General features: G+C 63.9%; 211 protein-coding genes, 3 tRNA genes and 2 pseudogenes. 129 read left to right on the top strand and 87 right to left on the bottom strand.

Features of this window, described 5'->3' with window-relative positions; genetic code table 11:
* Positions 1–194 precede the first annotated feature (194 nt).
* On the bottom strand, positions 195–437 hold the full coding sequence (locus JL811_RS08680) for a helix-turn-helix domain-containing protein (protein ID WP_202688162.1): 243 nt from the start codon (positions 435–437) through the stop codon (positions 195–197).
* A 142-nt stretch (positions 438–579) separates the two neighbouring features.
* Between JL811_RS08680 and JL811_RS08675 the strand changes: the two genes are divergently transcribed.
* The gene (locus JL811_RS08675; protein ID WP_202688159.1) at positions 580–1,128 is read left to right on the top strand and encodes a hypothetical protein; all 549 of its coding nucleotides are present in this window, start codon (positions 580–582) and stop codon (positions 1,126–1,128) included.
* Positions 1,121–1,471, top strand: a complete 351-nt coding sequence (locus JL811_RS08670) for a hypothetical protein (protein WP_202688157.1) — start codon at positions 1,121–1,123, stop codon at positions 1,469–1,471. The genes JL811_RS08675 and JL811_RS08670 overlap by 8 nt, the downstream gene beginning before the upstream one ends.
* Positions 1,472–1,544: 73 nt before the next feature.
* Here JL811_RS08670 and JL811_RS08665 read toward each other — a convergent pair whose 3' ends face one another.
* From JL811_RS08665 to JL811_RS08650, 4 genes are all read right to left on the bottom strand, one after another.
* Positions 1,545–1,934 (bottom strand): phage tail protein, encoded by a 390-nt coding sequence (locus JL811_RS08665; protein ID WP_202688155.1) that lies wholly within the window; start codon positions 1,932–1,934, stop codon positions 1,545–1,547.
* Positions 1,935–1,996: 62 nt separating this feature from the next.
* On the bottom strand, positions 1,997–3,871 hold the full coding sequence (locus tag JL811_RS08660; protein ID WP_202688153.1) for a phage major capsid protein: 1,875 nt from the start codon (positions 3,869–3,871) through the stop codon (positions 1,997–1,999).
* Positions 3,852–4,259 carry a hypothetical protein gene (locus JL811_RS08655; protein ID WP_202688151.1) on the bottom strand — a complete coding sequence of 136 codons (408 nt, stop codon included), beginning with the start codon at positions 4,257–4,259 and terminating at the stop codon, positions 3,852–3,854. Before JL811_RS08655 ends, JL811_RS08660 begins: the two co-directional genes overlap by 20 nt.
* 323 nt (positions 4,260–4,582) lie before the next feature.
* Positions 4,583–5,185 carry a hypothetical protein gene (locus JL811_RS08650; RefSeq protein ID WP_202688150.1) on the bottom strand — a complete coding sequence of 201 codons (603 nt, stop codon included), beginning with the start codon at positions 5,183–5,185 and terminating at the stop codon, positions 4,583–4,585.
* Positions 5,186–6,000: 815 nt separating this feature from the next.
* Between JL811_RS08650 and JL811_RS08645 the strand changes: the two genes are divergently transcribed.
* Positions 6,001–7,014, top strand: a complete 1,014-nt coding sequence (locus JL811_RS08645; RefSeq protein WP_202688148.1) for a hypothetical protein — start codon at positions 6,001–6,003, stop codon at positions 7,012–7,014.
* Positions 7,015–7,030: 16 nt separating this feature from the next.
* Positions 7,031–7,180: transfer RNA gene (locus JL811_RS08640), tRNA-Cys, on the top strand.
* A gap of 179 nt (positions 7,181–7,359) precedes the next feature.
* On the opposite strand, the gene JL811_RS08635 is transcribed toward JL811_RS08640, so the two are convergent.
* Together JL811_RS08635 and JL811_RS08630 are read right to left on the bottom strand one after the other, a co-directional pair.
* Positions 7,360–7,821 (bottom strand): heme-degrading domain-containing protein, encoded by a 462-nt coding sequence (locus JL811_RS08635; RefSeq protein WP_202688147.1) that lies wholly within the window; start codon positions 7,819–7,821, stop codon positions 7,360–7,362.
* Between the two features lie 57 nt (positions 7,822–7,878).
* Positions 7,879–8,538 (bottom strand): TetR family transcriptional regulator C-terminal domain-containing protein, encoded by a 660-nt coding sequence (locus JL811_RS08630; protein ID WP_202688146.1) that lies wholly within the window; start codon positions 8,536–8,538, stop codon positions 7,879–7,881.
* A 177-nt stretch (positions 8,539–8,715) separates the two neighbouring features.
* Here JL811_RS08630 and JL811_RS08625 point away from each other — a divergent pair, with 177 nt between their 5' ends.
* The 12 genes from JL811_RS08625 (at position 8,716) to JL811_RS08570 (ending at position 21,242) form a co-directional block, all read left to right on the top strand.
* Positions 8,716–9,966: a Zn-dependent hydrolase gene (locus JL811_RS08625; RefSeq protein WP_202688145.1), complete on the top strand. Its 1,251-nt coding sequence runs from the start codon at positions 8,716–8,718 to the stop codon at positions 9,964–9,966.
* A gap of 138 nt (positions 9,967–10,104) precedes the next feature.
* Positions 10,105–10,392: a GIY-YIG nuclease family protein gene (locus tag JL811_RS08620; protein WP_202688143.1), complete on the top strand. Its 288-nt coding sequence runs from the start codon at positions 10,105–10,107 to the stop codon at positions 10,390–10,392.
* Positions 10,393–10,507: 115 nt separating this feature from the next.
* Positions 10,508–11,959 carry a dihydropyrimidinase gene (hydA, locus tag JL811_RS08615; protein WP_202688141.1) on the top strand — a complete coding sequence of 484 codons (1,452 nt, stop codon included), beginning with the start codon at positions 10,508–10,510 and terminating at the stop codon, positions 11,957–11,959.
* Positions 11,959–12,384, top strand: coding sequence for a VOC family protein (locus JL811_RS08610; RefSeq protein ID WP_202688139.1), 426 nt, complete (start codon positions 11,959–11,961; stop codon positions 12,382–12,384). The genes hydA and JL811_RS08610 overlap by 1 nt, the downstream gene beginning before the upstream one ends.
* Positions 12,381–13,172: an ABC transporter ATP-binding protein gene (locus JL811_RS08605; protein WP_202688137.1), complete on the top strand. Its 792-nt coding sequence runs from the start codon at positions 12,381–12,383 to the stop codon at positions 13,170–13,172. The genes JL811_RS08610 and JL811_RS08605 overlap by 4 nt, the downstream gene beginning before the upstream one ends.
* A 102-nt stretch (positions 13,173–13,274) precedes the next feature.
* Positions 13,275–14,168 (top strand): ABC transporter permease, encoded by an 894-nt coding sequence (locus JL811_RS08600; RefSeq protein WP_202688135.1) that lies wholly within the window; start codon positions 13,275–13,277, stop codon positions 14,166–14,168.
* A 239-nt stretch (positions 14,169–14,407) separates the two neighbouring features.
* Entirely contained in the window at positions 14,408–15,268 is an 861-nt protein-coding gene (locus tag JL811_RS08595) for an ABC transporter permease (RefSeq protein ID WP_202688507.1), read from the top strand.
* Positions 15,269–15,296: 28 nt separating this feature from the next.
* The gene (locus tag JL811_RS08590) at positions 15,297–16,277 is read left to right on the top strand and encodes an ABC transporter substrate-binding protein (protein WP_202688134.1); all 981 of its coding nucleotides are present in this window, start codon (positions 15,297–15,299) and stop codon (positions 16,275–16,277) included.
* A gap of 187 nt (positions 16,278–16,464) precedes the next feature.
* Positions 16,465–17,754, top strand: coding sequence for an XRE family transcriptional regulator (locus JL811_RS08585; protein WP_202688133.1), 1,290 nt, complete (start codon positions 16,465–16,467; stop codon positions 17,752–17,754).
* A 175-nt stretch (positions 17,755–17,929) separates the two neighbouring features.
* Positions 17,930–18,298 (top strand): response regulator transcription factor, encoded by a 369-nt coding sequence (locus JL811_RS08580; RefSeq protein WP_202688131.1) that lies wholly within the window; start codon positions 17,930–17,932, stop codon positions 18,296–18,298.
* Positions 18,295–18,558, top strand: a complete 264-nt coding sequence (locus JL811_RS08575; protein ID WP_202688129.1) for a hypothetical protein — start codon at positions 18,295–18,297, stop codon at positions 18,556–18,558. The genes JL811_RS08580 and JL811_RS08575 overlap by 4 nt, the downstream gene beginning before the upstream one ends.
* Positions 18,558–21,242, top strand: coding sequence for an ATP-binding protein (locus JL811_RS08570; protein ID WP_202688127.1), 2,685 nt, complete (start codon positions 18,558–18,560; stop codon positions 21,240–21,242). The genes JL811_RS08575 and JL811_RS08570 overlap by 1 nt, the downstream gene beginning before the upstream one ends.
* 21 nt (positions 21,243–21,263) lie before the next feature.
* On the opposite strand, the gene JL811_RS08565 is transcribed toward JL811_RS08570, so the two are convergent.
* Positions 21,264–21,716, bottom strand: a complete 453-nt coding sequence (locus tag JL811_RS08565; RefSeq protein ID WP_202688125.1) for a hypothetical protein — start codon at positions 21,714–21,716, stop codon at positions 21,264–21,266.
* A gap of 163 nt (positions 21,717–21,879) precedes the next feature.
* Here JL811_RS08565 and JL811_RS08560 point away from each other — a divergent pair, with 163 nt between their 5' ends.
* Positions 21,880–22,302, top strand: a complete 423-nt coding sequence (locus JL811_RS08560; protein WP_202688123.1) for a SufE family protein — start codon at positions 21,880–21,882, stop codon at positions 22,300–22,302.
* Between the two features lie 45 nt (positions 22,303–22,347).
* Here JL811_RS08560 and JL811_RS08555 read toward each other — a convergent pair whose 3' ends face one another.
* The 6 genes from JL811_RS08555 to cobS all read right to left on the bottom strand — a co-directional run bounded on the left by JL811_RS08555 (position 22,348) and on the right by cobS (position 28,434).
* Complete coding sequence (locus JL811_RS08555) at positions 22,348–22,689, bottom strand: DUF427 domain-containing protein (protein WP_202688121.1); 342 nt, start codon at positions 22,687–22,689, stop codon at positions 22,348–22,350.
* Between the two features lie 70 nt (positions 22,690–22,759).
* Complete coding sequence (locus tag JL811_RS08550; RefSeq protein WP_202688119.1) at positions 22,760–24,565, bottom strand: M24 family metallopeptidase; 1,806 nt, start codon at positions 24,563–24,565, stop codon at positions 22,760–22,762.
* 96 nt (positions 24,566–24,661) lie between these two features.
* The gene (gene cobT, locus JL811_RS08545) at positions 24,662–26,536 is read right to left on the bottom strand and encodes a cobaltochelatase subunit CobT (protein WP_202688117.1); all 1,875 of its coding nucleotides are present in this window, start codon (positions 26,534–26,536) and stop codon (positions 24,662–24,664) included.
* Positions 26,537–26,590: 54 nt separating this feature from the next.
* Positions 26,591–26,995, bottom strand: a complete 405-nt coding sequence (locus JL811_RS08540; protein WP_202688114.1) for a hypothetical protein — start codon at positions 26,993–26,995, stop codon at positions 26,591–26,593.
* Between the two features lie 81 nt (positions 26,996–27,076).
* Positions 27,077–27,463: a hypothetical protein gene (locus JL811_RS08535; RefSeq protein ID WP_202688112.1), complete on the bottom strand. Its 387-nt coding sequence runs from the start codon at positions 27,461–27,463 to the stop codon at positions 27,077–27,079.
* The gene (gene cobS, locus JL811_RS08530; RefSeq protein ID WP_202688109.1) at positions 27,460–28,434 is read right to left on the bottom strand and encodes a cobaltochelatase subunit CobS; all 975 of its coding nucleotides are present in this window, start codon (positions 28,432–28,434) and stop codon (positions 27,460–27,462) included. Before cobS ends, JL811_RS08535 begins: the two co-directional genes overlap by 4 nt.
* A gap of 169 nt (positions 28,435–28,603) precedes the next feature.
* Between cobS and tgt the strand changes: the two genes are divergently transcribed.
* From tgt to JL811_RS08500, 6 genes are all read left to right on the top strand, one after another.
* Positions 28,604–29,734 carry a tRNA guanosine(34) transglycosylase Tgt gene (gene tgt, locus JL811_RS08525; RefSeq protein ID WP_202688107.1) on the top strand — a complete coding sequence of 377 codons (1,131 nt, stop codon included), beginning with the start codon at positions 28,604–28,606 and terminating at the stop codon, positions 29,732–29,734.
* A gap of 83 nt (positions 29,735–29,817) precedes the next feature.
* Positions 29,818–30,459, top strand: a complete 642-nt coding sequence (gene ccmA / locus JL811_RS08520; protein ID WP_202688105.1) for a heme ABC exporter ATP-binding protein CcmA — start codon at positions 29,818–29,820, stop codon at positions 30,457–30,459.
* Entirely contained in the window at positions 30,456–31,112 is a 657-nt protein-coding gene (gene ccmB / locus JL811_RS08515; RefSeq protein ID WP_202688103.1) for a heme exporter protein CcmB, read from the top strand. The genes ccmA and ccmB overlap by 4 nt, the downstream gene beginning before the upstream one ends.
* A 52-nt stretch (positions 31,113–31,164) precedes the next feature.
* The gene (locus JL811_RS08510; protein ID WP_202688101.1) at positions 31,165–31,896 is read left to right on the top strand and encodes a heme ABC transporter permease; all 732 of its coding nucleotides are present in this window, start codon (positions 31,165–31,167) and stop codon (positions 31,894–31,896) included.
* The gene (ccmD, locus tag JL811_RS08505) at positions 31,893–32,081 is read left to right on the top strand and encodes a heme exporter protein CcmD (RefSeq protein ID WP_202688099.1); all 189 of its coding nucleotides are present in this window, start codon (positions 31,893–31,895) and stop codon (positions 32,079–32,081) included. The genes JL811_RS08510 and ccmD overlap by 4 nt, the downstream gene beginning before the upstream one ends.
* Before the next feature lie 13 nt (positions 32,082–32,094).
* Positions 32,095–32,604 (top strand): DsbE family thiol:disulfide interchange protein, encoded by a 510-nt coding sequence (locus JL811_RS08500; protein ID WP_202688506.1) that lies wholly within the window; start codon positions 32,095–32,097, stop codon positions 32,602–32,604.
* Between the two features lie 26 nt (positions 32,605–32,630).
* On the opposite strand, the gene JL811_RS08495 is transcribed toward JL811_RS08500, so the two are convergent.
* Complete coding sequence (locus JL811_RS08495; RefSeq protein WP_202688097.1) at positions 32,631–32,804, bottom strand: hypothetical protein; 174 nt, start codon at positions 32,802–32,804, stop codon at positions 32,631–32,633.
* Between the two features lie 291 nt (positions 32,805–33,095).
* Between JL811_RS08495 and JL811_RS08490 the strand changes: the two genes are divergently transcribed.
* Positions 33,096–33,683 carry a hypothetical protein gene (locus JL811_RS08490; protein WP_202688095.1) on the top strand — a complete coding sequence of 196 codons (588 nt, stop codon included), beginning with the start codon at positions 33,096–33,098 and terminating at the stop codon, positions 33,681–33,683.
* 174 nt (positions 33,684–33,857) lie between these two features.
* Here JL811_RS08490 and JL811_RS08485 read toward each other — a convergent pair whose 3' ends face one another.
* The 3 genes from JL811_RS08485 to JL811_RS08475 all read right to left on the bottom strand — a co-directional run bounded on the left by JL811_RS08485 (position 33,858) and on the right by JL811_RS08475 (position 38,141).
* Positions 33,858–36,017: a malate synthase G gene (locus JL811_RS08485; RefSeq protein WP_202688093.1), complete on the bottom strand. Its 2,160-nt coding sequence runs from the start codon at positions 36,015–36,017 to the stop codon at positions 33,858–33,860.
* Between the two features lie 150 nt (positions 36,018–36,167).
* Positions 36,168–37,709 carry an FAD-binding domain-containing protein gene (locus JL811_RS08480; RefSeq protein ID WP_202688091.1) on the bottom strand — a complete coding sequence of 514 codons (1,542 nt, stop codon included), beginning with the start codon at positions 37,707–37,709 and terminating at the stop codon, positions 36,168–36,170.
* 150 nt (positions 37,710–37,859) lie between these two features.
* On the bottom strand, positions 37,860–38,141 hold the full coding sequence (locus JL811_RS08475; protein ID WP_202688088.1) for a hypothetical protein: 282 nt from the start codon (positions 38,139–38,141) through the stop codon (positions 37,860–37,862).
* A gap of 196 nt (positions 38,142–38,337) precedes the next feature.
* Between JL811_RS08475 and pepN the strand changes: the two genes are divergently transcribed.
* Positions 38,338–40,899, top strand: a complete 2,562-nt coding sequence (pepN, locus tag JL811_RS08470) for an aminopeptidase N (RefSeq protein ID WP_202688086.1) — start codon at positions 38,338–38,340, stop codon at positions 40,897–40,899.
* Entirely contained in the window at positions 40,892–41,638 is a 747-nt protein-coding gene (locus JL811_RS08465) for an SDR family oxidoreductase (protein ID WP_202688084.1), read from the top strand. The genes pepN and JL811_RS08465 overlap by 8 nt, the downstream gene beginning before the upstream one ends.
* A 699-nt stretch (positions 41,639–42,337) precedes the next feature.
* Here JL811_RS08465 and JL811_RS08460 read toward each other — a convergent pair.
* The 7 genes from JL811_RS08460 to JL811_RS08430 form a co-directional block, all read right to left on the bottom strand.
* A complete protein-coding gene (locus tag JL811_RS08460; RefSeq protein WP_202688082.1) occupies positions 42,338–43,366 on the bottom strand; it encodes a rolling circle replication-associated protein in 1,029 nt (342 codons plus the stop codon).
* A gap of 204 nt (positions 43,367–43,570) precedes the next feature.
* Positions 43,571–44,263 carry a M15 family metallopeptidase gene (locus tag JL811_RS08455; RefSeq protein ID WP_202688080.1) on the bottom strand — a complete coding sequence of 231 codons (693 nt, stop codon included), beginning with the start codon at positions 44,261–44,263 and terminating at the stop codon, positions 43,571–43,573.
* Positions 44,260–44,742, bottom strand: coding sequence for a hypothetical protein (locus tag JL811_RS08450; protein WP_202688078.1), 483 nt, complete (start codon positions 44,740–44,742; stop codon positions 44,260–44,262). The genes JL811_RS08455 and JL811_RS08450 overlap by 4 nt, the downstream gene beginning before the upstream one ends.
* An 86-nt stretch (positions 44,743–44,828) precedes the next feature.
* Positions 44,829–46,511 (bottom strand): hypothetical protein, encoded by a 1,683-nt coding sequence (locus JL811_RS08445; RefSeq protein WP_202688076.1) that lies wholly within the window; start codon positions 46,509–46,511, stop codon positions 44,829–44,831.
* 11 nt (positions 46,512–46,522) lie between these two features.
* Positions 46,523–47,455 carry a hypothetical protein gene (locus tag JL811_RS08440; RefSeq protein WP_202688074.1) on the bottom strand — a complete coding sequence of 311 codons (933 nt, stop codon included), beginning with the start codon at positions 47,453–47,455 and terminating at the stop codon, positions 46,523–46,525.
* Complete coding sequence (locus JL811_RS08435; protein ID WP_202688072.1) at positions 47,445–47,714, bottom strand: hypothetical protein; 270 nt, start codon at positions 47,712–47,714, stop codon at positions 47,445–47,447. The genes JL811_RS08440 and JL811_RS08435 overlap by 11 nt, the downstream gene beginning before the upstream one ends.
* Positions 47,714–47,866 (bottom strand): hypothetical protein, encoded by a 153-nt coding sequence (locus JL811_RS08430; RefSeq protein WP_202688071.1) that lies wholly within the window; start codon positions 47,864–47,866, stop codon positions 47,714–47,716. Before JL811_RS08430 ends, JL811_RS08435 begins: the two co-directional genes overlap by 1 nt.
* A gap of 241 nt (positions 47,867–48,107) precedes the next feature.
* Here JL811_RS08430 and JL811_RS08425 point away from each other — a divergent pair, with 241 nt between their 5' ends.
* Both JL811_RS08425 and JL811_RS08420 read left to right on the top strand, forming a co-directional pair.
* Entirely contained in the window at positions 48,108–49,871 is a 1,764-nt protein-coding gene (locus JL811_RS08425; RefSeq protein WP_202688070.1) for a SulP family inorganic anion transporter, read from the top strand.
* Between the two features lie 122 nt (positions 49,872–49,993).
* A complete protein-coding gene (locus tag JL811_RS08420; protein WP_202688068.1) occupies positions 49,994–50,863 on the top strand; it encodes a helix-turn-helix transcriptional regulator in 870 nt (289 codons plus the stop codon).
* A gap of 348 nt (positions 50,864–51,211) precedes the next feature.
* Here the strand turns inward: JL811_RS08420 and tsf are convergent, their stop codons facing one another.
* Both tsf and rpsB read right to left on the bottom strand, forming a co-directional pair.
* The gene (tsf, locus tag JL811_RS08415; RefSeq protein ID WP_202688067.1) at positions 51,212–52,108 is read right to left on the bottom strand and encodes a translation elongation factor Ts; all 897 of its coding nucleotides are present in this window, start codon (positions 52,106–52,108) and stop codon (positions 51,212–51,214) included.
* 77 nt (positions 52,109–52,185) lie between these two features.
* On the bottom strand, positions 52,186–52,965 hold the full coding sequence (gene rpsB, locus JL811_RS08410; protein ID WP_202688066.1) for a 30S ribosomal protein S2: 780 nt from the start codon (positions 52,963–52,965) through the stop codon (positions 52,186–52,188).
* Positions 52,966–53,251: 286 nt separating this feature from the next.
* On the opposite strand from rpsB, the gene JL811_RS08405 reads away from it, so the two are divergent.
* The 3 genes from JL811_RS08405 to JL811_RS08395 all read left to right on the top strand — a co-directional run bounded on the left by JL811_RS08405 (position 53,252) and on the right by JL811_RS08395 (position 55,958).
* Positions 53,252–54,145, top strand: a complete 894-nt coding sequence (locus JL811_RS08405; RefSeq protein WP_202688065.1) for a PfkB family carbohydrate kinase — start codon at positions 53,252–53,254, stop codon at positions 54,143–54,145.
* Between the two features lie 44 nt (positions 54,146–54,189).
* The gene (locus JL811_RS08400) at positions 54,190–55,113 is read left to right on the top strand and encodes a pseudouridine-5'-phosphate glycosidase (RefSeq protein WP_202688064.1); all 924 of its coding nucleotides are present in this window, start codon (positions 54,190–54,192) and stop codon (positions 55,111–55,113) included.
* A gap of 125 nt (positions 55,114–55,238) precedes the next feature.
* A complete protein-coding gene (locus JL811_RS08395; protein WP_202688063.1) occupies positions 55,239–55,958 on the top strand; it encodes a DUF502 domain-containing protein in 720 nt (239 codons plus the stop codon).
* Between the two features lie 28 nt (positions 55,959–55,986).
* Here the strand turns inward: JL811_RS08395 and JL811_RS08390 are convergent, their stop codons facing one another.
* Together JL811_RS08390 and JL811_RS08385 are read right to left on the bottom strand one after the other, a co-directional pair.
* Positions 55,987–57,033 (bottom strand): patatin-like phospholipase family protein, encoded by a 1,047-nt coding sequence (locus JL811_RS08390; protein WP_202688062.1) that lies wholly within the window; start codon positions 57,031–57,033, stop codon positions 55,987–55,989.
* Positions 57,034–57,115: 82 nt separating this feature from the next.
* Complete coding sequence (locus JL811_RS08385) at positions 57,116–57,901, bottom strand: 3-hydroxybutyrate dehydrogenase (protein WP_202688061.1); 786 nt, start codon at positions 57,899–57,901, stop codon at positions 57,116–57,118.
* A gap of 313 nt (positions 57,902–58,214) precedes the next feature.
* On the opposite strand from JL811_RS08385, the gene JL811_RS08380 reads away from it, so the two are divergent.
* The 8 genes from JL811_RS08380 (at position 58,215) to JL811_RS08345 (ending at position 66,341) form a co-directional block, all read left to right on the top strand.
* Positions 58,215–60,041, top strand: a complete 1,827-nt coding sequence (locus JL811_RS08380; protein WP_202688060.1) for an extracellular solute-binding protein — start codon at positions 58,215–58,217, stop codon at positions 60,039–60,041.
* Positions 60,042–60,095: 54 nt separating this feature from the next.
* Positions 60,096–60,218 carry an entericidin gene (locus JL811_RS08375; RefSeq protein WP_202688059.1) on the top strand — a complete coding sequence of 41 codons (123 nt, stop codon included), beginning with the start codon at positions 60,096–60,098 and terminating at the stop codon, positions 60,216–60,218.
* 263 nt (positions 60,219–60,481) lie between these two features.
* On the top strand, positions 60,482–61,429 hold the full coding sequence (locus tag JL811_RS08370; protein ID WP_202688058.1) for a sulfurtransferase: 948 nt from the start codon (positions 60,482–60,484) through the stop codon (positions 61,427–61,429).
* Positions 61,430–61,544: 115 nt separating this feature from the next.
* Positions 61,545–62,672: a YeeE/YedE family protein gene (locus JL811_RS08365; protein WP_202688057.1), complete on the top strand. Its 1,128-nt coding sequence runs from the start codon at positions 61,545–61,547 to the stop codon at positions 62,670–62,672.
* The gene (locus JL811_RS08360) at positions 62,669–62,836 is read left to right on the top strand and encodes a hypothetical protein (RefSeq protein WP_202688056.1); all 168 of its coding nucleotides are present in this window, start codon (positions 62,669–62,671) and stop codon (positions 62,834–62,836) included. Before JL811_RS08365 ends, JL811_RS08360 begins: the two co-directional genes overlap by 4 nt.
* Before the next feature lie 47 nt (positions 62,837–62,883).
* Positions 62,884–64,419, top strand: coding sequence for a class I adenylate-forming enzyme family protein (locus JL811_RS08355; protein ID WP_202688055.1), 1,536 nt, complete (start codon positions 62,884–62,886; stop codon positions 64,417–64,419).
* A gap of 66 nt (positions 64,420–64,485) precedes the next feature.
* Complete coding sequence (locus JL811_RS08350) at positions 64,486–65,142, top strand: DsbA family oxidoreductase (protein ID WP_202688054.1); 657 nt, start codon at positions 64,486–64,488, stop codon at positions 65,140–65,142.
* Positions 65,139–66,341, top strand: a complete 1,203-nt coding sequence (locus tag JL811_RS08345) for a multidrug effflux MFS transporter (RefSeq protein ID WP_202688053.1) — start codon at positions 65,139–65,141, stop codon at positions 66,339–66,341. Before JL811_RS08350 ends, JL811_RS08345 begins: the two co-directional genes overlap by 4 nt.
* Before the next feature lie 45 nt (positions 66,342–66,386).
* Here the strand turns inward: JL811_RS08345 and mfd are convergent, their stop codons facing one another.
* The gene (gene mfd / locus JL811_RS08340) at positions 66,387–69,848 is read right to left on the bottom strand and encodes a transcription-repair coupling factor (protein WP_202688052.1); all 3,462 of its coding nucleotides are present in this window, start codon (positions 69,846–69,848) and stop codon (positions 66,387–66,389) included.
* Positions 69,849–69,925: 77 nt separating this feature from the next.
* Complete coding sequence (locus JL811_RS08335) at positions 69,926–70,447, bottom strand: component of SufBCD complex (protein WP_202688051.1); 522 nt, start codon at positions 70,445–70,447, stop codon at positions 69,926–69,928.
* A gap of 205 nt (positions 70,448–70,652) precedes the next feature.
* Here JL811_RS08335 and hemB point away from each other — a divergent pair, with 205 nt between their 5' ends.
* A complete protein-coding gene (gene hemB / locus JL811_RS08330) occupies positions 70,653–71,672 on the top strand; it encodes a porphobilinogen synthase (protein ID WP_202688050.1) in 1,020 nt (339 codons plus the stop codon).
* A 184-nt stretch (positions 71,673–71,856) separates the two neighbouring features.
* On the top strand, positions 71,857–72,411 hold the full coding sequence (locus tag JL811_RS08325; RefSeq protein ID WP_202688049.1) for a lipid-binding SYLF domain-containing protein: 555 nt from the start codon (positions 71,857–71,859) through the stop codon (positions 72,409–72,411).
* A gap of 69 nt (positions 72,412–72,480) precedes the next feature.
* Here JL811_RS08325 and JL811_RS08320 read toward each other — a convergent pair whose 3' ends face one another.
* Positions 72,481–73,344, bottom strand: a complete 864-nt coding sequence (locus tag JL811_RS08320) for an NAD(P)-dependent oxidoreductase (protein ID WP_202688048.1) — start codon at positions 73,342–73,344, stop codon at positions 72,481–72,483.
* Between the two features lie 80 nt (positions 73,345–73,424).
* Here JL811_RS08320 and JL811_RS08315 point away from each other — a divergent pair, with 80 nt between their 5' ends.
* Both JL811_RS08315 and JL811_RS08310 read left to right on the top strand, forming a co-directional pair.
* Positions 73,425–75,902 (top strand): penicillin acylase family protein, encoded by a 2,478-nt coding sequence (locus JL811_RS08315; protein ID WP_202688047.1) that lies wholly within the window; start codon positions 73,425–73,427, stop codon positions 75,900–75,902.
* Between the two features lie 76 nt (positions 75,903–75,978).
* A complete protein-coding gene (locus JL811_RS08310) occupies positions 75,979–77,427 on the top strand; it encodes a peptidoglycan-binding domain-containing protein (RefSeq protein ID WP_202688046.1) in 1,449 nt (482 codons plus the stop codon).
* Positions 77,428–77,619: 192 nt separating this feature from the next.
* Here JL811_RS08310 and hflX read toward each other — a convergent pair whose 3' ends face one another.
* The 10 genes and pseudogenes from hflX to dusB all read right to left on the bottom strand — a co-directional run bounded on the left by hflX (position 77,620) and on the right by dusB (position 90,416).
* Complete coding sequence (gene hflX / locus JL811_RS08305) at positions 77,620–78,885, bottom strand: GTPase HflX (protein WP_237684903.1); 1,266 nt, start codon at positions 78,883–78,885, stop codon at positions 77,620–77,622.
* Between the two features lie 74 nt (positions 78,886–78,959).
* Positions 78,960–79,193, bottom strand: coding sequence for an RNA chaperone Hfq (hfq, locus tag JL811_RS08300; RefSeq protein WP_202688045.1), 234 nt, complete (start codon positions 79,191–79,193; stop codon positions 78,960–78,962).
* A 161-nt stretch (positions 79,194–79,354) separates the two neighbouring features.
* Positions 79,355–80,890 carry a potassium transporter TrkG gene (locus tag JL811_RS08295; RefSeq protein ID WP_202688044.1) on the bottom strand — a complete coding sequence of 512 codons (1,536 nt, stop codon included), beginning with the start codon at positions 80,888–80,890 and terminating at the stop codon, positions 79,355–79,357.
* Positions 80,891–80,896: 6 nt separating this feature from the next.
* Entirely contained in the window at positions 80,897–82,273 is a 1,377-nt protein-coding gene (gene trkA / locus JL811_RS08290; protein WP_202688043.1) for a Trk system potassium transporter TrkA, read from the bottom strand.
* A 125-nt stretch (positions 82,274–82,398) separates the two neighbouring features.
* Positions 82,399–83,814 (bottom strand): nitrogen assimilation response regulator NtrX, encoded by a 1,416-nt coding sequence (gene ntrX / locus JL811_RS08285; RefSeq protein WP_202688042.1) that lies wholly within the window; start codon positions 83,812–83,814, stop codon positions 82,399–82,401.
* Positions 83,811–84,470 (bottom strand): annotated as a pseudogene (locus JL811_RS08280) (sensor histidine kinase); the annotation flags it as partial. The pseudogene JL811_RS08280 and the gene ntrX, both read right to left, overlap by 4 nt.
* Before the next feature lie 71 nt (positions 84,471–84,541).
* Positions 84,542–86,803 (bottom strand): sensor histidine kinase NtrY-like, encoded by a 2,262-nt coding sequence (locus JL811_RS08275; RefSeq protein WP_202688040.1) that lies wholly within the window; start codon positions 86,801–86,803, stop codon positions 84,542–84,544.
* A 114-nt stretch (positions 86,804–86,917) separates the two neighbouring features.
* On the bottom strand, positions 86,918–88,288 hold the full coding sequence (locus JL811_RS08270; RefSeq protein WP_202688039.1) for a response regulator: 1,371 nt from the start codon (positions 88,286–88,288) through the stop codon (positions 86,918–86,920).
* 14 nt (positions 88,289–88,302) lie between these two features.
* On the bottom strand, positions 88,303–89,406 hold the full coding sequence (locus JL811_RS08265; RefSeq protein WP_202688038.1) for a two-component system sensor histidine kinase NtrB: 1,104 nt from the start codon (positions 89,404–89,406) through the stop codon (positions 88,303–88,305).
* Entirely contained in the window at positions 89,403–90,416 is a 1,014-nt protein-coding gene (gene dusB, locus JL811_RS08260; protein WP_237684885.1) for a tRNA dihydrouridine synthase DusB, read from the bottom strand. The genes JL811_RS08265 and dusB overlap by 4 nt, the downstream gene beginning before the upstream one ends.
* A gap of 188 nt (positions 90,417–90,604) precedes the next feature.
* Between dusB and JL811_RS08255 the strand changes: the two genes are divergently transcribed.
* Genes JL811_RS08255 through JL811_RS08245 form a run of 3 tightly spaced genes read left to right on the top strand, consistent with a single transcriptional unit; the run spans position 90,605 to position 92,699 of the window.
* Positions 90,605–91,741 carry a bifunctional 2-C-methyl-D-erythritol 4-phosphate cytidylyltransferase/2-C-methyl-D-erythritol 2,4-cyclodiphosphate synthase gene (locus tag JL811_RS08255; RefSeq protein ID WP_202688037.1) on the top strand — a complete coding sequence of 379 codons (1,137 nt, stop codon included), beginning with the start codon at positions 90,605–90,607 and terminating at the stop codon, positions 91,739–91,741.
* Positions 91,738–92,232, top strand: coding sequence for a phosphatidylglycerophosphatase A family protein (locus JL811_RS08250; protein ID WP_202688036.1), 495 nt, complete (start codon positions 91,738–91,740; stop codon positions 92,230–92,232). Before JL811_RS08255 ends, JL811_RS08250 begins: the two co-directional genes overlap by 4 nt.
* Positions 92,229–92,699 (top strand): CinA family protein, encoded by a 471-nt coding sequence (locus JL811_RS08245; RefSeq protein ID WP_202688035.1) that lies wholly within the window; start codon positions 92,229–92,231, stop codon positions 92,697–92,699. The genes JL811_RS08250 and JL811_RS08245 overlap by 4 nt, the downstream gene beginning before the upstream one ends.
* A 15-nt stretch (positions 92,700–92,714) precedes the next feature.
* Here JL811_RS08245 and JL811_RS08240 read toward each other — a convergent pair whose 3' ends face one another.
* On the bottom strand, positions 92,715–93,173 hold the full coding sequence (locus JL811_RS08240; RefSeq protein WP_202688034.1) for a type II toxin-antitoxin system RatA family toxin: 459 nt from the start codon (positions 93,171–93,173) through the stop codon (positions 92,715–92,717).
* Between the two features lie 128 nt (positions 93,174–93,301).
* Here JL811_RS08240 and hpt point away from each other — a divergent pair, with 128 nt between their 5' ends.
* From hpt to JL811_RS08220, 4 genes are all read left to right on the top strand, one after another.
* Entirely contained in the window at positions 93,302–93,844 is a 543-nt protein-coding gene (hpt, locus tag JL811_RS08235; RefSeq protein ID WP_202688033.1) for a hypoxanthine phosphoribosyltransferase, read from the top strand.
* Positions 93,844–94,386 (top strand): mismatch-specific DNA-glycosylase, encoded by a 543-nt coding sequence (locus tag JL811_RS08230; protein ID WP_202688032.1) that lies wholly within the window; start codon positions 93,844–93,846, stop codon positions 94,384–94,386. The genes hpt and JL811_RS08230 overlap by 1 nt, the downstream gene beginning before the upstream one ends.
* Positions 94,383–94,571: a hypothetical protein gene (locus JL811_RS08225; protein ID WP_202688031.1), complete on the top strand. Its 189-nt coding sequence runs from the start codon at positions 94,383–94,385 to the stop codon at positions 94,569–94,571. Before JL811_RS08230 ends, JL811_RS08225 begins: the two co-directional genes overlap by 4 nt.
* Positions 94,572–94,693: 122 nt before the next feature.
* Entirely contained in the window at positions 94,694–95,581 is an 888-nt protein-coding gene (locus JL811_RS08220) for a cytochrome c (protein ID WP_202688030.1), read from the top strand.
* A gap of 86 nt (positions 95,582–95,667) precedes the next feature.
* Here JL811_RS08220 and lipA read toward each other — a convergent pair whose 3' ends face one another.
* Complete coding sequence (gene lipA / locus JL811_RS08215; protein WP_202688503.1) at positions 95,668–96,603, bottom strand: lipoyl synthase; 936 nt, start codon at positions 96,601–96,603, stop codon at positions 95,668–95,670.
* Positions 96,604–96,742: 139 nt separating this feature from the next.
* Between lipA and JL811_RS08210 the strand changes: the two genes are divergently transcribed.
* Positions 96,743–97,432, top strand: coding sequence for an MIP family channel protein (locus JL811_RS08210; protein WP_202688502.1), 690 nt, complete (start codon positions 96,743–96,745; stop codon positions 97,430–97,432).
* A gap of 123 nt (positions 97,433–97,555) precedes the next feature.
* Here the strand turns inward: JL811_RS08210 and JL811_RS08205 are convergent, their stop codons facing one another.
* Positions 97,556–98,719 carry a DUF6456 domain-containing protein gene (locus JL811_RS08205; RefSeq protein ID WP_202688029.1) on the bottom strand — a complete coding sequence of 388 codons (1,164 nt, stop codon included), beginning with the start codon at positions 98,717–98,719 and terminating at the stop codon, positions 97,556–97,558.
* Between the two features lie 199 nt (positions 98,720–98,918).
* On the opposite strand from JL811_RS08205, the gene JL811_RS08200 reads away from it, so the two are divergent.
* Positions 98,919–99,209 (top strand): DUF6477 family protein, encoded by a 291-nt coding sequence (locus JL811_RS08200; protein WP_202688028.1) that lies wholly within the window; start codon positions 98,919–98,921, stop codon positions 99,207–99,209.
* 92 nt (positions 99,210–99,301) lie between these two features.
* Here JL811_RS08200 and JL811_RS08195 read toward each other — a convergent pair whose 3' ends face one another.
* Positions 99,302–100,843, bottom strand: a complete 1,542-nt coding sequence (locus tag JL811_RS08195; RefSeq protein WP_202688027.1) for a trimethylamine methyltransferase family protein — start codon at positions 100,841–100,843, stop codon at positions 99,302–99,304.
* Positions 100,844–101,057: 214 nt separating this feature from the next.
* Between JL811_RS08195 and guaA the strand changes: the two genes are divergently transcribed.
* Together guaA and JL811_RS08185 are read left to right on the top strand one after the other, a co-directional pair.
* Positions 101,058–102,614 (top strand): glutamine-hydrolyzing GMP synthase, encoded by a 1,557-nt coding sequence (guaA, locus tag JL811_RS08190; RefSeq protein WP_202688500.1) that lies wholly within the window; start codon positions 101,058–101,060, stop codon positions 102,612–102,614.
* Positions 102,605–102,886 (top strand): putative quinol monooxygenase, encoded by a 282-nt coding sequence (locus JL811_RS08185; protein ID WP_337924733.1) that lies wholly within the window; start codon positions 102,605–102,607, stop codon positions 102,884–102,886. The genes guaA and JL811_RS08185 overlap by 10 nt, the downstream gene beginning before the upstream one ends.
* A 60-nt stretch (positions 102,887–102,946) precedes the next feature.
* Here JL811_RS08185 and JL811_RS08180 read toward each other — a convergent pair whose 3' ends face one another.
* On the bottom strand, positions 102,947–104,497 hold the full coding sequence (locus JL811_RS08180; RefSeq protein ID WP_202688499.1) for a helicase HerA-like domain-containing protein: 1,551 nt from the start codon (positions 104,495–104,497) through the stop codon (positions 102,947–102,949).
* Between the two features lie 553 nt (positions 104,498–105,050).
* Between JL811_RS08180 and JL811_RS08175 the strand changes: the two genes are divergently transcribed.
* Positions 105,051–105,698: an invasion associated locus B family protein gene (locus tag JL811_RS08175; protein WP_202688026.1), complete on the top strand. Its 648-nt coding sequence runs from the start codon at positions 105,051–105,053 to the stop codon at positions 105,696–105,698.
* Positions 105,699–105,802: 104 nt separating this feature from the next.
* On the opposite strand, the gene JL811_RS08170 is transcribed toward JL811_RS08175, so the two are convergent.
* From JL811_RS08170 to JL811_RS08155, 4 genes are read right to left on the bottom strand one after another with little or no spacing between them, the layout of a single operon-like run.
* Entirely contained in the window at positions 105,803–107,011 is a 1,209-nt protein-coding gene (locus JL811_RS08170) for a beta-ketoacyl-[acyl-carrier-protein] synthase family protein (protein WP_202688025.1), read from the bottom strand.
* A 2-nt stretch (positions 107,012–107,013) separates the two neighbouring features.
* Positions 107,014–107,280 carry an acyl carrier protein gene (locus JL811_RS08165; protein ID WP_202688024.1) on the bottom strand — a complete coding sequence of 89 codons (267 nt, stop codon included), beginning with the start codon at positions 107,278–107,280 and terminating at the stop codon, positions 107,014–107,016.
* Between the two features lie 24 nt (positions 107,281–107,304).
* Positions 107,305–108,402, bottom strand: coding sequence for a UDP-3-O-(3-hydroxymyristoyl)glucosamine N-acyltransferase (gene lpxD, locus JL811_RS08160; protein WP_202688023.1), 1,098 nt, complete (start codon positions 108,400–108,402; stop codon positions 107,305–107,307).
* 49 nt (positions 108,403–108,451) lie between these two features.
* Positions 108,452–110,059 (bottom strand): L,D-transpeptidase family protein, encoded by a 1,608-nt coding sequence (locus JL811_RS08155; protein WP_202688022.1) that lies wholly within the window; start codon positions 110,057–110,059, stop codon positions 108,452–108,454.
* Positions 110,060–110,426: 367 nt separating this feature from the next.
* Between JL811_RS08155 and mepK the strand changes: the two genes are divergently transcribed.
* On the top strand, positions 110,427–110,996 hold the full coding sequence (gene mepK / locus JL811_RS08150) for a peptidoglycan L,D-endopeptidase MepK (protein WP_202688021.1): 570 nt from the start codon (positions 110,427–110,429) through the stop codon (positions 110,994–110,996).
* Positions 110,997–111,141: 145 nt separating this feature from the next.
* Here the strand turns inward: mepK and JL811_RS08145 are convergent, their stop codons facing one another.
* Both JL811_RS08145 and JL811_RS08140 read right to left on the bottom strand, forming a co-directional pair.
* A complete protein-coding gene (locus JL811_RS08145) occupies positions 111,142–111,867 on the bottom strand; it encodes an RlmE family RNA methyltransferase (protein WP_202688020.1) in 726 nt (241 codons plus the stop codon).
* Entirely contained in the window at positions 111,864–113,003 is a 1,140-nt protein-coding gene (locus JL811_RS08140) for a Ppx/GppA phosphatase family protein (protein WP_202688019.1), read from the bottom strand. Before JL811_RS08140 ends, JL811_RS08145 begins: the two co-directional genes overlap by 4 nt.
* A 262-nt stretch (positions 113,004–113,265) precedes the next feature.
* Between JL811_RS08140 and JL811_RS08135 the strand changes: the two genes are divergently transcribed.
* The 14 genes from JL811_RS08135 (at position 113,266) to JL811_RS08070 (ending at position 127,747) form a co-directional block, all read left to right on the top strand.
* Positions 113,266–113,562 (top strand): virulence factor, encoded by a 297-nt coding sequence (locus tag JL811_RS08135; RefSeq protein ID WP_202688018.1) that lies wholly within the window; start codon positions 113,266–113,268, stop codon positions 113,560–113,562.
* Between the two features lie 32 nt (positions 113,563–113,594).
* Positions 113,595–114,536 carry a methylenetetrahydrofolate reductase gene (locus JL811_RS08130; RefSeq protein WP_202688017.1) on the top strand — a complete coding sequence of 314 codons (942 nt, stop codon included), beginning with the start codon at positions 113,595–113,597 and terminating at the stop codon, positions 114,534–114,536.
* Between the two features lie 15 nt (positions 114,537–114,551).
* Positions 114,552–115,535, top strand: coding sequence for a methyltetrahydrofolate cobalamin methyltransferase (locus tag JL811_RS08125; RefSeq protein ID WP_202688016.1), 984 nt, complete (start codon positions 114,552–114,554; stop codon positions 115,533–115,535).
* Between the two features lie 87 nt (positions 115,536–115,622).
* The gene (locus tag JL811_RS08120) at positions 115,623–116,534 is read left to right on the top strand and encodes a DMT family transporter (protein ID WP_202688015.1); all 912 of its coding nucleotides are present in this window, start codon (positions 115,623–115,625) and stop codon (positions 116,532–116,534) included.
* An 86-nt stretch (positions 116,535–116,620) separates the two neighbouring features.
* On the top strand, positions 116,621–117,742 hold the full coding sequence (locus tag JL811_RS08115) for an OmpP1/FadL family transporter (RefSeq protein WP_202688014.1): 1,122 nt from the start codon (positions 116,621–116,623) through the stop codon (positions 117,740–117,742).
* Between the two features lie 100 nt (positions 117,743–117,842).
* Positions 117,843–118,715, top strand: coding sequence for an ATPase (locus tag JL811_RS08110; protein WP_202688498.1), 873 nt, complete (start codon positions 117,843–117,845; stop codon positions 118,713–118,715).
* A 34-nt stretch (positions 118,716–118,749) separates the two neighbouring features.
* Positions 118,750–119,673: a homoserine O-acetyltransferase MetA gene (gene metA / locus JL811_RS08105; RefSeq protein WP_202688013.1), complete on the top strand. Its 924-nt coding sequence runs from the start codon at positions 118,750–118,752 to the stop codon at positions 119,671–119,673.
* A complete protein-coding gene (locus tag JL811_RS08100; RefSeq protein WP_202688012.1) occupies positions 119,648–120,601 on the top strand; it encodes an alpha/beta fold hydrolase in 954 nt (317 codons plus the stop codon). Before metA ends, JL811_RS08100 begins: the two co-directional genes overlap by 26 nt.
* A 57-nt stretch (positions 120,602–120,658) precedes the next feature.
* Positions 120,659–121,531, top strand: coding sequence for a polyphosphate kinase 2 (gene ppk2 / locus JL811_RS08095; protein ID WP_202688011.1), 873 nt, complete (start codon positions 120,659–120,661; stop codon positions 121,529–121,531).
* Positions 121,524–122,141: a TetR/AcrR family transcriptional regulator gene (locus tag JL811_RS08090; RefSeq protein WP_202688010.1), complete on the top strand. Its 618-nt coding sequence runs from the start codon at positions 121,524–121,526 to the stop codon at positions 122,139–122,141. The genes ppk2 and JL811_RS08090 overlap by 8 nt, the downstream gene beginning before the upstream one ends.
* A gap of 980 nt (positions 122,142–123,121) precedes the next feature.
* Positions 123,122–124,234, top strand: a complete 1,113-nt coding sequence (locus tag JL811_RS08085; protein ID WP_237684884.1) for a Hint domain-containing protein — start codon at positions 123,122–123,124, stop codon at positions 124,232–124,234.
* A 323-nt stretch (positions 124,235–124,557) separates the two neighbouring features.
* Positions 124,558–125,244 carry an alpha/beta fold hydrolase gene (locus JL811_RS08080; RefSeq protein WP_202688009.1) on the top strand — a complete coding sequence of 229 codons (687 nt, stop codon included), beginning with the start codon at positions 124,558–124,560 and terminating at the stop codon, positions 125,242–125,244.
* On the top strand, positions 125,241–126,500 hold the full coding sequence (locus JL811_RS08075; RefSeq protein WP_202688008.1) for a TCR/Tet family MFS transporter: 1,260 nt from the start codon (positions 125,241–125,243) through the stop codon (positions 126,498–126,500). Before JL811_RS08080 ends, JL811_RS08075 begins: the two co-directional genes overlap by 4 nt.
* Before the next feature lie 11 nt (positions 126,501–126,511).
* Positions 126,512–127,747 (top strand): mandelate racemase/muconate lactonizing enzyme family protein, encoded by a 1,236-nt coding sequence (locus JL811_RS08070; RefSeq protein WP_202688007.1) that lies wholly within the window; start codon positions 126,512–126,514, stop codon positions 127,745–127,747.
* Positions 127,748–127,806: 59 nt separating this feature from the next.
* Here JL811_RS08070 and JL811_RS08065 read toward each other — a convergent pair whose 3' ends face one another.
* Both JL811_RS08065 and JL811_RS08060 read right to left on the bottom strand, forming a co-directional pair.
* Complete coding sequence (locus JL811_RS08065) at positions 127,807–129,102, bottom strand: homoserine dehydrogenase (protein WP_202688006.1); 1,296 nt, start codon at positions 129,100–129,102, stop codon at positions 127,807–127,809.
* 103 nt (positions 129,103–129,205) lie between these two features.
* Positions 129,206–129,463: a hypothetical protein gene (locus JL811_RS08060; RefSeq protein WP_202688005.1), complete on the bottom strand. Its 258-nt coding sequence runs from the start codon at positions 129,461–129,463 to the stop codon at positions 129,206–129,208.
* A gap of 177 nt (positions 129,464–129,640) precedes the next feature.
* Here JL811_RS08060 and JL811_RS08055 point away from each other — a divergent pair, with 177 nt between their 5' ends.
* Positions 129,641–130,228 (top strand): TetR/AcrR family transcriptional regulator, encoded by a 588-nt coding sequence (locus JL811_RS08055; protein WP_202688004.1) that lies wholly within the window; start codon positions 129,641–129,643, stop codon positions 130,226–130,228.
* 72 nt (positions 130,229–130,300) lie between these two features.
* The gene (murD, locus tag JL811_RS08050) at positions 130,301–131,710 is read left to right on the top strand and encodes a UDP-N-acetylmuramoyl-L-alanine--D-glutamate ligase (protein ID WP_202688003.1); all 1,410 of its coding nucleotides are present in this window, start codon (positions 130,301–130,303) and stop codon (positions 131,708–131,710) included.
* Between the two features lie 42 nt (positions 131,711–131,752).
* Here murD and JL811_RS08045 read toward each other — a convergent pair whose 3' ends face one another.
* A complete protein-coding gene (locus JL811_RS08045) occupies positions 131,753–132,481 on the bottom strand; it encodes a hypothetical protein (RefSeq protein ID WP_202688002.1) in 729 nt (242 codons plus the stop codon).
* Positions 132,482–132,763: 282 nt separating this feature from the next.
* Here JL811_RS08045 and JL811_RS08040 point away from each other — a divergent pair, with 282 nt between their 5' ends.
* The 3 genes from JL811_RS08040 to JL811_RS08030 are packed head-to-tail and all read left to right on the top strand — an operon-like array spanning position 132,764 to position 135,688.
* On the top strand, positions 132,764–133,270 hold the full coding sequence (locus tag JL811_RS08040) for a TRAP transporter small permease subunit (protein ID WP_202688001.1): 507 nt from the start codon (positions 132,764–132,766) through the stop codon (positions 133,268–133,270).
* A complete protein-coding gene (locus tag JL811_RS08035; protein WP_202688000.1) occupies positions 133,270–134,592 on the top strand; it encodes a TRAP transporter large permease in 1,323 nt (440 codons plus the stop codon). The genes JL811_RS08040 and JL811_RS08035 overlap by 1 nt, the downstream gene beginning before the upstream one ends.
* Before the next feature lie 58 nt (positions 134,593–134,650).
* Positions 134,651–135,688, top strand: coding sequence for a TRAP transporter substrate-binding protein (locus JL811_RS08030; RefSeq protein WP_202687999.1), 1,038 nt, complete (start codon positions 134,651–134,653; stop codon positions 135,686–135,688).
* A gap of 39 nt (positions 135,689–135,727) precedes the next feature.
* Here JL811_RS08030 and JL811_RS08025 read toward each other — a convergent pair whose 3' ends face one another.
* Positions 135,728–136,444 (bottom strand): GntR family transcriptional regulator, encoded by a 717-nt coding sequence (locus tag JL811_RS08025; RefSeq protein ID WP_202687998.1) that lies wholly within the window; start codon positions 136,442–136,444, stop codon positions 135,728–135,730.
* Between the two features lie 107 nt (positions 136,445–136,551).
* On the opposite strand from JL811_RS08025, the gene uxaC reads away from it, so the two are divergent.
* The 11 genes from uxaC (at position 136,552) to JL811_RS07970 (ending at position 149,828) form a co-directional block, all read left to right on the top strand.
* The gene (uxaC, locus tag JL811_RS08020; protein WP_202687997.1) at positions 136,552–137,958 is read left to right on the top strand and encodes a glucuronate isomerase; all 1,407 of its coding nucleotides are present in this window, start codon (positions 136,552–136,554) and stop codon (positions 137,956–137,958) included.
* Positions 137,959–137,983: 25 nt separating this feature from the next.
* Positions 137,984–138,964, top strand: a complete 981-nt coding sequence (locus JL811_RS08015) for a TRAP transporter substrate-binding protein (RefSeq protein WP_202687996.1) — start codon at positions 137,984–137,986, stop codon at positions 138,962–138,964.
* A 63-nt stretch (positions 138,965–139,027) separates the two neighbouring features.
* Positions 139,028–139,549, top strand: a complete 522-nt coding sequence (locus tag JL811_RS08010; protein ID WP_202687995.1) for a TRAP transporter small permease — start codon at positions 139,028–139,030, stop codon at positions 139,547–139,549.
* 3 nt (positions 139,550–139,552) lie between these two features.
* Positions 139,553–140,833 carry a TRAP transporter large permease gene (locus JL811_RS08005; protein ID WP_202687994.1) on the top strand — a complete coding sequence of 427 codons (1,281 nt, stop codon included), beginning with the start codon at positions 139,553–139,555 and terminating at the stop codon, positions 140,831–140,833.
* A gap of 7 nt (positions 140,834–140,840) precedes the next feature.
* The gene (locus JL811_RS08000; RefSeq protein WP_202687993.1) at positions 140,841–141,146 is read left to right on the top strand and encodes a cupin domain-containing protein; all 306 of its coding nucleotides are present in this window, start codon (positions 140,841–140,843) and stop codon (positions 141,144–141,146) included.
* 11 nt (positions 141,147–141,157) lie between these two features.
* A complete protein-coding gene (kduI, locus tag JL811_RS07995) occupies positions 141,158–141,982 on the top strand; it encodes a 5-dehydro-4-deoxy-D-glucuronate isomerase (protein ID WP_202687992.1) in 825 nt (274 codons plus the stop codon).
* Complete coding sequence (kduD, locus tag JL811_RS07990; RefSeq protein WP_202687991.1) at positions 141,979–142,698, top strand: 2-dehydro-3-deoxy-D-gluconate 5-dehydrogenase KduD; 720 nt, start codon at positions 141,979–141,981, stop codon at positions 142,696–142,698. The genes kduI and kduD overlap by 4 nt, the downstream gene beginning before the upstream one ends.
* Positions 142,676–144,070 carry a mannitol dehydrogenase family protein gene (locus tag JL811_RS07985; RefSeq protein ID WP_237684901.1) on the top strand — a complete coding sequence of 465 codons (1,395 nt, stop codon included), beginning with the start codon at positions 142,676–142,678 and terminating at the stop codon, positions 144,068–144,070. Before kduD ends, JL811_RS07985 begins: the two co-directional genes overlap by 23 nt.
* The gene (gene uxuA / locus JL811_RS07980) at positions 144,067–145,278 is read left to right on the top strand and encodes a mannonate dehydratase (RefSeq protein WP_202687990.1); all 1,212 of its coding nucleotides are present in this window, start codon (positions 144,067–144,069) and stop codon (positions 145,276–145,278) included. Before JL811_RS07985 ends, uxuA begins: the two co-directional genes overlap by 4 nt.
* 222 nt (positions 145,279–145,500) lie before the next feature.
* Positions 145,501–146,700 (top strand): efflux RND transporter periplasmic adaptor subunit, encoded by a 1,200-nt coding sequence (locus JL811_RS07975; RefSeq protein WP_202687989.1) that lies wholly within the window; start codon positions 145,501–145,503, stop codon positions 146,698–146,700.
* Positions 146,701–146,714: 14 nt separating this feature from the next.
* Positions 146,715–149,828, top strand: coding sequence for an efflux RND transporter permease subunit (locus JL811_RS07970; protein ID WP_202687988.1), 3,114 nt, complete (start codon positions 146,715–146,717; stop codon positions 149,826–149,828).
* A gap of 99 nt (positions 149,829–149,927) precedes the next feature.
* Here the strand turns inward: JL811_RS07970 and JL811_RS07965 are convergent, their stop codons facing one another.
* Together JL811_RS07965 and JL811_RS07960 are read right to left on the bottom strand one after the other, a co-directional pair.
* The gene (locus JL811_RS07965) at positions 149,928–150,422 is read right to left on the bottom strand and encodes a hypothetical protein (RefSeq protein ID WP_202687987.1); all 495 of its coding nucleotides are present in this window, start codon (positions 150,420–150,422) and stop codon (positions 149,928–149,930) included.
* 89 nt (positions 150,423–150,511) lie between these two features.
* Positions 150,512–151,462, bottom strand: coding sequence for a hypothetical protein (locus JL811_RS07960; protein WP_202687986.1), 951 nt, complete (start codon positions 151,460–151,462; stop codon positions 150,512–150,514).
* A gap of 257 nt (positions 151,463–151,719) precedes the next feature.
* Between JL811_RS07960 and moaA the strand changes: the two genes are divergently transcribed.
* From moaA to JL811_RS07945, 3 genes are all read left to right on the top strand, one after another.
* Complete coding sequence (moaA, locus tag JL811_RS07955) at positions 151,720–152,724, top strand: GTP 3',8-cyclase MoaA (protein WP_202687985.1); 1,005 nt, start codon at positions 151,720–151,722, stop codon at positions 152,722–152,724.
* A gap of 159 nt (positions 152,725–152,883) precedes the next feature.
* Positions 152,884–153,396: an invasion associated locus B family protein gene (locus JL811_RS07950; RefSeq protein ID WP_202687984.1), complete on the top strand. Its 513-nt coding sequence runs from the start codon at positions 152,884–152,886 to the stop codon at positions 153,394–153,396.
* A 16-nt stretch (positions 153,397–153,412) separates the two neighbouring features.
* On the top strand, positions 153,413–154,159 hold the full coding sequence (locus tag JL811_RS07945; protein ID WP_202687983.1) for a SapC family protein: 747 nt from the start codon (positions 153,413–153,415) through the stop codon (positions 154,157–154,159).
* Between the two features lie 55 nt (positions 154,160–154,214).
* Here the strand turns inward: JL811_RS07945 and JL811_RS07940 are convergent, their stop codons facing one another.
* The 3 genes from JL811_RS07940 to glmU all read right to left on the bottom strand — a co-directional run bounded on the left by JL811_RS07940 (position 154,215) and on the right by glmU (position 158,146).
* Positions 154,215–154,892: a DNA alkylation repair protein gene (locus tag JL811_RS07940; protein ID WP_202687982.1), complete on the bottom strand. Its 678-nt coding sequence runs from the start codon at positions 154,890–154,892 to the stop codon at positions 154,215–154,217.
* Positions 154,889–156,703 (bottom strand): glutamine--fructose-6-phosphate transaminase (isomerizing), encoded by a 1,815-nt coding sequence (gene glmS / locus JL811_RS07935; protein ID WP_202687981.1) that lies wholly within the window; start codon positions 156,701–156,703, stop codon positions 154,889–154,891. Before glmS ends, JL811_RS07940 begins: the two co-directional genes overlap by 4 nt.
* 99 nt (positions 156,704–156,802) lie before the next feature.
* Positions 156,803–158,146 carry a bifunctional UDP-N-acetylglucosamine diphosphorylase/glucosamine-1-phosphate N-acetyltransferase GlmU gene (glmU, locus tag JL811_RS07930; protein ID WP_202687980.1) on the bottom strand — a complete coding sequence of 448 codons (1,344 nt, stop codon included), beginning with the start codon at positions 158,144–158,146 and terminating at the stop codon, positions 156,803–156,805.
* A 116-nt stretch (positions 158,147–158,262) separates the two neighbouring features.
* Between glmU and JL811_RS07925 the strand changes: the two genes are divergently transcribed.
* Positions 158,263–158,928 carry an HAD-IA family hydrolase gene (locus JL811_RS07925; protein WP_202687979.1) on the top strand — a complete coding sequence of 222 codons (666 nt, stop codon included), beginning with the start codon at positions 158,263–158,265 and terminating at the stop codon, positions 158,926–158,928.
* Between the two features lie 18 nt (positions 158,929–158,946).
* Here the strand turns inward: JL811_RS07925 and JL811_RS07920 are convergent, their stop codons facing one another.
* From JL811_RS07920 to argE, 3 genes are all read right to left on the bottom strand, one after another.
* Positions 158,947–160,113, bottom strand: coding sequence for a M20 aminoacylase family protein (locus JL811_RS07920; RefSeq protein ID WP_202687978.1), 1,167 nt, complete (start codon positions 160,111–160,113; stop codon positions 158,947–158,949).
* Positions 160,114–160,175: 62 nt separating this feature from the next.
* Positions 160,176–161,528: an NAD(P)/FAD-dependent oxidoreductase gene (locus JL811_RS07915; RefSeq protein WP_202687977.1), complete on the bottom strand. Its 1,353-nt coding sequence runs from the start codon at positions 161,526–161,528 to the stop codon at positions 160,176–160,178.
* The gene (gene argE / locus JL811_RS07910) at positions 161,525–162,721 is read right to left on the bottom strand and encodes an acetylornithine deacetylase (RefSeq protein WP_237684883.1); all 1,197 of its coding nucleotides are present in this window, start codon (positions 162,719–162,721) and stop codon (positions 161,525–161,527) included. Before argE ends, JL811_RS07915 begins: the two co-directional genes overlap by 4 nt.
* Positions 162,722–162,928: 207 nt before the next feature.
* Here argE and JL811_RS07905 point away from each other — a divergent pair, with 207 nt between their 5' ends.
* The 5 genes from JL811_RS07905 (at position 162,929) to JL811_RS07885 (ending at position 168,727) form a co-directional block, all read left to right on the top strand.
* Entirely contained in the window at positions 162,929–163,945 is a 1,017-nt protein-coding gene (locus JL811_RS07905; RefSeq protein WP_202687976.1) for an ABC transporter ATP-binding protein, read from the top strand.
* On the top strand, positions 163,938–165,026 hold the full coding sequence (locus tag JL811_RS07900; RefSeq protein ID WP_202687975.1) for an ABC transporter ATP-binding protein: 1,089 nt from the start codon (positions 163,938–163,940) through the stop codon (positions 165,024–165,026). Before JL811_RS07905 ends, JL811_RS07900 begins: the two co-directional genes overlap by 8 nt.
* A complete protein-coding gene (locus tag JL811_RS07895; protein ID WP_202687974.1) occupies positions 165,023–166,723 on the top strand; it encodes a peptide ABC transporter substrate-binding protein in 1,701 nt (566 codons plus the stop codon). Before JL811_RS07900 ends, JL811_RS07895 begins: the two co-directional genes overlap by 4 nt.
* Positions 166,724–166,812: 89 nt before the next feature.
* A complete protein-coding gene (locus JL811_RS07890; RefSeq protein ID WP_202687973.1) occupies positions 166,813–167,820 on the top strand; it encodes an ABC transporter permease in 1,008 nt (335 codons plus the stop codon).
* Positions 167,813–168,727, top strand: a complete 915-nt coding sequence (locus JL811_RS07885; RefSeq protein WP_202687972.1) for an ABC transporter permease — start codon at positions 167,813–167,815, stop codon at positions 168,725–168,727. Before JL811_RS07890 ends, JL811_RS07885 begins: the two co-directional genes overlap by 8 nt.
* Positions 168,728–168,888: 161 nt before the next feature.
* On the opposite strand, the gene JL811_RS07880 is transcribed toward JL811_RS07885, so the two are convergent.
* Complete coding sequence (locus tag JL811_RS07880; protein ID WP_202687971.1) at positions 168,889–170,172, bottom strand: DUF3422 family protein; 1,284 nt, start codon at positions 170,170–170,172, stop codon at positions 168,889–168,891.
* A 335-nt stretch (positions 170,173–170,507) separates the two neighbouring features.
* Here JL811_RS07880 and JL811_RS20150 point away from each other — a divergent pair, with 335 nt between their 5' ends.
* Positions 170,508–172,115 (top strand): pentapeptide repeat-containing protein, encoded by a 1,608-nt coding sequence (locus JL811_RS20150; protein WP_202687970.1) that lies wholly within the window; start codon positions 170,508–170,510, stop codon positions 172,113–172,115.
* Between the two features lie 53 nt (positions 172,116–172,168).
* On the opposite strand, the gene JL811_RS07870 is transcribed toward JL811_RS20150, so the two are convergent.
* Positions 172,169–173,602: an NAD(P)(+) transhydrogenase (Re/Si-specific) subunit beta gene (locus JL811_RS07870; RefSeq protein WP_202687969.1), complete on the bottom strand. Its 1,434-nt coding sequence runs from the start codon at positions 173,600–173,602 to the stop codon at positions 172,169–172,171.
* Between the two features lie 13 nt (positions 173,603–173,615).
* Positions 173,616–175,187 (bottom strand): Re/Si-specific NAD(P)(+) transhydrogenase subunit alpha, encoded by a 1,572-nt coding sequence (locus JL811_RS07865; protein WP_202687968.1) that lies wholly within the window; start codon positions 175,185–175,187, stop codon positions 173,616–173,618.
* 239 nt (positions 175,188–175,426) lie between these two features.
* Between JL811_RS07865 and kynU the strand changes: the two genes are divergently transcribed.
* Together kynU and JL811_RS07855 are read left to right on the top strand one after the other, a co-directional pair.
* Positions 175,427–176,623, top strand: a complete 1,197-nt coding sequence (gene kynU, locus JL811_RS07860; protein WP_202687967.1) for a kynureninase — start codon at positions 175,427–175,429, stop codon at positions 176,621–176,623.
* Positions 176,624–176,768: 145 nt separating this feature from the next.
* Positions 176,769–177,860: a L,D-transpeptidase gene (locus JL811_RS07855; RefSeq protein ID WP_237684882.1), complete on the top strand. Its 1,092-nt coding sequence runs from the start codon at positions 176,769–176,771 to the stop codon at positions 177,858–177,860.
* Positions 177,861–177,881: 21 nt separating this feature from the next.
* Here the strand turns inward: JL811_RS07855 and JL811_RS07850 are convergent, their stop codons facing one another.
* Complete coding sequence (locus JL811_RS07850) at positions 177,882–178,565, bottom strand: D-lyxose/D-mannose family sugar isomerase (RefSeq protein ID WP_202687966.1); 684 nt, start codon at positions 178,563–178,565, stop codon at positions 177,882–177,884.
* 63 nt (positions 178,566–178,628) lie between these two features.
* Positions 178,629–179,423 carry a gamma-glutamyl-gamma-aminobutyrate hydrolase family protein gene (locus JL811_RS07845; protein ID WP_237684881.1) on the bottom strand — a complete coding sequence of 265 codons (795 nt, stop codon included), beginning with the start codon at positions 179,421–179,423 and terminating at the stop codon, positions 178,629–178,631.
* A 273-nt stretch (positions 179,424–179,696) separates the two neighbouring features.
* Between JL811_RS07845 and JL811_RS07840 the strand changes: the two genes are divergently transcribed.
* The gene (locus tag JL811_RS07840; protein ID WP_202687965.1) at positions 179,697–181,481 is read left to right on the top strand and encodes a hypothetical protein; all 1,785 of its coding nucleotides are present in this window, start codon (positions 179,697–179,699) and stop codon (positions 181,479–181,481) included.
* A gap of 52 nt (positions 181,482–181,533) precedes the next feature.
* Here the strand turns inward: JL811_RS07840 and JL811_RS07835 are convergent, their stop codons facing one another.
* Together JL811_RS07835 and JL811_RS07830 are read right to left on the bottom strand one after the other, a co-directional pair.
* Complete coding sequence (locus tag JL811_RS07835; RefSeq protein ID WP_202687964.1) at positions 181,534–183,201, bottom strand: CHAT domain-containing protein; 1,668 nt, start codon at positions 183,199–183,201, stop codon at positions 181,534–181,536.
* Positions 183,202–183,255: 54 nt separating this feature from the next.
* Positions 183,256–184,947, bottom strand: a complete 1,692-nt coding sequence (locus tag JL811_RS07830; RefSeq protein WP_202687963.1) for an ABC transporter permease — start codon at positions 184,945–184,947, stop codon at positions 183,256–183,258.
* A gap of 140 nt (positions 184,948–185,087) precedes the next feature.
* Here JL811_RS07830 and JL811_RS07825 point away from each other — a divergent pair, with 140 nt between their 5' ends.
* On the top strand, positions 185,088–185,960 hold the full coding sequence (locus tag JL811_RS07825) for a hypothetical protein (protein WP_202687962.1): 873 nt from the start codon (positions 185,088–185,090) through the stop codon (positions 185,958–185,960).
* Positions 185,961–186,027: 67 nt separating this feature from the next.
* On the opposite strand, the gene JL811_RS07820 is transcribed toward JL811_RS07825, so the two are convergent.
* Entirely contained in the window at positions 186,028–186,282 is a 255-nt protein-coding gene (locus tag JL811_RS07820) for a DUF2312 domain-containing protein (RefSeq protein WP_202687961.1), read from the bottom strand.
* A gap of 226 nt (positions 186,283–186,508) precedes the next feature.
* On the opposite strand from JL811_RS07820, the gene JL811_RS07815 reads away from it, so the two are divergent.
* Positions 186,509–186,724 (top strand): hypothetical protein, encoded by a 216-nt coding sequence (locus JL811_RS07815; protein ID WP_202687960.1) that lies wholly within the window; start codon positions 186,509–186,511, stop codon positions 186,722–186,724.
* Between the two features lie 16 nt (positions 186,725–186,740).
* Here the strand turns inward: JL811_RS07815 and JL811_RS07810 are convergent, their stop codons facing one another.
* The gene (locus JL811_RS07810; protein WP_202687959.1) at positions 186,741–188,693 is read right to left on the bottom strand and encodes an enoyl-CoA hydratase/isomerase family protein; all 1,953 of its coding nucleotides are present in this window, start codon (positions 188,691–188,693) and stop codon (positions 186,741–186,743) included.
* 189 nt (positions 188,694–188,882) lie between these two features.
* On the opposite strand from JL811_RS07810, the gene JL811_RS07805 reads away from it, so the two are divergent.
* From JL811_RS07805 to JL811_RS07790, 4 genes are all read left to right on the top strand, one after another.
* Positions 188,883–189,746, top strand: a complete 864-nt coding sequence (locus JL811_RS07805) for an MBL fold metallo-hydrolase (protein ID WP_202687958.1) — start codon at positions 188,883–188,885, stop codon at positions 189,744–189,746.
* A gap of 75 nt (positions 189,747–189,821) precedes the next feature.
* A complete protein-coding gene (locus JL811_RS07800; RefSeq protein ID WP_202688492.1) occupies positions 189,822–190,247 on the top strand; it encodes a YeeE/YedE thiosulfate transporter family protein in 426 nt (141 codons plus the stop codon).
* On the top strand, positions 190,247–190,687 hold the full coding sequence (locus JL811_RS07795; protein ID WP_202688491.1) for a YeeE/YedE family protein: 441 nt from the start codon (positions 190,247–190,249) through the stop codon (positions 190,685–190,687). The genes JL811_RS07800 and JL811_RS07795 overlap by 1 nt, the downstream gene beginning before the upstream one ends.
* A 9-nt stretch (positions 190,688–190,696) precedes the next feature.
* On the top strand, positions 190,697–191,125 hold the full coding sequence (locus tag JL811_RS07790; protein ID WP_202687957.1) for a protein tyrosine phosphatase family protein: 429 nt from the start codon (positions 190,697–190,699) through the stop codon (positions 191,123–191,125).
* A gap of 97 nt (positions 191,126–191,222) precedes the next feature.
* On the opposite strand, the gene JL811_RS07785 is transcribed toward JL811_RS07790, so the two are convergent.
* Together JL811_RS07785 and gatB are read right to left on the bottom strand one after the other, a co-directional pair.
* Positions 191,223–191,732: a DUF4177 domain-containing protein gene (locus JL811_RS07785; RefSeq protein WP_202687956.1), complete on the bottom strand. Its 510-nt coding sequence runs from the start codon at positions 191,730–191,732 to the stop codon at positions 191,223–191,225.
* A gap of 86 nt (positions 191,733–191,818) precedes the next feature.
* Complete coding sequence (gene gatB, locus JL811_RS07780) at positions 191,819–193,330, bottom strand: Asp-tRNA(Asn)/Glu-tRNA(Gln) amidotransferase subunit GatB (protein WP_202688490.1); 1,512 nt, start codon at positions 193,328–193,330, stop codon at positions 191,819–191,821.
* Positions 193,331–193,707: 377 nt separating this feature from the next.
* Here gatB and JL811_RS07775 point away from each other — a divergent pair.
* Positions 193,708–193,797 (top strand) — tRNA-Ser (locus JL811_RS07775).
* A 153-nt stretch (positions 193,798–193,950) separates the two neighbouring features.
* Positions 193,951–194,622 carry a hypothetical protein gene (locus JL811_RS07770; protein WP_202687955.1) on the top strand — a complete coding sequence of 224 codons (672 nt, stop codon included), beginning with the start codon at positions 193,951–193,953 and terminating at the stop codon, positions 194,620–194,622.
* A 167-nt stretch (positions 194,623–194,789) separates the two neighbouring features.
* On the opposite strand, the gene JL811_RS07765 is transcribed toward JL811_RS07770, so the two are convergent.
* The 5 genes and pseudogenes from JL811_RS07765 to JL811_RS07745 all read right to left on the bottom strand — a co-directional run bounded on the left by JL811_RS07765 (position 194,790) and on the right by JL811_RS07745 (position 199,727).
* Positions 194,790–195,866, bottom strand: coding sequence for an ABC transporter ATP-binding protein (locus JL811_RS07765; RefSeq protein WP_202688489.1), 1,077 nt, complete (start codon positions 195,864–195,866; stop codon positions 194,790–194,792).
* Between the two features lie 14 nt (positions 195,867–195,880).
* Complete coding sequence (locus tag JL811_RS07760) at positions 195,881–196,687, bottom strand: ABC transporter permease (protein WP_202687954.1); 807 nt, start codon at positions 196,685–196,687, stop codon at positions 195,881–195,883.
* A 194-nt stretch (positions 196,688–196,881) separates the two neighbouring features.
* Positions 196,882–197,754: pseudogene (locus JL811_RS07755) on the bottom strand (ABC transporter permease); the annotation flags it as partial.
* 192 nt (positions 197,755–197,946) lie between these two features.
* Positions 197,947–198,201, bottom strand: coding sequence for a hypothetical protein (locus tag JL811_RS07750; protein ID WP_202687953.1), 255 nt, complete (start codon positions 198,199–198,201; stop codon positions 197,947–197,949).
* A 122-nt stretch (positions 198,202–198,323) separates the two neighbouring features.
* Entirely contained in the window at positions 198,324–199,727 is a 1,404-nt protein-coding gene (locus JL811_RS07745; RefSeq protein WP_202687952.1) for an aminotransferase class I/II-fold pyridoxal phosphate-dependent enzyme, read from the bottom strand.
* Positions 199,728–199,813: 86 nt separating this feature from the next.
* On the opposite strand from JL811_RS07745, the gene JL811_RS07740 reads away from it, so the two are divergent.
* A complete protein-coding gene (locus JL811_RS07740; RefSeq protein WP_202687951.1) occupies positions 199,814–200,029 on the top strand; it encodes a DUF1127 domain-containing protein in 216 nt (71 codons plus the stop codon).
* A 241-nt stretch (positions 200,030–200,270) separates the two neighbouring features.
* Here the strand turns inward: JL811_RS07740 and rpsI are convergent, their stop codons facing one another.
* The 3 genes from rpsI to JL811_RS07725 form a co-directional block, all read right to left on the bottom strand.
* A complete protein-coding gene (gene rpsI, locus JL811_RS07735) occupies positions 200,271–200,765 on the bottom strand; it encodes a 30S ribosomal protein S9 (protein ID WP_202688488.1) in 495 nt (164 codons plus the stop codon).
* A 2-nt stretch (positions 200,766–200,767) separates the two neighbouring features.
* The gene (gene rplM, locus JL811_RS07730) at positions 200,768–201,232 is read right to left on the bottom strand and encodes a 50S ribosomal protein L13 (protein WP_202687950.1); all 465 of its coding nucleotides are present in this window, start codon (positions 201,230–201,232) and stop codon (positions 200,768–200,770) included.
* Between the two features lie 148 nt (positions 201,233–201,380).
* Entirely contained in the window at positions 201,381–202,187 is an 807-nt protein-coding gene (locus tag JL811_RS07725; protein ID WP_202687949.1) for an SseB family protein, read from the bottom strand.
* Between the two features lie 218 nt (positions 202,188–202,405).
* On the opposite strand from JL811_RS07725, the gene JL811_RS07720 reads away from it, so the two are divergent.
* The 13 genes from JL811_RS07720 to ureG all read left to right on the top strand — a co-directional run bounded on the left by JL811_RS07720 (position 202,406) and on the right by ureG (position 212,937).
* Positions 202,406–203,653 (top strand): Na+/H+ antiporter NhaA, encoded by a 1,248-nt coding sequence (locus JL811_RS07720; RefSeq protein WP_202687948.1) that lies wholly within the window; start codon positions 202,406–202,408, stop codon positions 203,651–203,653.
* Positions 203,654–203,871: 218 nt separating this feature from the next.
* The gene (locus tag JL811_RS07715) at positions 203,872–204,525 is read left to right on the top strand and encodes an ABC transporter ATP-binding protein (protein WP_202687947.1); all 654 of its coding nucleotides are present in this window, start codon (positions 203,872–203,874) and stop codon (positions 204,523–204,525) included.
* The gene (locus JL811_RS07710; protein ID WP_202687946.1) at positions 204,509–206,170 is read left to right on the top strand and encodes a KpsE/RkpR family capsule polysaccharide export protein; all 1,662 of its coding nucleotides are present in this window, start codon (positions 204,509–204,511) and stop codon (positions 206,168–206,170) included. The genes JL811_RS07715 and JL811_RS07710 overlap by 17 nt, the downstream gene beginning before the upstream one ends.
* A gap of 161 nt (positions 206,171–206,331) precedes the next feature.
* Positions 206,332–207,174 carry an urease accessory protein UreD gene (locus JL811_RS07705; protein ID WP_202687945.1) on the top strand — a complete coding sequence of 281 codons (843 nt, stop codon included), beginning with the start codon at positions 206,332–206,334 and terminating at the stop codon, positions 207,172–207,174.
* Between the two features lie 3 nt (positions 207,175–207,177).
* Positions 207,178–207,480: an urease subunit gamma gene (locus tag JL811_RS07700; RefSeq protein ID WP_202687944.1), complete on the top strand. Its 303-nt coding sequence runs from the start codon at positions 207,178–207,180 to the stop codon at positions 207,478–207,480.
* Between the two features lie 9 nt (positions 207,481–207,489).
* Positions 207,490–208,044 carry a HupE/UreJ family protein gene (locus tag JL811_RS07695; protein ID WP_202687943.1) on the top strand — a complete coding sequence of 185 codons (555 nt, stop codon included), beginning with the start codon at positions 207,490–207,492 and terminating at the stop codon, positions 208,042–208,044.
* A gap of 12 nt (positions 208,045–208,056) precedes the next feature.
* On the top strand, positions 208,057–208,362 hold the full coding sequence (locus JL811_RS07690) for an urease subunit beta (RefSeq protein WP_202687942.1): 306 nt from the start codon (positions 208,057–208,059) through the stop codon (positions 208,360–208,362).
* Positions 208,363–208,392: 30 nt separating this feature from the next.
* On the top strand, positions 208,393–208,707 hold the full coding sequence (locus JL811_RS07685; protein ID WP_202687941.1) for an antifreeze protein: 315 nt from the start codon (positions 208,393–208,395) through the stop codon (positions 208,705–208,707).
* A gap of 22 nt (positions 208,708–208,729) precedes the next feature.
* Positions 208,730–210,439 carry an urease subunit alpha gene (gene ureC, locus JL811_RS07680; protein WP_202687940.1) on the top strand — a complete coding sequence of 570 codons (1,710 nt, stop codon included), beginning with the start codon at positions 208,730–208,732 and terminating at the stop codon, positions 210,437–210,439.
* Positions 210,440–210,640: 201 nt separating this feature from the next.
* Positions 210,641–210,868: a DUF1127 domain-containing protein gene (locus JL811_RS07675; RefSeq protein WP_202687939.1), complete on the top strand. Its 228-nt coding sequence runs from the start codon at positions 210,641–210,643 to the stop codon at positions 210,866–210,868.
* 181 nt (positions 210,869–211,049) lie between these two features.
* A complete protein-coding gene (locus tag JL811_RS07670; RefSeq protein ID WP_202687938.1) occupies positions 211,050–211,646 on the top strand; it encodes an urease accessory protein UreE in 597 nt (198 codons plus the stop codon).
* A complete protein-coding gene (locus JL811_RS07665; RefSeq protein WP_202687937.1) occupies positions 211,643–212,311 on the top strand; it encodes an urease accessory protein UreF in 669 nt (222 codons plus the stop codon). The genes JL811_RS07670 and JL811_RS07665 overlap by 4 nt, the downstream gene beginning before the upstream one ends.
* Positions 212,308–212,937 carry an urease accessory protein UreG gene (gene ureG, locus JL811_RS07660; protein ID WP_202687936.1) on the top strand — a complete coding sequence of 210 codons (630 nt, stop codon included), beginning with the start codon at positions 212,308–212,310 and terminating at the stop codon, positions 212,935–212,937. Before JL811_RS07665 ends, ureG begins: the two co-directional genes overlap by 4 nt.
* Positions 212,938–213,115: 178 nt before the next feature.
* Here the strand turns inward: ureG and JL811_RS07655 are convergent, their stop codons facing one another.
* Positions 213,116–213,565 carry a DNA polymerase III subunit chi gene (locus tag JL811_RS07655; RefSeq protein ID WP_202687935.1) on the bottom strand — a complete coding sequence of 150 codons (450 nt, stop codon included), beginning with the start codon at positions 213,563–213,565 and terminating at the stop codon, positions 213,116–213,118.
* Between the two features lie 4 nt (positions 213,566–213,569).
* Complete coding sequence (locus tag JL811_RS07650; protein ID WP_202687934.1) at positions 213,570–215,045, bottom strand: leucyl aminopeptidase; 1,476 nt, start codon at positions 215,043–215,045, stop codon at positions 213,570–213,572.
* A gap of 242 nt (positions 215,046–215,287) precedes the next feature.
* Between JL811_RS07650 and lptF the strand changes: the two genes are divergently transcribed.
* The 6 genes from lptF to rsmA all read left to right on the top strand — a co-directional run bounded on the left by lptF (position 215,288) and on the right by rsmA (position 222,885).
* Complete coding sequence (gene lptF, locus JL811_RS07645; RefSeq protein WP_202687933.1) at positions 215,288–216,433, top strand: LPS export ABC transporter permease LptF; 1,146 nt, start codon at positions 215,288–215,290, stop codon at positions 216,431–216,433.
* Positions 216,430–217,524 (top strand): LPS export ABC transporter permease LptG, encoded by a 1,095-nt coding sequence (gene lptG / locus JL811_RS07640; protein WP_202687932.1) that lies wholly within the window; start codon positions 216,430–216,432, stop codon positions 217,522–217,524. Before lptF ends, lptG begins: the two co-directional genes overlap by 4 nt.
* Positions 217,524–219,668: an LPS-assembly protein LptD gene (locus JL811_RS07635; protein ID WP_202687931.1), complete on the top strand. Its 2,145-nt coding sequence runs from the start codon at positions 217,524–217,526 to the stop codon at positions 219,666–219,668. The genes lptG and JL811_RS07635 overlap by 1 nt, the downstream gene beginning before the upstream one ends.
* 88 nt (positions 219,669–219,756) lie before the next feature.
* The gene (locus tag JL811_RS07630; protein ID WP_202687930.1) at positions 219,757–220,959 is read left to right on the top strand and encodes a peptidylprolyl isomerase; all 1,203 of its coding nucleotides are present in this window, start codon (positions 219,757–219,759) and stop codon (positions 220,957–220,959) included.
* A 3-nt stretch (positions 220,960–220,962) separates the two neighbouring features.
* Positions 220,963–221,949, top strand: a complete 987-nt coding sequence (gene pdxA / locus JL811_RS07625; protein ID WP_202687929.1) for a 4-hydroxythreonine-4-phosphate dehydrogenase PdxA — start codon at positions 220,963–220,965, stop codon at positions 221,947–221,949.
* Positions 221,950–222,039: 90 nt separating this feature from the next.
* Complete coding sequence (rsmA, locus tag JL811_RS07620; protein WP_202687928.1) at positions 222,040–222,885, top strand: 16S rRNA (adenine(1518)-N(6)/adenine(1519)-N(6))-dimethyltransferase RsmA; 846 nt, start codon at positions 222,040–222,042, stop codon at positions 222,883–222,885.
* Positions 222,886–222,918: 33 nt separating this feature from the next.
* On the opposite strand, the gene JL811_RS07615 is transcribed toward rsmA, so the two are convergent.
* On the bottom strand, positions 222,919–223,170 hold the full coding sequence (locus JL811_RS07615; protein WP_202687927.1) for a DUF1737 domain-containing protein: 252 nt from the start codon (positions 223,168–223,170) through the stop codon (positions 222,919–222,921).
* Between the two features lie 433 nt (positions 223,171–223,603).
* On the opposite strand from JL811_RS07615, the gene JL811_RS07610 reads away from it, so the two are divergent.
* Both JL811_RS07610 and JL811_RS07605 read left to right on the top strand, forming a co-directional pair.
* Positions 223,604–223,678 (top strand) — tRNA-Asn (locus JL811_RS07610).
* Between the two features lie 122 nt (positions 223,679–223,800).
* Positions 223,801–225,699: a DUF6538 domain-containing protein gene (locus JL811_RS07605; protein ID WP_202687926.1), complete on the top strand. Its 1,899-nt coding sequence runs from the start codon at positions 223,801–223,803 to the stop codon at positions 225,697–225,699.
* Positions 225,700–226,100: the final 401 nt, after the last annotated feature.

Here is a 226,100-nt window from a genome sequence, read left to right as displayed (position 1 = left end):
GCCTCGGGTAGTGCAGCATCGTGCAAAAGAAATGTCGATTGCCGTTGTGCCGCCTTCCGCATGTCACTTACCTGCCTGCAAACGTCTTGATGTGCCTAAAATGCAAGGCAAGGCGGCAAGGTGCGGTTAAGGAAATCGGGTCAGATTTGCAGCGCGCGGCGGGTTTTCGTTAGGGTAGTGTTAGGGAAAGCCTGCTAAGCGCCCGCGCCACCGGGCTTGGCCAAGCGCACCCCGGCACCCCCACCATTCTCGGGGATAAACACCACCCCAGCGGCTTCCAGCGCCGCGCGGATCGCGGCAACCGCTTGATCTGAAACAGTTCGCCGCTCTTTCTCGAAGTCAATTACCGTTGACTGCCCCAGCCCGGCGGCCTTCGCCAGCCCGGTTTGTGTCATCGAAAGAAGGCCGCGCGCGGCTCGGGATTGTGCTGGGGTCATAATCAACGTTTTTCATTGACGGCAAGAGGCCGCGAGTCTATCAACGAAAAACATTGATAGCCCAAATCGGGAACCACAACAACACCGAAAGCCCCTGCTTTTCGGCCCCGGCAAAGCTATGCGCAACGCAGAAAGGTGACACATGGAAATGCTTCAGTTTGACCGCAGCGCCTACTCGGCCATGCAGGCCCGCCTTGCCCGTTCGGACGGCAGGCAGATCAGCTTGAACGAATACACGGCCGCCGGGCTATTCGCCCTGTCAGTGGACTTCTCGGACGCGATGGACAGCCTTTGCGCCCGCGAACGTATCGAAGACTTGCAACAGCTTTCCGCGTGGATAGACCTTGCCTCGGCCGGGGAAGAATACAACCTTACCCCGGCGGGCATCTGGGCTGGGCTTCAGGAATGCGCGGCGCGGGGAATGCTGACAGTCGCGGTCAATATCGAAGACCCGGAACAGGTCTTCGTCCAACTTGCCGCCGATCCATCCACCACCCGCAACGGCGGGGCCATGTCGCGCCTGCGCACGGCCGTTACCCTGTTGCGCCTCGGCCGGGCCGAGGTGATGCCCGCGCAGGCCGCCCGGACCCACCGCGAGCGCATCTGGCGCTTGACGGCATGGGGCGGCGTAATCCCCGGCCATGGGGCCGAGGCAGAGAAGCGCGAAGAGGCGGGGCGGCTTGATGCGTGAGCGGCGGGGCTTTCGCAACCGGAACCTTCTGGACTTCCTGTGCGCGGTGGCGGCCGTGCAGGACGCCCCGGAGGTGCCCTTGGCCCATGCGGCCGGGCTTGACCAATTCGGCCTCGACATGGCCGTGGGCATGGCGCTGCGGCAGGGCTTCATTCACCCGTTGGCACCGGGGCGCTATATCGTGACCCGGCAGGGCATCGGCTGGGCCACCGGCCAGCTTGCCCAAGCCCGCGCCATGCTGGCCTTGGAAAGCCGCGCCCTGCGGCCGGAACGGCCGAGGCTAGAAATGACAAAGCGGCCGCATGGCGGCCGCCCTGAAGTGCTTATCCCCGCGCCCATGTGAAGGCAGCCGCGCCCCCCTTTCGCCCCGTCCTGCCCCGATCCACGAAAGGGGCAGAGAGGCCGGGGGGCGGCCGTCACAGGGCGGTGGCCGAGGCCAGCGCGCCCTTGCCGGTGAAGTTGAAGGTGACGGATACCCATCCGTCCTTGGCCCCCGACAGGGGCACCCCAGACACCACCGCGTTTCCGCTGAAGTAGCGCGCCCCGGTCGCATCCCCGCCGGGATAGAGGTTCAGCGCCACCACGTCGCCCACATCGAGGCCGCTTTGCGTTGTGTCCGCCGGGTCATAGTAGCATTCCAGCGACCCCGACCAGCCCTTGACGCCAACCCCGGCGTCCTTCCACTCTTCGCCCATGCTGTAGGCTTCGGCCACATCGGCCGTCACGTCCAGATTCCAGCTTTGGACGTGGGCAAAATCGGCCGTGCCGATCTTCACCACCCCGTCCTTCCCGTGAATGATTGCCATATCTGGCCCTTTCCGATTTTGAGGAAAGCCCGCCCCGAGGGGGGCGGGCCGGTGCCGCAGGATCAGCCTGCGACGGTCACGGCATCGGTGATGGCTGCGAAGGACTGCGGGTGCCGCACGGCAATGTCCCATTCCGAATGGGCGATGATCCGCACGTTGCCCTTGGCGGCTTCGGTCGCGTCATCGACCACAATGTCGATGCCGCCCCATTGGCCGATCAGCAGGTCAGACCAGTTGCCGAAGATCAGGGTGGACAGGTCGGTGCCGGTGCCCTTGGTTCCGGTGGCAGGCACAAGGTTGCTGAAGGCCGCCTTGTAACCCGCGATGGTCCAGTCGGTGCCGTTGCGCTGAAGGATCATCTGTTGCGCGCCGTCCGCCGTCTGGGTGGAAAGCAGGGTGCCCTTCACGAAATGGTTGGTCAGCCAGCCATAGGACGTGCCCGCCACATTCTCGGCTTCCACCTCGGCCATGAGGCGGGTCAGGAACGGGAAGTGCGGGACCCCGCCGTTTGCACCGACTGCCACCGATCCGATGCCCACGGTATTCAGGATGCCGCGCGGCACGGTGGCGCTACCCGCGCCCGAGATTGCCGCCCGGTCCAGTTCGATACCGATGGACCGGCGCAGGTCATTGCGCAACAGCACGTCCAGCCCCGGCAGGGACTGCTTCAGTTGCCGCCGCGAAAGCTGACTGCGGGCCGACAGTTGCTTCAGGGTCAGCGGAACGCTGTCGAAGACGGGCGAGGATTCGGACGCGGCGGCGTCTTCCCCGATCCATTCGGCGGCCGTGCCAGACACCATGCGCGGGATTGCCACGTTTTCCACCAGACCCGGCAGAACCGTGGCCCCGAGGCCCATCACGGCCACCTCCGGGCGCAGTGCGTCGATGAAGGCCGAGGCCATGTGATCGGTGCCGATCAGCGCCGGGGCAGTGGCCGTGGTGATGACGGCGCGACCCAGAACGGCCGGGGGCACATAGAAGCCCGAGGCAGACTTGCCCACGGCACGGGTGGTTTCCTGCGCCACTTCACGCTCGAAGCCCGCGTCCGACCAGTTGCCCGACAGTTCGGCCGCAATGGCGCGGGTCAGGCTGTATTCCCGTTCGCCACCCCGACGGATCGCCGGGGCAAACATGCGCTGGCGCGTGGCGGTGGCCGTGTCGGACCCGATGAAGTCAAGGGCTTGGCGCTGGAAATCGGCCAGCGTGGTGCCGTCTTCGATGGCGGCGGCCAGCATGTCGCCGGGCATATTCATCTGGCGGGCGGTGGCTTCGATTTCGCGGACGCGGTGGCGTTCGGCGCGGGTGGCTTCCATCGCGGCCGTGGCCGAGGCGACAGGGGCCGGATTGACCGGCGCGGCGGGGTTCGGGGTGGTCATAGAAGATCCTTTCAGAGCGGGGGTAAACGAACGGCCGATGCCCACGGAAGGGTCGGCAGGGGTGGCGACAAGAGAGACTTCCAGCAATTCCCAGCCGGTCACGCGGACCACCGGGACGCCTTCCAGATCGCCCACCACCTCAAAGGCATGGGCGGCGTATCCGACAGACACGCTTTGCACCTCGGCCGCGCGAACGCGGGCCAGCATGGCCTCGCCCTCGGGTGTGGCGGCGAAGGTGACAATGGCTTTCCCCCGCGCCCCTTCGATCCATGCGCGGGCAACGGTGCCCACCTTGGAATCAAGGTCGCGGCGGTGGTCCTTCAGAAGCGGAACAGCGCCCGCCGCAATGCGCGACAGGTCCACCTCTTGGGGCCGGTGGCCGAGGACTTCCCAGCCGGGGCCAAAGCTGTAGTCGCGCAGAACCGGCGCTTCCGAGGAAAACGACAGCGCCACGGTGCGGTCGTCGCCCCCTTCGGCCTGCACCTCGGCCAGCACGGCCGCGCCGATGCGGGTTGCCGCATCCCCGGCACCCGCGCCCATGTCAGTGAAGCGCGCGGTCATACTGCCCTCCTTGTTTCACGGTGGCGCAGCCCTCGGCCTTGGCCTTGGCGGCCAGCACGGCGACCCGATAGGGATTCACCCCGATCAGACCCGCACCCGAGGCTTCGGCCTCGGCGGTGAAGGTGGCGAGGCGGGCGTCGTCATCGGACACAATGCCCACCGGGGCCTTCCGGTCCAGCCGGTAAAGGACAAGGGCGCGCGGCCCACGGGTCAGAGCGGCGTCGATCCGGTCGGCCGCATCGCGCAGCACGGCCAGCGCAAGCTCGCGCTTCAGGCCGAGGCCATGCAATTCGCGGATCAGCACGGCCAGACAGGCCGCCACCACGTCCGCCCAATCCACCGCCACAAATCCGGGCGGGGTCTTGTGGTTCACATCATGCCGCAGCATCCGATTTTCCCTTTCATAACAACAACCCCAACCCAAAAGCCCACCCTGCAAAATCTTCAGACTGCCCAAAGTAACGTGGCCGCGAATTACCCCACGTTGCTTATGGGGGAAGGACCCAAACGGGCCTGACAGGTGCGAGTCCAGGGCGATTTGTGCCGGGTCCAAAGATGCGAACGGGAAGGCGGGTCGCTCTTCCACCAAAGAACGGTCCTGCCCCGCCTTCCCTGCCCGCAAGGTGCCAGCGCGGGTTTCCCCAACCGCGCCGACTGATCCGGGCGGGAAGCCTTCCAAACCCGCCCGAAAGGAATTGAACGCGGCCAGCATCACGCGGCCGCCTGCGCCGCCGGGCGCATGAAGGTGGCCGGGTCTTCGCCCAGCCAAATGGCTATCGAACGGCAGAGGTGTGAGAGGTTAAGCACCACCAGCGGCTCGCCGTCTTCCTCATGCCCGGCCAGTCGCGCGGCCTCTGCCATGGAGCCATGGTAACGATCACCGACAAAGGCAAAGGCCGTGCGGCCCTCGGCGTCTTCCGTGATCGGGCTGGGGGAGTTGATAATCAGGATGGTTTCGCCCTCTGGATAGAGGGGAGACCAGCGCACCGGATGGCCCTCGGGCGCATCGGTGCCGAAGGCGAACCGGAAGCCCAACCGGAACGCCTCTTCAGCCTTGACCCCGTAGCGGATCAGCCGGAAGCCGATGGACAGCACCACCACCGCCTCGTCCGTCAGAAAGCGGCGCAGCCACCGCTGATTTTCGCAGACCGGCGCGCGGTTGGGGCCGATGTGATCCTCAAGGCTTTCGCCCGCCTCGCCAAAGATCGCGGACAGGATGGCCCCCGGCCCATAGATGTAATTGTTGAGCGTGGTCCGCCCCGTGCCGATGATGTGCAGCGCATGGGCAATCGGGTGGCGCTTTTCGGTCTGCATCGCTTCGGCGTCCTATCCTCTGGCGACTGGTTCAAGTCGCGGCACAGTTAGGACAACAGGTGCAACTTAACGGACTGCAACAGCACCGCGCGGTTAGGGTCACGCCACGCAACACACAGCTTTTCACCCGCCCCGGCCTGTGGTGAAGCCCCTCGGGGCAAGCATTGCCCCAGCACAGGGCAACGGCAGGGCAGCATTCAAACTGGCCTTTTCCCTTTCACTTCATGGCCTTGCGGCAGATCGGGGCAGTTGGGGCAGCAAAGCCCTATAGTCGGACCTATAAAACCCCCTGTTTCCCAGAGTTTTTTAGGTTCGGCGTATAGTTTACCTGCCCTATCTGCCCCAAAGAATAACTAAGATCATAAGAAAAAAGAGAAAAACGGCCTTTGATCGGAAAAATTCCTGCCCCAAGCCTGCCCCAAACCCCGCCCCCTCGGGGCAGCACCTGCCCCAAGCTGCCCCGCAAGCCCCCGCTTCCCCCTCGCATCCTCTTCGCCCGGCGAATGCCGGGCGGCATTATTCCCCCTCCCCCGGTCCAAGATCGGGGCAGATCGGTTTATGTGTGGGAACAGGGGGCGCGGGGCAGAGAGGGGCGCGGGCGGCGCGGCAAGCGCCCGAAACGACGCGGCCCGCCTGACCTGAGCAAAGGTCGAAGCGGGCCGCTAACGCGCTACTCTTCCGGGGCAGGGCGTGTAGAAAGACTTGGTGAAACAACTTAAGGTCTTGCAAATCCCAAGATCGGGCACCAAGTCTTGTATGCGGCAACTTGTTGACCGCCTTTTATTGTGTCCATCTGCGCCGCACAGGAGGGTTCCATGGCCGAATGGAAGAAGGGATTTCGGGCACTTCCGCAAACCATTCGTGCGGAAATTGATCGCATTGAAGGGACCGATATAAAGGTTCTGGCAGGTAAGAGGATCAGCGCCGCTGATGTTGCGGCGGGAACCTATGCGCACCTCGGCCTGACGGCTGAAACACTTCAGGTCGGTCAAAGGTGGGAAGTTGTGCCGCCTATGGGCGCGGGAACCACCTCAAAGCGGAACGGCGAAGGGTGGACAGTCACACGCAGGGACTTGCCCAAGTATCGAAAATACTTCTATCGAGACATTGCCATTTACGGCGATGCAGCGCGCAACGGCTGGACCACCGCCGCAATCCCGCGCGACGTGTATGAAACTGACAGCTATCCGCCCTACCTCTTCCAGATCGAAGTTTTAGTGCAAGAGGCTTTGGACGATGCCCGCTTCGGCATCGTGTTTTCGGTTGATGAAGTGTTTTCCAAGCAATCGGCCAGCTTTGAAGAGGACCTGCTTTTCGCGGTCAACTTGCTTCAGGAGAACACCGGCGTCAGCGGGGTGGCGGCGGCCGCAAACCCCGATTTTGTCTTCACAAGTCAGCTTCGGTGGGACGTGTTCCCGCCCGGCCAGATCGCAGACCTTGCGATGCGCATACAGCAAAACGGCGGCCGGAATCCGCCTGACTTGGCGAAGATCACCGAACGCCTTGAATTGTTCGAGCAGTTCCAGCCTGTCGAATACTTGAAGGGCTTGGGTGGAAACGATCACTACATCGGCGCGAAGTATGCCGACAATCTGGTGGTCTTTGAGAACATGCGCCACGGCAACGCGCTGTATGTTCTCTATGACGATTGGGCCACCCTTTCGCAGAAGCCCCGAAGCGAGATCCTGAAACTTCCGACCAGCAAGTTTGACCGGATCATTCACACAGAAGGCTGGACCAACCGCTTTGCCAAGCTGATGCAGCACGAGCTTCAGTTGCGCGGCGTCCGCATTCGGATCGGACGCAACCAACGGCGGCGGCAACACTAGGCAGCGTGGCGAAAACGGCGGCTTAGATGTTTTGCATGGGGCAGCTAAGCCGTTGATTTCAGGAAGGCCCAAAACGATGCCTTTTGAAGAATTTCCTTTATATTTCAACGCTTGCCGTGGGATTGCAAATCCGTGGAGACCGGTTCAATTCCGGTACCCGCCTCCAGTCATCCGACTGTCACGCGCCCGGCCTCCCGACAGCATTTTCACCGTTTATGCCCCGCAGGGGTGATCCGGGTCGAGGGCCAGATGTTCCGGCCTTTTCCGGGCTACCCGCAATGCGGCGCAGTCCGGACCGCGCCTGCGGTCCGGATGGCTTTGGGGCGCATGGCCCACCTGCGCGGTTCAGCCGGCCTGCGCGGCGGCCAGATGTTCCAGCGCCTCCAGCACCAAAGCATGATCCTCGGCCTGCGGCAGCCCCGAGACGGTTGCGACCGCGACCACGCCCACGCCCCGGACGCGCACCGGCACTGCACCGCCATGATCGGCATAGTCGGCCGGATCAAGCCCATGCCGCGCCAATGTTTGCCCGTTCGCGGCATTGCGCTGCCCGATCAGGAACGAGGACCGTTGCATCAATAGTACGGTGTTTGATTTCCGCCGCGCCCAAAGCGCGTTGAGCGGGGCCGAACCGGGCAGGGCCACGTGAAAATAGGTCCGGTCACTGTCGCGGATATCAATGACCAGCGGCGCCTTCAGCGCCTGCGCCAGTTGCATCAGGATCGCGCCCAGTTGCAGGGCGGTATCCTCGGCAAAGCGGTCCAGCACGATCCCGGTCTCGCGGGCTTCGAGGGCGTCAATATCCATGGGTTTTCCTTGTCCTTCAGGGTTATCTTTTGAAAACAATTCATTGCAGGGCATTTTTCAGGTGTCGCTGCCAGTCGCGCCGATACCGCGCAGGATGATGGCCTTCACCGTGTCCTTGGCTTTCTGCCAATCGCGATCCGACAGCGGCCTGCCGCCATTCAGTGTTTCGATCTGATGGCCGAAATCTGCGTAATGCTGTGTCGTGGCCCAGAGCATGTAAAGCAGATGCTGCGGATCGACCGGGGCCATGCGCCCCTCGTCGATCCAGCGCCGGATATGGGCGGTGCGCCCTTCGGTCCAGTCGCGCAGGGTGGTTTCCAGATAGTCCTGAATCACCGGCGCGCCATGCATCACCTCGGACGCCCAGACCTTCGACCCATCAGGATGACGGCGCGAGATTTCCATCTTCGCATCAATATAGGCGCCGATCCCTTCCACCGGACCCGGTGCCTGATCGAAACTGTCGGCGGCGCGCAGCCAGATCTCGAAGATATTCTGCACGACGCGACGATAGAGCGCCTCTTTCGTCGGGAAATAGTAATGCAGGTTGGCCTTTGGCAGCCCGGCCATGTCGGCGATCAGCTGCATCGTCGCGCCGCCATAGCCTGCCTCGGCAAAGACCTTTTCGGCGGCCTGCAGGATCGCGGTTTCATTCGCCTGCCGGATCTGCTGGCGGCGGGCCTTGGGGATGCGTGAAATCCGGGCGGTTTCGGTCATGGCCCCTGTCGCGAAGTTTCCTGTCGGCGGTCATCCTGTCGGAATTTTATTGACCGCTTGGTCAGGTTGTGTTGCGCTTGCCTTCGACCATAGGATTGGAAATTGAGTCGTCGCAAGGGGGCGTTTCAGACCCCCCCGGACAAGGACCGGACAGGGCCGGACAGGGAGAGCCAGCAAATGCCAGCACCCGGAGAGAACCTCCGCATCAATTCCGAACGGCTGTGGGACAGTCTGATGGAGATGGCAAAAATCGGCCCGGGCATCGCGGGGGGCAACAATCGCCAGACCCTGACGGATGCCGATAGCGAGGGCCGCCATCTGTTCGCCCGCTGGTGTGAGGCCGCGGGCATGATGATGGGCGTTGATACCATGGGCAATATGTTCGCAACCCGGGCAGGGACCGATCCCGATGCGCTGCCGGTCTATATGGGCAGCCATCTGGATACCCAGCCCACGGGCGGGAAATATGACGGGGTGCTGGGGGTGCTGGCGGGGTTGGAGGTGATCCGCTCGATGAACGATCTGGGCATCCGCACAAGGCGGCCCGTCGTCGTGACCAACTGGACCAATGAGGAAGGCGCGCGGTTCGCGCCTGCCATGCTGGCCTCGGGCGTCTTTGCCGGGATCCACGATCAGGAATACGCCTATGCGCGCCGCGATCCCGAGGGCAAGGTCTTCGGTGAGGAATTGCAGCGCATCGGCTGGGTTGGCGACGAACAGGTCGGCGCGCGCAAGATGCATGCCATGCTGGAACTGCATATTGAACAGGGCCCGATCCTTGAGGCCCAAGGTTGCGATATCGGGGTCGTGACCCACGGGCAGGGCCTCTGGTGGCTGGAAATCACCCTGACCGGCAAGGATGCGCATACCGGATCGACGCCAATGGCGATGCGGGTCAATGCGGGTCTGGGGGCGGCGCGGATCACCGAAAGGGTACATCAGATCGCGATGGCGCATCAGCCCGAGGCCGTGGGCGCGGTGGGGCAGCTCTTTCATTTTCCCAATTCGCGCAATGTGATCCCGGGCAAGGCGGTGTTCACGGTCGATATCCGCAGCCCCGATCAGGCCAAGCTGGATGCGATGCGGGCCGAGGTGGAGCGCGCGGCCCATGCCGTGGCCGCAGAACTGGGCCTGACCTGCGAGATTGAGGCCGTGGGCCATTTCGACCCGGTCAGCTTCGATCCGGGTCTTGTGATGACCGTGCGGCAAGCCGCTGAACGGCTGAGATATTCGCATATGGATATCGTGTCCGGCGCGGGCCATGACGCCTGCTGGATCAACCGCGTCGCGCCAACCGTGATGATCATGTGCCCCTGTGTGGGCGGGCTGAGCCATAACGAGGCCGAGGAGATTTCCCCCGAATGGGCGGCGGCGGGGACGGATGTGCTGCTACATGCCGTGCTTGAGGTGGCGGAGGTGGTGGGGTGAGCGTTAGAGTCAACCCCGTCCCGGGCTTAACCCGGGACCTCTGTTTGCCAAGGCCGGTGGGGGCGGTCGGCGGAGGCCCCGGCTCAGGGCCGGGGCGGGGTTCACTTTGGCTTAACTTTTCCACGCCATCCCTCAGCCATGACGCATTTCGTCTATATCATGGCCTCCCGTCCCTGCGGCGCGATCTATGTCGGGCGCACGGGCAACCTTGCGGCGCGGGTCGAGGCGCATCGTGCGGGCCTGTCGGTGCATACGGCAAAATACAAGATCAGAACTCTTGTCTGGTTCGAAACGCACGAGGACTTCGCGGCCAGTCTGCAGCGCGAACGGGCCATCAAGCGCTGGCCCCGGGCATGGAAAAACGCCCTGATCGGCAAGCGCAATCCGAACTGGCTGGATGTGACGTCGCATATTCCGGTCTGGTAACCAACCGCCCCGGCCTTGAGCCGGGGCCGCTGTCCACCCCACGAGCCACCCGCGACACAGCAAGGCCCCGGATCAGGTCCGGGGCGGGGTTTCGTATTCTCCAAAGGAGCCGCACATGACCACCCTCATCAAGAACGGCACCATCGTCACCGCCGACCTCACCTACAAGGCGGATGTCCGTATCGAGAACGGCATAATCACCGAAATCGGGCCGAACCTGACCGGCGGGACGGAACTTGACGCCACCGGCTGCTATGTCATGCCGGGCGGGATTGATCCGCATACCCATCTGGAAATGCCCTTCATGGGCACCTATTCGGCGGATGATTTCGAATCCGGCACTCGCGCGGCGCTGTCGGGGGGCACCACGATGGTGGTCGATTTCGTTCTGCCGGGGCAGGGGCAGGGGCTGATGGATGCCGCAAGCATGTGGCACAACAAATCGGGCCGCGCGCATTGCGACTATTCCTATCACATGGCGATCACATGGTGGGGCGAAAAGGTCTGGCACGACATGGCCGACAGCGTGAAGGCGGGCATGACCTCCTTCAAGCATTTCATGGCCTATAAAGGCGCGCTGATGGTCAATGATGATGAGCTGTTTGCCAGTTTCCGCCGCGTGGGCGATCTGGGCGGGCTGGCCATGGTCCATGCCGAAAACGGCGATGTGGTGGCGGAACTGACCGCGAAACTGCTGGCCGAGGGCAATACCGGCCCCGAGGCCCATGCCTATTCCCGCCCGCCGCAGGTCGAAGGGGAGGCCACGAACCGCGCGATCATGATTGCCGATATGGCAGGCGTGCCGCTTTACGTCGTGCATACCAGTTGCGAGGAAAGCCATGAGGCGATCCGGCGTGCCAAACAGCAGGGCAAGCGTGTCTGGGGCGAACCGCTGATCCAGCATCTGACGCTGGACGAGTCGGAATATTTTCATCCCGACTGGGACCATGCCGCAGGGCGCGTGATGTCGCCCCCCTTCCGCAACAAGGCGCATCAGGACAGTCTGTGGGCGGGCCTGCAGGCGGGCACGCTGTCGGTGGTGGCGACGGATCACTGTGCCTTCACCAAGGAGCAGAAACGGTTCGGTCAGGGTGATTTTTCCAAGATCCCCAATGGCACCGGCGGGCTGGAGGACCGGATGCCGATGCTCTGGACCCATGGGGTGAATACCGGCCGCCTGACGCCGAATGAATTTGTCGCCGTGACCTCGACCAATATCGCCAAGATCCTGAACTGTTATCCGAAAAAAGGGGCGGTTCTGGTGGGGGCGGATGCCGATCTGGTGGTCTGGGATCCCGAGGCGGAAAAGGTGATTTCCGCGAAGTCGCAGCAATCGGCCATTGATTACAATGTGTTCGAGGGGCAGGCGGTGAAAGGGCTGCCGCGCTTCACCCTGACGCGGGGGCGGGTGGCGGTGACCGAAGGCAAGGTCGAGGCACAGGAGGGCTGGGGCCAGTTCGTCCCGCGTGAGGCGCGCCCTGCAGTCAACCGCGCATTGAGTCAGTGGAAAGACCTGACCGCGCCGCGCCCGGTGGTGCGGACGGGTGTTCCGGCGACGGGGGTGTGATGGCGCCGAATTCCGACCTTTCGGGCATTCTGGAAGCCTCGCTTTATGTCGGGGATCTGGAGGCTGCGCGCGCCTTCTACGGCGGGGTGCTGGGACTTGACGAGATCGTGGCGCAGGAGGGGCGGCATGTGTTCTTCCGCTGCGGGCAGACCGTGCTGCTCCTGTTCCGGGCCGAGGCCACGCAAGTGCCGCCAGCCCCTGATGCGCTGCCTGTGCCGCCGCATGGCGCGGTCGGGGCGGGCCATGTCTGTCTGGCGCTCGCAGAATCCGGGCTGCAGGACTGGGTTGGTCATCTGCGCGACTCGGGGATCGCAATCGAGGCCGATTTCGATTGGCCCAATGGCGTAAGATCGGTCTATGTTCGTGATCCGGCGGGCAATTCGGTCGAATTCACCTCACCGAAGCTGTGGGGGATCGCGGAATGACCGCAGGAAATGACGCGGTCATCGAAGCCCGCGATGTCAGCCTGACCTTCCAGACGGCGGATGGCCCCGTCCATGCGCTCAAAGACGTGAACCTGACCATCAATCGCGGCGATTTCGTCAGCTTCATCGGGCCGTCCGGCTGTGGCAAGACAACCTTGCTGCGCTCCATCGCGGCGCTGGAATATCCGACGGGCGGGACGCTGACCGTCAATGGCATGACCCCGGATGAGGCCCGGCAGAAGCGCGCCTATGGCTATGTTTTTCAGGCGGCGGGGTTATATCCTTGGCGCACGATCGCAGGCAATATCCGCCTGCCGCTGGAGATCATGGGCTATTCCCGGGCCGAGCAGAAAGACCGGGTTGAGCGGGTGCTGGAACTGGTGGAACTGTCGGGTTTCGGCAAGAAATATCCCTGGCAATTGTCCGGCGGTATGCAGCAGCGCGCCAGTATCGCCCGCGCGCTGGCTTTTGACGCAGATATCCTCTTGATGGATGAACCCTTCGGCGCGCTGGATGAGATCGTGCGCGACCGGCTGAATGAGGAAGTGCTGAAGCTGTGGGCGCGGACGGAAAAGACGATCGGTTTCGTCACCCATTCAATCCCCGAGGCGGTTTATCTGTCCACGAAGATCGTGGTGATGAGCCCGCGACCCGGACGCATCACGGATATCATCGACAGCCCGCTGCCGAAGGAACGCCCGCTGGAGATCCGCGACAGCCGGGACTTCATCGAGATCGCGCATCGGGTGCGGGACGGCTTGCGGGCGGGGCATGGCGATGGAGTCTGAGCCTCGCTTTGACCCAGGGAAGGGGGGCTGTCTGCCCCCCCTTGGCCCTTGCGGGCCAATTCCCCCCCGAAGGTATTTGCGCCAAGATGAACGGAGGACGCGATGAGATCGGTCCTGCCGGTTCTGACCGTTATCGCGGCGATCCTGCTGATCTGGTATGTCGCCGCCGTGGGGATGAATGCGCAATGGGCGCGGGATCAGGCGGCGCGGGCGGGGGTGGAGATCGGCTGGTCCGAGATTGCCGTTGATGCGATGCGGCAGGAACGGCCCGTGCTGCCCGCGCCGCATCAGGTGGCGCTGGAATTCTGGCGCCTGACCTGGACTGAGGAGGTCGAGGGGAGGCGCGGCATCGTGCAATCGGGCAGCCTTTCGAACCGCAGTCTGGTCTATCATGCGCTGGTCACGCTGAGTGCGACCGGGCTTGGTTTCCTGATCGGGGCGGGATTCGGCATTCTGCTGGCCATCGGCATCGTACATAACCGCGCGATGGACCGGGGCGTGATGCCCTGGGCGATTGCCAGCCAGACCATTCCCATTGTCGCCATCGCGCCTATGATCATTGTCGTGCTGAATTCGGTGGGTGTGTCAGGGGTGCTGCCCAAGGCGGTGATCGCGGCCTATCTGAGCTTTTTTCCTGTCGTCGTCGGCATGGTCAAAGGCCTGCGCAGCCCCGATGCGATGCAGACGGATCTGTTGCGCACCTATAATGCCGGGGCCATGCAGGGGCTGGGCAAGCTGCGCTTTCCAGCCTCGATGCCCTATCTTTTTGCCTCGCTGAAGGTGGGGGTTGCGGCCTCTCTGGTGGGCACGATTGTCGCGGAACTGCCCCTTGGCGGAGCGGGTCTGGGCACGCGGCTGCTGGCGGGCAGCTATTACGGGCAGACGATCCAGATCTGGGCCACGCTGATTGCGGCGGCATTGCTGGCGGCGGCGATGGTGGGCGCGGTGGGCATGGTGCAGCGCGTCACCCTGCGGCGGATGGGGATGGCACGATGAAGGGGCCTGCGATCCTGCTGCGCATCATTGCGGCGCTGGTGGCGCTGGGGTTGGCGGCACTGGCCCTGCCGTTGCATGACGTGGTGGCCGTTCCCGTCTTTCTGGCGCTGGTTCCGGCGCTGGCGCTGATCCGCAGCGCGAAGGGCGGGCTGATCGTTGCCCTTGCGGCCTTGGCGGTGATGGCGGGGCCGGGGCTTGTCACTTTCGCCCCCCTTCCCGATGAGGCCGGGACGCTGCCCATGTTGCGGGGACTGCTGCCTGTTCTGCTGGTCTGGCTGCTGCTGTGGCTGGCCGTGGAATCGCTGGCGGCACTGGCGCCCGCATCGCCGCTGCTGCGCCGGGTGCTGGCGGTGGCGATCCCGCTGATCTTCGGCGCGACGATCCTTTGGCTGTGGGAGGCGCTGGTGGCGATCCTTGGCGTTTCCCCGGTGATCCTGCCGCCGCCAAGTGCCATTGCCGCACGCTTTGCCACCAGCCTGCCGGTGCTTTGGGGTGATTTCGTACAGACCGTGGTGAAGGGCGCGCTGTCGGGCTATGTCATGGGCTGCGGCGCGGCGGTGCTGGCAGCGGTGGCGGTGGACCGTTCAACCTTTCTGCAGCGGGGCCTGTTGCCGGTGGGCAATTTCGTCGCCGCCCTGCCGATTGTCGGCATCGCGCCGATCCTTGTGATGTGGTTCGGGTTCGACTGGCAATCAAAGGCGGCGGTGGTCGTGGTCATGGTGTTCTTTCCGATGCTGGTCAACACGGTCGAGGGGCTGAAGGCGTCCGATGCGATGCAGCGCGACCTGATGGCCACCTATGGCGCGGGCTATTGGCAGTCGCTGTGGAAACTGCGTCTGCCCGCTGCGATGCCCTTCATCTTCAACGGGTTGAAGATCTGCACGACACTTGCGCTGATCGGGGCCATCGTTGCCGAGTTTTTCGGCAGCCCGACGCAAGGCATGGGATTCCGCATTTCGACCGAGGTGGGGCGGCTTGGCCTTGACATGGTCTGGTCCGAGATTGCGGTGGCGGCACTGGCGGGGTCGGCCTTCTATGCCGTCGTCGCGGTGGTGGAGAAAGGGGTGACTTTCTGGCACCCGTCACAACGAGGCCGTTGAAAAGGCGGCCCGACATGGAGGTATGACGATGAAGAAATGGATGCTTTCGGCCGCGTCGGTTCTGGCGCTGACAGGGGCGGCATCGGCCGAGGATGTGACGCTGCAGCTCAAATGGGTGACGCAGGCACAATTCGCGGGCTATTATGTCGCGCTGGAAAAGGGGTTCTATGACGAAGAGGGCCTGAATGTCACCATCAAGCCGGGTGGCCCGGATGTCGCCCCGGTGCAGGTTCTGATGGGCGGCGGCGCCGATGTCATGGTCGACTGGATGCCATCCGCACTGGCCGCGCGGGAACAGGGCGCGCCGGTCGTCAATATCGCCCAGCCCTTCAAGTCATCGGGCATGATGCTGACCTGCCTGAAGGAAACCGGCGTGACCGGCCCCGAGGATTTCAAGGGCAAGACGCTGGGGGTCTGGTTCTTCGGCAATGAATATCCGTTCCTGAGTTGGATGGGCACGCTGGGCATCCCAACCACTGGTGGCGCCGAGGGGGTCGAGGTTCTGAAACAGGGCTTCAACGTCGATCCGCTGTTGCAGAAACAGGCGGCCTGCATCTCGACCATGACCTATAACGAATATTGGCAGGTCATTGATGCGGGCATCGCCGAGGATGATCTGGTGACCTTCAAATATGAGGATCAGGGCGTCGCCACGCTGGAGGACGGGCTTTACGCGCTTGAGGCCAATCTTGCCGATCCGGCCTTTGAAGAGAAGATGGTCAAGTTTGTCCGCGCTTCGATGAAAGGCTGGAAATATGCCGAGGAAAACCCGGATGAGGCGGCCGAGATCGTGCTGGACAATGACGAGACCGGCGCGCAGACCGAAAGCCATCAGAAACGCATGATGGGCGAGGTGGCCAAGCTGACCGCCGGTTCGAACGGCGCGCTGGATGTGGCCGATTATGAACGCACCGTTGCAACCCTGCTGGCGGGCGGGTCGGACCCGGTCATCTCGCAAGCGCCGGAAGGGGCCTATACGCTGGCCATCACCGACAAGGCGCTGGAATAAACGGCGAGGCGGCTCAAAAGCCGGCATTGCAAGGGGGAGGCTGTCTGCCTCCCCCGTCCCGTTCCGGGACACCCCCTCCGAGGATATTTGCGGACAGAAAAAGCCGGATTTACGGATCCCCGGATTTACAGGCTCGTTGACAATTTGCATCATCTTGTAAATCGACCGCTCGACATGAGGAATGGGCATGGCGCTATCGGGACTGTCCGGCACAAGGCTGCGTGAGCGGCGGCTGGCGCTGGGGCTGCGACAGGCCGATCTGGCGCGGGCAGCGGGGATCTCGCCGTCATTTCTAAACCTGATCGAGCATAACCGCCGCCGCATCACGCCGCCCGTGCTGGAACGGCTGGCCGGGGCGCTTGGCGTTGATCTGGCGGAACTGGGTGACGGCACGGACCGGCGGCGGATCGAGGATCTGCGCGCGGCGGCAGGCATGCAGGACAGCCCGGTCGAAATGGACCGGATCGAGGATTTTCTGGGCCGGTTTCCCGGCTGGGCCGATCTGCTGCGCGCCCAGCATCGCCGGTTGGGGCAGCTGGAGCGCACGGTCTTTCTGCTTAATGACCGGCTGGGCCATGATCCGCATCTGTCCGCCGCCCTGCATGAAGTGCTCAGCGCGCTGAGTTCGGTGCGCTCGACTGCGGCAATTCTGGCCGAGACCGAGGATATCGAGGCCGAATGGCGCGCACGGTTCCATGCCAATCTGCATGCTGACAGCGAAAGGCTGGCCTCGGGCGCCGAGGTGCTGGTGGCCTATCTCGACGGGTCCGAGGAACGCGCGCAGGATGCGCTGGCCGCCGCCCCGCAGGATGAGGTCGAGGGCTGGCTCGCCGCGCGCGGCTGGCATCTGCCGGAACTGGAACCGGGCGCGGCCGGGCCTGCCGCGCTGCATCCGGCGATTGCGGCGCTGGCCTCGGGGGCGGCGCGGTCACTGGCGGGCGACTGGCTGCGCGTGCTGGAAGATGACGCGGCCCGCATGCCGCTGGCCGAGTTCGAACCGGCGCTGGCCGGCGAAGGCGGCGATCCGATCCGGCTGGCGCGACGGTTCGGGGTCGGGGTTCTGGCGGTCTTCCGGCGCATCGCCTTTCGGGACGGCGCGGTTGAGGGGCTGGTGATCTGCGATGCCTCGGGCACGCCGCTGATCCGCAAGCCGCTGCCCGAATTCGCCCTGCCGCGTTTCGGGGCGGCCTGCCCGCTCTGGCCGCTGTTCACCGCGCTGGCGCGTCCGATGGAACCGGTCTCGGCCCTGGCCGACCTGCCGGGGCTGGTGCCGCAGCGCTTTCATCTGCGGGCCTTTTGCGAACCCGATGCCGTGGCCGGGTTTGACGGGCTGGTGCTGCGCCGCGCGGCGATGCTGATTGCCCCGGATCCCGGTGCGGGCGGGGTGGGGCTGCCCATCGGATCGTCCTGCCGGATCTGCCCGCGTGAGGCATGTCCGGCGCGGCGCGAACCCTCCATCCTTGCCGGGCGGGGTTAGGCCTTCCTCGGCCTTTGACAAGCTGGCGGCTTTGCGCCGATACTCGGATAAATTGTGCGGGGCCGGATTGGCTGCGGTGAACTGCCGGGACGGGCGGGGCCGCGACGTGACCCGAGGGCGCGCTGTGTCCTTGGCGGCGGCACCCGGCGCGCTTGGGGGAGGGGGACCGGAGGCAATGGGGCGCCATGTTCTGTTGATCGAGGATGAACCGCATATCGCCGAGGCGATCCGCTTCATCCTGAATCGTGACGGCTGGCAAGTCTCAACCCATGCCAATGGGCAGGATGCCGTGGCGCGGGTCCATGCGACGCGGCCTGATGTCCTCATCCTTGATGTGATGCTGCCCGGCGCCAGCGGGTTCGAGGTGCTGAGCCAGTTGCGGGCGCAACCCGAAACCGCCAACCTGCCCGTCCTGATGCTGACCGCCAAGGGGCAGGGCCGGGACCGCGAGGCCGCCGAACGCGCAGGCGCGGATCTGTTCATCACCAAACCCTTTTCCAATGCCGAGATCCTGGCCTCGGTCCGGTCGCTGGTGACGCCGTGAAAGCTCCGCTTTTTCTGGCCCGCGCCAGTTACCGCCGCCGCCGCCTGCGTGATGCCGCACGGCTGTTGCCGCTGGTGGGCGCGTTTCTGATCTGGCTGCCCATGCTGTGGGGCAAAAGCGACAGCACCGCACGCGATACGGGCATGGATGTGATCTATCTTTTTGTTGTCTGGACCGTGCTGGTGCTGGCCGCCGCTGTGCTGGCCCCCCGGCTGGGCGGGGATGAACCCGAAAGGACCGTGACCGAGGATGAGGGCTGATGCCGTTCAACATCCTTGTTCTGGCCTCACTGGCCTATGTGATCTTTCTGTTTCTGGTCGCCTTCGTGGTGGAACGGCGCGCAGCGGCGGGGGCGGCACGCTGGCTGCGTTCCCCGCTGGTCTATACGCTGTCGCTGTCGGTCTATTGCACGGCCTGGACCTTTTACGGCGCGGTCGGCTATGCGGCGCGGTCGGGGCTGGAATATCTGACGATCTATCTGGGGCCCACGCTGGTTTTCGTCGGCTGGTGGTGGCTTTTGCGCAAACTGGTGCGGATCGGGCGCCAGCAGCGCGTGACCTCCATCGCCGACCTGATTTCCAGCCGGTATGGCAAGTCAAACCTGCTGGGCGTCATCGTCACGGTGATCTGCGTGGTCGCGGCAACGCCCTATATCGCGCTGCAGCTGCAATCGGTCACGCTGTCCTTCGGGGTCTTTGCCGGGCCGACGGCGGATGGCTGGGCCATGCCAGACCGCGATATCACCTCGATCTGGGTTGCGGGGGGGCTTGCGGCCTTCACCATCCTGTTCGGCACCCGCAATCTTGATGCCAAGGAACAGCATACCGGCGTCGTGACCGCCATCGCGGTCGAGGCGGTGGTCAAGCTGGTGGCGCTGCTGGCGGTGGGGATCTTCGTTGTCTGGGGGCTGGCCTCGGGGCCTGCCGATATCCTGTCGCGGATCCAGTCCTCGGAAATCGCGGAATGGCAGATGAAGCCATCCCGCTGGACGGGGCTGATCCTGCTGTCTGCGGCGGCGGTGATCTGCCTGCCGCGCATGTTTCAGGTTCTGGTCGTCGAGAACAGTGATGAGCGGCATCTGGCAACGGCAAGCTGGGCCTTTCCGCTGTATCTGATGCTGATGAGCCTTTTCGTCGTGCCGATTGCGGTGATGGGGCTGGAACTGATGCCCGAAGGATCAAACCCCGATCTTTTCGTGCTGACCCTGCCGCTGAGCCAAGGGCAGGGCGGGCTGGCGATGCTGGCCTTTCTGGGCGGGTTTTCCTCGGCCACCTCGATGGTGATTGTGGCGGCAATTGCCCTGTCAACGATGGTGTCGAACCATGTCGTCATGCCGCTCTGGCTGTCGCTGCGCCCGGCCCGGGCGGTTTCGGGCGATGTGCGGCGGCTGGTCCTGTTGTCGCGGCGCCTGTCCATCGCGGCGGTGCTGGGACTAGGCTATGCCTATTTCCGGCTGTCGGGCGGGTCCGAGGCGCTGGCGGCGATCGGGCTGATTTCCTTTGTCGGCGTGGCGCAGATACTGCCCGCCATGCTGGGTGGCCTCTTCTGGCGCGGTGCTACTCGGGCGGGGGCTGTGCTGGGGCTGACCATCGGTTTCGCGATCTGGGCCTATGCGCTGTTCTTGCCCTCTTTCGGTCCGGATGCGGTGATTCCGGCACGGGTGCTGGCCGAGGGACCCTTCGGCATGGGGTGGCTGCGCCCGCAGGCCCTGTTCGGTGTCGAGGGGATCGACCCCCTGATCCATGCGCTGTTCTGGTCGCTGGCCTTCAACACGGCGGCGTTCTGCGCGCTGTCGCTGATGTCCTTTCCCGGCCCGGTCGAACGGATGCAGGGCGCGGCCTTCGTCAATGCGTTCGAGGACAGCGCCGCGCCCAACTGGGCGCAGGGCGGGGCCGATCCCGAGGCACTTTTGGTCATGGCGCAGCGCATTCTGGGCGAGGAAGAGGCGCTGGCCTTCTTTGAGGCGCAGGCCCGCGCGCAAGGCAAGGCCGCCTATCTGCCCGATCCGACCCCCGCCTTCATCGAGGGGCTTGAGCGCAGGCTGGCGGGGTCGGTGGGCGCTGCAACCGCCCATGCGATGATTTCGCAGCTTGCAGGCCGGGCCGCCGTATCGGTCGAGGATCTGATGGCGGTGGCCAATGAGGCCGCGCAGATCATGGAATATTCCGCAAGGCTGGAGGAACAGCAGGAGGAACTGACCCGCGCCGCCCGCCAGTTGCGCGAGGTGAATGAGAAACTGACCCAGATTTCGGTGCAAAAAGACGCGTTCCTCAGCCAGATCAGCCATGAGTTGCGCACCCCCATGACCTCGATCCGCGCCTTTTCGGAAATCCTGATGGAGGGCGATATGCCCGCCGACATGGCGACCGGATATGCCAGGATCATCCATGAAGAGGCGATCCGCCTGACGCGGCTTCTGGATGATTTGCTGGACCTGTCAGTGCTGGAAAGCGGCACGGTGCAGCTCAATCTCGGGCTGGCCAATCTGCGCGAGATGATCGACCGTGCGCTGGCCTCGGCGGGGCATACAAGGCCCGAACGGCGCTTTGACATTCAGCGCGATCCGGCATCCGAGGAGATTTTCCTGCGCACCGACAGTGACCGCCTGACACAGGTTTTCATCAACCTGATCTCAAACGCGCGGAAATACTGCGATGCGGCCGCGCCCGAACTGCGCATCCATGTGCGGCGCAAAGGGGCGCGGGTGACGATTGATTTCATCGACAACGGGTCGGGCATCCCCAAGGATCAGCAAACGCTGATCTTTGAGAAATTCGCGCGGCTGACCGATCAGACCCGCGCCGGGGGTGCGGGCCTTGGTCTGGCGATCTGTCGCGAGGTGATGGCCAATCTGGGCGGCACTATCGGCTATCTGCCGGGGCAGGGGCGGGCGGCCTTCCGCATCACGCTGCCCTTGCGGCTGGAACGCGCTGCGGCGGAATGACGGCAGCCCTGGCACGGCGCCTCAGCGCCGTGAACTGCGCGCGTTTGCCTCACCCTGCACGGTGATCTGGCGGATTTCCTGCAGGCGGTGATTGGAAATATAGGCCCCCACCGTGATATGCCGTGATCGCGGGGTTGAGACATTCTGCGCCCGGGTCGGCGGGAAGACGCGGAAATCATAGACCAATGTGCCATCCTCCAGCGGGCGGGGCACAAGCTCGGCCTCCCAATAGCCTTGGGTCGGGGGCAGGCCGGTTGCACGCACGATGGCGCCGTTGGAATTGCGTTCAACCACCAGATCGGTGACCTGCTGCACCAAAAGCCGCGCATCCTGCTGCCCGCTTTCCTGAACCAGGACCGCTGCCGTCTCGCTGGAGCCGCCAAACCAGTTCAATGGATTGAGCCGCGAGCCTCCGAAACCGCAGCCTCCAAGGATCAGCGTTGCGGCAATGCCTGCCAAAAGCGGTTTTTTCATGCCCATGCCCCGGTTTTCCCTCGCATCCCGGCCTGTTCCGGCCCTGTCCTCCCTTGGGTATCCGATGCGGAACCGTTTGAAAAGCATCAGATGGCGCGCGCATGTCTGGACCTTGCGCCCACAAAGCCCTAGCTCTGAACCCCAAGCAGGAAGGATGATGCCGATGGCCAGCGCCGCCTTTGAAGACCTTGCCGAAACATTCGAGTTTCTGGACGACTGGGAAGACCGTTATCGCCATGTGATCGACCTCGGCCGCGCGATGACGCCGCTTGATCCGGCCTTTCGTGTGCCCGCGACCAAGGTCGAGGGCTGCGCCAGTCAGGTCTGGCTGCGCCCCGTGATCAGCGGTGAGGGGCCCGAAGCGCAGTTCGATTTTCAGGGCGAAAGCGACGCGATGATCGTGAACGGGCTGATCGCCATTCTGCACGCCCTGTATTCGGGGCTTACAGTGCGCGAGGTGCTTGCCGTCGATGCCCCGGCCGAACTGGGCCGGCTGGGCCTGAACGATCATCTGTCATCGCAACGCTCAAACGGGTTGCGGGCGATGGTCGAGCGCATCCTCTCCACCGCCGCCGCACAGGTCTGAACCGGGCAGGACCGGCGCGCCACAGCGCCCGGTGCCGTCAGACCGTCAGATCCGCTCAACTGTCACCCGGTCATCGTCAAAGGCCAGATGGCCCGCGATCCGCGCCAGGTCTTCCGGCGGGTTAGGATAGCTCCAGACCGCGTCCGCAATCCTGCCCGCCGCCGTCACGATGCTGAACCATTCGGCATCGCCTTTCTTCGGGCAATGGCTGCGCCGGTCGCTGGGGTCCAGAAACACGGTCGCGATATCGTCGCGCGGAAAATAGATGACGGGGGCACGGTCGCCCTCGGTCAGTTCGACGGCATTGCGGCTTTCGCCCAACACCGCATCGCCGGCCCGCAGGACCCAGATGCCGCCCGGATTGCGCAAGGTGATTCTGTCCTTCATCGCGTCCCTCATTCCTTCCTGTCCTTCGGTCCCGTTCCCCGCCTTGCCAAGCGCGGCGACCGCCATCCTGTCAGACCGGCGCGGTTGCACGCCCCAACCATTCCGCCGCTTCAGCCGACAGATGCGGCAGCAGCGCTGCCCGCACATCGCCATGATAGCGGTCGATCCAGTCCCGTTCGCCGGGTGAAAGCATCGTCGTGACGATCAGCCGCCGGTCCAGCGGAGCCAGCGTCAGCGTTTCAAAGCGCAGGTGATTGCGCTGTGCATCGCCGCCGGGCAGGGGCGGCGCCGGTTCCACCACCACCAGATTCTCGATCCGGATGCCAAAGGCGCCCTCCCGGTAATAGCCGGGTTCATTCGACAGGATCATCCCCGGTTCCAGCGGCACCTCGGAAAGGCGCGACAGGCGCTGCGGCCCTTCATGCACCGACAGGAACGCCCCGACGCCATGGCCTGTGCCATGGTCGTAATCCTGTCCCGCCATCCACAGCGCCGCCCGCGCCAGCGGATCCAGATCGCGCCCAGCAAGGCCTTTGGGCCAGCGCGCCCGCGAAATCGCGATCATGCCTTGCAGCACGCGGGTGTAGCACTCGGCCTCTTCCTGCCCGACCGCGCCCACGGCCACGGTGCGGGTGATATCAGTCGTGCCATCGACATATTGACCGCCGCTGTCGATCAGCAGCAATTCGCCCGCCCGCACCGGACGGTCGGTGTCCCATGTCACACGGTAATGAATCACCGCGCCATGCGGTCCCGCCCCGCAGATCGTGTCAAAGGACAGGTCATGCAACCTGTTCGTAGCGCGGCGGAAGCCCTCCAGCGCCTCGACCACGGCAATTTCGGTCAAACCGCCATTCGGGGCCTCCCGGTCCAGCCAGCACAGAAATTCAACCATTGCCGCGCCGTCGCGCAGATGGGCGGCGCGGCTCGCGGCAATCTCGGCCCCGGTCTTGCGGGCTTTGGGCAGGCGGCAGGGGTCTTCGCCCCATGCCACAGCGACCTGCGCCGCCTCCAGTGCGCGGCTGACGGCCAGCGGGGCGCTGGCGCGGTCGACGCGGACCGGTCCTGGCAGATTGTGCAGCGCAGTCAGGAAATCCTGTGGCGGACGGATGGTCACCTGCGGCCCCAATATCGCGCGCAGATCATCGCCGAATTTCACATCGGGGGCGAAAATCTCAAGCCGTGCATCGTCATGCAGCAGGGCAAAGGCATTCACGACCGGGTTGCGCGGCACATCCGCGCCCCGGATATTGACCAGCCAGCACAGGCTGTCAGGCAGGGTCACGACCGTGGCGCGCTGACCGGCGGTGCGCAGAATGGCCGCAATCTCATCACGCTTGGCCGCAGCAGTTTGCCCGCAGAACTCTTCGGGCTGGGCAAAGGCGGGCGACAGGGGCGGCGCGGGTTGGTCCGGCCAGATAGCATCAATGAAATTGTCGGTTTCACAAAGCGTTACGCCGCTTCCCTCAATCGCTTTCTCAAGCACCGCAATCTCATCCGCCGTATGCAGCCACGGATCGAACCCGACCTTGCCCGCATTCAGATTGGCGCGGATCCAGTCACCGGGCCGGGTTTCGGGCCAGGGCACCGGGGTATAGACCGCCAGATCGACCTCGGCCTTGACCTGTACGCGGTAGCGCCCGTCGATGAACACACCGGCCAGATCGGGCAGCACCACGGCCAGCCCGGCCGAGCCGGTGAAGCCTGTCAGCCAGGACAGCCGCGCATCGCGGGGGGGCACATATTCCCCCTGATGGGCGTCCGCACGCGGCACGATGAACCCCGACAGCCCCGCCTTGGCCAGTTCAGCGCGCAGCCGCACCAGACGCGGTGCCCCCTGTGCCGGTTTGGCCTGACTGTCGAATGACTGAAACACCGCTTGATCCCCTTTTTCCGTCCGGACATCTCCCGGGGTGAATTGGCCGCAAGGCCAAGAGGGGCAGCGCCCCTTCCTTGCCCGGCCCTCGGGCCCTCAGCCCGCCTTGCGCATCCCCAGCACCCGCGCGCGCTTGCGCGGATCGCTGTCGAACAATCCGGCAAGCTGCTCGGTCATCGCCCCTGCAAGCTGTTCGACATCGGTGATGGTGACCGCGCGGTTGTAATAGCGCGTCACGTCATGGCCGATGCCGATGGCGATCAGTTCCACCGCCTTCCTGCGTTCCACCATGCCGATCACGTCGCGCAGGTGTTTTTCCAGATAATTCGCGGGGTTGACGCTGAGTGTTGAATCATCGACCGGGGCGCCGTCGGAAATCACCATCAGGATCCGCCGCGCCTCGGGCCGCATCAGCATCCGGCGATGCGCCCATTCCAGCGCCTCGCCGTCGATGTTTTCCTTCAGCAGCCCTTCCTTCATCATAAGCCCCAGATTGGGCCGCGCCCGCCGCCAGGGTGCATCGGCGCCTTTGTAGATGATATGGCGCAGATCGTTCAGCCGCCCCGGCTGCGCCGCGCGCCCCTGTGCCAGCCAGCGTTCGCGGCTTTGCCCGCCTTTCCAAGCCCGGGTGGTGAAGCCGAGGATCTCCACCTTCACCGAACACCGCTCCAGCGTGCGGGCCAGAACATCGGCGCAGATCGCGGCAATTGAGATCGGGCGACCGCGCATGGACCCGGAATTGTCCAAGAGCAGGGTCACGCAGGTATCGCGGAACTCGGTATCCTTTTCCTGCTTGAAGGACAAAGGCGTGGTCGGGTTCGCGACAACCCGTGCCAGCCGCCCGGCATCCAGCGTGCCCTCTTCCAGATCGAAATCCCAGCTGCGGTTCTGCTGCGCCTGAAGGCGGCGCTGCAGCTTGTTCGCCAGTCGCGAAACCGCACCCTTCAGGGGTTCTAGCTGCTGATCCAGATAGGCGCGCAGACGTTCCAGTTCGGCGGGTTCCGCCAGATCCTCGGCGCGGATCTCCTCATCGAAATCGGTCGCGAAAACCGTGTAATTCGGATCGGCATCGCTATGGGGGGCCGGGGGCGGGGGCTCGGATGGCGGTTCGCCTTCGGGCAGTTCGGCCTCTTCGCCCTCTTCCATCTCGGCCATGTCATCGGACGAGACCTGCGCCTGCGCGGCATCCTGCTGGTCTTCCTGACTTTGCTCGGGCGAGGCTTCGCCCTCATCGCTCTGGTCTTCTTCTTCACCGGTCGATTCGGGGTCGTCCTGATCTTGTTCGGCGTCCTCTCCCTGATCGTCCTCGGGTTCCTGCGCGTCGGGGTCGTCGCCCAATTGATCGGCATAGCCCAGATCCGAGATCACCCGCCGGGCCAGCCGCGCAAAGGCCGACTGATCGGCCAGCGCCGCGTCGATGCCGTCCAGCGTGCCGCCCGCCTGTTCCTCGATGAAATCACGCCAGAGCGACATGATATTGGCAGCGCTCTTCGGCAGGTCGCGCCCGGTGGCCAGATGACGCACCAGATGGCCCGCCGCCAGCGCCAGCGGCGCATCCTGACGATTGGTGATCTGGCCATGGCCCTTGCGGTCGGCCTCAGCCCCGATCTTGGCGTCGATATTGCCTGCTGTGCCGGGCATCACCCTTGCGCCCACAGCTTCGCACCGGGCGGTTTCCATCGCCTCATAGATGTCGCGGGCCAGTTGTCCGGTGGGCAGGTAACGCGCGGCGACCTGTTCATCATGATATTTCCGGCGCAGCGCAAAAGCATCCGCCGTGCCACGCGCCAGAAGCACCTCATCGCGCGTCATGCGGCGGCTGACCTGTGGCAGGCGCACGCCTTCGCGGTTCATCCCCGGAGGATCGACCGAATAGGCAACGGTCATCTCCGGGTCATCGGCCATGACTTTCGTGGCCTCGGCCAGGGCTTTCTTGAAGGGATCGGCGGGGTTGTCGCTGGGCTTGTTCATGGCGCGACATTGGCACCGGCCCGGGGGGAGGGCAAGAGGGCGAAGCCCTTTGGATCAGCCCGGATGCAGTGCGCGGCACCCCGCCAACAGCGTCTCGGCCCGGCGGGTGGCGCGCGGGTCGGCGCGGAAATGCGCGGCATGCAGCAGGGCGGATTGGGCGGCCTTGGCCTCAATCCGCAGATGCAGGGCGCGGCGCGATGCGGCGGCGGGGGTTACGGCCCCGGCCAGATCCAGCATCGCGGCGCGTCTTCGCGCGGTTTCCTCGGATGCAGGGCCATCGGTCAGCCACTGAAATTCCATCAAGGCCGAATAGCGCCCCGCACAGGTGGCGAACAGCACGACCAGCGGATCATCCGCGCCGATGGGCGCATCAGGCGGGGGCACAAGGCCGGTGGCCTGTGCCGCCGGGGCATGGGACAGGAGCACAAGGACCAGTGAAAGAGTTTTCAAACTGCTCATAATTGCAGCATGACTGCAATAATACCGCCGATCAACAGATCAGTTTGAAAAGTTTGCGGCAATTCGTGGCAAACAGCGCGGTCAGCGCAGCGCGTCGAATTCCGGCGCGCCCTGGGCGAAACGCGCGCAGGTGCCGAGCAGCCGTTCGTAAAGATCGCGGCTTTGCAGATCCTGATCCAACACCAGCGATTCAAGCAGCAGACGCATGGCAGGGCGGGCCGCGGCAATCGCCTCATCGACCCCGGCCACAGCGCCGCCATTCAGCCGGATCGCGGCCTGACGGAAGGCTTCGGCCCGGGCGGGGTCCTCGGTATCGCGGGGCAGGTGGCGCAGGCGCCGTGCTGCATCGTCACGGCCAAGATGCAGCGCCGCACAATCGACGGCTGGGTAAAGCGTTTCAGAGAGTGGCTTGGCGGCAAGCGGCAGCGGCCAGAGCAGCGACAGCGCCGCCGCCCCGGTCCGGATCACTTCATCGCCATGCTTGCCGCCGATTCGGGCAGTTCCTCGGCAAAGCAGCGCTGATAGAACTCGGCGACGGTCTGGCGTTCCAGTTCATCGCATTTGTTCAGGAAGGTCAGGCGGAACGCATAGCCCACATTCTTGAAGATGCGCGCATTTTCCGCCCATGTGATAACGGTCCGGGGACTCATCACAGTGGACAGATCGCCGTTCATGAAGGCGGTGCGGGTCAGATCGGCGACGGTGACCATCTGGCTGATCTCCTTCCGGCCCCCGGCAGTGTTGTAATGCGGGTTTTTCGACAACACGATCGCTGCCTCGGCATCATGGCTGAGGTAATTCAGCGTCGCAACAAGGCTCCATCGGTCCATCTGCGCCTGATTGATCTGCTGGGTGCCGTGGTAAAGACCAGTGGTATCGCCCAGACCCACGGTATTGGCCGTGGCAAACAGCCGGAAGGACGGATGCGGGGTGATGATCTCATTCTGGTCCAGCAGCGTCAGCTTGCCGTCATGTTCAAGCACGCGCTGGATGACGAACATCACATCGGCGCGGCCCGCATCATATTCGTCGAATACGATGGCAACGGGGTTGCGCAGGGCCCAGGGCAGAATGCCCTCATGAAACTCGGTCACCTGCTTGCCGTCGCGCAGCTTGATCGCATCCTTGCCGATCAGGTCGATGCGGCTGATATGGCTGTCCAGATTGACGCGCACGCAAGGCCAGTTCAGCCGGGCCGCCACCTGTTCGATATGGGTGGATTTGCCGGTGCCGTGATACCCTTGGATCATCACGCGGCGGTTATAGCCAAAGCCCGCCAGAATCGCGAGCGTTGTATCGGGATCGAACTTGTAGGTCGGATCGACCTCGGGCACGCGGTCGCCGCGCTCGGCGAAACCCTTGATCTTCATGTCGGTGTCGATGCCGAACACCTCCCGGACGGAGAGTTCTTCACTGGGTTTCATCGCGATATCGAGCATTTCGGCGTCCGTTTTCTGTTCGGCGCCGCTGCGCCCGGTCTGATTTCCCCCGAGTGATGGAACATAACGCCGGAGGGTGCAAGGGAAAGGCCCGCATTTCCCCGCCCCGATGCCTTGGCAAAGGGCCGCAAAACCCGCAAAAGGGGCGGCTGGAACAGGGATGGCGGCGATGGACGGGAAATTCGGCTTTACGGTTCAGGCAAGGGACGGGCAGGCGCGGCAGGGGGTGATTTCCACGCCACGCGGCGAAATACGCACGCCTGCCTTCATGCCGGTGGGCACGGCGGCGACGGTCAAGGCGATGATGCCGGAGTCGGTACGCGCGACCGGGGCGGATATCCTGCTGGGCAATACCTATCATCTGATGCTGCGACCGACGGCGGAACGGATTGCGGCGCTTGGGGGGCTGCACAGGTTCATGAACTGGGACCGCCCCATCCTGACCGATTCGGGCGGCTTTCAGGTCATGTCGCTGGCGAGCCTGCGCAAGCTGACCGAGGAGGGCGTGCGGTTTTCGTCGCATATCGACGGATCAAAACACATGCTGACGCCCGAACGGTCGATGGAGATCCAGCGCCTGCTGGGCTCCGATATCGTGATGTGTTTCGACGAATGTCCGGCGCTTCCCGCGACGGATGCGGTGGTTGCCGCCTCGATGCAACTGTCGATGCGATGGGCGCAGCGGTCGCGCGATGCCTTTGGCGACCGGCCCGGCCATGCGCTGTTCGGCATCATGCAGGGCGGCGTGAACCGGGATTTGCGTGAGGAATCGGCGGCGGCGCTGACCGGGATCGGCTTTGACGGTTATGCGGTCGGCGGTCTGGCCGTGGGCGAGGGGCAGGAGGCAATGTTCGGCGTGCTGGACTATGCCCCCGGCTTTCTGCCCGAGGACCGGCCGCGCTATCTGATGGGGGTCGGCAAGCCCGATGACATTGTCGGCGCGGTCGAACGCGGTATCGACATGATGGATTGCGTGCTGCCCTCGCGGTCAGGGCGGACCGGGCAGGGCTGGACGCGGGGCGGGCAGGTCAATCTGCGCAATGCCCGGCACAAGGACGACCCGCGCCCGCTGGATGCCGAATGCGCCTGCCCGGCCTGCCGCAGCTATTCCCGCTCCTATCTGCACCATGTCATCAAAGCCGATGAGATTATCGGATCCATGCTTCTGACATGGCATAACCTGCAGTATTATCAGGATCTTATGGATGGGCTGCGGGGCGCCGTTGCGGCCGGTCGGCTGGCGGAATTCGTGGCCGGGTTTCATGCCGGGCGGGCTGCGGGAGATATTGAGCCGGTTTAGCCCCAGTCGCAGAACCGGCAGCGGGCAATCCCTGCGGCATTGCCGCCCTTCCCGAAAGCGGCGGCCTGCGCTAGGGCTGGGCCATGGATCTTGAGATCGACAATCTTTCCGTCTCGCGCGGCGGAGTGACCGTGCTGGAAGGGGTGGGCTTTCGCCTGCGCCCCGGCGCGGCGCTGGTGCTGCGCGGGCCGAACGGGATTGGAAAGACCACGCTGTTGCGCAGCATTGCCGGATTGCAACCGGCAACGGTCGGCGAGATTTCTGCCCCGCCCGAGGCGATTGCCTATGCCGCCCATGCCGATGGGTTGAAATCCATGCTGACGGTCACCGAAAACCTGCGCTTCTGGGCGGCGGTCCATGGCGGTGCCGGGGTGGAACCGGCCTTGCAGCGGATGAACCTTGCCAGCCTGCGGGACCGGCAGGCGGCGAACCTTTCAGCCGGGCAGAAGCGGCGTCTGGGGCTGGCGCGGCTGCTGGTCACCGGGCGCCCGGTCTGGGTCTTGGATGAACCGACGGTTTCGCTGGATGCCGCCTCGGTCACGCTGTTCGGCGAGGTGATCCGCGACCATCTGGCGGCGGGTGGATCGGCCCTGATCGCGACCCATATCGACCTTGGCATCCCCGGGGCCGAAACGCTGGACCTGTCCCCCTTCCGTGCCCGCCCGCCAGAACAGGGTGGCCCGGCCGGGGCGTTTGACGCGGCCTTTGGCGGGGATTTCGCATGATAGCCCTGTTGATCCGCGATTTGCGGCTGGCCGTGCGGGCGGGGGGCGGTTTCGGGCTGGGGCTGGCGTTTTTTCTGCTGGTTGCGGTGCTGGTGCCGCTGGGGGTCGGCCCCGAGGGCAGGGTGCTGGCGATGATCGCGCCGGGGATCCTGTGGGTCGGGGCGCTTCTGGCCTGCCTCCTGTCGCTGGACCGCATTTTCGCGCTGGATTTTGAGGACGGATCGCTGGACCTGCTGGCCACCGCACCGATCCCGCTGGAGGGTGTGGTTGCCGTCAAGGCGCTGGCGCATTGGCTGGTCACGGGCTTGCCCCTGACACTGGCCGCCCCGGTTCTGGCGGTGCTGCTGAACCTGCCGGTTTCCGGCTTTGGCTGGCTTGTGCTGTCGCTTGCGATTGGCACTCCGGCGCTGTCGGTGATCGGGGCCTTTGGTGCGGCGCTGACCGTGGGGTTGAAACGCGGGGGGCTGTTGCTGTCGCTGCTGGTGCTGCCGCTTTATGTGCCGACGCTGATCTTCGGGGCCGAGGTGGTGCGGCGCGGAACCGCGGGGCTTGAGACCGGCACCCCGCTGGCGCTTCTGGCCGCGATCACGCTGGCCTCGGCGGCCTTGCTGCCTTTCGCGGCGGCTGCGGCAATCCGCGTCAACCTGCGATGAAAAACCTGTGTTACAGCTTGTCCCCGGAAAACAGAAAGCCTAGCTAACCGCCATGTCATCGCTTTGGGAATATGCCAATCCGCAAAAATTCATGGGGCTTTCAGGGCGCATGCTGCCCTGGACCGCAGCCCTGTCGTCACTTTGCCTGACCACCGGTCTGATCTGGGGCTTTTTCTTCACGCCAGATGATTTCCGGCAGGGATCGACTGTCAGGATCATCTATCTGCATGTGCCCGCCGCGATGATGGCGATCAATGCATGGGTGATGATGCTGGTGGCGTCCCTGGTCTGGCTGATCCGGCGGCATCATGTCTCGGCGCTTGCGGCCAAGGCGGCGGCGCCGGTGGGTCTGATCTTCACGCTGATCGCACTGGTGACCGGCGCGCTTTGGGGTCAGCCGATGTGGGGCACCTGGTGGGCCTGGGATCCGCGCCTGACCTCGTTCCTGATCCTGACCCTGTTCTATTTCGGTTATATCGCGCTGTGGTCGGCGATTGAGGATCCCGATACCGCGGCCGATCTGACCGGGGTTCTGTGTATCGTCGGATCGGTCTTTGCGGTGCTCAGCCGCTATGCGGTGAATTTCTGGAATCAGGGCCTGCATCAGGGGGCCTCGCTGTCGCTGGACCGGCAGGAGAATATCTCTGATGTCTTCTGGTTTCCGCTTCTGGTCTGCATCGCCGGTTTCGTGCTGCTGTTCGTGGCACTCGTCCTGTTGCGCACCCGGACCGAAATCCGCGCGCGACGGCTGAGCGCGCTGCTGGCGCGGGAGAGGATGGGATGATGCCCGATCTGGGGAAATATGCCGTCGCGGTGCTGGGGTCCTACGCGGCCACGGCAGCACTGGTCGCGGCGCTTGTGGTGCTGAGCCTGTGGCGCAGCGCGCAGGTGCGCCGCGCACTGGCCGAGGTCGAGGCGCGTCAGGCGCAAACCGCCGGGGCGCCGGCAATGGCGCAGGGGGGAAAGTGACATGAAACCGCTGATGATCCTGCCGCCGGTGATTTTCGTCGGTCTGGCGGCCCTGTTCTATATCGGCATGTATCGCGAGGATCCCGATACGCTGCCCTCGGCCATGATCGGGCGCGAGGCCCCGGCGGTGCAGGTCACGGCCCTTGGTCCTGCGGCCCCCTTTGACGATGCCACCCTGCGCGCGCCCGGCGTCAAGCTGCTGAATTTCTGGGCCAGCTGGTGCGCGCCCTGCCGCGCCGAACATCCGCTGCTGGAGGAACTGGCCGCCGAGGGCATCCCGATTCTGGGCGTCAATTACAAGGACGACCCGGCCAAGGCGCTGGCCTTTCTGGACGAACTGGGCGATCCCTTTGCCGCCATCGGTGCCGATAGCGGCCGCATGGCGCTGAACTGGGGCGTTTATGGCGTGCCGGAAACCTATGTGATCGACGGGGATGGCAAGGTGGTCCTGCGCTTTGCGGGACCGATCACCCGCGCCGAACTGGACCGCACCCTGCGCCCGGCCATCGAGGCCGCGCGCTGACCGCCGGTTCGGGGTGTGCCGCGCAGTCATCCCGCTGCCTGCAGCAGCATCAGGACCGCAAGCCCGATCAGCGCCTCGGTCCAGGGGAGGGACGGGGCGCGCGGCAGGCGGGGGCGGGCCTCGGTCAGTCTGCGGTCAATCTCGGTCACGCGGAAATAGCGGCGCAGGTTGGGGGGAACGGGCCTTTGGGGAAGGGGCATCGGAACCTCCATGAAGGAATGGATGCCCAGAAGGGTAGCGCGCGGAACTTAACGCGAACATAATGGGGATGGGGTGTTGCGGGCGCAGGCCAGCGGCGTTTGCAGCGGATGGCGAGGTTTGGGTCCGGCGGAGGGGATTTTTGGTGTTTGGATCACGTTCGCCGACCAAAGCTGATCGGGTGTGATATCATTGAGTGGCAGCTGTGCGGGACGGAGCGGACGGTTGTTATTGCAACACCATCAGAGTGCTGAGATCAGTATTTTTAAGCACGTTATGGCAGGAATAGCACAATGCATTTTCAGGGACAGCAACTTATTTCCCAGTCCACGTACGTTTCAAGCCGAACGCTCGTGACCGTCGCATTGGCGAAAGTTTTTTCAATCTGGTATGGGGTAGATACATCTGAACTTGAAGTTTTCGGGTTGAAGCTAGGCGGAGCTTTCGATCAAGCGCTCCCTATCCTGATCGGCTTCCTCGCCCTCAATCATCTCCTTAACTGGCTCGCCGATCTGCATGCATTCCAAGTGTGGAATTCTTCGTCGAAGGTGGGGGGAAGTTCTGCATTTGGATACGGAGGGAATCCTCTGCAATCTCAATTGGAAGATGCCATCAAAAGAATCGGTAATATCGAAGAGAGCGCACACGGTGTGCTTGACTCAGTTGAAAAAGGTAAACCATTTGAAACGGGCAGCCAGGAGAGCCAAAGAATGCAACATATGGTTAAGCTCTCTGAGGAACAGGTTGACTTACTATCCAAACTGCAAACAAGGGTGAGTAGTTTGACCTTTCATGGACATATGTACTTGTGGGGATGGTTCTGTCTGATGCCCTTTGGAGTAGCAGGCTACGCAATTTACCTAAGTACGCATTGCTTATAAAAATCTGGCGACACAGGTTACCTGCCGAGCGTCAGCTAAGGACTCAATGCAACCATAACGCCCGCGGTCGCCCCACTTAGGCCAAGACCCTCCCGAAACCCACCTTCGCCAGTCAATCGGCTGAACCCGCCCGCCCGTTCCGCCACAAGAACGGCAGGGCAGGCGGACCGGCAATCACCCCGCCGCCTTCCGCTCCAGCCGCCTTGCATGCAGCACCGGCTCGGTATAGCCCGAGGGCTGTTCGCGCCCCTTGAAGACCAGATCGCAGGCGGCGAGGAAGGCCACGCCGTCAAAGCCCGGCGCCATGGCGCGATAGGCCGGATCGCCCGCGTTCTGGCGGTCCACCACGGCGGCCATCTTGCGCATCCCTTCCATCACCTGCGCCTCGGTTACCACACCGTGATGCAGCCAGTTCGCCAGCGCCTGCGCGGAAATCCGGCAGGTGGCGCGGTCCTCCATCAGACCGACATCATGGATATCGGGCACTTTGGAACAACCGATGCCCTGATCGACCCAGCGCACGACATAACCCAGAATGCCCTGCGCGTTGTTCTCGATCTCGGCGCGGATCTCCTCCTCCGACCAGTTCTGCCCCTCGGCCAGCGGGATCGTCAGCAGCGCCTCAAGCCCTGCGCGCGGGCCGCCTTTCGCGATCCCGTCCTGCACGGCGGCCACATCGACCTTGTGGTAATGCGTGGCATGCAGTGTTGCGGCGGTGGGCGAGGGCACCCAGGCGCAATTCGCCCCGGCCTGCGGATGGCCGATCTTCTGGCGCAGCATTTCGGCCATCAGGTCGGGGGCGGCCCACATGCCCTTGCCGATCTGCGCGCGGCCCCGCAACCCGCAGGCCAGACCAATATCGACATTGCGCGCCTCATAGGCCGCGATCCATGCGGCGTTTTTCATATCGCCCTTGCGCAGCATCGGACCCGCCTCCATCGAGGTATGGATCTCATCCCCGGTGCGGTCCAGAAAGCCGGTATTGATGAAGGCCACCCGATGCGCCGCCGCCCGGATACATTCCTTCAGATTGGCCGAGGTGCGGCGCTCCTCATCCATGATGCCGAGTTTCACCGTGTATTGCGGCAGGCCAAGCGTCTTTTCCACCGCCGTGAACAGACGGTCGGCCAGCGCCACCTCGGCGGGCCCATGCATCTTGGGTTTCACCACATAGACCGATCCATGGACCGAGTTGCGCGGGCCTTCGGTCTTGGCCAGATCATGCATGGCACACAGCGTGGTGACGAAGGCATCCATGATCCCTTCGCCGATCTCACGCCCCTCTGGGTCGAGGATCGCGGGATTGGTCATCAGATGCCCGACATTCCGCACCAGCATCAGCGCGCGGCATTTCAGCGTGAGGCTGCCGCCATCGGGAGCCAGATAGTCGAAATCGGGATTCAGGCGGCGGGTCATCTCCTTGCCGCCCTTGGTGAAGCGTTCGGTCAGGTCGCCCTTCATCAGGCCCAGCCAGTTGCCATAGGCCAGAACCTTGTCCTCGGCATCGACGGCGGCAATCGAATCCTCACAATCCATGATCGCGGACAGGGCCGATTCCAGCCAGATATCGGACAGGCCCGCCTTGTCGGTTTTGCCGATGGGGCTGGAGGGGTCGATCAGCAATTCGATATGCAGTCCGTTGTTTTTCAGCAGGATATGCGCAGGGCTGGCGGCATCGCCATGATGTCCGGCAAACTGGTCAGGCCGCGCCAGCGTCATCGGGCCGCTTGCGGTTGAAACCACCAGCGCGCCGTCCTTGACCGCAAATCCGGTCGCCTCGCGCCATGATGCCCCGGCCAGCGGCACCACATCGTCCAGAAAACCCCGGCCCCAATCGACAACCCGCGCCCCGCGTGCGGCATCAAACGCCCCTTTGGGCGGCAGATCGCCCAGCGCATCCGTGCCGTACAGCGCATCATAAAGACTGCCCCAGCGGGCATTCGCGGCATTGAGCGCATAGCGCGCATTCATCACCGGCACGACCAGTTGCGGCCCGGCCAGCAGCGCGATCTCGGGATCGACATTGGCCGTCGCAATGGTGAAATCCGGGCCTTCCGGCTCCAGATAGCCGATCTCGGTCAGAAAGGCGCGATAGGCGGCGGGGTCATGCCGCTGGCTGCGATGCGCCTTGTGCCAGTCGTCGATCCGGGCCTGAAGGTCGGCCCGCCGGTCCAGCAGCGCGCGGTTCTCGGCCCCGATTTCGGCAACCGCAGCGGCCAGCCCGTCCCAGAAGGCCGAGGCGGCGACGCCGGTTCCGGGCAGGGCCTGATCCTCAATGAAGGCTGCCAGCACGGGGGCGACCGACAGCCCGGACCTGTTCACCATCTGCGCCATGGGCAATCCTTCTCTGTGAATGCTGCATTGTATGCCGTGGTGTGCAGGGATAGGGGAATTGGTCAGTTTATTCAACCAATTCTGAACATGGCTTTTTCGCCGAAGCCCTAAGTCACCTGTTCGGAAATCCGCATAAAGATAGGCGCCCTGTTAAAGATCCAGATGCAACTGGCCATCGGGTGCGGGGCGACGACGGGGGCTGCCGGTTTCGATCACCGCGTCCTGCGCCTGTGAGGTGCGGCGCTGACCATGGCGGGCGGCGATGGCGCGGCTTTCGGTGGCGAAACCCTCGGCGCGACGCAGCCGCGTGATCGCATCGCGCGCGGCCCTTGCGGCGGTTTCCGGATCGACCAGCGGTTCGGGATAATACCGCCCCAGAACCCGGCCCGCACCGCTCCACCGCCAGGGGTTATGCAGAAACGCATCGGGAACGGCGGCCAGTTCCGGCAGCCAGCGGCGGGTGAAACGGCCCTGCGGGTCCTGATCCAGCCCCTGTTTGACCGGGTTGTAGATGCGCGGGATATGGATGCCCGTCACGCCTGATTGCATCTGGATCTGCGGCCAGTGGATGCCCGGTTCATAATCGGTCAAGCGCCGCGCCAGCACATGCCCCACCGCGCGCCACTCCAGCCAGAGATGCCATGTCGCCACGCTGGTCAGCATGGCGCGGGCGCGGAAATTCAGCCATCCCCCCGCCGCAAGGTAACGCATTGCGGCATCGACAAAGGGAAATCCGGTTTCCCCGGCGGCAAAGCGGGCCAGCCGTGTCGCATCCGCCTCGGCGGGGCGCAGGCAATCAGCGGCGGTATGCAGGGCGCGGATCTCCATTTCCGGGGCATTTTCCAGCCGCTGCATGAAATGGTCGCGCCAGGCAAGACGGCTGGCAAAGGCGCGCAGGCTGCTGGCCCATTCGGTCCCCGGGGCTTCGGCGGCCCTTGCCTGCGCGGCTTGCAGCACCTCACGCGGTGACAGGGTGCCATGGGCAATATGGGCGGACAGGCGGGAACAGGCGCGTTCGGCGGTCAGGGGTGAGGACAAGCCACCCAGATAGCCGCGCCCCCGCGTCGCCAGAAACCCGTCCAGCAGAACCTGCCCCTGTGCGCGCCCGCCCGGTTGACGGCTGGGGCAGGGATCCTCGGCCAGCCCCAGCGCGCGGGATGACGGCAGGGGGCCGGGTTCCACACCTTCCATTGCCGGGATGGCCCCGGGAGCGGGAAGACAGGCATCGGCCATGAAGCTGTCGCGCCGCGCGGCCCAGCGGTTGCGCCCCTCATTGCCTGCTCGCGCCGCGCGTCCGCGGAACACCCCCGATTGCGGCACTTCCTGCCAGTCGATGCCAGCGTCGCGGGCCATGGCGGCAACGGCACGGTCGCGCTGGAACGTCCAGAGGTTTCCGGTCTCTTCATGGCTGACAAGGGTGGTGATCCGGTGCTGACGGCAGAGCCGGGCCAGCACTTCGGCTGCGCGGCCAGTCCGGATGACCAAAGGCGCACCGCGTTCCGCCAGCGCCGCGCGCAGATCGGCCAGCGATTCGGCAATGAACTGCCATTGCCGCGCCGAATGGTCGGGCAGGGCCCAATAGTCCGGTTCGGCCACATAGACCGGCAGAACACGGCCCAGTCCGCAGGCCAGATCCAGCGCGGGATGGTCGGCAAGGCGCAGATCGCGCTTGAACCAGAGAAGAACATTCATGGAACATGATCTAGCAGCCCCGGCGCCACAGGCAAGGGTAGATCGGTGGAGGATCGGGGCCTGCGCAGGATCGGGCAGGGATCACACAACGGAAAACCCCGCCTTTTCAGAGGCGGGGTTGTCACACAGTCAGGTCAGGTGACCCGAAGATCAGTTCGCCGGGGCGGGCGTTTCTGCCGGAGCCGTCGGCGCACCCGGGGTCACCTGTTCCTCGGCGCCGGTTGCCGGAGCGGCAGACGGATCGGCCATCGGCTCGGTCGCCGGAACCGAGGTTTCGGGCTGGCTCGCCCTCCCGGCGTCCTCATCCGTGGTCGACTGCCAGAAATTGCTGACACCCAGAAAGACGACAAAGGCCAGCGCGACGGTAATCCCGACGATGGGCCCCCAATGGCGGCGTTTCTGGCGTTGGAGGTTGGTCTGCGGTGCGGACATGAGGTTTTCCCTTTCTCTTCGCGACATTACTAGTTGGCCGACTGGTCACGGCGGACATCCGGGCGACCATCCGGCCGGCCACTTGCTGTATCAACGCCGCGGGGCGCAAGTGGTTCCGAAATGACTGCCATACCACCTTGCGCCTGAGCTTTCCGGCCCTAGACTGCCGCCAACACAGGAGGCCCCCTTGCAGGACATGTCATCGCCCCCCGCTTCACCGACGCCAGTGCGCCTTGCCGATTACCGGCCCTCGCCCTGGCGCATTGACCGCGTAGCGCTGCAGTTCCGGCTTGCCCCGCGCGGCACGACCGTCACGGCGCGGCTGGAAATTTCATCTGCGCCGGGGGGCGAGGATCTGCGGCTGGACGGTGAAGGGTTGCGGCTGCTGTCCTTGCGGCTGGACGGTCGCGCGCTTGATCTGCGCCCCGATGACCGGGGGCTGACGATCCCCGCCGCCGATCTGCCCCAGGGCGCCTTCACGTTGGAAAGCGTGGTCGAGATCGACCCCGCCGACAATACGGCCCTTGAGGGGCTTTACATGTCCAAGGGCATGTATTGCACCCAATGCGAGGCCGAGGGGTTTCGCAAGATCACCTTCTATCCGGACCGGCCCGATGTGATGGCCCCCTTCGATGTGACCATCGAAAGCGACCTTCCGGTGCTTCTGTCCAACGGCAATCCTGCGGGGCAGGGGCGCTGGACCGATCCCTGGCCCAAGCCCGCCTATCTGTTCGCGCTGGTTGCGGGCGATCTGATCGCCCATTCGGCGCGGTTCACCACGGCCTCCGGGCGCGGGGTCGATCTGAACATCTGGGTGCGCCAGTGCGATGAGGATCACTGCGCCTATGCGATGGACAGCCTGATCCGGTCCATGCGGTGGGACGAACAGGTTTATGGCCGCGAATATGATCTGGATGTGTTCAACATCGTTGCGGTCGATGATTTCAACATGGGCGCGATGGAGAACAAGGGGCTGAACATCTTCAATTCGCGCTATGTTCTGGCCAGCCCCGAAACCGCGACCGATGATGATTACGCCCGGATCGAGGCGATCATCGCGCATGAATATTTCCACAACTGGACCGGCAACCGCATCACCTGCCGCGACTGGTTCCAGCTTTGCCTGAAGGAAGGGCTGACGGTTTACCGCGACCAGCAGTTTTCCGGCGACATGCGCAGCCATGCCGTCAAGCGCATCGAGGATGTGCTGATGCTGCGCGCCCGCCAGTTCCGCGAGGATGCCGGACCTCTGGCCCATCCGGTACGGCCCGAATCTTATGTCGAAATTAACAATTTCTACACCGCCACCGTCTATGAAAAGGGCGCCGAGGTGATCGGCATGTTGCGCCGGCTGGTCGGGGATGACGGCTATGCCAAGGCACTGGACCTTTATTTCGCCCGTCATGACGGGGAGGCCGCGACGATCGAGGACTGGCTGGCGGTCTTCGAGGAGGCGACGGGCCGCGATCTGGCGCAGTTCAAACGCTGGTATTCCGAGGCCGGAACCCCGCGCGTGCGGGTCACCGAACAGTATGAGGCCGGGCACCTGACCCTGCATCTGGAACAGATCAACCCGCCAACCCCGGGCCAGCCGCGGAAATCGCCCAAGGTCATTCCCATCGCGGTCGGCCTTCTGTCGCCCGAGGGTCGGGAAGTGCTGCCGACCACGGTGCTGGAACTGACCGGGGCGCAGCAGGCGTTCAGCTTTGACGGGCTGGAGGCGCGGCCCGTGGTTTCGATCCTGCGGGGCTTTTCGGCGCCGGTGATCCTTGAACGCGCGGTGGGTGCCGCGGAACGCGCCTTCCTGCTGGAGCATGACACCGACCCTTTCAACCGGTGGGAGGCGGGCCGCGCGCTGGCCAAGGACCTGCTGGCGCGGATGGTGACGGATGGGACGGATCCGGGGCCGGACTGGATGACGGCGATGGAGGCCGTGACCTTCGATGACGGGCTTGAACCGGCCTTCCGCGCGCTGGTGCTGCGGCTGCCCTCCGAGGATGACATGGCCCAGACCCTGCATGCGGCAGGCCATGTGCCCGATCCGGCCGCAATCCATACCGCGCGGCGGCGGATGCAGGCGGTTCTGGCCAACGGCCTGGCCGCGCGGCTGCCGGATCTTCTGGCCGCGCTGGACGATCCCGGCCCCTATACCCCCGATGCTGCCGCCGCCGGTCGGCGGGCGCTGCGCATGGCGGCGCTTTCGCTCTTGTCCCGGGTCGATGGCGGTGCGGCGGCCCGTGCGACCTTTACCACAGCCGACAACATGACGGTTGAGGTGGGGGCGCTGGCCTGCCTGCTGGAGATCGGGGCAGGGGATGAGGAACTTACCCGCTTTGCCACCCGCTGGGGGGAAGACCGGCTGGTGATGGACAAGTGGTTCACGCTGCAGATCCTGCATGCCGCGCCGGAAACCGTGGCTGAACGGACCGAGGCGCTGACCGGGCATGCGGATTTCGACATGCGCAATCCCAACCGTTTCCGCGCGATATTCGGCGCGCTGGCGGCCAATCATGCCGGGTTCCACCATGCCGATGGTGCGTCCTACAGATTGCTGGCTGATTGGCTGATCCGGCTGGATGCGCTGAACCCGCAGACAGCGGCGCGGATGTCGACGGCCTTTGACAGCTGGTCCCGAATGGATGTGGACCGGCAGGACATGATCCGCGGTGAACTGACACGGATCCGGGCCACGCCCGGCCTGTCCCGCGATCTGGGTGAAATGACGGAACGGATGCTGGGAGGAGCAATCAATGCGTAAGACAGTTCTGGTAACAGGGGCCTCGACAGGGATCGGGGCGGCAACGGCTCGGCTGGCTGCCCGCGACGGCTGGGACGTGGCGGTTCACTACCGCGCCGACCGCGAAGGCGCGGAACTGACCGCCAAAGCCTGTGAGCAATTGGGCGCCACCACTGCGCTGCTGCAGGCCGACCTGTCGGATCCCGAGGCAGTTGCGGGGCTGTTTGCGGCCTTCGACGCAGCTTTTCCGCGCCTTGACGCGCTGGTCAACAATGCGGGAACCGTGGACATGCCCGCGCGGGTCGAAGAGATTGATCTGGAACGGCTGAACCGCACCTTCGCGATCAATACGATTTCCCCGATGCTGGCCGCGGCCGAGGCCGTGCGGCGCATGTCGACAGCGCGCGGCGGGGCAGGCGGCGTGATCGTCAATGTCACCTCGATTGCCGCCCGCATGGGCAGCGCCAATGAATATGTCGATTACGCCGCCGCTAAGGGCGCGATGGACAGCTTCAACAAGGGTCTGTCGAATGAGGTTGCCCAGCAGGGCATCCGCGTCGTTGCCCTGCGGCCCGGCATCACCGATACCGGCATCCATGCGCGCGGCGGTCAGCCCGACCGGGCCGAACGGCTGCAGCATCTGATCCCGATGGCCCGGCCCGGCACGCCCGAGGAACTGGGCGAATCCATCGTCTTCCTGATCTCGGACCGGGCCAGCTATATCACCGGCACGACGCTGGATGTTTCGGGCGGGCGCTGAAAACCGCATGCCATGACCGGGGGGCGCAACGGTTGCGCCCCCCGGTCATAAGCATATGGGGCAGCAGGTGAAAACGCCGCTGGCATATGGTGGCAGGGTGCCGGTTCAGGGCGCTCCAATAATCCGATAATCAATAAATTGTAAAATGTGTTGCCGGGTTACCACGTTTAGGGGAGGGCGGCAGGGTTTGCGATCGGAGCGGAAGGGAAGCACCGCATGAGGTATACCGACCTGTAACAAACCTCACGAACTGGACAATGTTCGTTATGGGCAAGTTTTCCCGCATAGCGGGAGCAGGACCGGCCCACCTACAGCCCCCTATGATTGGAGCGGCGGGCCGGTCCTGCGGCTTATCGGCACCATGGCACGAAAGGCCGGGAGCCGCCAGAACCCCGAGACGAGGCGGGCCGAGTCTTGCAAGCCTCAGGCCGCGCGGGTTTCAGATCGAGCTGCCGCGAGTCCCGCGCCGGAGGGCGCTTAGACACGCTAGGGCTACGTTGCACTTCGCCCTGGCTGATCGTGGTAAGGGGGGCGGTCCGCTTCGCGGAGGCTGGACGCCGACCGCCAGAGTGAACGAGCGTGGGAAGTTGCGCAGAAAGGATTTGCTGCGCTCTCGATACACGCATCGTGTCGCGGGAAACGCCGGAAGGAGCCAGCGTAACGCGACGAGAGGAGGGAGCCGGAGCCTTTGAAGGCCGGTCAGGTTTTTTTCTTGAAGCCATCTTGTGTCCTTTCATATCCAAGAAAGTGCATTTTTAAGTTGACGATACCGGCTAGATGCCAGTCCTCGTCATAATAGTCTTCAATCAGGATTTTACTAAGCACATCTTTTTCAGATGGGCGAAACCGGTCTATTTCCTCTTTTATGTATTCGAGGAATTGATCGGTGGGCGGATAAAACGCCCCATCCTTAGCCCGTTGAAGGGCGAATTTGTCGAATGTGTTTCGAACCCATTCATTCATTTTAGAGCGATCAGCAGAATCTTGCGTGATCGCATTGAGATAATCCCGGCGGGTTGCGCCGGTCATGTAGTAGGGGCGCTGACGATCAGCGCCGGGGGGCAGATAATTGAAGGACGAGGGCAGGACGCCCAGTTCTTTTGCCTTCTCAGCTTTGCGGGCAAACCATTCTGCCCCAATTGCGGGTTTTTTAGAGAGGGAAAACCAAGCAGTGTTTTTGTCGTCAGCAAGGATATATTTGCAGACGTAGCGGATGGATTTTTGGGAGGCAGACCAGTCCGCTTTGATATGGCCATGCGGCCATTCGCGAATGTGAACCATTCGCTCTTGCGGTATCTCTCGACAGAACGGGGCATCATCCTGGGTGATACCCTCGGGGTAGTCGTCTTTGTATCGAGGCACCACGCCCCTTTCGCCCAAAGGCTCAAGGTGGCTAAAGAACAGAATAGCGTGGAAATGGGCACGGCCCTTAAGATCACCATATTCGCCAGCGACGAGATACCTTACTTTGTGACCCGAACGACGAAGTTGCTTCATGAAAAGCTGGAAATGGCGCGGATGTAGGATTTTGTCCGCGAGATCAGACCGGGGAGCGTATGTCAGGGTCAGAGTGCAGCAAACGGAGGAGGTATTAGCCTCAGCCATTGCGCGACCGACATAACCATCCACCCGGTTTTTATTGCAGCGCCAGCATTGTTTGCATGGCACTGGCATTTGTTCCCATTCCGGGCCGCGTTGTATCCAGATGAAGGATGGAGATATGCACATTTTCGGCCCCGTTCGGTTCGGTGTCACTAGAAGGATATACTCATCAAGCTATACGTGCGCGCCCCCGCGAAATCAGAGATTTCGGCGGGGGCGCAAGGGGGCAAGCCCCCTTAAACCCCCAAAGAGGTTAGTCCGACACAACAATAGGGCTAGCGCGCGCAGAGCGAACAGAAGTGCTAACTAGCCTTGTTTTTTTGGTCGTCCTTAGAGTTTTGTATCGCGCAGAATTGCGCGAGGAGTGAGACGTAAGGGAGGACCGACAGGCAACCGCTCGATGCGGTCGCGATAGTCGGTGATTTCCCAGTGCGCAGGATCAAAAAGGCTCTTGAAATCGCCGCCCCATGTCAGATGCAGTTTCTGATCTTTGTTGAGAGGGGCATTGATCTTGTCGAGGCAGAGACGCCCGAGCACGTGGAGCATGGCCCATTCCTGTTTTGTCATAGTCCAATGATAGACGCCGTGGACGATGTCCACTGCTTCGCCCACGTTGTGCGCAGAGGTAGGGTAGGGCGCGCGCGTCACCTTGCGCGCCATAAGTTGATTTTGTTCGGCTTCCGTGCGGAACGCCGAGTGAACGTAGAGAGGGATGCCGCGCTTGCGGGCAGCCTCTTGAAAGAGTGCCGACCAGCGCATAAGACGCCGGTCAGTTTGCTGCCAGTCAGCGCGATCCCATTGGGTCAGTTGACGATCAGTGAGGAAGAAACCGGGGGCCTGAAGGCGTTGGGGAGCGACCCACGCGGAAGGCTCAGGCAATTCCCCGGCGAAGAACTGATCTTCGAACCGGCCAAGCTCAGCTTGGCCGAGTTCATTGCGCGCGGTGGCGTGGAGACGGGAGGGGCCAAGAAGGCCCCTCTGGAAGTCTTGAAACCACCGCTTTACGGTTTGCCCCGGCCTCATTCTTCGGGATCCGGGGCAGGGGGATCAGCGGGCGCAGGAGCGGGCGAAGGCTCGACAAGGGAGGCCTTGTTTTGAGCCTTGAGCAGCTTCAATTGCTTCGCGGTCTCAGCCCGCATTTCCCGCAGCATGGCGCGTTGTTCGAGTTCGAAGACGCGACGCGCCCGAAGAACTTCGGCAAGGGTGCCGCTTTCGTCGGGCATACGGTCAATATTGGTATAGACCTCGCCCGTAGGCTCGAAAGAGGTATTGCCCGGGCGATAGTGAAACACGCGGGTGCCCTTGGGGGCATCGACGCGGAAAGCTACCGCTTCCGATACTTCGACGTCGAAGTCCGCCCCGAGGCCGTATAGGGCTTCGACGCCTTGGGCTTCGATGTAGAGGGCGGCGGTTTGCGATGCCCGCAGCCGCAGGATGCCCTTGCCGGTTTCGATTTTTTCATTGGGTTTGACCTCAGACCAGTTGAGAGGATTAAATTTCATCGGACTGCCTTTTGAAAGATTGTTTCAAGGATGGTGCATTTTTGTTAGCCAGGTTGAGGCCTGGCTAACGATTATGCACAGACGAATTATTCACCGGCCTCTTGGACCGCTTCATAATCGTCATTGTTTTCCGCCAGAATGTCGCCCATCTGGGTCAGACCAGCGATGGACACCGAGTGGCGGTAGACGACTTCGAAGGCGTCGCCCTCGGGGTCCGAAAAGACCTCGTGCGGGAAGTCGGCCGGGGCAAGGTAATGGCTGTCGGAGAAAGTCGGATTGACCAATTCGGTCTGCCAGATATTCGACCGGTTTTCAGTCCAGCCGCCTCCGGGGGTGTCCATATAGAAATCCCCGCCAAGGCGGGTGAAATTCCGCCTCCATTTGTAATTCATGGGTTCATAGCCATAAAGACCGGCAGGGGTGCTGTGTTTGCTGTCGATCCGACGATTTTGAACCAGATCGACCGGTTCAACGCGCTGGACGTCACGCAGAGCGTTGGGAAGATGATCGAACCTAAAGCAGCGCAGATATTCATCAGTCATGCGCTCGTCGATACGCTCAGGAAGCACTTCGACAGTAATGATGATCATACCGCCAACGTCCTGTTGCGGGACGTTGAGGGTCAGGGAGGCGGAAGCGCGGCCAAGAGTGACCGAGGCGTCAAGATTAGCGCCGTCGGTAGCGTGCCGTTCGACAAAGCCGACCGGCACGCGTTTGCTATCGAGCAGCCAAGGCCGCTTGAACTGATCTTGAGGCACGGAAATGCCCTGCATCAGAAGGGCGACAATGGTGTCGTCATTGTCAAAGCCGGTGGCATCATTGCCCGCATAGGCGGTGCGCAGCTTGGCGAATGCCTGTGTGGTGCGGGCCTTGTCGATATCGGCAAGGGTGACCGGAATACCGGCACCGCCGGTGTTTTCGATCATGAGGCCCGCCATATCGACTTGAAGACCGCCCTGCGGATCGTAGTAAATCGCCGGGGTGCCGCTCACAGACATGCTTCCGGACACTGAGTGAATAGGTCCGTCAACAGCGACGGCCCCGGTATCCTTGCGTCTGACGGACCCGACGCGACCGGCAGCGCCGGGCTTGACGGTGACCGTGCGCAAAAGATCGCCGGTCAGTTCAAGAGACCCGGCAGCCACGTCGAGATCGAACGAGCCGAGAACAAGAGCGCGTTCATAGTCGGGAACGATATTGGAGAGGCGAGAGGACGGCCAGAAGGCGCGGGGGAGGGACATCGCCTCAGCGGCGGCTTCGGTATAGTATGGACGCCGCGTCAGGCGCGACGAGTGCGCTGCAAGACGGAAATTGTACACCAACGTGAACGCGTCGTGCAGATCGTGGTTGAAGGTTTCAAGGTTATTGGCATGAAGGCCAAGAGCCCTGTTGAATTCATGAGTGCCGAAGCCGGGACCGGCGGACCCATAGGTGAAGTAACCGGGGGGAGTGCGATCAGCAGCACCAAGGGCCTTAATCGTTTCGCCGGTCATAGCGTGCATGAGTTCATCACGGCCAGCGAATTGCGGGAAGGCCGATTTGGGGACGAACCATGCCTGAACATTCGCGAAAACGCCGTTCAGGAGGGGCTTGGGCATCTCTTTGAGTTGAATGTCGATGCCGCAGCGACCGGACGCGGAGTCGCCCGGAAAGAGCGGGATATAACCGACAGGCTGGACCTTGCCAGCGCGACCGGAGGACATGAGAACGCATTCATCCGGGCGGACGGTGCGGTTGAAGGAAACGGGAGTGGTCGATTGACGTGCCATCGGCAGTCCTTTCAGCGGAAAATGGACCCGAAATTCGGCGCATAGGGAAACGAAGGCAAAGCCTTGCCCTTTACCGATTTCGGCTTGACTGGTTTGATGTGATCGCCCTGACGGGCGCTCACAGTGTCACGCGGGATAGCGTGAGAAGGCGTAATTTGCATACGCTCACGCACTAAAGCGCGCTTTCTGGTTTTCTGGATCAGATCATAAGCTGCGGACGTGGCGACGTTGAAACCAAATGTGGGAACGTCATACCATTGAACCGGCTCATCGCCGTCCATTGTCAGAGAATATACCGGAAACGGTATATTTGGATTGTCCATGACCATAAAGCCAGAGTGGCTTTCTTGATCACGATGATCAGCTTCGCGCCGACTATCGGTTGGATAGCTTAACGGAAGACCCCGAGCAGCGCGAGAAGGATCAGAACCTGCGCCAGCGCCGCTAAAGCCATGAAGTATAGAATGAGTTTGACCATCGAGCGAACCCCTTTGACTCAAAGGACCATTTACCGCACTTGCGGCCCTCTGTCCAACAGGCGGAGGGCCATTGCCGACAGTCGAAACGGCGCTGGGGCCTACAGCCACAACGCCGGATCGGAGTTGATCCAGCTTGAGTTGAGCCAGATCGTTTTGGAGGCGGTCGTTTACACGCCGCCGCTCAGCATCGCCGGAGGTTACATCAGCGACGTCGCGCAGACCCCCGGTAATCAGTTCAATGGAGGCAAGAGGCGGAGCGGAGCCGCTTGCCATGGAGCCGCCGGGCTGACCGTATTGAAGCAAGGTCAGAGGGTTGAAGCCATATTTTTCGGCGGCATCCCGAGCGCCTTGGGCTTGCGACATGATATTGTCACGGGGGGAAGGCGGTTTTTTTCTGCCGAACAGACCGCCGATCCCGCCGATGATAGAGCCGATGCCAGAGAGCAGGCCAGCGTCAAAGGCCATGGCGGAACCTCCGGGATTGATGACCGGAGACGCGCCGTGAGCGGCGCTTATCGCCCGTGGTTTCGTCCCAGAGTTTCTTCATATCCCGGATCAGGATATCCTGCCGGGTCCAGAAGATATCCGAGACGAGAACGGCCTCAGGAGGCAGAGCCGCCAGAGGATCAAACAGCCAATCCTCAGGATTGCTGTTCCGCCAGAGCCACGAAAGGGCTTCGGTATAGCTGCTGACAGGCGGGCGATCAGCCCGCATGTCAAGCATCAGTAGACCCCCGCAGGCAGCAGGGGCGCGGAGCAGATGGCGCGGTAAAACGCCGGGTAGCTTGTCGCAACCAGCGCACCAAGACCGCCGAGAACCGGCGGCAGGATGGTGCGCATGAGCGTGAAGGCGACCGCCTCTTTCACTTTTGTCATTGTGGAACCCTCGTTTGCGCTGAATTGCGCCAGAGGAACGTGGATCAGGGCATTGTGCCCGTGCAAGATGAAAGAATCCGATAATCAATATTATGTAAAATACAGATCCACACGGGTCAGCGCATGCCGCATCTTTTGGCTCCACAGTCTTCTAACTCCGGTCTCCGGGAAATATATTCAAACCTTGCAATATGATTGGCAAAGAATAGATAGGCGCATAACCCGTTTCCGGAGCCACCCAATGCGCCGTTATTTTCCCATTCTAGACTGGTCGCGCGGCTATGGGCGCGAAACGCTGATGGCGGATCTGGTGGCGGCCGTGATCGTGACGATCATGCTGATCCCGCAAAGCCTTGCCTATGCATTGCTGGCCGGTCTGCCGCCCGAGATCGGGCTCTATGCCTCCATCGCGCCCTTGCTCCTTTATGCGGTTTTCGGAACATCGCGGACGCTGGCCGTTGGCCCGGTGGCCGTCGTCTCGCTGATGACGGCGGCGGCGGTCGGGCAACTGGCGCAGGAAGGCAGTGCCGAATATCTGGGCGCGGCCTTGGCGCTGGCCTTGCTTTCCGGGGTGATGTTGCTGGCGATGGGTGTCCTGCGCCTTGGTTTCATTGCGAATTTCCTCAGCCATCCGGTCATTTCGGGGTTCATTACCGCCTCGGGCATCCTGATCGCGGCGGGACAGGTTCCGCATCTGTTGGGCATCTCAGCATCGGGTCATAACCTGCTGGAACTTATCGGCAATGTTCTGACCGGTCTTGACGGGATCAACCCGTTCACCCTGATGATCGGGATTTCTGCGACGGGATTTCTGTTCTGGTCACGCGGAAATCTGAAAAAATGGCTTCTTCACAAGGGCATGTCCGACCTTCCTGCCACCATCCTGACCCGGGCAGCCCCGGTGGCCGCGGTCGCGGTGACGACCCTTGCGGTCTGGGGGTTTGGCCTTGCGCAATCGGGCGTGGCGATTGTGGGCGATGTGCCCAGGGGCCTGCCCCGGCCGCAACTGCCGCCGCTGGATCCTGATCTTTGGCGCGCCATCCTTGTGCCCGCGCTGATGATCTCGATTGTCGGCTATGTCGAAACGGTTTCCGTCGCCCAGACCCTTGCCGCGCGGCGGCGTCAACGCATCGACCCCGATCAGGAACTTGTCGCTTTGGGGGCCTGCAATATTGGCTCGGCCCTGTCGGGTGGCTTTCCGGTGACGGGTGGTTTCGCCCGATCAGTGGTGAATTTCGACGCGGGCGCGCAGACGCCTGCCGCCGGGGCCTTTACCGCGCTTGGCATGGCGCTGGCGGTGATGTTTCTGACCCCTTTGCTGTTCTTTCTGCCCAAGGCCACGCTGGCGGCAACGATCATCGTCGCGGTGCTGACACTGGTGGATCCGGGGGCGCTGCGGCGGGTCTTTGCCTATAGCCGCGCCGATGGGGCGGCGATGGCGGCCACCCTGTTTGTTACGCTGGCCTTCGGGGTTGAACCGGGGATCGTGGCCGGGGTCGCGCTGTCCCTGTTCCTGCATCTTTACCGCACGTCGCGCCCGCATGTTGCGGTGGTGGGCCAAGTGCCGGGGACCGAACATTTCCGCAATGTCGACCGCCATGCCGTCATCACCGCGCCCGATGTCCTGACCGTGCGCGTCGATGAAAGCCTTTATTTCCCCAATGCCCGGTTCCTTGAGGATTTCGTGCAGGACCGCATCGCCCGCAACCCGGCCCTGCGCCATCTGGTGCTGATGTGCCCGGCGGTGAATGAGGTCGATGCCTCGGCGCTGGAAAGCCTGGAAACCATCAACCGGATGCTGGCCGATGGCGGCGTCACGCTGCATCTGTCCGAGGTCAAGGGGCCGGTGATGGACCGGCTGCGCCGCAGTTCCTTTCTGGAGGCGATGTCGGGGCGGGTTTTCCTGACGCAATATGATGCGATGCGCGCCCTTGCCCCTGACCTGACCGCCCGGACGCTGGCCGCCTGCCGGCGTGAAACTCAGCGCGCCCCCCTGCCCGACTGACATGCGGGCGGCTTGCGCGGCAAAGGGACTCGACAGCGGATATCAAACAGGCTTACGCAAAGACAGGAAGCGCAATCCTGTCGCACCGCCCCTTCCGGAAAGCCTGATTTGCCGAGCATGCCTTGCCTCTGACCCGCCTGAACGACATCGCCAATTCCGCCACGCTGGATGAGGCATGGGCCGCAGCCACCCCCCGCTTTGCCGAACTGGGCTTCGCGCGGGTCAATTATGGCCTGACCCGGTTCCGGTTGGACTGGTCGGTTGGCGATCCGGACGATGCCATATATCTTTCAACGGCTTCGCCTGAATATATGAGATTCTACTTCAAGGGCGGGCACTTCTCCCGCACCCCGATTTTCCGCTGGTTGGTCTACAATACCGGTCTCACGACATGGCGCTGGGTCGAAGAGGATTACGCGGCGGGCCACCTGTCCCCCGGTGAGACCGAGGCGGTGCGGCTGAACCTGTCGCTGCAGGTCCGGGCCGGGCTGACGATCAGCTTTCCGACGCAGAACCGGCGCGTGAAGGCAGCGCTCGGGCTGATTGCCGATCCGGGGCTGGACCATGACGATGTGGACAGAATTCTGGCCCAGCATGGGGCCGAGATCGAAGCGATATCGCATATGCTGCATTTCCGCATCGCTTCCCTGCCCCCGGCCTATGCGCTGCGGCGTCTGACCGACCGGCAGCGCGAAGCGCTGGAATGGGTCGCCGATGGCAAGACCACGCAGGATATCGCGCTGCTGATGGGCATTTCGGCGGCCATGGTGGAAAAGCATCTGCGGCTGGCGCGGGCGGCACTGAATGTCGGAACCACCGCACAGGCCGTGGCCAAGGGCACGCTTCTGAACATGATCTTCACACGCGTCGTTCCCGACCGGTCAGGGGGCGAAGATCCCGCCAGAACGCCTGTCGGAGTTCCTGCCGGGGCGCCCGCCACATCCCCGCCCCTTGCAGCGGCCCGCGCCGGGGTCGAGAAAACGGAGAGGTAAGGGATTCCGGACTTACCCGACGGCAACTTATCCGCCAATAAGGCGCCGTTCCATGAGTGGTGGCTTGGCCAGGGGAACCGGGCGGGATCAGGGACGGTCGCAATTTCGACCGTGCCCCTGCCTTTCGTCGAACCCCAGCGACGCCCTCTGTCCGGTCACAGGGTTAATTCGTAAGGTAATGGTATCGGTTTCGATCTGTCGGCAACAGACCGGCGATCAGAGGCGTGAGTGCAGAAAACGGCGCACCCGGAGGGGTCGCGCCGTTTTCCTGTTTCCGGTCGAATTCCTGCGGATGCATTGTCGCGCGGAGGGCAGGGCAAGGATTTCCCCGCCCTGCCCTCCCGCAGATCAGCCCGCGAGGGTCTTGGCCACCTCGGCGGCGAAGTCCTCTTCCTTCTTCTCGATGCCTTCGCCCACGGCGACACGCACGAAAGCCGTGACCTCGACGCCCGCATCCTTGGCAGCCTGCGCCACGGTGATATCGGGGTTCATCACGAATTTCTGGCCCATCAGGGTATTTTCTTCCAGGAACTTCTTCATCCGGCCCGGAATGATGTTGTTCTGAATAACCGCTTCGGGCTTCGGCTTGGCCGAGGTCGCGTTTTCTTCCATCGCCTTCTGGGTCTGGACGGCCAGTTCGCGTTCCACCACCACCGGGTCGAGATCGGCCTCGGACAGCGCCATGGGCGAGGTCGCGGCGATATGCATGGCGATCTGCTTGGCGATCGCGGCATCCGAACCGGTCACGGCCACCAGAACGCCGATCTTGCCCATGCCGTCAGCGGCGGCGTTATGGACATAGGAGGCGACGGTTTCGCCCTCGACCGAGGCCATGCGGCGCAGGGTCATGTTCTCACCGATCACCATGATTGCCGAGGTCACGGTATCGGCCACCGACTTGCCGTCCAGATCAGTCGTCTTCAGCGCCTCGATATCCGACGCGCCAAGAGCGGCCTTGGTGATGCCCGATACGAGTTTCTGGAAATCGGCATTCTTGGCGACGAAATCGGTTTCCGAGTTCACCTCGACCGCAACGCCGCGACCGCCCGAGACGGCCACGCCGACCAGACCTTCGGCGGCCACACGGTCAGCCTTTTTGGCGGCCTTGGCCAGACCCTTGGTGCGCAGCCAGTCAACGGCGGCTTCCATGTCGCCATCGGTCTCGGTCAGGGCCTTCTTCGCATCCATCATGCCTGCGCCGGTCGATTCGCGCAGTTCCTTCACCATCTGGGCGGTGATTGCCATTTCGGCTCTCCTCATGAATTGGTTTGTCCCGGCGGGGAATTATCCCCGCCGGGTAACGGTCAGACGACAGAGGCGTCTCAGCCTTCGGCGGTCTCGACGGAGACTTCGGCGACAGCCTCTTCGACGGGCGCCTGTTCCATCTCACCGATGTCGATGCCAGCGGCACCCATCTGGGCGGTCATCCCGTCAAGGGCGGCCCGGCTGACCAGATCGCAGTAAAGCGCGATGGCACGCGACGCGTCGTCATTTCCGGGGATCAGATAGTCGATGCCCTTGGGCGAGCAGTTGGTATCGACCACGGCCACGACCGGGATGCCCAGTTTCTTGGCTTCCAGAATCGCAAGGTCTTCCTTGCCCACATCAATCACGAACAGAAGATCCGGCACGCCGCCCATTTCGCGGATGCCGCCCAGCGAGGCTTGCAGTTTCGACTGCTCGCGCTCCATGTTCAGGCGTTCTTTCTTGGTCAGGCCCTCGGCGCCCGATGCCAGCAGCTCATCAAGCTGCTTCAGGCGCTGGATCGACTGGGACACGGTTTTCCAGTTGGTCAGCGTGCCGCCCAGCCAGCGGTGGTTCATGTAGAACTGCGCGGATTTCTCGGCGGCTTCGGCGACGGCCTTCTGGGCCTGACGCTTGGTGCCGACGAACAGGATGCGGCCACCCTTGGCAACCGTGTCGCGAACGACTTTCAGCGCCTGATCCAGCATCGGAACGGTCTGGGTCAGGTCGACAATGTGAATGCCATTGCGTTCGCCATAGATGTATTCGCCCATGCGGGGATTCCAGCGTGCGGTCTGGTGGCCGTAGTGAACGCCAGCTTCAAGCAGCTGACGCATGGAGAACTCGGGGAGCGCCATGTCCAATTTCCTTTTCCGGTTTGCGCCTCGGCGGAGCCATCTCGGAGCAGTTGCCCCAACCGGTGGACTGAACAGGGATTTCTCCCCCGCCAGCCCGGACCCCGCCTGTGAAGTGCGCGCCCATTAGCCCGGGGGCGCGCGGAATGCAAGGGCGAAAGGGGGCGCTGCCCCCCTCGGTGCCACTGGCCCCTCCCCCCCCCGAGGTATTTCGGCCAAGATGAAAGGCGCACGCGGATGCATGGGGACGGGCTTGCGCGGCGCAGCACTTTCGGCGATCAGGGATATCATGACGAAACCGGATATCCTTTGTATCGGATCGGTCCTTTGGGATGTGATCGGACGCGCCCCGGCGGTGATGCGGCTTGGCTCGGATGTGCCGGGGCGGATCACGCGCCTTCCCGGCGGCGTGGCGCTGAATATCGCGATGACGCTGCGGCGCTTCGGGCTGTCGGTCGGGCTGCTGTCTGCCGTGGGCAAGGATGCCGAAGGCGCGGAACTGGTTGCGGCCTGCGCACGGATGGGGCTGATCACCGATCACCTATATCTGTCCGAGGATCTGCCGACCGACCGCTATATGGCAATCGAAGGGGCGAATGGCCTGATCTCGGCCATAGCCGATGCCCATTCGTTGGAGGCGGCAGGGGAAAAGATCCTGCGCCCCTTGGCCGATGGGTCCTTGGGATCGCCCGAGGCACCCTTTGCCGGGGCCATGGCGCTGGACGGCAATCTGACCGAGGCGCTTTTGGCCGGGATCGCGGCCTCGCCCCTGTTCGCGCGGGCCGATCTGCGCGTGGCCCCTGCCTCGCCCGGCAAGGCCGAACGGCTGCTGCCCTTGCTGCGCCATTCCCGCGCGACGCTGTATGTCAATCTGGAAGAGGCGGGGCTGCTGGCCAAGGAAAGCTTTGCCGATGCGCCAACGGCGGCGGCGGGATTGCTGGCACGCGGCGCGGCGCGGGTGCTGGTCACCGATGGCGGCCGGGAAAGCGCCGAGGGGCGCGCGGGCGCAGGCGTCATTGCCGCCCGCCCGCGTGAGGTTCTGGTGACCCGCGTGACCGGGGCGGGTGACACCTTCATGGCCGCCCATGTGGTGGCCGATCTGGCGGGCCTTCCGCGTGAGGCGGCCCTTGCCCGCGCACTTGAAGTCGCCGCCGATTACGTCTCGGGGGAAATCGGAAGCTGACCCTTCCGCCCCCTGCCCTTTTTCCTGCTGCGGAGCCAAGGTTCATGACCCTTCCCCTGACCATCCATCCCGAGATCGCCGAGGCGCTGGCCGCAGGGCAGCCCGTGGTGGCGCTGGAATCCACGATCATCACCCATGGCATGCCATGGCCGCAGAATGTCGAAACCGCGCGGATGGTCGAGGCCGATATCCGCGCCGCGGGCGCGCTGCCCGCCACCATCGCGGTGATGGGCGGGCAGATCCGCGTGGGGCTGGAGCCCGATATGCTGGACCGGCTGGGCCAGACGCCGGGGGCGCGGAAACTGTCGCGCGCGGATCTGGCCGATTGTCTTGTCAGCGGTGAAACCGGGGCAACCACCGTGGCCGCGACCATGATCTGCGCGCAGGCGGCGGGAATTGATGTCTTTGCAACCGGCGGGATCGGCGGCGTGCATCGCGGCGCGGAACAGAGTTTCGACATTTCCGCCGATCTGCGCGAACTGGCACAGACGGCGGTGACGGTGGTGGCGGCCGGGGCCAAGGCGATCCTCGATCTGCCGAAAACGCTGGAAGTTCTGGAAACGCTGGGCGTGCCGGTCATTGCCTATGGTCAGGACGATTTCCCGGCCTTCTGGGCGCGGTCCTCGGGGTTGGCGGCGCCGCTGCGCGCCGATGATGCGGGCCGCATTGCGGCAACTCATCTGATGCGGGCGCGGCTGGGTCTGCCGGGGGGGCAACTGGTGGCCAATCCGATCCCGCCCGATGCCGAGATCCCGCTGGCGGAAATCGGCCCGGTGATCGAGACCGCGCTGGCCGAGGCGGGCGCGCAGGGCATCGCGGCCAAGGCCGTCACGCCCTTCCTGCTGCGCCGGATTTTTGAGCTGACCGAGGGTCGGTCGCTGGCGGCCAATATCGCGCTGGTGCGCAACAATGCCCGGCTGGGTGCCGCGATCGCCACCCGGATCGCCGAACAGCGCCGCGCGGGCTGACACCGCAGCGCCCCCCATCCGGCAGCGCCGCGGCAGGCCCGCTTTATCCCATCGCAGAGCGGTCATTGCCCATTGTGGCGCTGCCATGCTGCCCCTAGATTTACCGCAGCAAACGCAGGTCAGACATGAGCGACACCCCCACCCCGAAACGGCGCGGCATCATCGGCTTTCTGCGCAGTTCCTTTCTGACCGGACTGGTTGTCGTGTTGCCGGTCGCGCTGACGCTTTACCTGATCTGGACGGTGACGGGCTGGATCGACGGGTTCGTGCTGCCCTTCATCCCGGCAGGATACCGGCCCGAGGCCTTGATGCGCTATTTCATGGGCGAAAACTATGACTACAGCGTGCGCGGCGTCGGCGTTGTGGTCTTTCTGATCTTCACCATTCTGGTGGGCTGGATCGCGCGGGGGCTGATCGGGCGGTCCTTCATCGCATGGGCGGAACGGCTGGTTGACCGGATGCCGGTGGTCCGGTCGATCTATAACGGGCTGAAACAGATCGCTGAAACGGTCTTTGCCCAGACCGACCAGAATTTTGAAAAGGCCTGTCTGGTGGAATATCCCAAGGAAGGGATCTGGGCCATCGGTTTCATCTCGACCCATGCCAAGGGCGAGATCGCGGCAAAATTTCCCGAACATGACGAAATCCTGTCGGTTTTCCTGCCGACCACCCCGAACCCGACCTCGGGGTTTCTTTTGTTCGTACCCTCGACCTCGGTCAGGATGCTGGACATGAAGATCGAGGATGCGGCCAAGCTGATCATTTCGGCGGGGCTGGTCTATCCCAATGACCGCGGTGCCATCGCGGTGCAGCAGGCGCAACTGCCGCCCGGGATGCAGCCCTAAGGCCGGATTGCCGGGGGCTGCTGCGGCGTCAGTCCAGCAGGCTGCGCGGATCGAAACTGCCGCCCTTGCCGATCGTGTCTCGGTGCCGGGTCAGAAAGCCCTTGGCCGCTGCCCGCCCTGCCCGTTTCAGCCGTTGCAGCAACCACGGCGAAGGCAGCATTTTCGAACTTGCCGAAAGCTCATTCATCAGCCGGTCATCGGTGATCAGATGCAGGGCCACATCCTTCATGCTGCCGGGTTCCAGCTTGCCCGCGCGCAGCAGCCGCTTGACGAAGGCAATGGCCCGCAGGTCGCGCAGCAGGGGCGCGTTGAAGCTGATCTCATTGATCCGGTTCTGGATTTCCAGCGGGGTTGTCGGCACGACTTCCCGCCGCACCGGGTTGATGGCGACAATCACGATATCATCGGGCAGCCCGTGTCCGTAAAGCGGAAACAGCGCGGGATTGCCGGAGTAACCGCCATCCCACCAGGCCTCCATCTTGCCGCTGACCGGGTCGGGTTCCTCGACCGCCTGAAAGACCGTGGGCAGGCAGCCCGAGGCCAGCAGCGCATTGGGCGTGATCTTCTGTCCGGTAAAGACGCCGATATGGCCATCGCGGACATTGGTGGCGTTGACGAAAAGCTGCGGCCCGTCCTCGGCGCAGACCTTCGAGAAATCAAAACGCTGCACGACGGGCTCCAGCGGATGACGCCAAGCCGCGCCAAAGGCATAGGGCGACACCACCTGCGCCGCGATTCCCGTGGGTGAGACGGGAAAGGCAGTTTCCCAGGCGCTGGTCACCGCACTGGCAGCGGCGGCGGCAAAGGGCAGGACGGGCCGCATCCAGGGCATCAGCCGCATGTCGCCCACCATGCTGACGTGCGCCCAAAGTGCATCGAGACTGCGCCGCGCGCCCTCAGGCCCGCCCTCGATCCACCCGGCCTTGAGTGCCGCGCCGTTCAGTGCCCCGGCGGAGGTGCCGGAAATCCCGGCAATCTCGATATCCTTGTCCTGCAGCAGCCGGTCGAGCACGCCCCAGGTAAAGGCGCCATGCGCGCCGCCGCCCTGCAGGGCGAGGTTGATCCGTATCGCCATTGCTGCGGTCCCTTGTATTCGATGCCCGCCGGAGGAAGCCTCCGGCGGAGGAATTTTTGCCAAGATGAAAGGGGGGGGGCGGTCAGAGCGCCGTCCAGCCGCCATCAACGCTGATCGTGGTGCCGGTGATCTGTTCGGCAGCGGCGGAACAGAGAAAGGCCACCGTGCCGCCGATCTGGGCCGTGGTCGCAAACTGGCGCGAAGGCTGGCGCTGCAGCATGACATCACGGATCACGGTTTCGCGGTCCATCTTGTGGGTTTTCATCTGGTCGGGGATCTGTGCCTCGACCAACGGGGTCAGCACATAGCCTGGGCAGACCGCGTTGCAGGTGATCCCCTGCCCTGCGGTTTCCAGCGCGACCGTCTTGGTCAGGCCGACCACGCCATGCTTGGCCGCTACATAGGCGGATTTGAACGGGCTTGCCGTCAGACCATGGGCCGAGGCGATATTGACGATCCGGCCCCAACCGCTTTCGCGCATCATCGGCAGGGCCATGGCGGTGGTGTGGAAGGCCGAGGACAGGTTGATCGCAAGGATCGCATTCCATTTGTCGACAGGAAAATCCTCAACCACCGCGACATGCTGGATCCCGGCATTGTTCACAAGGATATCGCAGGCCCCGGCCTTTTCAATCAGCGCGCGGCATTCGGCGGCGTCCGACATGTCGGCCTTGATATAGCGCACCGTCGCACCGCTGGTGCCGGAATGGTCGCGCTGCAATTCCTCGGCCAGCGCATGGTCTTCCTTGCGGTCGGTATAGGAATTTATGACCACGCTGGCCCCGGCCCGCGCCAGTTCGATCGCAACACCCAGCCCGATGCCGGAATTCGATCCGGTCACGATTGCCGTCTTGCCTGAAAGGGTCATTGCCGCTCTCCATTTTTCTGCATCTGCACAATGGTCGCAGAAAGCGCGGGCCATGGAAAGCTCCGGCAAAGCGCCGCTGCCCATGGATGTGGCAAATCTCTGTGAAGCGCCTGCCGGGCGAGCAAAAAAAAACGCCGGCGCGAAGCCGGCGTTAAGTTATTGAGGCAGGTTTCATACAGGCAAGAAACCTATCGAGCAGTAAGGCTCTTATACGCGCAGGATCGCCGATGGCCAAGTTAAAAGTTTGAATTGACAGCGAAGCAGTCCTAGGGTCTGGCCATAAAAAACGCTTGCGGACGGGATTGTTGCACGGATGAGACAGGTTTTTTTCGCCTCGCGGCGCATGGCGGTGGCCGTCATTCTGTGGGGCTGTGCAGCGATTCCCGGGCTTGGCGAACCGGCCCATGGCATAGCTATGTATGGCGATCCCGCACTCCTACCCGATTTTGTGGCGCTGCCCTATGTGAACCCCGATGCGCCCAAGGGCGGGCGGATTGTTCTGGGCGAAACGGGGGGATTCGATTCGCTCAATCCCTTCTCGATCCGGGGTCGTCCGCCCTGGGCGCAATCGCCCCTGACGGTCGAGACATTGCTGGGCCGCACGGCGGATGAACCCTTCACGCTTTACGGTTTGCTGGCCGAATCGGTCGAGACAGATCCCGCGCGCAGCTTCGTCGAATTCACCCTGAGGGCCGAGGCGCGATTCTCGGATGGCAGTCCGGTGACGGTTGATGATGTGCTTTGGTCCTTCACCGCGCTGGGGACCGAGGGCAGCCCCCCCAATCCGCGCTATTCGGGATCCTGGGCCAAGATCGCGAAATCCGAGATCACCGGGCCGCGCAGCATCCGCTTCACCTTCAACACGCCGGACCGGGAGTTGCCGCTGATCCTGGGGCTGCGGCCGGTGCTGAAACAGGCTGATTGGGAGGGGCGCGACATCTCGGCCAGTTCGATGCGCGCGCCCATCGGATCGGGCCCCTATGTGGTCGGCGATTTCGAGGCCGGGCGCTTTGTAAGTTTCATCCGCGTTCCCGACTGGTGGGGGCGCGATCTGCCCTTCAACCGGGGGCGGCACAATCTGGATGAGATCCGCTATGATTTCTACGGCGATGCCGGGGTGATCTTCGAGGCGTTCAAGGGCGGCGCGGTCACGTCCTTCCGGGAAACCAATGCCGCGCGCTGGCGCGATCAATATGATTTCCCGGCGGTGCAGTCCGGCGCGGTCGTGCAATCCGAAATCCCGCATCGCCGCCCCTCGGGGATCGAAGGGCTGGTGATGAACACGCGCCGCGCGCCGTTTGATGACTGGCGCGTGCGGGAGGCGCTGATCCTTGCCTTCAATTTCGAGCTGATCAATACCACCCTGACCGGTGGGCTGCAGCCGCGCATCCGGTCCTATTTCTCAAACTCCGAACTGGGCATGATCGAGGGCACGCCTGCCGAGGGGCGCGTGGCCGACCTGCTGGCGCCCTTTGCCGATGATCTGCTTCCCGGAGTGATCGACGGCTATGCGCTGCCGGTGTCAGACGGAACACAGGCGAACCGCCGCCACATGCGCGCGGCAATCGCCCTGCTGGCCGAGGCGGGATGGGAGCCGGGCGCGGACGGGCGGATGCGCAATGCCGAAGGTGAGCCCTTCGACTTCGAGATCCTGCTGACGAACGGCGCCTCCGAAACCATCGCCATCGCCTCGATCTATCGGGAGGCGCTGGCCCGGCTGGGCATTGCGGCCCGCATCGCCACCGTCGACAGCGCCCAGATGAAACAGCGCAGCGATCATTATGATTTCGACATGACCACCATCCTGCGGCAGATGTCGCTGTCGCCGGGCAATGAACAGATACTGTATTGGGGCGCGCAGGGGGGAAAGGCCCCCGGCAGCCGCAACCTGATGGGCATGGATGTTCCTGCCGCCGAGGCGATGATCGCGGCCATGCTGGCGGCGCAGACGCAGGACGAATTCACCGCCGCCACCCGCGCGCTGGACCGGATCCTGACCGCCGGGCGCTATGTGATCCCGTTCTCATATGCAACAGTCGGGCGGCTTGCGCATGTGAAGGAGTTGAAATTTCCGGAAAGGATTCCAGTTTATGGCGACTGGCCGGGCTTTCAGCCCGATGTCTGGTGGTATGAGCAATAGGCCCGATCAACGGGCCATTCCCGAGGCAGAACGGAACAGGACAAGGAACAGGACATGAAACGGCGGATCATTCCGATGGTGGTTCTGGCGCTGCTGGCGCTGGCGGGCTGCAACACGATCGACGGGATCGGGCGCGACATCTCGGGCGGGGCGCAGCGCGTCGGCGATTACCTGTAAAGCGGCCGCGCCGGTCGCCCGGTCGCGAGGACGTCACAGGAAACATGCAATAAGAACCATGCCGGGGTCGTTCCCCGGCCTTGGCAGAACGTGGTTCGGCTAATTCAACGGTACCGGAATTTATTTCGCCCTTTTCACAAGGGGCCGAAACTCTGTTTCGGGCTGGACGGGATTACAGCGGGCGGAGCGGAACGAATGGCCTTGAAACCCTGCCATCTGCCAGCACATAAGCCGCAACAATGGTCCTTTCCCGGGGGAAGCACATGAAAACCTATCTTGCCATCGCCGCGACGTCGCTATTGCTTGCAGCGCCGGCACTGGCGCAGCAAATCGGCCCGCTGGTCACGCCGCAGGAACTGAATGAATATATCGAGACGGTGGAACCGCTGGTTCTGGATATCCGCACTGATACCACGCCCGAGGGCAGCCTGATCTATGAGGCAGGCCATGTTCCCACGGCTATTCCCGCCCCCTATGGCATTTTCCGCGGCCCGGCCAGCAATCCCGGCGGACTGCCCGATCTGGAAGTTCTGGGCGAAACCCTGCGCAATATCGGGGTCGAGCGGGAATATCCGGTGGTGATTGTCCATCAGGGCAAGGACGAGACCGATTTCGGCGCTGCCGCCCGGGTTTACTGGACGCTCAAATCGCTGGGGGTCAGCGAGATCGCAATCCTGAATGGCGGCATGCGCGCTTGGGAGGCGGCAGGCCTGCCTGTGACGGTCGATACTTATTCGGCGCTGCGGTCCGATGATGACTTCACCTTCGCTCCCGACTGGCTGGCCACAACCGATGAGGTCAGGGCGATTGTCGAAGGCGATGAACAGGCAACGCTGGTCGATGCAAGGTCCGAAAGTTTCTGGCGCGGGGAAGAGGCCCATGGCGATGCCGCCCGCCCCGGCACCCTGCCGCAATCGGAATATTTCACGCATTCGCGCTGGTTCTCGAAGGACCCGACGCTGATCGACGCCGAAGGCGCCCGCGCGCTGGCCGAGGCCAATGGCTATGCCCCGGGCGACACTCTGGTCTCCTTCTGCAATACCGGCCACTGGGCCGCGACCAACTGGTTCGCGCTGTCCGAACTGGCGGGGATCGAAGGCGTGAAGCTTTATCCCGACAGTCTGGTGGCATGGTCCAATGCCGATCTGCCGATGGAAAATGTCCCCGGCCCGATGCAGCGGATCTGGTATTCGATCAAGGGCATTTTCTGATCCACAAGCACCTGCCCTGCCCCACCCGTCTGGCAGGGCAAGGCGCATCCGACCGATTGACCCCGCGCCGCCCCCGTTCCAGAAGGGGGCGGCGTTTTCCAAGGACTGACCCGACATGACCGATATTTCCTCCCCCTCCGCTGGCCGGGCTGGCCGCTTTGCCGCCCGCAGCGGGCTGATCCTTGGCGTTCTGGTTGCGGCCTTTGCCGTGGCCGCGATGGCCGGGCCGCGTTACGGGCTTTTGCTGCTGATCGGGCTGGGCTTCGGCATGGCGCTGGAAGGGTTCCGCTTCGGCTTTGCCGGGCCGTGGCGCGCGATGATCCTGCGACGTGAACCGCAGGGGTTGCTGGCGCAACTGCTGGCGATCGGGCTGGTGGCGCTGGTGGCCTTTCCGCTGCTCCAATCCAATGCTGGCGAGCTGAGCGGCGCCCATGCGCCCGTCGGTTTCGCGATGATCGGCGGCGCCTTTGTCTTTGGCGCGGCAATGCAGGTTGTGCTGGGCTGCGGATCGGGCACGCTGGTCAATGCCGGGTCGGGCAATGCGGTCGGCGCGCTGGCGCTGGTCTTCTTCGCGCTTGGCAGTTTCGCGGGCAGTCTGCATCTGGGCTGGTGGACGGGGCTTGGTTCCGCCCCCGTGCTGGCACTTTCGGGGATGGAAGGTCTGGGTATCACACTGGCGGGTCTGGCGGTCGTGGCCGTGGTGGCAATCCGCCTTGGCACCGGCGGCAGCGCGCGTCTGCCCCGGCGGCTGGTGCTGGCCGCGATTGCGATTGCCGTGCTGGCGATCCTGAACCTGATCGTCGCGGGTCAGCCCTGGGGTGTGGTCTACGGGCTGGGGCTTTGGGCCGCGAAAGGCGCGCAGGCAGTGGGGATGGAGGTTTCGGCCAATGCTTTCTGGGCCGCCCCCGGCAATGCCGAGCGTCTGGCCTCGTCGATCCTGACCGATGTCACCTCGCTGACCAATCTCGGGATCCTTGGCGGCGCCTTTCTGGTGGCTGCATGGCGTCAGGGCCTGTCCGCCCCGGTCGCGAAACTGCCGCTGAAGGCCTGGGCTGCGGTGGTGGTCGCGGGGCTTTTGCTGGGCTATTCCTCACGTCTGGCCTTTGGCTGCAATGTCGGGGCCTTCTTCTCGGGCGTCTCGACCGGCAGCCTGCATGGCTGGGTCTGGTTCGCCGCCGCCTTCGCGGGCAGCTTTTACGGCATCAAGCTGCGCCCCCTGCTTGGACTGGAGCCCCGCCAATGACCCGCGCCGTGATCTCTGCCGCCGTTCTGCTGGGTGCCCTTGGCATCGTTGCCGCCGATCTTGCAGCCAGTGAGCCGCTGAACCCGTTCCGCGCGCCGCCCCTTCTGGCGCTGGGGTCGGGGCAGGCGGCCTCGGGCGCGCATTGCGCCGCCCCCGCCCGCTGACGCTGCATCATATTGCCTATCTCCGCGCAGGGGGGTAGGCAATTTTCATGACCGCCTCGATCATCACCACCCTGCCGCCCGCCCTGCCCGAAACGGGTTTCAATCTTGCAGCCCATGTGCTGGCGGCAGGCATGGCCGCGCCCGACCGCATTGCGCTGCAACTGCTGTCGCTGTCGGGGGCGGAACGCTGGTCTTACGGGCGGCTGGTCGCGGCGGTGCGGGGTGTTGCGACGGGCCTGCTGGCCGAAGGGCTGACGCCCGGCGACCGGATCCTTTTGCGGCTGGACAACAGCCCGGATTTTCCCGTGACCTTCCTTGCCGCCATTACGGCGGGGCTGATCCCGGTGCCGACATCCGCGCAACTGACCGCGCCCGAGGTGGAAAAGCTTTGCGCCACCGTGACACCACGCCTGATCGTGCAGGCCGAGGGCGTGGCGATCCCCGATGCGCCGCCCTGCCCCGTCCTGCCCGCCGCGCGCCTTGCCGCCATGGCCGATCTGCCCCCCGCCGAATTCGCCCTGGGCGATTCCGGGCGGCTGGCCTATATCGTCTTCACCTCGGGCACTTCGGGGCGGCCGCAGGCGGTGGCCCATGCCCATCGCGCGATCCTTGCGCGGGCGCTGATGACCGACGGCTGGTATGGGCTGACCGGGGCTGACCGTCTGATGCATGCCGGGGCCTTCAACTGGACCTATACGCTGGGCACAGGCTTGATGGACCCCTGGACCGCCGGGGCGACGGCCCTGATCCCGGCCCCCGGGGTGACACCTGCGCAACTGCCCATCCTGCTGAAACGCTTCGACGCCACGATCTTTGCCGCCGCGCCCGGTGTCTATCGCCAGATGCTGCGCGCTGATCTGCCCGCCCTGCCCCGGCTGCGCCATGGCCTGTCAGCGGGCGAATCGCTGCCCCCGGCCCTGCGCACCGAATGGCGGACCCGGACCGGCACCGATATCCATGAGGCGCTTGGCATGTCCGAAATTTCCACCTTCATTTCCGGCAGCCCCGGCCGCCCCGCCCCCGAAGGCCTGGCAGGCCATGTGCAGCCCGGACGCACGGTTGCGGTGCTGGATGACAAGGGCACGCCTGTGCCCCGTGGCACCTCCGGCATTCTGGCCATTCACCGCAGCGATCCGGGCCTGTTTCTGGGCTATTTCAACGATCCCGAGGCGAGTGCCGCGCGGTTCACCGGCGACTGGTTCGTGACCGGTGACACCGTCCAGATGGAAGCGGACGGCGCCATCCGCTATCTGGGCCGGGGCGATGACATGATGAATGCGGGTGGCTTTCGTGTCTCACCGCTTGAGGTGGAAAGCGCGATGATCGGCTTTCCCGGTCTGACGAACTGCGCCGCCGTCGAACTGGACCTGCGCCCCGGCACCTCGGTCATCGCCTGCGCCTATGCCGCCGCTGCCCCGCTTGACGATAGCGCCCTGACAGCCCATGCCGAAACCCGTCTGGCCCGCTACAAACAGCCCCGGATCTGGGCGCATATGCCCGATTTTCCGCAAGGCGCGAATGGCAAGATCAACCGTCGCCTGATCCGTCAAATCCTCGCGACTTCCCGCGCAAATCTGGACTGATCGATTCAGACCCTCTGGCGCAGCTTTCCGCTCGGGCGTAAGGCAGGGCGCGAAAGGACTTCCGTGATGATCCGACTAGACATTTTTTCCGATCCGATCTGCCCCTGGTGCATGATCGGCAAATCCCTTCTGGACCGCGCATTCGAAAGCCGCCCCGAACATCCGTTCAGCGTCGAATGGCATCCGTTCCAGCTCAATCCCGAGATGCCAGCCGACGGCATGGACCGCCGCAGCTATCTTGAGGCGAAATTCGGTGGCAAGGCGCAAGCGGTGGAAATCTATGCCCGCGTGGCCGAGGCCGCCCGCAATGCCGGGATAGAGATCAATTTCGACGCGATGGACCGCACGCCCAACACGCTGGATGCGCATCGCCTGATCCATTGGGCCGGGCTGGAAGGACGCCAGAACGCCGTGGTCGATGCGCTGTTCCGCGCCTATTTCCGCGAGGGCCGCGATATCGGCGACCGGAATGAACTGGCCCGCATCGCCGGGGCTGCCGGGATGGATGAAACCGTGACCCGCCGCCTGCTGGACAGCGATGCCGACCGTGATGACCTGATGGCCCGCGATCTGGATGCGCGCGGCAAGGGGGTGACTGCGGTGCCGACCTTCCTGATCGCGCAGCAATATGTCCTGTCGGGCGCGCAGCCCGTGGCGCTGTGGCAGCAGGTCATCGATGAACTGGCCGCACAGGTCCCGAATGAAGACGGAGCCGCGACATGAACGCCCCGACACAACGCCTGTCGCAGGTTGAATTCATCGCCCTGATCGCGATGCTGTTTGCCACCATCGCCTTTTCCATCGACGCGATGCTGCCCGCGATGCCGGAAATCGGCGCGACATTGTCGCCCGAGAACCCCAACCGCGCGCAGCTTGTCGTGGGCCTGTTCTTTCTGGGCATGGGGATCGGCACGCTGTTTGCCGGGCCGCTGTCGGACCGTTTCGGACGCAAGCGGGTGATCCTTGCCAGCGGTGCGATCTATTGCATCGCGGCCCTTGTCTGCTGGCTGGCGCAATCGCTTGAGGTGCTGCTGGCCGCGCGTCTGGTGCAGGGGCTGGGCGCTGCCGGGCCGCGCACCGTATCACTGGCCATCGTGCGCGACCTTTTCAAAGGGCGCGACATGGCGCGGATCATGTCCTTTGCGATGATGGTCTTCATGATCGTGCCCGCCCTTGCGCCGCTTGCCGGTCAGGGCATCATCCGGCTGGCGGGCTGGCATGCGATCTTTCTGGCCTTCATCCTGTTTTCGGGCCTGTCGATGCTGTGGCTGGCGCTGCGTCAGCCCGAAACCCTGCCACCCGAGGCGCGCAAGCCGATTGACCTTGGCAGCCTTGCCACCGCCGCGCGGGAACTGTTTTCCTATCGTGTGGTCAATGTCTCGATCCTGATTCAGGCGCTGACCACCGGAGTCTTGATGGCGACGATCTCCTCTATTCAGGGGATCTATGAACAGCGTTTCGGCATGGGGGAAAGCTTCCCCCTGTGGTTCGCCCTTGGCGCCCTGATCGCGGCGGGGGCGTCCTTCCTGAACAGCCGGATCGTGATGGTGCTGGGAATGCGCAAGGTTGCGGCGAATGCCTATGCCGGGGCACTGGCCGCGACGCTGATTTATCTGCTGGTCATTCTTGCCGGTCCGCAGAACAATTCGGTTCAATTCGCGGGCTTCTTCCTCTGGACCGTGCTGATGTTCGGGATGATGGGACTGACCATGGGCAATCTGAACGCCCTCGCGATGGAGCCGGTGGGCCATATCGCCGGGCTTGCCGCCTCGCTGATCGCCTCGGTCTCGACCGTGCTGGGGGTGATGCTGGCAGTGCCGATCGGGCTTGCCTTTGACGGCACCTCGCTGCCGCTGGTTCTGGGTGCGGCGGTGCTGTTGTCGCTGGCTCTGGGGGCGATGCAACTGATCCGCCGCCAGTAAGCGCGGGTTGCCAATATCGGGCTGCAAAATCAGGCTGCGGAAGGCTTATCCTTCCGCAGCCTTGACCTGTTCGGCCAGCCCCTTGGCGATGGCAAAGGCGCCCTTGATGCGGTCACCCTCGGATTTCCAGTCGGCGGGCAGGACGATCTTGTTGCCCTGCACCCTTGCGCCCGGCTGACCGCGCAGGAAATCCACCAACCCCGCCGGATTGACGAATTTGTCATTGTGAAACTGCACTGTCGCGCCTTTCGGCCCGGCATCAATGCGCGAAATGCCCGCGCGCTTGCACATTGCCTTGACCCGCACCACCAGCATCAGCGTATTGACCTCACGCGGCAGCGGGCCGAAACGGTCGATCAGTTCGGCGGCAAAGCCCTCCAGTTCAACCTTGGTCGCAAGGCCCGACAGCCGCCGGTAAAGCCCCAGCCGCAGATCCAGATCGGGCACATACTCCTCGGGGATCAGCACCGGCACGCCCAGATTGATCGTGGGCGCCCATTGGTCATCAGCCTCGGTCAGGCCCGAAATCTCACCTGAGCGCAGCTTGGCAATCGTTTCCTCCAGCATGGACTGGTAAAGCTCATACCCGACTTCCTTGATATGGCCTGACTGTTCCTCACCCAGCAGGTTGCCCGCGCCGCGCAGATCAAGGTCGTGGCTGGCAAGGTTGAACCCCGCCCCCAGACTGTCAAGACTGCCCAGAAGCCGCAGACGCTTCATCGCCTGCGGGGTCAGCGGTGCGCGGGGTTTGGTGGTAAGATACGCATAGGCCCGGGTCTTGGCCCGGCCCACCCGGCCCCGGATCTGGTAAAGCTGCGACAGGCCGAACATATCCGCGCGATGCACGACCATCGTGTTCGCGGTCGGAATGTCCAGCCCGGATTCCACAATCGTCGTGGCCAGCAGGACATCATATTTTCCGTCGTAGAAATCGTTCATCCTTGCATCCAGATCCCCCGCCGCAAGCTGGCCATGCGCGATGATATAGCTGACCTCGGGCACATGGGTTTTCAGGAAATCCTCAATCTCATGCAGGTCGGAAATGCGCGGCACGACATAGAAACTTTGCCCGCCGCGATAGCGTTCGCGCAGCAATGCCTCGCGGATCGTCACCCCGTCGAATTCAGCGACATAGGTGCGGATCGCCAGACGGTCCACCGGCGGCGTCGCGATGATCGACAGATCCCGCACGCCGGTCAGCGACAGTTGCAGCGTGCGCGGGATCGGCGTTGCGGTCAGGGTCAGCACATGCACCTCGGACCGCATTTCCTTCAGCCGTTCCTTATGGCTGACCCCGAAATGCTGTTCCTCGTCGATCACCAGCAGGCCAAGGTTCTTGAAGCGGATGGCCTTGGCCAGCAGCGCATGGGTGCCGACACAGATATCGACCGACCCATCGGCCAGACCAGCCCTTGTTGCCGCTGCATCCTTTGCTGAAACAAAGCGTGACAAGGGTCTGACATTGATCGGAAATCCGCGAAATCGCTCGGCAAAGCTGCGGTAATGCTGCCGCGCCAGCAATGTGGTCGGGCAGATCACCGCAACCTGCATTCCCGCCAGCGCCGCGGCAAAGGCCGCGCGCATCGCGACCTCGGTCTTGCCAAAGCCGACATCGCCCACGACCAAGCGGTCCATCGGCGTTCCCGCCTCAAGATCGGCCATCACATCGGCAATCGCGGTCAGCTGGTCATCGGTTTCCTGATAGGGAAAGCGCGCGGCGAAAGCTTCCCACATGTCATGCGGGGTCTCCAGAACCGGAGCCTTGCGCAGCAGCCGTTCCGCCGCGATCCGCATCAGGCGTTCGGCAATCTCGCGGATGCGCTGCTTCAGTTTGGCCTTCTTGGCCTGCCATGCGCCGCCGCCCAGCCGGTCCAGCAAGCCCTCTTCATGGCCATAGCGGGTCAGCAGTTCGATATTCTCGACCGGCAGATACAGCTTGGCCTCTTCGGCATAGACCAGATACAGATATTCATGCGGCGGACCGGGTCGCCCCGAAACCGGATCGGGCACGCGCAGGGTTTCCATGCCCATGTACCGGCCGACGCCATGTTCAACATGCACGACCAGATCGCCGGGCGTCAGGGTCTCCGCATCGCGCAGGAAATTCTCGGCCTTGCGTTTCTTGCGGCTGCGGGAAATCAGCCGGTCGCCCAGAACATCCTGTTCGGAAATCACCGCCAGCCCCGGCGCGACAAAACCCGCCTCAAGCGGCCAGACGATCAGCGACAGCGTGCCCCGCCCCTCGGGCAATTCGCGGAAATCCGCGATCAGCCGCGCGCCGGTCAGCCCCTGATCGGCCAGCAGGCCCTGCAACCGGTCCCGCGCGCCTTCGGACCATGAGGCGATGACCACCTGCCGGTCTTCGCGCAATGCCCGAATATGATCCGACAGAACACTGAAAAGACTTATATTTTCTTGCTGACGTTCAGGGGCGAAACTGCGCCCGATCCGCCCGCCCGCATCCAGAACGCCCGGCCCCGGCGATTGCGGCAGTGGTGACAGCTGGATCACCCGGCGCCCGGCCAGTGCCTCGGTCCATGCCGCCTCGTCGAGATAGAGCAGTTCGGGCGCTGAAGGCTTGTAGACCGTGTCCATCCGCCCGCGCGCGGCCATCGCCTCACGCCGGGCATCATATTGATCGGCAATGCCTTCCCAGCGGGCCAGCCTTGCGGGGTCAAGCTGATCGTCCAGCAGGACCGAGGCCCCGGGCAGATGGTCGAAAATCGTTTCCAAACGGGCATGGAAGAAGGGCAGCCAATGCTCCATCCCCTGATGTTTGCGGCCGGCACTCACCGCTTCATAAAGCGGATCCTCGGACCCGCCTGCGCCAAATTCCACACGGTAGTTCTGCCGGAAGCGCGCAATCGAGGCCTCGTCCAGAATGACCTCGGACACTGGCGCGAATTCGATATGGGTCAGCTTTTCGGTCGTGCGCTGCGTCGCGACGTCAAAGCGCCGCGCCCCGTCCAGCACATCGCCGAAAAGATCCAGCCGCACCGGCCCGCCCGCCCCCGGCGGATAGATATCGACGATCCCGCCCCGGATGGCGTAATCGCCGGGTTCGGCCACTTGCGAACTGGGCGAAAAACCCATGCGTGTCAGAAAGATGCGCAAGGAGGCTTCATCAATCCGGTGCCCGACCCGCGCGGCAAAGGAGGCGTCCCGCAGCACGTCACGCGCGGGCAGGCGCTGACTTGCGGCATTCAGTGTCGTCAACAGGATGACCGGCCCGCCAAGGCCCTGCGCCAGCGCCGCCAGCGTCGCCATCCGGCGCGAAACGATATCGGGATTGGGCGAAACCCGGTCATAGGGCAGGCAATCCCATGCCGGCAGATCCAGCACCGCCAGATCCGGCGCCACGACTGCAAGGGCGGCCCGCATCGCCTCCATCCGCTTGTCGTCGCGCGCGACATGGATGACCGGCTGGCCCTTTGCCGCCTCCCGCGTCAGAAGCCGCGCATCGAACCCTTCGGGCGCGCCGCCCAGGATGATCCTTTCGCCAGCCATTTTTTCGGCCTTTCCTGTCTGCTCCTGCCGCGCCTGTGCGCTTGGCATCCGCGTTTATCTGTTCCGGTCTGATGGTCTCAGAACGCGTCCAGCCGCATGTTCTGCCACATGCCCCACATCGCGGTGATGAAGATCGAGATCATGCCAAGCGCCTGCACCTTCATCCGGTGAAAGGTCAGCATCCGGCACAGATCATGCCCTTCGGGTGGCGCACGCTCATAGCGCAGGGCGGCGCGCAGGGTCAGGGCACTGACGACGGTCATCGGCATAAGCAACAGAAACAACGCCTGCGCGAATTCGATTCCGTAGAAGAAGCCCAGTGCAAGCAGGCTGGTCAGCAGGAAGAAGCTGAGCCCCGTCAGCCATGAGCCTGACACCCGCAGCACATAAAGCACACGCCGGGTGTTGATCCCGGTTGCGGCTTCCAGATCGGCCATGGCCTGCCCGCCCTGCTTGCGCGCGCGGGTGACCATGTCAAAGGGCACGCCGATGATCCAGTGGCTGGCCGTCGACCACATCACGGCCAGCACGATCCAGAACCACAGGTTCGAGAAGGACCGCATGTCGATCAGCCGGAAAATCGTCTCATACCATTGCAAGTTGCCGCCCCTGCCTGATGTCCTGTGCGCGACGAAAGTCCCGCCTCTGCGTTGGATGCGTCACTCCCATGCTTGAGACTGCTCTTGAGACGCGGGCCTTTCCATGGCAGGCAAAAGGAAATCGCGCAAGCCCCTGCTGCGGGCCTGCATCCCTGATCCAGATGCCCCTTGCCGGGGCCTGCCCGCCCGAAAGGACCCTGCCGCCATGCCCCTCGGCCCCGTGCCCTATGCTGCCGCCCCCTTTCCGGGCACCCGTTTCCGCCGCCTGCGCCGCATGGATGCGCTGCGCCGTCTTGCGCAGGAAAACGTGCTGTCGGTGAATGATCTGATCTGGCCGCTTTTCGTGCGGGAAGGCACCGGCATCGAAGAGGCGATCCCCTCGATGCCCGGCGTCGCGCGGCTGTCGGTTGACCGGATCGTGGCGCAGGCCGAGGAAGCCGCGCGTCTGGGCATTCCGGCGATCTGCCTGTTTCCCTATACCGATCCCGACCTGCGCAGCGAAGGCTGTGAAGAGGCGTGGAACCCCGATAATCTGGCCAACCGGGCAATCCGCGCGGTAAAGGCGGCAGTGCCGGAACTGGCCGTGATGACCGATGTGGCGCTGGATCCCTATAATGCCAATGGCCATGACGGACTGGTGCACGACGGCGTGATCCTGAACGATGAGACGATTGAGGCGCTGGTCGCGATGAGCCTTGCACAGGCCGAGGCGGGGGCGGATATCCTTGGCCCTTCGGACATGATGGACGGGCGCATCGGTGCTATGCGGGCGGCGCTGGAGGCGGCAGGCCACAAGGATGTGGCGATCCTCAGCTATGCCGCGAAATATGCCTCGGCCTTCTATGGTCCGTTCCGTGATGCGGTCGGCGCCTCGGGGCGTCTGGTGGGCGACAAGAAGACCTATCAGATGAACCCAGCCAATTCCGATGAGGCGCTGCGTCTTGTCGCGCGCGACCTGTCCGAGGGTGCGGATATGGTTATGGTCAAGCCGGGGATGCCCTATCTGGACATCTGCCACCGCGTGAAGGAAACCTTCGGCGTGCCGGTCTCGGCCTATCAGGTTTCGGGCGAATATGCGATGATCCGGGCCGCGGCGGGGCATGGCTGGATCGACGGCACCCGCGCCATGACCGAAAGCCTGATGGCCTTCCGCCGGGCGGGCTGTGACGCGGTGCTGACCTATTTCGCGCCTGACATGGCGCGGCTTTTGCGCGATGAGGTCTGAAGCGCCTGCCTGCCGTTTTCCGGGGCCGCGAACGGCGGGATGACGCGCAAGCGGCCCGGGTGACACAGGCGGTGGATGACAACCCTGTGAGGGCGCGCTATATCTGGTGGTATAAGGGGGCCGCAGAGCCCCTCAACAGGCATGGCACCGCCCAAGGGGCAGCGCCACAGGAAAGGCGGGCAGCATGACGAATATCCAAAGACGGACATTTCTGGCAACGGGCGCGGCCGGACTGGCACTGGCGGGCTGTGCCAATGGCATCGGCGGCGGCGGGGCGCAGCGTCTGGATGCACGGGTCGATGCGACGCGGGACTATCTGTTCCGCAGCTATCCCGGCACCCGGGATCTGGAACAGAAAAGCTATGGCGTGCTTTACATGCCGCTGATCACCGAGGCCGGATTTGGCTTTGGCGGTGGCTATGGTCAGGGCGCGCTTCGCATCAACAATGCCACGGTCGATTATTATTCCGCGACGCGCGCCACGGTCGGTTTCCAGATCGGCGCGCAGCAATATGCCCATGCGCTGTTTTTCCTGACTGAAAGCGCATTGGGCGATTTCCGCCGCGCACCGGGCTGGGCGGCGGGCGCCGATGTGCGTTATGCGACCCCCGAACAGGGTGGCAGTCTGGGCAAGGAAACGACCGAAATATCCCCCGTCATCGCGCTTGTCTTCGGCCAGTCGGGACTGATCGCCGGGGCCACGCTGTCGGGTGTGAAATACAGCCGGATCATTCCCTGACCGGGCAATCTCATGAACCCTTGCGGCGGCATCCGGGCAGGAATGCCGCCACAAGGGATTGCAGGACCGTCAGCCCAGACGCTTGATCAGGCTTGACGTGTCCCAGCGGCCGCCGCCCATGCGCTGCACATCCTTGTAGAACTGGTCGACCAGTGCTGTCACCGGCAGACTTGCCCCGATCTCATTCGCGGTGGCAAGGCAGATGCCCAGATCCTTGCGCATCCAGTCGACTGCAAAACCGTAATCGAACTTGTCGGCCAGCATGCCATTATGCCGGTTCATCATCTGCCAGCTGCCCGCCGCACCGCCCGAGATGACCTCGACCACCGCCTTGCCGTCCATTCCGGCCTTCTGACCAAAGGCCAGCGCCTCGGCCAGCCCCTGTACCAGCCCGGCAATGCAGATCTGGTTCATCATCTTGGCAATCTGGCCCGCGCCGCTTTCGCCCAGATGCTTGCAGATCTTGGAATAGGCGGCGATCACCGGTTCGGCCCTTGCATAATCGGCTTCGGCCCCGCCGCACATGACCGACAGAACCCCGTTCTGCGCCCCGGCCTGCCCGCCCGAAACCGGCGCATCGACAAAGGCGAACCCGGCCTCGCGGGCCACGGCCTCAAGCTCTCGGGTCACCTGTGCAGAAACCGTGGTGTGATCGACAAAGACCGCGCCTTTTGCCATTCCGGCAAAGGCGCCGTCCGGACCGGTGCAGACGGCGCGCAGGTCGTCGTCATTGCCGACGCAGGCCATCACGAAATCCTGACCCATCGCTGCCTCACGCGGGGTGGCGGCGGATTTGCCACCATGTTCGGTGACCCAGGCCTCGGCCTTGGCCGGACTGCGGTTGTAGACAGTCACCTCATGCCCCTTGGACACCAGATGCCCCGCCATCGGATATCCCATGACACCCATACCCAGAAATGCGACCTTCGCCATCTCTCCGCCCTTTCAATTGCCTCTATCCATCGGATCGCATAGGTAACCGTCAGGCCCCCCACGTCAAGAACGGACCGACCATGCTGACCGCTTTCCGATGGCTGCTGAGGATCTTCACAGGCCTTGTCCTGCTGGTTCTGATGGCCCTTGCGGTGGCTTATTTCTTCCTGTCGCGGTCGCTGCCGGACTATTCGGAATCCTTCACGCTGGAGGGTGTCACCGCCCCGGTCGAGATCGTGCGCAACAATGCCAATGTGCCCCATATCTTCGGCGCCACGGATGAAGATGTGTATTACGCGCTTGGTTTTGCCCATGCACAGGACCGGCTGTGGCAGATGACGATGCTGCGGCGCACCGCGCAGGGGCGGCTGTCCGAGATTTTCGGTGACCGGACGCTGCGGATCGACGAATTGCTGCGCAGGCTGGATCTTTACAACCTGTCCATCCGGTCGGTCGAGGCGCAGGACGCCCCCACCCGCACCGCGCTTGATGCCTATGCGCGCGGCGTGAATGCCTGGATCGGTGAGGTGAATGCCCGCGCCCGGGGGCGGGGCGCGCCCGAGATGTTCTTCTTCTCTTCGGATATCGCGGCCTGGCAACCTGCCGACAGTATTGCGGTCATCAAGCTGATGGCGCTGCAGCTTTCGGCCCATGTCGGGACCGAGGTGCTGCGGGCGCGGACATCGCTGCTGCTGCCCGATGCGCGGCTGCGCGACATCCTGCCCGACGATCCTGGACAGGCGATCACTGCCCTGCCGGATTATTCCGACCTGATGCCCGGCGTGCTGCCGGGCCAGCCCTCGACGCGGCTTGCCGGTGATCCGCTGTCGCCGGTGAAGGACCGCGCCTTTGCCGGGGCCTCCAACGCATGGGCGGCAGCCCCCGAACGGTCCGCCGCCAGTGGCTCTCTGCTGGCCAATGATCCGCATCTGGGATTTACCGCGCCTGCAATCTGGTATCTGGCGCGGCTGGAACTGCAATCGGGCGGGGTGATCGGCGGCACGATCCCGGGTATTCCGGCCATTCTGGTCGGGCGCTCGGACCGGCTGGGCTGGGCGCTGACCTCATCCTATCTGGACGATCAGGATGTGATGATCGAAGAGATCAATCCCGACAATCCTGAAGAATACCGCACGCCCTCGGGCTGGGCAGGGTTTGAAACCCGCCGGTCGATCATCACGGTGAAGGATCGCGACCCGGTGACGATCACGCTGCGCTGGACGGAAAACGGCCCGGTCCTGCCCGGATCGCATTTCGACCTTGGCACGATCACGCCGCAGGGCCATGTCGCGGCTCTTGCCTGGACTGCGCTTTCGGATGCCGATACCTCGATGACCTCGGCGCTGCGGCTGATGCAGGCGCAGGACATCCCCGGGGCGATCGAGGCCGGGCGTCTTTATATCGCGCCTGCCCAGAACCTGATGCTGGCGGATCGTGACGGCGTGGCCCTGCAACTGATCGGTGCAATGCCCGCCCGCGATTCCGGCCACCAGACGCAGGGCCGGATGCCATCGCTGGGCGCGCTGCCCGAAAACCGCTGGCTGGGCCGGATGGATTACGACCGGAATTTCCGGGTGGTGAACCCCGGCACGGGCCTTTTGGGCAATACCAACAACAAGACCGTTGACCGCCCCTTCCCCGATCATGTCAGTTTCGAATGGGGCGATACCCATCGCATCCGCCGCTGGCTGAACCTGATGCAGACGCGCGAAGTGCATACGCGCGAAAGCTTCATCGAGGCGCAGCTTGATACGGTCAGCCCCATCGCCCGCGCCGCGCTGCCGCTGATCGGGGCCGATCTGTGGTTCACCGGCGAACCCGCCCCCGACGGCACGCCAGAACGATTCCGCCAGCAGGCACTGGAACTGCTGGCCGAATGGAATGGCGAGATGAACGAACATCTGCCCGAACCACTGATCTATTCGGCATGGCTGCGCGCGCTTCAGAATCGGCTGATCCGGGATGAAATGGGGCCGCTGGCCGATGAATTCACCCATCCCGATCCGGTTTTCATCGAACGCGTGTTCCGCGATACCGAGGGCGCCGCAAAATGGTGTGATGTCATTCAGTCCGCCGAGATCGAGACCTGCACAGATATCGCGCGCATGGCGCTGGATGAGGCGCTGATCCGTCTGCGCGAAACCTATGGCCCGACCATGGCAAGCTGGCGCTGGGGTGACGCGCATCAGGCGACCCATGACCATCCGGTGCTGGGCGAGGTTCCGCTTCTGCGCTATTTCGTCAATATCCGCCAAAGCACCTCGGGCGGGGATTCGACGCTGATGCGCGGGCGCACCTCCGGCACCGAGCCTGAGCCTTTCCTGAACGTGCATGGCGCGGGTTATCGCGGCGTCTATGACTTCGCCGATCCCGACAGTTCGGTCTTCATCCTGTCGACCGGGCAATCCGGCCATCCCCTGTCACGTCACTATGACGATCTGGGTGTGCTGTGGCGGCGCGGCGAGTATATCATGATGTCACTCGACCCCGAACTGGCGCGCGCAGCCGCTGTCGGCATCACGCGGATCACCCCCCGGCAGGTCGCACCCGCCCCATAACTGCCAATTGATTTGAGGCGACCAGCGGAACTATCATTCCCGTCATAGTCGATTCGTTTTTTCAGGGAGTTATATTATGGCTGTTCTGGCCGAGCCGCAGACCTCCAGCGCCGTGGTGCTGGAAGCACAGAAATTATTGAATAAATCCGCACTTCAGACCCGGGCGCCGGAAAACGGCGCCTTCGACAAGACCACGCTTGCCGCGATCAAGCAGTTTCAGGTCGAATCCGGCCTGAAACCGACTGGCGTGCTGGATGACAAGCTGATGAAGATCCTGCGGGATGCGGCCAACAAGCCGAACCCGACCAAACAGATCATGATCGGCAGCAAGATCTATCTGTTCACCGATGCCGAATATGCCCTGCTGGTGAAGCGCATCTCGCGGGAATTCGAAACCGCGATGATCAAGCTGCGCGGCGCGGTGGCCGAGGCGCGGGGGATATGGGACAATCAGAACGACCTGAACAAGGATCAATACATCGTCGCCTGGTGCATCGAGGCCTATAAGGGCGTCAAACTGCCGCCCGAAAGCCTGATCAAGACGGCGGAATCCGGGGTCAAGGCGGCGGATGCGGCGCTGAAATCGGGCAATCTGGCGGCCTTTGCCAAGATCTTTCCCAAGGCCGAGAAACAGGCCAATGACGCCCGGGTAAAGATGAAGACCTATCTGTCGAAAATCATCGACGGGGGGGAATCGCTGGTCACAGGGTTGCAGATCGTCTCGACCACCAGTTTCGTGATCGTCGGCGTCATCGCGGCCCCGGTAGCGGCCAGTTATGGCGCGGGTGCTCTGGGCGCGGCGGTGATTGCCGGGGCGGGCACCTCGGCGGTCGAGACGCTGGCGCATGAGGTCGGGAAGGGCATCTCGGGCGACAGCAAGGGGATTGGCGATGCCAGTTTCAACGTGCTGCGCGACTCGTTCATCGGTGGCAGTGTGGGCGCGCTGGTCAAGGGCAAGGCCGGTGAGAAGATCATCGCCAAGATCGGCCCGATGGTCGCCAAGAAACTGTCCGGCAAACTGTTCGAGAAGGCCAGCCAGAAGGCAGTGACCTCCTTCCTCATCAGCTATTTCAAGAAGAACGGCGCGGATATTCTTGAAGGCGTCATCACCGATGTCATGAAGGAATTCAAATCCAATGCGGGCGGCCTGACCTTTGACAAGTTCACCGGCATCGTTGCGAAACAGGTGGCGACGGCGGGCGTCTTCGGCAAATTCGGCAAGGCGGGTGATGTCGGGGCACGGGCAGTCTTTGGCAAATTGTCGGGATCGGTGAAAAAGGACCTGATCAAGTCGCTTGGCGACAAGGCCAAAGAGTCCGACCTGCTGCCGATCTTTTCCAAGGTCTTTGAAGAGACGGGCAAGGAACTGGGCGGCAAGGTCTATGACTCGGTCCTGTCCTCGGCCAACGGCACCGAAAGCCCCGAACAGATCGAAGCCAAGATCCTTGGCGAATTCGCGACCAACAAGAAGCTTATCGACGCCGTGCGCGCCGAGGCCGAAAGGAACGCCAAGAAGAAACGCTGAGCGCCGGAACGGGGGCAGCACAGCGCAAAACAAGGAGCGCGGCACCGGAATTTTCTGTCCGGATGCCGCGCCCTGGATCATGTTACCGTAACGAAAACCCTGTTTCATTCTGCAGGGTGCAGGACTTGCATTCTGAAAACCGGCCATAAAACCAGACTGAAATCCGGTATTTCCGTCCGACGGCCTGCCCGCTCAGAGCGCCGAATATTCGCCCTTCTGCCGCGCGGTCCAGCGGACCCGCAAGGTCCAGCCGTCATCGGTCTGTTCCTCGGCCTCGATCAGCCCTTCGCCATGCAGCCATGCCCGCCGGCGGCCCTCGGCAAAGGTCAGATGCAGGAGGGCTTCGGTCTTTTCCTCGTCGAAAACGGCCGAAACCTCTTCCAGAAGCGCGTCGATCCCCTCACCGCTGAGCGCGGACAGCGCAAGGATCCCCCGCCCCTGCCCGGCCCGTTGGCCAAGCGCCGCGCGGGCGGTGTCATCGACCAGATCCAGCTTGTTCCAGATTTCCAGTTGCGGCACCTCGGCCTTAACCCCAAGCGAGGTCAGGATATCGGCCACATCCGCGGCCTGTTCGGCGCTTTCGGGATGGCTGATATCGCGCACATGCAGGATCAGATCGGCCTCCAGCACCTCTTCCAGCGTCGCGCGGAAGGCCGCGACAAGCTGCGTCGGCAGGTCCGAGATGAAGCCCACCGTATCGGACAGGATGATCTTGCGTCCCGCCCCGTTTTCAGCGGGCAGCGTGACACCCCGCATCGTCGGGTCCAGCGTCGCGAACAGCATGTCCTTGGCCAGAACCTCGGCCCCCGTCATGCGGTTGAACAGCGTCGATTTCCCGGCATTGGTATAGCCGACAAGGGCCACCACGGGAAACGGCACCTTGCGCCGTGCGGCGCGGTGCAGTTCCCGCGTTCTGACCACCTTTTCAAGCTGGCGGCGCAGGCGGATCATCTGGTCGTCAATGGCGCGGCGGTCGGCCTCGATCTGCGTCTCACCCGGGCCACCGACAAAGCCGAAGCCGCCGCGCTGCCGCTCAAGGTGGGTCCAGGCCCGCACAAGGCGCGTGCGCTGATAGCTCAGCGCGGCCAGTTCCACCTGCAGAACCCCCTCCCGCGTGCGGGCGCGGTCGGCGAAGATCTCAAGGATCAGCCCCGTCCGGTCCAGAAGCTTGACACCCCATTCCTTTTCAAGATTGCGCTGCTGCACCGGCGTCACCGGCCCGTCCACCAGCACCAGCCCGACATCCAGCCCGGCCAGCCTTGCGCCCAGCTCGGCCACCTTGCCGGAACCGAACAGCATTCCGGGGGCAAGTTTCGGCAGGCGCACCACCTCGGAACCCACCACCTCAAGCCCTGGCAAGGCGCCGGCAAGTGACACCGCCTCGGCCAGCCCATGTTCGGGCAGGCGGCGGCTGCGGACGGATTTCACATCAGGGTGCAGGACATAGGCACGCGTCAGGGCCGTCTGGGTGTCATGCCCCGACGGCTCTTTCTGCCACTCTTCCGCGTCCTCGGGTTCGTCCTGGTTCAAGATCAGTCGTCGCCTTCGTAAAGGCTGATCGGCGCGCCCGGCATGATCGTCGAAATCGCATGTTTGTAGACAAGCTGCGACTGGCCGTCGCGGCGAAGCAGCACGCAGAAATTGTCAAACCACGTGATGACACCCTGCAGTTTGACACCGTTAATCAGGAAAATCGTGACAGGAACCTTGGCCTTGCGGACATGGTTAAGGAAAGCGTCCTGCAAGTTTTGTTTATCCGAAGCCATTTGGAATGAGCCTTTTTTTCTTGTCCTGCGGTTTTGCCGCCCCCGGTCCCTCCCCCGAAGGTCGGGCCGAGTATGAAGGGCCGGGCCGGGACATTCCAGCCCAAAAATCAGCCCTTTGGTCGCAGGGCATTCGGGGGCGGTTTACGCCCTCATCCGCAGGATCAGCGCCGCCATGTTCCGGGGGCCAGCAACGCGATCAGGGCCAGGACCTCCATCCGGCCCAGCACCATCGCGGCGGCGGCGATCAGCTTGACCGGAGCCGAAAGCTCCAGCAGTGGAATGGCCTGTTCCGCCCCCATCTGTGACAGCGGCCCGGTCGTTGTGACCATCGAGATCGTCATGATCAACGCGCGGTCAAAATCCAGCCCCGCCAGCGCAAAGGCCAACAGAAAGCCGCCATAGGCCAACGCGTTCAGCATGAAGAAGATCCAGGCCATATAGGCGCCGTCCTGCCGCAACTGCCGCTGCGCCCGCCCGCCCCCCTCGACCGAGGACGGATAGACCAGACGGCCCAGTTCGCGTTCGCCATGCCGCGCCAGCGCATAGATGCGCAGCAGTTTCAACCCGCCCGTCGCCGTGGCGATCCCGCCGCCCATCATGGCCAGACCCACAAGGATCAACCCCGGCGTCCGCAGCCCCGACCAGGCCTGCGCGGCCTGCCAGTCGGCGCTTTCGAACCCTGTTGTTGTCAGGAAGGACAGCGTCGTGAACACGGCCCCCCAGAAGGCGCGGGCGGCGGTGGCCAGATTTTCCTCGCCCTCATAGCTCAGTGCGCCGATCCAGTGGCGCATCACCAGAAGCCCCGGCACCAGCAGCAGCAGGAACAGGGCAAGCCGGATCTCGGGATCCTGCCAGACCGGGCGGCTGCGCCCGGTCAGGGTGGGACCGGGCAGGCTGCGCCTTGTCACGCTGAGCATCAGAAAGGCGAAAATCACCGTTTCGGCGACTATGCCCCCGCCATCGCGGGCCAGTCCGCCCACCATGGTGATGCCGCTGGTCGACAGGGTAGACATGGCAAGGATCAGGGACACAAGCCCCTGCCCGCCCAGACCCAGCAGGATGACCCACAAAAGCAGCGTCAGCGCGACATAGGCCGGAAAGATGATCCCTGCAAAATGCGGCAGTCGCGTGGACAGATCCGCGCCCCGCATGATGCCGCCCCGCGCACTGCCTGCGCTGGAATGTACATTGCGTGCGGTCGTGACCTCGGCCCCGCCCAATCCCAGCGGCGCAAGGATTGCCGCGACCGACAGCAACACGAAAAACCCGCCCAGCCAGCCCGCCAGCGCCCGCCAAAGATGCAGCGAGGGCGGCAGACGGCCGGGCCGGTCATAAAGCGTGGCCCCCGTCGTGGTGAAAGAGGACAGCATCTCCCACCAGGCATTGAAATAGGAGGTATCGGGCACCGCCTGATCGAAGGGAACAGCCATCACCAGCGGCAACCAGAGATAGGCCCCCAGCAGGGCCGCCAGATCACGCCCCGCCGATGACCGGTTGCGCCGGTTCGACACGGCGATGCCCACCATCACCGCCAGCAGCAGAAACACCGTCCCGCCATAGAAAAACGGCCGCGCGACCTGATGATCGCGCAGCACCGCCGCATGGATTGCGGGCAGATACATGGCCAGCGCCGTCAGACCCGTCAGGATCACCAGAAGCGGAAGCCGGACAATTCCCGACAGGGCGGACCCAGACATGGCGGATCAGAAAAAGTCGATGGAGACCTGCAACAGGCGCTCCACCTCGGGCACGTCCTTGGCCATCGCGAAAAGCGCGATGATGTCGCCTTCCTCCACCCGCAGATCGCCGCGCGGCTTTTCCACCTTGTCGCCCTTCATAACCGCGCCGACCAGCACTCCCTCGGGAAACTCGATATCGCGGATCAGACGGCCCGCCAGCGGTGAGGTGGACAGAACCTGCGCCTCGATCACCTCGGCCTCGGCATCGCCGATGGAATAGATCGCCCGCACCCGCCCGTGCCGCACATGGCGCAGGATAGATGAAACCGTCGTCGCGCGGGGGTTGATATAGGCGTCGATATCCAGCGCCGCCATCAGCGGCACCAGCGTCGGATCATTGACCAGCGCTACCGACATCCGCGCGCCCACCTGTTTCGCGCGCACCGCGACCAGCAGATTGGTCTTGTCGTCATCGGTCACCGCCAGAACCGCATCGGCGCGGTCCACCCCCGCCTCGGTCAGCGTGTCGATATCCATGCCGTCGCCGTTCAGGACGATGGTCCGTTCCAGCGCATCGGCGGCCCGTTCCGCACGGCCACGATTCTTCTCGATCACCCGCGCGCGCATCCGTTCGGTCCGCCGCTCCAGTGCCTGCGCCACGGCCAGCCCGACATTGCCCGCGCCGATGATGACGATACGCTCCTGCTTGCGGATGGTCTTGCCGAAAATCTCAAGCGTGCGGTTCAGATCCTCGGTATGGGCGAAGACATAGATCCGGTCGCCCTCGAACAACTGATCCTCGGGTTCGGGGGCGAACAGACGTTCCTCACGCCGCACGCCCACGACAATGGCCCGCAGGGTCGAGAAAAGTTCCGACAATTGCCGCAAGGGCGTGTTCAGGACCGGGCAATCCTCTTCCAGCACGATGCCCAGCAACTGCGCCCGCCCGCCCATGAAACTTTCGGTGTCGAAGGTCGCGGGCGCCGCCAGCCGTTGTAACGCCGCCTCTGCCACCTCGCGTTCGGGGCTGATGACCACGTCGATGGGCAGATGGTCGCGCCGGTAAAGATCGGCATAGATCGCATCCAGATAGCTTTGCGAGCGCAACCGGGCAATCTTGCGCGGCACGGCAAAGATAGAATGGGCCACCTGACAGGTGACCATATTCACCTCATCCGAATGGGTGGCGGCGATAATCATGTCGGCATCCCGCGCCCCGGCGCGCGCCAGAACATCGGGATAGCTGGCAAAGCCCTCGATGCCCTGCACATCCAGCGTTTCGGTCGCCCGGCGCACCAGATCGGGGTTGTAATCGACGACGGTGACATCGTTCTTTTCGCCGGAAAGATGCCGCGCGATCTGCCAGCCCACCTGCCCCGCGCCGCAGATGATGACTTTCATGCCTGTTCTCCGCAAGGACGGGTCTGTCCGCTCAACGTCCCCTCATTGGCAGATCACCCGGCCCCGGTCAACGTGATGCCCCGCTTTGCAATGCCGGACTGATGCGCGCGAATGGCCCGGGGGCCTCAATCCTCCCCGATATCCTCATCCTCTTCCAGCCGGGCAAGGCGCGCCCCGGCCTTGGTCGTGGTGACCACCCCCAGGGATTTGAGCTTGCGATGCAGGGCCGAACGCTCCATCCCGACAAAACTGGCCGTGCGGCTGATATTGCCGCCGAACCGGTTGATCTGGGTCAGCAGATATTCCTTTTCAAAGAGTTCGCGCGCCTCGCGCAGCGGCAATGTGGCCAGCGCGCCCCCCAGCGTCACACGGCCCTCGCCGCCGCCGCCCGTGTCCTGCCCGGGCAATTCGCGCGGTTCAATCGGGCCAGACCCGTCCCCGAGGATCAGGACCCGTTCGATCACATTGCGCAACTGGCGCACATTGCCCGGCCATTGCATCGTCTGCAGCATCGCCTCGGCCTCGGTCGAAAGGCTGCGCAACGGCAGACCCTGACTGCGATGGAACATCTCGATGAACCATGCGGTAAGTTCGGGAATATCCTCACGCCGGTCCTCAAGGCTGGGCACCGCAATCGGCACGACATTCAGGCGGTCATAAAGTTCCTGCCGGAAGCGGCCCGCGCCGATTTCACTGCGCAGGTCGCGGGTGGTCGAGGAGATGACCCGCAGATCGACGCGCACCTTTTCAACCCCGCCGACGCGGGTGAATTGCTGTTCCACCAGAACCCGCAGGATCTTGGACTGCGTACCGGGCGGCATATCGGCCACTTCATCGAAATAGACCACGCCGCCATGCGCCTGTTCCAGCAGGCCTTTCTCGATGCCGCGTTCCTGCGTCTCACGACCGAATAGTACCTCTTCCATCCGCTCAGGCTCGATGGTGGCCGAGGTGACGGTGACGAAAGGCGCCGAGGCGCGGGCGGAATGGGCATGGATGAACCGCGCGGCCAGTTCCTTGCCCGATCCGGCCGGACCGGTCAGCATGACGCGGCCATTTGATTTCGTGACCTTTTCAAGCTGCGATTTCAATGCCTTGAAGGCAGGACTTGATCCCATCATGTCAGAGGATGTGACCTCTCGCCGCCGCAGATCGCTGTTTTCACGGCGCAGGCGGCTGGTTTCCATCGCCCTTGAAACAACGACCATCAACTGGTCGATATTGAAGGGTTTTTCGATGAAGTCATAGGCACCCTGCTTGATCGCAGCGACGGCGATTTCGATATTGCCATGGCCCGAGATGATGACCACCGGCACATCCGGATTGTCGCGTTTCACGGTTTTCAGGATGTCGATCCCGTCCATCCGGCTGTCCTTCAGCCAGATATCAAGGATCATCAGCGCCGGTGCTTCGGCGGCGATCTCGGACATGCAGTCATCGGAATTGCCGGCCAGACGGACGGCAAAGCCCTCATCGCGCAGGATATCCCCGATCAATTCGCGGATATCGCGTTCGTCATCGACTATAAGAATAGAGCTCATGTTCCCCCCTGGTCCCCCTGGCTGGAATGTCTGGCCCGGCCGCGCTGGGTGCGGGCAAGGCGTGGCAGTCGGATCTCTGCCATGGCGCCCTGACGGGCTGTCGGTTCGAATGGTTCGGCATCGAGCAGGGCCAACGTGCCGCCATGTTCCTCGATGATCTTCTTGACGATGGGCAGGCCAAGACCGGTGCCCTTTTCGCGCGTTGTCACATAGGGCTCAAACAGTCGTGCCCGGTCCGGCGGCAGGCCAATCCCGTTGTCGGAAATGCGGATCACCGCCTGATCGGGCTGCAGCTCCATCGCCACGCGGATCTGTGGAACATAGCCGTCTGGCGCACCTTTTTCCCTAAGGGTTTCCGTGGCTTCCCCGGCATTCTTGATCAGGTTGGTCAAGGCCTGTGAAATCATCGTCGCATCCAGATCCATCAGCGCCGCCGCCTCGGGGATTTCGGCGCGGATCGCCACATCGGGCTGGCCCGCCTGTTGCAAAAGCACCGCGTCGCGCAGCAGTTTCGCCAGATCCTCCTCACGCCGGTCGGGTTCGGGCATCCGCGCGAATTTCGAAAACTCGTCGACGATCCGGCGCAGGTCATTGGTCTGGCGGATGATGACATCGGACATGCAGTCATCGGAATTGCCGGCCAGACGGACGGCAAAGCCCTCATCGCGCAGGATATCCCCGATCAATTCGCGGATATCGCGTTCGTCATCGACTATAAGAATAGAGCTCATGTTCCCCCCTGGTCCCCCTGGCTGGAATGTCTGGCCCGGCCGCGCTGGGTGCGGGCAAGGCGTGGCAGTCGGATCTCTGCCATGGCGCCCTGACGGGCTGTCGGTTCGAATGGTTCGGCATCGAGCAGGGCCAACGTGCCGCCATGTTCCTCGATGATCTTCTTGACGATGGGCAGGCCAAGACCGGTGCCCTTTTCGCGCGTTGTCACATAGGGCTCAAACAGTCGTGCCCGGTCCGGCGGCAGGCCAATCCCGTTGTCGGAAATGCGGATCACCGCCTGATCGGGCTGCAGCTCCATCGCCACGCGGATCTGTGGAACATAGCCGTCTGGCGCACCTTTTTCCCTAAGGGTTTCCGTGGCTTCCCCGGCATTCTTGATCAGGTTGGTCAAGGCCTGTGAAATCATCGTCGCATCCAGATCCATCAGCGCCGCCGCCTCGGGGATTTCGGCGCGGATCGCCACATCGGGCTGGCCCGCCTGTTGCAAAAGCACCGCGTCGCGCAGCAGTTTCGCCAGATCCTCCTCACGCCGGTCGGGTTCGGGCATCCGCGCGAATTTCGAAAACTCGTCGACGATCCGGCGCAGGTCATTGGTCTGGCGGATGATGACATCGGCATATTGGTTCAGATCCTCGGGCGCGGAAACCTCCTTGGCGAACTTGCGCTTGATCCGTTCGGCCGAGAGCGCGATCGGGGTCAGCGGGTTCTTGATCTCATGCGCGATGCGGCGGGCCACATCACCCCAGGCCGCCATGCGCTGCGCCGAGACCAGATCGGTCACATCGTCAAAGGCGATGACATAGCCTTCAAGCCGCCCGGTATCGGATTTCCGCGTGCTGATCCGCACCAGCAGGCTTTCCATCCTGCCCTTGCGGGTCAGGCGCAGTTCCTCCTGAACCGTTCCATTAAGACTATCAGGCAAACGATTGAAAAGGGGCATGAATTCCGGAACGACCATCGCCAGATCCAGATCATGGGCGCGGTCCGGCACATCCAGCAGACGCTCGGCCGCGCGGTTGATAAAATCCACCCGCCCCTCGGGGTCCAGCCCGACCACGCCCGCAGTGATCGAGGACAGAACGGAATCGAACAGCCGCCGCCGCCCTTCGGTTTCCCGGTTCGAGGAAATCAGCGCATCGCGCTGACCTTTCAACTGTCGCGTCATGCGGTTGAACATGCGGCCCATCATGGCGATCTCGTCATCGCCTTCTTCCTCGGGGATCTGCACCTCAAGATCCCCCGCACCGACGCGCTGCGCCGCCCCCGCCAGCCGCCCGACGGGGCGCGACAGCCGTTCGGCAAACCACAATCCCAGCCAGATCGCGGCCAGAATCAGGATCAGCGCGAATCCCAGATAAAGCAGGCCGAATTCGAACAGTATCCGGCCCCGTTCTGCCTCAAGCTGCTGATAAAGCGCGACAGTTTCGCGTGTGTCGTCCAGAAGGCTGAGGATTGATCCGTCAACCTCCCGCGTGATGTAAAGATAACGGTCGGAAAAGGCATCCAGATGGACGATGGCGCGCAATTCGTCATTCGGCCAGTCCTCGACCAGCACAACCGCGCCACTGCTGCGCGCGCGCACAATGGCCTCGGGATCGGGCTGTTCGAAATCAAAGAGATAGGACCGGTCCCCCCGCGTCATCAGCGTCCCGGTCCCGTCGATCAGAAATGCCTCGCGCAGGCCGCGCTGGATGGCCGCCTGTCCCTGGGTCAGGATCGGGCGCAAATCGCCATCGGCCAGAAAGAACGAGGATTGCTTGGCCACATTAAGATAGCCCGCCAGCGCCGTAGCATCTTCGGTCAGGTCGCGGCGGTGTTCGCCGTCATAGGCCTGCGCGGCCGCCAGTGAATTGCCCAGAACCGTGCGCACCCTTTCGGAAAACCAGCCCTCAAGCCCGACATTGAAGGTCAGCACGGCAAAGACGGCGACCAGGATCGTCGGGATCAGCGCCAGCAGCGCGAAAACCCCCGACAGCCGCAGATGCAGGCGCGAACCCGCCGACTGGCTGCGCCGGTCCGAAATCATCCGCGACACGCGTCCCAGCACAAGGGCGGCCACGACCAGCACATAGACCAGATCGGCCAGCAGGATCAGCCGCAGATAGGACGACCCGGCCCCCTGATCGAAAGGCCCCAGCGCCAGAAAGGTCGCCAACGCCAGCACAGGCCCCAGAAAGACCAGACCGAAGGTCATCAATGTCTGGTATTTCCGCTGACGGCGCAGGCGCGACAGCTTGGCCCAGGTGTTGCTGCGCATGACGGCCGCCAAAATCCAGTCGCCCCCAATCAATGGCCGGATGGGGCGCGCCCCATCCATATCTGGTATGATGCACCGGAACAGGGCTGGGGCGCAACGGTTCCTGTGACGTATTTACATCAGTTTGCGACGTCGGCTCACCCGGATGTCCAGATCAGTGATCTTCTTGCGCAGCGTATTGCGGTTGATGCCCAGAAGATCGGCGCAGCGCGCCTGATTGCCCGCCGTGGCATCCAGCGCAATCTCGATCAGCGGGGCCTCCACCTCGCGCAGGATGCGGGCATAGACGCCGGGGGGCGGCAGCGCGCCGCCATGCAGATCGAAATAGCGCCGCAGATGCCGGGCGACCGAGGCGGAAAGCTTTTCCCCCTCACCGCCGCCGCGCAGCGGTTCCAGCGCGGGCTGGCTGCCCAGAACGGCCTCGACTTCGGCACGGGCGATCTCGGGTTCGCCCGAGGTCACCAGCAGCCGTTTCAGCGTGTTTTCCAGCTGACGCACATTGCCCGGCCAGCTGTAGGCGCGGATCAGGTCCCGCGCCTCGGGCGACAGGCGCCGCGTGGAACCGCTGTCGCGTTCGCCCCGCGCAAGGAAGTGATCGGCCAGCAGCGGGATATCGTCCACCCTTTCGCGCAAGGCGGGCACCTGAAGCGTGACACCGCCCAGACGATAGAACAGATCCTGCCGGAAACTGCCCGCTTCCATCCGGGCCGAAAGATCGACCTGCGAGGTGGCCATGATGCGGGGTGCGTTCTCGCCCATCAGGTCCAGCATCCGCACGATCCGCGCCTGCGTGTCCTCGTCATGGTCGCCGATCTCGTCAAAGACCAGCGATCCGCCCCGTGCCCGTGCGGCAAGGCTGGCCGGCCCGTCCACGCCCTGCAGATCCGCGGCCTGCGCCACGATGAAAGGCTGGCTGCGGCGGTCGGAAAAGTCATGGATCGCCCGCGCGATCAGCGATTTTCCGGTGCCTGATTCGCCGGTGACCAGCACCGCCAGATCGGTGTTCATCACCCGCGCCACCAGACGGTAAAGCGCCTGCATCGCAGCGGTGCGCCCGACCAGCGGCAGATCCTCGCCCGCCTCACGCGGGGGGGCGGCGGCACCGCGCGCCGGGGCGCGGCGCTTGATGTCCAGCGCCCGGGCCGAGCGTTTCATCAGATCCGGCAGATCGAAGGGTTTGGGCAGGTAGTCATAGGCCTCGGCCTCGGCCGCCTGAATTGCCGTCATGATCGTGTTCTGCGCCGAAATCACGATCACCGGCAGGCCGGGCCGCAGTTTCGAGATCTGCGGCAGCGCCTCAAGCCCGTTGCCATCGGGCATCATCACATCCGAGATGACCAGATCGCCCTTGCCCTCCTCGACCCAGCGCATCAGCGTCATCAGGCTGGATGTGGCATGGACCTTGCAACCCGCCCGTGTCAGCGCCTGCGTCAGAACCGTGCGGATCGTGCGGTCGTCATCGGCGACCAGAACCGTGCCGTCCATGCCCTATACTCCTGTCATTTGACTGTTGGCTCGGTCGCCGCATCACGCGGGGCAACCGGAAGCGATACGCGAAACACCGTGCGGCCCGGAACGCTGTCGACCGCGACCCAGCCTTCGTGGTCGGTGACAATGCGCGAGACCAGCGCAAGGCCGAGGCCAGTGCCGTTTTCCCGCCCCGAAACAAAGGGTTCGAAGATGTTCGAGGCGATTTCGGGGGGCAGACCCGGCCCGTCATCAATGATTTCAACCTGTAGCGCCAGCGGACGGCCCGGCCCGTCCAGCCGCCGCAGACGCAGCGACAGGTCATAGAATGTGCGCAGCCGGATCGTGCCGCCCTGCGGCCCCGCCGCCTCGGCCGCGTTCTTGATCAGGTTCAGAAAGACCTGCATCAACTGATCAGGATCGGCGAAAGTGTTGGGCAATGACGGATCGTAATCCTCGATGATCGTCATTTTCGCGGCGAAGCCCACCATGGCCGATCGTCTTGCCCGGTCCAGCGCGTCATGGATATTGACCGCGCGCCGGTCGGGCGGGCGCAGATTGCCGAACTGTTCCACCTGTTCCAGCAATTTGACGATGCGCCGAGTCTCCTCAACAATCAGATCGGCGAATTCGCGATCCTCGGGCGACAGGTTCATCGACAAAAGCTGCGCCGCCCCCGAAATGCCCGCCAGCGGGTTCTTGATCTCATGCGCCAGCATCTCGGCCATGCCGATGGCCGATTTCGCCGCCGATTTCACCGCCGTCGCCCGGCCCAGCCGGTCGGCGATATCGCGCGGAGAGATCAGCATCATGACGATATCGGGATTGTCATGCATCGGCGCCACCTGAATGTGGCACTGGATCGGCGGGCGTTCCCCGGTCGTCACATCGACATCATTGATGAACAGCGCGGCCTGATTCGCCCGGGCCCGGGCCAAGGCCTCCTCCATCGGGGCATCGATGGACAGCCGGTCGAACACTGGCTGCCCCTTCAGACTGCGCATCGAGGCGTTGAAGAAGTTTTCGGCCGCCGGGTTGATCTCGGCAATGCGTCCCGCCGCATCAATCAGCAGCGCCGGGATCGGCAGCGAGGCCCAGATAACCCCCGGAACCGGATAGGGCGCGCGATAGCTCATGCCGCCTCGCTGTGCTGGTCAGCAAAGGCCTCAGGCAGCAGGTGCAGCACTTCGGCAGGAGATTCGGCGATCAGGATACGCCCCCGCAACGGGGTAACGGGCAGCGCCGCATCGCATGCTGCAGCCTCAAGATACCAGCCCAGATGCTTGCGCGCGACACGCAAGCCCAGTTCGGCACCATAGAAGGACAGGATATCCTCGTAATGGCCGCAGACCAGTGCTGCCAGCGCCGGACCACGGGGGATCTCGGGCCGGGGCCGGTCATAAAGCTGCGCCGCGATCTCGGCCAGCAGCCAGGGCCGGCCCTGCGCCCCGCGCCCGACCATCACCCCATCAGCCCCCGACAGTCGCAGCGCCGTTTCCGCCGACGCAGCATCCACGATATCGCCATTCGCAATAACCGGAATCGTCACCGCCTCTTTCACCCTGCGGATCGCGGCCCAGTCGGCCGCGCCCTTGTAGAACTGGCAGCGCGTCCGGCCATGGATCGTGACCATGCGGATGCCTGCGCCTTCGGCCCGCCGGGCCAGATCGGGCGCGTTCAGAAGGTCGTCATCCCAGCCCAGCCGGGTTTTCAATGTGACCGGCACCTTGACCGCGCCCACCACCGCCTCAATCAGGCGCAGCGCGTGGTCCGGCTCACGCATCAGGGCCGAGCCGGAATATCCATTCGTCACCTTGCGGGCCGGACAGCCCATATTGATGTCGATGACCTGCGCGCCCTGCGCCTCGACATAGCGGGCGGCCTCGGCCATCCAATAGGCCTCACGCCCGGCGAGTTGCACCGAGGTCGCCTGTTCGCCAAAGCCCAGTTCGGCCCGCGCCCGCGCCAGCGGCCTTGCTTGCACAACCTCCTGACTGGCGACCATTTCGGATACGACCAGACCGGCGCCGAAACCGGCGACCAGCCTGCGGAAGGGCAGATCGGTGATTCCGGCCAGCGGAGCCAGCAGCACCGGCGGATCAATGGTTACGCTGTCCAGTCTGCGAGGGGCCAGTCTGAGGGGCAATTGCCTATTCCTTGTGCGTCACCTTCGGCAGTAACGGGCCGCAGGCAGGATGACAAATCACCTTTAGCGCGAGATCGACGCAAAAACGTGCTTTGCCTGTTTTTTGTGCGATATTGCCGCAAACTGCGCCCGATTGTCATGCGCGCGGCGATGGCCTAAGCCTTCGGGGCAAACAAGTCGAGGGATCCATGACACTTGCCGCGATCCTTGTCGCCGCCGGACGCGGAACCCGCGCGGGGGGCGACAGACCCAAGCAATGGCAGCATCTGGCAGGCCGCTCTGTGGTGGAACAGGCGCTGCACGCCTTTCGCGTTCATGGCGGCGCCGCGCATATCGTGGTGGTGATCCATCCCGACGACCGCCCCGAAACCGCAGGTTGGCCTGATGATATCCACGTCGTCGAGGGTGGCGAGACCCGCGCGCAATCGGTCCGGAATGCGCTGGAGGCCCTTGCCGGGACCGGGACAAGCCGGGTGATGATCCATGATGCCGCCCGCCCCTGCCTGTCGGTCCCCTTGATCGCACGGCTGTCGGCAGCACTGGACCATGCGCCCGCCGTGGCCCCGGCCCTTGCCGTGACCGATGCACTTTGGCGGGGGCAGGACGGGCAGGTTGCGGGCGTCCAGCCCCGCGACGGGCTTTTCCGCGCCCAGACACCGCAAGCTTTTCACTTCGCCCCGATCCTTGCCGCACATCGCGCCCATCCGGGCGGGGCGGCGGATGATGTCGAGGTCGCGCGGGCCGCAGGGCTTGACGTGATGATCGTGGAGGGCGAGGAGGAGAACCTGAAACTCACCTGGCCCGGCGATTTCACGCGGGCCGAAAAGATCCTGAAAGGGCGCGGCATGGATATCCGCCTTGGCAATGGGTTTGACGTCCATGCTTTTTGTGAAGGCGATCATCTTTGGCTTTGCGGGGTCCGCATCCCGCATGACCGGGGGCTGCTGGGCCATTCCGATGCCGATGTCGGCATGCATGCGCTGACCGATGCGATCTATGGCGCGCTGGCGCTGGGCGATATCGGGCGGCATTTCCCGCCGTCGGATCCGCAATGGAAAGGGGCGGCCAGCGAGATTTTCCTGCGTCATGCCATGGATGCGGCGCGGGCGCGCGGCTTCAACCTGGGCAATTGCGACGTGACCCTGATCTGCGAGGCGCCCAAGATCGGGCCCCATGCCGGTGCGATGCAGGCGCGTCTGGCCGAGATCATGGCGGTTGCGGCAGATCGCGTGTCAGTCAAGGCCACGACCAGCGAAAGGCTGGGCTTCACCGGACGCAAGGAGGGGATCGCGGCCTTGGCCAGCGCAACCCTGATCCGCGCATGAGCAGGATCGTCGCCATCTTCTTCGGGGTCGGCCTGTTGCGCCCTGCCCCGGGCACCTGGGGCTCGCTTGCAGCGCTGGGGCTGGGACTGATCCTGCACCGGGTCGGGCATTTTCCGCTGCTGCTGGTGGCCACTGTCCTTGTGACGGCACTGGGCTTCTGGGCCTGTGCGCGCGAACTGGCCGACCGCCCCGGCGAGGATCCGTCCGAAATTGTGGTGGATGAGGTTGCAGGTCAGTGGATCGCGCTTCTGTTTCCGTCCTTCGCCTTCTGGTGGGTGGGCATGGACAGCGCGAATTTCCCCTGGCCGGGCTGGGTTTCGGCCTTCCTTTTGTTCCGGCTGTTCGACATCTGGAAGCCCTGGCTGGTCGGGCGGGCCGATGCGCGCGGCGATGCCGCGGGGGTCATGCTGGATGATCTTTGGGCCGGTCTGTTCGCCGGGCTGGGCACGATGGCCCTGGCCGCAATCGCGCATGGGGTGCTGATGGGATGAGTGCTGCACAGCTTCTTGATGCCGCCCGCGCGAAGGGCTGGCGCATCGCCACGGCCGAAAGCTGTACCGGGGGCATGGTCTCGGCGGCGCTGACGGCGGTGGCGGGATCGTCGGATGTGTTCGAATGCGGGTTCGTCACCTATTCCAATGCCGCGAAAAAGGCGATGCTTGGGGTGCGCGACGACACGCTGACGGCCCATGGCGCCGTGTCCGAACCGGTGGCGCGGGAGATGGCGGCGGGGGCGCTGGCCGCCTCCGGGGCTGATCTGGCGGTGTCGGTAACCGGGATTGCCGGGCCGGGCGGGTCGGACTTCAAACCCGAAGGTCGCGTCTGTTTCGGCATTGCCACGCGGCAAGGATCACTGAGGACCGAAACGGTGGAGTTTGGCGCATTGGGCCGTGACAGGGTGCGCGGCGCGGCCTGTGATCATGCGATTTCCCTGATGAAGCAGGCGCTTGCTGGCTGACGTTGAGATGAAACTTCAGGCCGCCTGACCGTAAAGCGCCTTTGCCCGCGCCTCGAAGGCGCGCACGATGCGCTGCATCGCCTCGTTGAAGACAACGCCGATGATCCCCCGCAGGATGGCGTTGCGGAACTCGAAATCCACATCGAATCGCACTTCGCAGCCGCCCTCGTCCCGGTCGGCAAAACGCCATGTCGCGCGCATATGGCGGAATGGACCCTCAAGATATTCGGTATCGATCCGGTCCTTTCCGGGCCACAGCGTGACGCGGCTGCCGAACCTTTCGCGGAACACCTTGAAGGAAATCACCAGATCTGCCTCCATCTTCTCGGTCCCGTCGGGCTGCTGCTCGCGCGAGCGGATCCGCGCCGCCGAGGTCCAGGGCAGGAATTTCGGATAGGCCTCCACATCCGCAACAAGCTCATACATCTGCACGGCACTATAGGGCAGGTTTCGCGTCTCGGAATGGGTCGGCATCGGTTCGGGGCAATCCTGTCCTTGGGCCGGATCTGCGCCTTCGGGGGCAGAGTTTGGCGTGACTTGGCCCCCGGTAATGGGTAAAGCTGCCGCTGAAATCAAGGGGCGGAAATCAAGGGACGGACTGCATGATGCGACCCTATGTCATAGACCAGATGATCTCGGCCAAGGCGATTGCCGCCCGGGTCGAGGTGCTGGCGCGTGAAATCACGACGCATTTCAAAGGCACCGACAAACTGGTGGTGGTGGGGCTTTTGCGCGGCTCCTTCGTCTTCATCGCCGATCTGGTGCGCGAGATTGACCTGCCGGTGGAGGTCGATTTTCTGGAGGCGTCATCCTATGGCGATGCGCTGCATTCCAGCCGGGAGGTGCGGATCCTGAAGGATCTGCGCGGGGAAATCGCGGGCCGCGATGTGCTGGTGGTTGAGGATATAGTCGATACGGGCTTCACGCTCAGCCATGTTCTGCACGTTCTTCAGGCGCGCGAACCGGCGCGGCTGAAGGTCTGCGCGCTGCTGGACAAGCCCAGCCGGCGCGAGGTCGATATCCGGGCCGACTGGACCGGGTTCGAGATCCCCGATGAATTTGTCGTGGGGTATGGCATCGACTTCGCGCAGCGCAACCGCAACCTGCCGCATATCGGCAAGGTGCGGTTCACCGAAAGCGGCTGATGCTGCCGGATCTCACAGCGCCGGATCTGGACTGCCTGTTCTGCGGCACGGCGGCAGGGCACGTGTCGGCGGCGCGGGGGCATTACTATGCCGGGCCGGGCAACCGCTTCTGGTCGCTCTTGGCCGAAACCGGGATCACCCCGCGCAGGATTAGGCCTGAGGAGGACCATCTTCTGCCCGGTCTGGGGCTGGGACTGACGGATCTGGCCAAGGATGTTTCAGGCATGGATCGCGATATTCCGTCCGGATCCTATGCCCCCGACCGTCTGGCCACGCTGATCGTCACGCTTGCACCCCGGCGGCTGGCCTTCACCAGCCTGACCGCCGCGCGGATCGCCCTTGGCCGCCGGGTTGCGGCGGGACGCCTCAAGGCGCCGGAATATCCGGGTCTGGCCATCTGGGCGCTGCCCTCGCCCTCGGGGGCGGCGCGGGGCACGTTCCGCATCGCACCGTGGCAGGATCTGGGGCAGGATCTGGGGCAGGATCTGGGGCAGGATCTGGCAGATCACCGGAAGGCATCACCGCGTGGGGCCATATCATGAATTACATCTGGTTCCTGCGCATGGCCCGCTGGGTGCGCAACCCGCCCTCACCTGCCCGGGTGAAACTGGTGCTGGGGGTGATCGCGCTGTGCCTGCTGCTGGTCGCGGTGGAATATTTCATCGGCTGGCCCGAATGGCTGACGCTGGAGGGTGGCGGGCGGGCGAACCGCGTGCCAAGGATCTGACGCGCGTGCCCTTTCCCAAAACCTGCGTGCCAAAACCTGCGTGAACGCCACCTGCCCCCGCTTGCCCGCCCTGCCCTTTGCGCGCAAGATCGACGGGAATTGCCCCCGAAAGGACCCTGCCCATGCGCCGCGCCCTCAGTCTTCTTGCCCTGCTGGCCGTTCTGGGGGGCGGTGCAGGATGGATCCTGACCGCCCCGGACCCCATCCCTGATGATGCCGTTGCCGGGATCACGGGGGATGCCGCGCGCGGTGAGACCGTGTTCTGGGCGGCGGGCTGCGCCTCCTGCCATATGGCCCCCGGCGCCGATGCGGAGGATCAGCTTGTGCTGGCGGGCGGGATGCGTTTTGCGTCCGATTTCGGCACCTTCATCGCCCCCAATATCTCCCCTTCGCCCGAAGGGATAGCAGGCTGGACGCTGGCCGAATTCACCTCGGCGGTGCAGCGCGGCCTCAGCCCCGGGGGCAGCCATTACTATCCGGCCTTTCCGTGGAATGCCTATAACAAGGCCAGCCTTCAGGAAATTGCCGATCTGCACCTCTATCTGCAGACCCTGCCCCCGGATGCGACCCCCAGTCAGCCGCATGAGGTGGGCTTTCCCTTCACTATCCGCCGCAGTCTGGGTGGCTGGAAGCTGCTGTTCGAATCGCGTGACTGGGTGATCGGCGGCGATCTGACCGAGGCCGAGACGCGCGGTCGCCATCTGGTCGAGGCGCTGGCCCATTGTGGCGAATGCCATACGCCGCGCAACGCGCTTGGCGGGCTGGACCGGTCGCGCTGGCTGGCGGGCGCGCCGAACCCCGATGGGCGGGGCCGCAGTCCCAACATCACCCCCGGCGCGCTGACATGGACCGAGGAAGAAATCGCGGCCTATCTGTTCTCGGGCTTCACCCCCGAATTTGACAGTGCGGGCGGCCATATGGCCCATGTGGTCGAGAATATGGCGCGGCTGACCGGCGAGGATCGCACGGCCATCGCGGCCTATCTGAAGAAAGTGCCCGCCATCGAGTGACGGCCCCTGCCCTGCTGCCCGGCCAGTCATACCCGCCGGTCAAAAATTGGCCCGGCAGGGTCAGTCGGCCATGATCACCGGTCGGTTCAGGCCTTGCCCAGCCGGGCCAGACGGGTGTCGCGCAGCCGGGCGAAATCCTCTCCGGCGTGATAGGAGGACCGTGTCAGCGGCGTGGCCGAGACCATCAGAAAGCCCTTGCCCCAGGCCGATTTTTCATAGGCCGCGAATTCCTCGGGTGTCACGAAACGCGCGACAATATGGTGTTTGGGGGTCGGCTGCAGATATTGCCCGATGGTCAGGAAATCGACATCGGCGGCGCGCATGTCATCCATCACCTGCCGCACAGCCTGCGGCTCTTCGCCCAGACCCACCATGATGCCCGATTTGGTGAACATCGTCGGGTCCAGTTCCTTGACCCGCTGCAACAGCCGCAGACTGTGGAAATAGCGCGCGCCTGGGCGCACCTCGGGGTAAAGCCCCGGCACGGTTTCCAGATTGTGGTTGAACACATCGGGCCGCGCCTCAACCACCTTCTCCAGCACCGACGGCGCGCATTTCAGGAAATCCGGCGTCAGGATCTCGATGGTCGTGCCCGGCGAACGGTGACGGATCGCGCGGATGGTCTGGGCGAAATGTTCGGCCCCGCCATCCTCAAGATCGTCGCGGTCCACCGATGTCACCACGACATGGTTCAGGCCAAGCTGCTGCACCGCATGGGCAACGCGCCCCGGCTCAAACGCATCAAGCGCCTGCGGACGCCCTGTGGCCACATTGCAGAAGGTGCAGCCGCGCGTGCAGATCTCGCCCATGATCATCATGGTGGCGTGGCCCTGGCTCCAGCATTCGCCGACATTGGGGCAGCCTGCCTCTTCGCAGACGGTGACCAGCTTCTGTTCGCGGATAATGTCGCGGGTCTGCTTGTACCCCGCGCTGGTCGGGGCCTTGACGCGGATCCAGTCCGGCTTCTTCGGCTGGGCATTGTCGGGACGATGCGCCTTCTCGGGGTGGCGCTGATCCGGCATTTTAAGGTCGCGCACCTGAATTTCCCCCCTGTGCAGGCCTGCCAACAAGGAATAAGCCCAAATCCGGGCAGAGACAACCTGCTGGCAGCGAATGGCTGCCCTGCCCGTTGGTCAAGTCACGAGTATCAGGATAGAAATGATGTCACGGAAAATGATTGCAGAAGCACTGGGAACCTTCATCCTTGTGTTTTTCGGGTGCGGCGCTGCGGTGCTGATGGGCGAATTCATCGGTATGCACGGCATCGCCATGGCCTTTGGTCTGTCGATTGTGGCGGCGGCCTATGGTCTGGGCGCAGTCTCGGGCGCGCATCTGAACCCGGCGGTCACGCTGGGGTTCGTCCTCTCGGGACGGATGAGCGCGTCGGAAATGCTGCCCTATGTTGCAGCACAGGTCGCGGGTGCGGTGGCCGCATCGGCGGTGATCCTTATGATCGCCTCGGGCAAGGCCGATTACAGCCTTGCAGTCAACGGGCTGGGGCAGAACGGCTATGGCCCCGGCTATCTGGGGGAATACGGGCTGGGCTCGGCGCTGGTCTTTGAATTCGTCGCGACCTTTCTGTTTGTCACGGTGATTCTGGGGGCCACGCAATCGGATGCGCCTGCAGGCTTTGCCGGGCTGGCCATCGGTCTGACGCTGGCCGCGATCCATCTGGTCGGGATAAATGTCACCGGGGTGTCGGTCAATCCGGCGCGGTCCTTCGGGCCTGCGCTGTTTGTGGGCGGCAAGGCGCTGGCGGATCTGTGGGTCTTCATCGCGGCACCGTTGGCCGGGGCGGCGCTGGCCGGATTGCTGCACGGGCTGCGGATCACACGCAGCGCCCATGTCTGAGGAGTGAAGCCCCGGGGATTGACGGCCCAGGGGCCGAAGACGCAGCGGGCCGGGGGAAAACCTCCGGCCCGTCGCAGTTCATCGAACCCGTCCGAGACCGCTTTTCAGCCGATCATCGGGTTTTCAGCCGATCATCGGGCCATGACGGCCATAAGCCTCGTCGTAATGGCGGCGCAGGCGTTGCAGCGCGATGCGCAGCACGATCTTGCCCGAACGCGCCGACCAGCCCATACGCTGTTCCGCCGCCTCCAGCCCTTCCAGAAAACAGCAGCAGCGCAGCACCATGTCGCCCAGTCCCGGGCCCAGATCGCGCAGCGCCGCCGAAACCCGTTCCCGCGCATCGCGCGGACCCGTTGGACCGCCCGTATCAGGGCGGAAGCCCCCCCTGTCGCCTCCGGTCAGGAACCGTTCCCAGTTCTGGGTGACGCGCGGGCCGATCTGGGCAAGTTCGAAATCCTCCCGCAGCCGTTCTGCCGCCTGCACAAGATCCGCCGACAGAAAGGGCTTCCCGTCCTTGTCGCGCCGCCGTGCCAGAACCACGACCGGGCTTTCAGTCGAGGCATAACGCGGGCGGCGGGTGGTTTCCTCGTCGGGATCGCTGCAATCCCCGGCTGTATGATGACGGAACGAGGCGGAGGCCTCGGCAAGGCCCGGCGGCGCGTGATGCGGCCGGTCGATCATCTGCCGCAGGGCCGCACGCCCCGCCATCGTGATACGATACAGCGAGACCCGCCCCGGTCTGGTGCAGGAAATCCATTCCTGCAGGGCAAAGACCTGCGCGACGGCCCGGTCCACCACCGCGACCCGGCTGGACTGCCCATCGGGCAGGCTGCGCAATACGGCGGCCTTTTCCATGTCCGGGGCGAAGGCCAGTACCGTGCCAGCCTCGGCCAGACGCCGCAGAATGCGCCGGCCTTCATTCAGGATCGTGACCTCATCAATGCTGGCGGCGCCGGCAGGGCCGGCAACGTCAGACGTCGTAGTGCTGGGACGGATCGGGGCGGTCATGCTGGGAACATCCTTCCGGCTGGGCTGTTGCGGTGCAAACCCCTGCAGACGGCTCAGCCGGTCAAGCGCCTCATCCACCAACGGATCGTCGCGCCGGGTCTCATAGCGACGCACCTGACGCAGCACGGTCGAGGCATGGACCCCTTCGCGCAGTGCCAATTGCCGCAGCGAAACCCCGCTTTCGGTATGATGAAGGTAAATCCGCGCCGCATCCGGCAGCCATGCAGGAAGCGGAAGTTTTCCGGTCGGGTCTGTCCTTGCTGACTCGCTGTGTTTCATTCCGGCCCGCTCGATTTTCCGATTTTGACCAAATGCAACCTTCCCGAGCATTGGTTACCCGTTCGTTAAAATTTCCGCTGGAGCCGATAATTGTTTCTAATTCATAAACAACTGCGAAAGCTCCGTGCGCCGCAAACCGGAAATGCGCAACGCTTGGTTGAATTGCGCAAAAGTATCCAGGTTCGAAAAGGAGAAGCCCATGCAAGATTTCCGCAAATGTCTTTCCCGCCTGAGCCGTCCGCGTCTTCTGGTGCGCGCCGCCCGTCTTGGCATGACCGAATATCGGCGCGAACGGGATCTCAGGCGCTTGATCGCCACGGTCCATCCGCCAGCGCCCGAGGCGGCCCTTGCCCGCCTTCTGGATGAGGAAGAGCGCATCGAGACCACCCGGCAGCGCGGCGATGCGGCCTATTCACTGACGCGGCATGTCGATCTGCTGATCGCGTTGATGGCCGAGTTTCGCCTGCTGTCACAGCGCGCCGGGGCGTGATACGGCAAGGGGCGGCGCAAGCGCCGCCCCACGGGTCATCTTCCCTTGCCCGGTGCGGGTCTAAACGCCCGCCGGGTTCGGCTTGACCTGTTTCAAATGAAGGCGTCGGGCATATCGGCCTTCTTGCGGGCGACATAATCGTCAATCGCCTCACGGATCCCTTCATCCAGCGTCGGGGCCTGATAGTCGCCCAGCAGTTTCGTAACCCGGTTTGCCGCCAGCGTTTCGGTATCGCGGGCGCCTTCCTCATCCCAGGTCTCGAAAGGTTTGTAATCCAGCAGTTCCGAGCGCCAGAAAGCGGATTTGAAATTGGCCTGCGTATGGGCGCAGCCAAGGTAATGGCCACCCGGCCCCACCTCGCGGATCGCGTCCATGCCCTGCCCGTTCTCATCCATCATGATGCCCTGCGCCAGATGGTGCAGCGTACCCAGCTGGTCGGCATCCATGACGAATTTCTCATAGGAACTGACCAGCCCGCCTTCCAGCCAGCCGCAGGCATGCAGCATGAAGTTCACGCCCGCCAGCAGCGCCATGTTCAGGCTGTTCGCCGTCTCGTATGCCGCCTGCGCATCGGGCAGTTTCGAGCCGCAGAACGACCCGCCCGACCGGTAAGGCAGCCCCAGACGGCGGGCAAGTTGCCCTGCGCCATAGGTGATATGCGCGGCCTCGGGCGTGCCGAAGGTCGGCGCGCCGGAATTCATGTCGATCGAGGTCACGAAAGCGCCGAAGATCACCGGCGCGCCGGGGCGCACCAACTGGCTATAGGCGACACCGGCCAGAACCTCGGCCAGAACCTGCGTCAGCGTGCCTGCTACCGTCACCGGCGCCATGGCCCCGCCGACAATGAAGGGGCTGATGATCGCGGCCTGATTGGCCTGTGCATAGACCTCCAGCGCGCCCATCATCACGGAATCAAATGTCAGCGGGCTGTTGATGTTGATCAGGCTGGTCATCACCGTGTTCTGGTCGACGAAATCGGCCCCGAACAGGATCTTGGCCATCTCGACCGAATCCGCCGCGCGGACGGGTTCGGTGACCGACCCCATGAAGGGCTTGTCCGACAGCACCATATGCGCGCGCAGCATGTCCAGATGGCGCTTGTTCACCGGAATATCGGTCGGCTCGCAAACAGTGCCGCCGGAATGGTGCAGCCATTTCGACATATAGCCCAGCTTCACGAAATTCTCGAAATCCGCCATGGTCGCATAGCGCCGCCCGCCGGTGCGGTCGCGCACGAAGGGGGGGCCATAAACCGGGGCCAGTACCAGATTGCGTCCGCCGACCTCGACGCTGCGCGCGGGGTTGCGGGCATGCTGGGTGAAGCTGCCGGGCGCTGTCGCGCAAAGCTTGCGGGCCAGACCGCGCGGAATATGCACCCGTTCGCCCCGTACATCGGCCCCGGCCGCGCGCCAGCGGTCCAGCGCCGCCGGGTTCTCGACGAAATTCACGCCGATCTCCTCCAGCACGGTTTCCGCGTTGTACTCGATGATCTGCAGTGCTTCCTCGTTCAGGATCTCGAAATTCGGGATATTGCGCTGGATGTATTTCGCGACGTCGAAACTGACCGCCGACCGTTCCGCGCGCCGCGCAGACCCGCCGCCGCCCCTTGCCCTGCGTCCTGCAACTTCGTTCATCGCCTCAATCTCCTGCATCGCGGCCACGGGGCCGCCGGTTCGGGGCCCTTCAATGTGGGGACCGCCAGTTTGCCGCCCTTATGCCTCTTTGCGGCTGCGCCGCTCCGGTCGTTTCCGCCGCTTGCTGCCCAAAAACGACATGCCTGCCCTGACGGGCGCGCGCATCGCGCGGATCACTCTTGCGCGCGCGCGCGCTGCGCAATATTGCCTGACCATGACACAGCATGACCGCCTTCTCATCATCGACTTCGGATCACAAGTCACGCAGCTTATCGCGCGGCGTCTGCGGGAACTGAACGTCTATTGCGAAATCCACCCCTATCAGAACGTGACGGATGATTTCCTTGCGGAATTCGCGCCTCGGGCGATGATCTTCTCGGGTGGTCCGGCCTCGGTTTTTGCGGAAGGCGCGCCGATGCCGCCGCAATCGGCCTTCAAGATGGGCGTGCCGATCCTTGGCATCTGCTATGGCCAGCAGGTGATGATGCATTGCCTTGGCGGCAAGGTGCAGCGCGGCCATGGCACCGCCGAATTCGGCCGCGCCTTCGTCACCCCGACCGACGCACGCCATCCGCTGCTGGACGGCTGGTTCGGCGAGGGTCGCGAACAGGTCTGGATGAGCCATGGCGACCATGTGTCGGACATCGCGCCCGGGTTCTCGGTCTATGGCACTTCGCCCAATGCGCCCTTTGCCATCACCGCCGATCCCGCCCGGCAATTCTATGCGGTGCAGTTCCACCCGGAAGTCCATCACACCCCCAAGGGGGCGAAGCTGTATGAAAACTTCGTGCGCCTTGCGGGGTTCAAGGGCGACTGGACGATGGGCGCCTACCGCGAGGAGGCGATTGCCAAGATCCGCGCGCAGGTCGGCGACAGCCATGTGATCTGCGGCCTGTCGGGGGGCGTGGACAGTTCGGTTGCGGCCATCCTGATCCATGAGGCGATCGGCGATCAACTGACCTGCGTTTTCGTGGATCACGGGCTGTTGCGGCTGAACGAGGCCGAGGAAGTCGTGACCATGTTCCGCGACAATTACAATATCCGCCTGATCCATGCCGAGGAGAGCGAGCTGTTCCTTGGCGCGCTGGAAGGCGTGTCCGACCCCGAGGTGAAGCGCAAGACCATCGGGCGGCTGTTCATCGACGTGTTCCAGAAATACGCCAGCCAGATCGAAGGCGCGGAATTTCTGGCGCAGGGCACGCTTTACCCCGATGTGATCGAAAGCGTCAGCTTTTCGGGCGGGCCTTCGGTGACGATCAAAAGCCATCACAATGTCGGCGGCCTGCCCGAAAAGATGGGTCTCAAACTGGTTGAGCCACTGCGCGAGTTGTTCAAGGATGAGGTCCGCGCGCTTGGCCGCGAACTGGGCCTGCCGCAAAGCTTCATCGGGCGCCACCCCTTCCCCGGCCCCGGCCTGGCGATCCGCTGCCCCGGTGAGATCACCCGCGAAAAGCTGGAAATCCTGCGCCGCGCCGATGCGGTCTATATCGACCAGATCCGCAAGCACGGGCTTTATGACGAGATCTGGCAGGCTTTTGTCGCGATCCTTCCGGTGAAAACCGTGGGCGTGATGGGCGACGGGCGCACCTATGATTTCGCCTGCGCCCTGCGGGCGGTGACGAGCGTCGACGGGATGACAGCGGATTATTACCCGTTCAGCCATGATTTCCTTGGTGAAACCGCGACGCGGATCATCAATGAGGTGCAGGGCATCAACCGCGTGACCTATGACATCACATCAAAACCACCCGGCACGATCGAGTGGGAGTGATCCGTCTGACCGGACGTCTGATCTGCGCCGATGCGGATGAAGCGCGGATCGTGGCCGCGTTTCTGCCCGACCATATCCGCCTCAGCCGGGCCGAACCCGGCTGCCTGCGTTTCGATGCCGAGGTGACGGACGATCCGCTGATCTGGCGGATCGCCGAGGAATTCGGGGATGAGGCCGCCTTCGATGCGCATCGGGTGCGAAACCGCGCCTCGGTCTGGTGGCAGAAATCCCAGGCGATTCGCCGCGACTTCCACAAGACCGCGGCAGAGTGATCCGCCGCGCCCGGGACGGCTGGGCCATCCCGGTCACGACGCGGTGGGCGGCCCGCCCCTTCAGCGTTTCTTGAACAGCGATCCCAGAATCCCGCGCATGATGGCCTGTCCGCCGCGCGTGCCCAATTGCCGGGCAAAGGATTTCGCAAAGGCCTCCCCCACCGAATCCGATGATCCGCTGCGCCGGCGGCTGGGGCTTGTCTTGCGTGCAGGCATGCCACCGTCATAGCGCCGCGCATTGCGGAATTCGCGCGCATCATTCTCGGATTCCCGTGCGTTCTGCTGCGCCTTTGCTTCTTCCGCCTCGGTTTTGGCGGCCTCGCGCGCCGCGGCCTCGGCCCGGGCGGCAAGTCGTTCATAGGCGGACTCGCGGTCGATCACCGCCTCGTATTTCCCGGCAAGGGGGGATCCCGCGATCAGTGCCGCGCGCACGCCCGGCTCTATCGGGCCCAGATGGCTGCTGGGCGGACGGATCAGGGTGCGTTCCACAATGCCCGGAATGCCCTTCGCCTCAAGGAATGAGGTCAAGGCCTCGCCGGTTCCGACCTCCTTGATCGCCTCTTCGGTCGAAAAGCGCGGATTTTCACGATAGGTCTGGGCCGCCAGCCGCAAATCGCGCTGGTCCCGCGGGGTGAAGACGCGCAGCGCATGCTGCACCCGGTTGCCAAGCTGCGCCAGCACGTCATCGGGCACATCCGCCGGTTTCTGGGTGATGAAATAGACCCCCACCCCCTTGGACCGGATCAGCCGGACCACCTGCTCCACCTTGTCGGTCAACGCCTTGGGCGCGCCGTCAAACAGCAGATGCGCCTCGTCGAAGAAGAAAACCAGTTTCGGCTTCTCAGGGTTGCCGACCTCGGGCAGTTCCTCGAACAATTCCGACAAAAGCCACAGCAGGAAGGTGGAATAAAGCCGCGGCGCCGCCATCAGCTTATCCGCGGCCAGAATGTTGATCCGTCCCCGCCCCTGCGGATCGGTCAGCATCATGTCCGAAAGCGCCAGCGCCGGTTCCCCGAACATCTTTTCGCCACCCTGATTTTCCAGCACCAGCAGGCGCCGCTGGATCGCCCCGATGGACGAGGTTGAAACCAGCCCGTATTTCGCGCTGATTTCGGTGGCATTCTCGGCGATGAAAGTCAGCATCGCGCGCAGATCCTTCAGGTCAAGGATCGGCAGCGCCTCATCATCGGCCAGCCGGAAGGCGACATTCATCACGCCCTCCTGCGGATCGGTCAGTTCCAGCAGACGCGACAGCAGCAGGGGCCCCATCTCGGCAACCGTGCTGCGGACCGGATGACCCTGTTCACCGTAAATATCCCAGAAGGTGACCGGCGCGCCGGAATAGGCCAGATCAAGGCCGATGGTCTCTGCCCGTTTGGTGAAGGCGCCATGCAGCTTGCCTTCGGCCGAACCCGGCAGGGCAAGGCCGGACAGATCGCCCTTCACATCCGACAGGAACACCGGCACGCCCGCATCGGAAAAACCCTGCGCCATGACCTGCAGCGTTACGGTCTTGCCTGTGCCCGTCGCCCCCGCAATCAGGCCGTGACGGTTGCCATGATCCAGCCGCAGCGATTGCGGCTGCCCATATCCCTCACCGCCGCCTCCCATGAAGATCGCGTTTTCCAACTGGCTGTCCCTTCCTGTCACCGTTTCTGTCCCCCCGGATTCACAAGGCCGGTTGGGGCGTTGCGGGTCAAAATACAATGTTAATGGTCCTGTGCCAGTCTCGTTCTTGCCCAGGCGGTCCTTAAGTGCCGGGGTGATGGACGACCTCCCTGTCGGACTGGCCGCATCTTGCGAAAGATGCGGCCCTTTTTTGACCTATAGGGGATCGGCGGGGCGATTTTCCCGGTTGACGCATGGGGTCTGACCCCGTAGCGTCCCCTTTCATAAAGTCGGCCAGTCCGACGGGGAGCAAAAATTCAAGGGAAAGGGCCGGTTCGCCGGCCCTTTTTCACATGGCCTTTTCACCTGGGCAGCCGGGGTCCGTCGGGCTTGAACCGGACCAGCCTGATGCGTCTCCGGTCCGGGGATAATGCTGCCGCAACTGTAACGAACCCGGCAAGGTTCTGCCAAGTTCGACGGATTGCGGCATGTTTTCTCCCCTGACTTTCGCGGAACGGCATGCTATCGCCCAAGCCGAACAGATAGGATCGGAACGATGACCCTCACCAAGACTTCGCTTCTTACTTCGCTCTTTGCCCTTGCCTTTGCAGGCAGCGTTGCCGCGCAGGACACCACCGCACCTGCGGCTGAGGAAACGCCCCCTGCGGGCAGCACGATCAGCGAAGCCCCGCAGGCGGCTGACAGCCTGTCCATGGGCCGCGATCCGAATGCACCCGATCCCGATGCCATCGGCGCAACCTATACCGCGTCCGAGCATGGTGACTGGGAACGGCGTTGCGTCCGCACCGAGGACGGGGCCGATCCCTGCCAGCTTTATCAGCTGCTGGAAGACAGCGACGGCAATCCGGTGGCCGAAATCTCGATCTTCGGCCTGCCCGATGGCCAGCAGGCCGCTGCAGGTGCCACGGTCATCGTACCGCTGGAAACCCTGCTGACCGAGGAAATGACGATCCAGATCGACGCGGCCCAGGCCCGGAAATATCCGTTTTCATGGTGCTCGCAGATCGGCTGCATCGCGCGGATCGGCTTTACCACCGCCGAGATTGATGCGTTCAAACGCGGCAACAAGGCCGAAATCACCATCGTTCCGGTCGTGGCCCCCGATCAGCGCGTGACGGTTGCGGCCTCGCTGGTCGGCTTCACCGCCGGTTATGATGCCGTGAACACCGCCAACGGCAACTGAACCGCGCCAGTCGCGGCAACATGACAAGGGCCGCACCATCGGTGCGGCCCTTTTGTGTTGCGACTGCCCGACGAAAGCTGACCCGCCGAGGCCCGTTTCAAAGCTCAGGCCCGTTTCAGCACCAGAACCGCGTTCAGCCCGCCAAAGGCAAAGGCATTGGACAGCGCCACCTTCACCTTGGCCTCACGCGCGACATTGGGCACGACATTCAGCGCGCATTCGGGATCGGGTTCTTCATAGCCAATGGTGGGCGCGATCACCCCATCCTTCAACGCCATGATACAGGCCAGCAGTTCCACCGCCCCGGTGCCGCCGATCAGATGGCCATGCATCGACTTGGTCGAGGAGATCATAAGCCGGTCGGCATGCTGCCCGAACACATCGGCGACGGCGGCGCATTCGGTCTTGTCATTGGCCGCCGTTCCGGTGCCATGCGCGTTGATATAGCACACTTTTTCCGGATTGACCTGCGCATCGCGCAAGGCCCCCGCAATGGCCCGCGCCGCCCCCTGTTTCGAGGGCATGACGATGTCGGCGGCATCCGATGTCATGGCAAAGCCGATCACCTCGGCCAATATCTCGGCGCCGCGTTTTTTGGCATGGGCGTAATCCTCAAAGACAAAGATCGCCGCCCCCTCGCCCTGCACCATGCCGTTTCGGTTCAGGCTGAAAGGACGGCAGGCATCTTTCGACATGACCCGCAAACCTTCCCAGGCCTTGATCCCCCCGAAACACAGCATGGATTCCGACCCACCCGTCAGCATCGCCCGGCTGGCGCCCGAACGGACCATCTGAAAGGCCAGCCCCATCGCATGGTTGGAACTGGCGCAGGCCGTGGCCACGGTGAAACTGGGCCCCTTGAGGTTGAATTCCATCGACAGATGTGACGCCGCGGCATTGTTCATCAGCTTCGGCACGACAAACGGATGGACGCGGTTCTTACCTTCCTCATAGACGCTGCGGTAATTTTCATCCCAGGTGTTCACGCCGCCCGCTGCCGTGCCCAGAACCACCCCCGCCTCATAGCCCAGATGGCCGTCGAAATTCAGCCCCGACTGGGCGATTGCCTGCCGCGCCGCGATCAGGGTGAATTGCGTGAACTTGTCGAACAGAACCAGTTGCTGACGGTTGAAATGGGTCTCGGGATCCCAGCCATGCACCTGCCCGCCGATCTGGATCGACAGCCGGTCGCGGTCGCGGATGTCCAGCGGGCCTATGCCGCAGCGCCCCTCGCGAAACGCCTCGAACGTGCCTTTCACATCATGGGCCAGCGCATTGACCGTGCCCGCCCCGGTGATGACGACGCGCCGCATCGTCAGGACTTCTGCGCGGCCACCAGCGCCTCCACCGCAGCGATGATCGACGCGACCGTTGAAATATCGAAGTCCGATTTCGCGGGTTCATTGGCGTTGAAAGGTACCGAAATGTCGAAAGCCTCCTCGATGGCGAAGATCGATTCCACCAGACCCAGACTGTCGATGCCAAGGCTTTCCAGTGAACTGTCCTCGGTCACGTCAGACACATCCAGCACCGCCTGCTCGGCGATGATTGCAATCACTCTGTCCCGAACCGAATCCGCCATCTCAGCCTCCATGATCTTTCCGGCTCAGTCCTTATCGCCGTCCTGTGACAGTTCCGTGCCATCTTTACGACTGCGCATCTCGGCTGCCATCCTTGGCAAACGGCGCAGCGCCTTCTGCATCTCCAGATGCGTCTCCATCTTCACCGCCGGATAGCCCAGCAAAACCCGCCCCTTGGGCGCATTGGTAAAGATCTTCGATCCGCCGCCCGCGATCACATCATCGCCGACAAAGATATTGTCATTGACCCCGACCTGCCCGGCCAGCACCACCCTGTCGCCGATGCGTGACGATCCGGCAATCCCGACCTGACCACACAGCAGGCAATCCTGCCCCACGCTCACATTATGCCCGATATGCACCAGATTATCGAGCTTCGTGCCCGACCCGATGGATGTGGCCCGCACCGTGCCCCGGTCGATACAGGCATTGGCGCCGATTTCCACATCATCCCCGATGGTTACAGTGCCAAGCGAATGGATGCGCGTCCATTTCTGTTCGCGGATCTCGGCACGCTGGCCCAGGGTCTGGCGGATCTCCTCGACCCCCGATTTCTCGGGTGTGACAAAGGAAAATCCGTCCGCCCCGATAACCGCACCCGGCTGGGCGATGAAACGGTCGCCGATCACAACACGCGCGCCGATCCGCACGCCTTCAAGGATCAGGGCCTGCGCGCCGATCCGGCTGCCCGCCGCAATCGAGACATGCGAGGCGATCCGCGCGCCAGGGCCGATCTCGACATCCGCGCCTATGGTGACAAAGGGGCCAATGGCCGCGCCCGCGCCGATCCGCGCCGTGGGGTCGATCACCGTCATCGGATGGATGCCTGGCGCGATGGCGGGGCCGGGGTCGATCATCGCCGACAGGCCGGCCATGGCCAGCCGCCCGCGCGGCGCGAAGATCACCGCCTCCAGCCCCTGCGCCTGCCAGTCGGCCCCTTGCCACATCAGCGCCGCCCGCGCCCGGCCCTGCGCCAGACCGGCCGCATATTTCGGATCCATCGCCAGCGCCAGATCATCCGGCCCCGCCGCCGCAGGTTCGGCAGCGCCCGCAATCACAATGGACAGATCGCCCGCCGCCTCTGCGCCAAGTGCGCATGCAATCTCGGCAATGCTATGTCCCATGACCGGCTCCAATCCCTTTCGGCGGCCAGACCCGGCCCCCGCCAAGGATTTAGCTACGATCCGCCTCGGGTGAAACCCCGGCCTTCTTCAAGGCGGCGAAAATCGCTGCGTCACGGCCATAGATATCACGACGATACTGCATCCGGCCCTTGGGTCCGGCAAAGGCCGTGAAATAGGCCAGATGGATCGGCACTGGCTCTTTCAGGCTGATGCGTTCCTGCCGCCCGCTGTCCAGCACGCGGTGAAACACTGTTTTCGGGTCCGCCTCCTGCCGAGACAGTAGTTCATAGGCAAAGTCGAACGGATCATTCAGCCGCACGCAGCCCGAGGAAAACGCCCGCGATTCCCGCGAAAACAGATGTTTCTCGGGCGAATCATGCAGGTAGATCGCATAGGGGTTCGGGAACATGAACTTCACCAGCCCCAGCGCATTGGACCGGCCCGGCGGCTGACGCAGGTTGAAGGGGAAGTTACCCGCCGAATACCCCGCGAAATTGATCTGCGACCGCGGCACGACCCGTCCGCGCCGGTCGATCACCTGCAGATGCCCCAGCGCGTTGGGATTGGCCTGCAGTTTCGGCAGGTAGTCGCGCCGGATGATGCCCCCCGGCACCGTCCAGTCGGGATTGACCTCCATATAGGTCATACGATGGGAGAATTCCGGCGTCGGCTTGTCCCGGTCGGGCGCGCCGATCACCGCGCGGGTGGCAAAGGTGACCTTGCCGTTATCAATGATCTTGGCGGTGAAATCGGTCAGGTTCACCCAGATATGGCGCTTGCCCCGTTCGATATTCATCCAGCGTTCGCGCTCCAGCGCGACGATCACTGATTCGAGCCGCGACTCGGGGTCGATATTGATCTGGGTCAGGGTTTCCGGCCCGGCAATGCCGGTCGCCTCCAACCCGTGATCGGTCTGGAAGGCCTGCACCGCACGCTGCAGCACCGCATCATAGCTGGCCGCCGCAGAACGCCCCAGATAGCCCATGGCCTGCAGCCGGTCGCGCAGCGCGATCACGGCAGGTCCGGTTTCATCCGCCCGCAGGCTGCGCGCGCCGACCTGCGGCCCCCAGCCGCCCCGGGCGATCCGCGCCTCAAGTTCGAATTTCGCCTTCATCAACTGCACATAGCTTTGCGATTGCGGCGGCAGGGATTTCAGGAAGGTCACCGGATCAGCGACGGCAAAGGCGTCAAGATTGGCGCGGCGGTCGCGCAGCGGCACCTCGCGCACGATGCTGGGGATCACCTTGCCCGGCACCAATGCGCCGGTCTGCACATCGCGCGCATAATCCAGCATTGCCAGCGTCATTGCGACTTCCAGCCGCGCGCGGTCGCCCTCCGTGCGCAGATCCTGCGCCGCCCGGATCAGCGTCATCGGATCATGGCGTGCCATCGGCAGCCCATGCGCCCCGGCCCCGTCCAGCGCGGCCAGCAACGCCATGCGCCGCGCGGAACCTTCGGGCGCGGTCCAGAATGGCGCGTAGTTCCGATCCCGGAAAAAACCCGCAACGGCGTCATCGGCCAGCGCCGCCTCGGCCAGCGCCTGGGTAAAGGCCGTCCCGGCCCGCGCGGGCTGCGCCGTCACCACCCCTGATTGCGCCACCGCCTGCGGCGCCGTCCCGATCCCGGCTGCAAGCCCGGTCGAAATCAGCAGCCCCATCAGCACCGACCCAGCCCCCGGCAGCGGGCAAGCTGCGAATATCCGTGAAAAAATCATGACAACCCCAAGTCGCAAAAGCTTTTTCCAAATTCGGCCATGGCGGCAGAGGAGTCCACTCACAACCCCGCCAGCAGGTGACAGACTGTCGCATTTCGGTGACAGGGCCCTTTTCTGCCACAGTTCCGGGCGTCAGACCAGAAATTCAGCAATTTTTTGCCTATTGCGCCTTTGATGGGAACCGATGGCCAATCTGCACTTGGGCTTCGATTCCCGCTATGCCATAACAACCGGGCAATCGAGGCGAATTGCGCAAAAAGGCCACCGGTACAGGCGGCGAAGACAGCAGAACACGGGACAGGCACTCAGCATGACGATGACGAATGGAAGCGGGATGACGCGGCGCGGGTTGCTCGGTGCCTTTGCGGCCACGGCCCTGATCGCGGCACCGACCTATTCCAACGCTTTCGGCTTCCTGCGCGGCGCGGGGGATATCCGGCGGATCCGGATGCATTCCGGGCGAACCGGCGAAAGCATCGACACGATCTACTGGATCGAAGGGAAGTATATCCCCGAGGCGATGGCAGAGATCAATCACTTCATGCGCGACTGGCGTTCGGGTGCCCGGATCGAGATTGACGCCCGCACCATCGACATCATGGCCGCCGCCCATCGGATGATGGATGTGACCGAACCCTACCTTATGTTGTCCGGCTATCGCAGCCCGCAGACCAATGCCATGCTGCGCTCTCGCTCGCGCGGGGTGGCAAAGACGTCGCTGCACATGCATGGCAAGGCGGCAGATCTGCGGCTGAAATCACGCTCGGTCGGGCAGATGGCCAAGGCGGCCGAGGCCTGCGCCTCGGGCGGTGTCGGACGCTATTCGCGTTCCAATTTCGTTCATATGGATTGCGGCCCGGTCCGGAGCTGGGGCGGCTGATCACCAGCCGAACTGCGGATAATGGGGCGCCAGTTCAATCGCGGCGCCCTTTGCGTTTCCGCCCCTTTTTCTGTTCGCAAATATCCCGGGGGAGTCGCGGAACGCGACGGGGGCTGCGCCCCCCTCCTGCGCGGGCTGACGGGCCTTATGAATCCCCGTCCTGACGGCCGCGGAACCCCATGGCGATCACGAATTTTTCGGAACTGTCGGCGCGGCTGGCGGGGGGTTTCACATTCGCCACCTTGCGGAAACTGCGTTTCAGCAAGGCATTCATCTCACTCTCCGCACCGCCCGCTAGAACCTTGGCAACGAAAGTGCCGTCCTCCTCCAGCACATCGAAGGCAAAGGCCAGCGCCGCCTCGACCAGCGCGATGATGCGCAGATGGTCGGTGCCCTTATGGCCCGAGGCGGCGGCGGCCATGTCGGACATCACCACATCGGCCCGCCCGTTCAGCCAACCCTTGACCAGATCATCCGCGCCATCCACCAGAAAATCCAGCTTGTGGATCTCGGCCCCGGCAATCGGTTCGACATCCTGCAGATCGACGCCCAGTACCGTGCCCTGCGGCTTGCGGGAATTCTCCCCCAGTGCATTGACCCGTGCCACCGCAATCTGACACCAGCCCCCCGGCGCACAGCCCAGATCGACGACCCGCGCGCCCGGCACCAGAAAGCCGTATTTGTCATCCAGTTCGGAAATCTTGTAGGCCGCGCGCCCGCGATAGCCGTCTTTCTTCGCCCGCTGCACATAGGGATCGTTCAACTGACGTTCCAGCCACAGCGTCGATGAGAGCTTGCGCCCCTTTGCAGTCTTGACCCGGACGCGCAGATCGCGCTGGCCCCGGCCCGAGGTCTTCTTTTCTTCGGTCATTCGTAAGGTCCGTCTTCCAGCACGCCATCCGCGCTCATCTGTGCATATAGCAGACCCTCGCGCAGACCGCGATCCGCAACCGACAGCCGGTCCGTCGGCCAGATCCGCATCAGCGCCTGCAGGATCGCGGCACCCGACATGATCAGACTGTGCCGGTCGCGCCCGATGCGCGGATCCGTGCGCCGTCCTTCGGGGCCCAGCGACAGATATTCACGGATCACGCTGTCGATCTGGTCCGAGGTCATGCGCAGCCCGTCCACCTTGGCCCGATCATAGCGCCGCAGACCAAGGAATGAGGCTGCCACCGTCGTCACCGTCCCCGATGTGCCGATGATCTGGAACCCTTCGCGCGGGTTTTCGGCGTTATAGGGGCTGAAACTGGCAAGGTTTTCCTCAAAGAACCAGCTCATCAGCGCGAATCGCGCGGCGTCATCCTCGACATCGGCAAACTGGTCCTTCAGCGTCGCCACCCCCAGCGGCACCGAAATCCAGTCGACCACCCGCGCCTCGGCCTCGCCCTGCGGCTGGAACCCGCCATGCAACCGCATGATCGCATGGGGCCGGTCGGCGGGCACGACGCCCGAAAGGTCGATCCAGACCAGTTCGGTCGAGCCGCCGCCGATATCGACGACCAGCAATTGTTCGGTCCGCCGACCAACAAGGGGCGCGCAGGAAATCACCGCCAGCCGCGCCTCTTCCTCGGGGGCGATGATCTCCAGCGGCAGGCCGGTTTCCCGCCGCACCTGCTTGATGAAGTCGCGGGCGTTGCGGGCGCGGCGGCAGGCCTCGGTCGCGACCAGACGCATCCGGGTCACGCCGTGCTTTTCGATCTTCTTCTGACAGATGCGCAGCGCCTGAATGGTCCGCCCCATCGAGGCACGCGACAGCCGGCCCGAGGCTTCCAGCCCCACGCCAAGCTGAACAGTCTTGGAAAAACTGTCCACAACCTGAAACTGGCTGCCCTTCGGTCGGGCAATCAGCATCCGGCAACTGTTGGTTCCCAGATCCAGCGCCGCATAAAGCGGCGCCTGTCCGGGTTCGGGAGAGGCCGACGGTTCGACCTGGGCGGGCACCGGCGTTTCCGCCGCATCCCGCCCCGGGATCGCGTCCGCCTCCCGGGGACGCTCGGGCGCCATAACCGCCCTCCATTCATGGTTGTCCCCATCGTAGTCCCCCCAGACCCGGATAGGCAAGCACGGATCGGTCATGTCCCCGGCCTCATCATCTGCATGAAAATTTCGGTGATCCGGCCCCCTCGCGCCCTGCGGGCCGAAAGGGTACACCTTCCGCCATCGCAAACAGGGGTCGCCTTCCGTCGCCGCCATGTCGAAATCGGACCCCGGCGGGGCCGGGCATCGGCCTAGAAGGGGCGACAGGCAAGGCAGGGGGAATCGCGCAATGCCCGAAGTTACCATCGTTTACTGGCGGGACATTCCCGCACAGGTGATCGTCGGCAAGGGGCGGCGCGGATCCAAGGTGCAACTGACCGAACGCTTCGAACAGGCGATCGACCGTTGCGCCATGAAGGTGGGCGCGCGCGACACCGACAGCTATCTTGCCGAATGGCGTAAGGCCGCCGCCTACACGGTCGAGGGCGACCCCGATCAGGTGGCAGCGGATGAGGCCGCGCGGCTTGAGGCGGAGTATGACACCGCAAGGCTCAAGACATTGATCGACAATTCCGGCTGGGCATGATGCCCCTGCCCCGCACCCTGTGGGAGAACGCGATGGCCCTTTTCAGTTTCCGGCGTGACAATACCGCGCGTGTCCTTCCCGATGCGGGCTCTGATGCCAGCCGGGCCGCGATGGAGGCCTTTCTGCAGGGCTATTCCATTGAGGTGATGCCCCGCACCGCCGAAAAGGTTGACGATTTCCGCCCCCTGCTGCCCGCAGGCACGCGCGTCTATATCGCGCATATCGAAGGCACGCCGATAGAGGATATGGTCGCGACCGCTGCCCGTCTGCGCGCCGAAGGCTATGAACCGATGCCGCATTTCCCGGCCCGCATCATTCCCGACCGCGCGACGCTGACGGACTGGATCGCGCGCTACAAGGGCGAGGCGGGGGTGAAACAGGCGCTGTTGCTGGGCGGCGGTGTCGCCACCCCGGCAGGTGATTTCGACAGTTCCATGGCCATGATCGAAACCGGTGCCTTTGACGGGTTCGAACGGCTGCATGTCGCGGGCCACCCGGAAGGCAACCGCGATATCGACCGCGACGGCGGCGATGCCATCGTGATGCAGGCACTGAAATGGAAACAGGACTTCGCCAGCCGGACAGATGCGAAAATGGCGATTGCGACGCAGTTTTGTTTTGATGCGGGCCCCGTTATCGACTGGGTGAACCGCATCAATGCGGCCGGCGTCTCGATCCCGGTGCATATCGGTATCGCAGGCCCCGCGAAACTGCAGACCCTTATCAAATTCGCCATTGCCTGCGGCGTCGGTCCCTCGCTCAAGGTTCTGCAGAAACGTGCCCTTGACGTGACCAAGCTGCTTTTGCCCTATGAGCCGACCGAGGTTCTGCAGGCGCTGGCAGGTCACAAGGCCGCAAATCCGGATTTCGGCATCGAATCGGTGCATTTCTTCCCGCTGGGCGGGATCAAGACCAATGCGACATGGGCCATCGAGAATGGCGGCAGTTCCGCCGTCCCGGCCGCCAACACTTAAGAAGAAAGTTCAGGAATGACCCGCACAGTTCTGGAATCCAAGACAAAAACCGTTGTCATCGGCTTTGATGAGCCCTTTTGCGTGATCGGGGAACGGATCAATCCGACAGGCCGCAAGAAACTGGCCGCCGAACTGGAGGCGGGGAATTTCGACACGGTGCTGAAGGATGCGCTGGAACAGGTGGCCTGCGGGGCCAATGTGCTGGATGTGAATTCGGGCGCGGTCTTTACCAACAAGATGGCCGAAGACCCCCGCTATGCCGATAACAACTTTGTCGAGCCGCCGCTGATGCGCGAACTGATCCTGCGCATTCAGGCCATCACCGATGTGCCGCTTTGCATCGACAGTTCCGTTCCCGGCGCGCTGGAGGAAGGGCTGAAAGCCTGTGAGGGGCGTCCGCTGCTGAATTCAGTCACCGGGGAAGAGGAACGGCTGGAACGCGTGCTGCCGCTGGTCAAGAAATACAATGTTCCGGTGGTCGCCATCTCGAACGATGATACCGGCATTTCCGAAGATCCGGACGTGCGTTTTGCCGTTGCAAAGAAGATCGTCGAACGCGCCGCCGATTTCGGCATTCCCGCGCATGACATTGTGGTCGACCCGCTGGTGATGCCGGTGGGCGCGATGGGATCGGCCGGGCAGCAGGTCTTTACCCTTGTGCGCCGGTTGCGGGATGAGTTGGGCGTGAACACCACCTGCGGTGCCTCGAATATCTCTTTCGGTCTGCCGCATCGCCACGGGATCAACGCGGCCTTCCTGCCCATGGCCATCGGCGCGGGCATGACAAGCGCCATCATGAACCCCGTCCGCTCGGTCGAGATGGAGGCGATCCGCGCCGCCAATTTCCTGATGAACCATGATGCGAATGGCGGGGAATGGATCCGCTTTTCCAAGGTTCTGGAAGCGGTCGAGGGCGGCATGTCCTTTGCCGAAGCCTCGGCTGCGCAGGCATCGGCTGGCGGGCGCGGCGGGCGTCGCGGAGGGCGCAGCCGCGCCTGATCCGGCCCCTGTCCGGTTTCCGGTCGGGGCTGAAAGGCCCCGATAACCCATCTGGACAATCCCCCCGCCCCGGCCCATCAAGGCGCCATGACACAACCCTACCGCCCCCTCGCCGCCGGTCTGTGGATGATCGGATCGGTCATTTCCTTTTCGGCCGTTGCGGTGGCCGGGCGGGCGGTTTCGCATGTGCATGACACGTTCGAGATCATGACATGGCGATCCCTGGTCAGTCTGGTGATCCTCTTGGCGATGATGGCCGCGACCGGGCGCTTCCGCGAGATCCGCAAGGCGCGGCTGGGGCGCCATGTTGTGCGCAACATTACCCATTTCACCGGGCAGAATCTGTGGTTTCTTGCCCTCACGCTGATCCCGCTGGCGCAGGTTTTCGCGCTGGAATTCACCTCACCGATCTGGGTCGTGCTGATGGCGCCGCTGTTTCTGGGAGAGCGGCTGACCGCAGCCAAGATCGCGGCCGCGGCCATCGGGTTCAGCGGCACGCTGATCGTGGCGCGGCCCGATTTCGGCACGCTGGATATCGGCGTGCTGGCAGCGGCGGGGGCGGCCTTCTGCTTTGCCGCGACCAATGTCATGACCAAGACGCTGACGCGGCATGAAAGCATCTATTCGATCCTGTTCTGGCTGACCTCGATGCAGCTTGTGCTGGGGCTTTTGTCCTCGGGCTATGACGGGGCGATGACCCTGCCCACGGCAGAAACCGCGCTGCCGCTGGTGGTGATCGGCATGCTGGGCCTTTCGGCGCATTTCTGTCTGACCATGGCGCTGTCGCTGGCCCCGGCCAGTGTCGCGATTCCGGTGGATTTCATCCGCCTGCCGCTGGCGGCCCTGCTGGGCTGGCTGCTTTATGCCGAGACCGTGGGCTGGAATGTCTGGCTGGGCGGCGCGATGATCATCGGCGCCGTCTGGATCAGCCTGCGCGCCGGAAGCAGGGCATCGGCGCAACAGGCGGCCCCTCAAGCAACCGTGACGCCGCGTTACTGATTGACCGGTCGCGATTTTCTGCGCAACGCTTGGGACAAGATGCCGCAGTCGGGTGCGGCCCTCAATCTGTTCGGGGAGGAGCAGTCATGAAAAAAATCACCAGCATTCTGGGGGCCAGCGCACTGACCGCGATTGCCGCCACTTCCGCCAGCGCCGGGGGGATCGACCGGTCCGGTCAGGGCATCGGCATCCTGTTCGAACAGGGCCGGATGATCGAATTGTCCTTCGGACATGTTTCGCCCTCGGTCTCGGGCAATGACCTTGCCATGTTTGGCGGCGGGGCATCGGGTGACGTGGTCGATGATTTCACCCAACTCAGCCTTGGCTACAAATACGACATCAATGACAGCCTTTCCTTCGCGTTGATCATAGATCAGCCCTTTGGCGCTGAAGTCAGCTATGCGCCAAGCTCGGTCGCACTGGGGGGAACGGCAGCCGATGCGGATGCGACGGCGGTGACGGGTCTGCTGCGCTACAAGATGGGCAACGGCTTCTCGGTTCATGGCGGGGTGCGGTATCAGAAATCGAAGGCCAATGTTGATCTGCGCGGGGCGGCCTATGGCCCATTGAACGGCTATTCGGTCGATCTGGAGGCGGATGCGGGAATTGGATATGTGGTCGGGGTTGCCTATGAACGCCCCGATATCGCACTGCGCGTTGCCCTGACCTATCATTCGGCGGTCAAGCACAAGTTCAACACGCTTGAAACGCTGAACGGGGCACCCATCGGCCCGATGAGCATCACCAATGTGAAGACGCCGCAATCAGTCAATCTCGATTTTCAGACTGGGATTGCGGCGGATACGCTGATATTCGGTCAGATCCGCTGGGCCGACTGGTCGGAGTTCCGGCTCGACCCGGCCGTGTTCACGGGTTTGGCCGGCGACGGGCTGATCTCGCTTGATGACACGACGACCTTCACCATCGGCGTCGGACGCCGGTTCAACGACAACTGGTCCGGCGCGTTCTCGGTTTCTTATGAGAAGAAGGGCAATCCGCTGGTGTCGCCGCTGGCCCCCACCACCGGGCGGCTTGGTGCCACGCTTGCGGCGGTCTATACCAATGGCAACATGAAGGTGACGACCGGGATCAACTACACCAAGCTTGGCGACGCCAATCCCGAGACGGGCACCCCGGACACGGCGCGCGCCGAGTTTCGGGACAACAAAGCCTTCGGCGTTGGCATCAAGGTCGGCTACCGCTTCTGATACGCGACCGTTTCGCAACGCCTCAGGCCCCGCCCCCCTGGCGGGGCCTTTGCTTTGGCGGCTGTCCGGGCTAACAGGAACCAAAATCCGGGGGGTCATGATGCTTTATTCTTCTGCCGCCGAATGGCGTGACTGCCGCCGCCGCCGCGTGTTGCTGTTCGGCATGTCGGGGCTGGGCAAGACGCACCTTGCCACCATGCTGCGCGACCGTGCGGACTGGTTCCATTACTCGGTCGATTACCGCATCGGCACGCGCTATATGGGCGAATATATCGCCGACAATTTCAAGCGTGAGGCGATGAAGGTTCCGCTGCTGCGCGAACTGCTGATGACGGATTCGGTCTATATCGCCTCGAACATCACCTTCGACAATCTGGCGCCGCTGTCGACCTATCTGGGCAAGCCCGGTGATCCGGCCAAGGGCGGCCTGCCCTTTGCCGAATACTGCGCGCGCCAGAACCAGCACCGCGAGGCCGAGATCGCGGCGCTTCTGGATACTGAACGCTTCATCCGCCGGGCGGCCGAGCTTTATGGCTATGGTGATTTCGTCTGCGACAGCGGCGGCTCGATCTGTGAGGTGGTGGAGCCGGAAAACCCCGATGATCCGGTGCTGACGGCGCTTGCCGCCCATCACCTGATGGTCTGGATCGAAGGGTCCGAGGCGCATCGCGCGGCCCTCGTCGCCCGGTTCGACCGCGCGCCAAAGCCGATCTATTACCAGCCCGAATTCCTGCACCGCATCTGGGCCGACTATCTTGCCGAAAAGGGGCTGACCGAGGATCAGGTCGATCCAGATGCCTTCCTGCGCCATGGTTACGGGCGGCTTCTGGAGCATCGCCAGCCGCGCTATGCCGCAATGGCCCGGAACTGGGGCATCTCGATCACCGCCGATGAGGCGATGCAGGTCACCTCCCCCGAAGAATTCGATACGCTGATCGCCACCGCCCTTGAGCGGCGCGCGTCCCGCGCCTAACTGCCTCATGTCCTGACGGACCGGAGAACACCCCATGCCGATCAAACTGCCCGAAAACCTGCCCGCCTATGAGGTCCTGCGCCGTGAAGGCGTCATGGTCATCTCGCCCGAACGTGCGGCGCGACAGGATATCCGCCCCCTGCGGATCGGGCTTTTGAATCTGATGCCCAAGAAGATCCAGACCGAGAACCAGTTTGCCCGGCTGATCGGGGCCACACCGCTGCAGATCGACCTGTCGCTGATCCGCATGACCGAGCATCAGGCCCGCAACACCGCCGCCGAACATATGGAAACCTTCTATCGCCCCTTTGCCGAAGTGGCCGATAGCGGTGAGAAATTCGACGGGCTGATCATCACCGGCGCCCCGATTGAACATCTGGCGTTTGAAGAGGTGACCTATTGGAGCGAATTGCGTCAGGTCTTCGACTGGACGCAAAGCCATGTGCAATCGACCTTCGGCGTCTGCTGGGGCGGCATGGCGATGATCAACCATTTCCACGGCGTGCAGAAACATATGCTGCCCGCCAAGGCCTTCGGCTGTTTCCGGCATCGCAATCTTGCGCCCGCCTCACCCTTTCTGCGCGGGTTTTCGGATGATTGCGTGATCCCCGTCAGCCGCTGGACCGAGATGAAACAGGCCGAGATCGACGCCGCCCCCGGTCTGGTGACGCTGCTGGGATCCGATGAGGTCGGCCCCTGTCTGGTCGAGGATGAAGGCCGCCGCGCGCTCTATATCTTCAACCATTTCGAATATGACCGCGACACGCTGAAACAGGAATATGACCGCGACGTGACCAACGGCACGCCGATCAATGTACCGGGCAATTACTATCCCGAGGATAATCCCGGAAAAACACCGCTCAACCGCTGGAGAAGTCACGCGCATCTTCTATATGGCAACTGGATAAACGAAATTTACCAGCAGACGCCCTATGATATCGACCAGATTGGCCATTAGCCTTGCCGCCGCCGTGGCCGTCCTTGGCGGCTGCGCGGCGCTGGTCGATGGGCGCGCCACGCGGATGGAGGCCCGGGCCGAGGCCGAGACGCCCCCCGTCGGGCAGTTTGTCGAGGTCGGGGGACGGCGCGTTCATGCGCTGGTGATGGGCGAAGGCCCTGATCTGGTGCTGATCCATGGTGCGGGCGGCAATCTGCGTGATTTTACGATGGGAATTGCGCAGGATCTGGCCCGAGACTACCGCGTGACGCTGCTGGACCGTCCGGGGCTGGGCTATTCCGATCCGCTGCCCGGTGACGGGGTGAATGTGCTGTTGCAGGCCGATCATCTGCGCGCGGCGGCGGATTTGCTTGGGGTGCGAAACCCGATTGTCTTGGGCCACAGCTATGGCGGCGCGGTGGCGCTGGCCTGGGCACTGCGCGATCCATCGGGTCCGCGCGGGCTGGTGCTGGTCGGCGCCGCCTCGATGCCATTCCCGGGTGGGCTGGGGGCGTGGTATCAGGTCAATGCCAGTGCGTTGGGGGCGGCGACGCTCAGCCCGCTGATCACCGCCTTTGCGACCGATGCACAGATTGACGGTTCGGTTGCCGCCGTCTTCGCCCCCGATCCGGCGCCGCCCGGCTATGCCGGTCATATCGGCGCGCGGCTGACCATCCGGCGCGATACGATGCGGCGCAATGCGCGGCAGGTGATGGGGCTGAAGCCCAACCTGATCGCGATGGAGCCGAATTACCCGCAACTGACCCTGCCGGTCGAGATCCTGCATGGCAGCAATGACACGACCGTGCCGCCGCATATCCACGCCATCCCCCTGTCACAGCGCCTGCCCGATGCGCGGCTGACGCTGATCGAGGGTGCCGGCCATATGCCCCATCACATCCATCCCGATCTGATCCGCGCCGCGATCGACCGGCTGGCGGCGCGCTGATTGCGCCTGCCCGCAGGCCGCGCCATAGTGGCGCAAAGCCCAGCCGGAGCCCTTGCCATGACCGATCTGCCCTTTGACGGTGCCATCAGCCGCTATCTTGATCAGGACGCGCCCGACGCGATCCGCAAGGCGGTGCGTGAGGCGGACAAGGACGATATCCTTGCCCCGTCCTACCCGTACCGCGAAGAGATGAAGCGCAAGGCCTATGAGGCCGAAATGGACGAGCTGCAGCGGCAGCTTGTCCGCCTTCAGGCCGATATCAAGGCAACGGGCAAGCGGGTCGTGGTGGTGTTCGAGGGCCGGGATGCCGCCGGAAAAGGCGGCACAATCAATGCCATGCGCGAAAATCTTAATCCACGCGTCGCCAATGTCGTGGCGCTGGCAAAGCCGTCTGACCGCGAGGCGACGCAATGGTATTTCCAGCGCTATGTCGACTGGCTGCCTGCGGCGGGGGAAATGGTGCTGTTCGACCGCAGCTGGTATAACCGGGGCGTGGTCGAACATGTCTTTGGCTTCTGCACCCCGGATCAGCGGCAGCATTTCTTTGCCCAGCTGCCCCCCTTCGAACAGATGATCGTCGAAGAGGGGATCATCCTTGTCAAACTCTGGCTGAATGTCGGGCGGGCCGAACAGTTGCGCCGCTTTCTGGCGCGCGAGACCGATCCGCTGAAACAGTGGAAACTCTCGCCCATTGATATCGACGGGCTGGCGAAATGGGATGACTATTCCGCCGCCATCATTGAGACCCTGTCGCGCAGCCATACCGGGCATGCGCCCTGGACGGTGATCCGGTCCGACGACAAGAAACGCGCGCGGATTGCGGCTATCCAGACCATCCTGCAACGCGTCGATTATGCGGGCAAGGATGCAGCCCTGATCGGCATTCCCGATCCGGCCATCTGCGGCGGCCCCGAACTCTGGGATGTCTAAACGCGGCTATCATCACGGCAATCTGCGGCAGGCGCTGGTCGAGGCGGCGCTGGAGCTGATTACCGAGAAGGGTCCGCAGGGCTTTACCCTGTCCGAGGCGGCGAAAGCGGCCGATGTCACCCCGGCTGCGGTCTATCGTCATTTCGCCGGGCGTGAGGATCTGATCGCCGAGGCCGCGCGGCAGGGATATGAGATTTTTGCGGCGCTGATGGAATTTGCCTTCAACGGCGGCAAACCCTCGGCGCTGCAGGCGTTTGAGGCGACGGGCCGCGCCTATCTGGCCTTTGCGCGGAAATATCCCGGTCACTATATGGCGATGTTCGAAAGCGGGCTGAGCCTGAACCATTATCCCGATCTGGCGCTGGTCGCGGCCAAGGCGCGCGGCGTTATGGAAGAGGCCGCAACCGCGCTGTCGGATCAGATGCCCCCGGATCGCCGCCCGCCGCCCTCGATGTTTTCCGCCCATATCTGGGCGATGAGCCATGGCGTGGTCGAGCTTTTCGCGCGCGGTGCACCCGGGGCGCGCAGCCCCTTCCCGCCCGAGGATCTGCTGGAAACCGGAATCGGAATCTATCTGCGTGGGCTGGGGCTTTTGCCCCACGATCGCTGAGGCCGCAGGCCCGTTGCAAGCGCCATGGCGGGGCCACCCCCCGCACCCGCGGCATGGCGGGGTGAGGGCGATCAGAAGATTTGACCATCGGGCAAATCATGAACCTAATGTTTTCAGTGGGTTACGCGATGAGGCGTTTCAGATGGTTTGACCATATTTGCCGGAAATGGGCCAGAGCGCGCAAAGCGGCAAGAAAAATATCTAATGTTTTCAATGCAGGTCTTGTGCGCGCTATGGGCAAATCGCCCCAAACCCACGCCAAAACGGCAACTCTTTAGTTGCCGGTTGCCTTCTCTGTAAGGCTCGCAACACGGTAACGAAGCAGCTCGGCAATTCGTTCTGAAGAATGGAGCTTCCAAGTCAGTAAATCTTCCTTGGTCGTGCCATTCTTTCCAAGAGCGCGCGCGCACTCGCCCGCCCTCACTCCAAGGTCCGATGCCCATTCACTGTCCGCCATTACCCCCTTATCTGATTGATTTTTAACCAAAACCGTCTCTCCTCCAAATTCACCCCCCTCGCATTTTCGTTGCCCGCGAAGTGTGGCGGATTTTCCCGGGCTTTCGGTTCGCTCTGGCTGCGCGCGTTGCTGCGCAGGATCGGATGTCGGGATTGCACCGTCTGACATAGGCACCGGGGGGCAGTCGGCAGTTTGACGCGACCCTCATGGTGCTTGGTGGCGCGCGTATCGGCGCCGCAGTTTACCGAAGAGCCATGAGCGCCCTGTGCCTGCAGGATTCGGCGCCCGTAGGCTTCGCTAACTGGTTCCGCGCCGCGCCAATCAGAGAACTCGAAATTCGCCGCAAATTCTGGTTTTTTGGACCAAGGTCCCGTCTTTTGCGCGTCAATCTTTTGTCACGCGAAGATCCTGCGCGGATCAAACAGATGGTCCTGCGCGGATCAAACAGACGTTTGGGAACTTTGGAATGTGTTCAAGCGACCCGCGTTGTAGGCGTCGGCTTGATTGATGTGTGGGGATAAAGATGGCTGAGTATGACGTTTACTTTTGGGGTCTAGATAGCTTTGGTAATCTTGTTATGACACAAGGTATACATTCTGGCAGTCCTAAAACCACAACCGTAACGGGCTCCTTGCAGAAATTGACCATAACCGACGATGATGACGGTTTTGCGGATAGTAATAGCTTCACAGGCGCGAAAGATCTGAACCAAGATCAGGCAACTGTCAATTCGTTCGACACTTTAATTCCTGGTGTTGGCCTTAACACGCCGCTCCGGCCTCGGTTTGTGCCAGAAGGGACAAACATCTGGCTGACCTCTGTGGGTTCGATTACTGTCAATTCGGTCCCTCCTGATAGCGGTTCATTCTATATGTTAAGCTATCAAGAAACACCGGGAGGCCAGCCACAATATTTCGGTTATGTGACGACTATTCCGGTTGAGCCCGGTGATAGTATAACTTTGTCGTTTGCCACCGGCAACAACCCCAATGTTCCTTACTCAAGTCTGGTATGTTTCTGTCGCAACACCTTGATCAGAACCGGTTCGGGACAGGAGGAAGTGCTGATCGAGGATCTGTCGGCCGGGGATAATGTTCTGACCCGCGATCATGGCGTGCTTCCCATTCGGTGGATCGGGTCGCGTCATATTTCCACGATTGATCTGTTGTTCAAGCCGAATCTGCGCCCGGTCCGCGTCAAGGCCGGAGCACTTGGCGACGGTCTGCCCAGGCAGGATCTGTTGGTTTCGCGTCAGCACCGGTTTTTGCTGCGGTCGCCGATTGTTCAGGAATTGCTTGGCACCGATGAGGCCCTTGTTCCGGCAATCAAGCTTGTCGGGCTAAAAGGCATCGAGATCGCGCATGATGTTCAAGAGGTCGAGTATTTTCACATCTTGTTCGATCAGCACGAAGTGATCTGCGCCAACGGCGCGTGGACAGAAAGCCTGTTTACAGGCCCCGAGGCCCTCAAATCCGTATCACCGGAAGCACGGGCCGAAATCGAAACGCTGTTTCCCGAAATTTGTAGCCCGGATCATACCCCGGCGCCTGCGCGCGTGATTCCCGATACAGGCAAACTGATGAAGCAGATCGTGGCGCGGCACAAAAGCGGCGGACAGCCTGTTTACGTGGGGTGATTGATCAGAATTTGCAGGGAAAGGGCCATCGGTCAGGTGGCCCTTTTGCATTTAAGGCCGGGTCATAGCGCTGCAATTCTTGCAAGGCTTTGCCGCGCCGACTGTCCGCAACGCCCGCCCTGCCCCGGTTTTCGGGCAGTGTCACGCCCTATCATGCGGTTCCGCTTTGGTTCGTGCCGCGCTTTGCGGATATGACCGGCTTTGACGGCAGCGCGGTCGGGCGCGCAAAGATCCGGGCCAAGGCGCCCTTCCGGGCCTGCCCCCTTGCACCGCGCCGGTCGCTCCCCTACCGATGGCCGGGCGAGGCACAAAGAGGCAGACCAATGGCGCGTATTCTTCTGGTTCACGGATCCTGTCACGGGGCTTGGTGCTGGCGCGATGTGCTGCCGCATCTGGCCGGGCATGAGGTCACGGCCATCGACCTGCCGGGCCATGGCAGCAATCCGATGCCTTCGGACAGGGTCACGCTGGATCTTTATGCCGAGGCGATCCTCGACCACTGCGACCGACCGACCTATCTGGTCGGTCATTCGATGGGCGGCTATCCGATTTCGGCGGCGGCGGACCGTGCACCGGAAAAAATCGCGCGGCTGACCTATCTTTGCGCCTATCTGCCGCAATCGGGGCTGTCGCTGGCCGATATGCGCCGCGCAGGCCCGCGCCAGCCGTTGAAAGAGGCGATCGAGCTTGCGCCCGACGGCCATAGTTTCACCTTCCGCGATGCCTTGCTGGAGGACCGTTTCTATCATGACTGCCCGGCCGAAAGCATCGCCTTTGCCCGGTTGCATCTGGGCCCGCAGCCGGTCTTGCCGCAGGAGACGCCGCTGGACCTGACGACGCGCTTTGCCGATCTTCCAAAACGCTATATCCGCTGCGCCGAGGACCGTGCGATCCCGCCGGAATATCAGGCGGTGATGGGCGGCGCGGCACAGGAACGCTTTGATCTTCCCGCCTCCCATTCGCCGTTCTTTTCAATGCCTGAACGGCTTGCGGCCCTTTTGCTGCCATGACCGCACCGCCCGCCGCAGGGGTTCAGGGTGCCGGGACTGCTGCCGCCCCGCCGCTGGCGATGGGTTTCATCCTGATGACCGTGGCACTGGATGCCATCGGGATCGGGCTGATCTTTCCGGTCATGCCGGATCTGATCGAAAGCGTCACCGGGGGGTCATTGTCGCAGGCCGCCCTTTGGGGCGGGGTTCTGGCGACATCTTTCGCGGTGATGCAGTTTCTGTTCGGGCCGGTGGTGGGGTCGCTGTCCGACCGCTTCGGGCGCAGGCCGGTCCTGCTGATCTCGCTTGGCGTGATGGGTCTGGGCTATGTCGGTATGGCACTGGCCCCGACGATCGGGATTCTGCTGGCAACCCGTATCCTTGCCGGGATCGCCGCCGCGACCCATTCCACTGCGACCGCCTTCATTGCCGATATCACCTTGCCCGAAGATCGGGGCCGCCGGTTCGGCCTGATCGGCGCCGCCTTCGGTTCGGGCTTTGTCATGGGGCCGCTGATCGGCGGGGTTCTGGCCGGGATTGACCTGCATCTGCCCTTTCTGGCGGCGGCGGGTCTGGCCTTTGCCAATCTGGTGTTTGGCCTGATCGTCCTGCCCGAGACGCTGGCCCCCGCCCATCGGCGCGCCTTCACCCTTGCCCGCGCCAATCCGCTGGGCGCGCTGCGGGCGGTGGGGCGGCTGCCGGGGCTGCGCCGGTTGCTCTGGACCTTTCTGCTGCTGGCGCTTGCGATGAATGTCTATCCCGCGATCTGGGCGTTTTTCGGAAAGGCGCGGTTCGGCTGGGATACCGCGATGATCGGCTATTCGCTGGCGCTTTACGGCATCTGCTATGCGCTAGGTCAGGCGCTGCTGGTCGGCCCGCTGATCCGGCGGCTGGGGGAACACCGCGCAGCCCTTTGGGGCATGTGGATTGATTTTGGCACGCTGGCCGGGCTGGGGCTGGTCACCTCGGGCTGGATGGCGCTGGCCCTGACGCCCATCACCGCTTTGGGCGGGGTGACGACGCCCGCCCTGCAGGCGATCCTGTCGCGCAACACCCCTGCCGATGCGCAAGGCGAATTGCAGGGCGTTCTGGCCTCGCTCAACGCCATTGCAATGATTGCCGCGCCGTTGATGATGACCTTCACCTTCGCAATTTTTACTGCCCCGGGCGCGGCCATCCATGCCCCCGGCGCACCTTTCCTGCTGGCCGCGCTGATGATGGTCGCGGTTCTGTTTCTTCATGCCACCCGGCCCCGCCTGCGCGGGGCACAGCCGTAAAGGAGCCTGCCATGCGCCTGAAAGACCTTGAGATTTTCATCGTGGCACCGCCTGCCCCCGGCTGGGGCGGGCGCTACTGGATCTTTCCGAAACTGACCACCGCCTGCGGTATCACCGGCTATGGCGAATGCTATGCCTCCTCGGTCGGGCCGCAAGCGATGAAAGCCGTGATCGAGGATGTCTTTGCCCGCTACATGGAGGGCGAAAACCCCGAGAATATCGAGATGATGTTCCGCCGGGCCTATTCCTCGGGCTTTACCCAGCGGCCCGATCCGACGGTGATGGGCGCCTTTTCAGGGCTTGAGATCGCCTGCTGGGACATTCTGGGCAAAGCGCGGAACCGCCCCGTCTGGGCGCTTCTGGGTGGCCGTATGAATGACCGTATCCGCAGCTATACCTATCTTTACCCGGAACCGGGCAGGATCGACCCCGATTTCTGGGTCGATCCCGACATGGCCGCCGAGGCGGCGCTGCGCTTTGTCGATATGGGCTTCACTGCGGTGAAATTCGATCCGGCAGGCCCCTATACGCTGCGCGGCGGCCATCAGCCCGCCATGTCGGATATCTCGCGCTCGGTGGCCTTCTGCCGCGCGATCCGCGAGGCCGTGGGCGACCGCGCCGATCTTCTGTTCGGCACGCATGGGCAGTTCACCACGGCGGGTGCGATCCGGCTGGGACAGGCGCTGGAGCCCTATCTGCCGCTTTGGTATGAAGAGCCGATCCCGCCGGACAATCTGGCCGAATTCGCCACCGTCGCGGCCTCGGTCCGGGTGCCGCTGGCCACGGGGGAACGGCTGACCACCAAGGCCGAGTTTGGCGCGCTGTTGCGGCATGGCGGGGTCAAGATCCTGCAACCGGCACTGGGGCGGGTTGGCGGCATATGGGAGGCCAAGAAGATCGCCGCCATGGCCGAGGTCTTCAACGCCGAAATGGCTCCGCATCTGTATGCCGGGCCGGTGGAATGGGCGGCGAATGTGCATCTGGCCGCCTCGATCCCGAACCTGCTGATCGCAGAGACGATCGAGACAGGCGGGGAATTCCACCTGAAACTGATCCGCAATTCGATCCGCTGGGAGGCGGGTTATATCCTGCCGCCCGAGGCGCCGGGGCTGGGGATCGAGTTTGACGAGGATCTGGCCCGCGCCCATCCCTATCGCGGCACCCGCCTGCATCTGGAAATGCAGGAAGCCCCCTGCGATTACAGCAATGGCAACCGCTTTGAAGGCGGGGCGCCTGCGGGTACCTGACGGCTAGAGGGGCAAACCAAATGGGGGCAGAGGCCGGATGGCCCTGCCCCCTTTTCGTCTCAGACCGCCTCAATCCGGATCGCGACAGGGGCGCCCAGCATCACGCCGGTCGCGCCGAACTGGTCCAGCGCATGGGCGATATCGGCGGGCGCTGCCTTGTGGGTCACGATCAGCACCACGGCCAGATCGTCCTTTTCGCCAGGTTTGTTCAACTGGCGCATCTGGTCGATGGAGATGCCCGCCTCGCCCAGACAGGTGGCGATCTTGGCCAGCGCGCCGGGTTTGTCCAGCAGGGTCGCGCGGATGTAATAGGGCGCGGGCGTGGCAGACCGGGCCGCGACCGGCTGTGCCAGTGTCGCGGCGGGCTGTCCGAAGGTCGAAATCCGCAATCCGCGCGCAAGGTCGATCACATCGGCCATCACCGCCGAGGCGGTCGGCCCCTCCCCCGCACCCGGGCCGCGCAGCACGATCTGGCCGACAGAATCGCCTTCCAGCACCACCATATTCGTGCCGCCCTGCAACTGGCCCAGCGGGCTTTCTGCCGGGACCAGACAGGGGGTCATGCGCTGTTCCAGCCCCCGCCCCGACATCTGCGCCACACCCAAAAGCTTGATGTGATAGCCCATTTCATCGGCAAGATTGATGTCTTCAATCGACACATTGCCGATGCCTTCCAGTTCGACCTTGTCGAAACTGACACGGGTGCCAAAGGCGATGGCAGCCAGCAGCGACAGTTTATGGCCCGCGTCGATCCCGCCGACATCAAGGTTCGGATCGGCCTCAAGATAGCCAAGCTGCCGCGCCTCTTCGAACACCGTCGCGTAAGGCAGGCCCGCCGCCTGCATCCGGGTCAGGATATAGTTGCAGGTGCCGTTCATCACGCCCATGACGCGGCGGATCTCATTGCCCGCCAGCCCTTCGGTCAGGGCCTTGATGACCGGGATGCCCCCCGCCACCGCTGCCTCGAACCGGATCACCGCGCCTGCCGCCTCGGCGGCCTCGGCCAGTTCCTGCCCGTGATGGGCCAGCAGCGCCTTGTTTGCGGTGACCACATCCTTGCCGGCCGCAATCGCGGCCTCGGTCGCGGCCCGTGCGGGGCCGTCATGGCCGCCCATCACCTCGATCAGCACATCGACATCGTCGCGCCGCGCCAGCGCCACGGGATCATCTTCCCAGGCATAGGCGGACAGATCGGCATCGCGGTTCTTGGTCCGGTCACGCGCCGAGACAGCAGTAATCGTCACCGGACGCCCGGTCCGCGCGGTGATCAGACCGGCATGGCGCTGGACGATCTTCACCACCCCGATGCCGACCGTTCCCAGTCCGGCAAGGCCAAGTCGCAAAGGCGCTGTCATCGGGATCTCCATTCGTCACGCTGTCCATTGTCGCGCGTCTGTTAGCGGTTTGCCGCAGGGCTTGCAACGCGGCCCGGTGCCGCCCCATGCGGCCCCGGGGCTGTCAGTCCTGCGTGACCTCGGTCCGGCGCAGCGCTGCGGCCCGGTTGCGCAGCCGGTCGGCCCGCGCTTCGACCGCGCCGGTGCCGCTCGCACGCGCGCGGGGTGCGGTGTCCAGCGCCAGCAGATCCTCGACCGGGACCAGCACCGGGGCGGGGCCCGGGGCCGCAAGACTGCGCCCATCCTCCCCCAGATCAGGAAACGTGCCGCAGGATGCGGTCATCAGCAGCGCAAGAAGCAGCGATATGGGAAGGTTCGGCATCTGCGGCCCTGCCTGTGACGGTTCGCGCGACCATAGACGCGCGCCACAGCCGGGCGCAAGCGCGGCGGGGTCATGATGTGCGCGGGTGCAGTAAATTCGGGTGCGGTAAATTCGGGCCGCCCACGCCCTGCCTTGCTTGGCTCTTGAACTGAACGCTTGGTCAGATAGAAGCGGACCATGGCACGCAAGACCGGCTCCCATTCCGAAATCACCGGCCCGAAGATCCGCGCGGCGGCGCAGCGGCTTTTCGCGCAGGATGGGTTCGCCGCCGTCTCGATGCGTCGGATCGCCGCCGAGGTGGGGGTGCAGGCCGGCGCGCTCTATCTGTATACGCCCGACAAACAGGCATTGCTGTTTGACATGATGACGGCGCATCTGGGCGAATTGCTGGAGGCCGCCGCCGCCCTGCCTGCGGCCCCCGATCCGGTGGCCCGGCTGGACCGCTTCGCGCGCTTTCATATCGCGCATCATCTGGAGCGGCCCGAGGCGGTGTTCATCGCCTATATGGAATTGCGCAACCTGACGCCCGAGAATTTCGCAGCCGTCGAAGAGATGCGGCGGCGCTATGAGCAGATGCTGCAGGCGATCCTGTCGGACGGTAAGGCGCAGGGGCTGTTCCGCATCGGCGATGCGAAACTGACCACGCTGGCGCTGATTGCGATGATGAACGGTGTCACCACATGGTATCGTGAAGGCGGGCGGCTGTCGCGATCCGAGGTTGCGGCCCATTATGCCGATATGGCGCTGCGCGCGGTCAGGGCCTGACAGGCAGGGGGGCCTTGCACCTATGGGCGGGCTGAACCATCTTGCGGCGCGATCAGACAGAAGGGGAACGGGATGATTCCGGTGCAGGGTGTCGAGGGGCGGACGATTGCCGTGCTGGGTCTGGGCCGGTCCGGCCTTGCAACCGCGCGGGCGCTGGTGGCCGGAGGGGCCAGCGTTGTCGTCTGGGATGACGGGCAGGAGGGCCGCGACCGCGCCACCGCCGAAGGCTACGATCTGCGTGACCTGACCCGCGCCAATGGCCCGTCGGCGGGTTGGACCGGCATCGACATGCTGGTGGTCAGCCCCGGCATCCCGCATCTTTACCCCGCCCCGCATCCGGTGATCGCCCGGGCCATGGCGCTGGGGCTGCCGGTGGACAATGATATCGGGCTGTTCTTCCGGTCACTTGCGACCCGAGACTGGGAGATGCTGGACAATCCGCCCCGGGTGATCGCGGTCACCGGATCGAACGGGAAATCCACCACAACGGCGCTGATCCATCATATCCTTGAGGTGGCAGGCAGACCGGTGCAGATGGCAGGCAATATCGGGCGCGGCGTTCTGGATATCGACCCGCCCGGCGAAGGTGGCGTGGTGGTGCTGGAACTGTCCAGCTATCAGACCGATCTTGCCCGCGCGCTGACGCCCGATATCGCGGTGTTCACCAATCTGTCGCCCGACCATCTGGACCGGCATGGCGGGATGGGCGGCTATTTCGCGGCCAAACGTCGGCTTTTCGCTGAAGGCGGCCCCGACCGCGCCGTGATCGGCGTGGATGAACCCGAAGGCGTGTTTCTGGCCAATCAGACCGGTCAGGGGCCGCTGGATGACCGGGTGATCCGCATTTCGTCCGGGCAGAAGCTGGACGGCTTCGGCTGGTCGGTCTTTGCGCGCAAGGGGCATCTGGCCGAATGGCGCAAGGGGCGGCAGATGGCCTCGGTCGATCTGCGGGGTGTCGCGGGCCTGCCGGGCGCGCATAACCATCAGAATGCCTGCGCCGCATGGGCCGCGACGCGCAGCCTTGGCCTGTCGCCGAAACTGATCGAGGGGGCGCTGCACTCCTTCGCGGGCCTTCCGCATCGTAGCCAGATGCTGCGCGACCGGGCGGGGGTGCGCTTCATCAATGACAGCAAGGCGACCAATACCGACAGTGCCGCCAAGGCGCTGCAGGCCTTTCCCCGCATCCGCTGGATCGCCGGAGGCCTGGGCAAGGAGGGCGGCATTGCCGCATTGGCCCCGCATCTGGGATCGGTCAGCAAGGCCTATCTGATCGGCCATTCGGCCCGCGATTTCGCGGTGCAGATGGGCACCATCCCGCATGAGATCTGCGAAACGATGGAGCGCGCCGTCACCCGCGCCGCCGAAGAGGCCGAGGCGGGTGAGGTGGTGCTGCTGGCCCCGGCGGCGGCAAGTTTCGACCAATATGCCAATTTCGAAAAACGCGGCGAGGATTTCGCCCGTCTGGTCGCCGCCCTGCCCTGAAGCATGGCAACCCTCGGGGGCGACGTCCTGCCGTTCTGGCCCTCAGCCCCCGCAGCGGCCTGCGTCGTGGTAGGCCCCCGGCTTGACGCGACAGTTGCCAAGGATCGGGTTTCCGTCCGGATCCAGCGCCAGTTCCCGCTCCGCCTCGGTCACGTCGAGACAATAGGCGATCTCGCGCATCCGCTTCGCCATGGCAGCGAAATTGCCGCGAAGGTCCTCCAGCGGCTCGGGAGAGTAGATCCGGGCATGAAGGAAGATCATGTTATCAGGTGGGTATGCAACGGTAAGGAAGCATACACTTAATTCGTCAAGGCGACCCGTCCGGGTGCCGCATCTGATTGAATAGGGTTCTGCCGGATCGTCGGGCACGAACATATAGGAACGTCCTGAACCACCCGGTTCTGATGCCATTGTGTCGTAGCCGTCGAAGATGAACCGATCCGGTATGCCTTCACGAGACCTGTGCAGGTCTCCTGGCCCGGGAAAGGCCCACAAGAAGTCCGCCGGCACCCAAGTCTGCTGAATATGGAACACGATGCCATCAAGGATCGGGTCGTTGCCGATGAGGTCGCGCAACCATGGAACACGGTTCAGAGGGATGAAATCAGATGATCTTGGCAGTCTGGTCGCGTTCATGCGCAGATCGAAGATGCGATTGCTGATCCGAACGAGGTTCGGGTCATCCTTTGATTGCGGATCAGCCTGAACCGGGGCGGTCAGGGCCGCGAGAAGGGCAAGAGAACAAAGCAACAGGGAAACGCGTCCGGGCATGTCTGATCCGCATCAAAGGGGGCTTGTTCCGCCACCAGACCCGCCGAAGCAGGCAAAATTTGGGCGCGGGGGCCCGTTCAATGGCCGAAACCGCGCCGCAGCCATGACCGGGCCGTGGTGGGCCGGGCAAACCGGGCCTTCGTTGAGCCTCTGCCTGCCCGATCCCGCCACCGTCACCCCCCGCCCTGCGGGGAAACACAGCCCCCCTGCCATTCAACACTTGCCATGCGGGGGGGATGAAGGTCATCCTGCGCGGGAATTTTCCTTTGGAATACAGCACAGATGCCAGCCTTCCTGATCGCCTATGTGCGGATCGTCGAAAAGTTCAACGAAAAGGTCGGACGCATTGCGATGTATCTGCTTTTCGCGCTGATGGGGGTCATGCTCTGGGGGGCATTCGCGCGCAGCGCGTGGCATCCGCAGGTCTGGACCGATGAGATGGGGCAGTTCCTGCTCGCGGGCTATTTCATGCTGGGCGGGGCCTATGCGCTGCAACTGGGATCGGCGGTGCGGATGGATGTCTTCTATTCGCAATGGTCCGACCGCACCCGCGCCATGGTTGACGCGGTCACGATCTTCGCGCTGCTGTGTTATCTGGCGGTGCTGCTTTGGGGGGGCGTGGAAAGCACGCAATACGCCCTGCAATATGGCGAACGGCGATCCGGCCTCTGGCGGCCCTATATGGCGCCGGTCAAGATCGTGATGTGTATCGGCATCCTGATGATGCTGCTGCAATGCAGCTGTTTTCTGATCCGTGATATCGCAAGGCTCAGGGGGCGCGAAATCTGATGTCTTATGAGATGATCGCGCTTTTGATGTTCGGCTCGATGCTGGTCATGCTGATGACCGGGCAGCGCATGTTCGGGGTGATCGGCTTTGTCGCGGTGGTGGCGGCGCTGCTGCTTTGGGGGGATCGCGGCGGCTATGACCTTGCCTTTGCCCAGACGCTGAAGGTCATCAACTGGTTTCCGCTGCTGACCCTGCCGATGTTCATCTTCATGGGCTATGTGCTCAGCGAAAGCCGCCTTGCCGATGATCTGTACCGCATGTTCCATGTCTGGTTCGGCCGGGTTCCGGGCGGTCTGGCCATCGGCACGATCCTGTTGATGGTGCTGGTTTCGGCGATGAACGGGCTGTCGGTGGCGGGCATGGCCATCGGGGCGACCATCGCCCTGCCCGAGCTTTTGAAACGCAATTACGACAAGCGCATGGTGACAGGGGTCATTCAGGCGGGGTCATCGCTGGGCATCCTCGTGCCGCCCTCGGTCGTGCTGGTGCTTTATGCGCTGATCGCGCGGCAATCGGTGCAGGATCTGTGGCTGGCGGGCATCCTGCCGGGGCTGATGATGGCGGCGATGTTCGTTCTCTATATCTGGCTGCGCTGCAGGCTTAACCCCGCGCTTGGCCCTGCCCTGCCCAAGGCCGAGCTTGCGGCCGTCCCCCGGGCCGAGAAATACCGGCTGCTGCTGGCCGGAATGCTGCCCTTCGGCATCTTCCTTGCGATGATGGTGCCATTCGTTCTGGGCTATACGCGGCTCGTGGAAAGTTCGGTCATCGGGGCGGTCGCCTCGGTGCTGGTGGCGGTGGCCAAGGGGCGCATGACACGGGAGGTGTTTGAGACCGCGACCCGGCAGACGCTGGCAATCTCCTGCATGTTTCTGTGGATCATTCTTGCAGCACTGGCCTTCGGTGCGGTGTTTGACGGGCTGCGCGCGGTCGATGCAATCAAGAACCTGTTTCTGGACAATCTGGGGCTGGGCCGCTGGGAGGTGCTGATCCTGATGCAGATCAGCTTCATCCTGATGGGCACCTTTCTGGATGATACCGCGATGCTGGTGATCGTGGCGCCGCTTTATGTGCCGCTGGTGCGGATCCTCGAATTCGATCTGGTCTGGTATGGGGTGCTTTACACGATGACCTGCCAGATCGCCTATATGACGCCGCCTTTCGGCTATAACCTGTTCCTCATGCGGGCCATGGCCCCCCCCGAGGTCAGCCTTGCCGATATCTACCGGTCCATCATCCCCTTTGTCGCCGTCATGGTGCTGGCCCTGGCCGTCGTGATGATCTTCCCCCAGATCGCGCTCTGGCTGCCCGGGGTGATGCGCTGACCAATCCGACAGGCGGGCCAACCGCCGTGATATCCACCCGACCAACAAGGAGACTGTGATGACCACCAGAAGAAAATTCCTGACCACCGGCGCGCTGGCTGCTGGCGCCTCCACCCTTGCCGCCCCGGCCGTTCTGGGCCAGACCCCGATCCGCTGGCGCCTGCAGACCTATGCGGGGGCGGCGCTTGGTGCCGAGGTGGTGAAACCCGCCATCGACAAGTTCAACGCCATCGCAGCGGGCCAGATGGAGATCGAGCTTTACTATGCCGATCAGCTGGTTCCCACGGGGGAGCTGTTCCAGTCGATGCAGCGCGGCACCATCGACGCGGTGCAGTCGGATGATGACAGCATGGCCTCGCCGACCGAAGTGACGGTTTTCGGCGGCTATTTCCCCTTTGCCAGCCGCTACAGCCTTGATGTGCCGGTATTGTTCAACCAATGGGGCCTGAATGAGATCTGGGATGAAGAATATTCCAAGGTCGGCGTGAAACATATCTCGGCGGGCGCTTGGGATCCGTGCCATTTCTCGACCAAGGATCCGATCAACAGCCTTGCCGATCTGCAGGGCAAGCGGGTTTTCACCTTCCCCACCGCCGGGCGGTTCCTATCGCAATTCGGCGTGGTTCCCGTCACCCTGCCCTGGGAGGATATCGAGGTCGCCGTGCAGACGGGCGAGTTGGACGGCATCGCATGGTCGGGCATCACCGAGGTCTATACGGTCGGCTGGTCGAACGTGACCAACTATTTCCTGACCAACAACATCTCGGGCGCGTGGATCGGGCATTTCTTTGCCAATATGGACCGCTGGAACGAACTTCCCGACAATCTCAAGCAGTTGATGCAGGTCTGTTTCGAACAGTCGCACTACTACCGCCAGCACTGGTATTGGGGTGGTGAGGCGAAGCTGCGCACCGAGGGGCCGAAGCTGCAACTGACCACGATCCCCGATGCCGAATGGGCGCAGGTCGAGGCGGCGGCGCGGGTCTTCTGGGATGAGATCGCGGCGGAATCCGAGGTCAAGGCCCGGGTGGTCGAGATCTTCAAGGCCTATAACGACCAGATGGAAAAGGCAGGCCGCCCCTATCGTTACGGCTGATGCCAGTGCCCCTCGCGGCCCATGGGTCGCGGGGGATATCTACCAACCCGAGGGGTCAAGCTCCTCGGGCACGAAATAGGGCAGATTATCCGCCCGGATCCGCAGGATCTGCGTCTTGATCCGGCTCAGATGGTCACGCATCGCGGCCATGGTGGCCGCCGCGTCACGGCTGCGCATCGCCGCCATCACCCGAAGATGATCGCCAAAGGCATCGGGTGCTGCAAAGGCAAGCGACAAAAGCCGCACGCGGTCGGTCTGCATCTTGTGTTCAAGGATCGTCGTCCAGACATGGCCCCGGCCGATCCGCTCGCAGATGCCGCGATGGAAGGCGTCGTCCAGCAGATGGAACTGCGCGCGATCCCCGGCCTCGACCGCCGCGCGCTGTTCGTCAAGCAAAGCCTCAAGCGCCTGCATATCGGCCTCGGTCAGATGCGCGCAGGCAAGGCGCACGGTTTCGGCCTCGATGGCCGCGCGGATGAAGCGCGCGCGCATCACCGCCGCCGGGTCGATCAGTGAGATTATCGTCGCCCGTTGCGGGCGGATGGTCAGAAACCCCTGTTTCGACAGGCGGAAAAACGCATCGCGCACGGGCTGGCGTGACACGCCCATCTGGCCCGCCACTTCCACCTCGGAGATCTTCGCGCCGGGCGGCAGTTTCAGGTCCACGATCTCGGCCAGCAGCGTCTCATAGACCTGATCCGTGACGGAAGGACGCGACGCGGTGTCAATTTCCGGCAGGTGCAGAAGGTCGCTCATTCCGGCTCCGTTGACAGCTTCGGCATACTAGCATATTAGTTTAATAGCCTAACACCAAGTCGGGCCGGATGACAAAGACTTTCGCCCCGGGGGGAGGCAGAACCGATATGGCACCACTCGATCCTGATCGCCTGTTACCGCTTGAAGGCCGCGCGCGTGACCTTGCCCGCAGTCTTTATGAGGGCGTGAAGGATCTGCCCATCATCAGCCCCCATGGCCATACCGATCCGCGCTGGTATGCCGAGGATGCGGCCTTTCCCGACCCTTCGCAGCTTTTCGTGACGCCGGATCACTATGTCTTCCGCATGCTGCACAGTCAGGGCATCGCGCTGGAAAGCCTTGGCGTCCCGCGCGCCGATGGTGGTGAGGTTGAAACCGACGGGCGGGCAATCTGGCGGATCTTCGCCGCGAATGCCCATCTGTTCCGGGGCACGCCCTCGCGGCTCTGGCTTGATCATGCCTTTCAGCAGGTGCTGGGGCTTTCAACCCCGATCACGGCGGCCACAGCCGATGAAACCTATGACTTCATTGCCGAAAAGCTGAGCCAACCCGAATTCCGCCCCCGGGCGCTGTATGAGCGGTTCAACATCGAGGTGATCTCAACCACCGATTCCGCGCTGGATGATCTGCGCTGGCACCGGATGATCCGCGAAAGCGGCTGGAAGGGGCGCGTTGTTCCGGCCTATCGCCCCGATGCGGTGACCGATCCCGATTTCGCGGGCTTTGCCGCCAGTATCGCGCAACTGGGTGAGATTTCGGGCGAGGATACTACGACATGGGAGGGCTATCTGAACGCCCACCGGTCGCGGCGCGCCTATTTCAAGACCTTCGGCGCGACCTCGACCGATCACGGCCACCCCACCGCCCGGACCGAGGATCTGGCCCCCAAGGATGCGGCGGCACTCTATCAGAAGGTGATCGCAGGCAAGGCCAGTGCCGAGGAGCGCGATGCCTTCCGGGGCCAGATGCTGACAGAAATGGCAAGGATGAGCTGTGAGGACGGGCTGGTGATGCAGATCCACCCCGGATCGTTCCGCAACCATTCCGACCGGGTCATGGGCATGTTCGGGCGCGACAAGGGCTTCGATATCCCGACCCGCACCGATTATGTCCGCGCGCTGCGCCCGCTCCTGAATGCCGTGGGCCATGATCCGCGGCTTTCCGTCATCCTGTTCACACTGGACGAAACCACGCTGTCGCGCGAACTCGCGCCCTTGGCCGGGGTCTATCCCTGTCTGAAACTGGGCCCGGCATGGTGGTTCTTTGACAGCGCCGAAGGGATGCGCCGTTTCCGCGAGGCCACCACGGAAACGGCGGGTTTCTATAATACCGTGGGGTTCAACGACGATACCCGCGCCTATCTTTCGATCCCCGCCCGGCATGATGTCGCCCGGCGTGTGGATTGCGCCTATCTTGCCACGCTTTGCGCCAGCGGAAGACTGGATGAGGCGGAGGCATCCGAGGTCGCCCATGACCTGACCTATCGCCTGGTAAAACAGGCTTATCGGCTTTGAAAGCCAAAAAACGGGAGGAAAGACAATGACCTATATGAAAACGCTCAGTGCGGCGCTGATGGCCTCGGCGGCCATGGCCACGGCGGCTGCGGCCTGTGAGGTGACGCTGCGTTCGGCCGATACCCATCCCGACGGATATCCCACCATCGAGGCCGTCAAATATATGGGTGAACTGATCCAGGAACGCACCGACGGGCGGATCTGCATCGAGGTGTTCCATTCGGCCCAGCTGGGCGAAGAGCGCGACACGATCGAACAGACCCGTTTCGGCGTCATCGACATGACGCGCGTTTCCATGGGCCCCTTCAACAACCTGATCGAGGAAACCAAGGTCGTCTCGCTGCCCTATATCTTCCGCTCGGTCGCGCATATGAACACGGTCATGGACGGCCCCATCGGTGAGCAGATCCTTGCGGCCTTTGAACCGCATGATCTGATCGGTCTGGCCTATTACGACGCGGGCGCGCGCAGCTTCTACAACAGCCAGCGCCCGATCACCTCGCTGGCGGATCTCAAGGATATGAAGGTGCGCGTCATGCAATCCGACATCTTCGTGGACATGATGGACGCGCTTGGCGCATCCGCCACCCCCCTGCCCTATGGTGAGGTCTATTCCTCGATCCAGACCGGCGTGATCGACGGGGCCGAGAACAACCCGCCCTCGTTTGAATCCTCGGGCCATTTCGAGGTTGCGAAATACTACACGCTGGACGAACACCTGATCGTCCCCGAGGCGCTGGTCATGTCCAAGACCAGCTTCGACAAGCTTTCGGCCGAGGATCAGGAGATCGTGCGTCAGGCCGCCAAGGAATCGGTGCCCCACATGCGCGCCCTCTGGGCCGAGCGTGAAAAGGCCTCGACCGAAAAGGTGCTGGCTGCCGGGGCAGAGATCATCACCGATATCGACAAGACCCCCTTCATCGAGGCCATGGTGCCGGTTTATGAAAAGCATGTGACCACCGATGTACTGCGGGATCTGGTCGAGCGGATTCAGGCGACCGAGTAACCGCATTAACGGGCGGCCCGGGGTTCCGGGCCGCCCTTTCTCCATCGTATCGGGGGCAAGTCCATGCAGGACGGGTTGAAGGTCCTTGCGCGCCTGTTCGGCGTGCTGGCGCGTATCACGCTTTATATTTCCGGCACCTGCCTGATCCTGATGACCGCTGTTGTCGCGGCGCAGGTCTTCATGCGCTATGTGATCGGATCCTCCATCGTCTGGTCCGAACCGCTGGCGGTGCAGTTCATGGGCTGGTTCATCCTTCTGGGCGCCGCTGTCGGCACGCGCGAGGGGTATCACCTGTCCTTTGACGTGCTTCTGATGTTCCTGCCGCAGGGCGTGGTGCGCTTTCTGCATTCAGTTTCGGATCTTGTCGTCGGCGCCTTCGGGGCCGGGATGTTCTGGTTCGGGCTGGAGCTTGCCCGACGGACATGGAGCTCAAAAATGCCGACGCTGGGCCTGCCGGATGGCACGAATTTCCTGCCGCTTGTTCTGGGCGGACTTCTGGTTGTTCTGTTCTCGGGTGAGCGGCTCTTGCGCCGCGCCGCCGGAATGCAGACGGCGCGCTTTGGCGAAGACATGGTCGAGGACTGATCCTTGGAACTCTATATTCTTTTCGGAACCTTCGTGTTCCTGCTGCTGATCGGCACCCCGGTTGCCTTTTGCCTTGGCATTTCCAGCTTTGCTACGGTGCTTTACATGGGCCTGCCGCCGCTTGTGGTGTTCCAGCGGCTGAATTCCGGCATTTCGGTCTTTGCGCTGATGGCGATCCCCTTCTTCATCTATGCGGGCGATCTGATGGTGCGCGGCGATATCGCGCGACGGCTGGTGGCACTGGCGGGCGCGCTGGTCGGGCATCTGCGCGGCGGGCTGGGGCAGGTGAATATCCTGGCCTCGGTCATGTTCGGCGGGATTTCGGGATCGGCGGCGGCAGATGCCTCGGCGGTCGGCGGCATCATGGTGCCGCAGATGAAGGCCAAGGGCTATGCTGCGGATTACGCGGTCAATATCACCGTGACCTCCTCGATCATCGCGATCATGCTGCCGCCGTCGCATAATATGATCATCTATTCGATTTCGGCGGGCGGGCGACTGTCCATTGCCGATCTGTTCACGGCCGGCATCATCCCCGGTTTCATGCTGGCCATCGCGCTGATGATCGTGGCTTGGTTCGTGGCGCGTGAACGCGGCTATCCGACTGAACCCTTCCCAGGGATGCGGATGATCGGCGCGCTGCTGGTCTCGGCCATTCCAGGGCTGATCCTGATCGGGATCATCTTCGGGGGTGTGCGATCAGGCGTGTTCACCGCCTCGGAAAGCTCGAATATCGCGGTGATCTATGCGCTGCTGGTCACGGTCTTTGTCTACCGCTCACTGCCATGGAAGGAATTCGTGGCCGCCACGCTGGGCGCCGTGCGCACCACGGCGATGGTTCTGCTGGTCATCGGCTGTGCGGCGGCCTTCGGCTGGCTTCTGGCCTATTTCAAGGTGCCCACCAGCATCGTGGCCTTCATGCAGACGGTGTCAGACAATCCGATCCTGATCCTCTTGATGATCAATATCGCGCTGCTGCTGCTGGGCACCTTCATGGATATGGCACCGCTGATCGTGATCGTCACGCCGATCTTTCTGCCGATTGCGCAGGCCTTCGGCGTCGATCCGGTGCATTTCGGGGTGATCATGGTTCTCAATCTGGGGATCGGGCTTTGCACCCCGCCGGTGGGCGCGGTGCTGTTTGTCGGCTGCGCGGTCGGGCGCATTCCGATCTGGGAGGCCGTCCGCACGATCTGGCCCTTCTATTTCGCCTCGCTGGTGGTGCTGCTGCTGGTGACCTATATCCCGGCGCTGTCGCTGTGGCTGCCCTCCCTGTTCAAGTGAGAAAGACATGACCTATCCCACCGTTCCAACCGATCCCGGCGTGACCCGTCAGGTGCTGGCCGAGGACCCGGCGCTGATGCTGGTCGCCTTCCGGTTTGAAACCGGGGCCGAGGGCAAATTGCACAGCCATGCGCATGTGCAATCGACCTTCGTTCGTTCGGGGCGGTTCAGCTTCACCATAGGGGAGGAAGTGCATGAAATCGGCCCCGGTGATAGTGTGATGATCCCCTCGGGGGTGACGCATGGCTGCCGTTGCCTGCTTTCGGGGGAACTGATCGACAGCTTTTCGCCCCGCCGCGACGATTTTCTCTGAAAGGCCCTGCCATGCTGACCGTTGAAACCCGCCATGCCGTCCATCCGGCGGCTGCAAAAGCCATGGATACCGCAGCACTGCGCCAGAATTTTCTGGGCAGCGGCCTGTTCCAGAGCGGTGAGATCCGGCTGATCTATACCCATTACGACAGGATGGTGGTGGGTGGCGTGGTGCCGGGCGACACGCCGCTGACGCTGGACCATGTGGCCGAGGCGGGAACCGCCAGTTTTCTGGACCGGCGCGAGTTGGGCGTGGTCAATATCGGCGGGCCCGGCCGCGTCAGCGCTGACGGCACGGCGCATGAGATGGCACGCGGCGATGTGCTGTATCTTCCGATGGGATCGGGGCCGGTGACCTTTGCGGGGGATGGACGGTTTTTCCTGGCCTCCGCCCCCGCCCATGCCACCCATTCCGCGCGGCTGATCCCGCTGGCCGAGGCCAAGACCCTGAACCTTGGCGCGGCCGAGACCGCGAACAAGCGGCGGATCAACCAGTTCATCCATCCGCTTGTGATGCCCTCATGCCAGCTTGTTCTGGGCTATACGCAGTTCGAGGCGGGTTCGGTCTGGAACACGATGCCCTGCCACACGCATGACCGGCGGATGGAGGCCTATCTTTATTTCGACATGAAGCCTGAAACCCGCATCCTGCATCTGATGGGCGAACCGTCGGAAACCCGCCATCTGGTCGTCGCCAATGAAGAGGCCGCGATCTCGCCGCCATGGTCGATTCATTCGGGCTGTGGCACGGGGGAATACAGTTTCATCTGGTGCATGGCGGGCGACAATGTCGATTACACCGATATGGACATGGTCGCGATGGAGGATCTGAGATGAGTGCCCTGACCGGAAAGCGCGCCCTTGTCACCGGGGCGAATGCCGGGATCGGGCAGGCGATTGCTGTGGCACTGTCGCAGGCGGGGGCAGACGTGATCTGCGCGGGCCGGTCGTCCAGCGCCGAGACGGTCGCGCTGACCGGCGGCACCGAACTGCGCCTTGATTTCGCCGATGCGATGGCCGCGCGGGATGCGTTTTCGGGTGATCCGGTCGATATCCTTGTCAACAATGCCGGCATCATCCGGCGGGCGGACGCAGTCGATTTCACCGAATCCGACTGGGATGATGTGATGGATACCAATCTCAAGGCGCTGTTCTTTACCTCACAGGCCTTTGCCAGGGCGGTGATGGCGCGTGGCGCAACCGGCAAGATTGTCAATATCGCCTCGCTTCTGTCCTTTCAGGGTGGCATCCGTGTGCCCTCCTATACCGCGTCAAAGCATGGTGTTGCGGGGCTGACGAAGATTCTGGCGAATGAATGGGCCGCCAGGGGGATCAATGTGAACGCCATCGCCCCCGGCTATATCGCCACCGCCAATACAGAGGCGCTGCGCGCCGATCCCGAGCGCAGCAAGGCCATTCTGGACCGTATTCCGGCAGGCCGCTGGGGCCGCCCCGAGGATATTGCCGGAACAGCCGTGTTCCTGTCCTCACCCGCCGCCGATTACATCCATGGCGCGGTTCTCAATGTCGATGGAGGCTGGCTTGCCCGTTGAACGCCCGAAACCCGGTATCATCCATCTTGGACTTGGCGCGTTTTTCCGCGCGCATGGGGCGGCCTATGTGGCCCGTGCTATGGAAGTGTCGGGCGGTGACTGGGGCATCATCGGCGTGTCGCTGCAATCGCCGGGCACACGCGATGCGCTGGCGCCGCAGGGCTTTGCCTATACCGCCGTGGAGCAGGGCCCCGAGGGCGAAACGCCGCGCCGTCTGACCGTTCTGCAGGATGTGCTGGTCGCGCCTGAGGATCCGCAGGCGGTGCTTGAGGCGATGGCCGATCCCGGCATCCGGATCGTGTCGCTGACGGTCACGGAAAAGGGCTATTGCCACAATCCGGCAACCGGCGCGCTGAACCCCGATCATCCCGATATCCGGCATGATCTGTCCCATGCCCTGCCCCGCTCGGCCCCCGGCTATCTGGTGCGGGCGCTGCAACTGCGCCGCAATCGCGGGCTTGCCCCCTTCACCGCGATGACCTGCGACAACCTTCCGCAGAATGGCCGGGTTCTGCGGGGCGTGGTGCTGGAGCTTGCCCGACGCATCGACCCGGATCTGGCCGACTGGATCGGGGCCTTGGGGCGTTTTCCGTCCACGATGGTTGACCGCATCGTGCCTGCCACCAAGCCCGAGGATATCGCCCGCCTTGCCGCCATGGGCATCACCGATGCTGCCCCCGTCATGCATGAGCCGTTCGGCCAATGGGTGATCGAGGATGATTTCGTCAGCGGCGAACGCCCTGATCTTGCTGCCGCTGGCGCGGAACTGGTGACCGATGTAACGGCCTATGAGCATATGAAGCTGCGCATGCTCAACGGCACCCATTCGACGCTGGCCTATCTGGGCTATCTTGCCGGTCATGAAACCATTGCCGATTGCGCCGCCGATCCGGTTTTCGCGGCTTTCGTCAAGGCGCTGTGGCGGCGCGAGATCATTCCGGCCCTGACCCCGCCGCCGGGCGTGGACCTGACCGACTATGCCGATCAGTTGTTCGCGCGCTATTCCAATCCTGCGATCCGGCACCGGACATGGCAGATCGCCATGGATGGCAGCCAGAAACTGCCGCAGCGGATCCTGTCGACATGGGCCGAGAACCATGCGGTGGGGCGGCAAAGCCCGGGGCTGACGTTGGCGATTGCGGGCTGGATGCATTACATTTCGGGCAAGGGCGTGGACGGTCAGCCGATCGACGTGCGCGACCCGATGGCCGCCGAACTGGCCGCCCGCGCGCCGGACGGGCCTGCCGCCCTGCTGGCGCTGCCCGCGATCTTTCCCGAATCCGTGGCCAAGGACCTGGCCGCCCCCGTCACCGCCGCCCATGCACGGCTTGCTACGCATGGCGTGCGCGCATCTCTGGAGGATCTGACATGATCGAAAGCTGGCGCTGGTATGGACCCTTCGACAAGATCACCCTGCCCGAGATCGCCCAGACCGGGGCCAGCGGCATTGTCACCGCGCTGCATGAAATCCCTTATGGTGAGGTCTGGCCGGTTGAAACCATCGCCGCGCGCAAGCGCCAGATCGAAGAGGCCGGGTTTGACTGGGTCGTAGTCGAAAGCCTGCCGATCCATGAGGATGTGAAGCGCGGCGCGGGTGATCTGGACCGGATCTTTGCCAATTACCGCCAGTCGCTGGCCAATCTGGCGGCCAATGGCATCCATACGATCTGCTATAATTTCATGCCGCTTCTGGACTGGACACGCACCGATCTGGCCGCCCCGGTGGCACGCGGCGGCACCTGCCTGCGCTTTTCCGCGCCCCGGATGGCCGCGTTCGAGATCCATATGCTGGGCCGGACCGAGGCCGAGGCCGATTACCTGCCCGAAGTGGTGCAGCAGGCCGCGATCTGGTTCCAGCGCGCGACCGAGGCGGATCGTGAGACGCTGCTGAACTCGATCATGGCGGGCCTGCCGGGGGCCTATGACCGCTATGACGTGCCCGCGCTGCGCGAGGCGCTGAAAACCTATGACGGCATCGGGCAGGACGATCTGCGCGCCCATTACGCCCGCTTCCTGCAAGAAGTCGTGCCCGCCGCCGAGGATCTGGGCATGCGGCTGTGCGTGCATCCCGATGATCCGCCGCGCGATATTCTGGGCCTGCCGCGCATCGTGTCGGATGCCGATGACATTGCCTTCATCCTTGGCGCGGTGGACAGCCCGGCCAACGGTTTGACGCTGTGTTCCGGCTCGCTTGGGGCCAACCCCGCCAATGACGTGCCCGCCATCGCACGCCGTTTTGCGGACCGCATCCATTTCGCGCATCTGCGCAATGTCCGCAAAGACCCCGATGGCAGCTTTGAGGAGGCCGCACATCTGGAAGGCGATACCGATATGGTCGATCTGATCGCCGCACTTCTGGAGGAAGAGGCGCGGCGCAGGCAGACCGGCCGCGCCGATGCGGTGATCCCCTTTCGCCCCGATCATGGCCATGATCTGCTGAGCGATGCGGAACGCGGCACCCATCCCGGCTATCCGCTGATCGGGCGGCTGCGGGGGCTGGCCGAACTGCGCGGCGTTGCCCGGGCCCTGTCTTCTGGGGCCTTGTCTTCGGGGGCGCTGTCATCGCGGGCAACGGCCTGATCCCTGCCGAAATGAATGGCATCCCTGCGGATGCAGGCCCGTTGTTCACGGCAATTTTACGGGACAGGCCGTGCTTTCGTTGCATTTGACACCGACAACGCGCATCGTCCCGCCGAATACGGCTTAAAGTGTCCCGCCGAATACGAAAATACTGACGATCACGCGACGGAAAGCGGCCCCCCGGACGTTCGGGGGTTATGCGACGCAGCAGAAAGGACGTTCATGGGCTGGCTGAAACAGGTGCCCCTGCTCTTGCTGGTTCTGGTCGGGGCGCTCTGGCTCTGGCTTGCCTATGTTCCCTCGGCCCGCCCGATGCTGGAAGGCTGGGGCGTCGTCTCGCGGCTTGAAAGCTGGGGCATCCCCCTGCCCGAGGCCGAAACCGAACCCGCCGCCTCGGCCTTGGCCGCTGCGCCAAATCCGCAGGGCGCGGCCGGGGGCGGCGTCATGGTGCTGGCCGAACGGCCCGGCATCGGCATCGCCAATGACCGCGTCACCGCCATCGGAACCGGACAGGCCGCGCGTTCGGTTGCTGTGTCCGCCCCGGTGTCGGGCCGCATTGCCGAGGTGCATGTCAGTTCGGGTCAGCGCGTGCAGGAGGGCGATCTGATCGTGCGGCTGGAAAACGAAGCCGAGACCATTGCGGTAGAACGCGCGCAACTGGTGCTGGAGGATGAGACCGCCCGCCGCGCCCGCGTTACGCGCCTGCAGGGATCGGGCGTCGCCACAGAATTGCAGATCACCGAGGCGGAACTGGCCCTGCGGCAGGCGACCCTTGCCTTGCGGCAGGCCGAGTTTGAATTGTCGCGCCGCGATATTCTTGCGCCCATCGGCGGCTGGGTCGGTATTCTGCGCGCCGAACCGGGCCAGCAGCTTGCCGCCGCGACGGCGGTGACCCGGATAGATGATCGCAGCAGCATCCTTGTCGATTTCCGCATTCCCGAACGCTTTGTCGGACAGATCGCCGTGGGGGATCAGATCAGCGCCCGCCCACTGGCCATGCGCGACGGTGCGCTGACCGGCGAAGTCACCGCCATCGACAACAGTGTGGACGAAACCAGCCGCACCCTGCTGATCGAGGCGCGGCTTAAGAACTCCGAAGACCGGCTGCGCGCGGGTATGGCGTTTGAGATCGCGCTTTCGCTGGCGGGTGAGCGGTATTTCTCGATCAATCCGCTGTCGGTGCAATGGGGCTCGGACGGTGCTTTCGTCTGGCAGGTGCAGGAGGGCAAGGCAGGCCGCGTGCCGATCCGCATCATGCAGCGCTCTGCCGATGCGGTTCTGGTCGAGGCCGAACTTGACCCCGAAGGCCCCGTCGTGACCGAAGGCGTGCAGGCATTGCGGCCGGGGATCGCGGTCAACATCCGCCCCGAGGGCGAAACCGCAGATCGCGCGGCACCATCGCCCGCTGCGACGCGCGGCTGACCGGGGGGGCGACAATGTCGAATGGCAATCTGATCCGTTCAGCAGCGCAGACCTCGGGAACGGCACTGTTCGTGCGCCGCCCGATCCTTGCGCTGGTGCTGAACACGCTGATCGTGCTGGCGGGGGTTGCCGGCCTGCTGGGGGCCGAGATCCGCGAGATGCCGGATGTCGACCGCCCCGTTGTCACCGTGACGACCGAATTCGTCGGCGCCGCCCCCGAAACCATCGACCGCGAAATCACCAGCCTGATCGAAGGCGCGGCGGGCCGGGTGGCGGGGGTGAAATCCATCTCCTCCTCATCCCGTTTCGGGCGATCGCGGGTGACGATGGAATTTGGCGATGGGGTGGATCTGGATGTGGCCGCGACCGATGCGCGCGACTCCATCGCCCGGATTTCCGGCCAGCTTCCCGAAGGGGCCGAGGATCCGCGCGTGATCAAGGCCGATGCCAATGCCGATGCGGTGATGCGCATCGCCGTCACATCGCCGCGCCGCACCCCGCAGGACCTGACCAATCTTGTCACCGATCTGGTCGAGGACAGGCTGCTTTCGGCCCCCGGTGTTGCCGATATTCAGGTTTACGGCGACCGCGACGAAGTGTTCCGCATTGATATCGACCTTTTGCAGCTTGCCAGCCGGGGCCTGACGCTGGCCGATGTGCGCACGGCTGTGCGCAATGTGTCCTTCGACGCCCCCGCAGGCGCGCTTTCGGCGGAAAACCAAAGCATTGTCGTTCGCACCACCGCCTCCATTTCCACCCCCGACCAGTTCGAGGCGCTGGAAATTGCAGGCAATGTGAAACTGGGCGATGTGGCACGGGTGACGCTTGGCCCCTCACCGGGTGAAAGCGTGCTGCGCGCCAATTCGGCCACGGGCATCGGCATCGGCATCATCCGTCAGGCCCAAAGCAACACGCTGGAAATCTCCTCCGCCGTGCGGGCGACGATTGACGAGGTGCAGCAGATCCTGCCCGCGGATGTCAGCATCTTCGTCACCTCGGATGATGCAACCTTCATCGAAGGCGCGATCCGTGAGGTTGTCAGCACGCTGGGCATGGCGGTGCTGATCGTCGTCGCGGTGATCTATCTGTTCCTGCGCGACATCCGTGCGACGATCATTCCGGCGCTGACCATGCCAGTTGCCCTGATCGGCACGCTGGCGGCGGTCTGGATGGTCGGCTTTTCGGTCAATATCCTGACATTGCTGGCGCTGGTCCTTGCAACGGGGATGGTGGTCGATGATGCCATCGTGGTGCTGGAAAACATCGTGCGCCGCCGGAATGAGGGCATGGGCGCCCGGGCGGCGGCGGTTCTGGGCACGCAGCAGGTGTTCTTTGCCGTGATCACCACCACCGCGACACTGGCGGCGGTCTTCATTCCGATTTCCTTCCTTCCCGGTCAGGCGGGGGGCCTCTTCCGTGAATTCGGCTTCACGCTGGCCATGGCGGTGATGCTGTCGTCGGTGGTGGCACTGACGTTGTGTCCGGTTCTGGCCAGCCGTCTGCTGACAGAACCCGAACCCGTCACCCGGCGTGGTCCGATGGTGCGGCTGGGGGATGCGCTGTCCGCCCTTTACCGCGCAACGCTGGTCTTTGCGCTGAAGATCCCGCTGATCGTCCTGATGGTCGGGCTGCTTTTCGGGGTGACGGCAATCCTGATGTCGGGGGAAATCCGGCAGGAACTGACCCCGCAGGAGGACCGTTCGGTGATGCTGCTGTCGGTCACGACACCACAGGGCGTTTCGCTGGATTACACCACCGGCAAGATGCGTGAGATCGAGGATGTCATGCAGCCGCTGCGCGACAGTGGTGAGGTCACGAATGTGTTTTCCATCTCGGGCAGCGGTGGGCAGGACAATCGCGGCTTCATGGTGCTGGCTCTGGCCAATTGGGAAGACCGCAGCCGCAGCCAGCAGGACATTGCCGCCGATATGAACCAGCGCCTTGGGGGTCTGATCGGCCTGCGCGCTTTCGCCATTCAGCCCAATTCGCTTGGCATCCGGGGCGCGGGCCGGGGACTGCGTTTCGCGCTGGTCGGCTCGAATTACGACCGGCTTGGGGCCGAGGCCGCGCAACTGGTGGAACTGCTGGAACAGAACCCCGCCATGGGGCAGGTTCGGCTGGAATATGACACCACCCAACCCCAGCTTTTCATCGAGGTGGACCGCACCCGCGCCTCGGATCTGGGCGTCAATATCGACGGGCTGGGTGAGGCGCTGCAGGCGGTGCTGGACGGACGCACGGTGGGCACCGTTTTCATCGACGACCGCAGCCATGACGTCAAACTGATCTCGACCGCCGATCCGGTTCGCGATCCGGGTGATCTGGAACGTATCTTCGTTCAGACCGCCGAGGGGCAGATGGTGCCGATCTCCAGCTTCGTGCGGCTTGAGGAGCGCGCGGTCGCCCCAGAACTGACGCGCGAGACGCAGATGCGCTCGGTCGAGATTTCCGCCGGTCTGACACCCGAACTGTCCCTGGGCGATGCGCTGGAAGAGGTGCAGCGCATCGTGGCCGAAACCCTGCCGGCCGAAAGCCGTATCGTGCCGCTGGCCGAGGCGGCAACGCTGAACGAAACCTCGGCGGGGCTGCTGGTCGTGTTCGGCTTTGCCATTCTGGTCGTTTTCCTTGTGCTGTCGGCACAGTTCGAAAGCTTCATCTCGGCCATCATCGTGATGGCGACGGTGCCTCTGGGGCTGGCCTGCGCGGTCTTTGCGATGCTGCTGACCGGGGGCAGTCTGAATGTCTATTCGCAGATCGGGCTGGTCCTGCTGGTGGGCATCATGGCCAAGAACGGCATCCTGATCGTGGAATTCGCCAATCAGCTGCGCGATGCGGGCAAATCCGTGCATGAATCGATCATGGAAGCTTCGACCATCCGGCTGCGCCCGGTGATGATGACCATGGCCTCGACCGTGCTGGGGGGGCTGCCGCTGGTCATGTCCTTCGGCGCAGGCGCTGAGGCGCGTGAGGCGCTTGGCTGGATCATCGTGGGCGGGCTGGGGCTGGCGACGATTGCGACACTTTACATCACGCCGGTCGCCTATCTGCTGCTGGCCGGCTGGACCACGCCCAAGGCCGAGGAAGAGGCGCGGCTGATCCGGGAACTGGAACGCGCCGAGCGGATCTGACAGGCCGACTTCGCTCAGGGCCACTACGGCCCAAGGGATTGCGGGGGCCCAAGGGATTGCGGGTTGCGCGCCGGGCGACTGCCGCAGGCGCGGCACCGATCAGCGGATATAGACCGTCACTTGCGGCAAGCCGGTAAGCGGCAGGTTCAGCGAGCGGAAGGCCGAAAGCGACAATTGCGCAGCCCCCTCGCCCGGCAGCAGATCAACCTGCAGCGATTCCCCCAGCGAGGTCACGACACGCCCCTGCGCGCGCTCATTGACCAGACTGCTGCGCAGCCAGAAACCGGGTTCGGTGGCATTGCCCAGCGAGACCGAGACCTGCCCAAGCGTACGTTCCAGTTCCGGCGTGGCCACCGGCGCCAGTGCCGCCGCGCGTTCGGCATCGGAACTGGTGTCCAGCTCTGCCGCTGTCCGCGCCCCTGCGGGCGGGCGGATCGCGCTGGTGGTCTGCATCGCCTCCGCCGCATCGGTCGCGGCGGCGGGCGCCTCTGCCTGTCCGCCCCCGCCCGAAAACGGGTTGGGCAGGGTAATGCCGGAACAGCCCGAAAGCAGGATCAGGCCAAGACAGGACGAAAAAAGGATGCGACCATTCATGCCAACAGGATAGTGCCCAAATCTGCGCCATTCAATGGGCTTCGGCACGTCATGGTCGCGGATGCCGACCCATGCGGCAAGGGTCCGCCTCAGGGGCGTTTCTTCGCCTCTTCGGTGCACTCCTTCTGGCGCTTTTGCGCGGCCTTGGCGGCATTGTCCGCCCAGGCCGCCCGGTTGCGCGCCGCCGCTGCCTTTTGCTTGGCCAGTTTCTGGATTTGAATCTGTTCGGTCTTCATCTTCGTCAGACAATCCTTGCAATCCTTCTGCAGATCAAAGGTGGACGCCTCGCTCCAGCCCTTGCCTTCGGCCAGCAGCGACACGGTCTGCCCATAGAACGACGGCGAACTCCATTTGCCGATACTTTCGATGACGACACCGCCGAAAATCATGAAATCCCCCAGCGGACCCGATTTCTGGTCGGTCAGCGCCTTTCCGGCCGCTTTGGTGCCTTCGGATATCAGCGGCGCATACATGAAGACCTTCGAATCGGCGATCAGGCTGTTCGAGATCTTTTCGAATTCCTTTGCCGCATTCTTGGCCAGCGCCTGCGTCGCCTGCGCCGATTTCAGCACCAGCCCCCGCAGCGCATTGACGATGCCGAAAACCATATTCGCGTAATCGACACCCTTCGACCAGTTATCGGCCTTCTTCACCGATTTCAGATATTCCTTCATATAGGCATCACCCGCCGCCTTGTGTTCGGCAGCCATCCGGTCAATGGCATCGGCCAGCTTGCGATCGGCAGCGGCCTGATCGGCAAAGCGGCTGGCGGCCAGTTTCTCCATATTCGCGGCATAGAGATATTTGCGCTGGCGGTCCTGAATTTCCTTTCGTTCCTCATCATTATAGGCCGGAATGACCACGATATCATCGGGCTGAATGGATTTGGGATCCTTGCGCAATTTCACCAGCGCGGCATTCTTCGGGTATTTCCAGATGTCATCAAAATTGCGGAAACCGTATTTCTTGCCGATCTTGTCATAGGTCTCTCCTTTGCGGACCTTGTGTTCTGCCTTCGGCTTGGGAATCGCGGCGGACATGGGCTGTCTCCTCGGTCAGAATGATATCCGGGTGAATTGGAGGTCTTGAAACAGGCGGCAGGGTCATGGGCGCCGAACCCGGGCGGAACGAAAACTGACATACCGACAATAAACTTTCATCTGAAAGTGCAAGCGCCCTGCATTTCTGTCAAGCCTGCAATCCTGTCACGCCACCTGCCCCGGCATCCGCGCCCGGTCGCGGGTCATCGCAATGCCCGCCCTTGCAAGCCCGCCCTGCGAGGCATAGATTTCAAGATATGACAACGCCCCTGATCGACCCCTTCGCACGCGCCATCAATTATCTGCGCGTCTCGGTCACCGACCGCTGTGATTTCCGTTGTCTTTACTGCATGTCGGAAAACATGACCTTCCTGCCCAAGGCGGAACTGCTGACGCTTGAGGAACTGGACCGCATGTGTTCCGCCTTCATCGGCATGGGCGTGCAGAAACTGCGCATCACCGGGGGCGAACCCTTGGTGCGCAAGGGGATCATGACCTTCTTTCAGGCGATGTCGCGCCATCTGGACAGCGGCGCGCTGACGGAACTGACGCTGACCACGAATGGCAGCCAGTTGCGCCGCTTTGCCCGCGATCTGGTCGATTGCGGTGTGCGGCGGATCAATGTGTCGCTTGATACGCTGGATGAGGCGAAATTTGCCCGTGTCACCCGCTGGGGCCGTCTGGCGCAGGTGCTCGACGGGATCGCGGCCGCGCAAGAGGCCGGGCTGCGCATCAAGATCAATGCCGTGGCGCTGGCCGGTTTCAATGAGGATGAACAGTTCACCCTGACGGACTGGTGCGCGCGCGAAGGCCATGACCTGACCTGGATCGAGGTCATGCCGATGGGCGATCTGGGCAATGAAGACCGCATCGACCAGTATTGGAGCCTGCGCGATCTGCGCGCGCGCTACGCCGAACGCTTCACCGTGACCGATCTGGCCGAGCGGACGGGCGGGCCTGCCCGCTATGTCCGGCTGGAAGAAACCGGGCAGAAAATCGGCTTCATCACGCCGCTCACGCATAATTTCTGCGAAAGCTGCAACCGCGTGCGCCTGACTTGCACGGGGGAATTGTATATGTGCCTCGGGCAGGAAGACATGGCTGATCTGCGCGCCCCCCTGCGCGCCAGCGCCGACAATGCGCAACTGGATCAGGCGATCCGCAATGCGATTGCGCGCAAGCCCAAGGGCCATGATTTCGACTATTCCCGCCAGAAGGTGGCAGGCCAGATGTCCCGCCATATGAGCCATACGGGCGGCTGACATTTTCCGGTCATTCGGAAGTGTTGCCGCAGTCTTTTCAGGAAATTCCCGATAATCGCGCCCCCCGGGCTTGAGCCACGCCCCCCGAATTGTCTAGGGTCGGCACAGCAAGCCGCCGGTGGCATCCCGCATCGGGGCAAGACAAGGTCAGGATATTTCATGTGGCATCTTTCCCTTCTTCCCGCCGGTGTGGTCGCCGCTTTCGCCTTTGCAGCTCCGCTTCAGGCCGAGGTTGCCAATGGCACCGTCTTCGGAGACTGGCGTGTGGCCTGTACCGCCGCCACCAGCACCCGCACAAGCTGTGCCCTGACGCAGACGCTTGCCAATCGGGAAGGCAACACCTTCCTTGCCGAGATCGGCCTGAATGTCGCCCGTAACGAGGGCGATGCCGCAGTGGTGATGGTGCTGCGCACGCCGTCCTCGATGGCGTTGGCGATGCAGCCGGGGGTTCTGATCGACGGGCGCGATGAACAGCTTGCCATGACCTGGCGCACCTGCGCGGGGGATTTCTGCACGGCGCTGGTGCAACTGGATGAGGCCGCAATCGCGGATCTTCGCGCCGCAGCCAGCATGGTCGTCGGGTATCAAGGGATCAATGCGGCCGAGCCGACCAGTTTCGCGGTCTCCTTGCAGGGCGTGACGGCGGGCCTTACGGCGCTTAGCGCGGAATGACAGGAAGGACAAAACCATGACCAGACAGATGCTGATCTATGAAAATGCCGAGGTCATCACGCGTGAGGCGCATGGCGATCTTTGCGTGGCCCCGGTCACCGGTCTCGGCTTTGCTGCCGGGCTCAATTCCCTGCCGCTTCTGGCGGCCGAGTTTGAACAGATCGCGGCGCAATGCCCCATCGTCTTTGCCGGCGAAGGCGAGGCGATGACGCCGGTTGCGCTTCTGGGGCTGGCCGAGGGGCAGAACCTGTTCATCGACGCCAATGGCAAATGGACGGCGCGCTATCTGCCCGCCTTCCTGCGCCGCTATCCTTTCATCTTCACCGAAACCCCCGGTGACGAGGACCGCCTGACGCTGTGCATCGACACGGGGTTTGAGGCCGTCAATCGTGAGGGGCGCGGAGAACGGCTGTTCGACAGTGACAGAAACCGGACGCAATATCTTGAAAACGCACTGAACTTCACCTCTGAATATCAGACGGCCTTTCGCGCGACGCGGATGCTGACGGCACGGCTGCGCGAACTGGACCTGATGGAACCCGCCTCGATCAATGCCACGCTGCCGGACGGGCAGAAGCTGGTCCTGGGTGGTTTCCAGCGGGTGCAGCCGGACCGTGTCCATGCCCTGAACGATGCCGAGATTCTGGCCCTTTACCGGTCGCGGATGCTGGACATGATCCATCTGCATCTGGCGTCATTGGGGCAGATGCAGACGCTGCTCGACCGGCTGAACCTGCGCATGGCGGCGGCGAAGGCGGCCTGAACCCAGACCAACAAGGGGGGCCGTAACGCCTGCGACCCCTGCCCTTTTCATCGGCTCAGGTCAGATATTGCGCGGCTTCCTTGCGGGCCCAGGTCTTCATCGCCTCGCCATGTTCCGCAAGAAACAGACGCACCCGGTCAGGGTCATGTTTCGACAGATCGCGCAGCCACCAGGCCACGGCCTTGCGGATGAACCAGTCGCGGTCCTCAAGATAGGATTCCGCCCAGCCAAGAACACGTTCGCGCGCCTCGGTCTCGGCGGGTTTGGGATGGTTCATCCGGGCAAAGGGCAGCGTTGCCACCAGCGCCGCGCGCCGCGCCCACATCAGGGGGGATTGCGTCCAACCCTCGACCTCGTCCAGCCGCGACGGATCGACCACCAGACGCCGTGATGCGGCGATGCAGGTCTGATCGGCAATCGCCCAGGCGTCGAATTCCGGCACCCATGCGGTAATCAGATCCCAGGCCGCCGCATCGGGCCGGATCCGCGCCTGCGTCAGCAGTTTCGCCGCTGCAATCCGCGCCTCATGGATATCGCTTTGCCAAAGGCCGGATGCCAGATCCAGCCGCGCCTCCAGCGTCAGATCTGCGCGCCAGTCCTTGCACAGGGCATCAATCACCGGATTGGCCGTGCCCAGATAGGTCCGCGCGACCTTGTGATAGACCGCCATTTCAGCGGCTTTGCCGGGGACCGCCCCGGCGGCGATGGCCTCGATTGCGTTTTCAGGAGTCATTCCACGGTCACCGATTTGGCAAGGTTGCGGGGCTGGTCGACATCGGTGCCCTTGGCCACCGCCGTATGATAGGCCAGCAACTGCGCCGGAATTGCATAAAGGATCGGGGCCAGAAGATCGGGCACTTCCGGCAGGGTCAGGCAGCGCCAGCATCCCGCCCCGGCCTCGGCCACGCCGCGCGCGTCTGAAATCAGCAGCACCTTGCCATGCCGGGCCATGACCTCCTGCATATTCGAGACGGTCTTTTCGAACAGCGCGTCACGCGGGGCCATCACGATCACCGGCACGCGGGCATCAATCAGCGCAATGGGGCCGTGTTTCAGTTCGCCCGATGCATAACCTTCGGCATGTATATAGCTGATTTCTTTTAGTTTCAGCGCGCCTTCAAGGGCCAGAGGATACATCGCCCCCCGACCCAGAAACAGGATATCCTGTGCCTCGGCCAGATCCTCGGCCAGCAGGGCAATCGGTTCGGCCAGCCGCAGCGCATGGTTCATCAGCCCCGGCAGCGCCGCCAGATCGGCCCGATGCGCCGCAACCTGTTCGGCCGTCAGCACGCCACGATCCTGCCCGGCCTTCAGCGCCATCAGCAGAAGCGTGGCCAACTGACAGGTAAACGCCTTCGTCGAGGCGACCCCCACCTCAACACCCGCACGGATCGGCAAGACGGCATCGGCCTCCCGCGCGATGGAGGAGGTCGGCACATTGACCACGGCGACGATGCGCGCGACCTGTTCGCGGGCATGGCGCAAAGCGGCCAGCGTATCGGCGGTTTCGCCTGACTGGCTGACGAATATGGCCCATGATTTCGGCGAAAGCGGCGGGTCGCGATAGCGGAATTCCGAGGCGATATCGACATCGACCGGCAGGCGGGCGACCTGTTCAAACCAGTATTTCGCGACCACGCAAGCATAATAGGCGGTGCCGCAGGCCACCAGCGTCAGGCGGTCCACATCGCGGAAATCCAGATCCGCCGCCAGCGACAGCGTGCCGTCACGGCCCGCCTCGCGCAGCGCATCGGCCAGAACCACCGGCTGTTCCGCGATCTCCTTGGCCATGAAATGCCGGTATCCGGCCTTTTCCACCCGCGCGGCATCCAGCGCGATCTGCGTCACCGCCCGGTTGGCCAGCCGCCCTGCGGCATCGCGGATTGTGACGCCCGCGCGGGTCAGAACCGCCCAGTCGCCCTCTTCCAGATAGGTGATGCGGTCGGTCAGGGGCGCCAGCGCGATGGCATCGGACCCGACAAACATTTCCCCCGTGCCGTGCCCGATGGCCAGCGGGCTGCCCTTGCGGGCGGCGATCATCAGATCCTCCTCCCCCTCGAACAGAAAGCACAGCGCGAAGGCCCCGTGGAGCCGCCCCAGCGTTTCGCGCGTGGCATCGACCGGATCCAGCCCCCGATCAAGATGCGAGCGCAGCAGATTGGCGACCGTTTCGGTATCGGTCTCAGACTCGAACCCGTATCCGGCAGCGGTCAGATCCTGCCGCAATTCGCGGAAATTCTCGATGATGCCATTATGGACAACCGCCACGCGACCGGCCTGATGCGGATGGGCATTGGCGACCGTCGCCGCGCCATGGGTGGCCCAGCGGGTATGGCCGATGCCGGATTTGCCCGCCAAAGGGTCATGCACCAGCAGGTCCGACAGATTGACCAGCTTGCCCACGGCGCGCCTGCGCCCCAGACGGCCCTGATTGACCGTTGCGATCCCGGCACTGTCATAGCCGCGATATTCCAGCCGCCGCAGCGCCTCGACCAGTTGCGGGGCAACTTCGTGTTTGCCAAGAATGCCGACGATGCCACACATGGGATTTCCTTGCGGTTCGGGAATTTCAGCCGGGCCAGCGGGGGTTTTGCACCCCCGCACCCCCGCAGGATATTTTCAAACAGATGAAAGGAGCGAAGATCACGAACGACCCGCCTTGATCGCCCGCAACCGGTCCATCAGACGGGCGGCCAGCCCGGGCTTGGTGACCTGCCGCGCGCGCGCGATGGCCAGCGCCTCGGCCGGCACATCCTGCGTGATGACCGATCCCGAGGCCGTCATCGCATCGCGCCCTACACGGACCGGTGCCACCAGCATGGTGTTCGACCCGATGAAGGCGCGCGGCCCGATTTCGGTGCGGTGTTTCAGGACGCCATCGTAATTGCAGGTGACGGTGCCCGCGCCGATATTGGTGCCTTCACCGATATGGGCATCGCCGAGATAGGTCAGATGCCCGACCTTCACGCCTTCATCCAGCACGGCATTCTTGATCTCGACGAAATTGCCGACATGCACATCCTCGGCCAGTTCCGCCCCCGGACGCAGCCGCGCGAAGGGTCCGACCGTCGCTCCGCGCGAAATATGGCAGCCTTCAAGATGGCAGAAGGCGCGGATCTCGGCCCCGGATTCGATGGTGACCCCGGGCCCGAAAACAACATTGGGCCCGACCACCGCATCGCGTCCGATATAGGTGTCCAGCGCGAAGAACACGGTTTCCGGCGCGATCAGCGTCACACCTTCCTCAAGGGCCTCGGCGCGCATGCGGCGCTGGAAGGCGGTCTCGGCCCGGGCCAGTTCGGCGCGCGTATTGATGCCCAGCGTCTCGGCCTCGTCGCACAGAACCACCCCGGCGGAATGGCCCGCCTGCCGGGCCAGTTCGACGATATCGGTCAGGTAGTATTCACCCGCCGCATTGTCATTGCCGATCTGCGCGACCAGATCGCGCATCAGCGCGGAATCAGCGCAGATAACACCAGAGTTACAAAGCGTTATGGCACGCTCTTCATCTGTCGCATCTTTCCATTCCACGATGCGGTCCAGCCGTTCGCCCGTCGTCACCAGGCGCCCGTAGCGCCCGGGATCGGCGGCCTCGAACCCCAGAACCACCACCGCATGCGACCGCCGCGCGGCCAGCATTGCCTGCAGCGTTTCGGCGCACACGAAGGGGGTATCGGCGTAAAGCACGATGGCATCGCCCGCGACGCCCTCCAGCAGCGGCATGGCCTGTGCGACCGCATGGCCGGTGCCCAGACGCTCAGGCTGTTCGACAATGGCCACGCGGTCATCGAAAGCGCGCGCCGAGGCTGCGACCTCGGCCCCGCCATGGCCGGTCACCACCACCACGCGTTCAGGCTCCAGCGCCCGGCCTGCCGCCAGCGCGTGATGCAGGACAGGGGCGGCCCCCAGCCGGTGCAGCACCTTGGGCAGGTCGGAATTCATCCTTGTGCCCTGTCCAGCGGCCAGAACGATCAGTGAGACCGGCATGAATGCCCCTTCCTTATGCGTCGCCTCCCTTTTAAACGGGTTGCCGGTGACCGCAAGGCGGGGCGGCGTCACAGGCTGTTTCAGGACTGACACCCGGAGCAAAGGGGTAAGGCATCATGCGGACGGTGGTATTCGATCTCGACGGCACGCTGGCCGATACCAGCGGCGATCTGATCGCGGCGGCCAATGCCTGCCTTGCGACGGCGGGCCATCCGCCGCAGCTGGACCCCGCGCAGGATATGCTGACGGCCTTTGCGGGCGGACGTGCCATGCTGCGGCTGGCCCTGTCGCGGATCGGGCCGGGTTGGACCGAGGCGGATATTGATGCGCATTTCCCTGTCTTCCTGCAGGCCTATGCCGGGGCAATCGACGTGACGACACGGCTTTACCCCGGCGCTGTCGGGGCGGTCGAGGCGCTGCGATCCGCCGGATTTACAACCGCGATCTGCACCAACAAGCCCGAGGGGCTGGCCCGCACCCTGTGTCAGCGGCTGGGTATAACCGATCTTTTCGGGGCGCTGGTGGGGGCCGATACCCTGCCGGTGCGCAAGCCCGACCCGGCCCCTTACCGCGCGGCGGTGCAGGGCGCGGGCGGGGATCCGTCGCGGTCCATCCTGATCGGGGACACGGTGACCGACCGTGACACCGCCCGCGCGGCGGGCGTTCCGGTAGTGCTGGTCGCCTTCGGCCCCGAAGGGGCAGGCGTGGCCCGGCTGGCCCCCGATGCGCTGCTGGCGCATTACGACGACCTGCCCGCCCTTGCCGGACGGCTGCTGCCCTGACGGCGCGCGCCCCGACCTTCAGGCTGCGGGCATCCGCCGTTCGACCATGCCCGCATACCAGCTTGACCCGAAGGGGATGGCATTGTCGTCGAAATCATAGGCCGGGTGATGCACCATGGCCGTATCGCCATTGCCCAAAAAGATATAGGCGCCGGGGCGTTCATTCAGCATGAAGCTGAAATCCTCGGCCCCCATCAGGGGGGCGGTATCGGTATCGACCTGCCCCGAAACCTCGCGCGCCACCTCGGCGGCAAAGCCGGTATTGACCTCGGCATTCACCGTCACGGGATATCCGCGCCGGTAATCGACCGCCGCCTGCGCGCCAAGGGCGACCGCCGTGCCTGCGGCAATCTCGGAAATCCGGCGTTCGACGAAATCCTGTACGGCCGGATCCATCGTGCGCACCGTGCCGCGCAGTTTCACCACCTGCGGGATCACGTTATGCGCTGTGCTGTCGGTTTGCACCGCGCAGACAGAGACGACGACCTGCTTCAGCGGATCGACCCCGCGTGAGGCGATGGTCTGCAGCGCGACGATGATATGGGCCGAGACCAGCGTAGTGTCGATGCAGTCATGCGGCTTGGCGGCATGGCCGCCCTTGCCGGTCACGGTGATGTCGAACTGATCGGCTGCCGCCATGATCGCGCCGGGGCGGATCGCGAAAGTGCCGACCGGAATGCCGGGCATGTTGTGCATGCCGTAAACCTCCTGAATGTTCCAGCGCTCCATCATGCCATCGGCGCACATCTCGCGCCCGCCACCGCCGCCCTCTTCGGCGGGCTGGAAGATCACCACAGCCTTGCCGTCGAAGTTGCGGGTTTCGCACAGGTATTTCGCCGCCCCCAGCAGCATCGTCGTATGGCCGTCATGGCCGCAGGCATGCATCTTGCCGGGGGTTTTCGAGGCGTGGTCCGCGCCGGTGATTTCGGTGATCGGCAGCGCATCCATATCGGCGCGCAGCCCGATCACCCGGCCCGCGCTGTCGGTCTTGCCATGGATGACGCCGACAACACCGGTGCGGCCGATCCCTTCCACCACCTCATCGCAGCCATAGTCGCGCAGCAGATCGGCGACCTTTCTGGCGGTGCGCTGGACATCGAACAGCAATTCGGGATGTTCATGGAAATCGCGGCGGATCGCGGTCAGTTCGGGCAGCATCTCGGCAAAGCGGTTCTTGACAGGCATGGGGGTCTCCATGGTTCCGGTTTCCCGGCCAGCCTGACCCGAAGCCGCCCGTCCCGCAAGGGTCAGCCGTAAAGCCCCGGACGGATCGGCGAGCCATCGGTGAAGCGCGAAAACCGGAAGCGCGACAGATCATGGCCCGTGGGGCGGCCCAGCATCAGATCGGCCAGCACCCGGCCCATGCCCGGCCCGATGCCGAAACCATGGCCGCTCATCCCCGTGGCGATGGTCAGGCCCGGCAGCGGCGCGTTATCGACCACCGGCACGACATCGGGCATCGTGTCGATCATGCCGCCCCAGACGCGGGCGAATTTCGGGCGCCCAAGTGCGGGCCATGCGCGGGCGAACTGGTCCTGCGCGCGGCCAAGGCTGGCAAGGTTCGGCGCGGGGTTCAGGATGCGCATCGCCTCGAACGGGCCAGGGTGGTCGGCCTGCCATTTGCGCGGCGTGGTCCAGCCATCGGGATAGCCCTTTGGTGCCACGCCCCGGAAATGGGTTGATCGAAAGTCTTGCCGCAGCACCTTGAGATATTTTGTAAAATTGCGGAATGCATCGGGGCCGATAAAAAAATCATGCTCCGATCCCGGCGCGATCGTATAGCCACCATCGGCGCGGCGGCGCAGCCCCATATGATTGTCGCCCGCCTGCCCGGCATGGATCTCGGGCATGGGAACCGTCGCCCCGACCGAGGCCAGAACCGAAAGCTGCGGGATGGTCACGCCATGGGCGCGGGCCAGCAGCGCCGACCATGCCCCCCCGGCCAGCAGCACCTGACCTGCACGCACAGGCCCGGCCTCGGTCACCACGCCCGTCACGCGGCCTGCCTGCACATCCAGTACGCGCACTGCGCAGCCCTCGCGGATCATGACACCCTTTTCCGCCAGCGCCCTTGCGATCAGGGGCACCGCGACCCAGGGTTCGGCCCGCGCATCTGACGCGGTATGCATCGCCCCCAACCACAGATCCGAGCCCATACGCGCGGCGGTTTCGGCCTTCGACCACATCACCGTGCCGCATCCCGCCGCCGCCCCATGCGGGCACCAGCGTTCGAACCCCGCAAGATCAGCCTCGCTATTGGCCAGATAGGTGACACCGGTCTGGCGGAAGCCCAGCCCCTCGCCCAGTTGCTGCGCGAGCCCCTTCCACAGGCGCAGGCTTTCGACCATGACCGGCAATTCGCCCAGATCGCGGTTTTGTTGCCTGATCCAGCCCCAGTTGCGGCTGGATTGTTCCCCGGCGATGCGGCCCTTTTCGCAGAGCAGCACCGACTGCCCCGCCTCGGCCAGATACCAGGCGGCCATGACGCCGATCACGCCGCCGCCGATCACCACCACATCCACAGCCTCGGGCAGTGGTCCGGTATGGGTCAGCGCCGTGCGGTCAAAAGGGGTGTCGGGGTAAGTATCGGGCGTGGTCATGCGGCCAACTCGCGGATCAGGGCATCCATGAATCGTTCGCCGGCCTGAAATTCCGACAACTCCAGATATTCATCGGCCTGATGCGCCTGTGCGATATCGCCCGGCCCGCAGACCACGCAGGACAGGCCCACGGCCTGAAAATGCCCCGCCTCGGTGCCATAGGACACGACATCGCTGCCATTGTCGCCGGTCAGGCGGCGCACCAGTGCCTCGGCCGCGCCGTCGGTTTCGGGGGTCAGGGCGGGCACGTTGAAGAACCGTTCAACCGTGACCCCTGCCCCGGGCCGCCTTGCCTTCAGATCCGCATCCAGCCGCGCGGCCTCGGCCTCGAAGGCCTGCGCCCAGCCTTCCGCCGATTCGCCGGGCACAACGCGGCTTTCCATCAGAAAGCGGCAATCGGCGGCGGTGATGTTATGGGCGGTGCCGCCCTCGATCCGGCCGACATGCAGCGTCGTATGGGGCGGATGAAACAACGCCGCCATCGTGCCGGGGGTTGCGGCCATGATTGCGGCATTCTGGTCATTGACCCAAGTGACCAGCCTTGCCGCCTCCATGATCGCCGAAACGCCGGTTGGCAGCAGCGAGGAATGCACCTCAAACCCCTTCACATGCACGCGAAATCCAGTGCCGCCCTTATGCCCGTTCACCAGCCGCATCCGCGATGGCTCTCCGACCACCACGGCGGCTGCGCGTGGCAGGGCCTCGACTATCCGGGCGATCATCGGGGGCGCGCCTGTGCAGCCCACTTCCTCATCATAGCTGATGGCCAGTTGCAGCGGGCGCTTCACCCCGGCGGCCAGCGCCTTGGGCACGGCAGCCAGTGCCAGTGCCAGAAAGCCCTTCATGTCGCAGGTGCCGCGCCCGTAAAGCCGACCCTCGCGTTCCGTCACGGTCCAGGGGTCTGATGTCCAGTCCTGACCGTCCACCGGCACGACATCGCTATGCCCTGACAGGATGACACCGCCCGGCAGGCCGGGGCCCACATTGGCAAACAGCGCGGCCTTGGTGCGGTCCTCATTCCAGACCCGTTCCGAGGTCACGCCGTAACTGGCAAGATAGGCCTCGACCCAGGCGATGAGATCGAGATTGCTGTCGCGGCTGACGGTCGGAAAGGCCACCAGCCGATCCAGAATCTGGCGCGCGGTCATCGGGGCGGCGGTCATCGGCTGGGGGGCGGTTCGGGCGGCAGACATGTGCAGATCTCCATCAGACGGGGCGAAACTGCGCCTGCCCGGCAGGCAGGTCAAGGCCGCAAGGGCGTGTGACGGCACGGAATTCGCCCAAGGTGCGAAAGAATGTTGCCGGATGACAGAAAATAGCTGACACTTTGACACATAGCCCGGACCCGCAAGGGAAAACCCGGATAAAAACAAGAAGAACAACGACATGGGAGTGTCCTCATGCCCGACAGGGCTGCGCCCGTTCTGGACGTGCGGGACTTGCAGGTGGTGTTCCGCACCCGCGGGGGTGAGGTTCACGCCGTCAATTCCGTCAGCTTCCATCTGCGCCCCGGTGAATTGCTGGGCGTTGTGGGCGAAAGCGGATCGGGCAAGTCCGTCACGATGATGTCACTTCTCGGGCTGCTGCCCTCCCCCCCGGCCGAGATCCGCGGCGGTGAGGTTCTGCTGGGGGGACGGGATCTGCTGAAGCTTGATGCCGAAAGCCTGCGGGCGGTGCGCGGGCGGCGGATCGGTTTCGTGTTTCAGGACCCGATGACCAGCCTTAACCCGGTCTTTACAATCGGCAACCAGATCATGGAGCCCCTGCGCGCCCATATGGGCATGGACCGCGCCCGGGCCACCGAACGGGCGGTCGAATTGCTGGAACTGGTCGGCATTCCCGATGCACGGCGACGGCTGGGGGATTACCCGCATCAGTTTTCCGGCGGCATGCGCCAGCGCGTGATGATCGCGATTGCGCTGGCCTGCGATCCCGAAGTGCTGATCGCGGATGAACCGACCACGGCGCTGGATGTGACGATTCAGGCGCAGATCATCGAACTGGTCAAGGATCTGCGCGAAAAACTGGGCATGGCGATCATCTGGATCACCCATGATCTGGGCGTGATCGCGGGCATCGCCGACCGGGTGATGGTGATGTATGGCGGGCAGGTGGTGGAACAGGGACCGGTCCGTGCGCTGTTCGCCGATCCGCGCCATCCCTATACCCGCGCGCTGTTGCAGACGATCCCTGCACTGCGCGGCCAGCGTGACCGCCGCCTGCGCGTGATCGAAGGGCAGCCGCCGATCCTGTCGGCCAGCCCCTCGGCCTGTTCCTTCTGCCCGCGCTGCGGCCATGCCTCGAATCGTTGCCGGGTCGAGAACCCCCAGCGCCTGCCGCATGACGGGCTGCCGACCGGTCAGGGCCATGACAGCGCCTGCCACTGGGCCCATAGCGCGGAGCCTGCCCATGCTTGACGCCCGCCCGTCCCCCTTGGTGGAACCGCTGGTCAGGGTGCGCGATCTGAAGATCTATTTTCCCATCCATACCGGCCTGTTGCGGCGCCATACCGGCGATGTAAAGGCGGTGGACGGGGTCAGCTTCGACATTGCGGCGGGGGAAACGCTGGGGCTGGTCGGCGAATCCGGTTGCGGCAAGTCGACCGTGGGACGTGCGGTGCTGCGGCTTTATGAACCGACCGCCGGATCGGTGCGGATCGGCGGCGAGGATATCGCAACCCTGTCGCCCGAACGGCTGCGCCGCAAGCGCCCTGAAATGCAGATGGTGTTTCAGGATCCGCAGGCCAGCCTGAACCCCCGCATGACGGTCGCCGCGATCATCGCCGAACCGCTGGAGGAGCATACCGACTGGAGCCGCGCGCGCAAACAGGAGCGCGTGCATGAGTTGATGGATGCGGTCGGGCTGAACCGCGCCTTTGCCAACCGCTATCCCCATGCCTTTTCGGGTGGTCAGCGTCAGCGCATCGGCATTGCGCGGGCGCTCGCGCTGAACCCGAAATTCATCGTCTGCGACGAACCGATCGCGGCGCTGGATGTCTCGATACAGGCGCAGGTGGTCAATCTGCTGGAGGATCTGCAGGAAAAGCTGGGCCTGACCTATCTGTTCATCAGCCATGACCTGTCGATGGTGCGCCATATCGCGACCCGGGTTGCGGTCATGTATCTGGGCCGCATTGCCGAACTTTCGCCCCGCGACGATCTTTATGCCCGCCCGCTGCATCCCTATGCCAAGGCGCTGCTGTCCGCGGTGCCCGAACCCGACCCGATGCGTGAGTCGACACGGCGGCGCATCATCCTGCAGGGCGATGTGCCCTCACCGGCCAATCCGCCGCGGGGCTGCAATTTCTGCACCCGCTGCCCCGAAGTGCAGCCCCAGTGCCATGAGGTGAAGCCCGAACTGGCCGAGGTTCTGCCCGGCCGTTTCGTGGCCTGTCACCTTGTCCGCCCCCTGTCAGATTTCAAGACCGCCGGTTCAACCGGCGGCACATTCGGCGCCGGAACGGTGCCCGAGCCCAACCAGCAAGGAGAGACCCGATGAAGATGAGAACCGCCCTTCTGGGCGCGGCGGCCGCCTTTGCCTTCGCGCCGATGGCACAGGCCGAACGCGGCACCGATGGCAATGTGAATGTGATCTACTGGCAGGCGCCCTCGATCCTGAACCCGTTCCTGTCGGGCGGCACGAAGGATGTCGAAGCCTCCTCGATCATTCTGGAACCGCTGGCGCGCTACAATCCCGAGGGCGTTCTGGTGCCGTTTCTGGCCGAGGAAATCCCGACACTTGAAAATGGCGGCGTGTCCGAGGATCTGAAATCCATAACATGGAAACTGCAGCCGGACCTTTTGTGGTCCGATGGCACGCCCGTCACCGCAGAGGATGCGGTTTTCACATGGCAGTATTGCACCCATCCCGAAGGCGGCTGCGCACAGCTTTCCAAATATAACGGCGTGTCGAATGTCGAGGCGGTGGACGATCTGACGATCAAGATCAGCTTTGAGGATGCGCAGCCCAATCCCTACGGCCCCATGGTGGGCGGCCAGTCGCCGATCCTGCAAAAGGCGCAATTCGAAAACTGTCTTGGCACCAAGGCCCCTGAATGCACCGATGCCAATTTCGGACCAATCGGCACCGGCCCTTTCCGGGTGGTGGATTTCCGCACCAATGACGTGATCCAGCTTGAGGCCAACCCGAATTACCGCGACCCGGCGAAACCGGCCTTTGCGACAATGACCTTCAAGGGCGGCGGTGATGCCGAGGCGGCAGGCCGCGCGGTTCTGGAGACCGGCGAATTCGACTATGCCTGGAACCTGCAACTGGCCCCGACCGTGATCGCAAGCATGGCCGCGGCCGGCAAGGGCAAGGCGATTTCCGCCTTTGGCACGCTGGTCGAACGCATCGAGGTCAACATGACCTGGGCCGATCCGTCCCTGCCCGAAGGGGAACGATCGACCGCGAAACATCCGCATCCGATCCTGTCAGACCTGAATGTGCGCAAGGCCATTTCCATGGCCATCGACCGTGAGATCCTGACCGAGATCGGCTATGGTCAGGCGGGCCGTGCGACCTGCAACCTTGTTCCGGCCCCTGCCGCCTATGCCTCGCCCAATACCGATTGCATGGTGCAGGATATCGAGGGCGCCAAGGCGCTGCTGGAGCAATCGGGCTGGACCGTCGGCGCGGGCGGCATCCGCGAAAAGGACGGGATGCAGCTGAAACTGCTGTTCCAGTCCTCGACCAATGCCGTGCGTCAGGATTTTCAGGCGCTGATCAAGCAGTGGTGGTCGGAAATCGGCGTCGAGGCGGAACTGAAGAATGTCGCGGGTTCGGTGTTCTTCGGGGCTGATCCCGGATCGCCCGATACATTCCAGAAATTCTATGCCGATGTCGAAATGTATGCCAACAACTTCGACGGCACCGATCCGCAGGCCTATCTGGCCTCATACACATGCGACAAGGCCCCCCGGCCCGAGACGCAGTGGCAAGGTGAAAACGTCAACCGCTTCTGTGACCCGGCCTATGATGAAGTGGTCGAGGAACTGGCCCGCACGGGTGAGATCACGCGGCGGCAGGAACTGGCGATCCGGTTGAACGAGATCCTGACCAAGGATACCTACACAATCATCCCGCTGGTCGATCGCGGCCGGGTTTCCGCCCATTCAAACTCGCTGGGCGGCGTCAGCCTGAACACATGGGATTCGGAAATGTGGAACGTCGCGGACTGGTACCGGGTCAAGTGATCCGGTCCTGATGCGACTGAAACCGGGCAGGCGCCTGCAAAGGCCCCTGCCCAACGGTTCCCTTTGCCAGTCATGACCCGAGGCGCGCCATGCTGACCTTTGCCCTTCGCCGTCTGCTGATGGCGGTTCCCACACTGCTTTTCATCTCGCTGGTGATTTTCCTGTTGCTGGAGCTTGCTCCTGGCGATCCCGTGGCCGACATGCCGCTGACCATCCCCCCCGAGGTGCGCGAAAAGATCCGCATATCTCTGGGGTTGGGGGAACCGATGCATGTGCGCTATGCGCTCTGGCTCTACAATCTTTTCGTGACCGAACCGTCCTACTGGATCGACGCACTGTTCGGCACCGATCTGGCGCAGGGCAGCCAGAGGATCATCAGTTTCCAGACCCGCGCGCCGGTCTTTGACACCATCGCCGAGCGGATGCCCCAGACCCTGATCGTGGTCGGCATGGGCTATGTCGTCGGCGTTCTGATCGCGCTGCCCATCGGCATCATCTCGGCCTACCGGCAATATTCGGTCTTCGACCAGATCGGCACCTTCATCTCGATGGTCGGGTTCTCGGTGCCGACCTTCGTGACCGGGGTCATGCTGATTGTGGTCTTTTCGGTCTGGCTGGGCTGGTTCCCCTCGATCTATGACACCACGTTGCAGGTCACCGACTGGCCCAGTTTCGTCAAGCAGATGCGGCAGATGGTCATGCCGGTCTTTGTGCTCGCGCTTTACAATGCCGCCCAGATCAGCCGCTACATGCGCGCCTCGATGCTGGACAACATGACGCAGGACTATGTCCGAACCGCGCGCGCCAAGGGCATGTCGGAACGGGTGGTCATTCTGAAACATGTGCTGCGCAATTCAATGATCCCTGTGGTCACGGTCATCGCATTGGGCGTGCCGGGGGTCTTTACCGGCGCGATCATCACCGAAAACGTGTTCAAGGTGAACGGGCTGGGCCAGCAGCTTTTGCTGTCGATCCAGGGCAATGACGCGCCGATGGTTCTGACCATATCCTTCATTTTCGCCATCCTGATCGTGCTGTTCAACCTGATCGCCGATCTGCTGTACGGTCTTCTCGATCCGAGGATCCGCTATGACTGATCTGCCCGACAGCCTTGCCGCCGCACGCCCGCCCCGCAACCAGTGGTGGGATGTCTGGGACCAGTTCCGCAGCCACAAGGGCGCGCTGATCGGATCGGTCATCCTTGCGCTGACCCTGTTCTCGGTGCTGGCGGGGCCATGGCTCTGGGGGGTGGATCCGACCTTCATCAATATCCGCATGCGCGATCAGCCGCCCTCACTTGCCCATCCGCTGGGCACCGATCAACTGGGCCGCGACATGCTGGCGCGGCTGTTCGCGGGCGGGCAGATCACCATCGCGGTCGGCATGACGGCCATGGCGCTGTCGATCCTGCTGGGCACGCTGATCGGGGTTCTGGCGGGGTATTTCCGCCGCATCGACGGGCCGCTGATGCGGCTGACCGATCTGTTTCTGGCCTTGCCGCTGCTGCCCCTGCTGCTTTTGATGGTGATGCTGTTCCGGGAACCGCTGGTGGGCAGTTTCGGGCCCGAGGGCGGTATCTTCGCGCTGATCGTTGTCGCCATCGGCGTCACCTCATGGATGCAGACCGCGCGGATCGTGCGGGGCGATGTGCTGGCGCTGAAGGAACGCGAATTCGTGCTGGCCTCGAGGTCTATCGGAACGCCCGCGCGGCGGATGATCCTGCGCCATATCCTGCCCAATGTCATGTCGCCGATCATGGTTTCGGCCACGCTGGGGGTGGCCAATGCCGTCATCACGGAAAGTGCGCTGTCCTTTCTGGGTCTTGGATTTCCTCCCGATTTCCCGACCTGGGGGCGGCTTCTGAATGACGGTCTGGCCTATATTAATCTCAGCCCCGAACGGGTGATCTGGCCCGCCATCGCCCTGTCGGCGCTGGTGCTGTCGATCAACTATATCGGGGATGGGCTGCGCGATGCGCTGGATCCGCGGATCCGGGGCCGCTGACACAAAAAAGGGGGCGCTCGCGCCCCCTCGCCCGTTCCGGGCTCACCCCCTGAGGATATTTTCAGACAGAAAAAGGGGCACGCGGATTTTTCTGTCCTGAAATATCCTGCGGGGGTCCGGGGGTGCAAAACCCCCGGCGACCGGCAGCCGCGCGCGGCCCGTCAGTGAAAGGACTTGCGGATGCGCCGCACCATCAGCCAGACCGCGCCGATCACAAGGGGCGTCAGTGCTGCCATGGTCATACCCTTTGACAGGCCCAGCGGATCAGTCAGCGGCCAGACCAGATAGGCCGCAAGATTGACCGCATAATAGCTGATCGCCACGACTGACAGCCCCTCGACCGTGTGCTGCAGCCGCAATTGCAGATCGGCGCGGCGGTCCATGCTTTCCAGCAGCCGCTGGTTCTGCGAGGAGCGTTCGACATCGACACGGGTGCGCAGCAGCTCTGCCGCCCGTTCGGCGCGTTCGGACATGCTGCGCAGCCGCCCTTCGGCGGATTTCACCGTGCGCATCGCCGGATCATAGCGCCGCATCATGAATTCCGCGAAGGTCTGCCGCCCCCCGATCCGGGCCTCGCGCAGCACCGCGATGCGCTGGTTCACGATGGCCTCATAGGCCTCGGTCGCGCCGAAGCGGAAGAAGAACTGCACCGCCAGACGTTCCAGTTCGGCCGAGATGCCCAGCAGCGCATGCAGTGCCTGTTCGGGCGACTGATCGCTGCCATCCAGCCCCGAGACCAGCGCCGACAATTGCGGATCCAGCCGGTTGAGCCGCGAACCAAGCGACCTTGCGCGCGACAGGCCCAGCATGGACATGGCGCGATAGGTTTCAATCTCGCAGATCCGCTGCACGATGCGCCCCACCCGGCGCGCTCCGGTGCCCGGGGCCACGAAAACCGCAAAGCGCATATGCCCCGCCGGGTCGATACGGAAATCCCCCGCGATAACCGCCGATCCATCAAGGATCCGCGCGGCGGCAAGACTTTCGGGCACGAACCAGTCCTCAAGCCGGCCCAGCATATCGCTTTCCTGCGCGGGCATCTCCTCAACCCGGATCAGGACCGAGACCAGCCTTTTGCCCGGTGCCGCCGCCAGCCAGCCCGCCGGAAAGACCCCTGCCTCGGCCGGATCAAAAGGGCGGTCAGAGAGCCCCTTGCCGAAGGCGGAATAGGTCACGAATTCGGTATGGCTTTCCCATTTCAGCTCATGCCGGCCGATGGGGCCGGAAAAATGCGTGGCCTCGGGCTGCGGATGGGCCGAGCCGTGCCGGTCCAGGAGATCCAGCAGATGCGCGCGGTCGCGGTCCCGGTCGCGATTGGCGGCGTCCAGCGGTTCCTTGATCGCGACATAAACCGCATGGCAGGGTGCCGACAGCACCGGAAAGGGGCGGGCGTGAAGCTCGTTCACCAGCGCATAGCGCAGGGGGTGGTCATCGGTTTCAGACATGCGGGCCTTCCTGATTTGCCGCAAATCTTACCGCCCCGCCGCTGTCAGGGAAGCGTCAAGCGCGCGCCGTCACGGCACACAATTGCACACTGGTATTTCGGCCACGCCGGGGTTGAGTGCGCCACAACCGGCAAGGATGATTGAGCGGCAGGGCCGAAGGTTCTAGGCTGCATCGAACCGAAAGCGGAGCGCCCATGAACACCGATCCCGTGACCCTGACGCTGCCGTTCCTGACATGGGCCGGTCTCGACGTCCTGATTGCCGCGCTTGGCCTTGCGACCCTGTCCGCGCTGATCTGGTTGATGCTGCAAGGCACGGGACGGGAGGCGCGCGGCATGGCGGGCTGGCTGACCGCGCTGGCTTGGGTGCTGGGAGCGGCATGGCTCTGGCTGCTGGCAGGCACATTGCTGGCGCTTTGGCAGGTGTTCAATCGTGTAGAGGACTCCCCCCTCACCACCGGCTCCCTCGGCCTCGGCGCGCTGATCGCGGCCTTTCTGGGTGCGCCGTTTGTCATTTATGGCACATGGCTCAAACACCACACCAACCGGCTGGAGCAGGAAGGCCATATGACCGACCGCATCACGAAAGCGGTGGAGCAGTTGGGGGCGGAGAAAGTTGAAAAAGTCTACACGATGGACGAAAGCGGCAAACCTGTCCCGGCAGAACGCACCGTCCCCAATATCGAGGTCCGCATTGGCGCGATCCTGTCCCTTGAACGCATCGCGCAAGATTCGACCACGCATGACAAGGGGCGAGATCATGTGCGGGTCATGGAAATCCTTTGTGCCTATATCCGCGAGAATTCCAACGCTCGGAAGCCGGTGGACCATGATTTCGGTGAATGGGAGCCACTGAAGTACGATCCAACCGAAAAAGAACGCGCCGAACATATCCGCAAGCGACAGGACAGGTTTGGCGACAAATTCAATGATGGAAAAGCGCGGCAATGGGCGCAAACCCTACCCAAACCCCGCGCCGATGTGCAACTTGCGCTGACCGTGATAGGGCGACGAAGTGCCGATCAGCGTCGGGTGGAGGCGACATGGCCCGCCCCCCCGACCAAGGACACGATCTGGCCCTTCGATACCGATTTCAAGAGACCGCCGGATGAACCGGGCGACACACCCTTGGGCGCGGCCGCGCTCGATACGTTCAGGGCGGGTGTGGAAACGTGGGGGGAAAGTCTGCGCAATTATCGCGGCTACAGGCTGGACCTGCGCGGGGCCAACCTGCAAGGCGCGGATATGGCGGCGAAACAACCGGATGGGTCGGATGCGGTTTTTTCTGGGGCATTTCTAACTAGGGCTAGATTGGACGGGGCCAATCTCCGGGGAGTGCGGATGGAGGGGGCGAGCCTTTCGCAGGCGCGGATGGAGGGGGCGAACCTCGCGTTCTCGCGGCTGGAAAAGGCAAATCTCACGCGGGCGCGGATGGAGGGGGCGGACCTCGGGAACGCGCGGATGGAGAGGGCGAACCTCTGGGAGGCACGGATGGAGGGCGCGCACCTCGGGGAAGCGCGGATGGAGGGGGCGGACCTCGATCAGGCGCGGATGGAGGGGGCGAACCTCTGGGGGGCACGGATGAAGGGGGCGTTCCTCTTTGAGGCACGGATGGAGGGCGCGCGCCTCGGGGAAGCGCGGATGGAGGGGGCGTTCCTCCTGTGGGCGCAGATGGATCAGAACACCTCCCTCAATGCGACTACTCTTCGAGGTGCCGCGTTGAAGGATGTGGATTATCGAGCCGTCGCGATCTCGGAGGCACAGGTCAATTCAACCTTTGGCGATGCATCGGTGAAACTGCCCGAAGGCATCCCCCGCCCTGACCACTGGCCCGACTGGCAACTGCCAGCTGACTACGAACCCGCATACGAAACCGAATGGCAAAAATGGCAATCAGACCCCGACGCCTACCACCCGCCCCCCAAACCAAACCCTGACCCCTGAAACGACAAAAGCCCCCACGCGGGGGGCCTTTGCTTTCTCTCTATGCGCCCCGATCAGTCGATCATCGGCAGCAGCGCATCAAGGCTCTTCTTCGCATCGCCATAGAACATCCGCGTGTTCTCCTTGTAGAACAGCGGGTTCTCGATGCCGGAATAGCCCGTGCCCTGCCCGCGCTTGGACACGAACACCTGTTTCGCCTTCCAGCATTCAAGCACCGGCATGCCGGCGATGGGGCTGTTCGGATCTTCCTGCGCGGCGGGGTTCACGATGTCATTCGAGCCGATGACGATGGCCACGTCGGTTGACGGGAAATCCTCGTTGATCTCATCCATCTCCAGAACGATGTCATAGGGCACCTTCGCCTCGGCCAGCAGAACATTCATATGCCCCGGCAGACGGCCCGCGACGGGGTGGATGGCGAAACGCACAGTCTTGCCCCTTGCGCGCAGCTTGCGGGTCAGTTCACTGACCGATTGCTGCGCCTGCGCCACCGCCATGCCATAGCCGGGGATAATGATGACACTGTCCGCGTCATTCAGCGCCGCGGCGACGCCTTCGGCATCAATGGCGATCTGTTCGCCCTCAACCGCCATCTGTTCACCCGCCGGGCCGCCGAAGCCGCCCAGAATGACCGAGATGAAGGAGCGGTTCATCGCCTTGCACATGATATAGCTCAGGATCGCGCCGGAAGAGCCGACCAGCGCGCCGACCACGATCAGAAGGTCGTTGCCAAGGCTGAAGCCGATCGCCGCTGCCGCCCAGCCGGAATAGCTGTTGAGCATCGACACGACCACCGGCATGTCGGCCCCGCCGATCCCCATGATCAGGTGATAGCCGATGAAGAAGGCCAGCAGCGTCATCAGTACCAGCGTCCAGATGCCCGCATCGTTGAAATACATCACGCCAAGAACAACCGAACCGATGGCGGCGGCAGCATTCAGCAGATGCCCGCCCGGCAGTTTCTTCGCGGCCGTATCGACCTTGCCCGCCAGTTTGCCAAAGGCGATGACCGACCCGGTGAAGGTGACCGCGCCGATGAAGACACCAAGGAAAACCTCAACCCGCAGGATATTGATCTCGACGGCGGATTTCTTGGCCAGAACGGCAGCGAAGCCCTCAAGCCCCGCCCGCGCGGCCGGATCCATGGCCAGCACGCGGCTGAGTTCGATATCGGCGTTGAAGCCGACAAAGACCGCCGCCAGACCGACAAGGCTGTGCATGGCCGCAACAAGCTGCGGCATCTCGGTCATCTGCACGCGATTGGCGACAGTCCAGCCGATGGCGCCGCCCGCAACGATCAGGACCAGAGACAAAAGCCACAGGCCCGAGCCCGGCCCGATCAGCGTGGCGATGATCGCCAGCGCCATGCCGGCCATGCCATACCAGACCGCGCGCTTGGCGCTTTCCTGTCCCGAAAGCCCCCCCAGCGACAGGATGAACAGAATGGCCGCGACGACATAGGCGGCGGTGGTGAAACCGTAATCCATTAGCCCCTCCTCCTCAGGATTTCTGGAACATGGCGAGCATGCGCCGGGTCACGAGGAAGCCCCCGAAGATGTTGATACCGGCCATGAAGACCGAAAGTGCCGCCAGCAGGATGACCAGCCATGACCCTGATCCGATCTGCATCAGCGCGCCCAGAATGATGATCGAGGAGATTGCATTGGTCACCGCCATCAGCGGCGTGTGCAGGCTGTGGCTGACATTCCAGATGACCTGAAAGCCCACGAAAACCGCCAGCACGAAAACGATGAAATGCTGCATGAAGCTGGCGGGCGCAACAAGCCCCACCCCCAGCAGCAGCGCGCCGCCCACGGCCAGCAACGTGACCTGATTGCGGGTCTGCGCCTTGAAGGCGGCAACCTCCTGCGCGCGCTTTTGCTCGTGCGTCAGTTCCACCGCTTTCGGTTTCGGCTTGGCGGCGGCAATGGCCGCCACCTTGGGCGGCGGCGGCGGGAAGGTCACCGCGCCCTGATGCGCCACCGTGGCGCCGCGGATCACGTCATCCTCCATGTTGTGGTTGATCACGCCGTCTTTCTTCGGCGTGAGATCGGTCAGCATATGGCGGATATTGTTGGAATAAAGCGTCGAGGATTGCGCGGCCATCCGGCTGGGAAAGTCGGTATAGCCGACGATGGTCACGCCGTTTTCGGTCACGATCTTGTCGTCCGGCACGGTCAGGTCGCAATTGCCACCCCGCTCGGCGGCAAGATCGACCACAACCGAACCGGGCTTCATCATGCGGACCATATCTTCGGTCCAGAGCTTGGGTGCAGGCCGGCCCGGGATCAGCGCGGTGGTGATGACGATATCGACCTCGGGGGCCAGTTCGCGGAATTTCGCAAGCTGCTTTTCGCGGAATTCAGGGCTGGAGGGCGCGGCATAGCCCCCCGTGGCGGCTCCGTCCTGCGCATCCTCGAAGTCCAGAAAGACGAATTCCGCGCCCATGCTCTCGATCTGTTCGGCCACTTCGGGGCGCACATCGAAGGCGTAGGTGATCGCGCCAAGGCTGGTCGAGGTGCCGATGGCGGCAAGCCCTGCCACGCCCGCACCCACGATCAGCACCTTGGCGGGCGGCACCTTGCCTGCTGCCGTCACCTGACCGGTGAAGAAGCGGCCGAAATTGTTGCCCGCCTCGATCACTGCGCGATAGCCCGCGATATTGGCCATCGAGGACAGCGCATCCATTTTCTGCGCACGGCTGATCCGGGGGACCATATCCATCGCCACCACGGTTGCGCGCCGTTCGGCAACCAGCTTCAGCAGCGTTTCATTCTGTGCAGGCCAGAAGAAGGAAATCAGCGTCTGCCCTTCGCGCAGCAGACGTGCCTCGGCCTCTTCGGGGCCGCGCACCTTGACCAAGACATCCGCCGCCGCGAAGACCGCCGCCGCCGTCGGCAACACCTCAACCCCCGCCGCTGCATAGGCGGCATCCGAAAACCCGGCCTTTGTCCCTGCCCCCGCCTCGATCACGCAAGCATGGCCCAGCTTTTGCAGCTGAAGCGCGGAATCCGGTGTCATGGCGACGCGATTCTCGCCTTCGAAAATCTCCTTCGGAGCCCCGATTTTCAAATGATTATCCCCCGTATTGCGACACAGCGTCCTGCGCCGGTTGTCTTGTGCAGCGTTCCTTAAACACCGCGCAATTTCATTTCACAAGACGCGATGCCCGAAACCGAAGCGTTGCGCGGCAATTGCGACGCGCGGAAACTTTTGGCACGGCACCCCCGGCGGACAGCCCGGTTTGACATTTCAAACTTGAAATTAATCCATGCACCCGCTTGAATGACGCAAACCATCCGGAGGGCCCGATGCAGACCGATTTCAAGGCAACCCGCGCACTGTTCGACCTGCCCGAGGGCGTGACCTATCTGGACGGCAATTCGCTGGGTCCGCTGCCGCGCGCCGCCGCTGCGCGGGTCGCGCAGACCGTGACGGCGGAATGGGGCCAGATGGTTATTACGGGGTGGAATCGCGCCGGATGGATGGAAATGCCCATGCGCATCGGCAATCGCATCGGACGGCTGATCGGAGCCGAGGCGGATTCGGTGGTGATGGGCGACACATTGTCGATCAAGGTCTATCAGGCGCTGGCCTCGGCGCTGGAAATGGTGCCCGACCGCCGGGTGATCCTGTCCGATACGGGCAATTTCCCGTCGGACCTGTATATGGCTGAGGGGCTGTGCCGCACTCTGGGTGAAGACTACCGGCTGAAGACTGTCGCCCCCGAGGCGGTTGCGGATCATATCGACGAAACCGTGGCCGTCCTGATGCTGACCGAAGTGGATTACCGCACGGGGCGGCGCCATGACATGCCTACGCTGACGGCTGCGGCCCATGCGGCGGGGGCGCTGGTGGTCTGGGATCTGGCGCATAGTGCGGGCGCGCTGCCGGTGGATGTGGCGGGCGGCGGGGCGGATTTTGCCGTGGGCTGCACCTATAAATACCTCAATTCCGGTCCGGGCGGCCCGGCCTTCATCTATGTTGCCCCCCGCCATCAGGACCGCGCGCGCCCGGCGCTGTCGGGCTGGCTGGGGCATGAGGCGCCTTTCGCCTTCGATCTGGATTATCGCCCCGGCGCAGGGGTGGAACGCATGCGCGTCGGAACCCCGCCGATCCTGCAGCTTGCCGCCCTTGATGCAGCGCTCGATATCTGGGACGGCGTGGATATGGCCGATCTGCGGGCGCGGTCGCTGCAGCTGACCGACCGGTTCATCGCGGGGGTTGAGGCCACCTGCCCCGATCTGACCCTTGCCACACCGCGGAACCACAAGGCGCGCGGATCGCAGGTGTCATTCCGCCACCCTGAAGGCTATGCAATCATGCAGGCGCTGATCGCCGAAGGGGTGATCGGCGATTTCCGCGCGCCCGATATCCTGCGGTTTGGTTTTACCCCGCTCTACACCGATGAGGCGGATGTGGACCGCGCGATTTCCACCCTTGCAGCAATCCTGAAAGGCGGGCTTTGGGATCGCCCGGAATACCGCCAGCGGGCGCGGGTCACCTGATTTCGGCGCTTCCGGCGCACACGAGTTCGTGATTTTCCGCCGATGGTGCCGTCCCGCCGTCGCGCGTGCTTTGACCCTTCTGCACGGATGGCATAGCAAGAGGGAAATTTCCCTCTCCGCCCCGGCGGATAGCAAAGGCCCTGTCATGTCATGTTTCCGTCTGTCCCGTTCCGCCGCCGTTCTGTCCCTGCCGGTGATGCTGGCCCTTGCCGCCTGCGTTCCCGCCACGGTTGAGCCGCCTTCACCCGAGGTTGCGGCGCGCATGGCACCGGTGGAACCCGCCGAAACCGCTTATCTGAGCCGCGCGGACGGGCCGCATAAACTGCCCGCCGTGCCGCTGGAAAAACTGCCCGTAGAATACCGTCGGCAGGAAATTGACTATGCCTCGGACATGCCGCCCGGATCCATCGTGATCCATCCGGGGCAGAAATTCCTCTATTTCATCACCGGCCCCGGAAAGGCGATCCGCTATGGCATTTCGGTGGGGCGTCAGGGGTTTGACTGGGCCGGGGATGCGGTGGTCAGCCAGACCCGCAACTGGCCGACATGGACCCCGCCGCCGGAAATGATCGACCGCGATCCGAAACTGTCGAAATGGGCGAACGGGCAACCCGGTGGCCCGACCAATCCGCTGGGCGCGCGGGCGATCTATCTTTTGTCGAACGGGCGCGATTACGGGTATCGCATTCATGGCACGCCCGACTGGTGGTCGATCGGCAAACGGGCCTCCTCGGGCTGTATCCGCATGATCCATCAGGATGTGATCGACCTTGAAACCCGCGTGCAGCGTGGCGCGCAGGTTCTGGTGCTGAATGCCGATGGCACGCGCCCCGCGAAACTGCGTGTGCCGCCGCCCGCACCGGTGAAGAAGAAACCCGCGCCCGAACCCGAGGCCGCAACACCCGCCGTGGCCGAGTCTGGCACTTCGACCGGAACGATGGTTCCGGCCAGCCTGCCGGAAGGCCCCGCCACCACTGCGACGCCCCCGGCGGCCGCCGTCCCCCCGTCAACGGGCGCGACAACCGGCATTTCGGCGCCGCAGAACACGGCACCCGGACCGCAAGCCCCGGCCGCAGGATCATCCTCCCCGGCCAGCCCGGCCAGCCCGGCCGCTGCCCCGGACGTTGCGGCGCGCGCCCCGACGGTGCAGCCCGCAGCGCCCAGCCAGCCGGAAAGCGCGCAATCCGACGCCACGCCGGTCGTGATCCCGCAATCAGAGGCCGCCGGAACACCCTGACAGGTCAGTGATCGGTCAGGGTCAGTCCAGCCAGCGCGCGTAATCGCTGACCAGCAGGTGAAGGGGGGCCTCGTCCTCCTCCACCGCGGCAAAGCGCCCCAGCGGTTCGCGGAAGATATTGTCGGTCTCGTCATCATTGACGGTCGAGACCTCACCGATCAGCACATCGCCGCCTTCCCCCCAGAAGGCATGCCAGTCGCCGGGTTTCAGTGTGACACTTTCCCCCGGCGCAAGGCGCAGCTTTTCGCCCGGGCCGTAAGGGCGCGGGATGCCGTCGCACAGAACAACGCCACCGCGATCCGGCGCAAAGCCGCCCCGGTCATCCGACCCAAACAGTTCCACCACCAGCGTCGCCCCGCCCCGGTTGATGATATCTTCAGCCTTCAGACTATGCGTATGCATCGGTGAAAGCTGATCCTGCCGCGAGATCAGCAGTTTTTCGGCATAGCACATGCCGCCCCCCCGCTGCAGATCGGACAAAAGCCCGTTGCGCAGGGTAAACAGAAACAGCCCCGTGCGATCGAAATCCCCCAGCCCGTAATCGGTGATATCCCAGCCCATCCGCGCCGACCGGATGAACCCGGCATCAAGGCGCGCAGCGAAGTCCGCCGGCGACCAGCGCGCGAAGGACGGCAGCACAAACCCATGGCGGCGGATCAGGTCATCTGCCGCCTGCATGATCTGGTTGATCTGGCTGCGCTTCATCTCCACCTCCCTGCCCACCCTGCGTGCAGACTTGCCACGCAGGGCGATGCAGGGAAAGCGCGATCAGGCGTGCTGCACGCGGCGCGTGCGGGCATAGGACGCCGCCGCTGCGCCGAACGCTTCGAACAGCGGGCGTGACACCGGGTCATTCGCCGCATTCCATTCGGGATGCCATTGCACCGACAGGGTGAACCCCGGGGCATCCTTGATATAAAGCGCCTCGGGCGTGCCGTCGGGCGCCTGACCGTCGACCACCACCCGCGCCCCGGCGCGCGAAATGCCCTGCCCGTGCAGCGTGTTGGTCATCACCTCCTGCGCGCCCATCAGGTGGTGGAACGGTCCACCCTCGGTAAATGTCACCTTGTGGCGCAGGGCGAATTTTTCCTCGATCGTGCCATCGGGCGGCATGCGGTGGTTCATGCGCCCCGGCAATTCGCGGATCTCGGGATGCAGCGCGCCACCCATGGCGACATTCACCTCCTGAAAGCCGCGGCAGATGCCAAGGAAAGGCTGTCCGCGTTCGACACAGGCCCGCACCAGCGGCAGCGTGATCGCATCGCGGCAGCGGTCAAAGGCGCCATGGGCGGGGGTTTCCTCCTCGCCATATTCCGACGGGTGGACATTGGGCCGCCCGCCCGTCAGCAAAAACCCGTCGCAGAGATCCAGCAGTTCATCCACGGTGACAAAACCCGGATCCGTTGGCAGGATCAGCGGCAGGCAACCGGCAACGCGCGCCACAGCCTCGATATTCATCGTGCCGCTGGCATGGACGGGATAGGCGTCATTCATCACCCCCAGATTGCCGATGATCCCCACGACGGGGCGGCGCTGCGGATGGGCATTCTGCATGATCGTCATGTTCAGGAAACCGCTAACAATGAAAACATGTCTGAAGAATAGTGCTTTGCAACAGCCAAGTGAAGCCGGATTTAGGGGGTGCACAGGGGGATGTGCGGGACAGAACATGGCCTTGACGTCTCCCGCAGCACCCGCAAGGCGCATTGCCCGGGCAAAGGGCACCGCCGGAAGCGCGGAGGCCCGGTTCAGGGCGGGTAACGGGATTTGTCACTTGATCCGGGGCGCCATTCCCGGATTGACTCGGCCAACCGGACCCACAGATCGGACCTGCCCATGCGCGCCCGCCACCCTGCCCGCCCCCTGTTTGCCCTTCCACGGCTTGCCCGTGGCATGTTGGGCCGCCCGGTGTTGGCGCTTGCCCTGATGGTGCAGCTTTGGGGTGGGTCGCTTCAGGCGCAGACCCCCCAGGATATCGCCCTGACCAATCTTCGGACCGCCTCACTGCTGGCCACCCTTACCCCGGATGCAGAGCTTTCCGACTTCGCCCGCCGCGCCAGCCGTCATTACTTCATCTGGCTGAACGGCGACCTGCCATCCCTGTTGCCACTGGCGCTGACGCTGGCCGAGGGGGGCCCCGAAGACCGCTTGCTTGGGCTGGTGATCGAGGCGCGCCTGCTTTGGTCCCAGGGCCGCGCCAGCGATGACACCTCCCATGCCGTCGCGCGTGAAACCTTCCTGCGCGCGCTGAACCTCGCGCAGGGCGAAGCCTATACCGACCGCCGGATTGCCGGTCTGCTGGCCGATCTGGCCGCGATGGAATTTTCCCTTGGCAATACCGGACCGGCAACCGCCTATCTGGACCGTGCGCGCGCCTGTGCCGGGCTGACCTGCGCCGAGGATATCACCTCGCGCAGCGACGGCCCCGCCGCATCCCGATTCTACGGGCTTTCCCGCGCCGATCTCGACGATCTGGCCCGTGACTTCTTCGCCCGTCATATGCCCGGGGAAACCGCCCCGCTTGCCCGCCATTTCGCCAGTCAGGGCCATGATCTGGGAAGCAGCTATCCGATGGAGGCCGCAACCTATCTGGACCGCGCATGGCTGACGGGGCGCGCGCCGCAGCACGGGCTGAGCGCGATGGACTACGCCCTGAAGGCCAACCGCTTTGCCCGTCTGCGCGAAATTGCGGCGGAAATGGCGGAACGCGGTCTGATAGATGCCCTGCCCCCCCGGGACGCACTGCGCTGGCGCAGATTGGATCTGCGCGCGGCCTTTCGGGGCGGCGACCCCACGGCACCGGCCGCCTATGACGCGCTGGTGGACCGTGCCATTGCCGATTTTCTGGATCCCGCGCGCTTTCCCGACCGCTACGACCTGCCCGCCGAACTTGACCACCTGCTGCGCGACATCATGGATACCGACAATCTGGGCGCCGCCGACCGGCTGAGCATGGCGATGATCGAACGGGTATCGGATAACTCCAAATGGGAATCACTGTGGATGCGGCGCGCGCGGCTTGTGCATCGCGACGGGCAAAGCCTTGCCGCCGCCGATATCCTGATGGAACTGCGCGCGGCGCTGGAGCGGGACCCGGGAAGCGATCCGGTGTCCGAGGTGCAGGAGGCCGCCTATGCGCGGGCCGGGGGGGATAATGCCCGGGCCGAGGCGCTTCTGGCCCGGCACCCGACCCGCAGCTTTGTCATTCCGGAAACGGGCGATCCGCTTCCCGCCCGGGGATGGACCGATCCCCATGTGTTCGGCCCGGCCCTGCAAACCCGCGACAATGGCAATCACGAGGCCGCTGCATGGCTTATGGCCGATGCCTTGCGCTATGTTCCCACCATCGCCGCCGAAGGACATTACACCTCGGCGCAATGGCTTTGGCAGGCGGCTTTCACCCTTGCCATCGGCGGAGAGCCGGGTGCAGCCTTTGCCGTCATGTCGCTCGCGGCAGCCATAGCCGCGCGGCTGTCCTTTGCCGATCCGACGGGTGAGGCCAGGGGCAGCCTGCAACTGCTGCAACGCGATAACTGGCGCTATCTGCTGTTCGTCGATATCGCATGGGCGGCGGCGATGGGGCGGCCGACAGAGGCCCTGCTGGTGGTGTCGGATTACTGATCTTCAGCTTCATGTATTTTCTGAATTAAATTCAGCAATATACTGTAAAAGATCAATTATCTCCTTCCCCTACCAGCACGAAAGGCGCCCAGGCGGATGGATGGGCAAAGCCGCCGCGCGGGCGTTCCAGCAGGGCGATCATCGCCGATTGCAGCGCCTCGGCCCGGCCCATGCCGCCCGCCGAATGGCGTACCGCATCCGACACCATCGCCGCCGCCGCATCGTCCCGCACCGGCCAATGCGAGACCAGCAGACTGCGCGCGCCCGCAAAGAAGAAGGCGCGCGCCAGCCCGGAAAGGCTTTCCGCGCCCAGATCCTCCCCCGCGGCGGTGTTGCAGGCCGACAGGATCACCCAATCGGCCGACAGCCGCAGTAAGGCCGCCTCGGATGCGGTCAGCAGCCCGTCATCCCCGGGGCCTGCGACCGCAGGCGGGGTCAGGACCAGCGCAGGCTCGGTCAGCCCCTCCAGTTCCCCGGAAACCAGCCCATGGGTGGCGAAGGACAGGATCGTTGCCGCCTCCAGCCCTGCGCCCGGCAGGCGCGATTCCCGTGCCGCATCCCCCAGCAGCAAATGCGCCCGACCCACGGGAAAGGATCGCGCAATGGCGCGCAATTCGCGCCCCGTTCCGGGCAGCGCGGGCAGCGCCCGGATCGCGTCTGGATCGCCGAACACGCCCGACACCACCCCCCCGCGTGACGCCATGACCAGCGTGCCGCCCTCGGCCCCCGCCAGCAGCGGCGCGCCGATGCCGACAAAGCGCGGCTCGCGCGGTGGGGCTGCAGGACCAGTCCCGGCCTGACCTGCCCGAAGGCTGCGCAGGCTGGTGACCGAGGGCAGCGTGACCAGCGCATGACGCCGCATCAGCCATTCGGTCGCGCGCAGCGCCGCCATGTCGCGGTCCTCCCCCGTTGGCGGCGCGGTCACCAGCACCGACAGCGGCAATGACGCCAAGGGCCCCTCGGTCACGACATAAACCCGCGTCGCGCCGTCCAGAACCGGTTCCAGCCCGGCCAGAAGACCGGTGTAAAGCGCATGGGCCAGATGCCGGTCGAACCCTTCGGTCTGGTCATCGGCGGTCAGGGCTGCGGCACTGCGGGCGGGGCCGGTCGGGTCCAGCGTGCGGCGCAGGGTCCGCACATGGTTCGCCAGATCCTCGCGCCCCAGATCCGACCGCGCCCAGTCGTCGGCGCTGCGGCTGACGGCCCAGACATAGCTGCCGGTTGGCCCCGGCAGGATCAGGACCAGCGCCTCCCCTTCGCGCAGAAGGGCGCGGGTCTCGGCAAGACCCATCGGGCGCGGCACCGAAAATTCGGCGTAATCGGGAAAGCGCGCGGCCAGTTCGGTTTCAAGTTCCGAAAAACGCGCCCGGTATCCGCGAAGGGTTTCGCGGGCGGTGTCGGGGTCGGCCCCCTCGGCAAGCGCGGCATCCTGTGCTGCAATGGCCGACTGGATCAGCAGTTCCAGATCCTGCCGTTCGCGGATCAGCGCGCCAAGCGCATCATCCCCCGCCGCCAGCCGCGCCCCCACCCCCGCCACCGCGCGCGCGGCCGAGGAAAACATGATCCACTGCGCCCCTTCAAAGGCGGCATTGCGCAGCGCGGCTTCGGCCTCGGGGGCAGTCTGGGCGGCAGACGGGCCCGGGTTCAGCGGCACCAGTGCCAGCAAGGCCCCACAGACCAGCCGGTTAAGGGAAGCGGAAAGGGAGCGATGCGGCATCATGGCGTGCATCTTGCCGGGATGCAGGGTCAGCGTCCAGATCTTCCTCTGCGCCGCTCAGCCCGTGCTGCGGGCGCGGTTGGCATGGGCAAGGATCGCCACGGCGCACAGCCCCACCGCCATGACCAGCAGCGCCGCGGGGGCGGCCTCGGTCAAACGTTCGGCGCTGGCCTGATCATGGACGCGCGTGGCCAGCGTTTCATAGTTGAAAGGCCGCAGCAGCAGCGTGGCAGGCAGTTCCTTGACGCAATCGACAAAGACCACCAGCAGCGCCGTTGCCACCGATCCGCGCATCAGCGGCAGATAGACCGCGCGCAGCGTGCCCCCGGCCCCCCGGCCCAGCGACCGCGCCGCCAGCGGCAACGAGGGCGAGACCCGGCCGAAAGCCGCATCGACCGCTCCCTGCGCGATGGCAAAGAAGCGCACCATATAGGCCAGAACCAGCGCGGCGGCGCTGCCCGTCAACAGAAGGCCCGGATCATGGCCCGTCAGCGCCAGAACCAGATCGGCGATGCGGTGGTCCAATGCGGCCAGCGGGATCAGGATACCCACCGCCAGCACCGCCCCGGGCGCCGCATAGCCGACCGCCGTCACCGGCATCAGCCGCGCAGGCAGGCCATGGCGCGACAGGCGCACGCCGTAGACCATGAAAACCGCCGCCGCCACCGTCAGCAGCGCCGCCATCCCCCCCACGGTCAGCGTATTGGTCAGCGCCTGCGCGAGGCCCGGGGTGAACCAGACCTCGGGCCGCGCCAGCGCATGGGACAGCATCACGCCCACCGGCAGCACGAAACCGACCATCAGCGGCACGAGGCAGACCAGAACCGCCAGCCCCGCCGCAATCCCGGTCAGACGCTGTGCCACGATGGGACGCGCGGCACGCGAGGGGCGGTGAAACCGGGCGCGGCGGCGGCTGGAGCGTTCCAGCGCCAGAAGCAGGATCACCACCGCCAGCAACACCAGCGACAGTTGCGCCGCACCGCCCGCATTGCCTCCCGACAGCCAGACCGAGAAGATGCCGGTCGTCAGTGTCTGCACCCCGAAATGCACCACCGATCCGAAATCGGCGATCGTCTCCATCAGCGCCAGCGCCACGCCCATCGCGATGGCAGGCCGGGCCAGCGGCAGGCCGACGCGAAAGAACAGACCCCATGGCCCCCGGCCAAGGGCGCGCGCGACTTCATAGGTGGCGCCGGACTGTTCACGGAAGGCCGAACGGGCCAGCAGATAGACATAAGGATAAAGCGCTGCCGACAGCACCACGATGGCGGCCCAACGGCTGCGGATCTGCGGAAACCAGTAATCGCGGGCAGTGGTCCAGCCGAACAGATCGCGCAGGCTGGTCTGCACAAGGCCGGAATAATCCAGAAAATCGACCAACGAATAGGCGCCGACATAGGCCGGGATCGCCAGCGGAAACAGCAGCAGGTAATCCAGCACCCGGCTGCCCGGAAAGCGGTACATCGTGACCAGCCATGCCGTCACACTGCCCGTCACCGCCGTCAGCAGCCCCACCCCCAGCATCAGCACCAGCGTATTGGCCAGATAGCGCGGCAGCACCGTCGCCATCAGATGCGGCCAGATATTCTCGGTCGGGTTCAGCGCGATCCAGACCACGGCCAACACCGGCCCCACGACCAGAACCGCGATGACCAGCGCCCCCAGCGTCCAGAAATCCGGCAGGCGGCTTGCCCGATGCTGGGCCGGTCGCGGGGCCCGGATATCTTGACTGTTTGCCTCGGCTTCCATCGCGACCGGTTACAGGAAAGCGGTTTAACTGTCCAGAAAAGCCCGTATAGTCGCCGCAACCTTGCAGCGGGCCTGACCGGACGGGCAAGGCTTGCGGAAACAAGGCCCGGAACGGGCGCAGATATGGGAATTTCGGCATAATGCAGATCGTCTATCACCTCGGGCTTCATTGCACGGATGAGGAACGCCTGCTGCGGTGTCTGCTCAAGAATCGTGCGGCCCTCGCCGATGAGGGGATCGCCGTTCCCGGTCCTGCCCGCTATCGCACGCTGTTGCGCGACACGGCAAAGACGCTGAAGGGTCAGCCCGCCGGAGAGGAAACCCAAAGTCTTGTTCTGGATGAGATCATCGGCAATGACGTGGCGCGGCGGCTGGTCTTTTCATGGGACAATTTCCCCGGCTATCCGCAGGGCGCGGTGCGGTCAGGCTTCTATGCCTCGGCCGGGGAACGGATGCGCGGCTTTCGCCAGATCTTCCCCGAGGCAGAGACCGAGTTTCATCTGGCGCTGCGCAATCCCGCGACCTTCATACCGGCGCTTTACCAGAAACAGGGCGGGCTGGGGTTCGAGGCGTTCATGGAAGGGGTCGATCTGACCCTGTTGCGCTGGTCCGATCTGGTGGCGGGGCTGCGCGCGGCCAACCCGGATGTCGCCATCACGCTGTGGTGCGATGAGGATACGCCGCTGATCTGGCCCGAGGTCCTGCAGGCCGTTTCAGGCCATGGGCCGGAGACGGTGCTGGAAGACAGCGACGATCTGCTGGGCAGCCTGATGTCGGCGGACGGGATGCAGCGCATGACCGCCTATATGGAAAGCCATCCGCCGCAGAACCCGGCGCAGCGGCGGCGCATCGTTTCGGCCTTTCTGGACAAATTCGCGCTGCGCGACCGGATCGACCTGGAGTTCGAGATGCCCGGCTGGACCGAGGCAATGATCGCGCAGGCCAACGCCGATTACGACATGGACATGGCACGGCTGCTGGCGATGCCCGATATCCGGGTCATCACGGCCTGAGACTGGCGGAAGGAAGGCAGCAAGCGGGGCACAGATGTGCCCCGCTTGCTGCCCGCAGGCCCTTGCGTCAGGCCATCCCAAGGGCGGCCTTGTAGAGTTCCATCACCGCCTCTTCCTCGGCAATCTCATCGGGCTTGCGCTTGCGCAGCGCGATCACCTTGCGCAGGACCTTGGTGTCATAGCCCCGGCCCTTGGCCTCGGCGAACAGTTCCTTCTCCTGTTCGGCAAGATCTTTCTTTTCAGCGGCAAGCTGTTCGGCGCGTTCGACGAACTGGCGCAGTTCCTCGGCGGTGACGGAATAGGAATCGGCGGCGTCGCTCATTGCGGGGTCCTTCCTGAAACAGGCCATTAGCCGGACGGATGCGGTTCGGCCCCTTTCCCTAGCCCGGAGCCGGGGGCGGGTTCAAGCACCGTTGCCCGGGGGTAGCGCCCCCCGCGCGCTCATTCCGGTCTTTCCGGGTGCGGGCCCCCGCGGGGCTGCCCTTGTCAGGGACGCGATGCTCGGTTAGGCGCTGCGGCAGGGGATGGAACAGCGGAAAGGAACGGCAATGCAGATCCTGATCTGGATGGGGGCGGCGGCGGCGCTGATCGGCTTTCTGGGGCTGGTGGTATGTATCATCAAGGGGTTGCGCGCCAGACGCTCAGGCCTGGATGACACGCAGATGCGGGCCGAACTTCAGCGTCTGGTGGTGCTGAACATGACCGCGATGGGCATTTCGGTGCTGGGGCTGGCGATGGTGGTTGCGGGCATCATGCTGCGCTGATCACGGTTCCGACCGCCTATAACGCATCCAACTGCGCCAGCGTCACCCCTTCGCGCAGCATCCGCTCCAGCAAGGGCGCGGGCGTCCATAGTGCTGCATCGTGTTCCGCCCATCGGCGCAGATCCTCTCGCAGCACCAGAAGCCCCCGCTGACCGGCCCAGAACATCGGTCCACCTGACCAGCGCGGCAGGCCCAACCCGGAAATCGCGGCCATGTCCAGATCGCCCGGGCGCAGCGCCGCGCCCTCCCCCAACAGATGCAGACCGGCATTGGCCATCGCCCCCAGCAATGGCGCCCCATGTCCGGCACAGAACGGCGCAAAGCCGCCGCGCGGGGCCAAACGCCCATCGTCATGCGGCAGAAAGCCCCAGCCGCGCAGTTGCGTGGTCAAGGTCTCTTGTCCCTCGGCCTGACGCAGAAGGTCGATCGCGCGATGCAGCGCCTGCCCCATCGCGCCCAGAACGCCCTGGTCAGTTGCCCGGATCACCGCCAGACCCTGCCCCCGGAACCAGTCCGCCAGCGCGGCGGCAACGCTGTCATCCTGACCTTCGGCGGTCACGATCTCGGCCAGCCGCGCAGGTCCCGGTCCCGGGGGATGCAGGATCACGGCGGGTGGGCGGGTTCCGTCCGGTCGTTGCAGTCCGGAACGCCCCCAACCCACACAGGTCGCCCCGGCCGGAAGATCCGGCAGCACTGCCCCCGGCTGCGCAAAGACACCGTCCGGAAAAACAATGTCGATCCCGCCGGGCAGCGCCTCGGGCAGTTCCGGCTGGATCCGTGCCCAGCGATCCGCCGCCGCACCCACATCCAGCCGCCCCGCCGCCTTGTCCTCTTCCAGCGACAGGGCCACGCCTTCCAGCAATTCCGAAAGCGCCGCCGCATCGGGATCGGCGATCGTCACACGCAGCCCGGCCTGCAAGGCCATCAGCGTCAGGCGCAGCGCCGGTCGTTCAACCCCCAGAAGCGCGATATGGCCGATCCGCGCGGCCCCTGCCCCGGCCGCCTTGCCCCGGGCCGTCCGGAAGGCGCCTGCCGCGCGGCGCTCGGCAAAGAAGACATGGCGCAGGGCAGCCGCCTCGGGCGTGGCGACAAGATCCAGAAAGGCCGCGCGTTCGAATTCCAGCCCCTGTTCGAAAGGCAGCAGCATCGCCGCCTCGACACAATCGACAATGCGCGCGGCAGCGGCAACCGGCCTGTCCTTCACCGAGGCCCGCGCCCGGGAAATGGCTGCAAATCCGCCCGCGATATCGGCAATGCCGCCCGGCGCAGATTTGCGAACATCCCCGGCCAGCAGGTCCAGCGCAAAACCATAGGCAGCACCCGGCAGGTCATCCTCGCAGATCCGGTCCACCAGCCCCATGGCCAGCGCCTCGGAGGCCGTGACAGGCTTGCCCGACAGCATCAGGCGCAGCGCGGGTTCCACGCCCACAAGGCGCGGCAGGCGCTGCGTGCCTCCCGCCCCGGGCAAAAGCCCCAGCGTAACCTCGGGCAGGCCCAGCCGGGCCGAGGCCAGTGCTATGCGATGATGCGCGGCCAGCGCGAGTTCCAGCCCGCCGCCAAGTGCGGATCCATGCATTGCTGCAATGACCGGTTTCGGGCAATCGGCGATCCGCCTGCACAGATCGGGCAGCAGCGGCGCGCGGGGTGGCTTGCCGAATTCGCTGATATCGGCCCCGGCGGGAAAACTGCGCCCCTCGGCCAGCAGCAGGATCGCGCGCACCGCCGGATCGGCCTCGGCCTCCTCCAGCAGCACCTGCATCGCCTGACGCAAGCCATGGCCAAGCGCATTGATCGGCGGATTGTCAAGGATCAGGACCGCGACATCGCCCAGCACCTCAAGTCGCGCCGGGGCATCGGCCTGTCCGCGCTGCGGGCCGGACTGCGGTGCAGGGTCTGCAATGGGGGTGGTTGCGGCCTGTCCGGGCGCTGCCCCCTGCCCATCCTGTGCCGTCGCATCCGAATGTGTCATGCCCGCCCCTGTCGACTTTGCCATATTAACAGGTGCTTTGGCCGTCATTGCAATCCCTTGCGCGGTCTGGCCTGCCCCATCCCCGCGATACGGGCAAGGAGAGGTTCGGTAAAGCGTCATATTCAAATCTTGAAATATGTTTTGCCACTGCTATATCCAGTATCAGAACCGCAGAAAGGGAGCTTTCCCATGAAACCGCTGATCCATGCCTTTTTCGACGAGGCCACGAATACGCTGACCTATGTATTGCAGGAACCCGAGGGCCGCGCCTGCGCGGTGATCGATTCGGTGCTGGATTTCGACTATGCGTCGGGGCGGACCGATACGCGCTCGGCCGATGCGGTGATCGCCTTCATCAAGGCCGAAGGGCTGGATCTGCACTGGATCCTTGAAACCCATGTCCATGCGGATCACCTGTCGGCAGCGCCCTATATACAGGAAAGCCTTGGCGGCCAGATCGGGATCGGTGAACGGATCACCGTTGTGCAGGACACCTTCGGCAAGGTTTTCAACGAGGGCACCCGCTTTCAGCGCGACGGATCGCAGTTTGACCGGCTGTTCCGTGAAGGCGACAGCATCACTCTCGGCCAGTTGCGCGTCGATGTGCTGCATACGCCCGGGCACACGCCTGCTTGCCTGACCTATGTGGCGGGCGATGCGGCTTTTGTCGGCGACACGCTGTTCATGCCCGATTTCGGCACGGCGCGCTGCGATTTCCCCGGCGGATCGGCAGAAACCATGTGGGATTCGATCCAGAAGATCCTTGCCCTGCCCGAAGAGACGCGGATTTTCGTCGGCCATGACTACAAGGCCGAGGGGCGGGAGACCTATGCCTGGGAAAGCACGGTCGGCGATCAGAAACGCCTGAACCGCCATGTCGGTGCGGGAAAGTCGAAAGCGGATTTTATCCGCATGCGCAACGACCGGGACGCGAAACTGGACATGCCCCGGCTGATCATCCCGTCCCTGCAGATCAACATGCGCGCGGGCCAGATGCCCGAGGCTGAGGAAAATGGCGTCAGCTATCTCAAGGTGCCGTTGAACAAACTTTGAGTCCCGGGCGGCCTGCGCGCGGTGCAAGACCGGTGGGCGACAGCCCTGCCCTGAAAGGAAGGAAAGACGCGGATGATAGACCCTGACTGGATCATGGGCCTTGGCGGCGGCCTGATGATCGGCCTTGCCGCTGCGATGTTTCTTTTGATGAATGGTCGCGTCATGGGGGCCTCGGGCCTTGTCGGCGGGCTGGTTGACGGGTCAGGGCGCAGCAATGCGGCGGAAAGGCTGAGCTTTCTGGCCGGGCTGATCCTTGTGCCCGCGCTGATCGCGGCGCTGACCGGCGGCTATGAGACGCATCTGACGCAGAATGTCGCGGTGATCGTGGTGGCGGGGCTGCTGGTCGGTGTCGGCACAAGGCTGGCCAATGGCTGTACCTCGGGGCATGGCGTCTGCGGCATCTCGCGCCTGTCGCTGAGAGGGATCCTGGCGACCCTGGCCTATCTGCTCGCGGGGGGGCTGGTCATGGTCGCCTTCCGGCATCTTCTGGGGGTGATATGATGCAGCGGAACCTCTTTGCAACCCTTGCGGGCGCGCTGTTCGGCACGGGTCTGCTGATCTCGGGCATGGTGGACACGACCAAGGTGCAGGGCTGGCTGGATGTGTTCGGGGCCTGGGATCCGACACTGGCCTTCGTTCTGGGCGGTGCGATTCTGCCGATGGCGATTGCATGGCGCATTGCCACGAGGCGCAGCCGGTCGGTGCTCGGGCAGGACCTGCCCAGCCCGCCGTCGCAGCGGATCGACCGCAGTCTCCTGCTGGGGTCGGTGCTGTTCGGCATGGGCTGGGGGCTGGCCGGATTGTGCCCCGGCCCGGCGATGGCCTCGCTTGGGTTTGGCGGCTGGGGCGGGCTGCTCTTCCTTGTGGCGATGCTGGCGGGTATGGTGGCGGCACCTGTGCTGCGGACCCGGCTTGACCGGGCGCCTGCCCCTACCGTCTGAGGAGTTTTCATGGACATCCGTTCGCTGACCCCCGATTACGCCGTTTCACCGCAGATCGCGCTGGAAGACCTGCCCGCGATCCGCGAGGCCGGTTTCACGACCGTGATCGACAACCGCCCCGATGCCGAGATCCCGGGGGAAATCGGCGCGGGCCCGATGCAGGCGGCAGCCGAGGCGCTGGGGCTGCGGTTTATTGTCAATCCGGTGATCGGCGGCGCGATGACGATGGAGAATGTGACCGCACAGGCCGCCGCGATCGAAGCGTCCGACGGCCCGGTTCTGGCCTATTGCGCCTCGGGCAACCGGTCGTCGCAGGTCTGGGCGCTGGCCCATGCAGGCAAGATGCCCGCCGATGACCTGATTGGCATTCCCGCGCGCTTCGGCTATCAGCTTGAGGGCCTGCGCGGCACCATCGAGACGCTGGCCCGTCAGGGCTGAAGTATCGCGCCACCCGACCAAAACAAAAGCCCCGCAGATCATACGGGGCTTTTTTCGTGCGGCGCGCGCGGGGTATCCGGGCCGCAGCACGCCTGCCCTATTCTGCCGCCTGATCGCCCGGGCCGCTTTTTCGCTGCACAGGGGGATCCGCGCGGGACGCATCGTTTCGGGGGGCATCCTTGCCGGGCGGAACAGTGCGGGGCGGCACGGTACGCGCCGGTGCCGGACGGTCCACCGCCACGCGATCCGAGGCGCCGCGATCCGCCGACAGGCGTGGCTCATCCGGCATCGTGGCGATCATCGTTGCTGCCTCGGATGAGGTCAGCGCCGGCGCATTGCCGCGCGCCTTGCCCTTGGCCTCGGTCCCCTCCTGCGGCAGGGCGCGGCGGAACACCAGCATATGCAGAAAGGATGTCTTGGTGCCGGTGAAACCCGAGCGTTCCTCACAAGGCAGCGTATCCGCGCGGACATAGTCCCAGCCTTCGGCGCCAAGCGTGTTCATCACATTCATCAGCGCGACCGCGAAACGCTCGGGCGTCGTCTTCGCGGTTTTGGCCTTTTCCCCTTTCAGGGGGGCCGGGACCACCTTGTATTCGTAGTGCTGCATGGGTTCTCCCTTTCGGCGGGGCCATCATGGCCCGGGACCCGGGGCCTTGCCACCCCCTTGCGGGGCGGCGGCAAGGATCCGCCCGGTCAGAGGCCGAGTTTCTTCACCACCAGTTCATTGACCATCTGCGGTGCCGCCTTACCACCCGTCGCCTTGATGACCTGCCCGACGAACCAGCCTGCAAGTTTCGGATTGGCACGGGCCTTTTCGACCTGTGCCGGGTTGGCCGCGATGATCTCATCCACCGCCGCCTCGATGGCGCCTGTATCGGTAACCTGTTTCATGCCGCGCGCGGCGGCCACCTCGGCGGGGGTTCCGCCTTCGCTCCAGATGATCTCGAACAGGTCCTTGGCCATCTTGCCCGAAATCTCACCCGAGGCGATCAGGTCAACGATTCCGCCCAGCTGATCTGCGGAAACCGGCGTCTCCGTGATCGAGACACCTTCCTTGTTCAGCCGCCCGAAAAGTTCATTGATGACCCAGTTCGCCGCCTGCTTGCCATCCCGCCCCCTGGCCACCGCCTCGAAATAGCCTGCGGCATCCAGTTCGGCGGTCAGCACATTGGCGTCATAGTCGGTCAGACCGAAATCGGCCATGAAACGCGCCTTCTTGGCATCAGGCAGTTCGGGCATCGTGGCCGCGATCTGATCGACCCAAGCCTGTTCAATCTCAAGCGGCAGCAGGTCGGGACAGGGGAAATAGCGGTAATCATGCGCCTCTTCCTTGGAGCGCATGGACCGGGTCTCCCCTTTGTCCGGGTCATAAAGCCGGGTTTCCTGCACGATCTCGCCGCCATCTTCCAGAATCGCGATCTGGCGGCGGGCCTCATAATCAATGGCCTGCGTCATGAAGCGCATCGAGTTCATGTTCTTGATCTCGCAGCGCGTGCCAAGATGCGCAAAATCCTGTGTCGCCTGATATTTCTCATACTGGCCGGGACGGCAGACAGACACGTTCACATCTGCCCGCAGATTTCCGTTCTGCATATTGCCGTCGCAGGTGCCAAGATAACGCAGGATCTGGCGCAGCTTGGTGACATAGGCTGCCGCCTCTTCGGGTCCGCGAATATCGGGGCGGCTAACGATTTCCATCAGGGCCACACCGGTGCGGTTGAAATCGACGAAAGACATCGTCGGATCCATGTCATGGATCGACTTGCCTGCATCCTGTTCCAGATGGATGCGTTCCACCCGCACCAGACGCGCCACGCCGGGGCCCATTTCGACCAGCACCTCCCCCTCGCCCACGATAGGATGGTAAAGCTGGCTGATCTGATAGCCCTGCGGCAGGTCGGGATAGAAGTAGTTCTTGCGGTCGAAGGCCGAGCGCAGGTTGATCGCCGCCTTCAGCCCCAGCCCCGAGCGCACCGCCTGTTCGATGCAGAATTCATTGATGACCGGAAGCATCCCGGGCATGGCCGCATCGACGAAGGCCACATTGGAATTGGGTTCCGCCCCCACCTGTGTCGAGGCCCCCGAGAACAGTTTGGAATTGGACGAGACCTGCGCATGGATCTCCATCCCGATGACCAGTTCCCAGTCATGTTTCGCCCCGGCGATCACCTTGGGCTTGGGGGTCTCATAGGTCAGATCCAGCATGTGCAGCATTCCCGATTTGTCCGGCCCCCTTGTCTAAGGCAGCGGGACGCGTGGTTCAAGCGGTGAAGGGCTTCGCCAGACCCGGCCAGACCGCAGAGTCGCCCCCGTTCAAGCCGCTGCGCGCGGCCAGACCCTGCGGCGCGGTGTGATTGCGTCCCCTCGCCCGATGTCATTCATTGCAGATCCCCCCCGTTGCGCGGTCGGCAGAGCCGTTGCGCAGACGGGTAGCCGGGGGACTGACCGGGATGGGCAAGGACGACCTGCATGGGAGCCGGGACAATAATTCCGATCAAACCGCAAATCCCGATGACCCATGATTTTCGGGACCCGCGATTTTTGGCCTTGCCCCCGCAGGCTCGGGTGATAAACGTGCTGGCGGAGCTGTGGCCGAGTGGTCGAAGGCACACCCCTGCTAAGGGTGCAGGCGGGGAACCGTCTCGAGGGTTCGAATCCCTTCGGCTCCGCCACATTCAAATCCATCTATAGCGCTGTTATTAAATGTAAAAGCCTCCAGATGCGGGCGCGTCACGGTTCACATCACGTGATTTGATGCACATAATGACACACAGTCCGCCACACTGTGTCCTGATGTAATCGAATGACTGTGGGCAAATATCGCGATGACGATTCAAAAGCGCGGCCAGACCTTTTATCTCAGAAAACGGGTTCCTCAGCGCTACAATCGCGTCGAGGACCGGGACATGATTTTCCTGTCCTTGCACACCGACTCCGAAAGTGTTGCGTCGATAAAGGCCACCAAGATCTGGGCGGACATGATCGAGGCTTGTGAGGCGAAGATGCCGAAGCCTTCCAGCGCATGGAGGCCGCCCGCAATTTGGCCGCGAAGCGCGGCTTCCGCTTCCTCACCGCCGATAAGGTCGCCCGCCTGCCCGGTCGATGAGATCGTGGAGCGGGTCGAGAAATCCCTTAAGCCATCCGGGCGCGTGGACAGGCTTGAGGCCGAGGCCCTGCTTGGTGGAGCGAAGCCTCCGCGCCTGACGGTCAGCCGCGCGCTGGAACGCTACTGGACCGTCGCCAAGGTCAAGACCCTCGGGAAGACCGAGGACCAGATCAGGCGCTGGGAAAACCCGCGCAAGAAGGCCGTCGCCAACTTCATCGAGGTCATCGGGGATATCAGTCTTGACGAGATCACCACCCGTGACCTGTTCAAATTAAGGGAGTGGTGGGTGGAGAAGATGGGCGATGATGGACTCAGCGCGAACAGCGCGAACAAGGATTTTGTGCATCTCACCTCGATTCTCCGCGACGTCTGCCGGTCCAAGGAAATTTAGTTCGCTTTCGATACTCAGGGCCTCGCCATCCCGGATATCGGCGGCTGTGGTCAAACCTTCTGAAACCTTATGGACAGATCAGATGAACACCCACACGGGGCCAGTCCCCGCACCCGCGGGGGTATTTGGGCCAAGAGAAAGATCAGAATGCTAAGCGGGGCGTTTTCCTAGCGGAACAGCACCATCGCCCCCGGCGACCAGCCGACCCTTGTGCGGGTGCCGATATCCAGCACCGGACGGCCAAAGACATTGCGCATGGAGATGCGGACCGGGCTTTGCGTGCCATCCAGCCGCACATCGTAATAGGTCATGTCACCGAAATAGACGACTTCCTCGATCGTTGCCATGCTTTCGCGATCCCCGGCGGATTGCCCGTCAAAAAGGACCGTCAGGGTTTCGGGGCGGAAGCCCACCGAAACCTCCCCCCCGGTCACGGCACCGGGTGCCTGTGCCGCCTCAAGGGCCATCGCGCCGAAACCGGCCGCCTCGATCTCGATCCGGCCGCCCATCTCGGATGTTACAGTGGCGGGCAGGAAATTCATCGTGCCGATGAAATTTGCCACCGTGCGGCTGTTCGGGCGACGATAGAGCGTTTCGGGATCGGCAAGCTGCGCGATCTCCCCTTCGAACATCACGGCGATCCGGTCGGACATGACCAGCGCCTCTTCCTGATCATGGGTCACCAGAATGAAGGTGATGCCGACCTGCCGCTGCAGGCGGATCAGTTCCACCTGCATATGTTCGCGCATCTTCTTGTCCAGCGCCGACAGGGGTTCATCGAGCAGCAGAACCTTGGGTTTCAGGATCAGCGCCCGGGCCAGCGCCACGCGCTGCCGCTGCCCGCCCGAAAGCGCATGGGCCGCGCGCGCGCCATAGCCTTTCAGCCCCACCATCTCCAGCGCCTCTCCCACACGGGCGGCAAGATCAGCCTTGGACAGGCCCGCACGGCGCAGACCGAAGCCCACATTTTCGGCCACCGACATATGTGGAAAGATCGCATAGGACTGGAACACCATATTGGTGGGCCGCTTGTTCGCGGGCACCCCGGCCATGTCCTTGCCGTCGATCATCACCACGCCGCGGTCAATGCCCTCAAACCCCGCGATGGTGCGCAAAAGCGTGGTCTTGCCACAGCCCGAAGGCCCCAGCAGTGAAAAGAACTCCCCTGCCCGGATCGTCGCGGTGATGCCGCGCAGCGCGTGATAATCACCGTAATATTTATGCACGTCCTGAAACGCGATCATGGTGGGTTTCTCGGTCACAGGAAGCCTCCGGTATCCTTGCCGCCGGACCGGGCGATGCCGCGGCGGCGGAAATATTCAGCGATGGACAGCAGGACGATGGACAGGCAGACAAGGATCGTTCCAAGCGCCATGATCACAGGGACCGCCTGCGGGAAACGGAATTGCGAGAAGATATAGACCGGCAGTGTCGGCTGGGTTCCCGCAAGGAAGAAGGCGATGATGAATTCATCCAGACTGATCGTGAAGGAGATCAGCAAGGAGGAGATGATCCCCGGCATGACCAGCGGCAGGATGATCAGCCGGAAGGTCGAGGCGGGCGTTTCACCCAGGTCATAGGCGGCTTCCTCAAGGCTCTGGTCAAGGCTCTGGAAGGCCGAAGACAGGATCGCGATGGTGAAGGGCGTGCAGATCAGCACATGGCCAAGGATCACGGTCATCAGCGACAAGGGCACGCCGAGCCCCAGCAGCACCACCAGCAAGGACACCGCCACGATGATCTCGGGCAGCACCAGCGGCAGCATGATCAGCCCCATGATCCCCGCCTTGAAGGGAAAGCGGTAGCGGGTCGAGGCGCGGGCCGCGAATATGCCAAGGATCGTTGACAGCACCGCCGATGTCACCGCGATGAACAGCGAGTTCTTCACCGCCAGATGCAGGGTCGGCTGGGTCGCCATCTCCTCAAACCAGCGGGTGGAAAATCCCGTCAGCGGAAAGGCGATCACTGTCGCGTCGTTGAAGGCGAACATCGGCAGCAGGATGATCGGCGCATACAGAAAGATCAGATAGCAGAAGGCGTAGAGTTTGAAGCCGTTGACCTTCATGCCATGCCCCCCCCGCGCTTGAGCATCACAAGAAGCGCGATATGCCAGCTCAGGATCAGCAGAACACCCGCGACCGCCCCCGGCAGCAGCGAGGCGATCAGCAGCACGCCCCCAAAATTCGCCGCGATGGAAAGGAAGGCCATCGCCACCGCCGCCACCCAGGGCATCGTGCCGTTGAACCATCGGAACGCCGCCCCGAACAGCCGCGCCTGTGCCCAGCCAAAGAAGATGGTCAGCACGACCAGCATCATGCCCGAAACCGCGATGGCCGACCCCATCGGATAGTTGTCCAGCCGCAGATATTGCAGCTGGATCAGGTTCGCGATCATCCGCCCCTCGGGGCCGCCCACCAGTTGCGGGGTGACATAGTCCCCGATGGTCGGGATGAATACGATCAGAATCGAGGCAACAACGCCCGGCATGGCCAGCGGCAGCGTCACGCGCAGGAAGGTCATGAAGCGCGATTCCCCAAGGTCCTGCCCGGCCTCAAGCAGGCTGCGGTCGATCTTTTCCAGCGCCACAAAGATCGGCAGGATCGCAAAGGGCGCATAGGCATGGGCCAGCGTGATGACGACCGAATTGACGTTGTAAAGGATGAAGGTCAGCGGCTCGTCGATGATGCCGATACCCAGAAGCCCCGAATTGACCACGCCATTATAGCCAAGGATCACCTTCCACAGGAAAACCCGGATCAGATATGAGGTCCAGAACGGAATGGTGATCAGAAACAGCCAGAGCGATTTCTTCGACGGCTCGACATGGAAGCTGACAAAATAGGCGATGGGAAAGGCCAGCAGCACCGTGATCGCCGTCACCGCCATAGACACGGCCAGTGAGCGCACCATCACCGAACGGTAAAGCTCATTCGTCCATGCCTCGGAATAATTCATCAGCGTGAAGTCGCGGATGATTTCCAGATAGCCATCGGTCAGGAAGGAATAGAGCAGGATCGTGCCAAGGGGGGCCGCCAGCAGCAGGATGGCATAAAGCCCCGGAGGCGCCACAAGCAGCAGGCCGCTGCCGCCTTCCGTGCGTCGTATCCGCGCCCAGAATGACCCTTCACTCATACCCTGCCCCCGACCGCTCTTTTGGTATCTGTGGCACAGCTTTTCACGGCTGAAAAGAGAAACGAGACGATGAACGCCCCGTTTGCCGGTCTTTCAGGCATCGCAGTGCCTGCCGGTTGAGCAGTCGTGATGCCATGCGCGCCGGTCCGGAAAACGACCGTGCCCCAGCCCCGGGTCAGACGCGGACTGCGCTCAGATCCGCTCAATCGCGATGGCGCGTTTCTTCAGTTCGGTAATCAGCGCGGGCACGACGCGCAGCGCTGCAACCGCCTTACCCAAAGCGGCAGACAGATCGGCCTCGCGCACATTCTGGCCCGAAACACGCCAGATCATGCGACGGTTCACGCCGTCATCATAGACCACCTCGGTCATGCCCTTGCTGTTGCGCCTGTAGCCCAGGAAGTCCGCGCCGCCATTGGGCGCGTGAAAGCCATTCTGATAACCCATTTTCGGATCTCGTTTTTTATTTTGCTCGATGGTCAAAAGATGCGCCCCGACCCGGCCCCGGTCAATCACGACGCGCAGGGCGCGCGGTGATTCCCCGACAGTCGAGTCGTTTTGGCAACAGGTCAGACCGAGATTTCCGCAGGCGGGCTGTCCAGCAGCCGCGAAAGCCGCAGACAGGCCTCCTCGATCCGGGTGCGGCTGTGATTGCCGGGAACGGCCAGCCGCACCGAATGGGGCGCGCGGCCATGGATCAGGGCAAATTCATCGGCGGAACGCAACAACACGCCCTCAGCCTCGGCCATGCGCGCGAAGGTCGAGGCCCGCCAGCCCGCCGGCAGATCCAGCCAGACAAAGGGCAGACCCGGCTGCCAGTGCAGCGCATGACGGCCCAGCACATTGACCACGCCTTCCAGCCGATCGGAAAATCCGCCCTGCACGCGGCGGCGCAGGTCATCGGCGACACCCGAGGACAGAAGTTCATGACACAGGTCGGAAATCGGGCGCGACAGGGCAAAGAAGGAATGCTGCGCCGTCAGCCGCCCCGCCTGCCCCATTCCGGTCGGGCAGAGGATATACCCCAGACGCAGCGCCGCCGAGATGGTCTTGGAAAAGCTGCCGATATACCAGGTGCGTTCGGGGGCCAGCGCGCGCAGGGCGGGCATGTTGCTCTGGCTGATGGAATAGCAGTCATCCTCGATGATCTGCAGGTCATGCGCCCGGGCGATCTCGGCAATCCGGCGGCGGCGCTCCACGGGCATTCTGGCAGTGGTGGGGTTCTGCGCCTCGGTCGTCACGCACAGGATCTGCGGCGCGTGGCGACGACAGGCGGCCTCCAGCGCGTCGGGGCACAAGCCATGGGCGTCAATCTCGACCCCCACAAGTTCGGCCCGGGCCAGTTTCGCGGCATGGCGGAACCCGGCATAGGCCAGTTCCTCGATCAGCACCGTGGGCCGGTCGCCGCGCAGACAGCATTGATAGACCATCATGATCGCATGCTGCCCGCCATAGCACAGCGCCATGTCCTCGGCCGAAACCGGGCCAAGGATGCGATCGGCCAGCCAGTCCACCAGTGCCTCGCGCAGCACCGCCTCGTCGCGTTGGCTGGGATAATCCAGCCAGTCCCCCCGGATCCGGTCGCGCAAGGCCGTCATTGCGGCATCAAAGGCCGCCCCCTGCCCCAGTTCCGGCAGACGCGGCGCGCGCATGTCGATCCGTCCGTTCAGGCTTTCGGGTTCACGCTCGATATAGAAGCTTTGCGTCGGGCCAAAACGGGGCCGGTCCGGGGCGACGAACGTGCCCCGCCCCACCGTCGCGGCCAGCAGCCCCTCTTGTGTGGCCAGTTGATAGGCGCGCGACACCGTCCCCGGCGTCACCTTCATTTCCCAGGCCAGGTCGCGCACCGTGGGCAATTGCGCCCCCGGGGTCAGTTCGCCCGCCCGGATCGCATCCCGCAACGCGCGCACCAGCGCCAGATATTTCGGACCGTCACTTTGTGTCAGGTCGGGGAGCCAATTTGTATCTGTCACAATGTTCCTCTGGCGTTCTTATGCGGACTTTGTATTAATAGAATCACACAGTCAATCCCGTTTGTGTCGATACAATGAGCGAGCCCATGATCCGTCTTTCCGCCTATAGCCCCGCCGCCCATCCGTCGCTGCCGCCGCTGGCGCGTATCGGTTACGCGCTGTCGGTCGCGCTGCTGGCCTGGGAGGAACGCCGCCAGAGCCGAAAGGCGCTGGCCCGGCTGGATGCGCATCTGCTGCGCGATATCGGTCTGGCGCGCGATGAGGCCCGAACCGAAGCCGCCAGACCATTCTGGCAAGGTTGATCCGACAGGGTTGATCCCCTGCCTGCTCCCTGTCCCCGGACCTTTCCGACAGGACATTCCCCGACTGGCCGCATCCAAGGATGCGGCCTCTTTTTTGATCGGACATCCCTGTGACAGTTGATGCCGTGCAGCCATGCCGGACGGGGCAGCGCGCGGCATGATCCCCGGGCAACACCATCCCGCAAAATGAAAAGGGCGCAGGAAATCCTGCGCCCTTTCCGAATATCCAGCGACCGAAAGATCAGCGCTTGGAGAACTGGAAGCTGCGGCGCGCCTTCGGCTTGCCGTATTTCTTGCGTTCCACCACGCGGCTGTCACGGGTCAGGAAGCCTGCCGCCTTCAGCGCCGCGCGCAGGGTGGGATCGTAAAGCTGCAGCGCCTTCGAGACGCCATGCTTCACCGCGCCCGCCTGACCCGACAGACCGCCACCGGCAACCGTTGCCATCACGTCGAACTGGCCTTCGACACCGGCGACGGTGAAGGGCTGTGCAAGGATCATCTGCAGCACGGGACGCGCGAAATACTCGTTCATCGCCTTGCCATTGACCGAGACCTTGCCCGAACCGGGCTTGATCCAGACGCGGGCAACCGCATCCTTGCGCTTGCCGGTCGCATAGGCGCGGCCCAGCTTGTCGCGCATCGGCTCCCGCTTGGGGGCTTCGGCGGCGGCTTCGGCAGCGGCGGGGGTGCCCGACACGGCCGATTTCAGATCGTCAAGAGATTTGATTTCGGACATGGTCATGCGCTCCGCGTATTCTTGGGATTCATCGCCGCAAGGTCGAGAACGGTGGGCTGCTGGGCCTCATGCGGATGCTCGGCACCGGCATAGACGCGCAGATTGGTCATCTGCTGGCGACCAAGGCTGTTGCGGGTGATCATCCGCTCAACCGCTTTGGTCACGACGCGCTCGGGGTGGGCGCCGTCCAGAACCTGCGCTGCGGTGCGAAACTTGATCCCGCCCGGATGGCCGGTATGCCAGTAATAGCGCTTGTCGGCGCGCTTGTTGCCAGTCATCTGTACCTTGTCGGCATTGATGACGATGACATTGTCACCCATGTCCATGTGCGGCGTGAAGGTCGGCTTGTTCTTGCCGCGCAGGATATTGGCCACGATCGTGGCGAGACGGCCCAGAACGATACCTTCGGCATCGATCAGGATCCATTTCTTGTCAATATCCGCAGGCGTTGCGGTAAAGGTTTTCATGGTCAGCCCTGTAACGGAGGCGGGGGATACCCGCAAAGAAACGATGACGGTGTATCCTTCAGCGCGGCGTTCGGGTCAAGTCTGTCCGATATGATAATTTCACTATATAACATATACTTACAAAATAGGTATTAAAATACCCCACAAATCAGCGCAGAATGGGCGGCTTGTCCGGATCGCTTCCGGGCGCGCGCGGCGCTGTTGCGGCGCGGCTGTCAGCGGCGGGGGCCTCGGGCAGGTCGATGCGCAGCGCAGCCTTTGCCATGGCAAGGGCCGCGGGATCGGTTCCGGCCAAGAAGGTCACGTCGATCTCCCCCGCCTCGATGCCCGAAAAGGTCAGCGCCTCGGCCGCCGCCCGGGCCAGCGCGCTTTCGGCGGCCGGAACGGCATCGAGAAAGGCCAGCATATGGCCCTGCCGCCCGTCGCCGTAACGCACCCCGGCGATCAGCACGGCACGCGCCAGTCCGGCCGCCCGGGCCAGTTTCGCATCCAGCGCCGACAACAGCGCGCCGGGCAGCGCCTTGGGCGAGGTGAAGGTCTCGGGCCGCGCCTCGGCGGCGACCGGCCCGTGATCCAGCACCCGGGCCAGCCAGTCCACCGCCGCAGGATCCAGCAGGAATTCGGCCGACCCGGCGCCCAGATTGAGGCCCAGCCCGATGCCCCGCCCCGCCAGTTGCCGCGCAACCGCCCGGCCCGGCAGGGCGGCATAGGCGGCAGGCCCGCCCGCCGCGACCGCCAGCCGGTCCTCACCGTCATAGGCCAGAACCACCGGTCCGTCCTCAAGATCAAACAGACGCGGGGTGATCTCGGCACCGCCCTCGGCCACATGGTCCAGAAGAACCACCAGTTCGGCATCCGCCAGCGCCGCAAAATAGCGCAGCCGCGCGGCATCCGGCGCGGTCTCGTCCCCGTCTGCGGCCATCATGGCGCTGTGGGCATCGTCAAGCGCGGTCATGTCGGGCCTCCTTTCACGGGGCATTCGGCGGGAAAACAGGCATCCGGCGGCAGCACGCGCGGCAATCGGCGTTGAGCTAACCGATGGCGGCAGGGCCCGGCAAGATGCAGCAACGTCACAGACCGGTAATTCCGCAGCACTTCCTGTGCCCGATCATTGAGAATGGCGCCCCGCCCCCCTAGGGTCGAATCCATGTTCTTTCGCAAGGTTGATGAGTCTTGACTCCCGTTTCCCCTGTCCTGCGCCGCTATGGGCTGGTGCTGATTTCCGGTGCGGGTCTGGCCGCGCTTTGCGTCGGACTGGCGCCCGCGACCTATTACGATCTGGTGGAATGGCCACTGTCGGATCTGGGTCGCAGGCTTTTCGCCCCCGGAGTGACCCCCGCGACACTGATATCAGGCCTGCTGATGCCCTTTTTCCTGCTGCTGATCGGCAAGGAATTATGGGAATCGCTGCGGCTGGATCGGGGCCTTGCTGCAAGGGGGCGCCTGCCCGGCCCCTTGCTGGTGGCGCTTGGCGGGATGGCGGGCGGCGCATTGGTCTGGACCTTGGCCAGCGCGCTGCTGCAAACGGCGGAAGAGGCTGCAGGCACGCCCGGCTGGGTCTTTCCGCTGGCCGGGGACACGATCCTTGCCTTTCTTTTCGGGTGCATGATCCTTGGCCGGGGTCATCCTGCCTTGCAGATCCTGCTTTTTGTCACGATCTTTGCCGATGTGACGGCGCTGGTGATGGCGGGGCTTTTTGCGCCAGCCTTGCAAGGGCTGGAGGTCTCGCGCTTTCTGTGGCTGATCCTGCCGCTTGCGGCGGCCTGTCTTGCCCATGTCCTGCTGACCCGTCCTGCACAGCGCCCCGATGCCAGTGAGGTCACGCGCCAGCGCGCGCAGCATCTGTGGCTTTGGGCCCTGCCGGGGATTGTCAGCTGGTTCGGGGTCGCGATGGCAGGGTTTCCGCCCGCGCTGGGGCTTTTGCCGCTGTTGCCCGCCATGCCGCATTCCGACCGCAGTTTTGGCCTTTTTGCCGAGGCCGAGGGCTTTCTGACCGATCCGCTGAACCGGCTGTCACATCTGCTGATGACGCCGCTTTTGCTGGTTCTGGCGCTTTTCGCCTTCACCCATGGCGCCATTCTGCCCGGCCTTCTGTCCGAGCCGACCACGGCGATCACGCTGCTTGCGTTCTGGATCGGCAAACCGGCAGGGGTGATGGCGGCGATCCTGCTGTGCCGGGGCCTTGGCTTGCGGCTTGACCTTGCCCCCGGCTGGCGCGAACCGGCGCTGATTGCGGGGCTGGCCGGGATCGGCTTTACCGTGCCGCTGCTGATGTTGCACGGGTCCCTGCCCGGCGGGATGATGCAAGAGGCTGCCCGTCTTGGCCTTGCCCTTTCAGTGCTGGCAGGTCCGGTTCTGTGGGTCGCGGCCCGGCGAAGCGGTATCCGGCCGGTCCGGACAGGCAGCGCGATCCGGCGCTGAGCCGCCGCATGCGCCCGCCTTCTGGGCCTCTGTCCTTCCGCTTCCCGCCACAAGCGACCATATTGATGCCAGATTGGCCCCCTAAACTCCCTCCCGTGGCTCTGCTATAGATCCATTGACGGAGTCTTCATTCCGACCCCGTATCCCGGATCCGAACCGGGAACGGCCCGGCGCAAGCAACCGGGAGAGGCGCAACCCGAGCGGACGAGAAGCGAGCGATGATCGCATTCGAGAATGTCAGCAAATCCTTCTGGACCGGAGCGTCCCGGAAGGTGATCCTCGACCGGGCCTCGTTCCAGGTGGAGCTTGGCAATTCGCTGGGCATCCTTGCCCCGAATGGCACGGGCAAGACCACGATCATCAACATGATGGCGGGGCTGGAAAAACCCGATGAGGGTGTGATCCGCCGCAGCTCCCGCATCTCCTTTCCGCTGGGCTTCATGGGCGGGGTGGTCAGCCGGCATACCGGGACCGAGAATGTCCGCTACATCGCGCGGCTTTACAGGCTGGACCCGGATTATGTCGAAGGATTCTGCCGCTGGATGGCGGGGATCGCGGAATATTTCGACATGCCGGTGGGCACCTATTCCTCGGGCATGCGGTCGCGTTTCTCCTTTGCGCTGATGCTGGCGCTGGAATTCGACATCTATCTGATCGACGAAGGCATGCCCGCGACCGCCGACGTCGAATTCAACCGCAAGGCCGGTGCGATTCTGCGCGAGCGGCTGAAGAACGCCACTGTGATCGTGGTCTCGCATCAGGCCAGCACGTTGGAAAAATTCTGCCGCTCTGCCGCTGTGTTGCGCAACGGGCAGCTTTACATGTTTGAAACCCTCGAAGAAGCGAAACGCCTTTATGACTACGAAGCTTAAGGCCACCCGGTTCCGCATCCGGCGCCCGCAATTTCCCGACCTGCCGCAGCGGGACCAGCGTGAGGCCGATACCGCGTCGGATGAAGGGCTTTTCGACAGCCCGGTTGATGACGGGTTCGGCCCCGGCCGTTTTCCGACCGCAGGCCCCCCCACCACCGGAGCCAGCAACGGGCACCCCGAGGAGAACGATCTCGAGGCCATCCGGCGCGAAGGGCTGACGGGGCGGCAATTGCGCATGGCCCGGCGGATGGCCCAGAAACACGGCTTGCCTGCAACCTCGGATTTCGATGCGGTGCGTTTGTTGCGCAATGCCGGGGTCGATCCCTTTCAGCGCATGTCCATGCTGGAACTGGTCACGCCGGGCGATCCTGACCCCGATGCGCCCGAACAGTCCCGCGCGCTGGCCCCGGTGCCGGGCAATGACGGCCCCCGCCTGCCCCAGACGATCCGGCCTGCGGGCCTGCCCTCGACCGAGGTCCGGGCCGAGCAAAGCCATGCCTCAGACATTCTGCGCATCCAGCGCGACCTTGCCAAACGGCGGCGGCGGCGGTCGGCCCTGCTCATGGCGCGGCTATTTTTCTTCGTGTTTCTGCCGACGCTGCTGACGGGCTGGTATTACTACATGGTCGCGACGCCGCTTTATGCGACCTATTCGGAATTCGTGATCCAGCAAAGTCAGGCCCCAAATGCGGCTGCGGGGGGCCTTGGAGGGTTGTTGCAGGGTTCCCCCCTTGCCACATCACAGGACAGCATCGCCGTTCAGGGCTATCTGCAATCGCGGGATGCGATGCTGCGGCTGGATGCCGATCACGGTTTCCGCGCGCATTTCTCGGATCCCTCGATCGACCCGATCCAGCGGCTGGATGCCGACAGCACGCTGGAACAGGCTTATGCCATCTACAAAAAGAACGTGCAGATCTCTTACGACCCGACCGAGGGGATCGTGAAGATGGAGGTGATCGCGGCGACGCCGGAAAAGGCCGAGGAATTTGCGGCAGCCCTGATCGGCTATGCCGAAGGGCAGGTCGATCAACTGACGCAGCGCCTGCGCGAAGATCAGATGCGCGGAGCGCGCGAAGCGTTTGACGGGGCCGAGGAACAGATGCTGACCGCGCAGCGCCGGGTGGTCGAATTGCAGGAACAGTTTCAGGTCCTGTCCTCAGAGGTGGAGGTGACGCTGCTGACCTCGCAGATCACGCAACTGGAAAGCCTGCTGACGCAGGACCGGCTGTCACTGCAACAGATGCAGTCCAATCCGACGCCCAATGCCGCCCGGATGGAACCGCTGCAACGCCGCATCGCCACACTGGAATCCGAGATTGCGCTTTTGCGGTCAAAACTGACCGAGGACAGCGAAGGCGGGGTATCCATCGCCCGGGTGCAAAGCGAATTGCTGGTCGCGCAGGCCGATGTGCAGACCCGGCAGATGATGCTGGCCCAGTCGCTGCAGGCGATGGAGGGCGCGCGGGCCGAGGCGAACCGTCAGGTGCGCTATCTGTCCTTATCGGTCAGCCCGGTCGTGCCGGAACAGGCCGCCTATCCCCGGGCCTTCGAATATACGCTTGTCGCCCTGCTGATCTTTGCGGGGATCTATCTGATCATCTCGATGACGGCGGCGATCCTGCGCGAACAGGTTTCGGCATGACACCTGCGGCCTGATGCTTTCGAACCGCCCGATTTTCGGGCGGTTCGCCTGAAAATCGGGCAAATACCGCACTGCAGGCTGCGAAGCCCGGTGCCGCCGCCATTGCCGCCATTGCCCCCGACATCAGCACAATGCTCCCTTGCCGGTGAAAGCGGGGGAAAATGCTCGACGCGGCGGAACGCATATCCGGGGCGCAGATCCATCAGCGCAGCCATGGCTGCGCCGAGGTGGTGATCGCCGCCCATGCCAACGGCGCGCGGCTGGAGCGTCTGGCGCAGGCAGGGTCGGCCAAGGCGATCCTGCCCCGCATCCATGATCCGCGCCCCGAGGTGGTCTTTCTCAATACCTCTGGCGGGCTGACCGGCGGTGACACCCTGCGCTATGCGCTGCGGCTGGGGGACGGCCTTTGCGCGACCGCCACCACCCAAACCGCCGAACGCGCCTATGCCAGCACCACCGGTGCGGCACAGGCCAACGTGGATCTGAAGGTCGGGCGCGGCGGCTGGCTGGACTGGCTGCCGCAGGAGACGATCCTGTTTCAGTCCTCGAACCTGAAGCGGCGGATCGTGATTGATCTGGCCGAAGATGCCGGATGCCTGTTTCTGGAAACCGTCATCCTTGGGCGCCATGCGATGGGGGAAACCATCACCTCGGCCCGGCTGGACGACCGGCGTGAGATCCGCCGCGCGGGCCGCCCGATCTGGATCGATCCGCTGCGGCTGGATCCCGATTCCCTCGGGCGGACCACGTCCCCCGCCCTTCTCGGGCCGGGGCGGGCCTTTGCAACGCTGGTGCTTGTGGCGCCGGGGGCGGCCGATGCGCTGGGCCCGCTGCGTGCCACGCTGACAGTTCCGGGGGTCGAGGCCGCCGCAACCGCCTTTGAGGGGCGGCTGGTGCTGCGCGTGCTGGCCCGGGACGGCCTGCCGCTGCGCCGCCAGATCGCGCGCGCGGTTGCCTGCCTGCGCCCCGGCCCCCTTCCCCGTGTCTGGCAATATCAGGACTGACCCATGAATCTGACCCCAAGGGAAAAGGATAAACTGCTGGTCTCGCTTGCCGCGATGGTGGCGCGCGGAAGGCTGGCACGCGGTGTCAGGCTGAACCATCCCGAGGCCATCGCGCTGATCACCGATTTCGTCGTCGAGGGCGCGCGTGATGGCCGCAGCGTCGCCGATCTGATGGAGGCGGGCGCCCATGTCGTCACCGTCGCCGATTGCATGGAGGGCATCGCCGAGATGATCCCGTCCGTGCAGGTCGAGGCCACCTTTCCCGACGGCACCAAACTGGTCACCGTCCATCATCCGATCCGCTGAGGAGTCCCCATGTCGCGTATTTTCCTGATCTCGCTTTGCCTGATGCCGACCATGGCGCTCGCCCATCCCGGTCATGGAACCGAGGCCGCCTTCCTGTCGGGTGTCAGCCATCCGATTGGTGGGCTGGATCATGTTCTGGCGATGCTTGCGGTCGGTCTCTGGGCCGGGATCAGCGGCGGGCGGGCCTTCTGGGCGCTGCCGCTGGCCTTTGTCGCCGCCATGATCGCGGGCGGTGCCCTGGGCGCGACGGGAGTCGGCTTTCCGGCGGTCGAGCCGATGATCCTTGCCTCGATCATCGTGATCGGTGCGCTTGCCGCGCTGGCACTGCGGCCCGGGCTTGCGGTCTCGGTGGCGCTGGTGGCGCTGTTCGGTCTGGCGCATGGCCATGCCCATGGCACCGAAGGCCCGGCGGGGGATCTGGCCCTTTATGCAGCGGGATTTGCGCTGGCAACGATGGCGCTGCATCTTGCGGGCATGGCGCTGGTGCGGCTTGCGCCGCTGATGGTCGCCCGCGCCTCGGCCGCCGTCACCGCGCTTGGCGGCGCGGCGCTGGCCTTCGGCTGAGGGGCGCGCGCGATGATCCCCGGGGAAATCCTGTGCGCGGCGGGTGAGATCGAGCTGAATGCGGGCCTGCCCGTCACCGTGCTGGAGGTCGCCAATACCGGCGACCGCCCCGTGCAGGTGGGCAGTCATTACCATTTCGCCGAGACCAATCCGGGCCTGTCCTTTGACCGTGCGGCGGCGCGGGGGCAGCGGCTGGATATCCCGGCAGGAACCGCCATGCGGTTTGAGCCGGGCCAGACGCGCACGGTGCGCCTTGTGCCGCTGGGGGGCAAGCGCCATGTCTATGGCTTCAATGCCGATGTCATGGGTCCCCTGTGATGGCAGCCCCCGGTTCCAAGGATGGTCCCCATGTTTCCCCCGATTTTCCCCGTCGATGCTTTCCGTCTCGGCTATCAGATGTCCATGCTGGCACTTGAGGCACAAAGCGTGGTCGCGATGCGGCTTTGGGGAATGGCGGGGCTGTGGAATGTCACCCCGTCCGAAAATTCCCGCATGGTATCCGAGAAATCCACGGCAATGATCGCCTCCGGCATGGCCGCGCAACGCGCCATGGCCAGCGGCGCCTCCGCCACCGAAACCGTGCTGGCCGCGATCAAGCCGATCCGGCGGCGCACCGGACTGAATGCCCGCAGGCTGTCGCGACGCGGCGCCTTCAAGACCTGACCCAGCAAGGGAAGATCCCGCCATGGCCTACCGCATTTCCCGCCCCGCCTATGCCGATATGTATGGCCCCACGACCGGCGACCGGCTGCGCCTTGGCGATACCGATCTGGTGATCGAGGTGGAACGCGACCTGACCACCTATGGCGAAGAGGTGAAATTCGGCGGCGGCAAGGTGATCCGTGACGGCATGGGCCAAAGTCAGGTCACCCGGGCGGGCGGCGCACTGGATACGGTCATCACCAATGCGCTGATCCTGGACCATTCGGGGATCTACAAGGCCGATATCGGCCTGAAGGACGGGCGCATCGCCGGGATCGGCAAGGCGGGCAATCCCGATACGCAGGCGGGCGTGACCCTCATCATCGGGCCGGGAACCGAGATCATCGCGGGCGAGGGCCGCATCGTCACGGCGGGCGGGTTCGACGCGCATATCCATTTCATCTGCCCCCAGCAGGTCGAGGATGCGATCCATTCCGGCATCACCACCATGCTGGGCGGCGGCACCGGCCCGGCCCATGGCACGCTGGCCACGACCTGCACGCCGGGCGCGTTTCATATCGGACGGATGCTGCAGGCCTTCGACAGTCTGCCGGTCAATCTGTGCCTTGCGGGCAAGGGCAATGCCTCCCGCCCCGAGGCGCTGGTGGAAATGGTCGAGACCGGGGCCTGCGCGCTGAAACTGCATGAGGACTGGGGCACCACCCCCGCCGCCATCGACTGCTGCCTTTCGGTGGCCGATGCGATGGATGTGCAGGTAATGATCCATACCGATACGCTGAACGAATCTGGCTTTGTCGAAAACACGCTGGCCGCGATCAGGGGCCGCACGATCCACGCCTTCCATACCGAAGGCGCGGGCGGCGGCCATGCGCCCGACATCATGCGCGTCGTCAGCCAGCCGAATGTGATCCCGTCCTCGACCAATCCGACGATGCCCTACACGGTCAACACGGTCGAGGAACATCTCGACATGCTGATGGTCTGCCACCATCTGGACCGCGCCATCCCCGAGGATGTGGCCTTTGCTGAATCCCGCATCCGTAAGGAAACCATTGCCGCCGAGGATATCCTGCATGATATCGGGGCCTTCTCGGTCATCTCCTCGGACAGTCAGGCCATGGGACGGGTGGGAGAGGTCATCACCCGCACATGGCAGACCGCCCACAAGATGAAACAGCAGCGCGGGCGGCTGGCCGGGGAGACGGGCGAAAACGACAATCTGCGCGTCCGCCGCTATGTCGCGAAATACACGATCAATCCGGCAATCGCCCATGGGATCAGCCGCCATATCGGATCGGTCGAGACCGGCAAACGCGCCGATCTGGTGATCTGGTCGCCCGCGTTTTTCGGGGCCAAACCCGAAATGGTGCTGGTCGGTGGCTCCATCGCGGTCGCACAAATGGGCGATCCCAATGCCTCGATCCCGACGCCGCAGCCGGTCTATTCCCGGCCCATGTTCGGCGCCCTTGGCCGCGCGCGTGAGGCGGGATCGGTCACCTTCACCAGTGCGGCAGCCGCCGCGGGCGATCTGCGCGCGCAGCTTGGGCTGGGCAAGGCGCTGGTCGCGGTGGAGGGGACGCGCGGTATTGGCAAGCGGGACATGGTGCTGAATGACGCGATGCCGCAGATCGAGGTCAATCCCGAAACCTATGAGGTGCGCGCGGATGGGGAGCTTCTGACCTGCGAACCGGCCCGCGAATTGCCGCTGGCACAGCGCTATTTCCTGTTCTGATCCCTCTGCCCCACCCCGGTCCCGAACCTGCCGAAACATCGGGCGCTGCTACGCAGCATTTGCACAACCCTATGACAGAAAACGAAAGAGCCATGCATTTTCTGCAACGCGGCAAGACCGAAGCAGCGGTTTTAATCACCCGCCCCATGGGTCACATTGTCCACAGGGAAGGACGAAGCGTTACAGGCAAAGAGGTTTCCCATGGCTTACGCACAAACGACGAACACGATCACCACCCCCGGTATCCGCGCCACGCTGGCGCGCCCGTTCCTGGCAATCTGGAACGTGCTGCTGATGATCGCGGAACACGGCCCCCGCATGGACGAGGTCCGCAAACTGAATGCCACCTCGGACGAGGAACTGGCGGCGCGCGGTCTGACCCGTGCAAGCGAAGTGCAGCGCATCTTCGGGCATCGCATGTATCTCTGACCGGCACCCGGCCCCTTCGGGCCGAGACCGGACTGCAAGGCCGGGGCGTGGATAACACCGCGCCCTGCCCTGCCCAAACCAAGGACCGAACCCGGGGCGATCCGCCCCCCGCCCGCGTCAGAGGACTTCCGCGCCGCCCCATGCTAGGCTCGGACCACCCTTTCTGCATCGCGAGGCACCCATGACCGAACTCCCCCCCGTTACCCGTCTGCTGCACGCAGCGCCCGAGGCCCCGGCCCATGATGTCGTGGTTCTTGGCTATGACGCCCGCATCCTGCGGCGAAAGCGCCTGATGACCGCGCAGGGGGAGGCTTTCTTCGTCGATCTGGCCGCCACCACCAGCCTTGACGGTTTCTGGGGGTTCGAGCTTGCCGATGGCCGCACGATCCGGATCATCGCCGCCGAAGAGGAATTGCTGGCGGTGACCGGTGATCTGGCCCGGCTGGCCTGGCATATCGGCAACCGCCACACGCCCGCGCAGATCGAACCGGGGCGGATCCTGATCCGCCACGATCCCGTGCTGGAACGGATGCTGACGCGACTGGGCGCGACGCTGGACAGGGTATCGGAACCCTTCACCCCCGAAGGTGGCGCCTATGGCCATGGCCGGACCATGGGCCACAGTCATGGCCCCGAGGCCGGGCATGATCATGGGCATGAGCACGGGCACGGGCATAGCCACGATCACGGCCACAGCCACGGGCACGACCATGGCGCAGCCGATATCCCCACCTCGCTTGCCCCGGAAGAGCTTGAGAAAGGCCCCTTCACCGGATGATCGCGGTGCCAAGCCCCCCCAAGGCCAGCCCCGGGGCCAGTCTTCTGGCCTTTCAGCAATGGCTTTCCCCCGCCTTTCCGACCGGGGGCTTTGCCTATTCGCAGGGAATGGAAGGGCCGATGGCCGCCCGTGAGTTGCGTGATGCGGCGGGGGTCGGGGACTATCTTGCCGATATCCTGCGTTTTGGTTCTGGCCGGGTCGATGCGACGCTGCTGTGCCATGCGGCATTGGGGGACAGTGATGCCGATGCGCTGGCCGATCTGGCGCTGGCCCTTGCGCCCACCGCCGAGCGCCTGCGCGAGATCCGCGAGATCGGCGCCGCGATCACCGCGCTTACCAATGCGCTGAACGGCACCGCCCATCCGCCCCGCCCGCATGCCGTGGCGCTTGGTGTCGCTGCGCGCGGCCTTGATCTGCCGGGCGCGCAACTGGCCGCGATGTTCCTGCAGGCGCAGGCGACAACGCTGGTTTCCGCCGCGACGCGGTTCATTCCGCTGGGCCAGACCGAGGCACAACTGGCGCTTGCCCGGCTGGCACCGCTGATCCTCGATCTGGCGGATGAGGCCGCCCGCACCCCGCTGGAGGCCATCGGCAGCGCAACATTCCGCGCTGATCTGGCCTCCGCGGCCCATGAAACCCTCGATGTAAGGATCTTTCGCACATGACCTCTCCCCACGGCCCCCTGCGCGTCGGGATCGGCGGCCCGGTCGGCGCCGGCAAGACGACCCTGACCGAACATCTGTGCAAGCATCTGCGCGACCGGCTGTCGCTGGCGGTGGTGACGAATGACATCTACACGCGGGAGGATGCGGACTATCTGATGCGCGCGCAGGCCCTGCCCGGTGACCGGATCCGCGGCGTGGAAACCGGGGGCTGCCCGCATACCGCGATCCGCGAGGATGCCTCGATCAATCTTGCCGCGATTGCAGAACTCAACACCGCCTTTCCCGATCTGGATCTGATCCTGATCGAATCGGGCGGCGACAATCTGGCCGCCACCTTCAGCCCCGAGCTTGCCGATCTGTCGATCTATGTCATCGACACCGCTGCCGGGCAGGACATCCCGCGCAAGCGCGGCCCCGGCGTCACGCGGTCAGACCTTCTGGTGGTCAACAAAACCGACCTTGCCCCGCATGTGGGCGTCGATCCGGTGTTGCTGGAAAGCGATACGCGAAACGCGCGCGGCCCGCGCCCCTATGTCATGGCCGAATTGCGCAAAGGCCGGGGCATTGCGGAAATCGCGGAATTCCTGATCCGCGAGGGTGGTCTGCGCCTGCGCGATCCGGTCTGATCCGAGCTGGCGCAAGGGGGGCTGTCTGCCCCCAGGGTCTTGCGGCAGGCCGCAAGACCTTCCCCCGAAGGTATTTCATCCAAGATGAAGAAGGAAAACCGCTGCTTTCATCCTGGCAAAAATACCTCCGCCGGAGGCTTCCCCGGCCGGGGACCGGCGCCGCAGCATCAGAACCCGGTCAGCGCTTGCGTTCCCAGCGGCCCTCGGCTTCGGACCAGTATTCCGCCTCGACACCGGCCCCGGTCAGGTCGCGCCACTGGCCGCGCGCACGCTGCAGCGCGGCCTCGTCCATTCCGTCGAACAGGATCCAGACCCGGTCCACCGCCGCTGCCTCTTCTGCCGTGACCACCGCGCCATCTACCGCCATCAGCCCCTGCCTGCCCGGCGGAAGCGGCCCCTGTCCCAAAAGGATGGGCTGGCGCGCATCCTGCGGCCCGCCCTCGCGGCCATGGGGCAGAAAACCATCCTTGGGATGGGACCAGAGCCAGCGATCCAGATCGTCCAGCCGGGCGGCATCGCTGCCACGCAGATAGACGCGCCAGCCCAGATCAGCGGCGCGCGAAAGCAGCATCTGCGCCGCCTCTTCCATCGGCGAGGCGGTGAGGTGGTAGAACTTCACCGCCCCCATCGGATCAGCCCTCGTATTTGTCCCGGATCAGCCGGTCCAACGCCATGACACCCCAGCCCGTCGCCCCTTTCGGTGCCAGCGTTGTATCGGCTTTCACCAGCGCGGTGCCCGCGATGTCGATATGGATCCAGGGCGTTTCGGGTTTGACGAAGCGCTGCAGGAACTGCGCCGCGGTGATCGAGCCGCCATCGCGCCCGCCGACATTCATCATGTCGGCGATGCGCGATTTCAGTTTCGCGTCATAGGCTTCGCCCATCGGCATGCGCCAGGCGCCTTCGCCTTCGGCTTTCGCGGCCTTCAGGAACGCATCGCACAGCGTGTCATTGTTTGAGAAGATACCCGCATTCTCATGCCCCAGTGCGATGATGATCGCGCCGGTCAGGGTGGCCAGATTGATCATGCCGGTCGGCTTGAAGCGATCCTGCGCATACCAGAGCACATCGGCCAGCACGAGCCGCCCCTCGGCATCAGTGTTGATGACCTCGATCGTGTCACCCTTCATTGAGGTGACGACATCACCGGGGCGCTGTGCCCGCCCGTCGGGCATGTTTTCGACCAGTCCCACCAGCCCCACGACATTGGCCTTGGCACCCCGCAAGGCAAGCGCGCGCATCACGCCCGAAACAACGCCCGCGCCGCCCATATCCATGGTCATGTCCTCCATACCGCCCGCAGGCTTGATGGAAATGCCGCCGGTGTCGAACACCACACCCTTGCCGACCAGCGCAAAGGGGGCCTCATCCTCGGGCCCGCCCTTCCACTGCATGATGACCAGTTTTGACGGGCTTTCTGACCCCTGCCCGACGCCCAGCAGGGCACCCATGCCCAGATCGGCCATCTGCGCCTCGTCCAGCACCTCGACCTCAAGCCCCAGCGCCGTCATCGCCTCAAGCCGGGCGGCGAATTCGGTGGTGGTCAGCACATTGGCAGGCTCATTCACCAGATCGCGGGTGAAGAAGACACCCTCGGCCAGAGCGGCCAGCGGGGCCGCAAGGGCCGCGACCTCTTCGGGGGCGTTGACCATGACGATGGCCGGACCCTGCGGCTTGGGGGCTGCGGATTTGCGCACCGAGAAATCATAGGCCCGCATCGCCAGGCCGAAGGACACGTCCGCCGCGCGCTGCATGCCGCCCGCCAGCACCAGAACACCGCCCGCGCCGATTTTCGCCCCGATGGCCGCCCCGGCCTTGCGGGCCAGTGCCGTATCGGCGCGGGGGCCGGCCTTCACGACCTGAACCGCCTCGGCGGCCAGTCCGGCGGGCCAGCCCAGATCGGCTGCCTCACCGGGTTTGAGATCGGCCCAGGCGGGCGAGGCAAGATAGCGGTTCAGCGCCCCCTTGGTCAGCCGGTTGACGCGCCGCGCAGCGGGGCTGGAGGCGGCTTCCGCCTTTTCCGGCACCAGAAGGGCAATCCGCCCCTCAAAGCTTGCAATTGCGTCAAGATCGGTTTCGCGGAACTGGATCGGCAGGGGTTCGGTCATTTCGCTTTGTCCTCGACAGGCTTGGAAATTTGACGCGGAGCCTAGCGGCTTGCACCGGGCTTGACCAGTACCGGGCTTGACCAGTGCCGCGCCAGGACAACCGGCGGGCCGGTCGGCAAGGGGCCGCGCGGAACCTTTCCTGCACCACCGGACCAAGGCGGAGGGATGCGATAATTCGGTTTTCCCGCCCCCGCAGTTCCGATAGGATCAGAGCCGGAACACGGGGTGAACGGGGACGCAGCTTGCCGAGATTCGACAGATATCTGCTGTCGCAACTGCTGCAGCTTTTCGGCTTCTTCTCGCTGGTTCTGGTGCTGGTCTATTGGATCAACCGGGCGGTGGGCCTGTTTGACCGTCTGATCGGCGACGGGCAATCGGCTATGGTCTTTGTCGAATTGTCCTTGCTGACGCTGCCCAATGTCATCCGCATCGTCCTGCCGGTTTCGGCTTTCGCGGCAACGGTTTACGTCGCCAACCGCCTGACCCAGGACGGAGAGCTTGTGGTGATGCAGGCTACCGGATTCTCGGCCTTCCGGCTGGTGCGGCCGGTCCTGTGGTTCGGCTTGATCGTCGCGGCCATGATGCTGGTGCTGATGCATTTCATCGTGCCCGCAAGCCGCGCCGCGCTGACCGAACGCACGGCCGAAATCGGCGCGAATGTGACCGCGCGGCTGCTGGTCGACGGGCAGTTCATGCATCCGACCGATGGCGTGACCTTCTACATCCGCGAATTGACCGACCGGGGGGAATTGCTGGACATCTTCCTGTCCGATGAACGCACCGAGACCAGCCGCATCGCCTATACCGCCCGCCGGGCGGTGCTTGTGCGCGACGGGGACAGGCCGAAACTGGTGATGTTCGAAGGCATGAGCCAGTCGCATGACCGCCGGACCGGCCGGTTGTCGGTAACGCATTTCGCCGATTTCACCTATGATCTGGGCGATGTGCTGACCCCCGGCACTGACGGCAGCCGGTCCATTGACGAGATGTCGACGCTGGAACTGCTGCGCCCCAGCCCGGAAAATCTGCAGGAAACCGGCGCGACCCGCGCGGTGTTCCTGTCCGAGGGGCATCAGCGGTTCTCGCAGCCCTTGCTGGCGCCCGCCGCCGCGATGATCGGGTTTGCCACGCTTTTGCTGGGTGCCTTCAGCCGCTTCGGCCTCTGGCGTCAGATCATTGGCGCGATTCTTTTGCTGATCGTCGTGCAGATGGTCGGCAACGCCGCCACCGCCGCCAGTGTTCAGGGCGGGATCCGCTGGCCGCTGGTCTATATTGCGCCCGCACTGGGGGTGGCGCTGTCGTTGTTGATCCTGTGGGTCGCGCAGCGCCCGCGCCGCCGTCATGCGGCAGGCCCCGGGCCGCTGTCGCCCGAAAGGTCGGCAACATGACGCTGAGCCTGTATTTTACGCGGCGGTTTCTGAAATCGGTGGCTCAGGTCCTGCTGGTCTTTTTCGGTATCCTGATGCTGATCGACATGGTCGAACAGTTGCGCCGGTTTTCGCCGCAGGGCATCGGGCTGGCAGGCGCGGCGGAACTTGCGCTTTTGAATGTTCCGGCAAGCCTTTACCGGATCCTGCCGCTGATCGTGGTCTTTGCGTCAATCGCCTTGTTTCTGGCATTGTCGCGGTCATCCGAACTGGTGGTGGCGCGGGCGGCGGGGCGGTCGGGGCTGCGATTCCTGCTGGCCCCGGTGGGCACGGCGCTGGTGCTGGGCTGCGCTGTGGTCGCGGTGCTGAACCCCTTTGTCGCGGCGACCTCGAAACAGTATGACGCGCTTTATTCGCGGCAGGCACAGGGCGGGGAAAGCATTTTTTCGATCAACGAATCCGGTCTCTGGCTGCGGCAGGGGGGCGCTGACGGGCAGACCGTCATCCGCGCGGCGCGGTCAGATCTGGACGGCACGCGGCTTTTCGCCGCCTCTTTTCTGATCTTTGACGCCGAAGGCGCGCCGGTCCAGCGCATCGAGGCCGATGAGGCCGTGCTGCGCGCCGGGGAATGGGCGCTGACCGGGGCGAAATACTGGGATCTGACCGCGCGCAATCCCGAAGTGTCGTCCCGGATTGAGAACACCGCCGCCCTGCCGTCAGAACTCACGCCCGAGCGGATCCGCGACAGTTTCGGCGATCCTTCGGCAATTCCGATCTGGTCGCTGCCCGATTACATCACGCGGCTGGAACTTGCAGGCTTTTCGGCGCGCACGCATCGGGTCTGGTTCCAGATGGAACTGGCCCTGCCGCTGCTGCTGGCCTCGATGGTTCTGGTTGCGGCGGGCTTCACGATGCGCCATGCCCGGGGGGGAAAAACGGGGCAGATGGTGCTGTTTGCATTGCTGGGCGGATTCGGGATCTTCTTTCTGCGGAATTTCGCGCAGGTTCTGGGGGAAAGCGGCCAGATCCCGGTCGCTCTTGCCGCATGGAGCCCGCCTGTTGCGGCGCTGCTGTTGTCGCTGGGACTGCTTTTGCATCTGGAGGATGGGTGATGTTGCGCGGCCTCCTTTCCCTTGCCCTCGGCCTCTGGCTGGCCGCACTGCCCCTGCAGGCGCAGGACATGGCCACGCTGATCGCCGACCGCGTGGCACTGGACGGGCAGAACCGTCTGATCGCCGAAGGCAGCGTCGAGATCTTCCATCAGGGCCGCCGCCTGCGCGCCAGCCGCATCCTTTACGACCGCAGCAGTGACCGGCTGTTGATCGAGGGGCCGATCGTTCTGACCGAAGGCAGCGGCACGCTGGTCGTGGCCGATCAGGCCGATCTGGCCGCCGATCTGACCGAAGGCGTCCTGCAATCGGCGCGGCTGGTGCTGAACCGGCAGTTGCAGCTTGCCGCCTCGGAAATGCAGCGCATCGGCGGGCGCTATACGGCACTCGGGCGGACGGTCGTTTCTTCCTGCCAGATCTGCGCGCAGAATCCGACCCCGCTTTGGGAAATCCGGGCGCAGCGGGTGATCCATGACGAGTTGGAACGCCAGATCTATTTCGACCGGGCGCAGTTGCGCATTGCCGGGGTGCCGGTCTTCTGGATCCCGCATCTGCGGATGCCCGATCCGACGCTGAACCGCGCACGCGGTTTCCTGCGCCCTTCGCTGATCACCACGTCCGAACTGGGTACAGGGGTCAAGATCCCCTATTTCATTCCCATCGGTGAGAATCGCGACCTGACGGTGACGCCTTTCCTTGCCACGCGCAGCGCGCAATCGCTGGATCTGCGTTATCGGCAGGCCTTCCGCAGCGGGCAGATCGAGATCGCGGGTTCGCTGGCCCGCGACCGCATCCTGCCCGGCGAGACGCGCGGACAGATCACCGCCTCGGGCGTGTTCATGCTGCCGCGCGATTTCCTGCTGACCTTCCGGGGTGAGGCGGTTTCGGATCCGGCCTATCTGCTGGATTACGACATCTCATCCAAGGACCGGCTGGACAGCCAGATCGAGGTAATGCGCACAAGGCGGGGTGAGTATATTTCGGCCCGGCTGGTGCATTTCAATTCGATCCGCGAAGGCGATGTGAATTCCACCCTGCCCTCGGTCGTGACCGACATGACATGGGAACGCCGGTTCAGCCCGCGCGGGCTGGGCGGCACGGCGGGGCTGCGTTTCCAGACGCACAGCCATTTCCGGTCGTCCGACAGCACGGATGACAGCAACGGCGACGGCATCAGCGACGGGCGTGACATGGGGCGCGCCTCGGTCAGTCTGGACTGGCGGCGCAACTGGGTTCTGGGCGGCGGCATCCTTGCCTCGGCCCTGACCGAGATTTCGGCGGATTTCTACCGCACCCGGCAGGATCCCGCCTTTCCCGGCAGCAGCACCCGCGCGGCGGGCGGCGTGGCGCTGGAACTGCGCTGGCCCTGGATGCGGCAGGGCGCGGATGGCGCGATGCATGTGATCGAGCCTGTCGCGCAACTGATCTGGTCGCCGAAAACCGGGCGTGTCGTTCCCATCGAGGACAGTGCACTGGTCGAGTTCGACGAGGGTAATCTGTTTTCCTTCTCGCGCTTTCCCGGGGCGGATGCAGTGGAACGCGGGCCGCGTGCCAATGTCGGCATAGGCTATACCCGGCACGATCCCTCGGGCTGGTCACTGGGGGTGACGGTTGGCCGGGTCTTTCGGACTTCCAGTTCCGATCCTGACCCGTTCGGCCCGGCCTCAGGCCTTGCGGGGCGCAATTCCGACTGGCTGGCGGCCTTCCGCATGTCGCGCAATGACGGGCTGGCGCTGACGCACCGGCTGGTTTTCAATGACGACCTGCGGATGAGCAAGGCCGAAATGCGGCTAGACCTGCAGCGGCAGGATTACGGCATTGCGGCCTCCTATCTGTGGATGCTGCCGGATGCACTGGAAATGCGAGACACCCGCGTGTCGGAACTTGTCTTCGAAGGCAGCTACCGTCTGACGCCGAACTGGCTGGGGCAGTTCAACACCCGCTATGATTTTGAGGCCGACCGCGCCGCCTCGGCCGGGGTGCTGTTCGAGTTCCGCAATGAATGCATGAAGATCGACCTGTCGCTGTCGCGCCGTTTCACCACCTCGAATGCGATCCGCCCCTCCACCCGGTTCGGGCTCTCTGTCGATCTTCTGGGCTTTGGCGGCTCTGCCCTGCCCGGCCCGTCCCGGTCCTGTCGCGGTTAGGGTGTTGCCATGACCCCGGCCCGCGCGTTACCACAGACCCACCTGACCGATCCGCAAGGGTTCCGGTCCCCCTGATGAGACATTGACGATGATCCGCGCATCTTTCCTTCTGGCCGCCCTGACCGCTTTCGGATTTGCGGGAATGCCTGCTGCGGCGCAATCGCAATTCTCGCCCCGGGTGGTGGTGAATGACCGGGTGATCTCAAATTACGAGGTCAGCCAGCGTGTCAAGATGCTGGAATTGTTTCAGGCTCCCGGCGATATCGAGACCGAAGCACTGGACGGTCTGATCGAGGACAGGCTGCGGCTGGTCGCGGCGCAGTCGATGGGGCTGAGCGTGGCGCCAGAACAGGTCATGGCCGGGATGGAGGAATTCGCGGGCCGGGCCAATCTGACGGCGGAACAGTTTGTCACGGCGCTGGAACAGGGCGGTGTCTCCGCCCAGACCTTCCGCGATTTTGTCGAGGCGGGGCTTTTGTGGCGGGAGGTCGTGCGCGCCCGCTTTGCCCCGGCGGTCGAGATAACCGAGGTTGAGGTGGACCGCGCGCTGTCTGCAATCACGCAGGGCGTCAACACCCGCGTCCTGCTGGCCGAGATCCTGATCCCCTTCGAGGCGGGCAATGAAAGTGCCGCACTGTCGCTGGCGCGGTCCCTGCGCGGCGGGCTGACCACCGATGAGGAATTCGGTCAGGCCGCGCGGCGCTATTCTTCCTCCTCGACCGCCGGGCGCGGCGGGCGTCTGGACTGGATGCCCCTGCCCTCGGTTCCCGAAGAGGTGCGCGGCACGATCCTGCAGCTTGCCCCCGGGCAGATCACCCCGCCGGTTCGACTGGCCGAAGGCTATGCGATCTATCAGCTGCGCGAGATTGACCGTTCAATGGGGCGCACATCGACCACCAGCCGGGTGGAATATGCCGAAATGGCGCTGCCGCCCGGCCCTGATGGTGTGGCACAGGCGGCCCGGATCCGCGCCTCGGTCGATACATGCAATGACCTTTACGGCCAGATCCTTGGCCAGCCCGAGGACAGTTTGCGCATCGAGACCCGTCCGCAGGCGCAGGTTCCGGGTGATATCGCCCCCCGCCTTGCGGCGCTGGATGAGAATGAAAGCACCGATTTCCCACGCGGCGGCGCGCATGTCTTTTTGATGCTGTGCAGCCGTCTGCCCGATATCGACGGTGCCCCCACGCGAGATGAGGCGCGCGAATTGCTGGTCAATCAGCGGCTGGCCTCGCTGGCCGATGCCTATCTTGAGGAATTGCGCGCCGAAGCGATCATCCGTGACCGATAAGGCATGCCCGCCCTTGCCCCTGATCTGCCCATCGCCCTGACCTGCGGCGAACCGGCCGGTATCGGCCCCGAAATCGCCCTTGCGGCACGCATGCGGCTGGGGGCGGATCTTCCGTTTTTCTGGATCGGCGATCCCCGGCATCTGCCGCAAGGGGCCGCCGTGACGGAAATTGCCAGCCCTGCGGCGGCGCGTGACGTGGCCCCCGATCGCCTGCCGGTGCTGCCGCATGGCTTTGACGGCCCGGCCAGCCCCGGACAGCCCCGACCAGACCATGCCGCCGATGTCATTGCCGTCATCGCCCGCGCCGTGGCGCTGGCCATGGCGGGCGAGGTGGCCGCGATCTGCACCGCGCCGATATCCAAAAAGGCGCTGAAGGATGGCGCAGGCTTTGCCTTTCCCGGCCATACCGAATTTCTGGCCGATCTGGCGGGGGTGGGCCGGGTGGTGATGATGCTGGCCTGTGACGCGCTGCGCGTCGTGCCCGTGACGATCCATATTCCGCTGGCCGATGTGCCCGCCACGCTGACACCTGATCTGCTTGAGGAGACATTGCGCATCACCCATGCCGGGCTGCAGCGCGATTTCGGGCTGACCGCCCCGCGTCTGGCCGTGGCCGGGCTGAACCCCCATGCGGGCGAAGGCGGCACGATGGGCGGCCAGGAGATTGCGATGATCGCGCCGCTGCTGGACCGTCTGCGCGCCGGGGGGATGGCGATTGCAGGCCCCCTGCCCGCCGATACGATGTTCCATCCGGCGGCGCGCGCGCGCTATGATGCGGCGGTCTGCATGTATCACGATCAGGCCCTGATCCCGATCAAGACGCTGGATTTCGCGGGCGGTGTGAACCTGACGCTGGGTCTGCCCTTCATCCGCACCTCGCCCGATCATGGCACGGCCTTCGATATCGCGGGACAGGGGATTGCGGATCCGTCCAGCCTGATCGCGGCCCTGCGCATGGCGCGCGATATGGCGCGGAGCCGCGCGCAATGACGCGGGACCGCAGGTCGCAGTCGAGGACGGGGGGCCAGCCCCCAGGCCCCCCGAGGTATTTCCGCCAAGATGAAAAGGGGGCGATGTTTCATGCCGCAGATTGATGACCTGCCGCCTTTGCGTGAGGTGATCCGCACGCATGATCTGGTGGCGAAGAAGCAGTTGGGGCAGAATTTTCTGCTGGATCTGAACCTGACCGCGCGGATTGCGCGCAGTGCCGGGGATCTTGCAGGCTGCGATGTGCTGGAGGTCGGCCCCGGCCCCGGGGGCCTGACGCGTGGTCTGCTGGCGGAAGGCGCGCGCCGCGTTCTGGCGGTCGAGAAAGACGCGCGCTGTCTGCCCGCATTGGCCGAAATCGCCGCCGCCTGCCCCGGGCGGCTGGAGGTGCTGCTGGGCGATGCACTGGAGGTCGATGTGCTGGCGCATCTGACGCCGCCCGTCCGCATCGTGTCCAACCTGCCCTATAATGTCGGGACGGAATTGCTGGTGCGCTGGCTGACTCCGCCCTTGTGGCCGCCCTTCTGGCAAAGCCTGACATTGATGTTCCAGAAAGAGGTCGCTGAACGCATCGTCGCGAAACCCGGATCCAAGGCTTACGGTCGGCTGGCGCTGCTGGCACAATGGCGGACCGAGGCGCGGATCGTGCTGACCCTGCCGCCCGAGGCGTTTGTGCCCGCGCCCAAGGTCCATTCCGCCGTCGTGCATCTGACCCGGCTGGAGGCGCCGCGTTTTCCTGCCGATGGCGCGGTGCTGGCCCGGATCACCGCCATGGCCTTCAACCAGCGCCGCAAGATGCTGCGGTCAAGCCTGAAGGCGCTGAACCCCGCCATTGAGGAGCATCTGCGCGCCGCCGGGATTGACCCCACGCAGCGCGCCGAGGAAATCGGGCTGGAACAGTTCTGCTCGCTTGCCCGCAGCATCGCGGCCAGCGGCTGAGCGATTGCCCGACAGCCGCTGGCCGCGATCCGCTCAGCGGCTCTCGGCCAAGGCCGGGCGCACCACCTCAAGCGTTGCCGCATGGTCGGGCCCGAGGCGCACCATCGGTTGCAAAGCCACCAGATGATGGTCCCTCTGCATCAGTTGCAGCCCGCCAAATGGCTGCCATCCTGCCGCGATCAGTCCATTGACCTTGTCCTCAAGCTGACTGTCATAGGTCGCACTTTCGACCGACTTGCAATAAACGACCGAGGCGATCGTGTATTTCGTTATTTTCTGGTTCACGACACTCTCCATTTTCAAGGGCTGAGGGGCAGTCTGGCGCCGGATCTGACCGGGAATTGTTGCGCAATTGCGGCGGAATGCAGCGGTGAATGACGAACCCGCTGATGGACCGTCTGCATCACGGCGAGGTTCGGAGCCGTACCACCCGGACGTGGCGCGCACAAAAGCGACGACCACAGGATCGACGGAAACTGGAATCGCACCCAACCGACAGTTCAGGGCGGCTTCATTCGAACAGCCCGACGAACATAAAGACACCGAAATGCGCAGCCAGCCCCCACCGGGCCAGCACAATTCCAAGACAGAAGGAAACGCTCACGCGCCCCCGGCCCGATCCTTCCGGCGGGCCGCAGAATTGGCGTCACGGCAAGTTGAAATTTTTTCCACATCCCTCTGGACGCTGTCAGATGCCGTTGATATAGCACCCCTGTGTTCCGGCGTAGCTCAGCGGTAGAGCAGTTGACTGTTAATCAATTGGTCGTAGGTTCGATCCCTACCGCCGGAGCCATATACCCCCAAGCTGTTGAAAACGCTAGCGAAAGCCCTCGCGGCTCCGTTGGTGCAACAACTGGGTGTACCACCACGAGGGTGGCACATCGCGCGCGGAGGTCTCCAACCGGAGGCTTCTTCATGGCTGCTCATCCCCACCTGATGCGACGCGGCACGGTGTATTACTGGCGCCGCCGGTTTCTTCGGTTCTCCACAGGAAACATCGATCTGCAGGTCTCCCTGCGCACGACAGAGCGGCTTCCGGCGGTTAAACTCGCCCGGAAGCTCAGTGCGGAAAGTGACAGGCTGATGGACGCCGTGGCGATGAACCGGATTTCTGCCCAGGAGGCGGTGCGCTACCTCAAATCGGTCGCGGCGCGCGAGGTTGATCGTCTGGCAAAACTCCAGACGGTCAGCGCGATGTCCTATGGGTCCGGCGCGGCCGAAGAGGATGAGCGGCACGACTGGGCTTACCGGACGGCCTTCCGGCTTCTGGCACAGCATGGCGTCAATGTTGCGCTCACCGGCTCGGTGAAGGAGGCGTTGATCTGTGAGGGCCGCAGCGAGCGCGATCTCGAAACCCTGGACTATGTCCTCGACTTCCAGAGACGCATCCTGCTGAGCGAGCCCGATGCCCGGAAGCGCGCCGCCGAATTCGAAAGCGTCGCCGGGCGCGCGGCTGAGGGTGCCTATGAACGTCAGCAATTGCTGCAGCTCACCATCGAAGCACGGGCGCGGGTAAGCGATTGCCTGAAAACGCCCCCTGCCCGCACCATGGCCGAGCAGATCCTGTCCGATGAAGCCCTGACCTCTGCCGTCTATCCCGGCGCTGTTGCCAAGAGCCCGGTTCCTTCCCCCCAGCCAGCGGCGGCAGGTCACACCGCGGTGGTGAGCGCCAAGCCCGCCGAGACGCCCGCTGCGGCCAACGATCCGGGGATCGATCCGGCCATCGACGCGGTGATCGAGCGGCTCATCGAGCTGAAACGCCATGATGATCTGGGGCTGGAAGAGAAGACCGCGGCCCAGTACCGGGGCTTCGCAACGCTTCTGCAGCGAGTGACGGGGAAAACGGACATCCGGACCTTGGTTCAGTCCGACGCCGCCCATTTCAACAGCGTGCTTCTCAAGCTACCGAAAACCTTCGGGAAAAGCCCAAAGGACAAGCTCGATCCGATCCCCTTGATCCTGGAGCGCGCGAAAGCCCTGCCGCCGGAGACGGTCGGGCTGAGTGTGGCGACGCGCAATCGCTATTTCGACCATTTCGGCGCGCTGGTGACAGCCGCAAGAAACGAAGGGTTCGACCTCGATCCCAGGCTCGTGCCCGGCAAATTCCGCCGGAAAGAGACCACCCGCGCCCGCGACAAGAAGCGCTCCTTCACGACCGAGGAATTGCAGCGGCTCTTCCTGCATCCCTTCTGGGCTCCGGATGACCCGTCTGTCCGTCCGCGGCTCACCTACACGCAACGGCGCAAGACCGGGCTTTTCTGGGTGCCGATCATCAGCGCCTATACCGGCCTCCGGCGGGAAGAGATCGCCGGGTTCAGCCCCGAGAATTTCCACAAGGTGGGGAACATCTGGTACCTCGATATTGTGGGCACCGACCTGCGCCGCATCAAGACCGCCAGTTCGCAACGCCGCATTCCGCTGCATCCTGACCTTGTCGCGCTCGGCCTACCGCAGTTCATGGAAGCGGCGAAAAAGAAAGGGCAGGCTCTGGCCTTCCCGGATCTGCGAGAGCCCGCCTCCAACATCCTGGGCCGCAAGGTCGGGCGGCATATGGAAGCGGTGATCAAGGAGATCTGGGGGAATGCCGGACAGGGCCTGTCCCTGCACAGCATGCGCCATTACGTGCAGAACATCCTCGATAACGACCCAATGGTCGGCGACAAGCTGGCGCGCGACATCATGGGCCATGAGGGCCACGACGTGCATTCGCGCTCCTACGGAACCGCGAGCCCCCTCGAGCGCCTTCAGGCCGGCATCGAGCGTCTTCCCTCGGTGTTTCCGGTTGAGCGCGATGGCAAGCGGCGTGCCGCGTAAGCGGAACGCTGCGGTCATGCCATTCCCGAATGACGGGGCCGGCGTGTTAATCTGGATTGTTTCAGGGTTCAGGGGCCTGAAAAGCCAGGCTCATCGGGATCCGGCTCAGAAAAGGCCATGGTGTTCCGGTATTTGAGCAGCCTCTGGAGGAACGTGTCGAAGGAATAGCTGCGAAGAGTATCTTTCACGACGTCCAATCCCAGCACACCATCGCAATCGCCCTTGTTTTTCTGCCGCTCAATGAAGGCGATTTGTTCATCTAGACCCTCAGGATCTGTTGATTTTCACCCAGAACTGACCCGGGTTTTTCATCGAGAATTGACCCGGCTTTGAGTATGGATTTCGGGTCAGGCAGGGGTCAAGATCTGTGTTGTCTCCTTCTTTTTCTTTGCTGCGGATGC

Origin of the sequence: Szabonella alba, assembly GCF_016765775.1 — a bacterium.
Taxonomy (GTDB): domain Bacteria; phylum Pseudomonadota; class Alphaproteobacteria; order Rhodobacterales; family Rhodobacteraceae; genus Szabonella; species Szabonella alba.
This window is presented reverse-complemented; position numbering and strand designations above follow the sequence as displayed.

What these genes read in the sequence shown, in the direction of transcription:
- JL811_RS08270 (WP_202688039.1), bottom strand. Translation starts at nt 88,288, where the DNA reads ATGGACGGCACGGTTCTGGTCGCCGATGACGACCGCACGATCCGCACG.
- JL811_RS07945 (WP_202687983.1), top strand. Translation starts at nt 153,413, where the DNA reads ATGACCAGACAGATGCTGATCTATGAAAATGCCGAGGTCATCACGCGT.
- lptG (WP_202687932.1), top strand. Translation starts at nt 216,430, where the DNA reads ATGACGCTGAGCCTGTATTTTACGCGGCGGTTTCTGAAATCGGTGGCT.
- JL811_RS08645 (WP_202688148.1), top strand. Translation starts at nt 6,001, where the DNA reads ATGGCCGAATGGAAGAAGGGATTTCGGGCACTTCCGCAAACCATTCGT.
- JL811_RS08560 (WP_202688123.1), top strand. Translation starts at nt 21,880, where the DNA reads ATGGCCAGCGCCGCCTTTGAAGACCTTGCCGAAACATTCGAGTTTCTG.
- hpt (WP_202688033.1), top strand. Translation starts at nt 93,302, where the DNA reads ATGATGCGACCCTATGTCATAGACCAGATGATCTCGGCCAAGGCGATT.
- JL811_RS08445 (WP_202688076.1), bottom strand. Translation starts at nt 46,511, where the DNA reads ATGGCACGTCAATCGACCACTCCCGTTTCCTTCAACCGCACCGTCCGC.
- guaA (WP_202688500.1), top strand. Translation starts at nt 101,058, where the DNA reads ATGACACAGCATGACCGCCTTCTCATCATCGACTTCGGATCACAAGTC.
- JL811_RS08085 (WP_237684884.1), top strand. Translation starts at nt 123,122, where the DNA reads ATGGCTGAGTATGACGTTTACTTTTGGGGTCTAGATAGCTTTGGTAAT.
- JL811_RS07895 (WP_202687974.1), top strand. Translation starts at nt 165,023, where the DNA reads ATGAAGATGAGAACCGCCCTTCTGGGCGCGGCGGCCGCCTTTGCCTTC.
- ureG (WP_202687936.1), top strand. Translation starts at nt 212,308, where the DNA reads ATGACCTCTCCCCACGGCCCCCTGCGCGTCGGGATCGGCGGCCCGGTC.
- JL811_RS07890 (WP_202687973.1), top strand. Translation starts at nt 166,813, where the DNA reads ATGCTGACCTTTGCCCTTCGCCGTCTGCTGATGGCGGTTCCCACACTG.
- JL811_RS08430 (WP_202688071.1), bottom strand. Translation starts at nt 47,866, where the DNA reads ATGACAAAAGTGAAAGAGGCGGTCGCCTTCACGCTCATGCGCACCATC.
- JL811_RS08585 (WP_202688133.1), top strand. Translation starts at nt 16,465, where the DNA reads ATGGCGCTATCGGGACTGTCCGGCACAAGGCTGCGTGAGCGGCGGCTG.
- JL811_RS08625 (WP_202688145.1), top strand. Translation starts at nt 8,716, where the DNA reads ATGCCAGCACCCGGAGAGAACCTCCGCATCAATTCCGAACGGCTGTGG.
- JL811_RS08610 (WP_202688139.1), top strand. Translation starts at nt 11,959, where the DNA reads ATGGCGCCGAATTCCGACCTTTCGGGCATTCTGGAAGCCTCGCTTTAT.
- JL811_RS07960 (WP_202687986.1), bottom strand. Translation starts at nt 151,462, where the DNA reads ATGTCCGCCGCGATTCCCAAGCCGAAGGCAGAACACAAGGTCCGCAAA.
- JL811_RS08060 (WP_202688005.1), bottom strand. Translation starts at nt 129,463, where the DNA reads ATGCCGAACCTTCCCATATCGCTGCTTCTTGCGCTGCTGATGACCGCA.
- JL811_RS08400 (WP_202688064.1), top strand. Translation starts at nt 54,190, where the DNA reads ATGACCCTTCCCCTGACCATCCATCCCGAGATCGCCGAGGCGCTGGCC.
- JL811_RS07670 (WP_202687938.1), top strand. Translation starts at nt 211,050, where the DNA reads ATGACCGAACTCCCCCCCGTTACCCGTCTGCTGCACGCAGCGCCCGAG.
- JL811_RS08510 (WP_202688101.1), top strand. Translation starts at nt 31,165, where the DNA reads ATGTCATCGCTTTGGGAATATGCCAATCCGCAAAAATTCATGGGGCTT.
- JL811_RS08110 (WP_202688498.1), top strand. Translation starts at nt 117,843, where the DNA reads ATGCTTTATTCTTCTGCCGCCGAATGGCGTGACTGCCGCCGCCGCCGC.
- JL811_RS08225 (WP_202688031.1), top strand. Translation starts at nt 94,383, where the DNA reads ATGAATTACATCTGGTTCCTGCGCATGGCCCGCTGGGTGCGCAACCCG.
- JL811_RS07805 (WP_202687958.1), top strand. Translation starts at nt 188,883, where the DNA reads ATGAAACCGCTGATCCATGCCTTTTTCGACGAGGCCACGAATACGCTG.
- JL811_RS08195 (WP_202688027.1), bottom strand. Translation starts at nt 100,843, where the DNA reads ATGAACGAAGTTGCAGGACGCAGGGCAAGGGGCGGCGGCGGGTCTGCG.
- rplM (WP_202687950.1), bottom strand. Translation starts at nt 201,232, where the DNA reads ATGAAAACCTTTACCGCAACGCCTGCGGATATTGACAAGAAATGGATC.
- JL811_RS08090 (WP_202688010.1), top strand. Translation starts at nt 121,524, where the DNA reads ATGTCTAAACGCGGCTATCATCACGGCAATCTGCGGCAGGCGCTGGTC.
- JL811_RS08450 (WP_202688078.1), bottom strand. Translation starts at nt 44,742, where the DNA reads ATGAAATTTAATCCTCTCAACTGGTCTGAGGTCAAACCCAATGAAAAA.
- JL811_RS08255 (WP_202688037.1), top strand. Translation starts at nt 90,605, where the DNA reads ATGACACTTGCCGCGATCCTTGTCGCCGCCGGACGCGGAACCCGCGCG.
- JL811_RS07905 (WP_202687976.1), top strand. Translation starts at nt 162,929, where the DNA reads ATGCCCGACAGGGCTGCGCCCGTTCTGGACGTGCGGGACTTGCAGGTG.
- JL811_RS07965 (WP_202687987.1), bottom strand. Translation starts at nt 150,422, where the DNA reads ATGAATGGTCGCATCCTTTTTTCGTCCTGTCTTGGCCTGATCCTGCTT.
- JL811_RS08375 (WP_202688059.1), top strand. Translation starts at nt 60,096, where the DNA reads ATGAAACGGCGGATCATTCCGATGGTGGTTCTGGCGCTGCTGGCGCTG.
- JL811_RS07750 (WP_202687953.1), bottom strand. Translation starts at nt 198,201, where the DNA reads ATGGGTTATCAGAATGGCTTTCACGCGCCCAATGGCGGCGCGGACTTC.
- JL811_RS07675 (WP_202687939.1), top strand. Translation starts at nt 210,641, where the DNA reads ATGGCTTACGCACAAACGACGAACACGATCACCACCCCCGGTATCCGC.
- trkA (WP_202688043.1), bottom strand. Translation starts at nt 82,273, where the DNA reads ATGAAAGTCATCATCTGCGGCGCGGGGCAGGTGGGCTGGCAGATCGCG.
- JL811_RS07810 (WP_202687959.1), bottom strand. Translation starts at nt 188,693, where the DNA reads ATGACACATTCGGATGCGACGGCACAGGATGGGCAGGGGGCAGCGCCC.
- JL811_RS20150 (WP_202687970.1), top strand. Translation starts at nt 170,508, where the DNA reads ATGGCGGGCTGGCTGACCGCGCTGGCTTGGGTGCTGGGAGCGGCATGG.
- JL811_RS08030 (WP_202687999.1), top strand. Translation starts at nt 134,651, where the DNA reads ATGACCACCAGAAGAAAATTCCTGACCACCGGCGCGCTGGCTGCTGGC.
- hydA (WP_202688141.1), top strand. Translation starts at nt 10,508, where the DNA reads ATGACCACCCTCATCAAGAACGGCACCATCGTCACCGCCGACCTCACC.
- JL811_RS07705 (WP_202687945.1), top strand. Translation starts at nt 206,332, where the DNA reads ATGCTCGACGCGGCGGAACGCATATCCGGGGCGCAGATCCATCAGCGC.
- JL811_RS08265 (WP_202688038.1), bottom strand. Translation starts at nt 89,406, where the DNA reads ATGAGCTATCGCGCGCCCTATCCGGTTCCGGGGGTTATCTGGGCCTCG.
- JL811_RS08605 (WP_202688137.1), top strand. Translation starts at nt 12,381, where the DNA reads ATGACCGCAGGAAATGACGCGGTCATCGAAGCCCGCGATGTCAGCCTG.
- JL811_RS08075 (WP_202688008.1), top strand. Translation starts at nt 125,241, where the DNA reads ATGACCGCACCGCCCGCCGCAGGGGTTCAGGGTGCCGGGACTGCTGCC.
- JL811_RS08385 (WP_202688061.1), bottom strand. Translation starts at nt 57,901, where the DNA reads ATGACCCTTTCAGGCAAGACGGCAATCGTGACCGGATCGAATTCCGGC.
- JL811_RS07850 (WP_202687966.1), bottom strand. Translation starts at nt 178,565, where the DNA reads ATGAAGCGCAGCCAGATCAACCAGATCATGCAGGCGGCAGATGACCTG.
- JL811_RS08205 (WP_202688029.1), bottom strand. Translation starts at nt 98,719, where the DNA reads ATGAAACACAGCGAGTCAGCAAGGACAGACCCGACCGGAAAACTTCCG.
- JL811_RS08455 (WP_202688080.1), bottom strand. Translation starts at nt 44,263, where the DNA reads ATGAGGCCGGGGCAAACCGTAAAGCGGTGGTTTCAAGACTTCCAGAGG.
- rpsB (WP_202688066.1), bottom strand. Translation starts at nt 52,965, where the DNA reads ATGGCGCTCCCCGAGTTCTCCATGCGTCAGCTGCTTGAAGCTGGCGTT.
- JL811_RS08655 (WP_202688151.1), bottom strand. Translation starts at nt 4,259, where the DNA reads ATGCTGCGGCATGATGTGAACCACAAGACCCCGCCCGGATTTGTGGCG.
- JL811_RS08345 (WP_202688053.1), top strand. Translation starts at nt 65,139, where the DNA reads ATGAACGCCCCGACACAACGCCTGTCGCAGGTTGAATTCATCGCCCTG.
- ccmB (WP_202688103.1), top strand. Translation starts at nt 30,456, where the DNA reads ATGATAGCCCTGTTGATCCGCGATTTGCGGCTGGCCGTGCGGGCGGGG.
- JL811_RS07760 (WP_202687954.1), bottom strand. Translation starts at nt 196,687, where the DNA reads ATGAAGGTCAACGGCTTCAAACTCTACGCCTTCTGCTATCTGATCTTT.
- JL811_RS08035 (WP_202688000.1), top strand. Translation starts at nt 133,270, where the DNA reads ATGTCTTATGAGATGATCGCGCTTTTGATGTTCGGCTCGATGCTGGTC.
- JL811_RS08440 (WP_202688074.1), bottom strand. Translation starts at nt 47,455, where the DNA reads ATGGCCTTTGACGCTGGCCTGCTCTCTGGCATCGGCTCTATCATCGGC.
- JL811_RS07790 (WP_202687957.1), top strand. Translation starts at nt 190,697, where the DNA reads ATGGACATCCGTTCGCTGACCCCCGATTACGCCGTTTCACCGCAGATC.
- JL811_RS08310 (WP_202688046.1), top strand. Translation starts at nt 75,979, where the DNA reads ATGGCTGTTCTGGCCGAGCCGCAGACCTCCAGCGCCGTGGTGCTGGAA.
- JL811_RS07825 (WP_202687962.1), top strand. Translation starts at nt 185,088, where the DNA reads ATGCAGATCGTCTATCACCTCGGGCTTCATTGCACGGATGAGGAACGC.
- JL811_RS07835 (WP_202687964.1), bottom strand. Translation starts at nt 183,201, where the DNA reads ATGATGCCGCATCGCTCCCTTTCCGCTTCCCTTAACCGGCTGGTCTGT.
- JL811_RS08570 (WP_202688127.1), top strand. Translation starts at nt 18,558, where the DNA reads ATGCCGTTCAACATCCTTGTTCTGGCCTCACTGGCCTATGTGATCTTT.
- JL811_RS07765 (WP_202688489.1), bottom strand. Translation starts at nt 195,866, where the DNA reads ATGATCGCGTTTCAGGACGTGCATAAATATTACGGTGATTATCACGCG.
- JL811_RS08425 (WP_202688070.1), top strand. Translation starts at nt 48,108, where the DNA reads ATGCGCCGTTATTTTCCCATTCTAGACTGGTCGCGCGGCTATGGGCGC.
- JL811_RS08295 (WP_202688044.1), bottom strand. Translation starts at nt 80,890, where the DNA reads ATGTCTGGGTCCGCCCTGTCGGGAATTGTCCGGCTTCCGCTTCTGGTG.
- JL811_RS08390 (WP_202688062.1), bottom strand. Translation starts at nt 57,033, where the DNA reads ATGGCGATACGGATCAACCTCGCCCTGCAGGGCGGCGGCGCGCATGGC.
- JL811_RS07820 (WP_202687961.1), bottom strand. Translation starts at nt 186,282, where the DNA reads ATGAGCGACGCCGCCGATTCCTATTCCGTCACCGCCGAGGAACTGCGC.
- JL811_RS08245 (WP_202688035.1), top strand. Translation starts at nt 92,229, where the DNA reads ATGAGTGCTGCACAGCTTCTTGATGCCGCCCGCGCGAAGGGCTGGCGC.
- tsf (WP_202688067.1), bottom strand. Translation starts at nt 52,108, where the DNA reads ATGGCAATCACCGCCCAGATGGTGAAGGAACTGCGCGAATCGACCGGC.
- lipA (WP_202688503.1), bottom strand. Translation starts at nt 96,603, where the DNA reads ATGCCGGATCAGCGCCACCCCGAGAAGGCGCATCGTCCCGACAATGCC.
- JL811_RS07975 (WP_202687989.1), top strand. Translation starts at nt 145,501, where the DNA reads ATGGGCTGGCTGAAACAGGTGCCCCTGCTCTTGCTGGTTCTGGTCGGG.
- JL811_RS08180 (WP_202688499.1), bottom strand. Translation starts at nt 104,497, where the DNA reads ATGGGAGGCGGCGGTGAGGGATATGGGCAGCCGCAATCGCTGCGGCTG.
- rsmA (WP_202687928.1), top strand. Translation starts at nt 222,040, where the DNA reads ATGCCGCAGATTGATGACCTGCCGCCTTTGCGTGAGGTGATCCGCACG.
- JL811_RS07605 (WP_202687926.1), top strand. Translation starts at nt 223,801, where the DNA reads ATGGCTGCTCATCCCCACCTGATGCGACGCGGCACGGTGTATTACTGG.
- JL811_RS08240 (WP_202688034.1), bottom strand. Translation starts at nt 93,173, where the DNA reads ATGCCGACCCATTCCGAGACGCGAAACCTGCCCTATAGTGCCGTGCAG.
- JL811_RS08600 (WP_202688135.1), top strand. Translation starts at nt 13,275, where the DNA reads ATGAGATCGGTCCTGCCGGTTCTGACCGTTATCGCGGCGATCCTGCTG.
- JL811_RS08670 (WP_202688157.1), top strand. Translation starts at nt 1,121, where the DNA reads ATGCGTGAGCGGCGGGGCTTTCGCAACCGGAACCTTCTGGACTTCCTG.
- JL811_RS08630 (WP_202688146.1), bottom strand. Translation starts at nt 8,538, where the DNA reads ATGACCGAAACCGCCCGGATTTCACGCATCCCCAAGGCCCGCCGCCAG.
- JL811_RS08565 (WP_202688125.1), bottom strand. Translation starts at nt 21,716, where the DNA reads ATGAAAAAACCGCTTTTGGCAGGCATTGCCGCAACGCTGATCCTTGGA.
- JL811_RS08230 (WP_202688032.1), top strand. Translation starts at nt 93,844, where the DNA reads ATGCTGCCGGATCTCACAGCGCCGGATCTGGACTGCCTGTTCTGCGGC.
- kynU (WP_202687967.1), top strand. Translation starts at nt 175,427, where the DNA reads ATGCAGACCGATTTCAAGGCAACCCGCGCACTGTTCGACCTGCCCGAG.
- JL811_RS07940 (WP_202687982.1), bottom strand. Translation starts at nt 154,892, where the DNA reads ATGACTCCTGAAAACGCAATCGAGGCCATCGCCGCCGGGGCGGTCCCC.
- gatB (WP_202688490.1), bottom strand. Translation starts at nt 193,330, where the DNA reads ATGCTGGATCTGACCTATGAGACCCCCAAGCCCAAGGTGATCGCCGGG.
- argE (WP_237684883.1), bottom strand. Translation starts at nt 162,721, where the DNA reads ATGTCTGCCGCCCGAACCGCCCCCCAGCCGATGACCGCCGCCCCGATG.
- JL811_RS08460 (WP_202688082.1), bottom strand. Translation starts at nt 43,366, where the DNA reads ATGTGCATATCTCCATCCTTCATCTGGATACAACGCGGCCCGGAATGG.
- JL811_RS08650 (WP_202688150.1), bottom strand. Translation starts at nt 5,185, where the DNA reads ATGCAGACCGAAAAGCGCCACCCGATTGCCCATGCGCTGCACATCATC.
- JL811_RS08140 (WP_202688019.1), bottom strand. Translation starts at nt 113,003, where the DNA reads ATGGCGCCCGAGCGTCCCCGGGAGGCGGACGCGATCCCGGGGCGGGAT.
- JL811_RS07665 (WP_202687937.1), top strand. Translation starts at nt 211,643, where the DNA reads ATGATCGCGGTGCCAAGCCCCCCCAAGGCCAGCCCCGGGGCCAGTCTT.
- hemB (WP_202688050.1), top strand. Translation starts at nt 70,653, where the DNA reads ATGCCCCTCGGCCCCGTGCCCTATGCTGCCGCCCCCTTTCCGGGCACC.
- JL811_RS07815 (WP_202687960.1), top strand. Translation starts at nt 186,509, where the DNA reads ATGCAGATCCTGATCTGGATGGGGGCGGCGGCGGCGCTGATCGGCTTT.
- JL811_RS07925 (WP_202687979.1), top strand. Translation starts at nt 158,263, where the DNA reads ATGCGGACGGTGGTATTCGATCTCGACGGCACGCTGGCCGATACCAGC.
- JL811_RS07845 (WP_237684881.1), bottom strand. Translation starts at nt 179,423, where the DNA reads ATGACGATCATGCAGAATGCCCATCCGCAGCGCCGCCCCGTCGTGGGG.
- JL811_RS07830 (WP_202687963.1), bottom strand. Translation starts at nt 184,947, where the DNA reads ATGGAAGCCGAGGCAAACAGTCAAGATATCCGGGCCCCGCGACCGGCC.
- JL811_RS08680 (WP_202688162.1), bottom strand. Translation starts at nt 437, where the DNA reads ATGACCCCAGCACAATCCCGAGCCGCGCGCGGCCTTCTTTCGATGACA.
- JL811_RS08465 (WP_202688084.1), top strand. Translation starts at nt 40,892, where the DNA reads ATGCGTAAGACAGTTCTGGTAACAGGGGCCTCGACAGGGATCGGGGCG.
- JL811_RS08200 (WP_202688028.1), top strand. Translation starts at nt 98,919, where the DNA reads ATGCAAGATTTCCGCAAATGTCTTTCCCGCCTGAGCCGTCCGCGTCTT.
- JL811_RS08350 (WP_202688054.1), top strand. Translation starts at nt 64,486, where the DNA reads ATGATCCGACTAGACATTTTTTCCGATCCGATCTGCCCCTGGTGCATG.
- JL811_RS08120 (WP_202688015.1), top strand. Translation starts at nt 115,623, where the DNA reads ATGACACAACCCTACCGCCCCCTCGCCGCCGGTCTGTGGATGATCGGA.
- tgt (WP_202688107.1), top strand. Translation starts at nt 28,604, where the DNA reads ATGGACGGGAAATTCGGCTTTACGGTTCAGGCAAGGGACGGGCAGGCG.
- JL811_RS08145 (WP_202688020.1), bottom strand. Translation starts at nt 111,867, where the DNA reads ATGACCGAAGAAAAGAAGACCTCGGGCCGGGGCCAGCGCGATCTGCGC.
- JL811_RS08665 (WP_202688155.1), bottom strand. Translation starts at nt 1,934, where the DNA reads ATGGCAATCATTCACGGGAAGGACGGGGTGGTGAAGATCGGCACGGCC.
- JL811_RS08495 (WP_202688097.1), bottom strand. Translation starts at nt 32,804, where the DNA reads ATGCCCCTTCCCCAAAGGCCCGTTCCCCCCAACCTGCGCCGCTATTTC.
- JL811_RS08595 (WP_202688507.1), top strand. Translation starts at nt 14,408, where the DNA reads ATGTTGCGGGGACTGCTGCCTGTTCTGCTGGTCTGGCTGCTGCTGTGG.
- JL811_RS08135 (WP_202688018.1), top strand. Translation starts at nt 113,266, where the DNA reads ATGCCCGAAGTTACCATCGTTTACTGGCGGGACATTCCCGCACAGGTG.
- JL811_RS08660 (WP_202688153.1), bottom strand. Translation starts at nt 3,871, where the DNA reads ATGACCGCGCGCTTCACTGACATGGGCGCGGGTGCCGGGGATGCGGCA.
- pepN (WP_202688086.1), top strand. Translation starts at nt 38,338, where the DNA reads ATGTCATCGCCCCCCGCTTCACCGACGCCAGTGCGCCTTGCCGATTAC.
- ureC (WP_202687940.1), top strand. Translation starts at nt 208,730, where the DNA reads ATGGCCTACCGCATTTCCCGCCCCGCCTATGCCGATATGTATGGCCCC.
- JL811_RS07880 (WP_202687971.1), bottom strand. Translation starts at nt 170,172, where the DNA reads ATGTCTGAAACCGATGACCACCCCCTGCGCTATGCGCTGGTGAACGAG.
- JL811_RS07690 (WP_202687942.1), top strand. Translation starts at nt 208,057, where the DNA reads ATGATCCCCGGGGAAATCCTGTGCGCGGCGGGTGAGATCGAGCTGAAT.
- JL811_RS08580 (WP_202688131.1), top strand. Translation starts at nt 17,930, where the DNA reads ATGGGGCGCCATGTTCTGTTGATCGAGGATGAACCGCATATCGCCGAG.
- JL811_RS07695 (WP_202687943.1), top strand. Translation starts at nt 207,490, where the DNA reads ATGTCGCGTATTTTCCTGATCTCGCTTTGCCTGATGCCGACCATGGCG.
- cobT (WP_202688117.1), bottom strand. Translation starts at nt 26,536, where the DNA reads ATGAACAAGCCCAGCGACAACCCCGCCGATCCCTTCAAGAAAGCCCTG.
- JL811_RS07985 (WP_237684901.1), top strand. Translation starts at nt 142,676, where the DNA reads ATGGAGGCTGGCTTGCCCGTTGAACGCCCGAAACCCGGTATCATCCAT.
- JL811_RS07630 (WP_202687930.1), top strand. Translation starts at nt 219,757, where the DNA reads ATGATCCGCGCATCTTTCCTTCTGGCCGCCCTGACCGCTTTCGGATTT.
- JL811_RS07885 (WP_202687972.1), top strand. Translation starts at nt 167,813, where the DNA reads ATGACTGATCTGCCCGACAGCCTTGCCGCCGCACGCCCGCCCCGCAAC.
- JL811_RS07655 (WP_202687935.1), bottom strand. Translation starts at nt 213,565, where the DNA reads ATGGGGGCGGTGAAGTTCTACCACCTCACCGCCTCGCCGATGGAAGAG.
- ccmA (WP_202688105.1), top strand. Translation starts at nt 29,818, where the DNA reads ATGGATCTTGAGATCGACAATCTTTCCGTCTCGCGCGGCGGAGTGACC.
- JL811_RS07685 (WP_202687941.1), top strand. Translation starts at nt 208,393, where the DNA reads ATGTTTCCCCCGATTTTCCCCGTCGATGCTTTCCGTCTCGGCTATCAG.
- JL811_RS08370 (WP_202688058.1), top strand. Translation starts at nt 60,482, where the DNA reads ATGAAAACCTATCTTGCCATCGCCGCGACGTCGCTATTGCTTGCAGCG.
- JL811_RS08070 (WP_202688007.1), top strand. Translation starts at nt 126,512, where the DNA reads ATGCGCCTGAAAGACCTTGAGATTTTCATCGTGGCACCGCCTGCCCCC.
- JL811_RS07635 (WP_202687931.1), top strand. Translation starts at nt 217,524, where the DNA reads ATGTTGCGCGGCCTCCTTTCCCTTGCCCTCGGCCTCTGGCTGGCCGCA.
- lpxD (WP_202688023.1), bottom strand. Translation starts at nt 108,402, where the DNA reads ATGGGACATAGCATTGCCGAGATTGCATGCGCACTTGGCGCAGAGGCG.
- JL811_RS08220 (WP_202688030.1), top strand. Translation starts at nt 94,694, where the DNA reads ATGCGCCGCGCCCTCAGTCTTCTTGCCCTGCTGGCCGTTCTGGGGGGC.
- pdxA (WP_202687929.1), top strand. Translation starts at nt 220,963, where the DNA reads ATGCCCGCCCTTGCCCCTGATCTGCCCATCGCCCTGACCTGCGGCGAA.
- JL811_RS08315 (WP_202688047.1), top strand. Translation starts at nt 73,425, where the DNA reads ATGCTGACCGCTTTCCGATGGCTGCTGAGGATCTTCACAGGCCTTGTC.
- JL811_RS08475 (WP_202688088.1), bottom strand. Translation starts at nt 38,141, where the DNA reads ATGTCCGCACCGCAGACCAACCTCCAACGCCAGAAACGCCGCCATTGG.
- JL811_RS08165 (WP_202688024.1), bottom strand. Translation starts at nt 107,280, where the DNA reads ATGGCGGATTCGGTTCGGGACAGAGTGATTGCAATCATCGCCGAGCAG.
- JL811_RS08355 (WP_202688055.1), top strand. Translation starts at nt 62,884, where the DNA reads ATGACCGCCTCGATCATCACCACCCTGCCGCCCGCCCTGCCCGAAACG.
- JL811_RS07715 (WP_202687947.1), top strand. Translation starts at nt 203,872, where the DNA reads ATGATCGCATTCGAGAATGTCAGCAAATCCTTCTGGACCGGAGCGTCC.
- ccmD (WP_202688099.1), top strand. Translation starts at nt 31,893, where the DNA reads ATGATGCCCGATCTGGGGAAATATGCCGTCGCGGTGCTGGGGTCCTAC.
- JL811_RS08395 (WP_202688063.1), top strand. Translation starts at nt 55,239, where the DNA reads ATGAGCGACACCCCCACCCCGAAACGGCGCGGCATCATCGGCTTTCTG.
- JL811_RS08125 (WP_202688016.1), top strand. Translation starts at nt 114,552, where the DNA reads ATGACCCGCACAGTTCTGGAATCCAAGACAAAAACCGTTGTCATCGGC.
- JL811_RS08325 (WP_202688049.1), top strand. Translation starts at nt 71,857, where the DNA reads ATGACGAATATCCAAAGACGGACATTTCTGGCAACGGGCGCGGCCGGA.
- JL811_RS08620 (WP_202688143.1), top strand. Translation starts at nt 10,105, where the DNA reads ATGACGCATTTCGTCTATATCATGGCCTCCCGTCCCTGCGGCGCGATC.
- JL811_RS07870 (WP_202687969.1), bottom strand. Translation starts at nt 173,602, where the DNA reads ATGGATTACGGTTTCACCACCGCCGCCTATGTCGTCGCGGCCATTCTG.
- JL811_RS07970 (WP_202687988.1), top strand. Translation starts at nt 146,715, where the DNA reads ATGTCGAATGGCAATCTGATCCGTTCAGCAGCGCAGACCTCGGGAACG.
- JL811_RS07740 (WP_202687951.1), top strand. Translation starts at nt 199,814, where the DNA reads ATGATCCGTCTTTCCGCCTATAGCCCCGCCGCCCATCCGTCGCTGCCG.
- uxuA (WP_202687990.1), top strand. Translation starts at nt 144,067, where the DNA reads ATGATCGAAAGCTGGCGCTGGTATGGACCCTTCGACAAGATCACCCTG.
- JL811_RS08485 (WP_202688093.1), bottom strand. Translation starts at nt 36,017, where the DNA reads ATGGCGCAGATGGTGAACAGGTCCGGGCTGTCGGTCGCCCCCGTGCTG.
- JL811_RS08555 (WP_202688121.1), bottom strand. Translation starts at nt 22,689, where the DNA reads ATGAAGGACAGAATCACCTTGCGCAATCCGGGCGGCATCTGGGTCCTG.
- glmU (WP_202687980.1), bottom strand. Translation starts at nt 158,146, where the DNA reads ATGCCGGTCTCACTGATCGTTCTGGCCGCTGGACAGGGCACAAGGATG.
- JL811_RS08080 (WP_202688009.1), top strand. Translation starts at nt 124,558, where the DNA reads ATGGCGCGTATTCTTCTGGTTCACGGATCCTGTCACGGGGCTTGGTGC.
- mfd (WP_202688052.1), bottom strand. Translation starts at nt 69,848, where the DNA reads ATGGCTGGCGAAAGGATCATCCTGGGCGGCGCGCCCGAAGGGTTCGAT.
- JL811_RS08250 (WP_202688036.1), top strand. Translation starts at nt 91,738, where the DNA reads ATGAGCAGGATCGTCGCCATCTTCTTCGGGGTCGGCCTGTTGCGCCCT.
- kduI (WP_202687992.1), top strand. Translation starts at nt 141,158, where the DNA reads ATGCTGACCGTTGAAACCCGCCATGCCGTCCATCCGGCGGCTGCAAAA.
- JL811_RS08025 (WP_202687998.1), bottom strand. Translation starts at nt 136,444, where the DNA reads ATGAGCGACCTTCTGCACCTGCCGGAAATTGACACCGCGTCGCGTCCT.
- JL811_RS08540 (WP_202688114.1), bottom strand. Translation starts at nt 26,995, where the DNA reads ATGAGCAGTTTGAAAACTCTTTCACTGGTCCTTGTGCTCCTGTCCCAT.
- JL811_RS08360 (WP_202688056.1), top strand. Translation starts at nt 62,669, where the DNA reads ATGACCCGCGCCGTGATCTCTGCCGCCGTTCTGCTGGGTGCCCTTGGC.
- JL811_RS08015 (WP_202687996.1), top strand. Translation starts at nt 137,984, where the DNA reads ATGACCTATATGAAAACGCTCAGTGCGGCGCTGATGGCCTCGGCGGCC.
- hfq (WP_202688045.1), bottom strand. Translation starts at nt 79,193, where the DNA reads ATGGCTTCGGATAAACAAAACTTGCAGGACGCTTTCCTTAACCATGTC.
- kduD (WP_202687991.1), top strand. Translation starts at nt 141,979, where the DNA reads ATGAGTGCCCTGACCGGAAAGCGCGCCCTTGTCACCGGGGCGAATGCC.
- JL811_RS07785 (WP_202687956.1), bottom strand. Translation starts at nt 191,732, where the DNA reads ATGCAGCACTACGAATACAAGGTGGTCCCGGCCCCCCTGAAAGGGGAA.
- JL811_RS08170 (WP_202688025.1), bottom strand. Translation starts at nt 107,011, where the DNA reads ATGCGGCGCGTCGTCATCACCGGGGCGGGCACGGTCAATGCGCTGGCC.
- JL811_RS08040 (WP_202688001.1), top strand. Translation starts at nt 132,764, where the DNA reads ATGCCAGCCTTCCTGATCGCCTATGTGCGGATCGTCGAAAAGTTCAAC.
- uxaC (WP_202687997.1), top strand. Translation starts at nt 136,552, where the DNA reads ATGGCACCACTCGATCCTGATCGCCTGTTACCGCTTGAAGGCCGCGCG.
- JL811_RS08210 (WP_202688502.1), top strand. Translation starts at nt 96,743, where the DNA reads ATGTCACGGAAAATGATTGCAGAAGCACTGGGAACCTTCATCCTTGTG.
- JL811_RS07900 (WP_202687975.1), top strand. Translation starts at nt 163,938, where the DNA reads ATGCTTGACGCCCGCCCGTCCCCCTTGGTGGAACCGCTGGTCAGGGTG.
- JL811_RS07855 (WP_237684882.1), top strand. Translation starts at nt 176,769, where the DNA reads ATGTCATGTTTCCGTCTGTCCCGTTCCGCCGCCGTTCTGTCCCTGCCG.
- rpsI (WP_202688488.1), bottom strand. Translation starts at nt 200,765, where the DNA reads ATGTCCGAAATCAAATCTCTTGACGATCTGAAATCGGCCGTGTCGGGC.
- JL811_RS08275 (WP_202688040.1), bottom strand. Translation starts at nt 86,803, where the DNA reads ATGCGCAGCAACACCTGGGCCAAGCTGTCGCGCCTGCGCCGTCAGCGG.
- JL811_RS08155 (WP_202688022.1), bottom strand. Translation starts at nt 110,059, where the DNA reads ATGGGGCTGCTGATTTCGACCGGGCTTGCAGCCGGGATCGGGACGGCG.
- JL811_RS08490 (WP_202688095.1), top strand. Translation starts at nt 33,096, where the DNA reads ATGCATTTTCAGGGACAGCAACTTATTTCCCAGTCCACGTACGTTTCA.
- cobS (WP_202688109.1), bottom strand. Translation starts at nt 28,434, where the DNA reads ATGCTCGATATCGCGATGAAACCCAGTGAAGAACTCTCCGTCCGGGAG.
- ppk2 (WP_202688011.1), top strand. Translation starts at nt 120,659, where the DNA reads ATGACCGATCTGCCCTTTGACGGTGCCATCAGCCGCTATCTTGATCAG.
- JL811_RS07770 (WP_202687955.1), top strand. Translation starts at nt 193,951, where the DNA reads ATGACGATTCAAAAGCGCGGCCAGACCTTTTATCTCAGAAAACGGGTT.
- metA (WP_202688013.1), top strand. Translation starts at nt 118,750, where the DNA reads ATGCCGATCAAACTGCCCGAAAACCTGCCCGCCTATGAGGTCCTGCGC.
- JL811_RS08635 (WP_202688147.1), bottom strand. Translation starts at nt 7,821, where the DNA reads ATGGATATTGACGCCCTCGAAGCCCGCGAGACCGGGATCGTGCTGGAC.
- JL811_RS08320 (WP_202688048.1), bottom strand. Translation starts at nt 73,344, where the DNA reads ATGGCGAAGGTCGCATTTCTGGGTATGGGTGTCATGGGATATCCGATG.
- JL811_RS08115 (WP_202688014.1), top strand. Translation starts at nt 116,621, where the DNA reads ATGAAAAAAATCACCAGCATTCTGGGGGCCAGCGCACTGACCGCGATT.
- JL811_RS08100 (WP_202688012.1), top strand. Translation starts at nt 119,648, where the DNA reads ATGATATCGACCAGATTGGCCATTAGCCTTGCCGCCGCCGTGGCCGTC.
- JL811_RS07920 (WP_202687978.1), bottom strand. Translation starts at nt 160,113, where the DNA reads ATGCCTGTCAAGAACCGCTTTGCCGAGATGCTGCCCGAACTGACCGCG.
- JL811_RS08055 (WP_202688004.1), top strand. Translation starts at nt 129,641, where the DNA reads ATGGCACGCAAGACCGGCTCCCATTCCGAAATCACCGGCCCGAAGATC.
- JL811_RS08000 (WP_202687993.1), top strand. Translation starts at nt 140,841, where the DNA reads ATGACCTATCCCACCGTTCCAACCGATCCCGGCGTGACCCGTCAGGTG.
- JL811_RS08590 (WP_202688134.1), top strand. Translation starts at nt 15,297, where the DNA reads ATGAAGAAATGGATGCTTTCGGCCGCGTCGGTTCTGGCGCTGACAGGG.
- JL811_RS07795 (WP_202688491.1), top strand. Translation starts at nt 190,247, where the DNA reads ATGCAGCGGAACCTCTTTGCAACCCTTGCGGGCGCGCTGTTCGGCACG.
- murD (WP_202688003.1), top strand. Translation starts at nt 130,301, where the DNA reads ATGATTCCGGTGCAGGGTGTCGAGGGGCGGACGATTGCCGTGCTGGGT.
- JL811_RS07915 (WP_202687977.1), bottom strand. Translation starts at nt 161,528, where the DNA reads ATGACCACGCCCGATACTTACCCCGACACCCCTTTTGACCGCACGGCG.
- JL811_RS08405 (WP_202688065.1), top strand. Translation starts at nt 53,252, where the DNA reads ATGACGAAACCGGATATCCTTTGTATCGGATCGGTCCTTTGGGATGTG.
- JL811_RS07840 (WP_202687965.1), top strand. Translation starts at nt 179,697, where the DNA reads ATGCGCGCCCGCCACCCTGCCCGCCCCCTGTTTGCCCTTCCACGGCTT.
- ntrX (WP_202688042.1), bottom strand. Translation starts at nt 83,814, where the DNA reads ATGAGCTCTATTCTTATAGTCGATGACGAACGCGATATCCGCGAATTG.
- JL811_RS08010 (WP_202687995.1), top strand. Translation starts at nt 139,028, where the DNA reads ATGCAGGACGGGTTGAAGGTCCTTGCGCGCCTGTTCGGCGTGCTGGCG.
- JL811_RS08480 (WP_202688091.1), bottom strand. Translation starts at nt 37,709, where the DNA reads ATGAATGTTCTTCTCTGGTTCAAGCGCGATCTGCGCCTTGCCGACCAT.
- JL811_RS08065 (WP_202688006.1), bottom strand. Translation starts at nt 129,102, where the DNA reads ATGACAGCGCCTTTGCGACTTGGCCTTGCCGGACTGGGAACGGTCGGC.
- JL811_RS07710 (WP_202687946.1), top strand. Translation starts at nt 204,509, where the DNA reads ATGACTACGAAGCTTAAGGCCACCCGGTTCCGCATCCGGCGCCCGCAA.
- JL811_RS08380 (WP_202688060.1), top strand. Translation starts at nt 58,215, where the DNA reads ATGAGACAGGTTTTTTTCGCCTCGCGGCGCATGGCGGTGGCCGTCATT.
- moaA (WP_202687985.1), top strand. Translation starts at nt 151,720, where the DNA reads ATGACAACGCCCCTGATCGACCCCTTCGCACGCGCCATCAATTATCTG.
- JL811_RS07650 (WP_202687934.1), bottom strand. Translation starts at nt 215,045, where the DNA reads ATGACCGAACCCCTGCCGATCCAGTTCCGCGAAACCGATCTTGACGCA.
- JL811_RS08500 (WP_202688506.1), top strand. Translation starts at nt 32,095, where the DNA reads ATGATCCTGCCGCCGGTGATTTTCGTCGGTCTGGCGGCCCTGTTCTAT.
- JL811_RS08130 (WP_202688017.1), top strand. Translation starts at nt 113,595, where the DNA reads ATGGCCCTTTTCAGTTTCCGGCGTGACAATACCGCGCGTGTCCTTCCC.
- JL811_RS08435 (WP_202688072.1), bottom strand. Translation starts at nt 47,714, where the DNA reads ATGCTTGACATGCGGGCTGATCGCCCGCCTGTCAGCAGCTATACCGAA.
- mepK (WP_202688021.1), top strand. Translation starts at nt 110,427, where the DNA reads ATGACGATGACGAATGGAAGCGGGATGACGCGGCGCGGGTTGCTCGGT.
- JL811_RS08045 (WP_202688002.1), bottom strand. Translation starts at nt 132,481, where the DNA reads ATGCCCGGACGCGTTTCCCTGTTGCTTTGTTCTCTTGCCCTTCTCGCG.
- glmS (WP_202687981.1), bottom strand. Translation starts at nt 156,703, where the DNA reads ATGTGTGGCATCGTCGGCATTCTTGGCAAACACGAAGTTGCCCCGCAA.
- JL811_RS07700 (WP_202687944.1), top strand. Translation starts at nt 207,178, where the DNA reads ATGAATCTGACCCCAAGGGAAAAGGATAAACTGCTGGTCTCGCTTGCC.
- JL811_RS08675 (WP_202688159.1), top strand. Translation starts at nt 580, where the DNA reads ATGGAAATGCTTCAGTTTGACCGCAGCGCCTACTCGGCCATGCAGGCC.
- JL811_RS08365 (WP_202688057.1), top strand. Translation starts at nt 61,545, where the DNA reads ATGACCGATATTTCCTCCCCCTCCGCTGGCCGGGCTGGCCGCTTTGCC.
- JL811_RS08175 (WP_202688026.1), top strand. Translation starts at nt 105,051, where the DNA reads ATGACCCTCACCAAGACTTCGCTTCTTACTTCGCTCTTTGCCCTTGCC.
- JL811_RS07950 (WP_202687984.1), top strand. Translation starts at nt 152,884, where the DNA reads ATGTGGCATCTTTCCCTTCTTCCCGCCGGTGTGGTCGCCGCTTTCGCC.
- JL811_RS07725 (WP_202687949.1), bottom strand. Translation starts at nt 202,187, where the DNA reads ATGACCGCGCTTGACGATGCCCACAGCGCCATGATGGCCGCAGACGGG.